Source organism: Klebsiella sp. S69, assembly GCF_016516145.1.
Lineage (GTDB): Bacteria > Pseudomonadota > Gammaproteobacteria > Enterobacterales > Enterobacteriaceae > Klebsiella > Klebsiella oxytoca.
In genome coordinates, this window is the sequence record NZ_JACVUU010000001.1 from 1 (window position 1) to 229,100 (window position 229,100).

Below are 229,100 nucleotides of genomic sequence, written 5' to 3' on the forward strand. Positions count from 1 at the left end.
CATCGTTAACTTAAGATACAAAAGCTGTCCGGAGATGGCGGGTCAAGATCAGGTCAATACCCTGTCCATTCCCGGTATGTCTGTGTTGGCAGCAGATGCCTGTACACCGCTTTCTATTTTGATACCTGAAGCTACCGTTCGCTTTGATGTTGGGCTGCAGCGTCTGTATATGACTATTCCGCAGGTATACATGGATAGCCGGGCTCGCGGCTATATATCACCTGAATTATGGGATCCGGGCATTAATGCCGGGATACTGAATTATAGCCTGACGGGAAATAATGCTCGCAGCAAAAACGGCGTCACCAGTAATTATACTTATCTGAATCTGCAGAGCGGTCTGAATCTGGGGGCCTGGCGCCTGCGAGATAACACCACATGGAGCTACAGTTCTGGCACGGTTCATGAGAATCGTTGGGAGCATGTTAATACTTATGCAGAGCGTGACATTGTGGCGTTACGTTCACGCCTTACGCTCGGCGACCGGTATACTGACGGTGATATCTTTGACAGCATAAACTTCCGCGGCGCAAGGATTGCCTCGGACGATAATATGTTGCCGGACAGCCAGAAAGGTTTTGCCCCTGTTATCCGGGGTATCGCACGCGGCACGGCGTCAGTGTCAATCAAACAGAACGGGTATGAAATTTACCGGAGTAACGTTCCACCCGGTCCCTTTGTGATTAATGACCTGTATGCGAATGGCAGTAGCGGTGACTTGCAGGTCACCGTGAAAGAAGCTGACGGCACCACACAAGTATTCACTGTGCCTTACTCTTCAGTGCCATTGCTCCAGCGTGAAGGCCATACCCGTTATGCGCTGACCGCAGGGGATTATCGCTCAGGTAACCGACTACAGGAGCATCCGGGTTTTTTCCAGGGAACCGTGATGCGGGGCCTGGCCGGTGGATGGACCGTGTATGGCGGAACGCAACTGGCTGCCCGTTACCGGGCATTTAATGCCGGTGTCGGGAAAAATATGGGGGTCCTGGGGGCCGTATCGCTCGACATCACTCAGGCAAATTCGCAACTTCCTGATGATACTGACCACCAGGGGCAATCTCTGCGTTTTTTGTATAACAAGTCGCTGAATGAATTGGGGACAAATATTCAACTGGTGGGATATCGGTATTCCACTGAAGGATTTTTTACCCTTGCAGATACGGCATACAAACGGATGTCCGGCTATAACGTTGTCACGCAGGACGGAATTATTCAGATCAAACCCAAATTTACTGACTACTACAACCTGTCCTATAACAAGCGAGGGAAAGTCCAGCTAAGCGTGACCCAGCAGTTGGGAAGACAGTCCACTCTTTATATTAACGGTAGTCATCAGACGTATTGGGATACGAATAAATCAGACCAGCAATTACAGATTGGTCTGAATACCGTGGTGCAGGATATCACATGGGGGCTCAGCTACAGCCTGAATAAAAATGCCTGGCAGGATAACAATGATCAGATGCTGGCGCTGAATGTCAACATTCCTTTCAGTCACTGGATGCGTTCCGATAGTCAATCAGTCTGGCGACACGCCAGCGCCAGTTATAACGCGTCACATGATCTGCGTGGGCGGGCAACCAATACAGCCGGACTCTACGGTACGTTATTGGAAGATAATAATCTGAGCTACAGCGTTCAGACTGGCTACGCTGGGGGCGGGCAGGGAGCATCTTCCGGCACGGGTTATGCCGCGCTGAACTATCGCGGTGCCTATGGCAATACAAATGTGGGCTATAGCCATACCGATGGTTATCGCCAGCTTTATTACGGCCTCAGCGGTGGTGTCCTGGCTCATGCTAACGGACTCACGCTCAGCCAGCCAATGAACGATACCGTTGTTCTGGTCAAAGCGCCGGGGGCCGGTAATGTGAACATTCAGAACCAGACCGGGGTAAAAACGGACTGGCGTGGTTACGCCGTACTGCCTTATGCCTCAGATTATCGTGAAAACCGTGTTGCGCTGGATACCAACACGCTTGCCGATAATGTTGATTTAGATGAAGCCGTGGTGAGCGTTGTTCCGACGCACGGGGCAGTTGTGCGCGCCAGTTTTGAGCCCAGAGTGGGGCTGAAGGTACTGATGACTTTGTTGTTTAAAGGTAAACCGGTCCCCTTTGGTGCGGTTGTGACATCCGAAAACAATAACAGCGGAAGTATCGTTGCTGATGGTGGTCAGGTTTATCTCACCGGTTTACCGCTTACCGGCCGACTCCTGGCAAGCTGGGGGGATACACCGGATGCACAGTGTCGCGTGGATTATACATTGCCTGAGGAAAGCCGGAACAAGGCGCTCAGTGAATATCGTGCGGAATGCCGCTGAGGAGATAACATGACTGGTAAATTTAACCGGTGGTCTGCCGTTGTGCTGATATTAATGACGATGATCCCGGGTACTCTTCTGGCGGCAGACAGCACTATAACTATCAAGGGTAATATAAAAGATAATACCTGTGCCGTTGCTCCTTCATCCCAGTATATAACTGTTGACTTAATGAATAATGCGGTAAAGCAACTTTATGCTGTCGGAAAAGTCACTACACCTGAAATTCCGTTCAGCATTGAACTGGCCCCATGTGGCGCATCCGTTATTGCCGTTAAGGTCGGTTTTGTCGGGATAGCTAATGCATATAATACCAATTTGCTGGCGATAGATGCCGGAGGTACGGCGGCTTCAGGAGTTGGAATTCAAATCCTGGACAGTGATAAAAATCAGATTGCAATAAATGCGGATAGCAGCGCCCTGAGCTGGACCCCGCTGACGGCAAATACATCGAACACGCTTAATTTTTATGCGCGATTAATGGCATCAAATATGCCTGTCGTTGCAGGATTAACGAACAGTACAGCAACATTTACTCTGGAATACCAGTAAGCTGAGGTAATTATGCAGAGTGTGAAAATAAAAAATAGTCTTTTAGTTGCATTTCTTTTTGCATTTGTTAGCCCTGTATTTTCTGCTGATGTAACTATTACGGTCAACGGTAGCGTTGTGGCTAAACCCTGCACGGTGTCAACATCGGATGTCACTGTCTATTTAGGGGACTTGTATACGTTTAATTTATTATCAGCAGGTTCGTCTTCAGCGTGGCATGAAGTTTCACTCAATCTGACAAATTGTCCCGTTGGAACATCCGCAGTAACCGCAACTTTTTCCGGTAATGCTGACGCTACGGGATATTATAAAAATTTGGGAACCGCGACCAATATCCAGCTGCAGCTGCAAGATTCTTCAGGTAATGATTTGAATAATGGTACGAAAACACAAGTGTCAGTTGATGATTCAACTTTATCTGCCAACTTTCCTCTACAGGTGAGGGCTCTATCCGTGAATGGTGGAGCTACGCAGGGAAGTATTGAATCTGTAATTAGTGTGACTTATACATATCAGTGAGGGGAAAATGCATTTAATATATTTCATGAGAGTTTTTATTATTGCATCAGTAGCCCAGCTGACATGGATTAATTGTGCCAGCGCATTTACCTGTTATGATGCTACAGGAAATACACTTAACAGTGGTGCAGTGACGGCTACAGCGAATGTGTATGTAAACCTTCAGCCGAGTGTAGCGGTAGGGCAAAACTTGGTTGTCGACCTTTCGTCTTCTATTTTTTGTCGTAATGATAATCCGAATACACGAAATGATAATGTCAGCATGCTGAAGGGATCGGCATATGGTGGAGTATTAACAAACTTTACCGGTACAATGAGATATTATGGTTCGAGCTATCCTTTTCCTCTAAATTCAGCTACCGGTACACATAATTTTACATCGGGAAGTTATACTCCGTGGAACACTCAGCTTTACTTGACACCTCTGACCTCAGCTGCCTCGGCTGCCGGAGGGATAGCGATCGAAAGCGGGACGATGTTTGCCTCTCTTGTCATGTATCAAGTAGGCTCTGATAAAACCAATGGTGGCAATGTCAGAACAGCAACTTTTACCTGGAATCTGTACGCCAATAATAGCGTTGTAGTTCCAACGGGTGGCTGCGATGTATCAGCACGCAACGTTGCAGTGACTCTCCCTGAGTATCCTGGAAGTGCGGTTGCTGTACCTCTGACAGTTCACTGTGGTTCTAACCAGAGTCTTTCTTTTTATCTATCTGGCAATACCGCAACCAGCAACGATATATTTCTCAATACCTATTCTGGAACCAGTACTGCTTCTGGGGTTGGTATACAATTGCTCCGCAATGGAAACGCCATACCAGCAAACCAGAATGTTTCTTTGGGGACTGTTGGCACCTCATCGGTAAGTTTGGGACTGACGGCAAATTATGCTCGTACATCTGGTCAGGTTATAGCCGGTGGTGTTCAATCAATTATTGGCGTAAATTTTGTTTATGATTAAGCAAACAAAAGTAGAATATTCTGTTGCTTATATTGTTTCCCCTTGCGCTATGGCGGCGGCAGGCCTGAAGGAATTGATAAGTAATCAAGGGGTTGCGACTAAAGTTATATTACTTAACGATGCGAGTGTTGATACTACCCATTCTGAGGATGATGACGTAATTGATACTTCTGGTTTGTATGTATTTTATATACCTAAGGAATCTTTTTATTTCCTTTTGATGTTGATCTACATAGCTGAGAGAATAAAAAAAGTTCATCCAGATACTGATTTCGTTTTCATTAGTGGTGTGTCGTGTTCCTGGCTTCATCAAAATATACTGCAAATGGCTGGTGGGGAAAAATTTGTTTTTAGTGCGAAGATTATCTCCTCAAAATTGAGTGTAAAACGGCTGGAACAATATTTTACTCGAGTGAGAGAGAACCTACCTTTCACCTCAAGAGATCGTTTCACTGTTAACAGAAGAGGAATGAGTAATGAAGGACTAACCCCACGCGAAACTGAAGTCCTTCTTGACCTGTTCAGCGGTACTGATACCGCGCTTGTTGAAAGAAACAGAAATGTAGCATCTAAAACTTTATACAATCAGAGAAAATCAGGGCTTAGGAAAATGGTTGAGAATTCTGCTGAACTTGCCGGGAAACTTCCGGGGGCATCAAAAAGATGGAAGGCAAGATTGGCTCAAACGGAAATGTCTTCTTATGAAAAAGACTTCGTGACCGGTATAGAGATGCAGGAAGTTTATCAGGTTTATCAGCCAATAATAAATATATCACGGGAAATTTGTGGCTTCGAAATACTCACTCGCTGGCGTCAAAAAGGGTATGTAATCCCCCCGAATGAATTCATTCCTGATCTTAAATCTGAAAGCGTCCTGTTGCTACTTACCGCTATGAGCCTCAAAAATGCCATCGATGGAATAAATAGGTATGAGGGGGATTATTTTTTTTCTATTAATATACATCCAGATTTGATTGGCTGCCCTGGTCTGGTTAACATGTGTATAGAAGCTTGTCGTCAGTTGAAAGATACTCGATGGAAAAGTCAGCTTGTACTTGAATTTTCTGAAAAATCAGATTTTTATACATCACGTGATGTAGAGAATAATCTTAATATGCTAAGTGGAATGGGCATGATTCTTTTTTTGGATGACTGTTTTTCTGAAGGAAGTGTTTTTTTTCCTGTCAGAAAATTTTCTTTTAATGGGTATAAACTGGATAAAAGCATCATTGATGATGTTTTAACAAGTAAAGATGATATAGCGTTAATTACGTCTCTATCAGGATATTGCTCGCTGACAGGAAGGCGATGTATTGCTGAAGGTGTGGAAGATGTTTTTACTTTCGAAAAGTTGAAGCGGCTTGGTATCGAACTTTTTCAGGGTTATTTCTTTCATCAACCAGCGAGCGAAGAGGAATTGGCTGCTCTGGTATTGAAATCTAAACCAATTTAAATAAAAGTGACAATGAACATAATTTATTTATAATAAATGTTGATATGATTTAAAAATGATAAAATTAACGGACTACTCAGGCAAAACCGTAATAGTCAGAATAACGGAAATAAGAATGGTTCAGAGCCATGGCGACAAATCACTTGTTTTTATAAAAGACATTCATGAGCCTATAAAAGTTAATCATAGACTTGAAGAGATTGAAGGATTGATTCAGACGCAGAATTCAATAATGAATCTGGATGATAAATTCTGAAAATTAGTGCCAGATAACTGGCACTAATTTTTTTGTATAGCGAATGAAAGTGTTATTTCAGAATCTATATTTATTTATTCAGTTCGCTTTGTGCTTCAATGAGCTCACTTTTAGCCTCCTGAAGTTTTTTCTCTTTTTTATTTATCTTATCAGCGTTACCAGTTTCTTTAGCTTGATTAAGTTCAGTCATTCTTTCGGTAACTTTTCTCTCTTTTTCAGAAATTTTATTTTTTCGTTCCTGGGTCAATTTTTCATCAGTACAGTTTTGACGTAATTCGCTCAGGGCTTTTTCCAGACCCGATATCCGGTGTTTATTACCGTGCTGAGTTGCATAGTCAATTTGCTGTTGGATTTGCTGTTCTTTAGCTACACAACCTTTTAATTCACTTGCAGCATACGTGCTGAAAGACGAAAAAGCGCCGATGAATGTCAGGCAGGTTAGTACTGTTCTTAGTTTTTTCATAGTATATCCTTAATTGAATTAATAAATAATGACGTCTTTGTCAAAGACTATATTTAATTATAAATCATCATCAATTTCAATATATTGATTGGTCGTTTTGTCCTAAATAGGATGAATCCTATCAAGATTTTTAATTATTGGAAATGATAGAAGTGCAATACTGCTTAAGTATCATGTGATAACTTAAGATATGAAAAGACATTATATAACCATCATGTTATAATTATGACTCTTGGTAAAGGACTACAATATGCAAGCATTGCTTTCATCGTGTGCGCTAGTCGCAATATCTTTCTCGGTACTTATCTTCTTTTATGCTTTCTGGTTATTTTTTACAGAAGGGGATATGCCTTTTGTAAATATACTCGTTGCTCTTGCCTTGATCATTATTGCTTTTTATTGTCTTGTCTGGTATACGCTCATTATACTCAAGAGTGATGGTATTGATTTATCAATTTTTTAGCCTTTTTAGGATTTTCAGCTATTTACTATAAAGTAGACATGCTTTTTGTTATTTTTTCCACCTCACCTTCATCATTAATAATTTTGAATAGAATGGTATTGGTGTTTTTTATTGGTTCAGCTGTAATCGGTGTAAGTGAAAAAAAACTCTCCGAAAATGGCTTTATCATCAGATCCAAATCGGCAGTTGCTTTATAATTTCTTCCCTGGGTGTTAACAATAATTCCATTATAAGATAAGACATAACCGCTATTATTAAGGCAAATCAAGGATAAATGAGTATCCTGCTTGAGTGAGCATGATACTGAATTTCCTGCATCATTAACGCTACCAGTAAGATTTTTTGGGCGATAAATAAGCTTTAGTTGTGTTTTCATTGACATTAGTAAGTATTTATCAATTCCAGGTATTTCTTTGATGGCTGGAACTTCATAAATATTTATCCAATAGAGGCTTTCTCTATCTGTTGGTAATTTTTGGCCATTAAATATAACTCTAACTGATTTTATTTCATTAGGGCGTAAATTAAATATTGGAGGAATCAGAACAAATGGTGATGAAGCGCTCTGCTTGAAATTGTTAACCTCGCCTGAATCCACCCATGTCTGGACAAATGTTGGATATGGATTAATATTCATGATATTAACGCTTTGAGTGCTATCGCCTTCATGGTAAATCACTCTGGTTTTTTCAATCAACATCCCCGCATGGCTAATTGGCGTAAGCAGGAACAGTATTATTAATATTGTTTTACCCATCACTGAACCCTCACCCAGATGTAAGCTTTAGCGCTGACTTTTCCCGCAGTCACCGTTTGGCCAGGTATTTTCTTCAATGTAGCAGTGAATACAGAATTATAACTGGTGTACCCTGACGCCGCACTACCAATAGATGATGCACCGTTTAAAACAGAATACCAACCCACATCATTACCGCTTGGGCAACCGAGTGAAGTACACACTCCCCATCCTAAGAAATTCATCGCTGTGCCGGTTGAGGTATTGCTTAGGGCAATACCCACGCCAGTTGCAATTGTAGAATTAGTCCCATAGCCATCTGAAAGTAAATAACTGACACCGCCTGATGCGTTTACCAGCCCAAGTTCCTTTGCCGTTAAATAACTTTCATAGGGCACTTGCAGTCCTAATGCTGTACTACCGGAGGAAATTCCGGAGACCGCGGCATTATCACACTCAATAGACACAGTGAAATTTGCCTGTGATGTTCCACCGTTATTGAGTGATTGAATGCTAATTGTAGGCAGCAGTACTAAAGGCGTTACATTGCGGGCCACGCAGGTAGATGTATGGGTCAGAGTAGATATAGGTGACGTTCCCATTCCCATTGCGATCCAACGTCCTGTCCCCCATGTGGTGTAGTTATCGGCAGAATCGGAACCGATAGGATCGCTAGCAATACCCGGTCCTTTGAAAGTGACATAGCCATTTGGTTGTATGCAGGTATAGCTAGACGTGCCTGTTGGTGACGCCATTCCTGAATAAGGGGAGCTGGCAACATAACCACCGCAGTAGTTACTTTTCCCCTGCCCTGGCAGTTTGCTTATTCTGATAAGATCTGCGCGAATAGCGCTAAAATCTTTAACACGAATTTGTATTTTGTTACCCACTGTTGCGTAGCTAGTAATAGGATATTGCTGCCAGTAGCGAGTAAATGGAAGTCCTGAATTAATATGTGTTAATTTTATACCTACGTAGGGGAAATAGGTGGCAAAATAGTTCTCATGGGAATCATCCTTACCCAGATCGAAGTATCCACCGACACGATCGTCACCGTTTGTTGCGAAAACTTCATAGATATTTCCTGCGTCAGTTGCGTCGCATTCATATAAAACAAGATCTCCAGCTCCACTACTGCTATACCTAACTGCAGTAGTAATACTGAATACCGTACTCGCTAATGGCGTGCCAACGGGTTGAAGGTAGCTGCTGGTAATGTTGACGTTGCCGAGGCCAATCCCCACACCACAACTATCGCAGCCAGCATCGATAGATGACTTTCGCGTACAGGTTGCATGAGCCTGAGTGAATGAAAGTAACCCGAGCAGCATCAATAATGTCAATATAAATGATTTTGAGCGAATCATTATTTACATTCTCCCTGTGTTTTTATTATTGGATCGTCTTTATCTGCATCTGAAATACGGTAATGTAAATTGCAGGAATAGTTATTCCCCCATTTCACGATTAAATTGTCTTCAAGTTTATCATTACGTACCCATGCTTGATTATTTTGTCCGACGGTTCCGACAGGATTGTCCTTATTATTATAAACGGTGGCGCCTAACGGCAGCGGTTTATTATAGTTGATATTTATTAACATCGGGTAACCATGCAAGATGCTGAACTTGACTCTTACCATTGCTCCGACCATCGGTGCGATACGCTGGCTTCCTGAAACAATCTCTGCGTTTTTATTGATTTCAGACGAATCAAGGGCAACGTTATTATACTGATAAGGCGCAATAGAAGGACTCAATGCAAAGCCAAATCTGTCGACGGTCGTATTTTGGCTACCGACAACCTTCGCGCCCTGAGCACCTTTTGCTTCAATTAAGGCAAATGTATCTCCCAGGTATGGGCCAAGAGTCACTCCATCTTTGTGAAGAACGATTGCTCCTTGCAGTCCTGCTGAGCCTTGAGAATAACTTTTCGCGTGGGAAAGCGTTCCCTGAACCGAACCGAAGGAAGTCGAGGTTTGTAATGTCCCGCCAACGGATTGATTATTAGCGTAATCATGTGCATAGGTCAGACCATAGTTAATTGGTTGGTTTGTGCTCATTAAACCTGACAAAGTGGATTGTAGCGTAGATCCTACTCCGTTTTGCTGGGTGTAAGTACTACTAAGAGTATTTTGTTGATTTCGTCCAAGGGGGATGGAAATAGAGACTGAACTTAACGTTTGCTGAGTGGATGAATAATAGTTATTGATATAGTTATCGTAGCCAATGCCACCATCAATGTAATTATTTCGGGCTTCACTGTAGCGGGTTCGTGCAATAGAAGCATTGAAAGAAATACCATTGGCGAATTGTTTGTTGTATCCAAACTGGTATTGTCTGTCATTGCTTCGGCCATCCCGATACGCTTGTGTCGAGCCTGATACCCATAGACTTCCCAATATATCCATATCCTGAGTTACGGAGATTTCAAATCGGGAGGATTGGTTTAAAGTTGTTGATGTCCAGTTGAGATTATTCTCGGTCCAGGCTTTACGCAGGCCTAAAACATCGGACAGATCTCGATAGCCTGCTGTTGAGTAGCGGTAACCGGCAATAGCAATTGTTGTATTGGTTGGCACAATCCGTTTGCTGTAACTTGCATGGAACATCCAGCCTGTTTGATCGCCATCTGGCAAGTTTGCTTGCGAAAAGGTGGTATCAAGCCCGAATGCACCTAATTCAGAGGAGTACACGCCTCCCATCACCCCGGAGAGATAACCTTCAGCGATACGACTACCAAAATTCGTCGTAATATTGTTGCTAAGACCGTACTGTACGGTTAATTCAGCAAATGGATCGCTATCGCCAACGTAGCGAGAATGACCGGCTATGGCGGAATATTTATACATTCCTTCTCGCACAGATTCTGGTCCTGCTGCATAGGGGACCGTAAATACATTCACTGAACCATCAGCTTCCTTTATCGTGACGGATAGATCGCCTGAGTATGACACGGGATAAAGATCATTAATCTCGAAGTTACCAGGTGGTACGGTGCTTTCATAGATTACAGCCTTCCCCTGACTAATAGTGACTTTGGCATTACTTTTGGCAACTCCCCTGATAATCGGTGCATAGCCTTGTTGTGACTGTGGCAGCATGCGGTCATCGGAGGATAGAGATATTCCCCTAAAGGCAAAGCCTGAGAAAAAACTACCGCTGGTGTAGTTATCACCGACAATCAAATTACTTTTTATGGGTAAAATTGCCCGCTGCAGATATGCGCGGTTTGTTGACCACTGCGTTGTACCGGGATCGCTGTGTGACCATGTTCCTTGTTGATGTAGCTGCCATCTACCAAAGTTTATAGCGTTATTTAAGCCTACCCAAGTAGATTTGTAACTACCGGAACCCGCTTCAGTGAAACGAGAATAATATTGATTGATGCTGTAGTTAGATAGCAGCATAGTTTCACCGTCATCTAAATCATCAGGTGAAACGTAGCCCCTGGGCTCTTTTGCCAGAACAATTTCTGGCAGACCGATCTCGACCAACATTTTTCGCATATCAGTGTTGATAGATACGTTGGGAACAATGTCAGGTAAAAAGTTACATTCACCGAGTTCTTGTTTTATCTTGTTTTTCAATGGAATGAGCTGTATCTGTTTTCTTGAAAAACAGGGTTGCGTTGAACCATTGTGTATCTTAAAAACAATATTATCATGAAATAAAAAAAGACCATTTAGCTGCACATCTACCGAATAATTACCGGGTTTGATTTTATCAGTAGATACGTAGTTGATAACGTCATCAACAGGCAGGCCACTTCCTTTCAGAAGGGTCGTATCGAATACATAGCCACTGCTATTATCATTAGAATTTGCCCTACTTGAATCAGCATAGGCAAAGATTGGCAATATTAAAAATACCAATATTGATGCTGTTTTACCCGGCATGTATTTCATAAATAAATTATTATTCTTTAAGTTTATGTTTTTGAACAACGCCGTAGTCATTGATATAACTAACGCTGATGCTTTTCTGTACCTGGGTATTATTACAGTTAGTCGGCAACGAAAATGTTGAGTTTGGTGCAATCATTTGCATCGGTATCTCTTTATTTGCCGAGCCAAAGGTTGTAGTTAGCGAGATACTATTTAAATAATATGGAGACTGGTTGCTAATAATCAGACTACATCCGTGAGAGTCGTTCGTGATTTTATAATTAACAAAATCGAACATCTGCTCATAGGAGATTGGCAAGTTGTCGGGACGCAAGAAAATCTTGACAACACTGTTAACAATAAGTACCAGTTTATTCTTGTTACGTTCATCTTCAAGTATAGAAGGTACTTGGGTAAAATGCAGGTAGAAAATTTGTTCTTTCGACAGTTTCTTCTGTGCGTTTGTGTAGATAAGACTAATGATTTGATCTTGATGAGGGTTTATTTTGAATACTGCCGGGGAAATAGCAAAAGGACTCTCTCCAGCTTCTGATGCCGTAGTATTTTCGGCCGCGGATACCCACGTCTGAACAATATATGGAAAGCTATCGTTGTTGGTAAAGGTTACCGGTTTTTGAGATTTTGATGCATCATAGATGACACGGTTTCCTTGCATGACAACACTTGCTTCAACTGAGAAGCAAAAGGTACATATGAATGGAAGCAGGTATTTTATCATCATAGTCTTCTTTAAAGGCACACATTATGTGTGCCTTTTTGTTTATTATTGGTATGAAATGGAGTACTGCGCAGATGCAACAACTTTACCAGCAGTAACACCCGTTGATTCGGCGTAGTATCTGGCCGTCAGTTCCTGAGAACCCGTCGTACTACTTTCCGCTTTGGTAAACGCAGTTGTCGTTACCGTAGAACCGTTGACAAATGAAAGCGGGGTGGAACCATCACTGTCGACAATTTGGATGGATACATTGTTTGCGGCAGGTGAAGTTGCTGTGTTACCTAAATTTCCAGCTGCTGTCACGTTATTGCCAGCAAAGACGGTTTTGATGGTGGCCGCACTTGAGGCACAATCCGTCACGTTCACCGTAAATTTTGTATCACCAGCTGTTTTTGCCGCAGTGTCAAGATCTGCGGTTGATACCGTTGGTAACAACACGATAGGTGCCGTTGAGTTGCCATTTATATTAACCGTACAGGTCTGCGCATTAACTTCGCCCTGAAACTGAACGGTGTTATTGGATGCAGCTAAAGCTGATGTGGTTAATATCGCTAGTGGGATAGCTAACAGTTTGACTTTCATAGAATTTCCTTTTGTTTTCCTGACAGGTGTACTTTGCAGTTATTTACAGTTCGAGCATTATTAAAAAGTGAGTGAATTAATATTGAGTGAGTGCGGTTAGTCTATGGAAAACCTGAATAACATATGATATTTGGTCCTTCTATAGCCTGCGGTACTGCTATTTAAATTATTAAAATCATTATGGTTATTAAAGTCTTTTAAATCAACTACTTACAATTATTTTTATGACGATGAATCTACACGAAAAATTAGCTTTTTCCTTATGAATTGAAACGCTTAAAACCAATCTTTATAAATAATGCGGTCCATTATATGTTGCAAAATTGGTTACTTTAATTTTTTTGATGTTTTTTTTATAAAATCAGATTCTTCCCAAAAGAATCAGCAAGCCGCTCTTCTTTGGGAAGAATCCTAAAAAACGTGAATGTCACTATAAAATTTGTTATTTTTATTTTGTTGCACATAATGGTCAGAGGTTGTGCGATTGAGTGCAAATAACTAACAATGTTGTGATTCTTGTATTCTCCTTGTTTTAATCTTGCTTTTGTCGGTCAGGAATGTAATGAAAATTACACTCATTCGTGACGCGATGAATATCTTTGTATTCCAGAGAGGTAATCCCCACCTAGGCAGGGATGGATCTTTTTTTGTATTTTGATGGCTGGCCTGGATTTCTATAATTAATGTAAAGGAGGGTTTATTATCTTTTTTGTAAGTAAATAAAATGAAATTAAATGTTAATTTTTTATTTTTAGTGACATAGAAATCATCATTAATTTAGAGTTTTTGATGAATCTATTCCAATGGGGATATTATCTGTAAATTAATTTTTCGTAATTTCTCACTTGTGTTTTCCTTGGGGGAAGTCAATGGAATATTATGTTTTTTATTTTTGTCATGATATTTTCATTTAAATGTATCGATTCAGTTACAAAATATTTATTTTGATATGACTAATTTTTATAGGAATGTTTCTTATAAAGCAAATTATGAGGCAAGGATGTGTGCTAAAGATATAAAATATGTCCGGAATAGACATTTTGATTATATTTTATCCCCTTGTGTAATGACTACCTGCGGGTTGCTTGGTATGCTTGATAATCCGAGGGATGTTACTATATTAGATGTAGAAAAACAGAATGATGCACAATTATTAGAAATTGGTAAGGATGAGCGCATAGTCGTATTTATTCCTGATGAACCCTATTTGATGCTATCAACTTTAAAATATTTAGTGTCTCTAATGAATAACTCCAGGTATATGTTTTGGGTTCTGATTCTTAGCCGGATTCCATCATTCTGGATTTGGAATGTGATCAAATCGCAAGTGGTGAAAAGTAAAATATCACATTCTTCTATCCATATTGCACCATCGGATCTCTCATGTGAAAAGCTCTCTGAGATTTTACTGCCCGAAAGGACTCTGTGTCCACTCATACAAGATGTTGCCGTTTTCGAAGACCTTTTTCTTGGAAAAGATGAGGGGATATTAAATCAAAGTAAGAAAGATGGATTATCTAAAAAAGAGTTACAAGTTATGTCTAGTGCTTTTAATGGAGATAGCGTTACCTCACAGGCTGATCTGCTTGGAGTAAGTAAAAAAACAGTCTATAACCAGAGATTATCTGGGATAAAGAAAATGGTGGGGATAGTCCCCTTTCTGTTTTGGAGTTTTCGTGAAAAATCTGAGATGCAGATCGAGGGTATCAAAATGTTGAACGCACTGACGCCATTTGAGCGAGAGTTTGCGCATGCATTATATTGCAATGAGTTATTTGTTGTATTACAGCCTATAACTAAGGGCACGGATGAATTAGAGGGATTTGAGGTTCTGATAAGATGGTATAGTAACGGTCAGGTTCTGATGCCAGTCGATTTTCTCCCAAAATTGCACTCTACTTATGTTTGGATAATACTCACGGCTTTTTTAATACAAAAAACGGTGAGCTATATTAACTTTTATAAAGGGAAATATTTTTTCTCCATTAATGTTGCATCCAGTACCATCGATAATGAGGGGCTCGTACGCATGCTGGAAAAGGCAAAAAAGAAGTTGCTCTCTCCAGACTGGACAGAAAAATTCGTATTGGAAATTAATGAAAAGAACGATCTATACCAAAATGAACAAGCTATTAAAAACCTGTCTTATTTACAAAAACTAGGATTTTTCATTATCCTTGATGATTGTTTTTCATCTAATAGCGTTATTTTCCCAGTTCGGAAATTTCAATTTAATGGTTACAAACTGGATATGAGTGTTGTTGACGCTATGAGTCAGGATGTGGAAGCTATTGCTTTAGTGAAAAGCCTCTCATATTACTGCAAGTTGACCAACCGGTATTGTGTTGCTGAAGGGGTCGACGAGGCGGGGAAGGTTACGATTTTGAGTGATGCCGGTATATCCTGCTATCAGGGAAACCTGATATCTGAACCTATTAATGAAAACGATTTACAGGATTTCATTAGCAGATTTAATCGATAAACATCACATACTTTTCGTCCTCGGCAAAGGATCAATGCAACTGCAAGGGTCCTTTGTTTGCCTAAACGATGTTGCCTGCATGCCGATTGTTTAAGTGATAATGCTGGTGTTATTAACATGAAATCTTTTCTTGAACCGGTTACAGGGAACTGAAACATGAGTGCTTGAAAGCGAGTTCTGTCATATGTCCTGATGGATAAAAATCATATTAGAAGGTGGTATTGGATATCGGCGGATTCATGGACAATTTCACAGAGATAAGCGATGACTCACCGACTCTTATAGGTGAATAAAAGGCGAAGCATTAATCTCAATGAATTGATTAATAATGATTTTTAAGTGATGGTGCCGATAATAGGAGTCGAACCTACGACCTTCGCATTACGAATGCGCTGCTCTACCAACTGAGCTATATCGGCCCTGCAAGACGTGCTGACGAGCGTAAGCACGGGATAGAAGGTTAAAACTAAGTGGGTGATGCGTCAATGCCCTTGTGAATCAAACGGCTACTTTTGCATCACCCAATGCGCATTAAGCACGAATGGTATCGTCGCCGAAACCAATCCACTTATAGGTCGTCAGGGCTTCCAGCCCCATCGGGCCGCGCGCGTGCAGCTTCTGGGTGCTGACCGCCACTTCCGCGCCGAGGCCGAACTGGCCGCCGTCGGTAAAGCGGGTAGAAGCGTTGACGTACACTGCCGAGGAGTCCACCTCGTTGATAAAGCGGTTCGCGTTGCCCAGGGTGCGCGTCAGGATGGCGTCGGAATGCTGAGTACCGTGCTCGCGAATATGCGCTACCGCTTCATCCTGATCGGCCACCACCTTCACGTTCAGATCCAGCGACAGGTACTCATTGTCATACTGCTCCGCTTTCACCGGCTCTACGCTGGCCGGGCCGTTTTGCAGCGCGGGCAGGGAGGCCGCATCGGCGTGCAGGCTGACGCCGCTTTCCGCCATCTGCTTGCTCAGCGCGGGCAAGAAGCGTTCGGCGATATCCTGATGTACCAGCAGCGTTTCGACCGAGTTACAGGCGCTCGGGCGCTGCACTTTGGCGTTAACGATCACTTTCAGCGCTTCGGCAACGTCAGCGGAGTGGTCGATATAAATATGGCAAACGCCGATCCCGCCGGTGATCACCGGAATCGTCGACTGTTCGCGGCACAGCTTATGCAAACCTGCGCCGCCGCGCGGGATCAGCATATCGATATACTTATCCATCTTCAGCATCTCGCCGACCAGCGCCCGATCCGGACTCTCAATCGCCTGGACGGTGGCTGCCGGTAAGCCGCACTCCTGCAGCGCCTGCTGAATCACTTTCACCGTGGCGGCATTGGTGCGCCAGGTCTCTTTGCCGCCGCGCAGAATCGCCGCGTTGCCGGTTTTCAGGCACAGAGAGGCGACGTCGACGGTCACGTTCGGGCGCGCTTCGTAAATCACGCCGACCACGCCCAGCGGCACGCGGCGGCGCTCAATGCGCAGGCCGCTGTCCAGCAGGCCGCCGTCGATCACCTGACCAACCGGGTCCGCCAGGTTGCAGACCTGACGAACATCGTGAGCAATCCCGCTCAGGCGCGCCGGGTTAAGCGCCAGGCGATCGAGCAGCGCCTCGCTCAAACCGTTAGCGCGCGCTTCCGCCAGATCCTCAGCGTTAGCCCGCAGGATCGCGTCGGTCTGCGCTTCAAGATAGTCGGCAATCTTTTCCAGCACCTGGTTTTTTTCGCGGCTTGAAAGCTGCGCGAGTTTGTACGAGGCCGCTTTGGCAGCAATGCCCATTTGTTCCAGCATTTTCAGCTCCTTAACGGATAATCATGTCGTCACGGTGGACGGCGACCGGGCCATATTCATAGCCCAGAATGGCATCGATCTGCTGCGAGTGCTGCCCGGCGATACGGCGCAGCGCATCGCTGTTATAGCGGCTGACGCCGTGGGCGATATCGCGGCCTTCAAGGCTGCGGATGCGGATCACTTCGCCGCGCGAGAAGTTGCCGGTGATGGTTTTAATCCCTTTCGGCAGCAGGGAACTGCCGCGTTCAAGAATTGCCTGGGTCGCACCGGCGTCAACGGTAATTTCGCCCGCCGGCGGCGCGCCGAAAATCCAGCGTTTGCGGTTTTCCAGCGGCGACTCCTGGGCGTGGAAGCGGGTGCCTACGGAAACCCCCTCCATCACGTCGCCAATCACGCCAGGGCGGCTACCGGCGGCAATGATCGTATCAATACCCGCGCGGCAGGCGACGTCGGCGGCCTGCAGCTTGGTGCCCATACCGCCGGTACCTAAACCCGACACGCTATCGCCCGCGATAGCGCGCAGGGCGTCATCAATGCCGTAAACGTCTTTAATCAGCTCGGCCTGCGGGTTGTTGCGCGGGTCGGCGGTGAACAGCCCCTGCTGATCGGTCAGCAGCAGCAGTTTATCGGCGCCCGCGAGAATTGCCGCCAGCGCCGAAAGATTATCGTTATCGCCGACTTTAATTTCAGCGGTCGCCACGGCGTCATTTTCATTAATGACCGGCACGATATTGTTATCCAGCAGCGCGCGCAGGGTATCGCGGGCGTTGAGGAAGCGTTCGCGGTCTTCCATATCGGCGCGGGTCAGCAGCATCTGGCCAACGTGAATGCCATAAATAGAAAAAAGCTGTTCCCACAGCTGGATAAGACGGCTCTGGCCGACAGCTGCCAGCAGCTGTTTCGACGCAATGGTCGCGGGCAGTTCCGGGTAGCCGAGGTGCTCACGTCCGGCGGCTATCGCCCCGGAGGTGACGATCACAATTCGATGACCCATCGCGTGCAGCTGCGCGCACTGACGCACTAATTCAACGATATGGGCGCGGTTCAGGCGGCGGGATCCGCCCGTTAAAACACTGGTGCCCAGTTTTACCACCAGCGTCTGGCTATCACTCATGATTCTCTGCCGTTCAAAAAGGAGTTTCGATATCGAGTTGATGTTGTAACAGGAGTGAGCCCGCTTGCCAACACCTGGCGTGGTGGACGAACCACTTCATTGCGCGGATCGGGCATTCTGGCGAGAAAATATGACACATTCATGACGGAAATAATTTAATACTCTTTTTAAGTAAAAGTTCCATGTTGTCATAAATTTTTAATATTAGAGCGTTAAAAAACCTGCAGTTTTTGACAGGGCTTCCGCCCGGAATTGATTAGCGCGTATAAATAAATTACCAGGACTGAATAATGAAAAAGAGCTCACTGGCATTAATGATGATGGGTCTTATTGCTTCTTCGGCTACCCAGGCGGCAGAAGTTTATAATAAAAACGGCAATAAACTGGACGTCTACGGCAAAGTCAAAGCGATGCACTATATGAGCGACTATGACAGCAAAGATGGCGATCAGACTTACGTTCGTTTCGGCATTAAAGGTGAAACGCAGATTAACGACGATCTGACCGGCTACGGCCGTTGGGAATCGGAGTTCTCCGGCAACAAAACCGAAAGCGACTCCACGCAGAAAACGCGTCTGGCGTTCGCCGGGGTGAAAGTGAAAAACTACGGCTCATTCGACTATGGTCGTAACCTCGGCGCGCTGTACGACGTCGAAGCCTGGACCGATATGTTCCCGGAATTCGGCGGCGACTCTTCCGCGCAGACCGATAACTTTATGACCAAACGCGCCAGCGGCCTGGCCACCTGGCGCAACACCGATTTCTTCGGCGTGGTAGATGGCCTGAATCTGACCCTGCAATATCAGGGCAAAAACGAAGGTCGCGACGCGAAGAAACAGAACGGCGACGGTTTCGGTACCGCCCTAAGCTACGACTTCGGCGGCAGCGACTTCGCCGTCAGCGCGGCCTATACCAGCTCCGATCGCACGAACGACCAGAACCTGCTGTCTCGCGGTACGGGTAAAAAAGCGGAAGCCTGGGCAACCGGCCTGAAATATGACGCCAACAATATTTACCTGGCGACCATGTACTCAGAAACCCGCAAAATGACGCCAATCAGCGGCGGTTTTGCCAATAAAGCGCAGAACTTCGAAGCCGTGGCGCAGTACCAGTTCGATTTCGGGCTGCGTCCGTCCCTGGGCTACGTGCTGTCAAAAGGCAAGGATATTGAAGGCGTAGGCAGCGAAGATCTGGTCAACTATATTGACGTTGGCGTGACGTATTACTTCAACAAAAATATGAATGCCTTTGTGGATTACAAAATCAACCAGCTGAAGAGCGATAATAAGCTCGGCATTAACGATGATGATATCGTTGCTGTCGGTATGACCTATCAGTTCTGATAAGTTAACAGCTAACAGACAACAAAGCCGCCGTGGTGACAGGGCGGCTTTGTTATGAGTGATTAACGATTTTTTGCCAGATGCAGATTATCGTTATTCATGGTTATCTGGGCGTTATATTCCTTCGGCAGGCGGCGAGCCTGGTAGAATACCGATTGCCAGTATGGATTATCCAGCGAAGAGCGCATCACGCCCTGGCTGGTGGAGGCATGAAGAAAATTACGGTCGGTATCATAGAAACCGACGTGCATGCCGCCTTTAATACGGAAGAAGACTAAATCTCCCGGCCGCAGCTGCCGCGGGCTCACGCGCTCGCCCATATGCAGAAGCTCGCGCGTCGTAATGCGCTCCATCGGCAGGTTGAAGCGATCTTTGAGCGTGCGCCAGACAAACCCGGAGCAGTCGACGCCGCTTTGCTCCGTCCCGCCCCATTCGTAGGGCGTTCCCTCCCAGGTATGCATTTGATCGTGCAGCGCGGCGATCACCGGGATCAGATCGTCTGAACCTCCGTCGATGGTCGAGTGACTACTCTGGGCGGCGGTTTTATGCGGTTTCGATGAGGATGAACATCCCGCCAAAAGCAAAAAAGGAACAAACAGTAGCGCGTGAGAGAGTCTGGGCTTCATATCATTGTTTTTCGTCACTGAAAACGGGCCGTGATATTTTATAGCCGATTCGCTACGGCCTCAGAATGACCAAACGCAAAATTTACGAAACCTTACGTAATTAATAGGGGCAGGATCGTGTAGTGAAAATAACGCGCATTATTTAACGCCAACCTGAACTTATCGTATTAATAATTTTTTTCTCCGTGAAACAATATTTCACAAATATTCGCGTGTGACGCAACCGGGCAGATTCACTTCAAGGTGAAAGATCCTCATCATCCCGCCATTGCGCCGCCAGGCTCCCCTCCAGTACTTTTGAGGGATAAAAGAGAGAGTGGGGCGGGCTAATGCATCTGGATTTTCGCCAACTGCGCAACTTTGTGGCGCTCGTTGAGTACGGCAGTTTTAATCGCGCGGCCGAGGCGGTGTGCCTGTCGCAGTCGGCATTCAGCCGCAGCATCCAGGCGCTGGAGCAGAGCGTCGGGCATCCTTTATTTGACCGGCAGAGCAAGCTACCGACGCTCACTCTGCACGGGCAAAAGCTGCTGCCCTACGCCCGCCGTTTTCAGGAACTTAACGTCGAGCTCAGCAGCCAGCTGCGCGAAGCGGACGATGCGCAAAACGGCGAGGTCGCCTTTGGCTGCGGCCCGGCCCCCGCCGCGAGGCTGATTCCGGCTGCCATCGGCGAGTTTCATCGTCTTTTGCCACAGGCGAGGGTGCGCTTTCAGATTGATAACTGGCTGGCTCTGCATCAGGCGCTCACCTCCCAGAGCTATCCTTTTGTCGTCGCCGACAGCTGGCAGGCCGAGCTCGACCCGCAGCTGCGCGTTCAGCCACTCAGCCCGCAGCGCTGCTTTTTCGTCTGCCATGCCGGGCATCCGCTGGCAAAACAGGGTCCGGTCTCTATTCAGGCGATGCTGCGTTACCCCTTTGCGGCACCCTATCTGCCGCCGGGCGTGCGCAAGGTGCTGGCGACCCTCAGCCAGCAGCAGGACTTCACGCCGGCGATTCAGTGCGACCATATCTACGCGCTGCTTTCGACCCTGGCGCGAACCAATGCGATTAGCTTCGCCAGCGAGGATGGCTTCGCGCTATGCCAGCACAGCCATCGGCTGGTTAAGCTGGAGCTCAGCGATCTGCCCGAAGAGTGGCGGCTGATGCAGACCCGGTTTGCCATTATCTCTCCGGTTCATGCGGCTCAGTCGCCGCTGGTTGCGAAGCTGATTGAGATGATCCTCCATACCGATCGTCAGCATCAACTGCAGCTGCTGGCCCAGGAGGAGGGGAGTTAACCGGCGTTTTTCGCCTGGCCTTCGGCATCGTACTGCGGCCAGCGGTTTTCCAGCTGCTGGGCTTTCAGCGCCCGCTCGACAAACTGGCCGTCCACCCACTGGCTGACGTCGAAAGCGCTGCGGATCAGGCGGCCCGAGTGAGCCTGCCCGACGCTGCTGCTAAAGCTGGCGGTCAGGAACGGGTCGATGCGCGGCGAGGTGGTAAAGTTCAGATCCTGCGGCTGCAGCTCTTCGAGAAACAGCGCCTGCGGGATCTGGCTCTGCTGCGCCATCTCGGCGGACCAGGCGTCGCGATTGGCCGGGTCACTGATTTCAGCGGCGTTCTTCACCAACACGTTAACGATCTGCTGGGTCGCCTGCGGCCAGGCGTCTATAAACGTCTGCGTGCCGAGGAACCCGGCCTGAGTGGTGTTCTGGCGGCCGGAGTCACCGCTTTTGACGACCACATCAATCTTATCGCCGCGTAGCGCCAGCAGCGAAACGCCGCCCCACACCGCATCGACGCGACCGGCCGCCAGCGCCGCTTTGCCGGCGTTCCAGTCGAGGTTGATCACCTGCAGGCTGCGCTCGTTGAGGCCGACGGTTTGCAGCGCCCGGTCAAAGGCCAGCTGGTCCGCCGTGCCGCGATAAACCGCCACCCGTTTGCCTTTCAGATCGGCGAGGGTTTTAATCCCGGAAGCTTTGGTCACCGCGAGGTAAGATTCCGAACCCCGGCTGCCCAGCAGCAGGCGCGTCGGCAGCCCGTTGGCCTTACCGATAATCGCCGCCAGATCGCCGAGGTAGACAAAATCCAGCTGGCGGTTGGCTAACGCTTCATTTACTGCCGGACCGGCGCCTTTGAAAAACTGCCACTGCACTTCCACGCCCTGCGGCTTAAACACCTCTTCCAGCTGATGGCGGATAAACGCCATGCCGACCGGCCCCTCAATAAAGGGTTTACTGCCCGCGCTCTGGTCCGGCACGCCGATGCGGATAGTGCGTAGCGTTTCGGCCTGGACGCTGGACGCCAGGCCGATGACCGCGACCAGCGCCAGCAAGGTGCGGTTGAATATTGCTTTCATCATAACGTGTTGCTCCCTTGAGTTTTTTCTCACCCTAAAGAGCCGACGGGTAACGTGTTAAATGCTTTTATTCGCCAAGCATTGCCGAAAAAAAGCTAAATCAGAAGCCGCGTGCCCGCCAGGCTGAAATGCATTTGATGCATCGGGATTATTCGCCTTACGCAATGGCGGTGAAGCGTGAGGCACGTTTTGATAGCGGCATGACTGACTGAAAAGTGGACCGAAATGTCGCAGATGATCTTAAGAACGGATGCTCCCGGCAGGCCGGGGTTCAGGCTTAACGGCTGGCCGTGGCTGCTGCCTGCGTTACTGCTGCTGCTGTGGTACATCGCCGCGCGCGAGGGATGGATGCCGGAGCAAATTTTGCCCGCGCCGTCGGTGGTTGCCGATACCGCCCTGTCGCTGCTGAGCGGCGATCTACTGGCACAGTGGGGATTCAGCCTTCAGCATCTGGCGCTTGGCCTGCTGCTGGGCGCCATCGCAGGCACGCTGCTCGGGGCGCTGTTCGGCCTGGTGCCGGCCGCCGCGCAGCGGGTGGAACCGCTGTTTTACGCGCTGGCGCAAATCCCGACGCTCGGCTGGATCCCGCTGTTTATGGTGCTGTTCGGGATCGATAACGGCCTCAAGCTGGCGGCGATCGTCAAAACCACCGTAGTACCGATGACCATTAATACGCAGCAGGCGGTGGCCGGCGTGCCGTTGACCCTGAGCGAAGCCGCAAGAGTAATGAATTTTTCCCGCTGGCAGCGGCTGCGCTGGCTGGTGATCCCGGCAAGCCTGCCGGGTTGGTTTACCGGCCTGCGTCTGGCGCTATCGCAGGCCTGGGTGTCGCTTATCGTCGTGGAACTGCTGGCTTCTTCGGAAGGTATTGGCTACCTGATGGTCTGGGGTCGTCAGCTGTTTCAGCTGGATATCGTCTTCGTCACCATTGCGGTGGTTGGCCTGAGCGGCATGCTGATGGAGTGGGCGGCGAACCGGGCCTGTTCCCGGCTGGTGTTCTGGCCGCAGCCTGCCGCCGGACGCCTGGCGTGGAAACCGCAGGCCAGCTGGCGGGCGCTGCAGCTGCCGTTAGTTCTGCTGGCGCTGTGGCAGCTGGCCAGCCAGTCAGGCTGGATTGATGAAGCCTTGTTCTCTTCGCCGCTGGCGGTAGCGGTGCGCTTTATTCAGGGCATCCTGAGCGGGGAGCTGACTACGGCGATGTTGGCCAGTCTTGGACGGGCCTTTGTCGGCGGCGCGCTGGGGGTTACGGGCGGCCTGCTCTGCGGACTGCTGCTGGCGCTGCGCCCGCACGCCGGGCAAATCTTCACGCCCACGTTAAACGTGCTGCGCCATATCGCCCTGTTTGCCTGGCTACCGCTGCTGACCGCATGGGTGGGCAACGATAACGGCGGCAAAATCGTCTTTATCGCGCTGGCGTCGTTCTTTCCGATGTTCTTCAGCACGCTGCAGGCCGTGCTGCAGCGTAACCCGCAGCTCGATGAAGTGGCCAGGGTACTGCGCCTGGGCGAATTAGCGCGCCTGCGCAGGGTTATTCTTCCCGGCGCGGCGCCGGGGATCTTCGCCGGTCTACGGCTGGCGCTGATTTACGCCTGGCTTGGCAATATCGGCGCGGAATATTTCATGTCCTCCGGCGTCGGCATCGGCAGCCTGATGATCAACGCCCAGCAGCTGCTGGATATGCCCACCATTCTCTGCGGCATGGTGCTGGTCGGTATCACCGGCGCGGCGCTGGATAAAGCCGGACGTTTACTGGAAATGCGCGCCACCCGCTGGCGTCAACAGGAGCAGCTATGACCTCTTCAACTCTGGTCTCTTTTCGCCACGTGCGTAAATCCTGGCAACAGGTAACGGCGCTACAGAATTTCAGCCTGGATATCGCCGCCGGTGAACTGGTGGCGCTGGTGGGCAGCAGCGGCTGCGGTAAATCGACGCTGCTGCGGATGCTGGTAGGCCTGGAGTCAGCGACCCAGGGCGAAATTCGCATTAACGGCGAGTCGGTCACCGGCGTGGGCAAAGAGCGCGGCATCGTATTTCAGGAGCCGCGCCTGTTTCCGTGGCTGAAGGTGATCGACAACGTCATGCTCGGTCTGGCGGATGAAAAGCTCAGCCGGGCGGAGAAGCGCCAGCGGGCGCTGGAAATGCTGGAACGCGTGCAGCTCAGCGAATTCGCCAACGCGCTGCCCGCGCAGCTCTCCGGCGGTATGGCCCAGCGGGTCGCCATTGCTCGCGGCCTGGTGGCCCGTCCGCAGATTCTGATGCTCGATGAGCCTTTCGGCGCGCTGGATGCCCTGACGCGCCATACCCTGCAGCAGGAACTTTTACAGATACATCAGCGCGCGGGAACCACCACGCTGCTGGTGACGCACGATGTGGAAGAAGCCGTCGCCCTGGCCGACCGGGTCGTTGTGCTCTCGCCGCGTCCGGGGCGGATACGGGAAGTGGTAAGCCTGGCGCTGCCCCATCCGCGCCAGCGCGACGATGCCGCGTTTACCGCTGCCTGCCGCCAGATACGCAATCTGATTACTTCTGCCTGATTCTTTAATGTAAGGAGCAACTTATGGGACACCCCTCCGTCTTCCCGACCGGCGCCACCCTCTACGATCCGCAGCGCGCCTGGAGCGGCTACACCCTTTTCCAGGCCACCGAACACGGCGCGGTGCTGGTAGATATGAACGGTCACGTGGTACGCGAATGGCCTGAACTGCATGGATTTCCCAATAAAATCCTGCCCGGCGGCGCCATCCTTGGCCACAGCGGCGAGCGCGATCCGCGCTACGGCATGCAGGATATGCTCGATCTGATCCAGGTGGACTGGGAAGGCAATGTGACCTGGAAATTCGATCGCTATGAGCAGGTGAGCGATCCCGGCAATGAAACGCGCTGGATGGCGCGAGCTCATCACGACTATCAGCGGGCAGGCAATCCGGTGGGCTATTACGCGCCGGGGCTGGAGCCGCAGGTGGATGGCGGCAATACCCTGATCCTCGCCCATACCAACCTGCTGAACGAAGCGATCTCCGACAAGCTGCTGCTGGACGACACCATTATTGAAGTCGACTGGCAAGGCAACGTGGTGTGGGAGTGGCGCTGCAGCGACCATTTCCACGAGCTGGGTTTCGACGACGCGGCGCGTACCGCGCTCTACAACAATCCGAATATGCGCGCCAGCGGCGGTGGAATGGGCGACTGGATGCATATCAATTCGATGTCGGCGCTGGGGCCGAATAAGTGGTATGACGCTGGCGATGCGCGTTTTCATCCCGACAACATTATCTGGGACGCCCGTGAATCCAACATTATCGCCATTATCGACAAACAGAGCGGCAAGATCGTCTGGCAGCTGGGCCCGGACTACAGCAAACCGGAGTTGAAACACATCGGCTGGATTATCGGCCAGCATCATGCGCATATGATCCCGCAGGGGCTACCGGGCGCGGGCAATATCCTGATTTTCGATAACGGCGGCTGGGCCGGATACGGCGCGCCGAATCCGGCATCGGCGGACGGAGTGAAAAACGCCTGGCGCGATTACTCCCGGATCCTGGAGATCAATCCGCTGACCCTTGATATCGAATGGCGCTATTCGCCTTATGAAGCGGATTTGCCGCAGCCGACCGATTCGTACCGCTTTTACAGCCCGTACATCAGCAATATGCAGCGCCTGGAAAACGGCAATACCCTGATTAACGAAGGATCGAACGGGCGCATTTTTGAAGTGACCCGCGATCACGAAATTGTCTGGGAATATATTTCGCCGTTCTGGGGCAAGACGCTGAACAACAATATGGTCTATCGCGCCTACCGCATTCCCTACGCCTGGATCCCGCAGCTGGCGCAGCCGCAGGAGACGCCGATTGCGGCGGTCGATGTACGAACCCTGCGCCAGCCCGGCGCGGCGGCAGCGGGACCGGCGCAAAGCGTGGTGCGGGTGGCGGGCGTACAGCCGTACAGTAAGAGCGCCGATGCGCTGTGCGTGGCAACCGATAACGATACCCTGCGCCGCAGTCCGAAGCTGTTCCGCGTCGCGGAAAGCGCGTTCACGCCGATAAGCGCGGCGAGCGAGCTGGAGAGTAAAAGGCCCGTGCTGCTGTTCGTAGGCGCGGAGCGCTGCGTGCACTGCCGCAAGCTCTGGCAACTGCTGGCGCATGAGAAACTCAGCTCGCGAATTGCTCAACTGGATACGCGCTATCTGGATGCCGACCAGCATCAGGATCTGGCGACCACGCTCGGCGTGCGCGGCCTGCCGACGTTGCTGCTGCTTAAAGCGGGGCAGCCAGCAACGCGCGCGCCCGCGCAGCTTTCGGTGGATAATCTGTTCGACTGGCTGAATCGCGCAGCAGAGTAAGTCGCGATTATTGCGGACTGGCGTTTGCCGGTCCGCCGTTGATCTGGCGGATAAAGGCCATCGGCGAATAGCCCATCGCTTTGCGGAACATCGCGGTAAAGGCGGCCGGATACTCATAGCCCAGACTCAGCGCGACTTCGGTAATCGAATCCCCTTCCCGCAGCGCCGTCATGGCGTACATCAGGCACGCCTGCTGGCGCCAGTCGCAAAACGCCATCCCGGTCTCCCGGCGAAACAGACGATTAAAGGTGCGTACGCTTTTGCTCAGCTTTTGCGCCCACTGCTGCGGCGTGCTGCGGATACTGGGCTGTTGCTGAAAATCGCCGCATAGCGCCGCGAGGTGGCTGTTCTGCGGGAGCGGGGTAAACATCGGCAGCGGCGCGGCGGCGCCCAGTTCATGGAGCAGGAGCGCAATCAGGGCGGCATCGCGCCCGCTCTCTTCATACAGCAGCGGTAGCTGGCAGGCGGCCAGCAGGAGCTGATGGGTCAGCGGAGAAACCTGTAACACTTCGCAGCGCTCGCTATCACGCGGGGCGATCTGCGCATCAATATACAGGCTGTGGGTGCTGACGCCGGGCATCCAGACGCGATGCGGTTTTGTCGCTGGAATCCATACTCCGCTGAACGGCGGGACCAGCCACTGGCCGTCATCCGTTTCGACCTTCATTAACCCGTTCATCGCGTACAGAAACTGCGCCCGGCGGTGGCTGTGGCGCTCCAGCAGCGTATTGGGCGGGTAGTCGCTGCCCAGCGCCAGCACCCGGCGAGGCAGATGATCGACGTCATTAATCGCAACGTTGCGCATAAAAATTTGCCCTGGCTGAAATTCGTAATAGATTGGCTTTAAAGCGTAAGCCGGCCATGAGGTTATTCTATATCGTTACCTCCTTTTGTGGAGGAGTTCGAATGAGCGACTGGCTTTTTCTGTGCGGCATACTATCCGGCGTGACCACCTGGCTCTTTGGTTTCGGCGGCGGTTTCGTTACCGTCCCGCTGCTCTATTTACTGGTCACCGGCGCGTGGGGAGCGCAAAGCGCAGTCGGACAGCAGGCGATGCAAATCGCGGTCGCCACTTCGGCGCTGGTTATGCTTTGTTCCGCGCTGCTGGCGACCTGGCGGCACGTGCGTACCGGCACCCTGAGCTGGCGTCGTCTGTGGGCCATGCTCACCGGCATTGCCGTTGGCGGCATCGCCGGCGCGCTGTTGGCGCTTGAGGTGAGCGGGGAGTGGATCCGCTGGCTGTTCGTTATCTACCTGCTGGCAACCGTTGCCGATTGCTACCTTCGCGCCGGATTTATGACTCCGCCCTCCCGCCGGGTGGCGCCGTCGGTGCCACACGAGCTCACGACTGGCGGCATCATTGGCCTGATCGCCTCTTTTCTCGGCGTGGGGGGAAGCGTGATGACCGTTCCTCTGATGCGCCGTCGCGGCGTGCTGATGTCCGAAGCAGCGGCGATGGCCAACGTGCTGACGCTGCCGCTGGCGGCAACGGCGACGCTGACCTGGCTATTGCTCGCCTGGCTGTCGCCGGTGGCGTTACCGAATGGGTTTATCGGCAACATCTGGCTATCGGCGGCGGCGCAGCTGGTGGCGGGAAGCTGGCTGGGATTAAAAATAGCCTCCCGCTGGCTGGCGCGTTTACCGGATCGCTGGCATGTGAGAATTTATCCGCTATTGCTGATAGCCGTACTGCTGGTGATGAGCGTGCGGGGATAATGAGGGACGCGGCGCTGCGCATCCATCCGAGAGTCGCCCGGGTAAGCGTAGGGTATGAACCGGAAACATGGGTAACACTTTAGACCGGATACATGGGTAACAGTTATAACTGGCATAGAAGAGGAGACTCGTTATGCTCGGTTCATTCTGCTGTCATTTTACTTGCGCATGCTCTCGCGAGGCGCTGTGGCCGATAAAGGAAAATAAACGATGGGTAAAACGCTGACCATTTTCGATCTGGATAATACGTTGATTAAGGGCGATAGCAGTACGCTGTGGAGCCGCTTTATGGTGCGCGAAGGGTGGGTAAACGATGCCGATTACCTGGCGCGGGAAGCGATGCTGATGGACGATTACGATCGCGGCGAGATGAATATCGCCGATTATGTGGCTCTGATTCAGGCGCCGCTGGTTGGTGTGGCAAAGCAGGACGTGGATGCGCTACTGGCGCGCTGCGTGCGTGAAGAAATTTTGCCGCGCGTTTATCCGCAGGCCTGGGATCTGATTCGGACTTTACAGGCAAAGGGCGAGCAGATACTGGTGATCTCAGCCTCGGTCAGCCTGCTGGTACAGGCAGTCGCGGCGCAGCTGGGCATCGAGCAGGCGCTGGGCATTGACGTTGAGATGGTGGACGGCGGCTATAGCGGAGTGATTGCCGGTACGCCGAGCTATCAGCAGGGGAAGGTGGTGCGTCTTGAGCAGTGGCTGGCGGCGCATCCCGCCTGTTCGGGCGAGGTGACCTTCTACACCGATTCGATTAACGATCTGCCGCTGTGCCTGCGCGCCGATCGCGTACGGCTGGTCAACCCGTGTCCGCAGCTGACGGCGGCGAATGCGCAGCATCAGTGGCCGGTACTGACGTGGCGGCTGTGATTTTCCCCGGGGGGCGGCGTAAACGCCTTACCCGGCTACTTTTTCGTGCAGTTTGGGTAAACCGGATAGCTGCGCAGCGCCGCCTCCGGGAATGTTGTGATATCAGACTTCCCCGGGGAGGCGTAGCGCGATCCGGAAAAAACTAATCCGCTTTAAACAGCGGCACCACGCTGCCGCCAATATAGCGGCGGCGCAGCCAGGCGGACAACGTATCCATCGCCATCACCACCGCCACCAGCAGCAGGGTAATAAACATCACCACGTCCCAGTTCCATAGACGCATATTTTCCGCATAAATCAGGCCGATCCCTCCCGCGCCGACAAAGCCGAGCACCGCGGCGGAACGGGTATTCGATTCGATCTGATACAGGCTCAGCGCCAGGAAAGTGGGGAAAGATTGCGTGAAAATGCTGAAACGGTGCTTCTGTAACCCGTTCGCGCCTACCGCCGTCAGCCCGCGTCCCGGCGAGCGCTCAACCGCTTCGTGCCCCTCAGCGTACAGACGCCCCAGCAGCCCGGTATCCTGCATGATTATCGCCAGTACCCCGGCCAGCGGCCCGAGCCCCACCGCGCGGACAAAAATCAACCCCCAGATCGCCATATCGATACCGCGCAGCACGTCGAACAACCGGCGCATCAGCAGGGCAATCGTCCCCGGAATCACGCCGCGCATAATGTTGCGCGCCGCCAGGAAAGAGAGCAGAAGGGCGATAACCGTCGCGGTAAGCGTCCCGGCGAAAACAATCGCCAGGGTAATAGCGATTTGCGTGAAGTAATAGCGGAACGGCCAGTTAAAAAAGTCGTGCCAGACGAACATTCGCAGCAGATAGCGACTGATTTGCTCCAGTCCGCTGGCGAGCTGCTCGCCGCTGATGCCGAACTGCATAAAGAACCAGACATAGTAGAGCAGGCAGGCCAGCGTCAGCAGGCCGATATAGCGCAGATAGCGCCCCTGGGCCTGATACAAATGCCGATGCTGGCGACGGCTGGCAGCGATATCTGGTTGATTTTGCCACTGTCTCATTTTTTCCCCTCCAGAACCCACTGCCGCAGGCGGCCGGACAGCATATCCAGCAGCGAGACCACGAGAATAATCAGCAGCAGCGTGATGCTGACCTGATCGTAACGGTCCAGTTTGATATTGGTCATCAGCTCCTGGCCGATGCCGCCCGCACCCACCAGCCCAAGGATGGTTGAGGAGCGGAAGTTAATTTCGAGGCGCATAAAGCCGTATGAGAGGAAGATGGGTTTGACCTGCGGCCACAGGGCAAAGCGGATACGTTGCAGATGCGACGCGCCGCAGGCGGCCAGGCCGCGCACCGGTTTATCCTGGGCGCTCTCTACCGCTTCATAGAACAGCTTGGTCAGGCTGCCGATAGTGTGCAGCATTAATGCCAGGAAGCCGGGGATGGCGCCGATACCAAAAGCCATCACGAAAATCACCGCCCACGCCAGCTCCGGCATGGTGCGCAGAAAAGCCACCAGCACGCGGACGGCAACACGCAGGGGAGCAGGGGACCAGGCATTATTAGCGGCAACGAACGCCAGCAGGGTGGCAATCACCACCGCAACCAGCGTCGACGCCAGCGCCAGCTGCAGCGTTTCCCAGATAAGCGGTAGCTGAATCGGCAGGCGATAGCCCCAGTAAGCCAGAGAGCCCTTAGTATGCGAATCGGCAAACAGATCGGCGATGTGCAGCGTGGGCAACGTCTCAAATAGGTAATCAAGAAAATTGGGCAGCGAGTGCCAGATGGTAAGGAGATTAAACTCGGCCAGGCTGCCGGCGGCAAAATAGAGTACCAGCAGCAGCAGGGACCCGCTAAAGGTATCGCGCTTTTGTCGCGAGCGTACCTGCTGATAGTAGCGTTCGAATTGGGTATGGGTGTTATTCATGCGTCGCTGTGTCTTCAACGAGTCGCTGCCCCCCGCGACACTCGCCGGGCGGCAGCGTCAGGGTGGGATTAACGCGCGCTAACCAGTTCGCGTTTCATATCAATAATCTGCTGAAAATCAGCCACGCTGCCCGGGCCGATATGCTGCGTGCCGCCCATCGCTTTAATAAAGCAGGCGTGATCCTCGGTATCCAGCTTTTTAATCGCGGTAATGACTTTGGCCTTAAAATCAGCAGGCAGGGAATTGCTGACCAGGATCGGGCCGTTCGGGATCAGCGGCGATTGCCAGATAATGCGGATTTGCTTCATCAAATCCGGGTGATCCATGCGAATCAGGCGGTTGAAGGCGCCGACGCTGTAGCCGCTATTATAGTCACCGACCATGGAGGTCCAGGTCACCGCACCGGCAAACTGACCGTTCAGCACGCCGAGAATATCCTGCTCGTGGCCGCCGGAGAAGGTCACGCTGGAGAAGAAGTTATTATATTTATTATCCGCGGTGCCGCCGAACTGCTGTTTAAAGGCGTGGTTCGGAATTAAAAAGCCGGAAGTGGAATCCGGGTCGGCGAAGCCAAACGCTTTGCCCTTCAGATCCTCTAACTTTTTATACGGGCTGTCCGCTTTGACAATCACCACCGAGTGGTAGCCGCGGGACCCGTCTTTATCATCTACGGCAATCCCAACAATATCGACCGCTTGCGGATTGTTAATATAAACGGAGGCGTAAGAAGACGGCGACATACTTAATACCACGTCAACTTTGCCACCCAGTAATCCCTGAATGACGCCGGAATAGTCGGAGGAGTTACGTAATTTTGTATCGACCTTCAGCTCTTTATCAAGGAATTGCTTAACGCACTGGTTGTCGCCAATTTGCTGCGTTGCGTTCTGACCGCCAAGGATACCCAGGTTTAATTCCTTCGGTTGTTCAGCAGCGCTTGCCTGCCATGCCATCATAATGCCTGCAAACGCTGCGGATAAACGAACTGCGCCAGTGATGTACTTTTTCATTATTTTGCCCGTGTGAGTGAAATTAATGCAATTGGCTAATTTCATCGCCATACAGCCGATGCAGAATATCCTGATTCAGCTGCGTGGGATGGTCGTCAAAAATAATCTTGCCTTTGGCTATGCCGATAACCCGCGTGCAGTATTCTCGCACCAGCTCCACCGAATGCAGGTTTACCATCACGCTGATGCCCTGTTCGCTAATTTCGCGCAGGACATTCATGATCCGCTGCGTATTTTTCGGGTCGAGAGAGGCGACCGGTTCATCGGCCAGCAAAATCCCCGGGTTTTGCATCAGGGCCCGGCAAATGGCCACGCGCTGCATCTGGCCGCCGGAGAGATTTTCCGCTCGCTGCAGCGCATGCGGCAGCATATTCATCCATTCCAGCAGGGAGATAGCGCGGGCGCGGTCGGCGTCGGGGAAGATTTTGAATAATGATTTCAGGGTTGAGGTTTGGCTCAGGCGTCCCAGCAGCACGTTGGTCAACACGTCGAGACGCGGAACCAGGCAAAAATCCTGGAAAATCATACCGCACTGGCTACGCCAGGCGTTCATCGCCCGCCCGGACAGCTTTGATACGTCCTGCGGCGTCCCTCCTTCCGGGAAGCTGAGGATTTCGCCGCCGCTGGCGCGATGGGTACCGTTAATGACGTGCAAAAGCGTCGATTTTCCGGCGCCGGAGCGACCGATCACGCCAACCAATTCGCCCGCATGCAGATCGAAACTGATGCTATCCAGTACGGTTTGCTGCGCGCGCCAGGCTTTGCTCAGGTTGCGTACGCTCAGGACCTTACGTTGCCGGTCGATAAACGGCGGCGTAAACGGTTGATAATCGGTTTCTGCAACCGCAGCCAGGGAACTGTTCATAAGTGCGTCCAGATTCGTCAGTAAACTGGGCACTATTAATGGTGTTTTATATGACTGCCAGATGACAATAAAGCGAACAAATAGTGAACGATCCGGTGATTCAGCGTAACGGATGACGAAAAATTCCGTCAGGGATCACATTTTTGCATCGGCAATCCGGCGTCTGAAAATACTCAGCCTACCTTTAATACGCTATGCATACGATATTAAGAATGATACGTATTTCATCTGATCGAGATGCCGCGTTTTATGCGACATTAGCCGCAACGGTTTTATTGCCGCTGGCGCAAAGCAATGCCTCAGGATGTTCGTGCAAATCTTCTTTCTGAGTCGATTTAACCGAATAGATAATCTTTTCGTGCTTGTTTACGATTCACCGCGCTAAATTTTTTGTCGGCGACTATACCTTTTGTGCGGAGCATAATTTCATTATTTACGCTAATTAATGAAATTAACCACTATTTTTGTGTTGATTGTTGGTTTTTTCTTCTTATTTTTTGAATTTCTTCGGTTTTTTTGCTTTTTCGAATGAAAGTGCGGTTAAGAATAGTCTTAACAGCTAATAGCTAAGATCCTGGAACATATAATATTCACTTAAGAATCGACGCATATCCCACCAATAACCATATGAAAACAAATGCTTTTTGTGTTTAACTCAATATCCTTATTTTTATTCTTCAGGCTTAAATTGACCTGGTCGGTAATTAGCCCCCAGCGCACTTATTGACACACATGGAGAAAAATCCTAAATTTGGTGACACAAGAAACAAGCAAGTCATTTAGTGTTCTTTGCCTCAAGCAATACTATTTTGTGTTTTTAGATTGGATATATTTATAAGAGGGAATTTGCTGAATTAGACTTTGCAGGCCTGGGCTATCAGCAGTGTTGTGATACGTTCAAGATTTCCAGGACTATGGGGTTTAACACTATATGGATTATAAATATTCTTTAGATCAGTGCATCTGGCCAGCGCATGATAGCTTTTTTTTAAAAGGTCTCGCTGAGCTTATTCTGGATATCGATGACTTAATCTATCTTTCACTAGAAAAGGTACGCCGGGAATTTGTATTTATTAACCTTAGCGCCAGTTCGCTGAATTATTTTATCCGCCGCGATAATGAGTGGTTGGCTGAAATGAAAGGAAAGCAGATTGTACTTATTGCTGCAAGGCGCTCGGAAGCGCTGGCCAATTACTGGTATTACAATGGCTCCATTCGAGGCGTGGTCTATGTAGACTTAGCTAAGGATATTCGTCAGGAGCTGGCTTACGTTATCAATGGCCGTTTTCTACGTAAAGATATAAAGAAAGATAAAATTACCAACCGGGAAATGCAGATAATTCGTATGACGGCGCAGGGAATGCATCCGAAATCTATCGCCAAAATTGAGAATTGTAGTGTGAAAACAGTCTATACCCATCGGCGAAATGCTGAGGCCAAACTGTATTCAAAAATATATAAGTTAGCGCTGTAATTAGTAATAAACGTTGTATTTAAAAATTGTGCACCAGGTCGTAACACCCAAAATAATTTGCGTCGCAGATAATAATGATGCGGCCTGAACTATGGCGGGAATGCACACAGACGTGGGACATCAGGTCCCTTAATAAACTCAGGATGAAAAAGCTATGAAAAAAAAGGTTCTTGCAATTGCTCTGGTAACCGCGTTTGCCGGTATGGGTGTCGCTCAGGCAGCTGACGTTACTGCTCAGGCAGTCGCTACCTGGTCCGCAACCGCCAAAAAAGACACAACCAGCAAGCTGGTTGTGACTCCGCTGGGCAGCCTGGCTTTCCAGTATGCTGAAGGGGTTAAAGGCTTTAACTCACAGAAAGGCCTGTTTGATGTGGCTATTGAAGGTGACACCACCGCGACCGCATTCAAGCTGACCTCGCGTCTGATCACCAATACCCTGACTCAGCTGGATACCTCTGGTTCCACTCTGAGCGTGGGCGTTGACTACAACGGCGCTGCGGTCGAAAAAACGGCTGACACCGTCATGATCGACACCGCTGCGGGCACCCTGGGCGGCAACCTCAGCGCGCTGTCTAACGGCTATAACACCGCTGGTCGCACCACCGCTCAGGACGGCTTCACGTTCTCCATCATCAGCGGCACCACCAACGGCACAACTGCCGTTACTGACTACAGCACGCTGCCGGAAGGTATCTGGAGCGGTGACGTCAGCGTACAGTTCGACGCCACCTGGACCAGCTGATCCTCTCGTAGCACCAGGCAGGGGGTTCTCCCCCTGCTTTCTTTCACGGAATGAAACGATATGAAAAAACACATTCTGGCCATCGGCCTGTTGCTCAGCACAATGACGCCTGCCCTGGCGCTGGATGTGGGCGATATCTCTTCGTTTATGAACAGCGACAGCAGCACGCTGAGCAAAGAGATCAAAAATACGACCGACAGCGGTCGCTTAATCAACATCCATATGGAACGCCTCTCTTCGCCGCTGGATGGCGGTAAGGTGATCCCGATGGATAAGCAGGACGAGATTTTACTGACCCCCGCCAGCCTGCTGCTGCCCGCGAAGGCCAGCGACGTGATTCGCTTTTTCTATAAAGGCCCGGCGGACGATAAAGAACGCTATTACCGCATCGTCTGGTTCGATCAGGCGCTCAGCGATGCCCAGCGCAACGGCTCGACCCGCAGCGCGGTAGCCACGGCTTCGGCACGCATCGGCACCATCCTGGTGGTGGCCCCGAGAAAAGTGAATTACCGCTATCAGTACGCCAACGGCACGTTGACCAATACCGGCAACGCCACCCTGCGCATTCTGGCCTATGGCCCGTGCCTGAAACCGGCGGATGGTAAGGATTGCAAAGAAAACTACTTCCTGATGCCCGGAAAAGAGCGCCGCTTTACGCGCGTCAATGTGGCTGACAAAAAAGGACGGGTCGCGCTCTGGCAGGGCGAGCAGTTTGTTCCCGTGAAATAGACAACTGTGCTGACGGACCAAAACTATGCTTATACCAGGGATTGCCCCAGGACTTAAAGTGCTCCTTGCCTCTGGCATGGCCATCTTGCTTGTTCCGCTCAGCGTTTCCGCCGCGGCTGACAAAGTACAGCAAATCGGCGGCGTCATTATCCCTCAGGCCTTCAGCCAGGCGCTGCAGGACGGAATGAGCATTCCTCTGTTTATTCACCTCGAAGGCAGCAACGGTACCCAGGACGATCAGCGCATCGGCAACGCTTTTATCTGGCTGGATAACGGCGTACTGCGCGTCCGGCAAATACAGCTGGAAGAGAACGATAACAATGCCACCGTCAGTGAACAGACCCGCAAGCAGCTGACCGCGCTGGCCAATGAAGCATTCACTAAAGAACTCAAAATTAGTCTGACAGATGATGCGCAGCTACAGCTCAGCCTGCGCCAGCTGCTGCTGCAGCTGGTGGTGAGAAAGGAGGCGCTGGGTACCGTGCTGCGTTCGCGCAGCGAAGATATCGGTCAGTCCAGCGTCAATACCATCAGCAGCACGATGAACTATAACCTCGGCGTATATAACAACCAGATGCGCAACGGCGGCAACAACACCTCCAGCTATCTGTCGCTGAACAACGTCACCGCGCTGCGCGAGCATCACGTGGTGCTCGACGGCTCGCTGTACGGTATAGGCTCCGGCAATCAGGACAGCGAAGTCTATAAAGCGATGTATGAACGCGATTTTGCCGGCCATCGTTTTGCGGGCGGGATGCTGGATACCTGGAATTTACAGTCCCTCGGCCCGATGACCGCCGTTTCGGCAGGGAAGATTTACGGCGCCTCATGGGGCAACCAGGCCAGTTCAACGGTGTTCGACAACTCCCAGTCGGCGACGCCGGTGGTCGCCTTTTTACCCGCCGCCGGGGAAGTGCATCTCACCCGCGACGGGCGCCTGATGAGCGTGCAGAACTTTGCCATGGGTAACCACGAAGTGGACACGCGCGGCCTGCCGTATGGCATTTACGATGTCGAGGTTGAAGTCATTGTGAACGGCCGGGTGGTCAGCAAGCGTACCCAGCGGGTCAATAAATTGTTCAGCCGCGGACGCGGCGCCGGCGCGCCGCTGGCCTGGCAGTTCTGGGGCGGCAGCTTCCATATGGACCGCTGGTCTGAGAGCGGTAAAAAGACGCTTCCGGCTAAAGACAGCTGGCTGGCGGGCGCCTCGGCCTCCGGTTCGCTCAGCACCTTAAGCTGGGCGGCGACCGGCTACGGTTACGATAACAACGCCGTCGCCGAGACGCGCCTGACCCTGCCGATCACTGAGTCCATTAACGTGAACCTGCAGAATATGCTGGCCAGCGACAGCTCGTGGAGCAGCATCGGCAGCATCAGCGCCACGCTGCCCGGCGGCTTCAGCTCGGTGTGGGTCAACCAGGAAAAAACGCAGATTGGCGACCGGATTCGGCGCAGTAATGCCGACAACCGGGCTATCGGCGGTACGCTGAATCTCAATTCACTCTGGTCAAAACTGGGGACGTTCAGCATCAGCTATAACGATGACCGCCGCTATAACAGCCACTACTACACGGCGGATTACTACCAGACGCTTTATACCGGATCCTGGGGATCGCTGGGCCTGCGCGCAGGGATACAGCGCTTTAATAACGGCGATAGCAGCGCCAGCACCGGGAAGTATATTGCGCTCGATTTCTCGCTGCCGCTCGGCAACTGGTTCAGCGCCGGGATGACCCATCAGAACGGCTACACCATGGCCAACCTGTCGGCGCGTAAACAGTTTGATGAAGGCAGCACCATCCGTACCATCGGCGCCAACGTTTCGCGGGCGATTTCCGGCGACACAGGCGATGATAAAACCCTCAGCGGCGGCGCATATGCTCAGTTTGATACCCGCTACTCCACCGGTACGTTGAACGTGAACAGCGGCGTGGATGGCTACGTGAACACCAACCTGACCGCCAACGGCAGCGTGGGCTGGCAGGGGAAAAATATCGCCGCCAGCGGCCGCACCGACGGCAATGCCGGGGTGATTTTCAACACCGGACTGGAAAATGACGGCAAGCTGAGCGCCAAAGTTAACGGTCGCATTGTTCAGCTCTCCGGCAACCGCAACTACCTGCCGCTGTCGCCCTACAGCCGCTATGAAGTGGAGTTGCAGAACAGTAAAAATTCGCTCGACAGCTATGACATCGTGACCGGGCGCAAGAGCCAGCTGACCCTTTATCCGGGGAACGTGGCGGTGATTGAGCCGGAAGTGAAGCAGATGGTCACGGTCTCCGGACGCATTCGCGCGGAAGATGGCACGCTACTGGCCAATGCGCGGATTAATAACCATATCGGTCGTACCCGCACCGATGAGAACGGTGAGTTTGTGATGGACGTGGATAAAAAGTATCCCACCATCGATTTCAGTTACGGTAAAAACCAGAGCTGCGAAGTGGCGCTGGAGCTAAGCCAGGCGCGCGGCGCGGTATGGGTGGGCGATGTGGTCTGTAGCGGCCTCTCCACCTATGCCCGCGTGCAGCCGACAGGAGAAGGTAATGAAAGCTAAGTGGCTGGCATGTTTAGTGATGTTAACGGCGGCGCTGTGCGTGACGCGGGTCAACGCCGCGGTCACCAAAACCACCTGGCCGGATGCGGCGGCCATGCAGTTTGTTTTCGTGGAAAACAACTCGGATGATAACTTCTTTGTCACCCCGGGCGGCGCGCTGGACCCGCGTATGACCGGGGCTAACCGCTGGACCGGACTGAAATATAACGGCTCGGGCACCATTTATCAGCAGAGCCTGGGCTATATCGACAACGGCTATAACACCGGCCTGTACGCCAACTGGTTCTTCGATATGTGGCTGGATAACTCACCGGCTTCGCACCCTTTACTCGGCCTGCGCTGTATCAACTGGTATGCGGGCTGCGATATGGCCACCAGCCTGATCTTGCCGCAAACTACCGATGCCAACGGCTTCTATGGCGCGACGGTAACCACCGGCGGACAAAAGTGGATGCACGGCATGATGTCCGATGCTTTCTACCAGTATCTGCAGCAGATGTCGGTGGGCAGCAGCTTCTCAATGACCATCAACTCCTGCATGACGTCGGTGAGCTACGATGCCAGCAGCGGCGCACGCTGCAAAGATCAGGCCTCAGGGTATTGGTACGTGCGTAACGTCACCCATACTAAAGCGGCAAACCTGAAGCTGATTAACACCCATGCGCTGGCGGAAGTGTTTATCAACAGCGACGGGGTTCCGACGCTGGGCGAAGGCAATGCCGACTGTCGCACCCAGACTATCGGTACCCGCTCCGGTCTGAGCTGCAAAATGGTGAACTACAATTTGCAAACCAACGGCCTCAGCAATACCTCAATTCATATTTTCCCGGCTATCAGCAACTCGGCGCTGGCCTCCGCGGTGGGCAGCTACGATATGCAGTTCAGCCTCGACGGCAACTCATGGAAGCCGGTGAGCGGCATCTCTCAGTACTATACGTTTAATGAGATGAAATCATCAGATTCAGTGTATGTCTTCTTCTCAAGCAACTTTTTTAAGCAGATGGTGACGCTGGGCATCAGCGACGTGAATACCAAAGATCTGTTTAATTTCCGTTTCTATAACACCACCTCGCCCGAGTCTGGCTGGTACGAGTTTTCAACCTCTAACACCCTGATAATTAAGCCGCGTGATTTCAGCATCAGCATTATTTCCGATGAGTACACCTCGGCGCCGACCCGCGAGGGCTACGTGGGCAGCGGCGAGCCGTCGCTGGATTTCGGCTATATTGTGACGACCAGCGGTAAGACCGCCGCCGATGAAGTGCTGATTAAAGTCACCGGCCCGGCACAGGTTATTGGCGGGCGTTCATACTGTATTTTTAGTTCATCCGACGGCACGGCGAAGGTGCCGTTCCCGGCGACGCTGGCGTTTACGACGCAGACCGGGTCAACCAAAACTTACGATGCCGGATGCGATGATACCTGGCGCGATATGACCGATGCTCTGTGGTTAACCACGCCGTGGACGGATATTTCCGGCGATGTCGGGCAGATGGACAAAACGACGGTGAAGTTTTCCATCCCGATGGATAATGCGATATCGCTGCGAACGGTGGATGATAACGGCTGGTTTGGTGAAGTGAGTGCTTCAGGAGAAATTCATGTCCAGGCGACGTGGCGTAACATTAACTAATTTGCTGCGGATGCTGATCTGCCTGCTGTCGCTGGGACTGGCGACAGCAGCGCAGGCTATCTCGGTGGGGAATTTAACCTTCTCGCTGGCGGCGGAAGACAATTTCGCTGCTAAGCGGGTTATCAACAACAATAAAAGCGCCCGGCTGTATCGGGTCTCTATCGTCGCTATCGACCGCCCCGGCGGCAAAGAGGTGCGTTCCCGTCCGGCGGACGGCGAGCTGCTGTTTGCCCCGCGTCAGCTCACTCTACAGGCGGGGGAGAGCGAATATTTTAAGTTTTACTACCACGGCCCGAAAGATAACCGCGAGCGCTATTATCGGGTATCGTTCCGGGAAATTCCGACCCGTAATTACGTAATGCGTAATCAAAGCGGTACGGAAGTGAGTATGGATCCGGTGGTGGTCATGGACACTATCCTCGTCGTTCGCCCGCGCGAGGTACAGTTCAAATGGGCTTACGATCGCGCGGCGGGGACTGTCAGCAACACCGGCAATACCTGGTTTAAGCTGCTGATCAAGCCCGGATGCGATACGACGGAAGAGGAAGGGGATGCATGGTATTTGCGGCCCGGGGACGTTGTCCGCAAGGCTTCGCTGCGCCAGCCGGGGAACCACTATATTATCTATAACGACAAATTTATTAAAATGACAAAAGACTGTCCGGTGAAGTAGCCGGGCAGCGCTCGCCATCCGGATAACATTCATCATTGAGAATGATCTATTTTTGATTTTTTATGTTTTTTTGATGTTATTTTGCGCCGAAAAAATATCAACATTATGTCCGCTTTGATACGTGATGAAATGATGTTTTCGTATCCCGAATATATATGATATTCCATCATTAAATAATTCATGCTAATTGTCTTTATCGTTCCGGTTATGAATTTTTTCTATTAATATGGCTTTTCCTAAGAAAGTTCCTAATGGCTGGTGGGGAAATTCCTGGATCAAATGAATTGAGAATTATTTTCAAGCGCCATGTTTTTACTATCTCATTGTAATTAATGGTTTTTTTGTGATTTCTTGTTTTTAAGTTAATTAAGGTACTCTAATTTTTTTTATCATTTTATTTTAGGGGTTCTAATTTCTTAGTTGTGAAGTGCCATTTCATCCATCCTTCATATTGACTCGTGTTAATTAAACACATAACTTCTGAAACATAAAGTGGCTGTTTCATATTGTGATTGCGCATTTAAATACAAATTATATGCCATGCGTATGTTTTATTTTGTGTTATATAGAATCTGAATTATTCATCTTATATATGTTTAGTGGCGTTTTTTGAGCAGAGGAGTCGCCTTCCTTTGTACTCTTCCCGTTAAGGAAAGCGGCAAATCATGGATGAGGAGCGCGTGATATATGGACTATCTCACTGATTTACGGTCATGTATCTGGCCGAGAGAAGATCGCTACTTTGTTGACGGATTATCCACGATTATTTTTGATATCCGCGATTTGATCTACCCATCTCTGGATGAACTACGCGACGGGTTTATGTTTATTAATATTAGCCCTAAATTTATGAGCCACTTTATCAGCCATGAACACCAATGGCTGAAAATCGCCGAGAAAAAACAGGTGATATTAATTGCCGCAACCAGGCTGGAGGCGCTGGCCAATTACTGGTATTTCAATAGTCAGGCCAGAGGCGTGGTTTATACGGAATCCTTATACGCTATTCGCCATGAGCTGACCCGCGCCATAAACGGTCGTTTTCGCCGCAGTGATATAAAAAAAGGAAAAATGACCCGAAAAGAGATGCAAATCATTGGTCATCTTGCGCAGGGGATACAGCCGAAATCTATTGCCAAAATTGAGAACTGCAGCGTCAAAACGGTTTATACCCATCAGCGTAACGCGGAGGTGAAGCTGGATTTTAAAATAAATAAATTAGCCATCTGAGATTTAAGCTCGGCGGCCGTTTATCCCTTCGCCGGGCGAGCGTAAATGTTATGGGTCGTAAATAATATATATTATATAAATCAATGTATTACCTGAAATAGTATCAAGCAGCCTTGCTCCGGCGCAGAAGAGACGCGTTGCTCAGGAAACGCAGCGTGGCGCGATAATCCTTCACCGCGCCACGGCCGATGGCTACCCGGTCGCTCTCCCATATCGGCGATTCGCCAGCAGACTCAGTCCGCAGCACAGCAGATAGTAAACCGCGCCGGTAAAAACAAAAATCGCCAGCGGGTAGATCTGCACCCGGTTATTGACCTGCCCGGCGACGGTAGTCAGCTCCGGTACATTGACGATAAAGGCCAGCGAGGTGTCTTTGAGCAGGCCGATAAATATCCCAACCAGCGACGGCTGAACGTTACGCAGGGCCTGCGGTAGCAGGATCAGGCGCAGCGTTTGCCCGGGAGCGAAACCCTGGGTCAGCGCTGCTTCGTATTGCCCACGGGGTAGCGATTGCAGGCCCGCCAGCACTGAATGCATCACCGAGGCGGCGGTAAACCACGCCAGCGCCACCGTGACGGTGACCGCGCCCGGGAGATCGCTGCCGGTGAGCATAGGAAGCAGATACCACAGCCAGAAAATCACGAAGATCAGCGGGATGCCGCGAATAATTTCCGCCCACAAAAATAGCAGCCGCCGCACGATCCCTTCGTAGCGCCAGGCGATAGCTGCCAGCAGAACGCCGCCCGGCAGCGCCAGCGCGGCGGCGCCGATAGCCATCAGCAGCGTCAGCACCACGCCGCCGGGGATACCGTCCGCCAGCCGCCCCCACAGCAGATAATCGAGGTTATCAACGATGACCGCCAGATTAGCGTTCATAACCGGCTCTCCTTTGCTGAGCTCTTCCCGGACCGAGACGCGTCAGCGCCACGCCCATCAGCACCCCAAGCGCCAGATACAGCGCGGTGCCGACGGCAAACGCCTCCAGCGCATGCGCGTTGTAGCTCTCGATTTGCCGCACCTGATAGGTCAGTTCGGCAAAGCCGATACCGCTCGCCAGCGAAGAGAGCTTCATCAGGTTGAGATACTGGCCGATAATCGGCTGCCAGGCGTTAGCCAGCCCCTGCGGCAGCAGAATGTGGCGCAGCTCCTGCCAGGGCGTAAACCCCTGCGACAGCGCCGCTTCCCGCTGACCGTGGCTAACGGCGCGCAGCCCGGAGGCGATCTCTTCAATCAGAAAGGCCGAGGTAAAGACCCCGAGTCCCCACATTGAGCAGAGAAACTCCGGCGTCAGCCACCAGACGTTGCCCGGAAGAATCGACCAGCTGCGATCGTCATTAATAAAATCCCGCGCCCCCAGCGGCAGCAGATTCCAGGCGGCAAAATACCAGAACAGCAGCTGGACCAGCAGCGGCGTATTGCGGAACAGTGAAACCCAGGCCGCCACCAGCCAGCGGCCGGGCCTGCCGCCCCCGAGACGCAGTGCCAGCAGCAGGATGGCCAGCACGGTCGCCAGAACCATCCCGGCGATGCTGACCCAGACGGTGGTGAGAAAACCGGAGATGATCCATTGCAGCGGCTGCCCGCTCAGCACGCCATGCCAGTCGAGATGCGGGATCACGCCTCACTCTCCTGGTGCAGCGGATCGAGCACCTTTTGCAGGAAACGGCGGGTGCGGGCGTGCTGCGGCCGGGCAAAAAACTCAGCCGGCGGCGCGACTTCGAGAATATCGCCGCCGTCGATAAACACCACCCGGTCAGCAATCTCGCGGGCGAACTGCATCTCATGCGTCACCACCACCATGGTGATCCCGCTATGGGCGAGATTTTTCATGACCTGCAGTACTTCGCCGATCATCTCCGGATCGAGCGCCGACGTGGGTTCATCGAACAGAATAATCTGCGGCGAGGAGGCGAGGGCGCGGGCAATCGCCACCCTCTGCTGCTGGCCCCCCGAGAGCTGGGCCGGCATCTGCCGGGCTTTATCCGCAAGGCCGACCTGGTTGAGCAGCGCCAGCGAGCGTTCGCGGGCGGCGCTTTTGCCCCAGCCGTGAACGCGTTCCAGCGCGAGGGTGATATTCTCCTGCGCCGTCAGGTGGGCATAGAGATTAAACTGCTGAAAAACAAAGCCGACCCGGCTGCGCAGCTGGCGCAGAGCGCTGCCGGTGAGCTGCGCTGTCGGTTTGCCGTCGATCAGTATTTCGCCGCCGCTGAGTGATTCAAGCTGGTTGATCAGGCGGATCAGGGTTGATTTGCCCGATCCCGAAGGGCCGAGGATCGCCACCACTTCGCCGGGTTCAACCTGTAAGTTAACGCCGTTCAGCACCCGATGGTCGCCGTAGCTTTTGGCAACATCGCGAAACTCAATGCTGGCGCGCTGCAGATGCGAAAAATCCGCGGACGATGCCGCGGAGCGTGAAAATAGAGCCGATAACATCATCTTTCTCTGCTTATTTCGCTTCGATAGTAAAGGCGCGCGGCTGCGGGGTTTTGGTGCTCGGGCCAAACCAGACGTCGTAAATTTTGGCCGCCTCACCGGATTTCTCCAGATTGACCAGCTCGTCATTGACCGCTTTCAGCAGGGCCGGTTCGCCTTTCTTCACGCCGACGCCAATCTCTTCTTTGCTCAGCAGGTCGGGGATGATTTTGAAGTTAGCTTTGTCCGGCGCTTCCGCCAGCAGTCCGGCCAGGATGGTGCTGTCCTGAGTGATGGCCTGCACGTTGCCGTTGCGCAGGGCGGTCAGCGCCAGCGGAATATCATCATAAGAGAGCACGCGCGATTGCGGGAAACGCTGATGCAGCGCCTGTTCGCCGGTGGTGCCTTTTACCGCGCCGATGCGCGCTTTGCTGTAATCATCGAGCTTATCCGGTGATTTTGCCGGAACGAGGAACTGCTGGCCGGTCACAAAGTAAGGTGTTGAGAAATCAATGACCTGTGCACGTTCCGGAGTGATGGTGATATCGGCGACGATCAGGTCGGCCTTGCCGGACTGCAGCAGCGGAATGCGGTTGGCCGGGTTAGTGGCGACCAGCTCCAGCTTAACGCCGAGAGATTTGGCCAGCGCTTCGGCGAAGTCCACGTCGTAACCGACGATTTTATGCGTTTTCGGATCTACCGAACCGAACGGCGGGTTGGCGTCGAAGGTGGCGACTTTGACCACGCCGGCGGCTTTGATATCGGCTAATTGATCGGCCTGAGCCTGCGCGGCGAGTACCAGCATGCCCAGCGCCAGCGCGATTTTTGTTTTTGCAATGCGCATTGTTATTCCCCTGAATCCCTGTTTTGTTTTGTGTTTATCACGCTCCCACAAATCGCCCATCGGCGGCAAAGAAGAAAAAGTTCTTATCTATAACAAAAAAGAACTTAACAAAACTGTGGGTATTGTTTAACCGGATGGGCTACTACGCTGGGGAAAAGTAGCCCGAACAGGTGCGTAGCACCGCCTCCGGGAGGGTGTAGAGGGGTTCCGTTCACCATCAAGTCGCAGAAAATGCCTCATCGAGGTACGTGAACGGGAAAAGGGGGAGAAAACCGTCTCCCCCTTTACAATCCCCGCGGTCCCGCAAAGAAATCGGTGCTGCGCACTGCGCTCACCTCCCGGACCTCAGCCTGCGGTCGGCTCAACTCGACCTCACTGTCTCGATTCGCCTCTGGCCGCCATCCCTGGCGGCCAGCCCTTGTCTTCGGTCCTCCGGTTCGCCGATTTCAGCGGGGGCCAGGGCATCGCTGCATAACACGTTGTTTCAGAAATATCCCCGCTGCTGTATGAAACTCTCCCGGAGGCGGCGCTTGACGCGCCTGTCCGGGCTACCAAACCGAGGAAAAGTAGCCCGGATAAGACGTTTACGTCGCAATCCGGGAAAGGCCCCAATATGCATCCCACAGCATTACTAATCCGGAATTGATATTTCCCGCTCGCCGTCAACTGTGGTTGAAATAGACCCAGGCAAAAATGCTTCCTGACGGAGGAGAAAATGAAAGTGGTGCTGTGGCAACGCATAACGGGCTGGCTGGCTTCTTTATCTGACGGTGAAGCCGGGCAGCAGGATACCCAACGCATCATGGAGGCAATATTACCGGTCGCCAGTCTCTACGGAATTGAGCTCGGCAACGTTGAAACAAGGTGGTTTCGCCATGATAAAACATACTGAGCGGCGCAGGACGCGTGAAGCCTACTGGAACGAGGTGTGCTTTGTGTAGCGCGAGGCTGTTTGCGGTTGCGGCGACGCAGGAAGCGAAGCCGCAGCCCTGAACAGCTTTATCCCCCCAGATACATCCGCTTGATTTCCGGATTCGCCAGCACCTCCTGCGCAGGACCCGAGAGCATAATCTTCCCATTCTCCAGCACATACGCGCGATCGGCGATGGTCAACGCCGCCGTGGCGTTTTGCTCCACCAGCAGCACGGTAATATTCTCCTCCCGCAGCTGCTTAATCGTGGCGAACAGCTCCCCGACAATTTTCGGCGCCAGCCCGAGACTTGGCTCATCGAGCATCAGCAGTACCGGTTCGCTCATCAGCGCTCTGGCGATCGCCAGCATCTGCTGCTCGCCGCCGCTCATGGTGCCCGCCATCTGAGCACGCCGCTCCTTGAGGCGGGGAAACAGGCTGTACATGCGATCGCGCAGGCGGGTAAAGCCGGCGAGATTATTGTAGGCCCCCATGCGCAGATTTTCTTCGATGGTCAGGTTGGTGAAGATGCGCCGTCCTTCGGGTACCAGCGCCAGCCCCTTACGCACAATCTGATGCGTCTGGCTGCGGGAGATATCCTCGTTGAGAAAATTGACCCGCCCCGTGGAGCGCACCAGGTTGACGATGCCGTTGAGGGTTGAGGTTTTCCCCGCGCCGTTGCTGCCGATAAGGGTAACGATCTCCCGGTCGTAAATATCAATATCAACGCCTTTTAGTCCCTGAATCACGCCGTAAAACACGTTTAATTCGCGCGCGCTAAGCATAACGAACGTCTCCCAGGTAAGCGGAAATCACGCCCGGATCCTCAATGGCTTCCGACATCAGGCCGCTAAACAGCGGCTTGCCGTACTCCAGCACCATCACCCGCTCGCACAGCTTGTTGACGAACGGCATATCGTGCTCGATCAGCAGTACGCTGAGCTGATAGTCGTTACGCATGCGGAAGATCAGGTCTGCCAGATCTTCCGTCTCCTTCGGGTTCATCCCGGCGGCGGGTTCGTCGAGCAGCAGTAATTTTGGCGAGGTCGCCAGCGCGCGGGCGATCTCCACCTTGCGCTGGTTGCCGTAGCTAAGGTTGGTGGCCTGCACGTCGGCGAAATGGGCGATACCGATATCGTCCAGAATCGCCATCGCTTTGGCCTTTGCCGCCCGCTCGGCGGGGTAGTAGCGGCCGATATGCAGCGCCGCTTCCAGCAGCGAATAGCGGCTGGCGCTGTCGAGGCCGACCATCACGTTTTCCAGTACCGTCATCGAGTTAAACAGGCGGATATTCTGAAAGGTGCGGGCGATCCCGGCGTTGACCACCCGGTTCGGCTTCAGCCCTTTTAGCGATTTTCCCGCGAGGGTCACACTGCCGCTGGTCGGTTTATAGTTGGCGGTGATGACGTTGAACATCGTGGTTTTTCCCGCGCCGTTGGGGCCAATCAGGCCAAAAATTTCCGCCTCGTCGACGTGGAAACTGACGCTGTCGATAGCCCGCAGGCCACCGAACTGCATGGTCACGTCCTGCACCTGTAAAATGACCTTATTTTGCGCCATCGCCGCGTCTCCTTTTGCCCACTTGCCAAATCTCTTTTTTGCCCAGCAGACCTTCGCGGGCGAACAGCATGATGATCAGCAGCAGCAGCGAGAACACCACCATCCGCAGGCCCGGATACGCGCCGAGATCGTGACCGAAGAACTGGAGCGGCTGGTCGAGAAAGCGCAGCCACTCGCCGCTGCCGACCACCAATACGGTGCCGAGCAGCGCGCCGGTGGTGCTGCCCAGGCCGCCGAGCACGATAATAATCAGTAGCTGAAAGGTAAGCATAAAGTCGAACAGGCCCGGCGAGATGGTGGTCAGCAGCGAGGCCAGCAGGCCGCCGCCGATCCCTTCGAAGAAGGCGCTGGTGGCGAAGGCGCAGGTTTTAATGCGAAACGTGTTCACGCCCATGGCGATAGCGGCGTCTTCGTCGTCGCGCACCGCTTTCATCATTCGCCCGTACTTCGACCACACCAGCTGCAAAATCATCCCGGTCGCCAGCAGGGCAAAAAGCCCGCACCAGAACAGCAGATGCGGCTGCTGCGGAATATCGTTGAGGCCAATCGCGCCGTTGGTGATCTGCGGATTGTTGATAGCGAGGATTTTAATGATAAAGCCGAAGCCGAGGGTCACAATCGCCAGGTAGTCGCCGCGCACGCGGAAGACCGGCAGGGCAAGGCAAACCGCCAGCGCCGCCGCGCACAGGCCGCTAATGAGCAATGCGGGCAGGAACCCGGCGTGCAGCACGAGGATCCACGGGCTGGGCGCGGCCATCTCAAACATATCCAGCTTGCTGTCGCTGGGGAGGATCAACAGGGCGGTGACGTAAGCGCCGACCGCCACAAAGCCGTTGGGCTCCAGCGACAGCTGGCCGGTCACGCCGTTGATCAGGTTATAGCTGACCGCGAGGATCATAAAGACGAAAATGGTGCTGATGACGCGAATAATGTAGTCGTTGAAGACGACGTTGATCCCGGCCAGCAGCGCGACGCAGAGAGCAATAATGACCAGGTTGCGCAGCTGCGCCCCGGCGGTAGTCGTAGCGTTGAGCATCAGAAACGGCTCCTTTCCAGACGTTCATCGCCCATAATGCCAACCGGGCGGAATAAGAGGACCAGAATCAAGAACATAAAGGCAAAAGCGTCTTTGTAGCCGCCCAGCTCGGGAAACAGAGCGACCGCCACCACCTCGGTAAAACCGAGAATAAAGCCGCCAAGCACCGCGCCGGTGACGCTGCCGATTCCGCCGAGCACCGCGGCGGCGAAGGCCTTCAGGCCGATCAGCACGCCCATCAGCGGGTCGATGGTCGGGTAGCTGATGGAGTAGAACACCCCGCCCAGCGCCGCGAGGCTGCTGCCGAGGGCGAACACCAGCGAGATAATGCGGTTGGCGTCGATGCCCATCAGGCGCACGGTATTAACGTCGAAGGCCACCGCGCGGATCGCCATCCCGTAGCGGGTGCGGTACAGCAGCCAGAGGATCGCCAGCAGCAGCAGGACGGTGATCAGCGGCACAATCCACGCCACGTTGGTGATAATCACGTCACCAACGGCGCGAGTGTTATTGAAAAATTCCGGTGCGGAAAAGAAGCGCGAGCTGCCGCCAAACAGCACGTTGAACAGGTTTTCAAGGAAGAAGCTGACGCCGATGGCGGTGATCAGCATCGAGATTTTTGATGCCTGACGCAGCGGGCGATAGGCTACCCGGTCGATCAGCATGCCGAACAGGCCGCACAGCGCGAGGGTCAGGAAAACGGCTACCCCGAAGGGTAGCCCAATGGAAGAAAACAAAAACAGGGTGGTAAACGCCCCGACCATCATCACGTCCGCATGGGCGAAGTTGATCAGGCGCAGCACCCCATAAACCATCGTATAACCGATGGCAATCAGGGCGTACATGCCCCCAAGGCTCATTCCATTGACCACTTGCTGGAGAAAAATGGCACCATCCATCTGATATCTCTCTTATTTTCCCTAAATAATTCGAGTTGCAGGACAAAACGGTTAACCGTTTTGAACAGCGCTTGCGCTGGCCCCGTAGGGGCGATGCTCATGGATGAGCCGAGTAACACAGCCAGCGCACATGCAACTTGAAGTATGACGGGGTTAAGGATTAACCACGGTACGAAACGCCAGCTTGCCATCCTTCACTTCGTTGATGACCGCGCTGCGGATAGCGTCGCCGTTTTGTAACGTCAGCGTACCGGTTACGCCCTGGAAGTCCTTGGTAGCGCGAATTTTTTCGTTAACGCAAACCCGGTCGCGCGGGTCGCTGCACTGGTTCATGGCGTTGATAATGACGTTATAGGCGTCCGCCGCCATCGCGCCCCAGGTATGGGTCGGCTGCTGGTATTTGGCTTCCCAGGCTTTGATAAACACCTCGCCCGCCGGCGTTTGCTCTTTGGCGTTCGGCGAGTAGTAGTCGGTGGTCATATAGCCGTTGACCGCGTCTTTGCCGACGTCAAAAAAGACCTGATCCGCCGCCAGCCCGTCGCCGCCGACCACCGGCTTGCTCAGCCCCAGCTGCTTCGCCTGTACGGCGATCAGCGCCCCTTCGGTGTAGTAGATCGGCATATAGATCATGTCGACGTTCTTCGCCTTCACGCTGGCCAGCTGGGCCTTAAAGTCTTTGCTGCCGCCGGGAGCCTGAACTTCGATAGGAATGGTGCCGCCGTTTTTCAGGAACTGCGTGCGGAAGGCTTTCGCCAGGCCAACGGAGTAGTCGTTGCTGCTGTCGAAGACGATGGCGGCGGTTTTAGCCTTCAGATCGCGCGAGGCGAGGTTAGCGCCGACCACTCCCTGGAAGCTGTCGGAGAAGCAGACCCGACTGACGTAAGGGTGGTTGCGGGTGACGCGGTCGTTGGTGGCGGTTGAGGAGACCAGCGGCGTTTTACTGTCGTCGGCGATTTTGGTCATCGCCAGGGTATTGGAGGAGGTGACTTCGCCGATCACCGCGTCGACTTTATCGCTGGAGACCAGGCGCTGCATGGCGTTAGCGGCTTCGACCTTGTCGCTTTTATCGTCAATCACGATAAGCTTCACGGTGTCGCCATTTTTTAACGTCGGCGTAATGTTCTGGATGATATCCAGCCCTTTTTGCGAAGGTTGTCCGTAGCCGCTCAGCGCGCCGCTCAGCGGCAAGACCACGCCAATTTTAATTTCAGCCGCCTGCGCGCTGCTGGCACCGACCCACGCGGCAACCAGCGTGGCCATTAAAGACGCTTTCCCGGAAAACTTGTTCATTTGTACCTCACCGTCGGTCGATTATTTATACCCTTCATACTTCAAGTTGCATGTGCGTTGGCTTTCCTCGCTCACCCCAGTCACTTACTAGAGTAAGCTCCTGGGGATTCCCTGCGTCGCCGCCTTCCTGCAACTCGAATTATTTTGGGTATATCTTTAACCATCAATGACTGCATAACATTGAGAAATAATTCACCTGGATATCCGGCGAATTATTGGCTGTTATATTGAATAGATAACGAGATATATTTGGTATGCAGATTTACCTTACAACGTCCGTTTCGTTTTTACTCATGCAATATTCTTATTACCTCCAGGAAAGGGCATAAGGCTGATGACAACCCTGTTTTGGGTACGGTGAACGCATTATGCCGGGGGCGGCTGACGCCTTACCCGGCCTGCAAAATCCGCAATGCCAGCGCGCACCCGAAAATAATATCCAGGTGCGCCCGGTAATATTAAAATCTATTCTGCTGTCCGCCTGGTTTATTATTTTAGCTGGCTCAACGGTTTTATTTTTCCATGCAGTGCAGGATTATCGCTTTCGTCTTTCAGGCGCACTCCGGTAAGCCGCCGCAAAAAGGCCTGCTCCAGTAGCCAGGCCAGCTTAAAAGCGGCGGCATCAAAGCTCAGCCCTTCCGGACGGATATTAGAAATACAGTTGCGCTCCGACTCCAGACGCTGACGATGCGGCTGCCAGGTTAAATACACTCCGAGGCTGTCCGGCGAAGAGAGCCCGGGCCGTTCGCCAATCAATATCGCCACCGCTCTGGCCTTCAGCGTTTCGCCTATATCATCGCCCAGCGCGACCCGCGACTGGTGCGCCAGCACCACCGGGGCCAGGCTCAGGCCGAGGGTTTTCAGATAGGGCAGCAGGGCGCGAATCAGCGGCACTGCCTGGCGCTGCACGGCGTACGACGACAGCCCGTCGCCAATCACCAGCAGCAGGTCGGCGGGGCGCGCGCCGCTGGCGGCGAGGTCGGCGCGGCTCTCTTCGTTCAGCTGTCGCCCCAGATCCGGGCGATTCAGATAGACATTGCGATCGCTGGCGGCGCTGCGGACGGTCAGCGTCGACAGCCCCAGCTCCGCCAGCGGCTGAACAAGCTGGTCGCTGGCGAAAGGTTGGTGGATAGCATCGCGCGCCCGGGCGTGGGCGAGGCCGAAATTCAGCACTTCGCGGGTCGGCAGGCTGGCGCCGCTGCGCCCCAGCGCAATCCGCGCATCGGTAAACTCACGCAGCGGGTTCCAGGCGTCGGGAGGATTCATACCGGTTCTCCTTGCGGCAGGACGGAAAGCAGCGGATGGCGGGCATCGGTCAGACGCAGCGCGCCGTGGCGGTCAATAATCTGCATCTTCGTCAGCCAGTCGGCGAACTCAGGCGCATGCTGTAAACCCAGCAGTCGGCGGGCGTAAAGGGCATCGTGGAACGAGGTGCTTTGGTAGTTGAGCATAATATCGTCTGCCCCCGGTACGCCGATCAAAAAGGTCAGCCCGGCCGCGCAAAGCAGCGTCAGCAGGGTATCCATATCGTCCTGATCCGCTTCGGCGTGATTGGTGTAGCAAACGTCGCAGCCGATGGGCAGCCCCATCAGCTTGCCGCAGAAGTGATCTTCCAGTCCGGCGCGGATAATCTGCTTACCATCGTACAGATACTCCGGGCCGATAAAGCCCACCACCGTATTGACCAGCAGCGGCTCAAAATGACGGGCGACGGCATAGGCCCGGGCTTCGCAGGTCTGCTGATCAACGCCGTGGTGGGCGTTGGCGGAAAGAGCGCTGCCCTGGCCGGTTTCGAAATACATCACGTTGTTGCCCAGCGTGCCGCGGTTCAGGCTAAGCGCCGCTTCCCGCGCTTCCTGCAGCAGCGCCAGATTAATGCCAAAACCGCTGTTGGCGGCTTCGGTACCGGCCACCGACTGGAACACCAGATCCACCGGCGCGCCGCGCTCAATCAGCTGCAGGGTGTTGGTGACGTGGGTCAAAATGCACGACTGGGTGGGGATGGCGAAGCGCTGAATAATATCGTCAAGCATATGGTTCAGCTGCGCCAGCACCGGCAGGCTGTCGCTGGCCGGATTGATGCCGATCACCGCGTCTCCTGCGCCGTACAGCAGGCCGTCGAGCATGCTGGCGGCGATGCCTTTGAGGTCATCGGTCGGGTGATTAGGCTGCAGGCGCACGCTCAGGCGCCCCGGCAGGCCGATAGTGTTGCGAAAACGGGTGACGACCCGGCATTTGCTGGCGGCGAGGATCAGATCCTGATTGCGCATCAGCTTGCTGACCGCGGCGGCCATCTCCGGGGTTATCGCGCGGGCGACCTGGCGCAGCGCCGCTTCATCGGTGGCGTCGTCGAGCAGCCAGTCGCGAAAATCGCCGACCGTAAGATGGCGAATCGCCGCGAAGCCCCGGGCGTCGTGGGTATCGAGGATCAGCCGGGTCACCTCATCCTGCTCGTAGGGAATCAGCGGATTATCGAGAATCTCGGTGAGCGGAACCTCCGCCAGCGCCATTTTTGCCGCCATCCGCTCTTCGGCGGAGCCGGCGATAACGCCCGCCAGCGCGTCGCCGGAACGCGCAGGGGAGGCCTTCGCCAGTAGGGTTTTCAGGCTCTCAAAGCGCCATACCTGGCCCGATAGCGTGGTTTTATACATGTGTCGCCTCCTCAGGAGACCGTACGCAGCTGCGGATCCACCGCCGCGCGCTGGCGAGCCGCTGCGGTCTTGCGAAACCACAGGTAGCCGCCGAGCATCATGGCGGCGAAAATCAGCGCCAGCAGCGTGTTGTACCAGACCATCGCCACCAGGCAGAGCACCGCCATGGCCAGCGCGAAGGCCGGCGCCCACGGATAGAGCGGCGCGCGGAACGGTCGAATCAGCTTCGGCTCGCTGCGGCGCAGCTTAAACAGCGCCGCCATCGAGGTGATATACATAACAATAGCGCCAAATACCGACATCGTGACGATACAGGCGGTCAGCGGCATCCCGCTAATGGTGATCAGCGAATCGGAGAAAATGGCGGCGATGCCGACCACGCCCCCGGCGAGGATCGCCAGATGCGGCGTGCGGGTGCGGCGGTTCAGCGTCGCCAGCCCGGCGGGGAGATAGCCCGCGCGCGCCAGAGAGTAAATCTGCCGCGAGTAGCCCATGATAATCCCGTGGAACGAGGCCACCAGGCCAAACAGCCCCAGCCACACCAGCATATGCAGCCAGCCGCTGCTGTTGCCGACCACCATTTTCATCGCCTGCGGTAGCGGGTCGTTGATATTGGCCAGGGTTCGCCAGTCGCCGACGCCGCCGGCAAAGACCATCACGCCTATTGCCAGTACGGTCAGGGTCAGGATGCCGCCGCCCAGCGCCCGGGGAATAGTGCGCTGCGGATCTTTAGCTTCTTCGGCGGCCATCGATGCGCCTTCAATCGCCAGAAAGAACCAGATCGCGAACGGGATGGCGGCAAACATGCCCGGCAGCGCCAGGCCGCTAAAGCTTTCTGCGCCCGCCCAGCCGTTAGCGGTAAAATGGCTCCAGGAGAAGCCCGGTGCGACCACGCCCATAAACACCAGCAGTTCGAAAATCGCTAATAACGTCACCACCAGCTCAAAGGTGGCGGCAATCCCCACGCCGAGAATATTCAGCGTCATAAAGATAATATAGGCGCCGCAGGCCACCCATTTGGGGTCGAGCGCCGGAAACTGCACGTTCAGATAGGCGCCGATGGCCATAGCGATGGCGGGCGGGGCGAAGACGAATTCAATCAGGGTCGCGAAGCCGGCGATAAACCCGCCGGTGGGGCCAAAGGCGCGGTAGGCGTAGGCAAAAGGTCCGCCCGCATGCGGAATGGCGGTGGTCAGCTCGGTGAAGCTAAAAATAAAGGCGCAGTACATCGCGGCGATGGCCAGCGCGACGATCAGAAAGCCCAGCGTCCCGGCCTGGGACCAGCCGTAGCTCCAGCCAAAATACTCCCCGGAAATAACCAGCCCAACGGCGATCCCCCATAAGCGGAAACTGCCGAGCGTTCTTTTAAGCGTTGTGGTTTGCTCTGTCATGTTCGTTGCCTCGCCAGATAAAGATATCGGGAGGGTTGCAAAGAGAATGCCAGGGCATACCACCGATAAACGCGGCGGTTTAAGAACCTATCCCATTAGGGCTATCTTATTTGCCAGTTTGGCCCTGGGCAGTGCTCAGACAATACTCACAGAGTGTTGAACGCCCTTCAGGGCGGCCCGCAGGGGGAGCGTAGCGAATCATCCTCACGTACTACGTGTACGCTCCGGTTCTTGCGCGCTGTCCGTGTGCAAACTGTCTGCAACGATTACGCCTGTTGGGCCAGGCTCTACGCCAACGAGGATCAAAAAAGGGGCAGACCGCGCCCGGCGGAAGAGTCGCCGTGGTGCAGCTGCCCGCAAATGTGGCGTTACTGGTGCACGATGGCGCCAGCGTCTTGTTGAATTACCGGACCTGCTTTCACCTGCAGGTTAAGTCCTTTACTCTCCAGCTCGGCATTGCGAATGCGCAGGCCGCGGTCGGCTTCAATATTGACGTTGCTAAAATGGAAACCGCTGAGCGGCGCTTCCGGGGTACCGATAATATAGGCCGCCGCTTTGCTGTCGCCGGTGGAGGTTAAATTCTCAACGGTGATGTTACTGAAGTGCGGAGTCTTGTATTTATCGAACGGCTGTTTCGGGTCGCTGTCCGGCGGATAGATCTGCTCGCCGAGGGTAAAGCCGCCTGCCTGCAACAGCTTATCGACCTCGGCCTGCACAATCGGCGCGGCTTTGTAATAGGCGGAGAACACCAGCGGCACCTCAACGTTATGCATTCTGGTATTGCGGTAGACGATATTTTTTACCTCGCCGCCTTTGCCACGCGGGCTTTTAATCCGAATGCCGTACATCGAACCTTCGAAGGTATTGTTTTCCACCAGCACGTTATTCACGCCGCCTGCGCTCTCGCTGCCGATGGAGATCCCGCGCCCCTGCTTCAGAGTGTTGTTGGCGATATAGATGTTATCCACCACGCCGTCCGGGAAGCGCGGGTCGGCTTTCTCCGCCTTGATGGCAATATGGTCGTCGTTACAGTCGATATAGTTGTTGGTAATACGGATATTCTGGCTATCGATAGGATCGATGGCGTCGGTGTTCGGCGCATGCCACGGCGAAAGAATACGCGTGCCGTTGATATCGACATCGTGCGCGTAGCGGGTGACCACGTGGAAGCTGGGTGAATGGGTGAGGGTCACGCCGTCGATAAGCACGTTACTGGCGCGGGTGATATAAATCAGCCGCGGCCGGTCGGTACCGCCTTTCTTGCCGGTGGCGCGGATATTTTCCCGCCAGCGTTCCCACCACACTGCGCCCTGGCCGTCGATAGTGCCTTCACCGACGATGGCCACGTTTTGCGCGTCGGCGATGCTAATAAACGGCAGCCAGCCGTTTTCCGCTTCGGCGTATTGCGTTTTATCATCGCCGCGATAGGCAGCCACTTCGGTTGAGGCCACCAGGGTGGCGTCTTTCTCCAGCTTAAGCTGAATATTATTCTTCAGAAACAGCGGGTTGGTGAGGAAATTACCTTTCGGCACCAGCACCGTTCCCCCTCCGGCGGCGGCGCAGTCATCAATCGCTTTTTGAATGGCATCGGTGTTGAGCGCGATTTGCAGCCGATGGCCTTCTGCGCCGTAGTGGGTGATATCACAGACTTTATCGGGAAACTTCACGGAACTCGCGGCCTGAGCGGCGTGCAGCGGTAGAAGGCCGACGGCGGCAGCGGCGGCCCACAGAGGCAAAGCGCGGGGTATCATGGCATTATCCTTTTTGGTTTGTTGTTTTGTAAAATTAGCACCAATGTTTTGATTTAATGAGGGCGGCGATCACGGTTTCTCTTTTGTCGTTATTCTGCCCATAAGTGGCGATGATGATTTGGGCGAATGCATAGATGACAGGCCCGGCGGCTTTGCAATTTGGCGACAGGCGGGGTATAAGGAACCTCTTATCTGGATGTTTAGATGTCTATACGCCCATGGGGTCAAATGCAAACAACACAACAACAACAAGGTGGGCAGCTTAAGCGCACCATGAAGACTCGCCACCTGATCATGCTGTCGCTGGGTGGCGTTATTGGCACAGGGCTATTTTTTAATACCGGCTATATCATCTCCACCACCGGAGCGGCGGGCACGCTGCTGGCCTATCTGATTGGCGCGCTGGTGGTCTGGCTGGTGATGCAGTGTCTGGGCGAACTTTCGGTGGCGATGCCGGAAACCGGGGCGTTTCACGTCTACGCCGCGCGCTATCTCGGCCCGGCGACCGGGTATACCGTCGCCTGGCTCTACTGGCTGACCTGGACCGTCGCGCTTGGCTCAAGCTTCACCGCCGCCGGATTCTGCATGCAGTACTGGTTCCCGCAGGTGCCGGTATGGGCCTGGTGCGTGGTGTTCTGCGCGGTGATTTTCGCGCTCAACGTTATCTCCACCCGCTTCTTTGCCGAAGGTGAATTCTGGTTCTCGCTGGTGAAGGTGGTCACCATTATCGCCTTTATTATTCTCGGCGGGGCGGCGATCTTTGGCATCATTCCGATGCAGGATGGCTCTCCGGCGCCGGGGCTGCGCAATATCACCGCCGAAGGCTGGTTCCCGCACGGCGGTCTGCCGATCCTGATGACCATGGTGGCGGTTAACTTCGCTTTCTCCGGCACCGAGCTTATCGGCATCGCGGCGGGGGAAACGGAGAATCCGCATAAAGTCATTCCGGTGGCCATTCGTACCACCATCGCCCGGCTGATTATCTTTTTCATCGGCACCGTCTTCGTGCTGGCGGCGCTGATCCCGATGCAGCAGGCGGGAGTCGAGAAAAGCCCGTTTGTGCTGGTGTTTGAAAAGGTCGGTATTCCCTACGCGGCGGATATCTTTAACTTTGTGATTCTGACGGCGATTCTGTCGGCGGCCAACTCTGGCCTTTACGCCTCCGGGCGGATGCTGTGGTCGCTCTCCAATGAAAAAACGCTGCCGTCCTGTTTTACCAAATTGACCAGAAACGGGGTGCCGCTGACGGCGATTTCGGTCAGCATGCTCGGCGGCGTGCTGGCGCTCTTCTCCAGCGTCGTGGCACCGGATACGGTGTTTGTCGCGCTGTCGGCGATTTCCGGTTTTGCGGTGGTGGCGGTATGGCTGAGCATCTGCGCCTCGCACTTTATGTTCCGCCGTCGCCATCTGCAGCAGGGGAAGGCGCTAAGCGAACTGCACTATCGCGCGCCGTGGTATCCGCTGGTGCCGGTGCTGGGATTTGTGCTTTGCCTGGTAGCCTGCGTGGGTCTGGCGTTTGACCCGAGTCAGAGGATTGCGCTGTGGTGCGGGATCCCGTTCGTGGCACTGTGTTATGGTGCGTATTATCTGACTCGTTCACGGAAACTCACCCAGGAGCCTCAACATGTCGCAGAATAATCCGTTAACCGCCCTCATTGACGCAAAGCCCTTTATCCTGCTGGACGGCGCGATGGCGACGGAGCTGGAAGCGCGCGGCTGCAATCTTGCCGACAGCCTGTGGTCGGCGAAAGTGCTGGTCGACAACCCGGAGCTTATCCGCGAAGTTCACCTCGACTATTTCCGCGCCGGCGCGCAGGTGGCGATCACCGCCAGCTATCAGGCCACTCCGGCAGGTTTTGCTGCCCTCGGCCTTGATGAAGCGCAGTCGAAAGCGCTGATCGGCAAAAGCGTTGAGCTGGCCCGCAAGGCGCGGGAAGCGTATCTGGCGGAAAACCCGCAGGCGGGCGCGTTGCTGGTTGCCGGTTCGGTCGGACCGTACGGCGCCTTCCTGGCGGACGGCTCGGAGTATCGCGGCGATTATGTCCGCAGCGATGAGGAATTTCAGGCATTTCATCGTCCGCGCGTGGAAGCGCTGCTCGACGCCGGGGCCGATCTGCTGGCCTGTGAAACGATGCCGAATTTCGCCGAGATGAAGGCGCTGGCGGAGCTGCTGACTGCCTATCCGCGCGCGCGGGCATGGTTCTCGTTTACCCTGCGCGATGCGCAGCATCTCAGCGACGGCACGCCGCTGCGGGAAGTGGTTGCCGTGCTGGCAAACTATCCGCAGGTGGTGGCGCTGGGCATTAACTGTATCGCGCTGGAAAACACCACCGCCGCGCTGGCGCATCTGCATAGCCTGACGGCGCTGCCGCTGGTGGTTTATCCTAACTCCGGGGAGCACTATGACGCGGTATCCAAGACCTGGCATCGCCACGGCGAAGCCTGTGCAACGCTGGCGGAATATTTACCCCAGTGGCTGGCGGCGGGCGCGAAGCTGATTGGCGGCTGCTGCCGCACGACGCCGAAGGATATTGCCGAACTGAACGCGCGGCGTTGAGTTTGCGCCGGGTGGCGGCTGATGCCTTACCCGGCTTACAACCTGCACGAATCGTAGGCCGGGTAAGCGTAAGCGCTACCCGGCATCAATCACCCGGCATCCGCTAACACAAACATCCCGTAAGGGTGGATTTCGAGATAATAGTGTTCGCCGACATCCGGCTGCAGCCGCGTCGCGTTCACCTGCAGCAAAATTTCCTGCCCGTGCCACTCTACCGTCACCTCGTACTGCGGTCCCATATAGGCCACGTGGCGAATCGTGCAGCGCTGGCTCTCCTCGCCGCGATCGCTCAGGGTGATCGCCTCCGGGCGCACGCCGACGCTGCCCTCGCCCTGGGCGGCAAAATGCGGCGGCCTCGGCAGCCGATAGCCATAAATATCGACAAAATCCTCGCTAAAGGCGGCCGGGAACAGGTTGGCATCGCCCATAAAGCTCGCCATAAAGCGCGATGCGGGCTGGCGGTAAAGATCCTGCGGCGAGCCGATCTGCATGATATGTCCCTTATTCATCACCAGCACGGTATCGGAAACCGCAAAGGCTTCGCTCTGATCGTGGGTCACGTACAGCGAGGTGATATCAAACTGCTTCTGTAACTCGCGGATCTTATCGCGCATGCTGCGCCGCAGGTTGGCGTCGAGGTTGCTTAAGGGCTCATCAAACAGCAGCACCTTTGGCTTGAGGATCAGGGCGCGCGCCAGCGCCACGCGCTGCTGCTGACCGCCGGAGATCTGATCGACATAGCGATCTTCGAATCCTTCCAGATCCACCATCGCCAGCGCCTCCTTCACCCGCGCTTTCACGTCGCTGCGCGACACGCCGAGCATCTTCAGACCGTAGCCGACGTTGTCCCCCAGCGACATATGCGGAAACAGGGCGTAAGACTGAAATACCATACAGATGTCGCGCTGCTGAATGGAGCGATGAGTAACGTCTTCACCATCGATGAAAATCTGTCCTTCGCTCGGTTTTTCCAGCCCGGCGACCAGGCGCAGAACGGTGGTCTTGCCGCAGCCGGAAGGGCCGAGCAGGGTCACCATTTGTCCCTGAGGGATGGTGAGATTGATATTGTCGATAACCGTGTTGCTGCCGAATCGCTTGGTGACGTTGCGCAGCTCAACAAAATTTTTCTGACTCATAGTGCGCTCCATTACGCCTGGTTTTTGGCTTTTGACCGGGAGATACGCGCTTCCCCGATCAGCCAGTCAAAGATAAAAATAATCGCCAGCATCACGACGATCAGAATCGATCCGTAGGCGATCGCCACGCCGTATTCGCCGTCTTCCACCCGGTTGAGGATATAGGCGGTAGCGACGCGGGTGTCCGGCGTCACGAGGAACACAATGGCGCTGACGGTGGTAATGGCGCGCACAAAGCTGTAGATCAGCGCCGAGAGGATCGCCGGGCGCAGCAGCGGCAGCAGGATATGCGTAATGGTGCGCAGGGAACCCGCGCGCAGACTGAGCGACGCTTCGTCCAGCGATTTGTCGATCTGGCCTAAACCGGCAATACCTGCCCGAATGCCCACCGGCACGTTACGCATGACCATCGAGATAATCACAATCGCCGCCGTTCCGGTGAGGTACACCGGCGCGCTGTTAAAGGCGAGAATATAGGAGACGCCCGCCACGGTGCCCGGCACCGCGAAGCACAGCATGGTGGTGAACTCGATGGTCTTTTTGCCTTTAAACTGCTGTCGCACTACGATCCAGGCGATCAGCAGGCCGAAAGCGGCGGTGATGGGCGCGGCGATCCCGGCGTAAAGCAGAGTATCGAGCAGCGAAGGCCAGGCGCCGTCGCTCATCCCCTGGCCGAACAGCTTGATAAAGTTATCCAGCGTCAGGGTGTAGTCCACGCCCCAGTTAACGGTAAAGCTGCCGTAGAAAATACTGCCGTAGAGCAGGGCGTTGAAGGCGATCCACACCGCCAGAATGGCGATCACGCTCCACACCAGGGTCACCGGCAGCGGCTGCACGTCACCACGGTAGGACTTGCCGGAAACCGTGACGTAAGAGCGCTTGCCGATCCACATATACTGAATGCAGAACACCAGCAGCGAGAACAGCAGCAGGAATGCGCCGAGAGTACTGGCGGCCTGATAATCGAGCTGCGAACCGGTGATATAGAAGTAGATTTGCGTCGCCAGTACGTCGAAGTTGCCGCCGAGCACCAGCGGGTTGCTGAAGTCGGCCAGCGACTGAACGATGACGATTAAAAACGCGTTCGCCAGCGCCGGTTTCAGCAGCGGGACGAAGACGCCGTTGAAGGTCTGCCAGCGGCTGGCGCGCAGGGTGTACGACGCCTCCTCCAGCGACGGATGAATGGTCTTAATCGCGCCGTCGAGGATCATAAACGCCATCGGGGTGAACGCCAGCACCTGCGCCAGCCAGATGCCGGTAAATCCGTACAGCCAGTTGGTGTTGGTTAAGCCAAACCAGTCGACCATCAGTTCGGTGACGTAGCCGGAACGGCCCATCATCAGGGTAACGCCGAGACCGACGACAAACGGCGGGGTGACGATCGGCAGAATCGAGAAAATGCGGCCAATAATCGCGCTGCGCTGGGCGATACGGGTGGTGTAAATCGCCAGCACCAGACCAAAGAAAGTGCAGCCGATGCCTACCGCAATCGACAGGGCGATGGAGTTGAGGATCACCTGGACAATATGCGCCTGCGACAGCACGGCCATAAACGCCAGCGGGGCAAACTCGCCGGCGTCGTTAGTGAACATCGGGATGAAAATAGCGATGCTCGGCCAGACGATAAAGACGCCGATTAACGCCACGATGGTGACCAGCGAACCAATGACAAAGCGGTCGCCCCCCAGCCATTCCAGGCGGGTGAGCGCCAGGGTCATGATGGCCCCCAGCGCGACAAACAGCACGATGGTGGCGTAGCCTAATCCGCGGCCTTCCACGGTGGCGCTGACGACGATAAACGCCATACAGCAGAACGCCCAGCCAGCATCGAGATAGTGGCGGCTGAGCTGCTCCCGCCTGGCTTCCTGAAAGGGACGAATCAGCAGCAGGCTCGGTAACAGATACCACAGCCAGCTGATATTGAACTGTGACCAGCCGTAGGCCGCGAGAATTTCATCGCTCGTGGACTCCAGCAGACCGTAATCCAGGCTCCAGCTCGGCAGCAGGGCAAACGCCAGCCAGCCGAATAAAACCCAAAGGAATATCGCATCCCGCTTTTTTACGGGATGGAGTGCAAGTGTGTGTGACATAAGTTTTCCGGTGTCGTAGGCCGGGTAGGGCAGTGATGCCGCCACCCGGCAAATGAACGCAATGCGGGCTTATTTACCCATCTTCACTTCGCTAACCCATTTATTGATTAGCGCTTTACGCACGTCCGTTGAGCCGTATTTATCCATGTCATAGTTGATGAGCTTCAGGTCGTCGAGCTTCAGCGAGTTCGGCGAGGTGTCGGCGGTAGTGTTGGTCAGGATCTGATAAGACTTGCCTTTCTTCCACGCCAGCTCCTGGGCATCTTTCGACAGCACCCAGTCGACAAACAGTTTGGCGTTGTCGAGGTTGCGCGCGCCCTTCAGGATACTGACGCCGCCAATTTCATAGCCGGTGCCTTCGCACGGCGAGATCAGCTCCAGCGGCGCGCCCTGTTCTTTTTCCAGCGAATAGTCGTGCAGGAAGCCGATGCCGATGGCCGTTTCACCGCGGGCGGCGTTGCGGGCCGGGGCGATACCGGACTTCGTGTACTGGGAGACGTTAGCGTTAAGCTGTTTGAGATAATCGAAAGCCTGATCGTCCCCCCACAGCTGGGCGAAGGTCGCCAGCGCGGTGTAGGCGGTGCCGGAACTCTGCGGGTCGGCAATCTGAATTTCGCCTTTATATTCCGGTTTGGTCAGATCTTTCCAGCATTTCGGCACCGGCAGATTTTTCTCTTTCAGGCGCTGGGTGTTCACGCCGAAGCCGAGTATGCCAACGTACACCGCCGAGGAGTAGTTGCCTTTCAGCTTCGCCGGATCGCGGAACTGCTCCATCACCTGCGCAAGATTGGGCGATTTATAGGGCTGCAGCAGGCCCATTTCACCGGCCTGGGACTGCGGGTCGAGGGTGCCGCCGTACCAGACATCCGCCTGCGGGTTTTTCTTCTCGGCATCGACCTTCGCCAGCGTGCTGCCGGAACCGTTGCGAATAAATGAGGTTTTTACGTCATATTTTTCGCCGAAGGCTTTGGTTTCCGCCTCACACATTTCGTTGGTGGCGCTGCAATAGACCACCAGACGACCTTTGGCGTGCGCCGCGCCGCTTAACGTCGCCAGCGCAATGCCGGAAGCAATCAGGGTAGTGACCAGCGTTTTTTTCATTATTTTATCCTTTGAGCAGCAGAGGTAGTAATGCTCGCCATCAGCAGCGGCATCAGCAATAAACCCATCAGAACTGCGGCGACCGAGAGTAAACTGAACATGCCCGACCAGCCGTAGCGTTCAATGACCAGCGATAGAGGCCAGCCCGCCAGCGCTGCCCCCAGATAGGCGAACAGGCCAAGAAATCCGGTAATTGAACCCGCCGCCGCTTTGTGTCCGCACTCCACCGCCGCGAGGCCAATCAGCATTTGTGGGCCAAAAACGAAGAAGCCCACCGTAAAGAAACACACCGCCAGCAGCGCGTAGTGATGGACCGGCGCCAGCCAAAGCGCGGCGACGGAGACCATCAACCCCAGCGTGAACAGTAAAATCATCGGCGCCCGCTGGCCGCTGAACAGCAGATCCGAGCCCCATCCGGCGAACAACGCCCCGAGCAGACCGCCCGCTTCAAACAGCATCACCGTGGCGTTGGCGCTGAGCAGATTGACGCCGTGGCTCTCCGTCAGCCAGATGTTGCCCCAGTCGTTGAGCGCGATGCGGATCAGATAGACCAGCACGTAAGAGACGCCCAGCAGCCAGATCATCGGATTCTTCAGCATCGTGGTGCGCAGCATCTGCCATAGCCCCATCGGCGGGCTTTGCTGCTCCTGGCGCAGCTCCAGCGGGTCGTTACGCCAGCGGCCTACTGACGGCAATCCCTCTTCGCGGGGCGTTCCTTTCAGGTGCAGCGTTAACCAGATGCCTGATGCCATGCTGATCGTCCCCGGTGCCAGCATCGCCGCCTGCCAGCCCCACCAGTGGGCGGCAAAGGCGCTAATCAGCGGGATAATCGCCCCGCCGATATTGATCGACATATTCCAGCAGCCCCACCAGAAGCCGCGTTCGTTGCGCGAGTACCAGTGGGTCAGCAGGCGGGCGCAGGGAGGCCAGCCCCAGCCCTGAAAAAATCCGTTCAGCGTCCAGACCGCCAGCAGCAGCGTCAGCGATTCGCCGAAGGCGAACACCACGTTCAGCAGACCGGTGGCGAACAGGCCCACGCCCATAAACCAGCGCTGCCCGTGGCTGTCGTGCCACAGTCCGGCGGTAAACTTCGACAGACCGTAGGTCAGGTAAAACAGCGATCCCAGCAGGCCGATATCGCCTTTATCCAGACCCAGATCCGTTTGCAGCGCCGGCAATACGTAGTTGACGCTTTTGCGCGTCAGGTAAAACGCCGCATATCCGATGACCATGTACATCAGCAGCTGCGGACGCAGCGTCCGGTAATGTTGATTAATGTCGGTTGCTGAGCGCATCGCCGTCTCCGTTTTGCTGACTATATGAAAGTGAAATCGAAAGGGGATGAGAGAAAGTCCGGAGTGACTAAGACTTTTTCCTGGTTAGCCGGCTGTTTGTTGCAAATTTGTGGGCAAGTTAACAATTACCCGCGTCCCATGCTGCGACTCCAGGGTCAGCTCTCCGCCCAGGGCGCTGACCCGTTCACGCATGCCCTGAATGCCGAAGCCGGCCATTTTGTCGGGGCTGATACCGATGCCGTTGTCCTTGACCTCCAGGCGCAGCAGCGTCCCCTGCTGATACAGAGCAATGGCAACCTCGCTGGCGTCGGCGTGTTTACAGACGTTGTTAAGCAGCTCCTGTAGCAGCCGATAGAGGGTAAAACGTACCGTTTCGCTCTCCGGCGTGGCGGTGAGCCGGTAGTCAAAGCGGCAGCGGATACCGCGCTCGGCAAAGGCAAACTCATTGAGCAAATGGTGCAGCGCCTCTTTAAACGACAGTTCATCAAGGGCCGGGGGGCGTAGCTGGCGCAGCAGCTGGCGGGTAGAGTGGTGAATACGCCGGGCGAGATCGTTAATCTGGCTGGCGGCGGCCTGGGTTTGCGCCGGATCGCGCGCTCGCTTCACCAGCTGCGACTGGATCTGAATGGCGGTAATATTCTGGCCGATTTCGTCGTGCAGCTCGCGCGCCAGGCTTTTGCGCGTATCCTCTTCGGTATGGATCAGCTTTTCGGTTAGCGCCCGCCGCGCCGCCAGCTCCGCCTCCAGCCGCTGACGATAGTGGTGCAGGTTTTGCGCCAGGTGCTGCTGGCGACTGATGGCAATCCCCAGCCCGATACCGAGCAGCGCCTGGGTCGCCAGAAAAATCTCCAGCTCCACCAGGTTGCTGAATCCGACGCCAACCTGGCGGGCGATGGTGATCATCATGCTGCCCAGCAGACCGGAGAGAACGCCGCCCTGCCAGCCGAACTTCCACGCCATCACCACGTTGGGCAGAAACACCACAATTAACAGCAGACGCTCGATTTCCGGCGACAGAACCATTTGGGTGCCGATGCCAATAATAAAGAACAGGCTGCACCAGATGATCAATGAGGTGCGCAGCGGCGGATTATTGGTATCCAGCCCCAGCAGGTGGTAGCGGTGCTGCTGGCGCAGGAATTCAAAAATCAGATAGACAAACGGCGTCAGCAGCACCCCGCCGGTAAACGAGGCCAGACCGAGCATCATCGCCGGACTTTTCACAAACGGCGAGAGCAGGGCGGTGTTGAGCAGCGCGCTGGCGGTGACCGTGGCCAGCAGCAGCGTCAGCCGCTGCCAGTAAAGGGGGAAGCGGTGCCAGAACTGTTGGGCGATGCCGGCGGGAAGCAGGCCGATCAACGGCGCGGCCAGCAGAATATAGCCGTTCAGCAGCTGTTCGCCGTGCAGCCAGAACAGCATCAACACGGGAGGCAGCACCAGCGCGGGCCAGTAGCGGCGCGAAAGCAGGATCAGCAGCGCCAGATAGACGCCGTGAGGCAGGAACAGCGCCGCCTGCTGGCCGTTATGGGTCAGGTAAAACCCGAGCGTCCACAGCATCAGCCAACCGCTTCCCCAGGCCAGCACGATGAACAGCGAGATGACGCTGTGACGAAGGCTGCGCGACATTAATGACCCGCCAGCAGCTGGTGGTCGAGGGCGAAATGGACCAGATCAATGGTGCTGTGGCACTGCAGTTTGCCCAGCACGTTGGCGCGATGAACGTGCACCGTCTTGTGGCTGAGATCGAGCTTGAAGGCGATTTCCTTGACGCTGTCGCCTTTAACGAGCAAATCAAACACTTCGCGTTCACGCGGGGTGAGTACCTCGAGCACCTGCGCCGGTTGCTCTCCGCCGCGTAGCGCCCGCAGGGCATCGGCGCACAGGTAGTGTCCACCCATACCGACGGAACGCACCGCCTGCACGAGTTCCTCCGGGCCGCAGCGTTTGGTCAGATAGCCGCTGGCGCCGGCATCAAGGGCGCTCTGCACGAAGGCCGGGGTGTCGTAAATGCTGAGAATAATGGCGCGAAACTGCGGCTTTTGCGCGCGCAGGCGCTTTAGCAGGCTCAGGCCGTTCTCATCCGGCATGGCGATATCCATGACCGCCACGTTGACGTCGTCGCGCAATAATGCCGGCCAGGCTTCCGCCGCGTTGCTGAACTGGCCAACCACCTCGAGATCCTCTTCGAGGCTGAGTAACTGCGCAAAGCCTGAACGCACCACCACATGGTCATCGACCAGCACCACTCGAATCATGTTTCTTCTCTCTTAGCGCATCATGGTTCTATGATGCCTGCCGCCGCTGCGCTGGCAATCAATCAGGCGCAGTTATGCAATGAATGTAACAAAATCGCAATACACTTCATCCTTCAAGCTGCCTCTTTGTTGGCTTCGTTTGCCCGCCCCGGTCACTGACTTATGTCAGCTCCCGGGGACGAACAACCTTGCCGCCTCGATGCAGCATGAATGATTTTGTGTATAAGCATTGCCGATTTTTTTCTAAAAACGCTTTGTTCTTAGCAAGAATTTTTAATTACTTCATCAAACGCATCGCGCCGGAAATACTGCACCCATAACAACTATGGGAAGCAGACACTATGGCACTATCATCGCGTATCACACTCATTGCCGCGCTGGCGCTGGCGGCATTCCAGGCCCAGGCGGTGAACGTCACCGTGGCGTATCAGACCTCCGCCGAACCGGCGAAAGTCGCCCAGGCGGACAACACCTTCGCCAAAGCGAGCGGGGCGACCGTCGACTGGCGCAAGTTTGACAGCGGCGCGAGCATCGTGCGGGCGCTGGCTTCCGGCGACGTGCAGATCGGCAACCTCGGCTCCAGCCCGCTGGCGGTCGCCGCCACCCAGCAGGTGCCGATTGAAGTCTTTCTGCTGGCCTCAAAGCTCGGTAACTCCGAAGCGCTGGTGGTCAAAAAGAGCATCACCAAACCGCAGGATCTGATTGGCAAACGCATCGCCGTGCCATTTATCTCTACGACTCACTACAGCCTGCTGTCGGCGCTGAAGCACTGGGGGATTAAACCGGGGCAGGTGCAGATCCTCAACCTGCAGCCGCCGGCGATTATTGCCGCCTGGCAGCGCGGCGACATTGACGGCGCCTACGTCTGGGCGCCGGCGGTCAACGCGCTGGAAAAAGACGGCACGGTTCTCACCGACTCGTCGCAGGTGGGGGAGTGGGGCGCGCCGACGCTGGACGTGTGGGTGGTGCGCAAAGACTTTGCCGAAAAGCATCCTGATATTGTCAAAGCCTTCGCCAAAAGCGCCATTGACGCGCAGCAGCCCTATATCGCCAACCCGGATGAGTGGCTGAAGCAGCCGGAAAACATCAGCAAGCTGGCGCGCCTGAGCGGCGTACCGGAAGCCGACGTGCCGGGGCTGGTGAAAGGCAATACCTATCTGACCGCCGCCCAGCAGGCGCAGGAGCTGAACGGGCCGGTGAATAAAGCCATCATCGACACCGCTAAATTCCTGAAAGAGCAGGGTAAAGTCCCCGCAGCGGGAAGCGACTACAGCCAGTACGTTACCGACCGTTTTGTGAAGTAAAGGAGGTCATGATGCTGCAAATCTCGCATCTTTCCGCCGACTACGGCGGTAAACCAGCGCTGGCGGATATCAACCTGACGCTGGACAGCGGTGAACTGCTGGTGGTCCTCGGGCCTTCCGGCTGCGGTAAAACCACGCTGCTGAACCTGATTGCCGGATTCGTGCCTTATCAGCACGGCAGCATCACTCTTGAAGGCAGGCGGGTTGAAGGGCCGGGAGCCGATCGCGGCGTGGTCTTTCAGAATGAAGGGCTGCTGCCGTGGCGCAATGTGCAGGATAACGTTGCGCTCGGGCTACAGCTGGCGGGCGTCGACAAAACGCAGCGCCGGGCAACCGCCGCGCGGATGCTGAAAAAAGTCGGCCTCGAAGGGGCGGAAAAGCGCTTTATCTGGCAGCTTTCCGGCGGCCAGCGTCAGCGGGTGGGCATTGCCCGCGCGCTGGCGGCCAATCCGCAGCTGCTGCTTCTCGACGAGCCGTTTGGTGCGCTGGATGCCTTTACCCGCGAGCAGATGCAAACCCTGCTGCTCAGCCTGTGGCATGAGACCGGCAAGAAGGTACTGCTGATCACTCACGATATCGAAGAGGCGGTGTTTATGGCCACCGAGCTGATACTGCTTTCGCCGGGGCCGGGCCGGGTGCTCGAACGGCTGCCGCTCGATTTTGGCCGCCGCTTTGTGGCCGGCGAATCCTGCCGCAGCATTAAATCGGACCCGCGGTTTATCGAACAGCGCGAGTACGTCCTCAGCCGGGTATTTGAACAACGGGAGGCTTTCTCATGAGCGTGGTCATCAATGATAAACCGCGTCAGCGTAGGCTGAAGTGGCGCTGGCCGTTCTCGCGTCAGCTCACTCTCAGCGCGGCGACCCTGGCGGTACTGCTGGCTATCTGGTGGGCCGTTGCCGCCCTGCAGCTGATTAGCCCGCTGTTTCTACCGCCGCCGGGGCAGGTATTGCAGAAACTTATCACTATTGCCGGTCCGCAGGGTTTTATGGACGCCACCCTCTGGCAGCACCTGGCGGCGAGCCTGACGCGTATCGTTATCGCGCTGCTGGCGGCGGTACTGCTCGGCGTGCCGGTCGGGATCGCCATGGGGCTGAGCCCCACGGTACGCGGGATCCTCGACCCGCTGATCGAGCTATATCGCCCGGTGCCGCCGCTGGCCTATTTACCGCTGATGGTGATCTGGTTCGGCATCGGCGAGACCTCGAAGATCCTGTTGATCTACCTGGCGATATTCGCGCCGGTGGCGATGTCGGCGCTGGCGGGCGTAAAGAGCGCCCAGCAGGTGCGCATTCGCGCCGCGCAATCTTTAGGGGCCAGCCGGGCGCAGGTGCTGTGGCTGGTGATCCTGCCCGGCGCGCTGCCGGAGATCCTCACCGGCCTGCGCATTGGGCTCGGCGTGGGTTGGTCGACGCTAGTGGCCGCGGAGCTGATTGCCGCCACCCGCGGGTTAGGTTTTATGGTGCAGTCCGCCGGTGAGTTCCTCGCCACCGACGTGGTGCTGGCCGGGATCGCGGTGATTGCCATCATCGCCTTTTTACTGGAACTGGGGCTGCGCGCGCTGCAGCGTCGACTGACGCCCTGGCATGGAGAAGTACAATGAGCGAACGTTTAAGCATTACCCCGCTGGGGCCGTATATTGGCGCGCAGGTATCCGGCGTCGATATTACCCGCCCGCTGAGCGACAACCAGTTTGAGCAGCTGTATCACGCGGTGCTGCGTCACCAGGTGGTGTTCCTGCGCGAGCAGAATATCACTCCCGAACAGCAGCGGGATCTCGCCCTGCGCTTTGGCGACCTGCATATTCATCCGGTCTATCCGCACGCGCCCGGCGTCGATGAGATTATCGTGCTTGATACCCACGACGATAACCCGCCGGATAACGATAACTGGCACACCGATGTCACCTTCATTGAGACGCCGCCCGCCGGGGCGATCCTCGCGGCAAAAGAGCTGCCGTCAACCGGCGGCGACACCCTGTGGACCAGCGGCATTGCGGCCTATGAGGCGCTCTCCGGGCCTTTACGCCAGCTGTTAAGCGGCCTGCACGCGGAGCATGATTTTCGCAAATCGTTTCAGGAGTATAAATATCGTAAAAGCGAAGAGGAGCATCAGCGCTGGCTGGAGGCGGTCGCGAAAAATCCGCCGCTGCTACATCCGGTAGTGCGCACCCATCCGGTGACCGGTAAACAGGCGCTGTTTGTCAATGAGGGCTTTACCACCCGCATCGTTGACGTCACGGAGAAAGAGAGCGAGGCGCTGCTCGGCTTCCTGTTTGCTCACGTCACTAAACCGGACTTTCAGGTGCGCTGGCGCTGGCAGCCGAACGACGTGGCGATTTGGGATAACCGCGTCACCCAGCACTACGCCAACGCCGATTATCTGCCGCAGCGGCGCATTATGCACCGGGCGACGATTCTCGGGGACAAGCCGTATTACCGGGCTGGTTAATTTCTATAGCCCGGCTTAGGCGCAATGTGCCATAAGCCGGGAAACAACCTACGATAAACGCACCGCAGCATAGTACGCGTGTAGCGCGTGTAGCCCGGACAGGCGCAACGCGCCGCCTCCGGGAAAAGGCTTTTATGCCGATTTTTGCGCGTCCAGATGTACCTCAATATAGCGCTGATAGCGGTTGGCCTTCAGATAGGTCAAATCTACCAGCACCAGCCCATCCACGCAGTTGTTGAAATCCGGGTCGCTGCCGAAATCGATAAACTGCACGCCGCCCGGCTCGCAGACTTCCGAGTACTGCTTATACAGCGGCGGGATCGCGCAGCCGAGGTTGCCGAGCAGGGACTTTAGCCGCGCCAGGTCGTCGTTGTAATCTTCTCCGCCAAACTGGGCCAGAACATCGGGCAGCGAGGCCGGATAAGGACGCCGCGACTCTGCCAGCGGATGCGTCGCCGGGAACCACAGCCGATAAAAAGCCACCAGCAGATCGCGCGCCGACGGCGGTAGCCCGCCGGAAATCGACACCGGGCCGAACAGATAGCGATAGTGCGGATAGCGCGCCAGATACGCGCCAATGCCGGACCACAGGTAGTCCAGCCCGCGGCGGCCCCAGTAACGCGGCTGGATAAAACTGCGACCCAGTTCAATGCCGTGTTGCAGAATATCGTCCATGCGCGCGTCGTAATGAAACAGGCTGTAGCTGTAGATGCCGTTCAGGCCGTGCTTTTCCAGCTGTATTGCGGTTGGCATAAAACGGTAAGCGCCGACGATCTCAAGATCTTCCTCATCCCACAGAATCAGCTGCAGATAGTCGTCGTCATAAACGTCAACGTCGCGACGTTTGCCGCTGCCTTCCCCCACCGCGCGGAAGGCGATTTCCCGCAGACGGCCCAGCTCGCGCAGTATCGGCGCATCTTCCTGGCCGCGGCGCTGCCAGAGATAGATGACTTTACCATCCGCTGTGCGTCCCAGCGTTTCAGCCTTCCCCAGCTCGCGCTTGAGCAGGGCGCGGTCTTCGGGACGGGCGATAGCGCTTTCGGTTTTGAATATACCCGGCAGCCCTTTGCCGAGTAGCTCCAGGTGGCGATAGCAGCGCTCGGTCAGTTCCCGAGAAGAGCTTTGCGGATTGAACCAGTTTGACCAGGTTATCTGTTGACCAATATTCACCGGCAGGCTGCTGTTGCGGCGACGGAACATTTGCTGCATCAGCAGCAGTAACGGCAGATTCTCGGACATCAGGGTACTGGCGTAAAACAGCGCGCTGTTGCGCGCGCGGATCCACACTGGCAGCAGCGGGGCGCGGTATTTCGCCGCCAGCTTAATAAATCCGGAGTGCCATTTTTTATCACGAATACCGCGCCGGGTGAGGCGTGAAACTTCGCCGGCCGGGAAGAAAATCAGCACGCCGCCGTTTTGCAACTGCTGGTCCATCTGCTGCAACGCCGCTTTGGCGGTACGGCCATTGATATTATCGACCGGAATAAACAGCGAACTCAGCGGTTCAAGGTGAGTCAGCATGCGGTTGGTGACCACTTTGACGTCGCGGCGCACGCGGGACACCGCATAGAGCAGGGCCAGGCCGTCAAGCGTACCGGTGGGGTGGTTGGCGATGATGACCAGCGGACCATGTTCGGGGATTTGTTCGAGATCGTGCGCCGGGATAGCGCAGCGGATATTAAGATGTTCGAGCACCTGTTCGACCGTATCCAGTCCTTTCAGGTGATGATGACGCGCGGCAAACTGCTGAAACTCTTCCTCATGCAGGAGCTTTTTCAGCACCTTTTTCTGCCAGAGCGCTGGCTTTGCCTGAGGCCACAGGTCATCGATGACATTGTCGAGACTAAACATAGCGGCACCTCCTCCGTCCTGCCCAGACAGTAGAAGGCGCAGATGTCGTTCAGATTACAGTTGAGTGAAGATTTGGGATTGGCGGGAGCGGGTAGCCCGGACAGGCGCGCAGCGCCGCCTCCGGGAAGGCCACAGGTGAAAAGTTGCGAGCGCTTTTCCAGATTGATCTCCGGTTTCTTGCCTTTCGGTCTCCCCCTCTTTTAACCTGGGGAACAGGCAAATATCTTCAGCAGGGAGCATCCGATGGTCGATTATCGTCGTTATTTCCTCAAGGGTGGGAGCTGGTTTTTCACCGTCAATTTACGCGACAGAGAGAGTCGATTTCTGGTTCAGCATATTGATGCGTTACGACAGGCGGTGGCAATAGTCCACAAACAGAAACCTTTTCATATTGATGCCTGGGTGGTGCTCCCCGAACACCTTCATTGCATCTGGACCTTACCTGACAACGACAGCGATTTTCCATCGCGCTGGAGAGCAATTAAAAAGCATTTTTCAGGTTTAACAGGCGCGCATAACGTGTGGCAACCGAGATATTGGGAACACGCCATTCGCAACCAGAAGGATTACCGAAGCCATGTTGATTATATTTATATCAATCCGATTAAGCACGGGTGGGTAAGGCAGGTACGGGATTGGCCCTATTCAACCTTTCATCGCGATGTAAGCCGTAGTTTGTATCCTGTTGATTGGGGTGGGGAAGTGAAGGAATTATTGTGCGGCGAGCGTTATTAAAATGACTTCCCGGAGGCGGCGCGCTGCGCCTGTCCGGGCTACCAACCCACAGATAGCTGTGAGCCTGTAGCCCGGTCGTACAGCCGCCACTGGGGAGGCAGTAATAGCCGAATTAACGCAGGATTTTCTTTTCGGCCAGATCGAGGGCGAAATAGCTGAAGATCAGATCTGCGCCGGCGCGCTTGATTGCGCCGAGACTTTCCAGCACCACTTTCTCTTCATCGATAGCGCCAGCCTGGGCGGCGAACTTAATCATCGCGTATTCACCGCTCACCTGGTACGCGCCGATCGGCAGGTTGGTGCGCTCGCGCAGATCGCGCAGGATATCAAGATAGGGACCCGCCGGTTTGACCATCAGGCAGTCGGCGCCCTGGGCTTCGTCCAGCAGCGATTCACGAATCGCTTCGCGGCGGTTCATCGGGCTCATCTGATAGGTTTTACGATCGCCTTTCAGCGCGGTACCCGCGGCTTCGCGGAACGGGCCATAGAACGATGAAGCGAATTTGGTGGAGTAGGACATAATCGCCGTATCGGTAAATCCGGCGGCGTCCAGCGCCTGGCGAATAGCCTGCACCTGGCCATCCATCGCGGCGGAAGGCGCGATAAAATCTGCGCCTGCGGCAGCGGCGACCACCGCCTGCTTGCCGAGATTCTCAAGGGTTTTGTCGTTATCCACGCCGTGATCGCACAGCACACCGCAGTGGCCGTGGGAGGTGTATTCGCAGAAGCAGGTGTCGGACATGACGATCATCTCCGGCACCGCCTCTTTACAGATGCGGGACATGCGCGCCACCAGGCCGTTTTCGTTCCAGGTATCGCTGCCAACGGCATCGGTATGATGGGAAATGCCGAAGGTCATCACCGAACGGATGCCGGCGTTGGCAATGCGCTCGATTTCGCGCGCCAGGTGTTTTTCCGGAATACGCATCACGCCGGGCATGGCTTCAATGGCCGTGTAATCGTCGATTTCTTCTTCAACAAAGATCGGCAACACCAGGTCGTTCAAACTCAGTGTTGTCTCTTCAAACATGGCACGTAGCGAAGCGGACTTGCGCAGGCGGCGTGGGCGAGTGATTAAATCTGTCATGGTTTGCCTGATTTTGTGAAATGAAAAAAGTGAGTTTACCTCAATTGGCGGCGGGATGTTTCGCCAAAACGATCCTTATCAATCGTCGGCAAAACATCCCCACAGGTTACTGGCTGGCGGTCTCAATTCCGGTGCGGACGCCGCTTAATTCACTGACCAGCTCGTTGATCCCGTCGCTCATGTTGTTGAAACGCGTCAATGAAGAGCGGGTGACCACCACGAAGGCGCCGACGTTGGCCTGCGGGTTCATCGCCATGTAAGTAATAAAGCCGCCGCCGCCGCCGGTCTTCTGAATAATGCCCGGCTGGCCGTTTTTCGGCTTCATGTAGACCCAGCCGAGGCCCAGCGCATCGGCTTTACCCGGCACGTCCATACCGATCACCTTCGTCAGCTGGCTGCGTTGATAAATCAGCGTTTGCATCCGGTCCGCCTGCTGCCCACGGGCGAAGAAATCGGAAGAGAGGAACTGCTGCATCCAGCGCATCATATCGCCCGGCGTGGAATAGACGCCGCCGCTGCCGATAGCCGCCAGCGTATTGTTGCACGGGCTGGCTCCTTTCTCCGGAATCATCAGGCGCCGGCACTGATCGGGCGAAGGCGTAAAGGTGGTGTCTTTCATCCCCAGCGGACGGGTGATCTGCTCTTCAAACAGTTGTGGATAAGGCTTGCCCGCAGCGGTAGAGAGCGCATCGGCGAGTAAATCGAATGCCAGATTGGAGTAGGCGGCCTGGGTGCCGGGAGCGGTTTTCAGCGTTGCGGTGGATAACCAGTTCCAGCGCTGCTGGCGAGTTGGCCAGACAAATACCGGCCGGTGCGCCGCGCCGCCGGGCTGCTCGCGCGGCAGGGCGCTGGTATGGGTCGCCAGATTCACCAGCGTGATAGGCGCCCCCTGGTAAGTCGGCACCCGCGCACCCGGCGGAGCATATTTGCTTAGCGGATCGTTGAGCTTAACCACGCCCTGATCGAGAAGTTTGACCAGCATTTCGCTGGTCATCAATTTGCTGATAGAGGCAATGCGGATCACCGAATCGAGCTGCGGGTGCTCATTATTGCCCGGGCGCGTCTCGCCGAAGCTGCGGAATACGCGCTGGTTTCCGTCGATAACCACCAGCGCCATACCGACTGCGCCGCTGCCGTAGTAGATATGGTTAGCGTAACGATCGACCACATCAGCGGCGAATTCCGGGTCGACGCTCGGCTGTGCGGCCTGGACCGATGTCAACGACGCCGCGCACAGCGCAGCAAAAATGAGCAGACTACGTTTCAACGGGAGCATCCATCATGATGAAGAAAAAAGATAGAGCGTATTTATACTACGAAGCGCCGCCGTGCAAAGCGCTAATAGCACGATTCTGTGCGGAAAAACGTAACCTGGCGTAAAAAATCCTTTTTTTGCTTTCGGATAGCGGCATTCACCTGCGGGCGCGTATGATGATCGTTTTGGCTAAAGAGGGGTGGCAAGAGAAGATGGCGGCGAAACGGGTAGTGATGGTAGTGGATATGCAAAACGGCGTTTTCGCGACGCCGCGAGTTGAGCGCGAGCGCTGCGCGGCGCAAATTAACCGCCTGATTAACGCTGCGGACACCGTAATTTTCATTCAGCACTGCGAAGCGGGCGGCCTCGAAGAGGGGAGCGAAGGTTTTGCTTTGCTCCCCGAGCTGATCCAACCCGCAGGCTCCCTGTACGTGACTAAGACCGCCTGCGACGCCTTTTACCGTACCCGTCTGGAAGAGGTACTGCGCGAACATCACATCACGCAGTTTGTGATTTGCGGCTGCGCCACCGACTACTGCGTGGATACCACCATCAAAAACGGCGCCAGCCGGGGCTACGCGATTACCGTCGCGGAAGATGCCCACACTACCGCCAACCGTCCAGCGGCGCCGGCCGTCACGCTGATCGCCCACTACAACGATGTGTGGCGTTCACTGACCGTTCCCGGCAATCCTTTACAGGTGAAACCGACAGAAACAATTCTTAGCGGATGGCAGGCGAACTAAGCTGCTGATATCCGGTCTCATCATCCGCCCACTTTGCTTCGCTGCGACGGCTTTGCGGCGGGCGCTTTTGTGGTACACAGCACAGCAAAACGAAAAAGAAGTTAGCAGGAGAGCAAGATGTTTAAATCCTTTTTCCCCAAACCGGGGCCGTTTTTTATTTCTGCCTTTATCTGGTCGCTGCTGGCGGTGATCTTTTGGCAGGCGGGCGGCGGCGACTGGCTGCTGCGGGTCACCGGCGCATCGCAGGATGTGGCGATTAGCGCGGCGCGCTTCTGGTCCCTCAACTACCTGGTGTTCTACGCCTTCTACATATTCTGCGTGGGCGTTTTCGCCCTTTTCTGGTTTATTTACAGCCCGCACCGCTGGCAGTACTGGTCGATCCTCGGTACCTCGCTGATTATTTTCGTTACCTGGTTTCTGGTCGAGGTTGGGGTGGCCATTAACGCCTGGTATGCTCCGTTCTACGATCTTATCCAGGCCGCGCTGGCAACGCCGCACAAGGTCAGCATTAACCAGTTCTATCATGAAATTGGCATCTTCCTCGGCATTGCGCTAATCGCAGTGATGATCGGCGTGATGAACAACTTCTTCGTCAGCCACTACGTCTTCCGCTGGCGTACCGCGATGAACGAACACTATATGGCGCACTGGCAGCATTTGCGCCATATCGAAGGCGCCGCGCAGCGCGTGCAGGAAGATACCATGCGCTTTGCTTCCACGCTGGAGAGCATGGGCGTCAGCTTCCTTAACGCGGTGATGACCCTTATCGCCTTCCTGCCGGTGCTGGTAACGCTCTCCGCGCACGTCCCGGATTTACCGATTGTCGGTCATCTGCCTTACGGCCTGGTGATTGCCGCCATCGTCTGGTCGTTAATGGGTACCGGCCTGCTGGCGGTCGTTGGGATCAAGCTGCCCGGCCTGGAGTTCAAAAACCAGCGCGTTGAGGCCGCCTATCGTAAAGAGCTGGTTTACGGCGAAGATGACGCTAACCGCGCGACGCCGCCGACGGTGCGTGAACTCTTTGGCGCCGTGCGCCGCAACTATTTCCGCCTCTATTTCCACTATATGTATTTCAATATCGCCCGTATTCTTTATCTGCAGGTGGATAACGTTTTCGGTTTGTTCCTGCTGTTTCCGTCGATTGTTGCCGGTACGATTACGCTGGGCCTGATGACTCAGATAACCAACGTCTTTGGCCAGGTTCGCGGTTCGTTCCAGTACCTGATCAGCTCATGGACTACACTGGTTGAGCTGATGTCTATCTACAAACGTCTGCGCAGCTTCGAGCGCGAGCTGGATGGCAAAGAGCTGCAGACCGTGACGCAAACATTAAGTTAATCAACGCAAGGATGAACCATGCCGGTAGCGCAATTCAGAATCACTTCTCTCACCCTGACGCTACTGGCAGGGATTGTCCTCAGCGCCTGCTCCAGCAAACCGGAGCCGGAGCTGAAAAAGGGCGAAAAGGCGATTGATGTCGCCACGGTAGTGCGGCAGAAAATGCCCGCCAGCGTGAAGGATCGCGAAGCCTGGGCGCAGGCCATCGCCAAAACCTTTGCCAGTCAGAAGCTGGCGCCGACGGAAGAGAACGTCTGTTCGGTGCTGGCGGTGGCGCAGCAGGAATCCAACTATCAATCTGACCCGGCGGTGCCGGGGCTGAATAAAATCGCCTGGCAGGAGATAGACCGCCGGGCGGAAAAAATGCACATCCCGGTTTTTCTGGTACATACCGCGCTGAAAATCAAATCACCCAACGGCAAAAGCTATAGCGAACGTCTGGATAGCGTGAAAACCGAAAAGCAGCTGAGCGCGATTTTCGATGATTTTATCGGCATGGTGCCGATGGGACAGAAGCTGTTCGGCTCGTTGAACCCGGTACATACCGGCGGCCCGATGCAGGTCAGCATTGCTTTCGCCGAGCAGCACACCGACGGCTATCCGTGGAAAATCGACGTTACCGTGCGCCAGGAGGTGTTCAGCCTGCGCGGCGGTCTGTGGTTTGGCACCTATCATCTGCTGAACTATCCGGCGAACTACAGCGTACCGCTGTACCGTTTTGCTGATTTTAACGCCGGATGGTACGCCAGCCGCAATGCCGCCTTCCAGAATGCCGTCTCTAAAGCAACGGGCGTGAAGCTGGCGCTGGATGGCGACTTAATTCGCTACGACAGCGACGAGGCGGGAACCACCGAACTGGCGGTGCGCCGCTTATCCTCCCAGCTGGCGATGAGCGACGACGAGATCCATCGTCAGTTAAAGAAAGGCGACACGCTGGCGTTTGAAGAGAGCGAGCTTTATAAACAGGTATTTCGCATAGCCGATAAGAAAGCCGGTAAAACGCTTCCGCGGGAAGTCCTACCGGGTATACAGCTTGAGAGCCCCAAAATCACCCGTAATCTGACCACCGCCTGGTTTGCCAAACGCGTTGACGACCGACGGGCCAGCTGTATGGCGCGCCGCTAACGGCGGCTGCGCCAGCGGAAAATCAGCCCTGATATGCCAATTAACAGGCTGGCCGCCACGAAGGGAATCAGGCCAAACAGGGTGCCGACCAGCAGGCCAATTTCGACCCGGGGGCGGCTACTGTCCTGCATCTGAATCAAGTGCTCAAGAACGCCCGGCGCGTGGATTAACATGCTCAGCATTTGCGCGCCGGCCCAGAAGCAAAACAGCACAAACAGAGCATAGGCGATGTTGCTGCTGGTAATAGCGCTCCTCTTTTTGCCGCCGTTGACGGTCTTTGCAAAGGTGAACTCAGCCATATTGACCTCCGGACTTTGCTTTCTTGCCGATTTTTTACTTCGGCTACATACGAGTCATTCTGGCAACCCCGGGGGGATTCCAGTATCAGATTGCTGGTAATTTCCGCCCAGGAATATTCCTGATTTCATCGGCTTGTGAGTTTGCTACAAATTTGTGAAATTTAGACCGCTATCGCAATGTGCGACAATTCTCCACGCGGCTGCAGACCGGCGGTGATGGCTATGCGAAGATGCTTTTTTTGTTGTCGGAGTTGTTATGAAACTCACTGAAAAAATCCGCCGCGACTGGCACTACTATGCGGTTGCCCTGGGGTTAATTTTTATTATGAATGGCGTAGTCGGGCTGTTGGGGTATGAAACCGAAGGCTGGCGTTCTTACGCGGTTGGGCTGGTGACGTGGGTGATTAGCTTCTGGATCGCCGGTTTTATTATTCGCCGCCGTCCGCCAGAGGAAGCGTAAAGCGGAGGTGGTGAACCCGTAGCCCGGGCAGGCGCTTGCGCCGCCCCCGGGGAGATAACCTGAAGCCGTGTTGGATGTGGTTTCCCGGAGGCGATGCTGCGCATCTGTCCGGGCTACCGGCCCGGTAAGGCACCAGCCGCCACCGGGCGATACCTTGATTAATTCATCGATGTTTTCAGCGCCCGATCGGCGGCGTGACGCTCCAGCGCCAGTTCAATCAGGCGGCTAATCAGGCTGGTGTAATCCAGGCCGCTGGCCTGCCATAGCTTCGGATACATGCTGATGTTGGTGAAACCCGGCAGCGTATTGATTTCGTTAATCACCACGTCGTTATCGGCGGTCAGGAACACATCGACGCGCGCCATGCCGCTGCAGCCGAGGGTCTGATAGGCACGAACGGCGATCTCGCGAATTTTGTCGTTTACATCGCTATCGATGGCCGCCGGAACCACCACCTTCGCCCCTTGATCGTCAATATACTTGGTGTCGTAGGCGTAGAATTCGCTATTAAGAACGATTTCGCCGCAGGTACTGGCCTGCGGATTATCGTTGCCGAGCACCGCGCACTCGATCTCACGCCCTTTAATCCCCTGTTCGACCACCACTTTATGGTCAAATTCGAAGGCCAGGGCGACGGCCTGCTGATACTGCTCTTCGCTGTTGACCTTGCTGACGCCCACCGAGGAGCCCTGGTTCGCCGGTTTAACAAACAGCGGCAGGCCCAGCTTCGCCTGCACCTCGGCAAAGCTTACCTGATTCCTGTTAGCGCGGGTCAGGGTAATAAAAGGGGCAATCGACAGCCCGGCATCGCGCAGCAGACGTTTGGTGACGTCTTTGTCCATGCAGGCGGCGGAGCCGAGGACGTCGGAGCCGACGAAGGGCAGGTTGGCCATCCGCAGCATGCCCTGCAGAGAACCATCTTCGCCAAGAGTGCCGTGAACGATCGGGAAGATGACGTCGATGGCCGCCAGCGGCTGGCCGCTATCGGCGTTAATCAGCTGCTGCGCCTCGCGTCCGGGAATCTGCGCCAGCGTAATATCGGACGGGCGCAGGGCAATATGGGCAGGATCCTGCGGATTGAGCAGATAGTTACTGGCGTCGTTAATATGCCATTGCCCCTGCTTATCAATCCCCAGCAAAACTACGTCGAAGCGCGTTTTATCGATCGCTTCCACGATATTTTTCGCTGACTGAAGCGACACTTCATGTTCTGCCGACTTACCGCCGAAAACGATCCCAACCCTCATCTTAGCCATTTCAACTTCCATCATGATTACATCAAAGGGCATAACATAGCATGTGAAAGAGCCCCCTGGCTGCCATAATATTCACCGGGTAAAGCATTGGGAGGCGGCGCGTGAAAGGAAAAGGTCTTATCGTTCTGTTGGCGCTGCTGGCGGCCGGATATTACGGCTATCGTTATCTTCCCGCACAGTACAATCCATTCGCGCCGCTGCGCCTGGAAGACCCCCCGGGACTCCTCAGCCACTATAAACTGCGGCGATTAACGCCCGCCGAGTGCGCTGGCCTGCTTGAGGAGGCCAACCGGCGGAAGCTCATTTCCAGCCAGCCGGTGGCCGATAGCGGAGGAGCGTGTCCTCTGCAGAATGTGGTTCGGGTGCGTGATTTTGGCACGGTGAAGCTCAGCAGCAGCTTTCTTGCCAGTTGTCCGCTGGCGTTGAGCAGCGCGCTATATCTGCAACAGCAGGCGAAACCGTTGACTCGCCGGATGCTGGGGCAAGAGCTCCGCCAGATTGACCATTTTGGCAGCTATGCCTGCCGTAATATTTACCATCGCCAGAACGCGCGGCGCAGTGAGCACGCTACCGCGGAGGCGCTGGATGTCAGCGGCTTTCGTCTGTCCGATGGCCGACGCGTCAGCGTGCTGAAAGGGTGGCCCGATGCGCAGTATCACCCCTGGCTGCAGGCGTTACTGGCCGGCGGTTGCCGCTATTACGGCAACGCTTTAGGGCCGGACTATAACGCGGCCCATGCCAACCATTTTCACTTCGGGATGCGCGGCCAGGGTTTCTGTTTCTAAGCATAACTCACTGTACACCACGACTTTCACCACGAAATCATTCGCAACAGGGCTATATGGTGTCATAAAACACTAAACTCACCTCTGGCGCATCTCTGGTAGTACGGCGGATCGGGGAAATTGCTAAGCTAGGTAATAATTGCCAAAAAATTAATGAATACGCGTAGTTATGGAATCCTGGAAGGTTAATCTTATCTCCGTCTGGTTTGGCTGTTTTTTTACCGGACTGGCTATCAGCCAAATTCTCCCCTTTTTGCCGCTGTACGTTTCTCAACTCGGCGTAACCTCGCACGAAGCGTTATCCATGTGGTCTGGGCTGACCTTCAGCGTCACCTTTCTGGTGTCAGCGATCGTCTCGCCGATGTGGGGCAGCCTGGCCGACCGCAAAGGGCGCAAGCTAATGCTGCTGCGCGCCTCGCTGGGGATGGCCATCGCCATTTTACTCCAGGCCTTTGCCACCAACGTCTGGCAACTGTTTATCCTGCGTGCGGTGATGGGGCTGACCTCCGGCTATATTCCTAACGCTATGGCGCTGGTGGCGTCTCAGGTTCCGCGCGAGCGTAGCGGCTGGGCGCTGAGTACACTTTCAACGGCGCAAATCAGCGGCGTGATCGGTGGGCCGCTGCTCGGCGGTTTCCTGGCTGACCATGTCGGTTTGCGCGCGGTCTTTATCATCACTGCTGTTTTACTGACCGTGAGTTTCCTGGTGACGCTGTTTCTGATCAAAGAGGGCGTCCGCCCGCAGATGAGTAAGGCGGAGCGGCTGAGCGGTAAGGCGGTGTTTGCCTCGCTGCCTTATCCGGGTCTGGTAATCAGCCTGTTTTTCACCACCCTGGTGATCCAACTGTGCAATGGTTCAATTGGCCCGATTCTGGCGCTCTTTATTAAGTCGATGGCGCCGGATAGCAATAACATCGCCTTTCTTGCCGGCATGATCGCCGCCGTACCGGGCGTGTCGGCGCTGATTTCGGCTCCCCGTCTGGGGAAACTGGGTGACAGGATCGGCACCTCGCGGATCCTGCTGGCGACGCTATGCTGCGCGGTGGTGATGTTCTTTGCCATGTCGTTCGTCACAACCCCATTCCAGCTTGGTGTGCTGCGTTTTCTGCTCGGTTTTGCCGATGGGGCAATGCTGCCGGCGGTGCAAACGCTTCTGCTGAAATACTGCAGCGACAGCGTGACCGGGCGGATTTTTGGTTATAACCAGTCGTTTATGTATCTTGGCAACGTGGCCGGTCCGTTAATCGGCGCATCGGTCTCGGCCATGGCCGGCTTCCGCTGGGTGTTTATCGCGACGGCGGTTATTGTCCTGATCAATATCTGGCAGCTGGCCATCATGCTGCGTCGCAGCCGTCGTACAACGGCTTAATCCCTTCTGTTCTCCTTCGCCGGTATTGACATCACAGCGTCAATGCCGGTTGCCGACCGCCTTCAGCTTCAAATGTATCACCGATCACAAAACGATCATTTTCCCCTCTCATCCTCTTCTATTATTAACTGTTACGCGTATACAGTTACGCGTAACAGTTATCTGAAAAAGAGGTTTTATGCGAAATTTATTCGATTTGACAGGGAAGCGCGCGCTGATCACCGGGTCTGCTCAGGGGATAGGCAATTTGCTGGCCGGCGGCCTTGCGGAGTATGGGGCAGAAATCATCATCAACGATCGGACTCAGGCTCGTGCGGACCAGGCGGCGCAGGCGCTGGTGGCGCAGGGCTTCCGCGCGGTAGGGTACGCATTTGATGTCACTCAGGCGACGCAGGTCGAGCAGGCGATAGCCCGCATCGAAGCGGAGGTCGGCGCCATTGATATTTTAATTAATAACGCCGGGATTCAACGACGTTTCCCTTTTACCGAGTTTCCGGAGGAGGAGTGGGATAACGTTATTGAGGTCAACCAGAAGGGCGTTTTCCTGGTTTCGCAGCAGGTGGCGAAATATATGATCGGCCGCCGCGCCGGGAAGATAATTAATATTTGCTCAATGCAGAGCGAGCTGGGGCGTAAAACCATTACGCCTTATGCGGCCTCGAAAGGGGCAGTTAAAATGCTGACCCGCGGCATGTGCGTTGAGCTGGCGGAATACAATATTCAGGTTAACGGTATCGCACCGGGATATTTTGCCACCGAGATGACCACCGCCCTGGTCAACGATGAGGCGTTTTCCGCCTGGCTGTATCAGCGCACCCCGGCGGCACGCTGGGGCAAACCGGAAGAACTGATTGGCGCCGCGGTGTATCTGGCTTCTTCAGCGGCAAACTTTGTTAACGGTCATTTGTTATTCGTGGATGGCGGGATGCTTGCCGCCGTCTGAATCACTTCACGTCCTTCGAACCGCATGCGCGCACGCGCTGCCTGAAGGACGGATTATTAAACCCGTGTGATGGTATTCAACACCTGAGGATGGCTTATGCAAATGCTCGCGAAATTACCCGTGCGTCGCTGGTGGTATTTAATGCCGATTATATTTATTACCTATAGTCTGGCCTACCTTGACCGCGCAAATTATGGTTTTGCCGCTGCGGCGGGAATTGAAAGTGATTTAGGGATTACGAAAGGAACGGCATCGCTTATTGGCGCACTATTTTTTCTCGGCTATTTCTTTTTCCAGGTGCCCGGTGCGATATATGCGGTAAAACGCAGCGTGCGAAAAATGATTTTCTTCAGTCTTATTTTATGGGGATTTTGCGCGGCGGCGACCGGGTTCGTCAGCAATATTCCGATGCTGATGGCGATTCGCTTTACGCTGGGCGTGGTCGAGGCGGCGGTGATGCCGGCAATGCTGATTTATATCAGTAACTGGTTTACCAAAACCGAACGTTCACGCGCCAACACTTTCCTGATCCTCGGAAATCCGGTGACGGTGCTGTGGATGTCGATCGTTTCGGGCTACCTCATTCAGGCGTGGGGCTGGCGCGAGATGTTTATTATCGAAGGCATTCCGGCGGTGCTGTGGGCGGTATGCTGGTGGATTCTGGTGCGCGATAAACCGTCCGAGGTTTCCTGGCTGAATGAGCAGGAAAAAGAGACCCTGCAGAAGGTGATGGACAGCGAGCAGAGTCATATCAAGCCAGTGCGCAACTACGGTGAAGCGCTGCGCTCGCGCAATGTCATTATGCTCTGCGCGGTCCATGCGCTGTGGAGCATCGGTGTGTACGGCTTCATGATGTGGATGCCGTCAATTCTGAAAAACGCCGCGCAGATGGATATCGTGGCGGTGGGCTGGCTGGCGGCGGTGCCGTACCTGGCGGCAATCATCCTGATGCTGACGGTCTCCTGGCTGTCGGATAAGTTTCAGAATCGAAAGCTGTTTATTTGGCCATTATTACTGATTGCCGCTATCGCTTTCTTTGGTTCGTGGATGGTGGGCAACCAGGCGTTCTGGCTCTCTTACCTGCTGCTGGTGATTGCCGCAGCGTGCATGTACGCGCCCTATGGCCCGTTCTTCGCGCTCATTCCTGAACTGTTGCCGCGTAACGTCTCCGGGGTATCGATGGGCCTGATCAACAGCTTCGGCGCGCTCGGCGCTTTCCTCGGCGCGTGGCTGGTGGGGTATCTGAACGGTATTACCGGTGGGCCGGGGGTATCCTATACCTTTATGGCTATCGCGCTGTTGTCCTCCGTCGTGCTGATGTACAACGTGCGCGCTAACCCACAACCCGCCACCTCCTCGGTGACGGCAAAAAAGGTCGCCGGTTAACATAAACCGCCGCTGCTGTGGTAAGGTTCTCTGCAAGGACATAAGTCGTTTGTCGTAGAGAACCTGATGAAAAACAACCGGATGACATTGCAGGATATCGCCAACCTGGCGGGGTTGAATAAAATGACGGTCAGTCGTTATTTACGCGACCCCGGTCAGGTTTCCCAGCGCAGCCGTGAGCTGATTTCGAAGGTCATGGAAGAGAACAACTATATTCCTAATCGGGCGCCGGAAATCCTGCTTAATGCCCGCAGCAAAACGATTGGCGTGCTCATTCCCTCTTTTCGCAATCAGATTTTTGCCGATGTGCTGGCCGGAATCGAATCCGTCACTTCCGCTCACCAGTACCAGACCCTGATTGCCAACTACGAATACGATCCGCAGCGTGAAGAGCGCGAGGTGCTTAACCTGCTCTCTTATAACATTGACGGGCTGATTTTGACCGGAAAACAGCATAGCGATCGCATGGTGCAATACGTCCGCGCCAGCGGTATTCCTGTTGCTGAACTGATGGATTTTGGCGGTCAGCAACTGGATATCCAGGTAGGTTTCGATAACGAAAAGGCGGCGTGGGACATGACGAACGCCTTTCTTGAGAGCGGTAAACGGGCGATCGCCTTTTTTGGTTCAATGGACGATCCCCGCGATTTAAGCCGCTTTCACGGAACCGAACTGGCGCTGGCGGCCCACGGTTTGAAGCCCTATCATATGGCGCCGCGCACCATCTCCTCGGTTGCGCTTGGCCGGCAGATGTTTCTGCAAATGCAGCAGGTGCGGCCGGATATCGATGCAATCTTTTGTACCAACGACGATCTGGCGGTAGGCGTGCTGCTGGAGTGCCAGGCTCAGGGAAAAACCGTCCCGCAGGAGATGGCGATTGCCGGTTTTCACGGGCTGGAAATTGGCCGCGCCCGGCTGCAAAAAATCGCCAGCGTCATTACCCCACGTTATGAAATCGGTAAAACTGCGAGCGAAATACTTATTGCACGTCTGGCCGGAAAAGACGCGCCGGACAGCGTTAATCTGGCCTACCAGATATATTATGGCGATACGTTATAGTTATCGATAGAATAGCGATATTCCATTTTATTCTTATTTGTTAAATTTGGTTATGTCGCTTATTAATCCGTCATTGAGCCATTTCCTGGATGGCGGGGTGTAAAGAGCAAAACGTTTCGCTTGTTATTCATGGATGAGCCGATTCATTTTAAAAAAATAATTGTGGCAACCGACGGCTAATGTATGACATAAATAGCAGACTACGGACCTCGCATAAGGATAAAGCGCTGTGAAGAATCTCATTGCTGAGCTACTGGTAAAACTCGCCCAAAAGGAAGAAGAATCGAAGGAACTGACGGCCCAGGTCGAGGCGCTGGAAGTGGTGGTCACTGCTCTGCTGCGCCATATGGCGCAGGACGCCCAGCAGGCGCTCATCAGCGATATCGAGCAGGCGATCGACGAGGCCAGCCCCGGCCCGCTGGTCGATGACCGCGATACCCAGCTACTGCAGCAATATATAAAAAAGCTGTTACGGCATCCTCGTAGTTAGTTTCGTGACAAGGTATGGATGCTGTCATTTTACTGTCACATCGCTTTTATACAGTCTCCCTCGTTTTGTTTTTTAAAGTATTTTTTACATGGAGACGATAAAAGTGAAATTAAGCGCCCTGTTTATTGCCCTGCTACCTCTGCTGGGCTCCCCGATTATTCACGCAGAAACAACAACCGCACCGGTTCTGGAAAATCGCGCCGCCCAGGGCGATATCACCACGCCGGGCGGCGCGCGTCGTTTAAGCGGCGATCGGACCGAGGCGCTGCGCGCTTCGTTAATCAATAAACCGGCTAAAAATATTATTTTGCTGATTGGCGACGGGATGGGGGATTCTGAAATTACCGCCGCGCGAAATTATGCAGAAGGGGCGGGCGGATTTTTTAAAGGGATTGACGCGCTGCCGCTGACTGGCCAGTACACCCACTATTCGCTGGATAAGAAAACCGGCAAGCCGAATTATGTGACCGACTCCGCCGCTTCCGCTACCGCATGGACCACCGGCGTAAAAAGCTATAACGGCGCGCTGGGCGTCGATATCCATGAAAAAGATCATCAGACTATCCTTGAGCTGGCGAAAGCGGCGGGTTTAGCCACCGGTAACGTCTCAACGGCGGAACTGCAGGACGCGACGCCGGCTGCGCTGGTGGCGCACGTCACTTCGCGTAAATGCTACGGCCCGAGCGTGACCAGCGAAAAATGTGCCAGCAATGCGCTGGAAAAGGGCGGGAAAGGTTCCATTACCGAACAACTGCTGAACGCGCGTCCCGACGTGACGCTGGGCGGCGGAGCGAAAACCTTCGCTGAAAGCGCGACGGCCGGCGAATGGCAGGGCAAAACGCTGCACGAGCAGGCGGTGGCGCGCGGCTACCAGATCGTTACCGACGCCAGCTCACTGGCCGCCATTAGCCAGGCAAATCAGGATAAACCGCTGCTCGGTCTCTTCGCGGAAGGCAATATGCCGGTGCGTTGGGAAGGCCCAAAGGCGTCTTATCACGGCAATATCGATAAGGCGGCAGTAACCTGTACTCCGAACCCGAAACGCGATGCATCGGTGCCGACGCTGGCGCAGATGACTGAAAAAGCCATCGATCTGCTGAGCAGCAATGAGAAAGGCTTCTTCCTGCAGGTGGAAGGCGCTTCCATCGATAAACAGGATCATGCGGCGAATCCGTGCGGCCAGATTGGCGAGACCGTCGATCTGGATGAAGCGGTACAGAAGGCGCTGGAATTTGCCAAAAAAGAGGGCAACACCCTGGTTATCGTCACCGCCGACCACGCTCACGCCAGCCAGATTATCCCCGCCGATACCAAAGCGCCGGGCCTGACGCAGGCGCTGAACACCAAAGATGGCTCGGTGATGGTGATGAGCTACGGCAACTCTGAAGAAGAGTCGATGGAGCATACCGGTACTCAGCTGCGTATCGCCGCCTATGGCCCGCATGCGGCTAACGTGGTGGGCTTAACCGATCAGACCGACCTGTTTTACACCATGAAAGCCGCACTTAATCTGAAATAACCGGACGCCGGTGATGAATTTTCGTTACCGGCTGGTTTTTTCTCCATCAGCGACCAGACTTACAGTGTTCCACTCATAGAGGATGGTGCGATGAAAATAACATTACTTGTGACCCTACTTTTTGGCCTGGTATTTATGACAGCGGTGAGTGCCGCGGAAAAAGAGTTGACCCCCCAGCAGCAAAAGATGAGCGTCTGCAATAAAGAAGCATCAGCGAAGTCGCTAAAAGGGGATGAGCGTAAAACGTTTATGAGCAGCTGCCTGAAGAAAGAGGGCGCGGCCCAGGACGGTAAGGGGTTAACGCCTCAGCAGCTAAAAATGCGCGAGTGCAACGGTCAGGCGACCCAGCAGTCGCTGAAAGGTGACGATCGCAGCAAATTTATGAGCGCGTGCCTGAAAAAACAGGTGTAGAAAATGAGCGGGTGAGGGATACCCCACCCGCTGTCCGATGTGGATATCAGGAACGGCTCAGCTGCTCTGATTTTTCCATGCATTTCGCCATGGCTTCGATAACGGCGGAACGGAAACCCTTCTCTTCCAGCACGCGCACGGCCTCGATCGTCGTGCCGCCCGGCGAGCACACCATATCCTTCAGCGCGCCCGGATGTTCCCCGCTTTCGAGCACCATTTTGGCCGAGCCCATCACCGCCTGGGCTGCGAATTTATATGCCTGAGCGCGCGGCATTCCGCCGAGTACGGCGGCATCAGCCATTGCTTCGATAAACATAAAGACGTAAGCCGGCGCGGAGCCGCTGACGCCTACCACCGGGTGGATCATCGGCTCAGCAATAATTTCCGCCTGGCCAAAGCAACGGAAGATGGTCAGGATATCCGCGGTCTCTTCGGCGCTAACCAGCGCGTTTGGCGTAACCGACGTCATGCCCGCATTAACCAGCGAAGGCGTATTGGGCATCGCGCGGACTATTTTACGATCGTGGCCCAGAGCGCGCGCCAGTTGGTCGAGGGTGACGCCAGCGGCAATGGAAACCACCAGAGAGTCTTTATTCAGGCTGGAGGCAACGTCGCTGAGGACTTTCACCATTACGCCCGGCTTAACGGCGCCAAAGATAATATCCGCTACCTGAGCCACTTCCTGCGCGCTTTGCGCCGCATTTATGCCGTACTGGTCGTGCAGGGCCGCCACTTTATCCGGCGACGGGGTGTAGACCCAGATTTGTCCCGGCTGAACCTGTCCGCTGGCGATCAGGCCGCCGAGAATGGCCTTGCCCATGTTGCCGCAGCCGATAAAGCCGATTTTCTTTTCCATCACCAATCCCCTTGTTTGTTTTATCGTTAGCGACATAGCTTATCATCTTGTTGCTTTCGCGGAAGGCCAAAGCAGGCGACAATACGCTATCTCTTTTTCATCGACAGGAGCCGCAATGGCTATTTGGGTTGATGCGGACGCGTGTCCGAACGTCATTAAAGATATTTTGTTCCGCGCCGCCGAGCGTACGCAAATCTCGCTGACGCTGGTCGCTAACCAGCCGCTGCGCGTCCCGCCGTCGCGCTTTATCCGCACGCTGCGCGTGGCGCAGGGTTTTGACGTGGCGGATAACGAAATCGTACGTTTATGTGAACCGGGGGATCTGGTTATTACCGCCGATATCCCGCTGGCGGCGGAAGTGCTGGCGAAGGGTGGGGCGGCGCTGAACCCGCGCGGCGAACGCTACAGTGAGGCGACGATACGCGAACGCCTCACGATGCGCGATTTTATGGAAACGATGCGGGCCAGCGGCGTGCAGACCGGCGGCCCGGATAGCTTATCCCAGCGCGATCGACAGCAGTTTGCCGCCGCGCTGGAGAAATGGCTGCTGGACGTCAAGCGCCAGCAGGGTTAAACCCAGCTGTCGTCGTCGCTGCCGAAATCATCGTTGCCAAAACCGGCGTCGAAGTCGGCATCATAGTCGTTGTTGTCGGCAAGGAACTGACTGTCATCCTGGCGGAAGGTATCGTCAGCGACGCTATTGTCCTGCGCCTGGCTGAGATCCGGCTGCGGTTTCTCTTCGATGATATTAACGATCTCCTGCGGATGCGAGCCGCTAAACATATTGGTGAGCATGTTTCCCAGCACCACCCCGCCCGCAACGCCCGCCGCGGTTTGCAGCGCACCGGCCATAAAACCGCCGCCGCTGCGGGCGCCCTGAGGCGCATAGCTCTGCTGTTGCGTCTGCGGAGCATACTGAGGCTGGACGCTGGCCTGAGGGCGACCATACTGCTCGGCCCCAGGAATGGGATCGGAACCGCGAGACTGACCGCCGCCAAACAGACCAGAGAGAAAGCCACCGCTGCTCGGCTTCGCGGCCTGCAGCTGGCTGACCTGACTTTCCAGCGCCTGAATCCGCTCGTTGAGCTGCTTGATTGCCGCTTCCTGAATCAGAATCGTTTGCGCCATATAGTAAGGGGCGAACGGTTGTTCTTTAATGTGCCCGGCAATCCGCTCCTCGGCGCTGGAATCGCGCGATGCGCTGCGGCTCTCGGCCTCTTTTAACCGGGAAAACAGTCCATCGATAAGGCGTTGCTCTTCAGATTGCATACTACATACCTCTGTCATACTGATTGATTAGCCTCAGATTCGCTCCGAAGCACGGATGTTGTAAATATGTGGCTGCGTAAAGCTGTGCAGAAATGTGTTACTGTTTACGCCAGACTGCGAACAAAAAATAACTTTTGTACAAAAGTAAAGCTGGCATAACACCACATGCAATGATAAGTTTACATTTAAAGTCCTTTCTAATACTAAGGTGAAAGGGTTTGCAGATGGTGTGTAACGTTTATTTTACGGTTATCGTCGGGTAAGTTTGCGGTACCATTGTTTCTCTTTTCGCTTTCATTTATCCGCAAAACGCGGAACCAAGGGGTCTTCGGTAATGACACAGCTAATTTTTCTTGTCGGGCCTCGCGGCTGCGGTAAAACGACGATCGGTCATGCGCTGGCGGAAGCTCGCGGTTTCCAGTTCGCCGATACGGATCATGAGCTTCAGGAGCATGAACAACGCAGCGTGGCGACTATCGTTCAGCAGGAAGGCTGGGAACGCTTTCGCGCTCTGGAAACGCAGGCGCTGGAACGCGTCGCTCAACCCGCAACGATCATCGCTACCGGCGGCGGCATTATTCTCAGCGAATACAATCGTCAGTTTATGCGGGAAAATGGCGTCGTGATCTATCTTGAGGCCACGGTTTCTGCCCTGATTGGTCGTCTTGAAGCCTATCCGAAGGCGGAACAGCGCCCTACGCTGACCGGAAAGCCGATCCGCGATGAAGTGGGGGAGGTGCTGGCACAGAGGGAAGCGCTGTATCGGGCCGCCGCGCATCATATTATCAACGCGACCGTCCCGCCGGATGAAGTCGTTGAACAGATTATGACGACCGTCTGCGGTGAGACCTATACCAGTTAAGACTTTACCTGGGGTAAACGGATCGGCAGCGCCTATACTTTAAATCTCTTAAGGTAAAAAAAGGAAATGCTATGCCGACCAGACCTCCATATCCAAGGGAAGCGCGCGTTGTCGCCGTTGAGAAAGGCCCCGAGGGGCAAACGGTGACCTGGTATGAACTGCGCGCTGACCATCCGACGCCTAACTCGCTTATCAGTGAGCACCCTACAGAACAGGAAGCGCTGGACGCTAAACGGCGTTACGAAGATCCTGACAAGTCATAATTCCCCAATAAATGTCCGGGATTCGCTCTGAAAAAGTCGTAACCGGGCATATATCACATTTTTAATTAATTAACAGTACTAATGATTAACTAAGATACGGATTTTCAGGAGCGTTTTAAGCGCTTCTGGAATCTTTACATTCCATATTAGCCGTAACCTGCTACGCTTCACGACGGTTGATTTTGGTCACCAGGGGGCAGAAGTCGTAAATAGAAGCCTGTTTTGAAACAGCGGTTGTGACAAAGGTAAATGATATGAGTAGTGCATCGATGGCAATTTTGACCATTGGGGTGGTACCGGTGGCGGAGATGTTGCCGCTTTTAACTGAACATATCAGGGAAGATCAGATTAATCATATTAGCCTGTTAGGCAAAATGGCGCGCGAAGAGGTTATGCGCGATTACTGCGTGGAACCCGGCGATGAAGCGCTGTTAACCTTGCTCAATGATAATCAAATCGCGCAAGTCTCGCGGCAGAAAGTTGAACGTGATTTACATAGCGTCATTGCGATGCTCGATAAACAAAATTACGACCTTATTTTACTGATGAGTACCCATCCTTTTAGCGGATTTAAAGCAAATAATGCAATCCTGCTCGAGCCGCAAAGGATCATTCCGCCGCTGGTCGCGTCGATTGTTGACGGCCATCAGGTGGGAGTAATTGTTCCGGTGGAAGAGATGCTGCCGCTGCAGCGGGATAAATGGCAGGTGTTAACGCATACTCCTTTTTATGCTATCTGCAGTCCGGTTAACGGTAGTAAAGAACAGCTGCTGGCCGCGGGCAGGGAGTTGATTGAACAAGGCGCTGACGTATTAATGCTGGATTGTCTTTGTTACCACCAGCAGCATCGCGATATATTACAAAAAGCGCTGGATATTCCGGTTTTATTGTCAAATATACTGATTTCACGGCTGGCGGCAGAACTATTAGTTTAACCTGTTGTAACACGTTAATTTTACGTGACAGGGGCAAGGAGCGCCCCCTATATTGTGCCTTCAACACAAGATCATAAGGGCGAGTTTATGCTTCAAAGCAATGAATACTTTGACGGAAAAGTAAAATCCATTGGCTTCACCAGCAGCAGCACCGGTCGTGCGAGCGTGGGCGTTATGGCGGAAGGGGAATACACCTTCGGGACCGCGCAGCCGGAAGAGATGACCGTAGTCAGCGGCGCGCTGAACGTTCTTCTGCCGGGAGAAACCGAGTGGAAAGTCTATGCCGCCGGGGAAGTATTCAACGTTCCGGGGAATAGCGAGTTTAATCTGCAGGTGGCTGAGCCGACCTCTTATCTGTGCCGCTATCTGTAACGTTCGTTTCCTTCCTGCGCAGGCAGGAAGGAATTTACCCGATTAGCGCTGCGCTTCGCCGCCTAACCCTTCTACCAGATTCTGAATCAGCGCGGCCAGTTCGCCGGTCATCAGAATAAAGTCCGCGTCAAAGCGCTGAGCGAAATCTTCCCGGTCGATATCTTCATTCTGGTCCCGCAGCTCGTCGCAGAACTTCAGACGTTTAATCGAACCATCATCGCACATTAAGAACTGAATGCGCTGTTGCCAGTCGAGCGCCAGCTTGGTCACCACCTTACCAGCCTCAATGTGCACAGCGATCTCATCGCTGACCAGATCCTGTTTTTTCGCGCGGATCACGCCGCCATCTTCCAGCATCGCTTTCAGCTCGGCTTCATCCAGCAGCTGGAAGCCCTGAGCCACGGTACCGGAACGCACCCACTCGGTCAGCGTCAGTTCGATCGGGGTTTCCAGCGCCAGCGGAACAACCGGCAGCGAGCCCAGGGTTTTACGCAGCAGCGCCAGCGTATCTTCCGCTTTTTTGGCGCTGGCGCAGTCCACCATGATCAACCCGTTGACGGTATCGATCCACATCATGGTCTGGCTGAAGCGGCTAAAGGCGCGCGGCAGCAGGGAATGAAGCACTTCATCCTTCAGCGAATCTTTTTCCGTTTTTTTCAGCTTACGGCCCTGTTCGGCTTCCAGCTTGAAGATCTTTGCTTCCAGCGCCTGTTTGATCACCGGAGACGGCAGGATCTTCTCTTCTTTACGCGCGCAGATAACTATCTGGCCATTTGCCGTATGGGTCAGCGCATCACTGTGCGAGCCCATCGGCGGAACCCAACCGGTTTTGGCCATATCCTGGCTGCCGCATGGGGTAAATGTCAGCTCGGCCAGCTGTTTTTCCATCTCCTCGGCGCGCAGGGAAATGTCGCGGCTGAGACGATAAACCATTAAATTTTTGAACCACAGCATGATAATTTCCACGGCTTTGTCGTTAAATCCAGCGGGCATGATAGCGAATTGTCGCTATGCTTGCATTGTTAATCGGGAGAGGAATTCACAGTGCGCATTGGGATTGATTTAGGCGGGACCAAAACGGAAGTCATCGCGCTGAGCGACCAGGGAGAGCAGCTATTTCGCCACCGCCTGCCTACGCCAGGGGGGGATTATCGCCAGACGATAGAGACGATAGCCTCGCTGGTCGAGATGGCCGAGCAGGCTACCGGGCAGAGCGGCACGGTCGGCGTCGGCATCCCCGGTTCGATTTCGCCTTATACCGGCGTAGTTAAAAATGCCAACTCAACGTGGCTCAACGGCCAGCCGTTTGATAAAGACCTTTGCCAGCGCCTGCAACGTGAAGTGCGTCTGGCCAACGATGCCAACTGCCTCGCGGTGTCGGAAGCGGTCGACGGCGCGGCGGCCGGGGCACAAACGGTATTCGCGGTGATCATTGGCACCGGCTGCGGTTCAGGCGTGGCGCTTAACGGACGCGCCCATATTGGCGGCAACGGCACGGCGGGCGAGTGGGGACACAATCCGCTGCCGTGGATGGATGAGGATGAACTGCGCTATCGCGCTGAAGTACCGTGCTACTGCGGTAAACAGGGCTGTATCGAAACCTTTATTTCCGGCACCGGCTTTGCTATCGATTACAAGCGGTTAAGCGGCCACCAGCTAAAGGGCAGCGAGATTATGCAGCGCGTCGGCGAGCGGGATCCGGTGGCGGAACTGGCGCTGAGCCGCTACGAGATGCGGCTGGCGAAGTCGTTGGCTCACGTGGTCAACATTCTCGATCCGGACATCATTGTGCTTGGCGGGGGAATGAGCAACGTTGATCGTCTCTATCAAACGGTGCCGAATCTGCTAAAACCATGGGTATTCGGCGGTGAATGCGAGACGCCGATTCGCCGGGCGGTGCACGGGGACTCCAGCGGCGTGCGCGGCGCGGCCTGGCTGTGGCCGCTGTAATCTTCAACCCGCTGCGCGGCCTGAACGGTGCAGCGGGTACCCTGCGGATTATCGGTCCGGGATCTCCTCCAGGCTGTAATAAATCGACAGCCCCATTTTTTTGCCTTCCTCAATATCCAGATCCGCGCCGCGAGATTCGCCCGGCAGGCGTAAGATAGCGTCACAGCGGCTAATTAAGCGGTGAGCGACGGGGTAGAGATATTCCTCGCTAATCGCATCGCCAATTTCCGTGGAGCCCGCGGCTTTGGCAATGGGGAGAGCCAGCCATTCGCCGACCACGGGGATATGTCCTTTCTGATAAACGCGTAGCGCAACCTGGGCCATATTGTTCAGGTTAGCGTCGATTAGTTCCGCGCGATTGTGAGTGCCGCTGCGTACCGGGCCGGCAATCAAAATTAGTAAATTTTTCATGGTTAAGACCTTCTTAATGGGCCAGAGGGGATGGGACGATGCTGCCGGAGGCCGCAGTTCGCCCGTCAGAAAAGTTATTGATGCACGTTTTTGCACGAAATGATGCGATGACGATAATAAACGCGTTTTCATGCATGAATTAGCCTGATTTTCATCATTAAAGCAATTTAATTGAACTTATCATGCGTGTTCGTGCGATATCAAGATGTATCGTGAATTTCTGACCCGGACAACGGAGCGACCTCTCCCGTGGGAGAGGTCTTGAAGGCAGGTGCGGAGGGAGAACATTACTCGACGGCGAAGGTTTTATCCAGGCGGCTATAGCCCAGCCCGTTGATCTTTTTAACTTTAATTTGCACCGGAATGCGCTCTTTCATCGCCTCGACGTGGCTGATGACGCCGATAACCTTGCCGCTGGCGTTGAGCGCGTCCAGCGCATCCAGCGCGGTATCGAGGGTTTCGCTATCCAGCGTGCCGAAGCCCTCATCAAGAAACAACGAGTCTATCCGCGTCTTATGGCTCACCAGGTCGGAGAGCGCCAGCGCCAGCGCGAGGCTTACGAGGAAACTCTCGCCGCCGGAGAGGGTCCGGGTGTCGCGCACCGCGTCCGCTTGCCAGGTGTCGACCACTTCAAGCTCCAGGGCATCGCTGGCTTTACGTTGCAGCAGATAGCGACCGTGCAGGCGATTAAGCTGGTGGTTGGCCAGCCACACCAGATTATCCAGCGTCAGGCCCTGGGCAAATTTACGGAATTTATCGCCCTCCCTGGAGCCGATAAGCGAGTTCAGCCATCCCCAGTCTTCCACTTCCTGCGCGGTGCGCTCCATCTGCTGGCGTAAAGCGTGCTGACGCTGCTGGTTTTCTGCATTCTGTTTCAGCTGCTGGCGAATCTCTCCCTGACGGGCGCTGTTTTCCCGCAGCAGCGTCGTTAGCTGCTGAAGCTGTTCCTGCACCTGCTCAAGAGACTGGCTGAAGTCCATTTCCGCCGGCGGCTGCCGGCTGTGGTTATCGAGCGCTTCGCGAGCCCGCAGCGCCAGCGCCTGATTCTGCTGTAGCCTGCTCTCCAGCGTCTGTTTCAGGTTTTCGAGACGCTGGCGCGTTTCCTCATCAAGCAGCGCGGCGAGAAATGCCTGCCGGTCCGCGAAGGGGCTGGCGGCCAGCGCTGCGCTGAACTGCGCTTCGCTCTCTTTTAGCTGAGCCTGCTGCTGGCTCTCCTGCTGCCCCAGAGTTTGCCACTGGCTCTGGAGCGCGAGGCAGTCATCGTGCACCTGACGCCAGCCGTCGAGCGGCGCGGGTTCTGCCGCTAAGTCCGTTTCCGGTAAGGCCTCCAGAAGCGGGGTCAGCTGCTGGAGCTGTTCCTGCAGGGCGAGCAGTTCATTCTGTTTGGCCTGCCAGTTGCGGGTCTCTTCTTCCCGCTGCGCCAGCCAGCTCGCGGTCTGCTCTGCAGCCGGTAGGCTCAGGCTAAAGGCGCTCAGTTCGGCCGCCAGCGCGGCGCTGCGCTGCTCTTGTTCCTGCTGTAGCTGCTGAAGCTGCTGCTGGCACTCCAGCTGCTGAGCCTGCCAGGCCAGACGCTGCTGATGCTGATAGAGCCGCTGTTCATGCTCCTGCTGCGCATTTATCCAGCCCGGAATATCATCCTTTGGCGTCAGGTCGATATTTAATCCGCCGATCGTCTCCTGCCAGCGTGATGTAAGCGCTTGCTCCTGCTGCAGAAGCGATGCTTTCTCAGCCGCCTCTTTTTGCTGGTGCTTAATCAGGGCGTCCAGCTCGCCGCGCACCAGGGCGCCAGCCTCCGCCAGCTGTTTAACTTCGCGCTCCAGCGCATCGCGCCGCGCCTGATTAACGCCGGGAACCAGCGCCTGATATTCGGCGACGGCCGGATGCTGCGCGGAACCGCAGAGCGGACAAGGGGTACCGGGCTGCAGGCGAGCACGCTCGGCCTCAAGACCGGCAATGCGCGCTTCCATTTCGCACAGGGCTTTCACATCGCTCAGCTGCTGATTCTTCTCTTTATAAGCCTGACGGCGCTGAGCCAGCATCGCTTCCAGTTTTTCCTGCTCCTGCCTGGTGGCCTGCCCGGCGGCGTTGAGCTGCATCAGGCGCTGGCCCAGAGGCTGAAGTTGACTATGTAGCGCTGAGAGCTGCTGGCGCAGGGCGCGAGCCGCGGCGTGCTGCGCCAGCCCGGCGCTGACCTGTTCGGCATCCAGCGTCAGCCCGGCGGGCGGCAGGTCTGCCAGTCTGCGACGGGTTTCCGCCAGACGTTGCTGCAGGGCGGCTTGCTGCTGGGTATCGCGAGTCTGCTGCTGGAAAGCCGCCCGCCAGCCCGCCAGCGCATTGCCCCACCGCTGAAAACGGTCATGCTCTTTTAGCCATGCGGAGAGCGTTTGCTGGTGGCTCTGCAGGCGTTCAGACTGCTGGCGGGCGGCGAGGCGAATCCCCGCTCGCCGTCGCAGCCTTTCATGTAAGCGAGTATTTACTTCTTCTCTCAGGCGACGGGTTTGCGCCAGCGCGGTGGTTTGTTCCTGCTGACGCGTCCACTGTGGACGTAAGTGCTCTGCAGGCTGGGCATTCAGCAGCACGGTCAGCTGCGGCTGCGCCTGCTCCAGCGCAGATTGGGCTTCGCGTAGCGCGCTCTGCGCCTGCAGATCTTCTGCTGTCAGCTCTGCGCGGCGTACCAGCCACTGACGGGCATTTTGCAGACGGCTTTGTTCGCTAACCTTCTGTTTTTCTTCATCAGTAAGCGCTTGCAAACTTTGCTGTAGCGCCTGCTGCTGGTCGTCGCTTAGCAGCAGGACGCCGGAAGCCTGAGCCTGGATTTTCTCCAGCTCGACGCGGGCCTGCTTATGCTTTTCAAAGACCTGCGCGGAAATCTGGCCGTAAATTTCGGTACCGGTCAGCTCTTCCAGCAGCTCGGCGCGCTCTTTCGGTTTAGCATTCAGGAAGGCGGCGAACTGCCCCTGCGATAGCAGCATCGAGCGGGTGAAGCGGCCATAGTCCAGGCCGGTGAGCGAGGCGGTCATTTCCAGCTTGTCTTTGATCTTATCGGCGAGGATTTTGCCATCCTCGCAGCGCGCCAGCTCGACGCGCGGCACCTGCAGGTTGCCGTCCGGCTGGTTTCGCGCCCGGTTCTGACTCCAGAAGGCGCGATAGGCGATGCCTTTGACTTCGAACTCCACTTCCGCCAGACATTCGGCGGTGTCGCGAGTCATCAGATCGTTTTGTGATTGCGACACGCTGCTCAGGCGCGGGGTTTCGTGATAGAGCGCGAGGCAGATAGCATCCAGCAGCGTGGTTTTTCCGGCGCCGGTCGGCCCGGTAATCGCGAACAGACCGTTGCTGGCGAACGGCTCAGCGGTGAAATCAATTTTCCATTCACCTTTCAGTGAATTGAGATTTTTCAGGCGTAAGCTGAGTATTTTCACAGGCGATCCTCACCGTTCAGGCTATGCAGCGTTTCATTAAAAAGCTGTTCCAGGCGCTGCTGCTGCGCGGCTTCCAGCGTTTCCAGCGCCAGACGGCGGGCGAAGACATCCTCCACCTGCAGTTCGCTGAGGGTCTCTCGCTGAGCGCCGGCCAGAATGCGGTTGCGCTGGGCGCGACTGCGGCGCACCAGCAGGACTTCCACCGGCAGCGTTTCGGTCTGCGCCTGAATTTTACGCTGGATATCATGCATATATTCGTCGCTGGTGATTTCGATATCCAGCCACACTGCGGGCTGCAGGGCGCTATCCTGCCATTGGTTTAGCTGCCCGCTAATGCTGGCGAAATCGCCCTTTAGCACCGCCAGCGGCTGGGTGACGGGAACGATAAGCGGCGTGACATCCGCCAGACGCCCGTGGGTAAAAGTGACCAGATTGACGCTTTTATTTTTCCCTGTTTCATCAAAGCTCAGCGGGATGGGGGAGCCGCTGTAGCGGATATGCTCGCAGCCGCCCACCACCTGCGCACGGTGAATATGGCCGAGCGCAATATAGTCGGCAGGCGGAAAACGGCTCGCCGGAAAGGCGTCCAGCGTACCGATATAGATTTCGCGCACCGCGTCGCTTTTGCTGGCGCCGACGGTGGTTAAATGGCCGCTGGCGATAATCGGTAGCGCCCGGTCGCCGCGCAGTTCGCAGGCCTGCTGGTACTGCTGCTGGTAATAGTCGCTGATGGCGCTCAGGAGCTGCTGCTGCTTTTCGCCGCTGGAGTGCCCGGCCTGGCTGGTTACCAGTTCACGCGGGCGCAGGAACGGCACCGGGCAAAAAATCGCCCCCGGCGAACCGTCGCGCAGCGGCAGAATAAAGGGGGCGTGGCCGGCATTGGCCACGACCGTGGTTTTCAGGAACGCAAGAATGTCTCGCGACTCGTTGAGGGTGGCGACCGAATCATGGTTGCCCGCCAGCACCACCAGCCGACAGCCGGTTTGCTGCAGCTGAACGACAAACCGGTTATACAGCTCGCGCGCGTAGCTCGGCGGGGAGCCGGTATCAAAAATATCGCCCGCGACAATAATGGCATCGACGTCATGTTCCTGCGCGCTGGCCAGCAGCCAGTCGAGAAACGCCTGATGTTCGGCGGCGCGACTTTTACTGTAAAAATTTTGCCCAAGATGCCAGTCAGAGGTATGAAGGATGCGCATAGTTGTTCCATAGCGTAAAAGCGAAAGCGGCATTATATACCCGTCATACTTCAAGTTGCTTATGCGTTGGCTACCCGCGCCCACCCAGTCGCATCGTTATCTCTTTTTTGGGACTTACGCCCTTGCTGCCTTTAAGCAAGCCGAATTATTACGGGGATAAGACTGCTCTCAGGCGCGATAAGTCCGTGTCACAATTCGAAATCCGCGTTCATCCGGCGGTCATTTTTTTCATAAATCTGTCATAAATCTGACGCATAATGGCCGCGCACTTCTATACTGATGGCTAAAAAATACAGGGTAAATAATGGCGAGAAGAATTCTGGTCGTTGAAGATGAAGCTCCAATCCGCGAGATGGTTTGCTTTGTTCTGGAGCAAAACGGCTTTCAGCCCGTCGAGGCGGAAGATTTTGACAGCGCGGTTAATCAGCTCAATGAACCCTGGCCGGATTTGATCCTCCTCGACTGGATGCTGCCGGGTGGGTCGGGTCTGCAGTTTATTAAACAGCTCAAGCGTGAAGCGATGACCCGCGATATTCCCGTGGTGATGCTCACCGCCCGCGGCGAAGAGGAAGATCGCGTCCGCGGTCTGGAGACCGGCGCCGATGACTACATCACTAAGCCGTTTTCCCCGAAAGAGCTGGTGGCGCGAATTAAAGCCGTGATGCGGCGCATTTCGCCGATGGCGGTGGAAGAGGTGATTGAAATGCAGGGGCTGAGCCTGGACCCCTCTTCGCATCGGGTCATGACCGGTGAAAATCCGCTGGATATGGGGCCGACGGAGTTTAAATTATTACACTTCTTTATGACCCACCCGGAACGGGTTTATAGCCGCGAACAGCTGCTGAATCACGTCTGGGGAACCAACGTTTATGTCGAAGACAGAACGGTAGACGTGCATATTCGCCGTCTGCGCAAAGCGCTGGAACATAGCGGCCATGACCGGATGGTACAAACGGTTCGCGGTACGGGATATCGTTTCTCCGCCCGATTCTGAATGTTGACAGGAGTGTGAACCGTGCTGGAACGGCTGTCATGGAAAAGGCTGGCGCTTGAGCTTTTCTTGTGTTGTATCCCGGCCCTGATCCTCGGGGCGTTTTTAGGTCATCTGCCGTGGTTTTTATTGGCGGCAGTGACCGGTCTTCTTATCTGGCATTTCTGGAATCTGATGCGCCTGTCATGGTGGCTGTGGGTTGACCGCAGCATGACGCCTCCGCCGGGTAGCGGCAGCTGGGAGCCGCTGCTGTACGGACTGCATCAAATGCAGATGCGTAATAAAAAGCGTCGCCGTGAGCTGGGCAACCTGATTAAGCGCTTTCGCAGCGGGGCGGAGTCTCTGCCGGATGCGGTAGTGCTGACCACCGAAGAAGGCGCGATGTTCTGGTGTAACGGCCTGGCGCAGCAGATCCTGAATCTGCGCTGGCCTGACGATAACGGGCAGAACATCCTTAACCTCTTGCGCTATCCTGAATTTGCCAATTACCTGAAATACAGGGATTTTTCTAAACCGCTCAACCTGGTACTGAATAACGGTCGCCATCTGGAGATTCGCGTGATGCCCTACAGCGATAAACAGCTGCTGATGGTTGCGCGCGATGTTACGCAGATGCACCAGCTGGAAGGGGCGCGGAGAAACTTTTTCGCTAACGTCAGCCATGAGCTGCGTACGCCGCTGACGGTGCTGCAGGGGTATCTGGAGATGATGCAGGAGCAGGTGCTGGAAGGGGGGACGCGCGAAAAAGCGTTGCACACCATGCGCGAGCAAACCCAGCGAATGGAAGGCCTGGTGAAACAATTGCTGACGCTGTCGCGAATCGAAGCCGCGCCGGTTCTGGCGATGAACGATAAAATCGATGTGCCGATGATGCTGCGGGTCGTTGAGCGCGAAGCGCAAACGCTAAGCCAGCAGAAGCATGCGCTGCATTTTTCGGTTGATGAATCGCTGAAAGTGCTGGGTAATGAAGAACAGCTGCGCAGCGCGATTTCCAACCTGGTGTATAACGCGATCAATCATACGCCGCCGGGAACGGATATTACCGTAAGCTGGCAGCGAGCGCCGCACGGGGCAATGTTCAGCGTCGAAGATAACGGGCCGGGCATCGCGCCGGAACATATTCCGCGCCTGACCGAGCGTTTCTATCGGGTGGATAAAGCGCGCTCGAGACAGACCGGCGGCAGCGGTCTGGGGCTGGCGATTGTCAAACATGCGGTCAGCCATCACGATAGCCGCCTCGAAATTGAGAGTACGCTGGGTAAAGGCACCCGCTTTAGCTTCCTGTTACCGGAACGTTTAATTGCCAAAAATTGAACGCCTGCATGTGGGTGTCAGCATAACTTGCCAATGACCAGCTTCGGCTGGTCATTTTCGTTTGCAGTAAAATCGAAGTTGAGTAATTAACGAACGTTAGCTGCTTTTTTGTTCGCATGATAAGCCAGATGTTTTCCATCCATCAGGTAAATAATTCTACGCATTAAAATAGAGTCAGCATAATCATCTGCTTTTGCGATCCCTCCTTGCTTTAAAACGTTATAAGCGTTTAAATTGCCCCCCTACGGTCGCAGACAGACTGTTTTTGCGTGGTAATTCAAAAAACAATTCTTTTCCACGCCGCTTTGGGAGCATATCCCGCTGAGTTTACTGACAATGGCCGCTGTATCATCCCCAGGGGAAAGGCGCGGTATTTATCCGTTTTTACAACACCACATCCACAGGCTGTAATGAATTTATGACCCATCAGTTAAAATCTCGCGACATCATTGCGTTGGGCTTTATGACCTTCGCGCTGTTCGTCGGCGCAGGCAATATTATCTTTCCTCCGATGGTTGGCTTACAGGCCGGCGAACACGTCTGGACCGCGGCTATTGGCTTTCTGATTACCGCCGTGGGTCTGCCGGTGCTAACGGTTGTGGCGCTGGCGAAAGTCGGTGGCGGCGTAGAGAGCCTGAGCACGCCGATTGGTAAAATTGCCGGTATCCTGCTGGCGGTGGTTTGCTATCTTGCCGTTGGGCCGCTGTTTGCGACTCCGCGTACCGCCACCGTCTCTTTTGAAGTGGGGATTGCTCCGCTGACCGGCGACGGCCCGCTGCCGCTGCTGATTTACAGCGTTATCTATTTTGCCCTGGTGATCCTCGTTTCGCTCTATCCGGGCAAGCTGCTGGACACCGTCGGGAATTTCCTCGCGCCGTTGAAAATCATCGCTCTGATTATTCTCGCCGTTGCGGCGATCGTCTGGCCAGCCGGTCCGCTGAGCCACGCGATGGAAGCCTACCGTACCGCGCCATTCTCCAACGGCTTCGTCAACGGCTATCTGACCATGGACACCCTTGGGGCGATGGTCTTTGGGATCGTGATTGTCAACGCGGCGCGTTCTCGCGGCGTGACCGAAGCCCGCCTGCTGACCCGTTACACCGTCTGGGCTGGCCTGATGGCCGGCGTGGGCCTGACGCTGCTGTATCTGGCGTTGTTCCGTTTAGGTTCCGATAGCGGCACGCTGGTGGAGCAGTCCGCTAACGGCGCGGCGATTCTGCACGCTTATGTCCAGCACACCTTCGGCGGCGCGGGGAGCTTCCTGCTGGCAGCGCTGATCTTCATCGCTTGCCTGGTGACGGCGGTAGGCCTGACCTGCGCCTGTGCGGAGTTTTTTGCCCAGTATCTGCCGTTCTCCTATCGTACGCTGGTCTTTATCCTTGGCCTGTTTTCGATGGCGGTTTCCAACCTTGGCCTGAGCCACCTGATTCAGATTTCAATTCCGGTGCTGACGGCTATCTATCCGCCGTGTATCGCACTCGTGGTATTAAGCTTTACCCGTAGTTGGTGGCATAATTCGTCCCGCGTTATTGCCCCGGCAATGTTTATCAGCCTGATGTTTGGTATCATTGACGGCATTAAAGCGTCGGCGTTTGCAGAGATTTTGCCATCCTGGACCGCGCGTCTGCCGCTGGCGGAGCAAGGGCTGGCGTGGCTGATGCCAACCGCCGTGATGGTGATTCTGGCCGTTATCTGGGATCGCGCAGCAGGGCGTCAGGTGGCCTCCAGCGCGCACTAACCGACGCTTTACACAGGTGTTTAACCACGGGACTTCAGGTCCCGTGGTTTTTTGTTTTTTTGGTCATCCTCCCCGGTGCTTTGCCCCCGCGAAGGCCAGAGGAGAAAAACGGCATGGAACACGATGGAAAGTAGTAACAAGCTTAAGCGCGGGCTAAGTACCCGGCATATTCGTTTTATGGCGCTGGGGTCGGCAATCGGTACCGGCCTTTTCTATGGTTCGGCTGACGCGATTAAAATGGCGGGGCCGAGCGTTCTGTTGGCTTATATTATCGGCGGCGTCGCGGCCTACATTATTATGCGCGCGCTGGGCGAAATGTCGGTACACAACCCGGCCGCCAGTTCGTTCTCGCGCTATGCCCAGGATTACCTTGGCCCGCTGGCGGGCTATATCACCGGCTGGACCTACTGTTTTGAAATCCTGATTGTCGCCATAGCCGACGTCACGGCCTTCGGCATCTATATGGGGGTCTGGTTCCCGGCGGTGCCGCACTGGATCTGGGTACTCAGCGTGGTGCTGATTATCTGCGCCGTCAACCTGATGAGCGTCAAGGTCTTCGGCGAGCTGGAGTTTTGGTTCTCCTTCTTCAAAGTCGCCACTATTATCATCATGATCCTCGCCGGTTTCGGCATCATTATCTGGGGGATCGGCAACGGCGGGCAGCCGACGGGTATCCACAACCTGTGGAGCAACGGCGGCTTCTTCAGCAACGGCTGGCTGGGGATGGTGATGTCGCTGCAGATGGTGATGTTCGCCTACGGTGGGATTGAAATTATCGGCATCACCGCCGGTGAAGCGAAAGATCCGGAGAAATCCATTCCGCGCGCCATTAACTCGGTGCCGATGCGTATCCTCGTGTTTTACGTCGGTACGCTGTTCGTGATTATGTCTATCTATCCGTGGAACCAGGTCGGAACCAACGGCAGTCCTTTCGTTCTGACCTTCCAGCATCTGGGTATTACCTTTGCCGCCAGCATCCTGAACTTTGTGGTGCTGACCGCTTCGCTGTCGGCGATTAACTCCGATGTCTTTGGCGTGGGGCGTATGCTGCACGGTATGGCGGAGCAGGGCAGCGCACCGAAGATGTTTACCAAAACGTCCCGTCGCGGGGTGCCGTGGGTTACCGTGATGGTAATGACTATCGCGCTGCTGTTCGCCGTTTACCTTAACTACATTATGCCGGAGAACGTCTTTCTGGTGATCGCCTCCCTGGCGACATTCGCCACCGTCTGGGTGTGGATTATGATCCTGCTGTCGCAGATCGCCTTCCGTCGCCGTCTGCCGCCGGAAGAGGCGAAGGTGCTGAAGTTTAAGGTGCCAGGTGGAGTAACGACCACGGTGATTGGCCTGCTATTCCTGGTCTTTATTATCGGTCTGATTGGCTACCATCCTGACACGCGCATCTCGCTGTACGTGGGCTTTGCGTGGATTATTCTGTTACTGATTGGCTGGCAGTTTAAAACTCGCCGCGAGCGTAAGCTGGCGAAAGCCTAGTCCTTTTCGTTCTCTTCTTGCCGGATACGCACGGGCTATCCGGCAAGCCGTTCCTCCACCCCCGCCATCCTCCCCCAATAATTCTGCCGACGATGAGTCATACGCCAGTACGCTATGGCAAGGTGTGCCCATTCTGCAAAGAGAGGAATAATGATGTTGAAGGCATGGCACCTCCCGGTTGCTCCGTTTATTAAGGAGCAGCCGGAACGACTGATTATCACGCTATGGTTAAGCGGCGAGGATCTGCCGCCGCGGGTCACGCTACGCGCGGAAGAAGATAACGAGGAGCTGTCGCTGCCGATGCGCCGCCTGCGGCAGGAACCGCATCCGGGCGTGGTGGCATGGCGCGGGGAAATCAGCCTCGTCAACGGGCTACCGCGTCGCCGCTACAGTTTCAAGCTGCTGTGGGCCGACCGCCAGCTGTGGTTCACACCGCAGGGGTTCAATCGCTTTCCGCCGGCGCGGCTGGAGCAGTTTGCGGTTGATATGCCGGACAGCGGGCCGCAGTGGGTGGCCGATCAGGTGTTTTACCAAATCTTCCCTGACCGCTTCGCCCGCAGCCAGTCACGCGACGCCGGGCAGGATAACGTTTATTACCACCATGCCGCCGGTCACGATATTGTGCGCAAGGCGTGGGATGAGCCGCTAACCGGCGAGGCGGGCGGCTCTACCTTCTACGGCGGCGATCTCGATGGGATCAGCGAAAAACTGCCGTACCTGAAGCAGCTTGGCGTCACGGCGCTTTATCTGAACCCGGTATTTGTCGCTCCCAGCGTGCATAAATACGATACCGAGGATTACCGTCGCGTTGACCCGCAGTTTGGCGGCGATGCGGCGCTGCTGCGCCTGCGTCACAACACGCAAAAAGAGGGGATACGCCTGATCCTGGACGGCGTGTTCAACCACAGCGGCGATTCGCATGCCTGGTTCGACCGCCATCAGCGCGGTAGCGGCGGCGCCTGCCACAACGCCGATTCGCCGTGGCGCGACTGGTATAATTTTTCTCCCGAGGGCATTGCCCACGATTGGCTGGGATATGCCAGTCTGCCTAAGCTCGACTACCGGTCGGCGACGCTGATCGATGAGATCTATGGTGGAGAAGATAGCGTGGTGCGCCACTGGCTGAAAGCGCCGTGGAGCATGGACGGCTGGCGGCTGGATGTCGTGCATATGCTCGGTGAAGACGGCGGGGCGCGTAATAACCTGCGCCATATCGCCGGCATTACCCAGGCAGCGAAGCAGGAGCGGCCGGAAGCCTTCGTGTTCGGGGAGCATTTCGGCGACGCGCGCCAGTGGCTACAGGCCGACGTGGAAGACTCGGCGATGAACTACCGCGGCTTTACCTTCCCGCTATGGGGCTTTCTCGCCAATACCGATATCTCCTACGACCCGCAGAAAATCGATGCGCAAACCTGCATGGCGTGGATGGACAACTATCGTGCCGGACTGTCGCATCAGCAGCAGCTGCGGATGTTCAACCAGCTTGATAGCCACGACACTGCGCGCTTTAAGTCTCTGTTGGGTAAAGATGTTGCGCGTCTGCCGTTGGCGGTGGTGTGGCTGTTCAGCTGGCCTGGGGTACCGTGCATCTACTACGGCGATGAAGTGGGCGTGGACGGCAATAACGATCCGTTCTGCCGTAAACCCTTCCCGTGGGATCCGGCTTTGCAGGATGGCGAACTGCTCGATCTGTACAAGCGCATGAGCAAACTGCGTAAGGCTAATCAGGCGCTACGCTACGGCGGCTGTCAGGTTATCTATGCCGAAGAGAACGTGGTGGTGTTCGTGCGAGTCTATAAGCAACAGCGTGTGCTGGTGGCGATTAACCGCGGCGCGGCCTGCGAGGTGGTGGTAGAAGATTCGCCGCTGCTGGACGTTCACGGCTGGCAGTTGAAAGAGGGCGCCGGTGAGCTGTACGAGAGCCTGCTAACGCTGCCGGCGATCTCCGCCAGCGTGTGGTTTAGCCGTTAGTCATAGAGCTGGCTCAGGCTCTCGCTCTGCAAAATGGCCTCGCGCCACCAGCGCTGGGCCAGTCCGTCATTACCGCTGCGCCAGGCCATATAGGTAATATCTTTCTCGCGGCACGAGATGACGGCCTTTTCGACCAGCTCGCCGCTTTCCAGCCACCGCCGGGCAATATGGCGCGGTAAAAAGCCGCAGCCCAGCCCGGCGCGTAAGAGTTCAACTTTACTGGCGAAATCATCCACGCGGATTTGCGGCTGTTCGTCGAGCAGGTTGCTGTTGAGCGGATGACAGTAGCGGGCGCTGTCGCTGATCACGACCGCGCGGTGCAGGCTGAGCTGCTTGTTGGTCAGCGGTTGGGTCGTTTGCGCCAGCGGGTGCCCCGGCGCGATGACGAAAATATTGTCCATGGCGCCGAGCATTTTCCACGACCACTCGGCGGAGGTTGGCGGTTCATTGATCGCCCCAAGAATAATATCCGCGCCGTTGTGGGTGAGCTCTTCCCACGAGCCCGCGAGGGTATGGTGGGTAAAGTTAAGCCGGGTTTGCGGGTGCTGGGCGTAGAAAGCATCGATCAGCGGCAGCAGCGCGCTAAACGGGAAAGAGTCATCCAGCGCGATAGCCAGATCCCGCTCCCAACCGGCGCTGAGCTGCACCGCCTGCTTTTCCAGATCCTTAGCGGCATTCAGCAGCAATCGCCCCTTCTCCAGCATCATTCTGCCCGTATCGGTAAATTTAGCCCGGTGGCCGGAGCGATCCAGCAGCGTGATATTCAGATCGTTTTCCAGCTTTTGGATCATGTAGCTCAGCGCCGCTGGGGTCTTAAATAGCGATTCGGCGGCGGTGGCAAAAGAGCCATGTTTGTCCAGCGCGTCGAGAATTAACAGGACATCAAGGTTCAGGCGCATGCGTCAGATTCCGGTAAAAATGAGTGCCCCCGTTTTACCGGAGTGCTCTGTTCAATTCCAGTGAATAATTTAGAACGGTTAACCGTAAAAATTTGATAAACATAATTTTGCTCGTTTTGTAATGGTTAATCTAATCGCCATAACTTTTCGCTTTGGAAATAAATTAGAAAAAAATCTTTAATAACTCGTTAGAAATTACTGACTATACTCACCATGTTTTATCAGTCAGGATCCAGACAGCTCAACGGCAACGGTAGTATCTTTTTAACTCATTGATTAACAGGATATGTTATGTCTATTCGTGAACTGATCGATCCCTCTAACTCGGCGCTTATTTTTATTGACCACCAGCCACAAATGGCTTTTGGCGTGGCAAATATTGACCGCCAGACCCTGAAAAATAATACGGTTGCTTTAGCCAAAGCAGGCAAAATTTTTAATGTCCCGGTAATTTATACTTCCGTCGAAACCAAAAGCTTCAGCGGCTATATCTGGCCGGAATTGCTGGCCGTCCATCCTGATGTGAAACCCATTGAACGTACCTCGATGAACTCCTGGGAAGACGCGGCTTTTGTTGAAGCGGTAAAGGCGACCGGACGCAAGAAACTGATTATTTCTGCTCTGTGGACTGAAGTCTGCCTGACGTTCCCGGCGCTGATGGCGCTGGATGCGGGCTATGAAGTTTACGTGGTGACCGATACCTCCGGCGGCACCTCGGTTGATGCCCACGAACGCTCCATTGACCGTATGGTGCAGGCCGGTGCGGTGCCGGTGACCTGGCAGCAGGTGCTGCTTGAGTACCAGCGCGACTGGTCGCGTAAAGAGACCTATGACGCGGTGATGGATCTAGTGCGCGAGCATAGCGGCGCTTACGGCATGGGCGTGGATTACGCTTATACGATGGTGCACGGCGCGCCAGAGCGTAAAGCTTAAATACACTTCATCCTTCAAGCTGCCTCTTTGTTGGCTTCGTTTGCCCGCCTCGAGGCAGCATGAACGATTTTGTGCATTGTTGTTTATGGCTAATGGCGGGGATATCCCGCCATTCCCCTGAAGCAAGGAACTCTTAATGGCGCAGCAGAAATCGGTGACCCTGGTTATCAGTCATGTGCTCGACCCGGAGCATGGCCAACGGTATGAAGCGTGGCTGGGCAAAATTATGCCGATTGCGGCTGAATTTCCCGGTCATCTTGGCGCAAACGTGATTCGCCCGGCTCCCGGGCAGAATTTATGGAGCATTATCATTCGCTTCGACACCATTGAGCATCTTTACGCCTGGACCCAGTCGGAAACCCGGCGCGAACTGGTGGCGGAAATCGCACCGCTGCTGAGCGAAGGCGATCGTACCGAAGTCCGGACTGAACCGGCCTTCTGGTTTACGCCGCCTGCGGCGAATGTGCGCCAGCCGCGACGCTGGAAGCAATTTTTAATCACCCTGCTGGTGATTTTCCCCAGTACTAACCTGGTGCCGTCGATAACCGGAATGCTGTTGCCCTCGCTGAAGGGAAGCCTGCTGCTGCACCTCATCAATGATGCCTGTGTGGTCGCGCTGGTGGTCTGGTTCTGGATGCCCATCGTGACCCGTCTGTTTGCTGGCTGGTTAAAGAAAAACTGAGCCAGCCTCCTGTAGGAGAACGTTATGTCGCAAACTGCCACACTGATCCTGACCCACGGTCGGGTTCATACTCTCGATCGTCAAAACCCCCTGGCCGATGCGGTGGCGATCGCTGACGGTAAAATCCTCGCCGCCGGTAGCCACGATCGGATCATGAGCTTTGCCGCGGAAGGGACGCAAATTATCGATCTTAAAGGTCATACGGTGATCCCCGGTCTTAACGACTCCCACCTGCACCTGATCCGCGGCGGTCTGAACTACAACCTGGAGCTACGCTGGGAGGGGGTTCCCTCGCTGGCGGATGCGCTGCGGATGCTGAAAGATCAGGCCGATCGCACACCGTCGCCGCAGTGGGTGCGGGTGGTCGGCGGCTGGAGCGAATTTCAGTTCGCCGAACGGCGGATGCCGACGCTCGAGGAGCTTAACGATGCGGCGCCGGATACCCCGGTATTTGTCCTGCACCTGTACGATCGCGCGCTGCTGAACCGCGCGGCGCTGAAGGCGGTGGGCTACACCAAAGAGACGCCGGATCCGACGGGCGGCGAGATCGTTCGCGACGGCAACGGTAATCCTACCGGCATGTTGATTGCCAAACCCAACGCGATGATCCTCTACTCAACGCTGGCCAAAGGGCCGAAGCTACCGCTGGAACTGCAGGTCAACTCAACGCGCCAGTTTATGCGCGAGCTGAATCGTCTGGGGCTAACCAGCGCTATCGATGCTGGAGGCGGTTTCCAGAACTACCCGGAAGATTATGAAATTATTGAACAGCTGCACGCCAAAGAGCAGATGACCGTGCGGATCGCCTATAACCTGTTTACCCAGCGACCTAAGCAGGAGCTGGAAGATTTTGAGCGCTGGACCGATATGCTCAAGCCGGGACAGGGCACCGACTTTTACCGCGCCAACGGCGCCGGGGAGATGCTGGTTTTCTCGGCGGCGGATTTTGAAGATTTCCTGCAGCCGCGTCCGGACCTCCCGGAGGGAATGGAAGATGAGCTGGAGCGGGTGGTGCGCCACCTGGTAGAGCACCGCTGGCCGTTTCGCCTGCACGCCACCTACGATCAATCCATCAGCCGGATGCTCGACGTCTTCGAGAAGGTAAATCGCGAAATTCCGTTCAATGGTCTGCACTGGTTCTTCGATCATGCGGAAACCATCACCGAACGCAATATCGAACGCGTCAAAGCGCTGGGCGGCGGCATAGCGGTTCAGCACCGTATGGCTTTCCAGGGCGAATATTTTGTCGACCGCTACGGTAAAGATGCGGTCAAACATACGCCGCCGGTGGCGAAAATGCTCGAGCTGGACGTTCCGGTGGGACTGGGGACGGATGCTACCCGCGTGGCGAGCTACAATCCGTGGACCGCGCTCTACTGGCTGGTTTCCGGACGTACCGTCGGCGGAATGGCGATGTACGACGACAGCAACCGCCTGCCGCGCGACGTGGCGCTGGAGCTGTGGACGGCGGGAAGCGCGTGGTTCTCAAGCGAGCAGGGTAAGAAAGGGCGCATTGAACAAGGCCAGCTTGCCGATCTGGTGGTGCTGTCGAAAGACTATTTCAGCGTCGCGGAAGAGGAAATTAAGGGGATCGAGTCGGTACTGACGGTCGTTGACGGCAAGGTGGTGTACGCCGCCGGACACTTTTCGCCGCTGGCGCCGCCGCCCATTCCGGTGCTGCCAGAGTGGTCACCGGTGGTGAAGGTGCCGGGTCATTACCGTTCCGCGCCGCCGACCGCCGCGAAAATCGGCGCGATAGTTCAGATGCATCAGTGCTGCGGCAGCTGCGGCGTACACGGGCATCAGCATGATATTGCGCGCCAGTCGGCGATTCCGGTTGCCGATGAGCAGGCGTTCTGGGGCGTACTCGGCTGCTCCTGCTTTGCGTTTTAGCACCATCTCAACCCGCCCCGGTATTGTCCGGCGGCGGGTTCCCTTCCTGACGAAAGCGCTTGTCTTTCCGTTTTTTAATAGCGGTTCTGTGAACCAAAAAGCGCGATGCGCCGCGCAATCATTTCGCGTACCGGTTTCAGTCCCTGATTAATCACTTTGCGCGGGTCGTTCACGTCATGACCGGTATCGGCGGCAAACAGGGCTTTCACCTCCTGACACCAGGCGTACATATTTTCGGTATTGACGTTGATTTTGGCCGTACCGCAGGCGATGGCTTTACGCATGTCGTCATCGGCAATACCGGTACCGCCGTGCAGGACCAGCGGAACATTGACTCGCTCAGAAATGGCTTTCATCTCCGTAAAACCCAGTTTGGCTTTGCCTTTATACAGTCCATGGGTCGAACCCAGCGCCGCCGCCAGGCAGTCAACCTGAGTTTCTTTCACCAGGGTGTAGCACTCCTCAGGATCGGCGTAGATGACCGCCGAATTGACGATGCCATCTTCGCTTCCGGCAATCGTCCCTAGCTCCGCCTCGACGGAGATGCCTTTGCTGTGCGCCAGCGCAACCAGATGGCGAGTGATGGCGAGGTTTTCGCTGAACGGCAGATGCGAGCCGTCAAACATAATGGAGCTGAATCCGGCCTCGATAGCCGCCTCGCAGGCCTCGCGGGTGGTACCGTGGTCCAGATGCAAAGCCACCGGAATATCAATATGTAAATAATCCATGGCATTGACCACGATGTCATGAATACATTTTAATCCCAGCATATGTTTCACCGTACCGCCGGAAACGCCTAAAATAATGGGCGAGCGCAGCTGTTGTCCGGTACTTAATACAGCGCCGACCCACTCAAGATTATTAATATTGAATTGCCCTACGGCATAACCGTCCCGTAGGGCATGCTGAAGCATGTCCTTCATAGAAACTAACATAGTCACCTCGTGTTATTAATTAATAGCAATCATTCATCAAAATATTGCTTTAAGTTTCTTTCATAGCTATTTAAAGAATTGTGGACGACGGCAAGATCCGGCATCGATTCACGTACACCTTTTTTCTCAATAGAAATAGCGGCGGTGAGGCTGGCGAATAAAATAATATTGTCAATGTGCCAGGAGTAGTGAACGCCGTAGGTAAAAGCGCCATGGAATACGTCTCCCGCGCCGGTGGTATCAACAGCATTGCACAGCCAGGAGGGAACTATTTGCAGCATCCCGCTCTTTAAAAATGCGCAGCCTTTTTCACCAAGGGTAATAAAGGCTTCGCCGCGGCAAATTTTATTAAGCTCAATGAGCGCCGCCTTAATTTCTGCTTCTGTACTCAGGGCGCGATATCCCATATAGTCCCGGGCAAAATGTTCACTGACCACAAAATAATCGGTCCAGGCCGCCAGCTTAATATTACTGGCGCGTAGTGAGCCGCCATCCATGACTACCCGAGCGTTTGGCAGTTTCTTAATTAAATACTCGCTGATCTCGGCTTCATGGCCATCCACTAATAGCGTTACCGGTTCTTCAGCGGCGATGAGCCGTTCGGCTAAATCATCGAGCTTGAGCTTCTGATCGTAGGTCAGCGACGGCGGCGTCTGCATTTTACGGGTGATGATCGTCCGCGAACCCGTCAGGCGATTGACCAGCACCGAAGCCAGGGGGGTGATCATTTCATCAGAAAAGACCACCTGACTGGTATCAACGCCCGCTTCGGCAAATTCAGCAATAATTCGCTGGCCGTAAAGATCCTGATTCAGATGGCCGATGTAATAGACATCCTCCCCCCATAGCCCCAACAGCCATGCCGCATTCGCTGCCGGCCCGCCGCCGCTTTCAATAAAATCGTGACAGAAATTTTTGGTATTCTCCTGCGGCCATTCATTTAAAAAGAAAAACTGATCAAAACATGAAAACCCGATGGACAAGATAGCCATAACCACTCCTGATTATTTTGTCAGCTGCGGGAAGAGAGGTTCCTTCCCGCAGGGAAAAATGAAACCGCTTATTCATTTTTCTTATCCGCAGTGAGCTCCTCATAGCTGAGCGTGTCACCGACCACGCGAACTGAACGAAAGCAGAATGGCACCAGCAGTGCGACGATCAGTGCCAGACAAATCAAATAGATAGTAATCTGGCCAAACTGGGTGAAAGCGTTGCCGATGATGATGCCCCAAACCGCGAAGTCGAAGTCGGCGAAGGTGCTATTTTCAAAGCCCAGATTACCCAGCGCCGGCAGCAGCATCGCCGGAAGGAATGCAAGGAAGATACCGCCGATAAATGAGGCGATGATGCAGCCGCGTTTACCGCCCAGCTTATCGGCGAAAACACCGGAGGTGCCGCCGCAGAAGAAGTGCGGCACCATGCCCGGAATAATCAGCGCCATACCCAATCCGCCAAGAAAAAGCATGCCGACCAGTCCGCCAATGAACGAGCTGATAAAGCCGACGACGACCGCGGTCGGGCTAAAGGTGAAGAATACCGCGCAGTCAACGGCGGGGATGGAGTTGGGGATCAGCTTCTGGCTAATTCCCTGGAACGCCGGTACCAGATCGCCGAGGATCAGCCGCACGCCGTTGTAGACGATAGCGACGCCAACCGCAAACTGCAGGCCGGTCAGGACAGAGAAGATCAGCATATTTTGATCCGTAATGGTGCTGAGATACTCGCTACCGGCGACGGCGCTGCATACAAAGTAGATGACGAACATGACGATCCCGGTGGTGACCGTGGTATCGCGCAGAAAGCCCCATTTCTCTGAGATTTCGGTATCGGCGAACGAGTTCGCCGGGTTGCCGGTTTTGGTGGCGATCCACGCTGAAATGTAGTAGCCCAGAGAACCAAAATGTCCCATCGCAATACCGCCATCTTCGGTGACCTGCTTGGTATAGCGCTGGCCAATGGCCGGCGAAATCGCCGACCATGAGCCGAGCAGGAATCCACCGATGAGCACCAGCATCCAGCCGCGGAATTCCGCCGCCTGTAGCACCGCTGAGAACAGACAGGCGAGGAAGAAAGAGTGATGGCCGGTAAGGAAGATATATTTATACTTAGTGCAGCGGGCAATAAGCAGGTTAAAAATAAAACCTAACAGCAGAATACTCATGGTTTCTACGCCCAGCACCTTCTGGGCGACGGAGACAATGGCCTCGTTGTTAGGAATAACGCCACGGATATTAAACCCGGCTTCGATAATCCCGCCCAGCGGATTGAGGTTAGCAACGATAACCCCTGCGCCGGCGCTTAGCATTAAATAGCCCAGGATGGGCTTTAAGGTGCCGGTGAGTAATTTATTTCCGGGGGAGCGCAGCGCCACTAAACCGACAAATGCGATAATCCCCATCAGAAATGCGGGTTGACTAAATATTTCCGATAAGAAACTAAGAATAGCCTGCATGATCGTTCCCTCAACAATGATTAAGAGTGAGTCGCAGCAATTTTGGTGAGTGCTTCGGTAATATCCTCGGCGATTTTCGCTTTATGCACGTAGCTGCGAATAATGGCGACATTACAATGCGCAGGAAATTGGTTTGCCAGCTCTTTAATTGTGACGTAAAGGTCAGCTTTTTCTCCAACAGCGTTGGCAAAATCAACGGAGGCGACGTCGGCTTTAATACCCAATTCATCACAGATCTTTTTGACATTATTCGCAGCCATTAATGAACTGCCAATACCGTTACCACAAACTGTTCTGATAACTAACATAATGACTACTCCATTTGTTGTTGGATGAAATGTAATACTGAATCGATATCATTGGCCTGCTGAAGGAAGGTCACAATGTCAGACTCAATCAGCGAGGCTATTAGCTGAATCATTTTTATGTGGCTATCGGCATCCGCGCCGGCGATGGCGATGATGACGTTAACCGGATCAAACTCCTCATGGCCAAAGACGATTGGCTGCCTGCTGGTGACTAAAGAGAAGCCCGTGCGCAAGGCGCCTTTTTCTGGCCGGGCATGAGGCATCGCCAGGCCGTAGTCGATAACAATGGCGGGACCAAAATCCTGATAGACCTCGACCATTTCATTCACATATTCCGGATGACATATATTTTGTTGAGTCAGCAGCTTTCCGGCGAATTCGATACCCTGTACGGCGTTGGAAATATCCTGCTTAAGCGCAACCAGTTCAGCGTTAAAAATAATATCCATCATCCGATCCTTACTGGGTTCATATTCTTGAACTCGATCATGACCAAATATATCAATAAAAATTATGGGTTAGATCACAGATGGATTTTTAAATATTGAAGTCGATCACACTGACGGCAAAAGTGAATTACTTTATCGGTTCTGAGGTTTTTTATTATCTTGTTTAATATCAATTGGTTGTGTTTTTTCTTTTTGCAGGTAAGAAAATGGGAGCAGGAGCCAATGGTTAAATCGCTGAATTTAAAATGAAGAAATGTAATACTCATCACAAATATTGGGCGGTTTTTTTTACAAAGTTTGAGCGAGATAGCAAAAAAAGCCCTGACGGAGGATCTTACTTATTCGTGACATCAATATTTGTATGCTGATGAGTTAAAAAGCTGTGGCGAGCGGGTAACTCCAGGCGGTAAAAACAAAAAAGGCCCGCATCTGCGAGCCTTTTACTGAACGTTTGCCGATTACAGGCTGGAAACGTTCTCGGTCAGGTATTTAGCCACGCCTTCCGGAGAAGCGGCCATCCCTTCTTTTCCTTTTTCCCACTGCGCCGGGCAAACTTCGCCGTGCTCTTCGTGGAACTGCAGTGCGTCAACCATGCGCAGCATTTCGTCGATGTTACGGCCCAGCGGCAGGTCGTTAACGACCTGGTGGCGAACAACGCCGTTGGCATCGATCAGGAAGGAACCGCGCAGGGCAACGCCTTCGTCCGGGTGCTCGATACCGTACGCTTTCTGGATTTCGCGTTTGATGTCCGCAACCATCGCGTATTTCACCGGGCCGATGCCGCCCTGGTCCACTGGAGTATTACGCCATGCGTTATGGACGAACTCGGAGTCAAAAGAAACGCCAACCACTTCGACGCCGCGTTTCTGGAATTCTTCGTAGCGTTTGTCAAAAGCGATCAGTTCGGACGGGCAAACGAAAGTGAAGTCCATCGGCCAGAAGAACAGAACGGTCGCTTTACCGCTGGTGTGCTGTTTGAAGTTGAATTTCTCAACGATTTCGCCGTTACCTAAAACTGCTGCCGCGGTGAAGTCCGGAGCCTGACGAGTAACCAGAACCATATGATTCTCCTGTTAATACTAAGGTTAATTGGAACGCAACGCGGGCAAGTATAGGGAGAGGGGCGGGTGAACTCAACGCGACGCTGACAATCGCTGAGATAGTTTTTGCCTATCAATCGTTATTTAAAAGCGCTTTTCAGAATAGCCTTTTCCGCCAAAAGCGCAATCATTTATAGTTCGCGTTTTTCCGCCTGCGTCATCATCTGCGGGTAAAAGCGCCAGAACTGCCGCTCAAGGCGATCGTAGTGGGTATCCAGATCCTGCCAGGAGTCGCGCAGGGCATCGAGTCGCGGGCGGCGGCTGGCCATCCCGTTCAGCACGCGCTGAATAAAATCCATATCCCGGTAACGTTCAAGCCAGCGCTCCGACCACAGATATTCATTGAGATTGATAAAGCGCGGCGGGGAGGCTGGGAGGATCGGCGTGACCTGGGCGTGAGCGTAGCGGATAAACTCCGGCAGCGGCAGTTCCGGCGACAGCTGCGCCCAGTGGCGTGACAAAAAATGGTCCCACATCACATCCAGCGTAATGGGGGCAACCCGGCGCGTTTCGGCGCGGAACCACGCCTTGGCTTCGGTGACTTCCGGCAGGTTATCGGTCAGCACATCGATCCGGCGGTGCATAAAGATGCCCTCCACGACGTCAGCCGGCCACTCATCAGCGGGGTTGCCGCGAACGAAATCGGCCAGCAAATTGCCGGAAAGGGAGCTATCGGCGAGATGAGCAAGATGCAGGTGCGCGAGAAAATTCATATAAACTTCATCCTTCAAACTGCCTCTTTGTTGGCTGCTGAGTTACTCGTCTCATCCATGAGACTGGCCCTTACGGGCCGCCGCTGCGCGGCGTTCAAATCTGTTCCTGACAGACTTGTCACTCACTCAGTTGCTGTTTCGATGCATCTTGAATGATTTTGTGTATAGATTATGTTATTCATCCCGAGGGGTAAAGGTTGCAGGGATAACCTCACGGCACTAGACTACCCGCCTCTTTATTAAGTCTGAGTTACCGTCATGCGCGTTGCCGATTTTTCCTTTGAATTACCTGAATCCCTGATTGCCCACTATCCGATGCCTGAGCGCAGCAGCTGCCGCTTGCTGTCTTTAGACGGGCCGACAGGCGCGCTGACGCACGGTACTTTCACTGATTTACTCGATAAGCTCAACCCTGGCGATCTGCTGGTATTTAATAATACCCGCGTGATCCCGGCCCGTCTGTTTGGCCGTAAAGCCAGCGGCGGCAAGATTGAAGTGCTGGTTGAGCGCATGCTCGATGATAAGCGTATTCTGGCACATATTCGCGCTTCGAAAGCGCCGAAACCGGGCGCAGAACTGCTGCTCGGCGACGATGAAAGTATTAAAGCGACCATGGTTGCACGTCACGACGCGCTGTTTGAAGTTGAGTTCGATGACGCGCGCAGCGTGCTGGATATTCTCAACGCTATCGGCCATATGCCGCTGCCGCCGTATATCGATCGTCCTGACGAAGACGCCGACCGCGAGCTGTATCAGACCGTCTATAGCGAAAAACCGGGGGCCGTTGCCGCGCCAACCGCCGGCCTGCACTTTGATGAGCCCCTGCTGGCGAAGCTTCGTGAAAAAGGCGTGGAGATGGCCTTCGTCACGCTGCACGTTGGTGCCGGAACCTTCCAGCCGGTGCGCGTAGACAGCATTGAAGATCACATCATGCACTCTGAATATGCCGAAGTGCCGCAGGAGGTGGTCGATGCGGTGCTGGCGGCAAAAGCGCGCGGCAACCGGGTGATTGCCGTCGGGACGACGTCGGTGCGTTCGCTGGAAAGCGCGGCGCAGGCGGCAAAAAACGACCTGATTGAGCCTTTCTTCAACGATACGCAGATTTTCATCTACCCGGGCTATCAGTACAAAGTCATCGATGCGCTGGTGACCAACTTCCATCTGCCTGAATCGACGCTGATTATGCTGGTCTCTGCTTTTGCTGGCTATCAGCATACGATGAACGCCTATAAGGCTGCGGTAGAACAAAAATATCGCTTTTTTAGCTACGGGGACGCGATGTTTATCACGTACAATCCGCAGGCTATTTTTGAGCGTCCCTAAGAAGGCGATCTCACTCGCCATTTTGACGCCAGGCAGTAATCGCCATTCTCACGGACATGGCGTACGCTCCGGTGGCTGTGCGCTGAGCGATTGCAAACTGGCTGCGCCGATGACGCCTTCAGGAATTTATTAGCTATGGAATCATTCCGTAGCGAATCGTTAAACGTCAGACTGTTTTTCTGACGCAGGAGTGATAATGAAATTTGAGTTAGATACTACCGATGGTCGCGCGCGTCGCGGCCGTCTTGTGTTTGAGCGCGGCGTCGTTGAAACGCCAGCCTTTATGCCGGTTGGCACCTACGGCACCGTAAAAGGGATGACGCCGGAGGAAGTCGAAGCGACCGGCGCGCAAATCATCCTCGGTAATACTTTCCATCTGTGGCTGCGTCCTGGTCAGGAGATCATGAAGCTGCACGGCGATCTGCACGACTTTATGCAGTGGAAAGGGCCGATCCTCACCGACTCCGGCGGCTTCCAGGTCTTCAGCCTTGGCGATATTCGCAAAATCACCGAGCAGGGCGTGCACTTCCGTAACCCGATCAACGGCGATCCGATTTTCCTCGATCCGGAAAAATCAATGGAGATTCAGTACGATCTCGGCTCCGACATCGTGATGATCTTCGACGAATGTACGCCATATCCGGCGGACTGGGACTACGCGAAGCGCTCAATGGAAATGTCCCTGCGCTGGGCGAAGCGCAGCCGCGACCGTTTTGACGGCCTCGGCAACAAAAACGCGCTGTTTGGTATCATTCAGGGCAGCGTTTACGAAGATTTACGTGATATCTCTGTTAAAGGTCTGGTAGAGATTGGCTTTGATGGCTACGCTGTCGGCGGTTTGGCTGTCGGTGAGCCGAAGGCAGATATGCATCGTATTCTGGAGCACGTCTGCCCGCAAATCCCGGCCGACAAACCGCGATACCTGATGGGCGTCGGTAAGCCGGAAGATTTGGTCGAAGGGGTGCGCCGCGGGATCGATATGTTCGACTGCGTCATGCCGACGCGCAACGCGCGCAACGGCCACCTGTTCGTCACCGACGGCGTGGTGAAAATCCGCAACGCGAAGCATAAGAGCGATACTTCGCCGCTGGATGCGGAGTGCGATTGCTACACGTGTCGCAACTATTCACGCGCTTACTTGCATCATCTCGACCGTTGCAACGAAATATTGGGCGCGCGTCTCAATACCATTCATAACCTGCGATACTATCAGCGCTTAATGGCTGGTTTACGCAAGGCTATCGAAGAGGGTAAATTAGAGAGCTTCGTGACCGATTTTTACCAACGTCAGGGTCGAACCGTTCCACCTTTGAACGTTGACTAATTTTAATAATGAGGGAATTTCAATGAGCTTTTTTATTTCTGATGCGGTAGCAGCAACCGGTGGCGCGGCGCAGGGCAGCCCGATGTCTCTGATCCTGATGCTGGTGGTGTTTGGTCTGATTTTTTACTTCATGATCCTGCGTCCACAGCAGAAACGCACCAAAGAACATAAAAACCTGATGAACTCCATCGCTAAAGGCGATGAAGTGCTGACGAACGGTGGCCTGGTTGGGCGCGTCACTAAAGTTGCCGAAAGCGGATACATCGCTATCGCACTGAACGACACCACTGAAGTGGTTATCAAACGTGACTTCGTAGCTGCCGTTCTGCCGAAAGGCACCATGAAGGCGCTGTAATTACCCATTTTCCCTAAGGGAACTGCCGTGTTAAACCGTTATCCTTTGTGGAAGTACGTCATGCTGGTCGTCGTTATTGTCGTCGGCTTAGTGTATGCGCTTCCCAACCTGTATGGTGAGGATCCGGCCGTTCAAATCACTGGCGCGCGCGGCGTCGCCGCCAGTGAGCAAACGCTGATCCAGGTCCAGAAAACACTACAAGAAGAAAAAATTACCGCGAAGTCTGTGGCACTGGAAGAGGGCGCAATTCTTGCGCGCTTCGACACCACTGATATCCAGCTGCGCGCGCGCGAAGCGCTGATGGGCGTGCTGGGTGACAAATACGTCGTGGCGCTTAACCTTGCTCCGGCAACCCCGCGCTGGCTGGCGGCCCTGTATGCCGAGCCGATGAAGCTGGGTCTTGACCTGCGCGGCGGCGTGCACTTCCTGATGGAAGTCGACATGGATACCGCGCTGAGCAAGCTGCAGGAACAAAACATCGACAGCCTGCGCAGCGAACTGCGTGATAAAGGCATTCCTTACGCGACCGTGCGTAAAGAAGACAACTACGGCCTGAGCATCGCCTTCCGCGATAGCGCCGCGCGCGACCAGGCTATCTCCTACCTTAGCCCTCGTCATCGCGATCTGGTTATTTCCGCTCAGGGCAGCACTGGCCTGAAAGCCGTGATGACCGACGACCGTCTGAAAGAAGCCCGCGAATACGCCGTACAGCAGAACATCAATATCCTGCGTAACCGTGTAAACCAGCTGGGCGTTGCCGAACCTCTGGTTCAGCGTCAGGGCGCCGACCGTATTGTGGTTGAACTGCCGGGTATCCAGGACACGGCGCGAGCCAAAGAGATTCTTGGCGCGACCGCGACGCTGGAGTTCCGTCTGGTTAACACTAACGTTGATAGCGCCGCAGCGGCTTCCGGTCGCGTTCCGGGCGACTCTGAAGTGAAATATACCCGCGAAGGCCAGCCGGTTGTGCTGTACAAGCGCGTGATCCTCACCGGTGACCACATCACCGACTCGACATCGAGTATGGATGAGTACAACCAGGCGCAGGTTAACATCTCCCTCGATAGCGCTGGCGGCAACATCATGTCTAACTTCACCAAGGACAACATCGGTAAACCGATGGCGACCCTGTTCGTGGAGTACAAAGACAGCGGTAAGAAAGATGCCAACGGTCGTGCGATTCTGGCGAAAGAGGAAGAGGTGATTAACATCGCCAATATCCAGTCTCGTCTGGGTAACAGCTTCCGTATTACCGGCATCAGCAATGCGACCGAAGCGCGTCAGCTCTCTCTGCTGCTGCGCGCAGGTGCGCTGATTGCGCCGATTCAGATTGTTGAAGAACGGACTATCGGCCCAACCCTGGGGATGCAGAACATCAAACAGGGCCTGGAAGCTTGCCTGGCCGGTCTGGTGGTCTCTATTCTGTTTATGATCTTCTTCTACAAGAAGTTCGGCCTGATTGCGACCTCGGCGCTGATTGCCAACCTGGTGCTGATTGTCGGCATTATGTCCCTGATTCCGGGGGCGACGCTGACTATGCCGGGGATTGCGGGGATCGTGTTAACCCTTGCGGTAGCGGTCGATGCGAACGTTCTGATTAACGAACGTATTAAAGAAGAGCTGAGCAACGGGCGTTCCGTGCAGCAGGCGATTGACGAAGGTTATCGCGGCGCGTTTAGCTCCATCTTTGATGCCAACATTACGACGCTTATCAAAGTCATTATCCTGTACGCGGTCGGTACCGGTGCCATTAAAGGGTTTGCGATTACCACCGGTATCGGTATTGCGACCTCAATGTTTACCGCTATCGTCGGCACCCGTGCCATCGTGAACCTGCTGTACGGCGGCAAGCGCGTTAAAAAGCTGTCTATCTGAGGAGTGCGTTGTGGCACAGGAATATACTGTTGAACAATTGAACCACGGCCGTAAAGTCTGGGACTTTATGCGCTGGGACTACTGGGCCTTCGGCATTTCAGGTTTTTTGCTGATTCTGTCCATTATTATCATTGGCGTGCGCGGGTTTAACTGGGGTCTGGATTTCACCGGCGGTACGGTGATTGAGATCACCCTCGAAAAGCCTGTTGATATGGATCAGGTGCGCCAGTCGCTGCAGAAGGCGGGCTTCGAAGAGCCGCAGCTGCAAAACTTTGGCAGCAGCCGCGACATCATGGTGCGTATGCCGCCGGTACATGACGCCAACGGCAGCCAGGAGCTGGGCAGCAAGGTCGTTAACGTGATTAACGAATCGACCAGCCAGAATGCGACGGTCAAGCGTATTGAGTTTGTGGGGCCGAGCGTCGGCGCAGACCTGGCGCAGACCGGCGCGCTGGCGCTGATAGCCGCGCTGGTGTGTATCCTGATCTACGTAGGGTTCCGCTTTGAGTGGCGCCTGGCGGCAGGGGTTGTTATCGCGCTGGCGCACGACGTGGTGATCACCATGGGCGTGCTGTCGCTACTGCATATCGAGATCGACCTGACCATTGTGGCCTCGTTGATGTCGGTTATCGGCTACTCGCTGAACGACAGTATCGTGGTATCTGACCGTATTCGTGAAAACTTCCGCAAGATTCGCCGCGGTACGCCGTACGAAATCTTTAACGTGTCGTTGACGCAGACCCTGCACCGTACTTTGATCACCTCCGGGACGACCTTGATGGTTATCCTGATGCTGTATCTCTTCGGTGGCCCGATTCTGGAAGGCTTCTCGCTGACCATGCTGATCGGTGTCTCCATCGGTACGGCTTCTTCTATCTACGTTGCGTCCGCGCTGGCGCTCAAGCTGGGCATGAAGCGCGAGCACATGCTGCAGCAGAAAGTCGAGAAAGAAGGGGCGGATCAGCCGTCAATTCTGCCGTAAGGCAATCGTGCATTGATAAACGAATCCCGGTCGCAAGGCCGGGATTTTTTTTATTACAACCGGCCGGATTTTGGTTACTCTCCCGTATCAGCGCTAAATGACATGGAGAAATGCCGATGGCTGTCGTAACTCTTTCCACCGTTCCTCAACCCCCGCTCTGGTACGATGTGCCTTCCGTCACGCTTAACGACGACACGCTGCGCCAGCGCAAAGCGAAGGTGCTGGCGAATATGCGGCAGCAAGGGCTGGATACGCTTATCATCTATGCCGATAAAGAGCACGGCGGCAACTTTGAGTATCTCACCGGTTTTATTCCCCGTTTCGAAGAGGCGCTACTGGTAGTGCATCGGGACGGTGAGGCGGTGCTGGTACTGGGTAACGAGAACCTGAAGCTGGCAAGCTACGCGCGGCTGGAAAATCGTGTGATTCACGCCCCGTGGTTTTCGCTGCCCAATCAACCGATGGAACCCCGCAAAACGCTGGCTCAGCTGTTTCAGGAGGCGGGCGTTGCGGGGGGAAAAAGAGTTGGCCTCGCGGGCTGGAAGCTCTTTACCGGCGCGGTTGATGACCGCGCGCGGATGTTCGATCTGCCCGCCTTTATCGTTGACGCTATTCGCGAGGCAGCCGGGCCGCAGGCAAGTATAACCAACGCCACCGGCATTTTTATCGACCCGGCAAGCGGAGCGCGAATCACCAATAATGCCAACGAGCTGGCGCACTATGAGTACGGTGCTAATCTCGCCTCAACCGCGATTCTGACCGCGCTTAACGCCATTGCGCCGGGAAAAACGGAAAAGCAAATCGGCGCGCTGCTGGCGGCGGAAGGGCAAGCGAATAGCGTGGTGATGATTGCCGCCACCGGCGATCGCTTTGCCGGAGCGAATCTCTACCCCAGCGATAAAGCTATCCAGCGCGGAGATAAATTCTCGCTCACCACCAGTTTTAAAGGCGGCCTGAGCAGCCGCGCAGCCTACGTGGTGGCCGATGAGAGTGAACTGGCGCCTGAGGTGGCTGATTATCTGGACGTAGTGGCGAAGCCCTATTTCAACGCGGTGGTGAACTGGCTGGAAAATCTGCGCATCGGCATGCGCGGCGGCGATATGTATGCCCTGATCGAGCGAGTATTGCCGAAGGCGGAATATCACTGGCACCTGAATCCGGGACATCTGGTCGCGGATGAAGAGTGGCTCTGCTCGCCCATTGGCCCCCATTCAGCCGCCTGTCTGCAAAGCGGAATGATATTGCAGATCGACATTATTCCTTCCCGAGCGGGCTACGGCGGCGCAAGCATTGAAGATACCGTGGCGCTTGCCGACAGCGCGCTGCGTCGGGAGCTGGCGCAAAGTTACCCCGAGCTCTGGCAGCGCATTGTCGCCAGACGATCGTATATCGGCAATCGGCTTGGCATTGCGCTTCCTGAAGAGGTGCTGCCTTTCTCCAGTACCGTCGGCTACCTGCGTCCGTGGCTGCTTAGCCCGGAGCGCGCGCTGGTCTGCGCACCATGCTGACACAATGCTGTCAGTAGGCCTGTCATACACTCCTCCTGAACCCAAACAATGGACAGGAGGAAGTATGAACAACGTCATTAACTGGTTTGAGATCCCGGTTGCCGATATGGATCGTGCCGTGGCGTTTTACGAGCCGGTGATGCAGGTCACGCTGAAACGGGAAAATATGGAGTGTGCCGAAATGGCCGTATTTCCTTATCAGGACCCGGCTCCCGGCGGCGCGCTGGCAAAGTTTGATAGCGTAAAGCCCTCCGATCAGGGATGCATTATCTATCTGCATACCGATAATCTGACGGCCACGCTAGAACGCGTCAACTCTGCGGGCGGAAGCTGCGTTTTTGGCCCCTTTGAGCTGGCGGACGATATCGGCACGATTGCCCTGTTTATCGATAGTGAGGGGAATCGGATTGGTTTGCATCAACCCGCATAAATGAGATAACAAAAATGAGCCGACGCGCCGACCGTCTTTTTCAAATCGTGCAGATCCTGCGGGGGAGGAGATTAACCACCGCCGGATTGTTGGCTGAGCGGCTTGGCGTGTCAGAGCGCACTATTTACCGCGACATTCGCGATCTCTCGCTTTCCGGGGTTCCGGTTGAGGGAGAGGCCGGAAGCGGCTATCGGCTGCTGGCGGGCTATGATCTACCGCCGTTAATGCTGACAACCCAGGAATCGGAAGCGCTGATAGCCGCTATTCGGCTACTGCAAACCTGGGGCGGCGCGTCGCTGTCCCGGGCGCTGGAATCGGCGCAGGAAAAGGTGCTGGCGATATTGCCCTCGGAGAGCCGACGTAAGGCCGAGCAGTCGCGGCTGTTCGCACCGGACTTTGGTTCCCAGGGCTATAGCAAAGATCAGTTTGATTTGGTGCATCGGGCGGTCTCCGCTCAGCAGGCGCTCGCGCTGCGCTATCGTGATGAAGCGGGAAATCAGTCGCAGCGAGAAGTGCTGCCGCTGGGGCTTTTTTTCTGGGGCGAGCGCTGGCTGCTGGTGACCTGGTGCGAGCTGCGTGAGGATTATCGCTGTTTCCGTCTCGATCGCTGTCTGGAGATTTCCGCCACCGGGCGTCATTTCAGCGAACGAGCCGATCGTTCATTGAGTGATTTCTTGCGTAAGGTAAGGTGCGAAGAGCGTTAGCTTTAATTATCCCCGGCGCATTTGCCGGGGATAATCGGGCCGATTAGAAGTTGTAACCGACCACGAAATAACCACCCCAGCCGGTAGAGCGGACGTTAAAGTCGCCGTCGCCGAAGTTCAGTTTCGCGTCATCCGCCCACTGGCCGCCGTTGTGGAAGTAACGCGCCACGACGGAGTAGTGCCAGTGATCGTAGTTCAGCGCCAGGATATGGCTGGAAGCGATGGAGTTGCTGGTGCGTGAATGCTTACCGTTCAAATCATAAGAGTTGTCATCGCCCAGATCGGAGCCCCAGTCAAAGTTGGTGAAGCCGATATAGCTCAGTGAACCGCCCCACAGATCGGTCAGCGGCACAAAGTATTTCACTTTGAAACGGTAACCGTCCCATTCGTTCTCGTTAGATGCGCCATAGTTTTGCCACTGATATTTCGCATAGACGTTCAGGGAGAGGCTCATCGGCAGGCCGGTATCGATATCGGTACCCAGACCCATATACCAGGTGCTCTGACGACCGGATTTGTTGCGGCCCATGTCGTAGATATAGTTGTTGGCGAAATACCACTCTTTGAACGGGCCGAAGCTGAGGTCGGTACCGGTCAGTTTATCGATAGAGAAGCGCGGCTCAATTTCCATAAACAGCGGAGAACCGTGGTTCCAGATACCTTTCGCGTCGGTGTTGCCGCCGAAGAATACCGGCGCATCCATATAGCCATAGAAATCAAACCAGTCTTTCTTAGCGAACGCTTCATATTCCAGATAAGTATCGTTACGAATCTGCGGCCCAAAACGAGTGTGGTAGCTGCCCACCACGTTCACACTCTGGTGCCACCAATCAGACAGATATTGCGGTTTGTCGTTTTCTGCCGCGCTGGCAGAGAAAGATGCGGAGAGCGCCAGAGCTGCGCCAGCTGCCAGTAATGTTTTTTTCATAATGATGCCACTGTTTAAATTAAGCCTGAAGGCGTTAAAAGAATCGCCGTAGCGTTTCTAAATATTTCGTATTTCTGTGGCGTCTATTATAGGAATCATTGCTCACAAAAATATGTGTTGTTTCACATAACGAAGACATAGGTAATCGATTGCGTTCACGATTTTATGCATTTCTTGACGAAATGCCACCGAAATTCATAATTCCTGTCAATTTTTAGTGAACCGATCGGGAAATCTGTAAGTGGATTTGCACAGCGGAAAAAAAGCCGGATGTTGAACGCATCCGGCAGACGGCATTACTGCATACTGGCGGGCTGAATATCGTGGATGCGAACGAAGCCAACCTGCTCTGGCGTCACGCCATTCAGGCGCAGCGGAATGTCGACATCGCTCGGCGCCAGGACGCTTGCCGGAGCGCTAATGAGCTGATTTTGTACATTAACCTCCTGGTAGCTATCGGTTGTGCCGCTGATCTGCCCGGAGGCGACCGTCGCGCTAAAGGCCGGCAGCGGATCGTTTGATTCCCCCTGAATGCGCAGGGTGAGGCGGGTACCGTCGCCATCCGGGGCGATATTGAGCAGCGACATGCGCAGGGTACCAATCTGGCTTTTCAGGCGAGCTGGCGTGTTCGCCTCCGGCAGCAGGTATACGCCGCTGTTTGATTTCGCGTTCAGAACGTTTTGCTGAGTAATTTTTACCGTTTGCTGATTGAGCTGGGTCATCTCTTTGCTCAGAGTGCTCACGCTCTGGTTCATCTGGCGAATTTCGCTTTGCTGCGCGCAGGCGCTAAGGGTGAAAATGCTACCCACAATGGCCAGCTTTAAATAACGTCTTGTCATAGTCGAGATTCCGTTAACAGAGGATGCTTAATGGTAGATCGTTCGGCTAAACGCACTATAGATCCTTTGTCTCAAAAGCTCTTTCTTTGTTGTCGGGTCACTTCGCGGTAAACTACCTGTTAGTTTAACTACTTGTCAGGACGCGCTATGCATTGCCCTTTCTGTTTCGCCGTAGATACCAAGGTTATCGACTCACGTCTGGTGGGCGAAGGCTCTTCCGTGCGTCGTCGCCGCCAGTGTCTGGTCTGCAACGAACGCTTTACGACGTTTGAAGTGGCGGAGCTGGTGATGCCGCGAGTCGTAAAAAGCAACGACGTGCGCGAGCCTTTTAATGAGGACAAACTGCGCAGCGGCATGCTAAAAGCACTGGAAAAGCGTCCGGTCAGCTCAGATGACGTCGAAATGGCGCTTAACCACATTAAAACCCACCTGCGCGGAACCGGCGAACGTGAAGTGCCGAGCAAAATGATCGGCAATCTGGTGATGGAACAGCTGAAAAAGCTCGATAAAGTGGCCTATATCCGCTTCGCTTCCGTCTATCGCAGTTTCGAAGATATCAAAGAGTTTGGCGAAGAGATCGCCCGCTTACAGGACTGATCCATGCAGGACGAAATATACATGGCGCGAGCGCTGAAGCTGGCTGCGCGCGGACGCTTCACGACTCACCCAAATCCGAATGTCGGCTGCGTGATTGTCAAAGATGGCGAGATCGTCGGCGAAGGTTTTCACTATCGCGCCGGTGAACCGCACGCGGAGGTGCATGCGCTGCGCATGGCGGGCGAAAAAGCCCAGGGCGCGACGGCGTACGTGACGCTGGAACCCTGTAGCCATCACGGGCGTACGCCGCCGTGCTGCGAAGCGCTAATTGCCGCAGGGGTAACCCGCGTCGTTGCCGCAATGCAGGACCCCAATCCCCAGGTCGCGGGGCGCGGTCTGTACCGCTTGCAGCAGGATGGCGTTGACGTCAGCCACGGGCTGATGATGAATGAAGCCGAAGCGCTGAATAAAGGTTTTCTCAAGCGCATGCGCACCGGCTTTCCGTGGATCCAGCTAAAAATGGGCGCATCGCTGGACGGCCGCACGGCGATGGCCAGCGGAGAGAGCCAGTGGATCACCTCACCGCAGGCGCGGCGTGATGTCCAGCGCCTGCGCGCGCAAAGCCACGCTATTCTGACCAGCAGCGCGACGGTGCTGGCGGACGATCCGGCGCTGACCGTACGCTGGGACGAGCTCAACGCTGAAACCCAGGCGCTGTACCCGCAGGAAAATCTGCGCCAGCCTTTACGCATCGTTATTGATAGCCACAATCGCGTCACGCCGCAGCACCGTATCGTGCAGCAGGCGGGCGAAACGCTGTTTGCCCGCACCCGTGAAGATGAACGGCAGTGGCCGGAGAGCGTACGTACTCTGCTGGTGCCGGAGCATAATGGTCGGCTGGATCTGGTTTTATTGATGATGCAGCTGGGCAAACAGCAAATTAACTCGATCTGGGTGGAGGCCGGGCCAACGCTTGCCGGCGCGCTGTTGCAAGCCGGGCTGGTGGATGAGCTTATCGTCTATATTGCGCCTAAACTGTTAGGCAGCGATGCGCGCGGATTATGCGCGCTGCCGGGGCTTGAGAAACAAGCGCAAGCACCCCATTTCAAATTCAACGAGATACGTCATGTAGGCCCGGATATTTGCCTGCATTTAGTGAACGCTTGATTTCCCTGGTCAAAAGGGAAAGCAGTGCGCCGATTATTATGATAGAATCCGCCCCCCTTGCGGGGCCAAATGAACTGAACCCGAAGGAAGAGTATGAACATTATTGAAGCTAACGTTGCTACCCCGGACGCTCGCGTCGCCATCACCATTGCGCGTTTCAACAACTTTATCAACGACAGCCTGCTGGAAGGTGCGATTGACGCCCTGAAGCGTATTGGCCAGGTTAAAGATGAAAACATTACCGTTGTTTGGGTTCCAGGCGCGTACGAACTGCCGCTGGCGGCTGACGCACTGGCGAAAACCGGTAAGTATGACGCGGTGATTGCGCTGGGTACCGTTATTCGTGGCGGCACTGCGCATTTTGAATATGTGGCTGGCGGTGCAAGCAATGGCCTGGCGCACGTCGCTCAGGACAGCGGAATCCCGGTAGCCTTCGGTGTTCTGACCACAGAAAGTATTGAACAAGCCATCGAACGCGCTGGCACCAAAGCCGGTAACAAAGGCGCTGAAGCAGCGCTGACCGCGCTGGAAATGATTAACGTATTGAAAGCCATCAAGGCCTGATTTTTGTAAGGGGAATTCCGTGAAACCTGCTGCTCGTCGCCGCGCCCGTGAGTGTGCTGTCCAGGCGCTCTACTCCTGGCAGTTGTCCAAAAACGACATTGCTGATGTCGAATACCAGTTCCTGGCGGAACAGGATGTAAAAGATGTCGACGTTCTGTATTTCCGCGAGCTGCTGTCCGGAGTGGCGACTAACAGCGCGTATCTCGACGGCCTGATGAAGCCGTACCTTTCTCGTCTGCTGGATGAGCTGGGTCAGGTGGAAAAGGCGGTCCTGCGTATCGCGCTGTTTGAGCTGTCAAAGCGTAGCGATGTACCGTACAAAGTTGCGATTAACGAAGCCATTGAACTGGCGAAAACCTTTGGCGCTGAAGATAGCCACAAGTTTGTCAACGGCGTGCTGGACAAAGCTGCCCCGGTAATTCGTCCCAACAAAAAGTAAACTCCAGGGCCGGATTTGCAGAGTCTCACTTCTGCAAACCGGCCTTATTCTTTTCTTTTTCTGAGGCATAACGTATGGCATGCGGCGAATTTTCCCTGATTGCCCGTTATTTTGATCGCGTAAAAAGCGCACGTCTTGATGTTGAAACCGGCATTGGCGACGACTGCGCGCTCCTGAATATCCCCGAGAAAAAAACGCTGGCAATCAGCACCGACACCCTGGTGGCGGGAAACCATTTTTTACCCGACATCGACCCTGCCGACCTCGCCTATAAAGCGCTGGCGGTAAATTTAAGCGATCTGGCGGCGATGGGCGCCGAACCGGCATGGTTAACGCTGGCTCTGACCCTGCCGGAAGCGGACGAAGCCTGGCTTGAAGCCTTTAGCGACAGCCTGTTCGTACAGCTTAACTATTACGATATGCAGCTCATTGGCGGCGATACTACTCGCGGACCGCTGGCGATGACGCTGGGTATTCACGGCTATGTGCCAACGGGACGCGCGCTGAAGCGTTCCGGGGCAAAGCATGGCGACTGGATTTACGTCACCGGCACGCCGGGAGACAGCGCTGCTGGCCTGGCGATTTTGCAGGATCGGCTGCAGGTGGAAGATGCCACCGACGCGGATTACCTCCTGGCGTGTCATCTGCGCCCACTGCCGCGGGTTCTGCAGGGTCAGGCGCTGCGCGATCTGGCGAATTCGGCCATCGATCTTTCCGACGGCCTGATTTCCGACCTGGGGCATATTCTCAACGCCAGCGGCTGCGGCGCGCGCATCGACCTTGATGCAATGCCGTTCTCGGATGCGATGCTGCGCCAGGTGGATAAGGAGCAGGCGCTGCGCTGGGCGCTCGCCGGCGGTGAAGATTATGAACTGTGCTTTACCGTACCTGAACTCAACCGCGGGGCGCTGGACGTGGCGCTTGCCAATCTCGGCGCGCGTTTTACCTGTATTGGACAGATCGTTCCTGAATCGGAAGGCCTGCAATTCACCCGTGAGGGCAAGCCGGTAACGCTGGACGTTAAGGGGTATGACCATTTTGGCGCGTAGTAGAGATGTGGCGAAAAGCCGGCTGAAGATGAGCAACCCCTGGCATCTGCTGGCAACGGGATTTGGCAGCGGTCTTAGCCCCGTGGTCCCCGGCACGATGGGGTCGCTGGCGTCGATTCCCTTCTGGTACTTGCTGACCTTTATTCCCTGGCAGCTCTATTCGCTGGTGGTGATGATGAGTATCTGCATCGGCGTCTATATTTGTCACCGTACGGCGAAAGATATGGGTACCCACGATCACGGCAGTATCGTCTGGGACGAGTTTGTCGGGATGTGGATTACGCTGATGGCTTTGCCGACGATGGACTGGCAGTGGGTTGCCGCCGGGTTCGTGATTTTTCGCATCTTTGATATGTGGAAGCCGTGGCCTATCCGCTGGTTCGACCGCAATATCCACGGCGGGATGGGGATCATGGTGGACGATATTGTCGCCGGGGTGATTTCCGCCGGGGTGCTGTACGTCATAGGCCACCACTGGCCAATTGGGCTTTTCTAAAAGCCGTGCGGCCCGCCTGGCGTGTACCGCCCGTAGATCGTGCAAGCCGGCGTTTCCCGGAGGCGGTGCTGCGCACCTGTCCGGGCTACTGTCCCACAGACGGTGAAGCACTCGTAGCCCGGGCAAGGCGCTTTGCGCCGTCCCCGGGAGCAAAGCGCAGAGTGGCATAATTTTCCGGAGACGGTGGTGAACCCGTTGTCCGCAGATGTTGGTGAATCTGTAGCCCGGCTAAGCGCAGCGCGAGCCGGGAATCTGGTAGGGACGGCGGGTTACTTGAACCCCACGATCGGGTGCGGTTTATACGGTGCTTCCAGCTTCTCAATCTGCTCTGGCGTCAGCGTTAAATCGACCGCATGCAGCAGTTCATCCAGCTGTTCCTGCCTTGACGCGCCGATAATCGGCGCGGCCACGCCGGGCTTGCTCAATAGCCAGGCCAGCGCGATCTGAGCGCGCTCGGCATCAAGCTCTTCTGCGACCTCCGCAAGGTTTGCGGCAATCTGCTCGTCATTCTCATCCATGACATTATAGAGCGACTTACCGAATTCATCCGATACCAGGCGGGCGGTGGTTTCTCCCCAGGGACGCGTCAGACGACCGCGCGCAAGCGGGCTCCAGGGCATTACCGCGACCCCTGCGCGGCTGCACAGCGGTAACATCTCATTCTCTTCTTCACGGTAAATCAAATTGTAATGATCCTGCATGGTGACGAAGCGAGCCCAGTTATTTTGCTCCTGCAATGCCAGCGCCTGCGCGAACTGGCGCGCATGCATCGACGATGCGCCGATATAGCGGGCTTTACCCGCCTTGACGACGTCGTTGAGCGCCTCGAGGGTTTCTTCAATGGGCGTGGTGTAATCCCAGCGATGGATCTGCAGCAGGTCGACATACTCCATGCCGAGACGGCGCAGGCTGTCGTCAATAGATCGCAGGATCTGCGCCCGCGACAGTCCCTGCGGCAGATCGCCCACCTGATGATAAACCTTGGTCGCGACGATTACGGAATCGCGTCGGGCATATTCGCGTAGCGCGCGGCCGAGGATCTCTTCGCTGCTGCCGTCAGAGTAGTTATTAGAGGTGTCGAAAAAGTTAATCCCGCCTTCGAGGGCGTATTTAATGAGCGGGCGGCTGCTCTCTTCCGGTAAGGTCCATGCATGGTTGCCGCGGTCCGGTTCGCCGAAGGTCATACAGCCAAGGCAGAGCCGGGAAACGCGGAGATCGGTATCGCCAAGAGGGATATAGTGCATAGTGCGCTCCTGCTACGGATAAAAGTATCCCTTAAGCATAGCAGGAGCGGTGACGGCAATTATGCTAGCCAGGCGTGGATTTTGGCTTCAATTCCTGCGGCGTCGAGGCCGAGATCGGCATACGCTTCTTCCTGGGTTCCCTGCGGGATGAAGAAATCAGGCAGGCCGAGATTCAGCACCGGCACCGCGCGACGGCGGGACATCAGCAGCTCATTCACGCCGCTGCCCGCGCCGCCCATAATGGCATTCTCTTCCAGCGTAACCAGCACCTCGTGTTCTGCGGCCAGCTGTAGCACCAGCGCTTCATCCAGCGGTTTGGCAAAGCGCATATCCACCAGAGTGGCGTTAAGCTTCTCCGCGACTTTGGCGGCCTGTGGCAGCAGCGTGCCGAAGTTAAGGATGGCGATCTTCTCGCCTTCGCGTTTCACCACGCCTTTACCGATAGGCAGCGATGCCAGCGGTTCAAAGGCAGCACCGGTACCGGAGCCACGCGGATAGCGCACTGCGCTCGGGCCGTCGTTGTAGTGATAGCCGGTATAGAGCATCTGGCGACATTCGTTCTCGTCGCTTGGCGTCATGATAACCATATCCGGGATGCAGCGCAGGAAGGAGATATCAAATGCGCCCTGATGGGTCTGACCGTCAGCGCCAACGATTCCTGCGCGGTCGATAGCGAACAGCACCGGCAGCTTCTGGATAGCGACATCGTGGATCACCTGGTCGTAGGCGCGCTGCAGGAAGGTTGAATAAATCGCCACCACCGGCTTATAGCCGCCAATCGCCAGGCCAGCGGCAAAGGTGACCGCATGCTGTTCGGCGATAGCCACGTCGAAATACTGGCCGGGATACTTTTTCGAAAACTCGACCATTCCTGAACCCTCGCGCATCGCGGGGGTAACGGCCATCAGCTTGTCATCCTTTGCGGCGGTTTCGCACAGCCAGTCGCCGAAGATTTTCGAGTAAGTTGGCAGGCCGCCGCTGCTTTTAGGTAGCACGCCGCTGGTGTGATCGAACTTCGGCACCGCGTGGAAGGTAATCGGGTCTTTTTCGGCGGGCTCATAGCCGCGGCCTTTTTTGGTCATGATATGCAGGAACTGCGGACCTTTCAGGTCGCGCATGTTCTTCAACGTGTTAACCAGACCGATAACATCGTGGCCGTCCACCGGCCCAATGTAGTTAAAGCCCAGCTCTTCAAACAGCGTCCCCGGAACCACCATCCCTTTGATATGTTCCTCGGTGCGTTTGAGCAGCTCTTTAATCGGCGGTACGCCAGAGAAGACCTTTTTGCCGCCTTCGCGCAGCGTGGAGTAGAGTTTTCCGGAAAGCAGCTGCGCCAGATGATTGTTTAGCGCGCCGACGTTCTCAGAGATCGACATTTCGTTATCGTTGAGCACTACCAGCAGGTCGGGTTTGATATCACCAGCGTGGTTCATCGCTTCAAACGCCATCCCGGCGGTGATCGCCCCGTCGCCGATCACGCAGACCGCGCGACGCTGCTTATCTTCTTTGGCTGCGGCGATGGCTATGCCGATGCCGGCGGAGATAGAAGTGGACGAGTGGCCGACGCTAAGAACGTCATACTCGCTCTCCCCGCGCCAGGGAAAGGGGTGCAGTCCGCCTTTCTGACGGATAGTCCCGATTTGATCGCGGCGTCCGGTCAGAATTTTATGCGGGTAAGCCTGGTGGCCGACGTCCCAGATAAGGCGATCGAAAGGCGTGTTATAGACGTAGTGCAGCGCCACGGTTAGCTCTACCGTGCCGAGGCCGGAGGCAAAGTGCCCGCTGGAGCGGCTGACGCTGTCCAGCAGGTAGCGCCGCAGTTCGTCGCACAGTTTCGGCAGGCTATCTTTCGGCAACAAACGCAACTCCTGGGTGGAGTCCACCAGCGCCAGGGTCGGGTATTTGGCAATATCAAAACTCATCAGAGACTCATTTATTGTTTATTTATCACGCTGAATTATGTAATTCGCGAGCGCTTCCAGTGCCGTGGTATCCAGAGATTGCGCGGCCAGCTCGTTTAACGACCGGCGGGCGTCGGTAATCAGGTCATGGGCCTTTTTCCGGGCTTGCTCAAGTCCCAGAAGGGCGGGGTAGGTACTTTTGCCCAACTGCTGGTCGGCTCCCTGACGTTTGCCAAGGGTGGCAGTATCCCCTACCACGTCGAGAATGTCATCCTGGACCTGGAAGGCGAGACCGATATTTTCTGCGTATCGATCGAGAGCGGGCAACGCTCTGCGTCCGGCCTCACCTGCGCTCAGTGCGCCCATTCGTACCGCTGCGCGAATCAATGCACCGGTCTTATGGCGATGAATACGCTCCAGCGACGGCAGGTCAACCTGATGACCTTCCGCTTCCAGATCCAGCGCCTGACCGCCGCACATCCCGGCGATGCCGCTGGCCTGCGCCAGTTCAGAAATCATCGCCAGACGATCGCGATCCGGTACTTCCGGCATCGGCGCATCACTCAGTATAGAAAACGCCAGCGTTTGTAGAGCGTCTCCAGCAAGAATTGCGTTCGCCTCGCCGAATTTTATATGGCAGGTTGGCTGACCACGGCGCAAATCATCATCGTCCATTGCCGGAAGATCGTCGTGCATTAGCGAATAGGCATGGATGCATTCGACGGCGGCGGCGGGAGCGTCCAGCGTAGCGCGGCTAACGCCAAACATGTCGCCGGTCGCGTAAACCAGAAACGGGCGCAGGCGCTTGCCGCCCAATAGTGCGCCGTACTGCATGGCTTCGACCAGCGGAGTGTTCTGAAAGGGCTGCGGAGCGATAAAACGACGCAGCGCTTCGTTAGCCTGCTCAACGCACGACTGTAGCTGTTGCGGAAAATCCATTTATTCAGCGTCCGGCATAAAAGGCGTCAGCGGCGCATCTTCGCTATCCGCCAGCAAAATTTGCACGCGCTGCTCGGCCTGCTGCAGCTTTGCCTGCCCCTGGCGCGCAAGCTGTATGCCGCGCTCGAATTCGCCGAGCGCTTCTTCTAGCGGCAGCGAGCCGCTTTCCAGACGATTAACAATCTGCTCCAGCTCGCCCAGGGCGGTCTCAAAGCTGGCCGGGGCCTCATTTTTCTTTGGCATAGTGAATATAGACTCTTGTTATGTCTCGATGGCTATCAATATGGTAACGAAGTCGCGCGGTTAATCAAATAACGCGCAATGCCAGGTGAAAAGCGTCCAATAGTGGTATACTCCGCGCCCTGGATGCAGACGCCGATCGCGCCTGTACAACTTTTTATGCTTAAAGCCCCGTCGGGCTTGCCAACGAATATTGTCGCCATGAAGTTTATCATTAAATTGTTCCCGGAAATCACCATCAAAAGCCAATCTGTGCGATTGCGCTTCATTAAAATTTTAACCGGGAACATTCGTAACGTTCTCAAAAACTATGATGAGACGCTTGCCGTCGTTCGTCATTGGGATCATATCGAGGTTCGGGCAAAGGATGAAAACCAGCGCCTGGCTATTCGCGATGCCCTGACCCGTATCCCCGGTATTCACCATATTCTTGAAGTCGAGGACGTTCCTTATACTTCCCTGCACGATATTTTCGAGCAGACGCTGCCGCTGTGGCGTGAAGCGCTGGAAGGTAAAACCTTTTGCGTGCGCGTTAAGCGCCGCGGTAAGCATGAGTTTACCTCAATCGAAGTCGAGCGCTACGTTGGCGGCGGTTTGAACCAACATATTGAAACGGCGCGCGTGAAGTTAACCGACCCCGATGTGACGGTGAACCTCGAGATTGAAAACGATCGCCTGCTGCTGGTTAAAGGGCGCTATGAAGGTATTGGCGGTTTCCCGATCGGCACCCAGGAAGACGTGTTGTCGCTTATTTCCGGTGGTTTCGACTCCGGCGTCTCCAGCTATATGCTGATGCGTCGCGGCTGTCGCGTGCACTACTGCTTCTTTAATCTCGGCGGCGCTGCGCATGAAATCGGCGTACGTCAGGTGGCGCACTACCTGTGGAACCGTTTCGGCAGTTCCCACCGGGTACGTTTCGTGGCGATTAACTTCGAACCCGTGGTTGGCGAGATTCTGGAAAAAGTCGATGATGGCCAGATGGGCGTGGTGCTCAAGCGTATGATGGTTCGCGCGGCGTCAAAAGTCGCCGAGCGCTACGGCGTGCAGGCGCTGGTTACCGGCGAAGCGCTGGGACAGGTCTCCAGCCAGACGCTGACCAACCTGCGTCTGATCGACAACGTCTCGGATACCCTGATTCTGCGTCCGCTGATTTCACACGATAAAGAGCACATTATTAATCTGGCGCGTGAAATCGGTACCGAAGATTTTGCCCGTACCATGCCGGAATACTGCGGCGTTATCTCGAAGAGCCCGACCATTAAAGCGGTAAAGGCGAAGATCGAGGCGGAAGAAGAGCACTTCGATTTCGACATCCTGGAAAGAGTGGTAGCGGAAGCGACGAATATCGATATCCGCGATATTGCTCAGCAGACAGAACAGGACGTGGTGGAAGTGGAAACCGTCAGCGGCTTTGGCCCGAACGACGTAATCCTCGACATTCGTTCTGTCGACGAACAGGATGACAGGCCGTTAAAGGTGGAAGGCGTGGATGTGGTCTCTCTGCCGTTCTATAAGCTCAGCACCAAATTTGGCGATCTCGACCAGAATAAAACCTGGCTGCTGTGGTGTGAACGCGGCGTGATGAGCCGCCTGCAGGCGCTGTATCTGCGCGAGCAGGGCTTCCAGAACGTGAAGGTGTATCGCCCATAACAAATTGATAACAAGGATGTTATATGATTCCTGAACAACCCGCACGCCAGGATGGCGTGCCGTTGACGTTTTATATTCCGGGACAGTGTTTGTCGTTTTCCCAATACCTGTGGGGAGCGAGGCTGGCCCGGCTCGCATTGTCAGAACGTCTCCGCCGTTTAGCTCCTGTACCCGCATTTCTTATTAGCACACTTATTATGTGGCTGATTTTTGCCTTTTTTGCGTCATTGAGCGATGGTCATTATCAGTTCAGATTAAGCGCCTGGTCCATTAGCGATGGGGCGGGCGAGTATCTTTTCAGGTTACGCAATTCAAAGGTGATAGCCGTTTTTCTGGGATGCTACATTGTCGGCGTGTTGACCATCCGGCTTCTTTATCGCCGATTTCAGAGATGTTGGTCCCGTCGCTTTTATGACGCCAATGAAGCTATTCGCAGCGGATATTGCCTTCAGCTGTGGGAGGAGGGCGTAAGCTGGATGGATCACTCTAATCAAAATTACCGGGCTTTTCTGGCGTGGAGACACGTTAAGGGGATCGTAACTCACGGAAAAATGGATTATTTAGATTTAGGGACCTTAGGATTTTTGTGGATCCCCGTTGATTTAGATGCGTATCCGCGAGCGCAGGTATTCAGGTTTATTGAACGTCATATGTGAAGGTAACGACGGAAATTTCCGCCGTTGGCTCACGCTTCGTAGTAGTTATAAATTCCCGCCGCCATGACCAGCAGTGATGCGACTTCATGGGCTTTTTCACGCCCAACCAGCAGATCAATTATCTTTAAAGCGAAATCAATGGACGTCCCGGGCGCCTGGCTGGTAAGTAGCTTAACGCGAGCATCCCAGACGACGCGCCTGTCCTGCCACTGCCCGGCAGGAATGCGATCTTTCAACCCGGGAAATCCGGTCATATTGCCGATGGGGAACAGATTATGCGGCACCAGTACGGTGGCCGCCGCGGCGCAGATCGCTGCGACGATACGCCCGGAAAGGTGAAACTGACGCACGGTCTCAACCAGCAGAGGGCTGTCGCGGAAGCACTCGGCGCCCTTAATGCCGCCAGGAAGAATGATGATATCGAAGTCGCCATCGGCCACTTCCACCAGTGGCGCATCGGCCAGCAGCTTGACGCCGCGGGAGCAGACAATCGTCAGATCGCCATCGCTGGCGACGCTGGCGGTTGTGACCTTTATGCCGCCGCGAACGAGTAAATCTATGGTGGTGACCGCTTCGGTCTCTTCGCTACCAGGGGCGAGGCAAATCAGTGCCGACGCGCTCATATTCATTCTCCTTACGCTTAACCAGTTCAAACAGACGGGTATTTTCAGGTACGGCTATACCGTGGGCTCGAGCACGCTTTAGCAGAAAACCGGTAATATAGTCGATTTCCGTATGGCGCTGGGCGAGGATATCCTGCAGCATTGAAGAAGTATTTTCTGCCGTACTTTCAATAACCTGATGAACATAGAATAACAGATTTTCCGGCGAGGTATGCATCCCCTCGCGCTCCATAACCGCCGCAACTTCATAGCAGATGTCAGCGACCTCCTGAGGATATTCGCGTAAGGCGCCGTTCTGGCAGTTCTTCAACGCCGTCAGCGGGTTGATCACGCAGTTAACCGCCAGCTTACTCCAGATTGCGGGGTAGATATTATTATGCCAGGCAACGTCAGGTAGCACGCCCTGGAGCACATCGGCAAGATAACTGTAGTCCTGCGGATAATTTTTCGCTGGACCAATGTGGCTGGTGCCATTGGCAACATGGACAATGACGTTGCCGTCGCGGCGAGCAGCCTGGGTTGTCGAAGCCATCAGCAGCGGCTGTCTGATGCTTTTAAGCTCATCCACGGTTCCCATACCATTATGCATGAGCAAAACAGGCGATGATGAGGGCAAAATTGCGCTCAGATTTTTCACCGCGTTGGAGACCTGCCAGGCTTTCAGCGTGACCAGTAACAGGTCGCTACTGGCGAGAAAATCAGGATCGTTAGCGATAAATGATTCATTAAACACGTTACCGTCGGTATCAATGACATTGACGCTACAGAATGGCTGGGGGACGCGTAACCAGCCCTGGACTTCATGCCCGTGTTTGTACAGCGCAGTTAGCCATAACTGTCCCAGTGCACCGCATCCGAGTACGGTTACTTTCATTATTCCTCCTCACCTGTGAGTGCTGCATCAGGTGCTCATGGCTAAAGTATAGCGTTATCAGTTATCCTTTCGGGATAACAAGTTGAGTTATGTCGCGTTGCAGGTATTATGCAACGCAAAAGAAACTGAAGGAGAGGAAAAGATGCCATCTTTCGATATTGTCTCTGAAGTTGATCTTCAGGAAGTTCGAAACGCCGTAGAGAACGCGACCCGTGAAGTTGAATCGCGTTTTGATTTTCGTAACGTCGAAGCGAGCTTTGAACTGAACGAAAAGAACGAGTCCATCAAGGTCCTCAGTGAGTCTGATTTCCAGATTAATCAACTGCTGGATATTCTGCGCGCCAAGCTGCTTAAACGCGGAATTGAAGGCAGTTCTATTGAAGTTCCGGATGAGTTCGTGCATAGCGGTAAGACCTGGTTTGTCGATGCAAAGCTGAAGCAGGGAATTGAGAGCGCGACGCAGAAGAAAATCGTTAAGCTTATCAAGGACAGTAAGCTGAAGGTGCAGGCGCAGATCCAGGGTGAAGAAATTCGCGTTACTGGAAAATCTCGTGACGATCTGCAGGCGGTTATGGCGCTGGTACGCGGCGGTGATTTAGGTCAGCCGTTCCAGTTCAAAAATTTCCGCGATTAGTCAGCATGTTCAGATAGTACGCGCTTATCCGGCCCATTAGATCGGTCGGATAAGCCGTCGCTCATTTTGACTCACGTTCTGAATCATGACTTTTAAATGTGAAATAAATGAGTTCAACTACACAATAATATTCCCTTTAGTTAATCAATCTCCTCTCAGCCTCGCAACAGCGGCTTGTTCTCAGACATCAAGCCCGCATATCGATTATGACTGGTAAGCGGTACAGCACGCCAGTTGCATAATAGTGGCGATAGCCGGCAAGGTTATGTCCTTGAGCTTGCATTCAAATATATTTCATGTTTTGCCATGCTAACTCCTTAATAGACTATTCATTGACTTATTAGCATTTTTATCCATCAAAGAGTTGGTTGAATTATTCGACCTTCACTATGTTGCCGCCATATAAAATTTGTACGGTCGGGGAATATGGAGATGTTTTTATTCATCGTACTTATTATTTACCTGCCTGGTATTTTTATAATTTAATGTTCAATGACACATTGCATAAGGTAGCAGAAAGAGATGAAAATAAAATTAAAGCGATTTCAGATAGGTAATACTAACATCCGGATGTTTACCAGAACCCTCACTTTATTAATATTGTGAAATGAGTTTTCGAACGAATAGCGCCTGGCCGAATGGTGTGTTTATCTGAGGTTGCTTCTAAAATCCAATAAAATCAGAGTGTTGAAGCCCGGTTTTGAGGGGGTATTCTTTTTGATTACGCATGAAAAAACAGTAGCCACAACGTTCAGGATGTCAGATACCCTCCAGATTATTTTTAAGAGAATATTCATTTTTGATCTTAATCATGAAAGTCTGGAAGTTAATATAATGGGTAATAATTCACTTTTGTTTATTAAACTATTCGAGGAAAGTATAGCGAAGTCAGTAAAGTGTTGTATGAAATCGCTGTGGTGGGCAAGGATAATACCAGCGGCCTTAACCATAAGGTGCAGAATAGGGATAAGCTTAAACGGATAACAACCCCTGCAGAGGATGTGTTTTGTAAATTAAAAATATAATCGACTAAACATTTTGCTTAAAAATATTAAAGTTTATGCTTCATATATTTCATAAATCATATTAGTTACTGTTTACAAGATGTTGATGAATTGAATGTGATTTACACACAAGGATCGGTGCACTAATTAGTGTGCTAAAAATGGTCTGATGTGAATGATGATGCTTGCTCATTGTGTAATTCCATTAGGCTGTGCTCTATCAATACTATCTGAAAAGGTTTATATGAAACATTACGCGAATAAAAAAAGAATGCTAAAATTAAATCCTGTTGCTGCTTCAATATTACTGCTTTTACCGGTAATAGCCCAGGCTGATATCTCAATCATTAATGGGAACGTCACGTCAGCAAACGGTGTTCCTGTTGTGAATATTAAAGAAGCAAATAGCAAAGGACTTTCACATAACGTTTACGAAACACTGAACGTGGGCAAAGAAGGGGTGATTTTCAATAACTCCGCCAGCGCCGTGCAAACGACTCTGGCCGGGCAGATTGAAGGTAATGCTAATCTCGCGGGGGGAACCGCGAAAGTTATTTTGAACGAAGTAACTTCAAAAAATGCAAGTACCATCAACGGGATGATGGAAGTGGCCGGCGACTCTGCTCATCTCATCATTGCTAACCCAAATGGAATTACCACCCAAGGGGGCGGTTTCATCAATGCGGAAAAAGGGACGCTGACGACCGGTACGCCAAATGTAAAAGATGGTGCATTAACCGGTTATACCGTGAAGGGCGGCAGTATTACTGTTGGTAACTTCCAAAGCGAATCACCTACAGAAATTTTAGCCCGCAGCGTCAAAGTGAACGGAAGTCTGAGAGTTGATGAGCTATCAGTCATCGCAGGCAACAACGTTATCGATGTCGATGGTTCTATCACCGGCACAGTGGAGGCCATCGATAAAGCTGCTTCCTATGGCGTGGATGTCTCTAAACTCGGCGGTATGTATGCCAACCGCATTAATTTGATTAGCACTGAAGGCGGCGTTGGGGTACGTAACGAAGGAACTATTGCCGGCGGTGCCAGTGGCCTTAATATCACTAGCAACGGTAAGCTAATAAATAACAGCGCTATGATCCAATCTAGTGGCGACATAGCTGTAAATACCAATGGTGCTCTGGATAATATAAACGGTAAAATTAACAGTGGGAGAAGTATTACAATTGATACTGCCAAAAGCAGCATCAATAATACCACTGGGGGAAATATTTCTGCTGCATCAGATATTAACATTCTAAGCGGTGCACTGGATAATGCCAATGGTAAGATTGCATCTGGAGGAATGTTAACGGTTAATACCAACAATAATAAGCTGAACAACTCCGGAAGAAGCAAAAACGCTGGTATCGAAGCGGCAATAGTACTTATCGAGAGCGGTGAACTCAGCAATAGTAATGGTCAAATACATGGCAATTATATTAATCTAAAGAATAGCTCTATGGCTAATAACTCTGGCGTTATTGATGCCGATGGAAACGTAGAGATTAATAGTACTGGTAATATAGAAAATATAACTGGCTTGATTCGCTCCAGTGCAGCTAATGTGAAAATAACAACTACTAAAGCTGTTAAAAATAACAATAATAAATCACTCGATCCGGCCGGTGCGGAAGCCAAAGGTATAATTTCTGGGAGCGGCACAGACATCTCTGCAGATTATGTCTTTAATAATGCTGGAACAATCGCCTCAGCCGGTGATATTAAATTAAAGACCACTAGAGATATCGATAACTACCAGGGGAAAATTGAAAGTAGCCAGAATATTTCAATCGAAGGTCGTGAGCTGCGGACCAGCCAGGCCGGAATCAATGGTATAAAAGGTGTTAATATCGAGCTTAGCGACAAATTTGATAGCCGTCTTGCTATGGTAACGTCTACCGAGGGTGACGTATCGATTAAAGCTAACAAAATCATTAATGACAGCTCATTGATTCTCGCCAAAAATATCAATGTTGAATCAGGCTCATACCTGGATAGCAAGTATTCAATGATGGTCTCCGATGAAAATCTGACGTTAAAGGCGGAAGGCGATATTAATGTTAGTTCTAGTAACATGTTTGGTTATTATGCAGGGCAATATTTCGGCTATATCAATCAGGAAGGTGGCATAATCGCCGGTAAAGATCTGAATATAACTGCAAAAAATGTCAACAATACATCTGGGCGTATTGTTTCTCAGTCGGGAGATACTAATATTAATCTTTCCGGCAACCTGACAAACAACAAAGGGCAGGTTGTTGCTAATTCCGGCAACATGAATATTGATGCCAAACATGTTGCCGCGGATTATTCAACTATTTACAGTGCAGGTAACATGAATATTAATGTTGACTCGCTGTCTTTAGAAGGTAATGGTTCTATCGCTAAAAATACTGCAACTGGTATTATTTCCTCAGATAGAGATATCTTCATAAATGTTAATGGGGATTATTTCAATAATGGCTGGATTAGTGGCAAGGGAGATGTGACAGTAAAAAGCACCGGCTATTTAAGAAATTCTCATACCATTAATGCTGACGGGAATCTTAACGTTAGTGGATACACTATAGCTAACAATAAAGATATCGTTTCTGGCAAGGCATTGACAATTACTACCAATACTGACTTGACCAACAATGGTAATGGTAATATCACTGGGTATACGACCCGGATAGATGCTAATAATGTCTCTAATATGGGTAACCTGGTTGCTTCATCCCAACTCAATTTGAATGTGGCGAATAATATCTATAATTATTTGAATATCTATACCGAAGGTAAAGCGGTAATCAATGCCAAAAAAGTTATCAATACAGGCTTTTGGGCTGTCTTTGGTGGGGCTCAAGGACTTCAGACAGCTGCAAATATAACAAATATATTTGGTACTGTTGTTGGTAAATAGATAGAACGCTAAATAAAAGGTAAAGGCAGCAAGGGATTGCTGCTTTTACCTGTCAGGAAACGAAATGGATATTCGATATATTTTCAGCGCGGCCTTGATATTAATGAGTTTCAGCTCGAAGACGTTTGCAGACATGCCGCTCGGGCGTATGATAAAAGAACAGCAGAGTAATGATAATACATCAACCAAAGAACGGAAGATTGAAAAAAAAGATGTTTTTTCGCAAGCCGTACAGAAAATAGCAGTAGATAGCGATTTTCCGCAAGAGACGCCTTGCTATGATATCGATGAGCTTATTCTCGAAAATGACTTCCTGAACGATCGCTGGATCCGAAAAATTAAAAAAAGAATCGCCGGTAAGTGTTTGGGGGTCAAAGGATTGCAAAAAGCAGCTGTCGTTTTGCAGGATCACTTTATTAATTCCGGGTACATAACAACCCGCGTCGAGATACCTTCTCAGGATCTTTTGACTAAAAAACTAAAGTTGCGAATTATTCCTGGGCGAATATCACAAGTTATTATATCTGATAATGATATAAGTAGATGGGGATTGCCCTTTAAGGAAGGAGATATTCTGAATGTCAGAGATATTGAACAGGGACTGGAAAATATACAGAGGACGCCTTGGGTTGATGTTAAGATAAATATCATACCTGGCGTTAACAACGGTACCAGTGAAGTTGATATTAAACCTCAGCGTACTAAAAGATGGAATTTAAGAACAACATATAACAATTTTGGTGATAAAAGTACTGGCAACCAACTCTTGGGGACAACCGGTTATCTTTATAATTTAACGAAATCTAGCGATCTTTTTTATTTGGCCGGTACCAGTAGTCAGACAGGAGGTTATAAAAATGTTAGCACCTACTATAGTATCCCTTTTGGATACTCTGAATTAAGCCTTTTTTATAGTAGTAGTAAATCAAAACAGAGTATTGATGTTGGTCCCTATGATTTTGACTATGTGGGTAAGACGCAGTACTTCAGCCTTAAAGGATCACGAATGCTGCATCGTGATGCGAGTTCAAAGCTTTCCGCCAATGCAGAACTTATCAGACGCAAGTATGATTATACATTAGGGGGGGAAGAATTAGTTTTACAAAAACGCGATATGAGTAATTTGAAGCTCGGGGTAAATTACAAGAAAAATTTCACCGGGGCCGTATTAGATTCCAGTTTAAGCTGGCAGCGTTTTATCAAGGCCTTAGGAAGTACAGAAACGCCGGATATGCGTAACGGAGATGTAAGTCGCCAGAGTCAGATCATGAATCTGAATGTGAATTATATGAAATGGCTAACTTCATTACCTGTTGATGCTTATTATGAACTTAATCTCGGTGTACAGTATACGCCGGATAATCTTACTCTACAGGATCAGCTTACTATAGGCGACCGTTGGAGTGTTCGTGGCTTTGATGATAGTGGAGGAATTTATGGTAATAAGGGATTTTATATACAGAACACGCTCAATCTTATTACAGGTTATAAAAACATAACTCCCTATTTTGGTCTGGATTATGGCCAAATCATTGGTAAGGTCCCGGTACAGGAGATTGAGAGTAAAAAAATAATGGGCGGCATAACTGGTTTAAAAGGAGTTGTATATGGTTTGGAGTACGATTGATCCTTATCGAGCCCTTTTGTCTACCCCGATAATTTAAATGTAGATAAGTATAAAGTTAAGTTTAACTTTAATTACCAATTATAACTATCGTAGCGATAAATCATGCGTGTTGGTACGGATATTGTTGAAGTGGAAAGAATTATTCAGGCCTTGACGAACAGCAATTCTTGCTTTTTACAGAGAGTGTTTACTCATGCTGAGATTAATAAAATTAACCCGCACGACCCAAATTATGAGCGCGCTTCTGGGTTCTGGGCGGCAAAAGAATCAATTGTAAAAGCAGTAGGTTATGGGTTTAACAATAAAATCCGCTTTCATGATATTGAGGTCACGCATGATGAATATGGAAAGCCAGCGTTTTTGATAACCGGAAGACTGAAGGAAATCCTCGATGAGCAAGGAGTTGCTAATATCTCCTTAAGTATCTCTCATTGCCGTACTCATGCAATCGCAGTGACTATTCTTTGTTAATTAAGGTGATCAATAGATATGTATAATTATAATGACCTCGTTGATAAAACCGTATTAGTCACTGGCGCCAGCGGTGATATCGGTCACGCTATTTGCGGCAAATTTCTTGAGCAAGGATGCGTCGTTTATGCACTTTACTGCACGAATAAAGCGCAGTTGATGGAGCTTCAATCAAATCATCCTGCTGGAAAAAAACTTCATCTCCTGCAGGGGGATCTATCGAATCAGGAAGATGTTGCGGCCATATGTGCACAATTATCCAGTGATAAAGGAAAACTGGATGTTTTAGTGAACAATGCAGGAATAGTGAAAGATAACCTCTTTGCTGTTATGACTTTTGATGATTTTAGTTCTGTTATTAATACTAATCTTCTGGGGCTTTTTCGCTTGACTAAAGAGGTCTTACTTTTGTTACGGTCGGCCCAGAACCCTACAATCATTAATGTTGCATCTATTGCTGCTATTGTTCCGAGTATTGGTCAGGTTAATTATAGCGCTTCCAAAGGTGCCATTTTAAGTTTCACACGAACGCTGGCCGCTGAGCTTGCGCCGCGGGGCGTACGAGTAAATGCCGTTGCGCCGGGAATGATCGAATCAAAAATGGTTAAAAAAGTGTCTCGTACGGTAGTGCGTGAAGTCACTAATTCAATTCCGCTTAAGCGCCTTGGGAAATGTGAAGAAGTTGCAAATACTATTGTTTATTTGAGCTCTTCTGCTTCAAGTTATATTGTCGGGCAAACCATCGTCATTGATGGTGGTATGGTTATGCGGTGATATATGTCAAAATTTAAGATCCCAACAAAAGTTTTTCTGGCTATGGGTGGGTGGCGCCAGCCATTGTTAATGGTAGATAGAATCGATGATTTTAAGTATGGCGAGAATGGGTATGTTAAAGTGATAAAGCATGTCACTTATAATGAACCGTATCTTCTTGGCCATTTTCCTGAAGATCCTATCATGCCAGGGGCTATTATTTCGGAGATATTTGGCCAGGCTAGTGAATATTTCTCTTTTTTGTGTGACATTTGCGATATTTATCAACTACGCACAGGGCGAGAATTTCTAACTCTGCGTGATATCCACACATATATAGATCAACCTGATATGCTTGAAGTTATACATAAGCGTCGGGCACAGGTACGTGGAGTACTGGCTGCGCAAAATTTGAAGTTTAAAGCCTCAGCTTATCCGGGGGATACTATTGAAGTGGTAAGTAAACTCGCGTTTTCTGATAATAATGGCTTTAAACATTACTCGGTTATTGCCAATGTAGGTAAGAAAATTATAAGCCAGGGCACCATTATCAATTTTCGGGAAGTTTTATAATTTATCGTAAGGGAATGTTATGACTGATATTAATGAGAAGATCGATCAAAGAAAATCAATACTTGTGACTATAAAAGCGGAGCTTATTCATCGGCTTAATATTCAACGTGAAGAGCACCAAATTGATGACGATACTCCTTTGTTTGGCAATGGACTGAAGCTGGACTCTGTTGATGCGACGGAGATTATCGTCATGCTTGATAAGGCTTTTAACATTCAAGTGCAAGAAGGGGATGATCCATCATATATGAGAAGTATTAATAGCCTTGCTTCATTTATTATTCAGAAAAAACATTCCTGATGTCAATCATGTTAATTTATAAAGGTGTTTTATGAGCTCGCTTTTCGATTTACATTTAAAAGATAATGCTGTGATGGGCAATTATAACAACCGGAGCATACCTTCATCCTATCATGATATTTTAGATGAATATAAAGCGGTGAGAGAGAATGCTTTGCTGGTCGACTACTCTCATATGGCCATTGTTAGCGTAACAGGTGAAGATGCATGGATTCTTGTAAATCACATTGCCTCTGCTGACATTTCAATTGTACGAGATGAACAAGGAATTTATTCACTCGTCTTGAATGACGACGGGACTATCCTTGGTGATATGTATGTGCTGTGTGCCATGGATGGTTATTATATATTGTCTGAAAATATTTCTGTTGCCAGGATTATAGATGTCCTTAAGTTCGCAGCGGAAAAATATGATGATTTAGGTATTCAGGAGAACCCGGAAATAAAATCCATGGAAGACGATAACTGGGGGGCTATCATGCTTGAAGGGCCATATTCCTGGGAGTTGATGTCCGAGATCTATGGATATGATATCATCGGTCTTCCTTATTGCGAATACACGAATACTGAAGATGGCTTAATTGTCTTCCGCTGCGGTAAGCATGGGGAGTTTGCCTATCAAGTAATTGGCCCTCAAAGTTTACTCGTTGAACTATGGGTTAAATTACAAAAGATAGGAGTTAAGTACTTACTTAAAACTGGCGGTTTGGATTACCAGCGCATAGTTCGCGTAGAAAATCCTGGCTGGGATCAAAGCATTTACGCAGAATATTCAACAAACCCTGTCGAATTACAATTGCAGTGGGCTATCCAGTATGACAAGGAAGATTTCATCGGCAAAGCTGCTGTTGAGCTGATGTCTGCCCAGAGTGCTGCTCGCAAAGTTGTTGGCATTGTTCCGTGCGTTAATTGCGCGTCGCTTAGCAAGGATGATAAAATCCTTGTTAATGGGCAGACTGTGGGGTTTATTATTAATGCTGTATATTCTCCGGCTGAGCAAAGTTGGATAGCGTTGGCGTTTATTAATACCCCTTATGCACTATCAGATATAGACGGTTATATAATAAAAACTGCGCACGGTGATATTGCGGCAAAAACAAAAACCTTACCATTCATATATAATTTCAGTTTGCTGGTTAACCCGACAACGCATAGCTATATTGATCCATCGAAAGCGAAAAGTGTTTTATAAAGCATAGAGAGTATTAAACTTAACTTGCTAAACGCGGTCGTTATTTTTTTATTTGCTGTTTAAATCAAGGGTTTTCCGGATATTATGAAAACAAACAGGAAAAGGGTAGTTATCACAGGGATGGGCATCCTGTCATCTCTTGCGGATAATATTGAGGGTTTCAGGCTAGCCCTGCTACAGAAGGAAAATGGTATTACTGATAGCGCGCGTTTCTCGGAATGGTTTGAAAACGCACGGGCGGCCGAGGTACTACATGAAATCGATTGTCCTGAATTATCTGAGGAGATTATTGCCTCGCTCGATAACGCTGCGCTGTGGGCATATAAGGTTGCCAGGGACGCGTTGATACAGGCCGACCTGGTTAACTGCCCTCGTTGCCTTGATGAGATGGGCTTAGTAGTTGGCGTTTCCTCTGCGGGTACAGAAGCCTTCCTGCCGCTTTTCGAGCAGCGAATTCAGGACTTTTCCTTGCGTAAGGCGCTGTATTCCGGTGGTTTCTCTTCCTGTTGTTCCAGCGTTTCGACATTGTTAGGGCTGAAAGGTGGGGTCGAACTGGTTGCCACGGCCTGTACAGCGAGCCCTAATGCCGTAGGTATGGCATTCGATTATATTCAGAATGGCAAGAGTAGCGCTATGCTGGCAGTTGGGACGGAACCGATCTATTTACCGACCTTTGCTGGCTTTTATGCTCTCAATGTCATGCATCCCGTATCCTGTTCACCTTTCTCCGGCCAATCCGGTATGTCAATTGGCGAGGGGGCGGGGGCTATTGTACTAGAAGAGTATGAACACGCCATTGCACGCGGCGCTACCATCTATGGCGAGATTCTTTCTTATGCCACATCCTGCGACGCTTACCACGAAACAGGGCCCGATCCGCGAGCCAGCGGAGCAGTACAAGTTATGTTAAAGGCCATGGCTAATGCGGGGATTACACCCGATCAGGTTGATTATATTAATGCGCACGGAACAGGTACTGAAGCTAACGATCAAATCGAAACGTTGGCGATGAAAAAAGTGTTTCGCGACATTGAAAATATTCCGATCAGTTCTACGAAATCCTACTTTGGCCATAATATTGGCGCTGCCGGAATCGTTGAACTTATAGCTTGCCTGGTCACTTTGCCTGACCAACAGGTACTACCTACCCTTAATTTCACTGAGGCACGGCCTAACTGCGATCTGGATTACGTCCCGAATGAGTTCGTAAAAAAAGATATTAATATCTTTATGAAGAATAACTATGCATTCGGGGGTAACAACTGCTGCATGATTGTAAGCACCAGGCCGGGCTCGGTTCCGGTGACTTCATATGAGGCCAAAAGGGTAGCGATAACTGGCATAGGAGCTGTATCCGCTATTGGGCATCGTATCAATGAAATACTTACGAATATTAGTCAAATTGAAAGCAGCGCCGTCGAGCTTGAGGAGATCGTTTTCCCTCAAGATGTATTAAATGAAGCTGAAGAGCTGCTGCATGTTTTAATAAAGAGCAGGCAGTTTGAGGAGCTTTTTGGGGCAAATTATGGCATTGCCAGCTGTGAAGCATCGCATGAACCATCCACCTTTAAAACTTTCCAGGTCAAAGGGCTTGAGCCGCGTAAACACCTGCGTCGCTTCGATTCGCGTAAGGCTACTCGCGGCGGTACCTTCGCGCTAATTGCGCTTACGGAAGCGCTAAATATGGCTAAGCGACGTATTAAGCGCGATGGAGAAGAACTCGGTCTGGTTATGGGCATGGCGCGCGGGCCACAAGAGACAACTTATAAATATTTGCAGAGTCTGAAGCCAGACCCTGGAAAGGTACGTACGTCGGAGTTTCCTGGTTCACTGATGAATGCTATTGCAACTTTTTGCGGTATTTCTGAAGGGGTAAAAGGGTACACCACTACTCTTGCAACCGGTGAAAATGCGGCTCTTGGCGCATTAACTTATGGTTATGAGATCATTCGCCAGCAGCTTCAGCCGCAAGTTATTGTCGGGGGCGCTGATGAGTATTTCCCATCCATGTCTCTGTACATGGATGGGGTGACGCAGAAGATTCACGCGGCATCTGATGTCGGGGACTATCAGGTCTATGCTAAAGAAGCGAAGGGCTACGTACCTGGCGAAGGCGCCTGTATGTTAATGCTCGAAGATCCGCTTGCGGCCGCTGCGCGCGGCGCTGAGGTTTTAGCGGAAGTTGTCGGGTATGGTAAATCATGCAACAACAGCTATTTTGATGTTACTCAAATTGATGAAAAATCCAGCGCAATGGCCTTAGCCATCGAACGCGCGCTTAATGATGCAGGAATTTGTGCCAGAGATATCGATTTGGTGTGTGGCACCAGCAACGGAAGCATTGACAATTCAACAATCGAGTTGAATGCCATATATGAATCATTTCGTCAGGTTAATCCAACAGTCCCGGTAGTCAACTACAACGCCTTTTTTGGCTTCGTGGCCTCGTGTGCAGGCTTGTTGAATCTGATCATACTTCTTGATTGTATTAAAAAGCAGGCAGTTCCCGCTATACCGTATACCAGCGACTTTGTTGATCAGCGTATAAATTTTGTGCGTCAGGCTCTGAATATCAAAATTAAATATGTATTGCTGGTAGGGGCGACGGAAGGCGGCAACTATTACGCAATTATTATCAAAGGATAATACGATGGACAGGAAGTCTATTATTTCTGGTTATAGCGTTCATTTACCATTTGCCGATGATAGTTCGCAGCTCATTGCAAATCTGAAACAGGGAAAGCGTGTCAAAACCGCGCCTTGGTTCAAGTCGAATGATGAAGCTATTAAATGTGGGCTTCGTGGTAATGTCAATGCTGCAAAGATGAAATATAGTAATGATAGCATTCCTGAATTACTCTATCGCCTAATTGATGAGGCCTTAAAGCAGTCAATGCTGGATGAGAATTGTCTTCGAGAAGATAATATCAGAGTCTATATTACTGGTATAGGGCCTCGAGTTGATGCTATAGATTATCGTTCTTTCGCTACTTATAATGATATTGAAGATCTCGCGCTGACTCCTTCAATAACCAATTTATGCGCCAGAAATATGTCTCAGGATATAATCGCAGAGCTTTTGGCTAAAAAATATCGTTTGCGGTATCTACCACCGAATATTAATTGTACCAGTAACTCCGGGCTTACAGCCGTTCATCTGGCAAGCCATGCAATTGAGCGCGGTGGTATAGAGCTTGCGCTCATTATTAATATATCCCAGATAAAATCTCAGGATATTTGGTTTCTCTCAACTCAATCAATGCTGGATACGGATCTTGTTCAACCGTTTGGTGTAAATAGCAAAGGGGTGATCTTTGCTGAAGGTTATAGCGTTCTGGTACTTGAAAGTGACCATCATCGCCTGGCCCGACAACTTGTTGATGGAGTGAGTATCAAGACGGCTTATAAACAGATTAATGCCAGTAGAAGTAACGATGTTTACTGGCAGAGTACCTGTATATTAAAACTAGTCAACCAACTCTTGAATGATACGAGAGTTAAAATTGAGGACGTGTGCGCTTTTATCCCTCATGGTAATGGTACAGCGTTCAGTGACAGCATTGAAGCGAAAGCTATTGCTATTCTGGCAGGGGAGAATATGCTACCAGTCCTCGCTTACAAAGGGCAAATAGGTTATACCGCTACTGGTTCTGGATTGGTAGATTTAATAATTGGTCATCATTCAGTAAGTTGTCATGAGTTAATAAAATCGGTAATTAATGAACCCATTATTAATGGTATAGCTCACCACTTTCTTACCGGGCCGGGAGTAATAAAACATCACAAGAGCCATTTGCTTAAAACCGGCTTAGGGGTAGATGGTTCTATTATCGCAGCTTTGCTGTCCAATACCGCCAGGGAAGCTAGCTAAATGGATGATGCTATGCATTTATTATCGTTGTCTCTTATGGAGCCCGAGGCACCTTTATTTTTATACAGCCCCAGTTGGCTAAATGTTTGGGAAGCACATTCCTATGATATGGCTTTGAAAAATACCGATACAAATAGCTGGGATTTTAAACGATTTGGTACTCGCGCAGATGTCTATGACAAAGAAATAGTGAACAGAACTAATTACATGGCGTATATCTCCGCGTTAGAAAAAGTATCCGATGCCGCAATGCAGGCGTTGCCTCAGAAGGAACGTATGCTATTGATGAAATCACGAACTGCCTTTATCTATGTTGACTCATGGGGAGAAGCGGCTGGCTTTGAATATGATATAAGTACGCTGCATTTATCTACCATTGATACACTACCAAAAAATTTAGTAAAAAAGTTTTCTGTAGATAATGTGACATGCAAAATCCGCGGGGAAAAAAATGCGCTGATTCAGGCAATGCGCCTGGCGCAAGACTATTTAAGCTGGGATATCTTTGATTTTGTCATTGTTTGTGGTGGTTATCGTGTCATACCATTGTTAGTGTTTACCGCAACAAATATTAATCCTCGTAGTAAAATGAAAGAATCTCGAAAAATTCCCGGGATGAATTTATCAATCGAACGAGTAGGATGTTTTATTTTCAGTCAGACAACTGGTGATCTAAAAGTAAACTGCGGGCCCTATTTCAGCGCAGACTCATCACAGTATCAAAAAAATTATGCATCAGATATTGATCTGGTTGCATTCTCCGGCAGAGCCAGTTCGATAACGCCATTTTTTAACCATCCTGTAAAATTACTCGATCTTGAAAAGAAATATGGTTCTAGTGGCTGTATAACGCCTGCTTTGAGCTGGCATTATATTTTTCAGCACGCTTTTAAGGGCGGTCGCATGAGAACAATTTTGCCCGGTTATAATGGCGGATTAACTTATTTTGATACCTGGTATTAACCATGAGGCCACAGTGAGAGCTAATATTAAAGAATTGCCAGCTATTTCTTTGCATGGTATTTATAAAAATTATGGAATGGGCGAGAACGAGGTTGTTGCGCTTAAAAATATCAATGTTGATATCGCTGCTGGCGAGTTTATGGCTTTATGTGGGCCTTCTGGTAGTGGTAAAAGCACATTATTAAATATATTATCCGGAATTGATAAACCCTCCGCAGGGCATGTTTTCTTTCTCAATAAAAATATGAATGCATTGTCAGAGAGAAATCTGGCAGCAGTACGTAGTAAGCATCTGGGATTTATTTTCCAGTTCTTTAATTTAATCCCGGTACTTAACGTGTTTGATAATGTTTTTTATCCATTGATACTTAATGGCCATTTCGATGCCAGAACTGCAAAGGAGCGAACCCTCCATTTTCTGAATAGCGTGGGTTTATCCGGCCTGGAAGACCGGAAACAGGGGCAGCTATCTGGCGGGCAACAACAGCGTGTCGCCATAGCAAGAGCACTCGCACATGAACCTCAGATTGTCGTTGCAGATGAACCTACAGGAAATCTCGACCTGGCGACGGGAGACGCAATTCTGGATCTTTTACTAGATATCAATCATCAAACGGGCACCACTTTTATTATATCGACCCACTCCACCCAGCTAACGGAACGTGCGCGCCGAGTGGTGGAAATCCGTGATGGAGAATTAGCTTATGATTCATATGAATAATTTCTTCAGGTTACTGTGCCTGAGCCTGTCTCTGGTTATTGTAGCCGCCACGGCGGCTCCCACTTATACGCCTGTAGTTGAAAGCATACTCCATAATGGGTTTCCAACTCAGCCTGACGTGTTAGCAAAAACTACTCAATCTCTATCCGATGAGTTCAAAAAGACCGGAAATATTGCTTCGCTGGTTTTTTATGCCTACGGGATGTTGAGGCAAGCAAACTATTTTTTGGCCACTAATGATATTATTAAGGCTTCAGAGTATGCTAAAACAGGCTTCTTTTATCTCGATGAAGCTGTGGATTTAAATCAAAACATACCACTCATCAGATATCTGCGTGCCAAGGTCGATGCGTACCTACCCGCCGAGTTGGGACGCTGCGTTATTACCCTCGAGGACACAGACATACTGCTAAAACAAGAATTAAGTAGCAGAATTCGAGATAACGTCAATGATATGCGCTACAGAGCATTTTATAACTGTAAACTTTATCAACAGGCTGGCCAATTATTATCAATATTACAGGTGGATAATCCAAATAAAAAAATTGATATGGCTTATAACGGTTCATCTACCTGGGAACTTGATGAAGTTACGCAAATTATTATACCCCTTATGAGGGCCAAATAAATGTCAATGAATATGATCTTTGTAAATGGTTTTGTGCTTATAATTGTTTTATTTATCATCTATTGTGTCGTTTTCCGCTTCCGTGATGCTAAGTTTTCTTTTTTGAATTTATTAAGGCATCGCAGAAGAACTTTGTCAACAATTTGTGCGATAATTCTTGGTGGTGTTGCCATATTTTTATATGGCGGCTTTATTAATTATTCTTTCTGGATTCTCCAGCAGCAAACAATCCGCACAAACATTGGTCATGTACAAGTTTATAACAAGGAGTACTTTGATACTGCAAACAAGAGTAAACATCTCATCAATAATTATGCTGCTCTAAAAAATGATATTATGCATAATTCTTCGCTAGCTAATGATATATCCACCCTTTCAGGGCAGCTTGAGTTTACAGGAGTTATTTCTCAATATGAAAATGAAACCTCAAGCTATTTTTCTGCTCAGGGGGTCGAGCCTTTACCTGCCTTGAAACTGGGTGCCTTTGATAAAATCATTTTAGGCAGTGATTTATCGCGCGTAAAACGTAATGAAATCACAATAGGCAGCGGGCTGGCAAAAACTCTTGCCGCGGGTTATGGCGACTGGCTTGATGTGATGGTAGTTAATACATCAGGTGGCCAGGGAGCTTTATCGTTAAAATTGCGTGGGATATTTGCATCCGGTATTAAAGATTATGATGATGTAGCATTGAAGGTTCCGCTAGATACAGCACAAAGGATTATGGGCACAGATGGCGTGAGTAAAGTACTTATATTGCTGAATAATAATAATGTTGATGAATTTATAGTTAAGTTGAATAAATATATTGTTGACAATAAGTTGCCGCTGGTTGTGAAGGACTGGAAAGAAACATCTATTTTTTATCAACAGGTCGAGGGAATGCTCTCAGGCATATATTTCTTTATCAAACTTATTGTCGCGCTTATTGTCGTGTTTATGATTGGTAATTCAATAACGATGAATATTGCTGAGAGAACGCGTGAAATAGCCACCCTGAGAGCCATTGGTCTTGAGGCCTCCCATGTGACATTATTATTTTGGCTGGAAGGTGTTTTTATTGGCGTGTTTGGTGCCATGGGGAGTGTTTTGGTGGGATATTGTTTAGCTGCGATGATCAATGTTTATGGGATTGCTATGCCGCCATCCCCGGGTCAATCGATAGGATATACTGCGTTTATTAAGATCGATAATGTCGAGCTTTTCTGCACTACGCTGGTTTTACCGATTTTTACATCAGCTCTTGCGTCTGTTCTTCCTTCGTATCGCGCATCACGGCTCAATATTTCTGCGGCGTTTAAATATTCCTGAGGAATGAGTATGAAACACCTGAAACTGCGCTTACTTATTCTTATTACTTTTTTTTCTTCGTCCTGGGTAATAGCCGAGACTCCGGCACCTCAGGCTATAGATATTATACGTTTGGCTGATGATATACGTTCGCCTAATGTACCTTTCCGCTATACGGTAACTGTTCTTGAATATAAAGAGGGTGGCGAGAAGCCGGAGAGTAAACAAATTCTCGATGTGTCAATGCGTTTTATGAAACCTGAAAATGGCTCGCGGGCAGATGCGCGTTCTTTAGTCCGGTTTATTTATCCTCCACGGGATAAAGGGAAGATTATGCTTTCTGATTGGTACGATCTCTGGTTTTATACACCTGAACTACGAAAACCGATACCTATTTCACCGGCACAAAGGTTGAGTGGCCAAATCTCAAATGCAGACGTTATCGTCACTAATTTTGAGTACGCCTACGATTCTACAATCGAAGGTACTGAACCTTGCGGACAGAAAGTCTGTTATAGACTATCACTGATACGCAAATCGGATAAGGTAACTTATCCAAAGGTGATATACCTTGTAGAACAAGGAGATGATTTCAGGCCTTACCAGGCATCTTATTACTCCCTTGATAACCAATTGCTCAAAAAAGTCTCCTATAAAAATTACCAGAAAATTTTAGGTAAATATCGGCCATCTGAAATTGTCGTACAGAGTGCTCGATATGCAAAAGGCTATTCAGTGATGAAATATAGTAACGTAAGACTGGAAAAATTACCTGAGTATTTTTTTACAAAAGAGGCGATGTTAAGGGGGGGCAATGAAAATATCTCTCTACGTCCTTATTCCCTTTTTTACTTTAGTCTCTACCCTGGTTCAGGGACACTGTCTGTCCGCAAGTGTGTTGCAAGATAATATGGATGTTACTTTGGCAGCGCAGATTTCATATGTAAATAAAGAACCGTCAATCTGGAAAATTGATGGTCGCAATCCGTACGTGGCCGACAATGTTTATAATGATATTGCGTTAGGCATAAAAGGTCAGTGCGATCTAGTGGATAATAATCTCAATATGGATTTTTCATTTTATTCTTTAGGTTATTATCCGATTCGCAGTCCCGGAGTCTTTGAAAAAGATAAAAATCGTGCAAGGATAATGATAGATCGACTGCGTTTTACCTATGCTTTATCTGATACAACACGCCTGGAAGGAGGGAAGCTGAGACCTTCAAAAGGGGCCTTTTTCTTAAGATCCCCCGCTACATTGCTGACAAATTATTATTCCGGTTTTAAAACAAACCGAATATATGGGCCAGCAATGGAATCAGCTTATAGCGAATCATTTTGGGGGGGCACATTATCTAAAGAGTATCAGGATTATAATTTTTTACTTACGCTAGCTCCCAGATTGAGCAGTATCGATAAGTACTATGAATCATCAGGCAACTGGTCTGCAGCACAACGCTCAAATAGCGAAGAGCGTTACCTATTAACTTATAATGATTACCGACTAGCTAGTCATCGCCTGTCCGCTAATTTACTATTAGGCGATAATCCGGCGTTTTCATTATCAGAACTATATAATTATACATCACAGTTTTTAATTAATGCTGAGTTTTCCTGGCATAAAGGCCAGCAGTGGCGTCACTTCTCAAATGATAAAAAAGAGGCCGTACTGGCTGGCGCATTTCCATCCTCACTCTATTCTGTGGAGGATAAACAAGGCGTTGAGTTTGCGCTTGGCGGGCAGTATACAACTGATAGCTTTAGCGTATTCGGCTTAGAATACTATTTTCAGAGTGAGGGATATTCGAAAAAGGCCTGGCAGGAGCAGATTGATTTCATTCGCTTGATGGGATACAGGACTGGCTACGATTTTTTAGACCGAGCGTTTGATAGCTATAAGTATCTTATGGCCTCAGAGATTGGTAACACTTCAAATAAAGGCATGCTGTTATCCAAACATTACTTTAATACCTATTTTAGTCTGCGTAATCATGACCAGTCCACCCTGCAACCCTATGCAATGATAAATATAGCGGATGGCAGCGTATTATTTGGGGCCCATTTTATTAAACCCTTGCAAGGTAAGTGGGCGCCGTTTGAGTTATATGCCGGCGCATACAGCTCCCTGGGAGGTTCTGAATCAGAGTTTGCGCTATTTGGTGAAACACTAAGCATTTATGTCGGTTTTAAATACTATTTATAAGGATATTTTATGGTATCACAGCTATCAACACCTTCTGTCGCTCTTATCTTTGCAGGACAAGGTAACCCTGTTATTGGAATGGGGTCTGATTTGTGGGATCTGAATGCAGTCACAAAAAATATTTGGGACTGCGCGAGCGATATTACCCAAATTGATATTCGCCGTTTATGCGAGCGCGGGCCGATGAGTCGCCTGGTCCAGACAACGGCTCAGCAAGTTGCCGTTACGGCTATTAACGTGACGCTCTATTGCCTCTGTCTAGAAAAAATGCCTGATTTGCCAATCGTGGGTTCTTGCGGGCATAGCGTTGGCGAGTACAGCGCGCTTTTCGCTGCGGGTGCATTTAACCTGGAGGCGCTTTTTAGGATGATACATACCCGTTCAAAGATTATGAATGATTTAAGTAAAATTCATAAAGGAGCTATGCTCGCGGTTAAGGGCGCTGATTTTGAAACCTTAACTAACATGATTTCCGCATCTGGTATACCTGTCGAGGTGAGTTGTGATAACAGCTGTCGTCAGCAGGTTATCGGTGGCACGACTGCTGATCTGGGCCGTATCTCACAGATCCTTTATGGTGCCGGTTTAGAGGCGGTTAAACTGGGGGTTAGCGGCGCATGGCATACGCGTCTGATGGCCGATGGTGTTCAGATGATGCGCGATTTTTTGCAAAAAATCGATATTTGTTCGCCTAAATACAGCGTGCTGATGAATGTTACCGGGCAAGCAGAATTCCTTCCTGAGCAGATCAAAGAAAATCTGGCTCTACATCTGACGCATACGGTGCAATGGACAAAATCTCTTGCGGCTCATTTACAGAATTCTCAGCCGGTAACTTTTCTGGAGTTCAGCAATAAAGCTTATTTAGGACAACTCCTTTATGACTTCCGGCGTTTCGCGCCAGAAAATGTCGTGCATTGTAGAAAGCTGATTGGCTTGTAATGGAGGTGCTATGATCCCTGACTATTTAACATTTACTCGTTATCAGGATAAACGAGTGATTATTTATCTTTATCTTTTAACTATGTTTTTACTTTTCCTTTTCTGGAAAAACAATGGTTATAACTTATTGCCGAGTAATGTATTGAGCCTGAGCGTTATCCTGGCATTAATTGTCTTTTCTTTTATTTACGAGCTGAAAAACTATTGGGGTTATAAATGTGTCATGAAGAATATAGATTTTTCCTGTTTTCAGGGGAAAGCTATATCCTCGTATGAGGCGTTTTTGTGGCATCCGGCAGTGGTTACCTTCTCATACTTTGCGATGTTTTATCTTCTCATTACGAGCTGCCTGTCATTTATGTCATCGGGTCATGCACTACTTTGTATTGCTATTATTTCGCCATTGGCTATTTACCTGGCGTTTAAATATGCACGTTATAGCTATGTGAAGCGAATGAAGGATTTTACTGCCCAAAAGGCAGTCTGGCGCAATCTACATCATTACGTCGGTTTTAATCTTTTTATCACCTTTTTAATGAATAGCTTGATAGTCAGCCCGTTAGCAAATGAGGATGATTTTTCTTTGGCGGATGGTTTTTTTTCAGCCAGATTAATGATAGCGATGTTTATTCTTTGCGTTATTGTTTTGTTTTTAGATATGATCTTCATCCGTCCATCGAAACGCTACATTTTTCTCGGGCGATTGTTCCTGAGGGAATTTGACTTCCATCTATCAAAGTCAATCCCCTGGCCATGGCTCTATAATAAAGCGATGTGGCTTAGATTATTCATGGTTTTAATCACTCAGTTTATTTGGATTGTATTGCTCAATGTCATTTTGGCATTTTCGGGATTGAGTATTTATTTTGAATTTTATTTTTTATCCTGCTCTCTGCCTTCATTTTTTTATTTCTATCTACATGCTTACTGGCATTGGCATAATGATTATATCGTCGCATGTGATATGTATTTTCGTTGCGATCGAATTGAACGTTAAAATGAAATAAAACTTACTAAGGAGATATGCACGACAGCATTGCAGTTTACAATCCTGAATGAGCGGATGTAGATTATATGTGAATGTTAATCTGAAAAGATGTATTGTTGAATGGATAAAGCCAGTCAGTTCCCTGACTGGCTTGGTTTTTTATTTCTGTAAAGAAGAAACTACGTCGCCCCAGTTCGTCGCTGCATCATAGACGAAGTTTGACCAGATACCTGATTTTTCATACATCATTGAATTCAGGTGATCTGCCAGAATGCTACCAATACTGGATGGGGAGCCACTCAGCAAGTTGCTAAGCATATCCAGAGAGGTTTCCAGCGCCGTTTTGGCAATGGTAAGGGAGCCATCAAAGCCGACTTTCATCAGTCCAAGTGCGGATTGAATAGTGAAATCAACCAGGGCACAAGGCAGGTCAAAGAGGCCAGCACCCGAGATATTTTCCATTTCAAATTGTGTTAATTCTTTCATTTTTTATTCCTGTGCTATTACTATTTATAATTACTTAGTTGCGGGCAAGCTGAGTACACCCTCGTAAATATTAACCAGGGCTTTGTTTTGATAATAGTGAATATTTAAATGAACCGGTAATTCATTATGAATAGTTAACGTGATGATAAATTCGTGCTTCTAATAAAAATTCCGAATAATTGCGTTTTTTATAATTGATTGATTTTATATTTTATGGCTATGGGTTTACTACCAATCTTTTATCTCTCTTACTGAAAGTAATGGCTATGTGGCATTTTTAGAACGTAATTTTTAAATTTTATGCTGCGGGTATTATGAATTCACATAGTGATGTTAGATTGTTTTATGTGAATGGCCCTATACTGCTATCCATAAAAATAAGCTATCTATAATTCACCGTCGCTTTCTTCGTTCTAATATAGATAATCCCTCAGGCAGTTCATGTTTGTCCTTTACCAATTTCAAAAAATGACCTTGGCCCAAAATCAGTGCAGTGCTAAATCAGAGATCTTCGTCTTTCCGGAGACTTCGGATGAATTCAGCCGGAGTCATGTCATTTAATGATGAATGCGTTCTCTCATGATTATATTCCCTGCGCCAGTTGTCGAGTTTGTCCTGCGCATCTTCCAGTGAGAGAAACCAGTGAATGTTCAGGCATTCATCCCGCAGACTGCCGTTAAATGATTCAATAAACGGGTTATCCGTTGGTTTTCCGGGGCGGGAGAAGTCCATTGTGACCCCGTGCTCATACGCCCATTTATCCAGACTTTTCGAAATAAACTCGCTGCCGTTATCTGTCTGAATACGTACCGGCAGGCGCTTGCCCAGCACCCGTAACCCTTCCATCACACCGACCACATCCTCACCTTTCAGCGACTTTCCGGCATGGATCGCCAGACACTCCCGACTAAAATTATCCACTACAGTCAGCGCCCGGAAACGTCGTCCGTTAAACAGGTTATCCGACACGAAATCCATACTCCAGCACTGATCGACACCGGTCAGGACCGGACGTTGCTGACGATGTGCTGCACTGACATGCCTGCGGGGGCGCTTTTTGCGCAGGTTGAGGCCTTCCAGACAGTAAATCCGGTGTGTTTTCTTGTGGTTAACAGGCCAGCCTTCCCGCCGCAGCTGAATATGAATACGCGGACAACCGTAGCGGATCCGGGTTTCCGCTATTTCCCGGATACGCAGGGTTATCGCCCGATCATCCCGCCGGCTCTGCCAGTGGTAAACGGTTCTGCTCTGCATCAGCAGTCCGCATCCCCGCCGGACACTGATACGGTAAGCCTCCCGCAGAAAATGCACCGCCTGACGCTTCTGAGCCGGCCTCAGAACTTTTTTTTGATAACTTCCTGCAGCATCTCCTTGTCCAGACTTAAATCGGCCACCAGACGTTTCAGACGCTGATTCTCTTCCTCAAGCTGGCGCAGGCGGCGCAGCTCTGTCACGCCCATGCCGCCAAACTTTTTCTTCCAGTTGTAAAATGTGGCTTCAGAAATGCCCATCTTTCGGCAGACTTCCTCCACCCGAGTGCCGGTTTCGGCCTGTTTCAGCGCAAATGCTATCTGTTCTTCGGTATAGCGGGTCTTTTTCATGGCGATGTGCCTCTCTGTGAGATGGAAGAAAGACCGGAGACTTCAGTTTAGCCTGGCACTGTTTTCAGGGAGGAGATCAAAAAGTTGTTTTTGATGTTTATCACCAGGTCAGAACAGCTGCACGGTGATAATCCCAGAGACTGAGCGACGCTGCTATCCTCCCGGTGCGTTTATTGCGAAGCATCTCATGCCGCTTTCTGCTTGTCTGCCTGGGCTCAGCCCTCTTATGGGGAGGTGAAGTGGGGATTTGAAACGTAGCGTTAGCTTAAAGAAGATGAGAGGGATAACGCGAAACCAACGCTTAAAGCGGCGAAGATAATTGGGAGGGGAGACCGTCACGCAAGCTTTCGCCAGTACGCAGCAGGGACATCATACCTGCCACGTACCATGTCCCTGGCTGCTTAACCACTTTACGCGGGAACGGTCTGAACTGCCCCCTGCTTAATCACCTGCTCAATCTCAAAGCGGTTAGTCACCTTACTGTCGATTTTGATATACACCGAACGTTCGTTGTTAACTACCAGTACCTCTTTAACTCCTGCTTGAGCCTGTAGCCGTTGCTGTAGCATTTCATCCGCCACCACGTCGGCAGGGATCTCGACCCGCAGGCTACTAACGTAAGGCGGTTCGCTCATGGTGCTGGCCACCAGTAACCACAGCATTGCCAGCAGGGCGCCAAGCAGGAAAACGGTTTGTGAATCAAAAAAGCCGTCTACCCAGCCGCCTAGCGAACCGCCAATCGCGACTCCAAGAAACTGGCTGGTAGAGTAAATCCCCATCGCTGTTCCTTTGTAGCCGGCAGGTGATTCTTTACTGATTAACGAAGGCAGTAACGCTTCGAGCAGGTTAAACGCGAGGAAAAATAGCTGAACGCCGGCAACCAGTTCCCAGAAATAGCCTCCCGCTCCCCAAAGTACGATCTCGGCGATCAGTAAAATGGCAACGCAGAGCAGAAAAACGCGCTTCATTTTGCGCTTTACTTCGGCGTAAATAATAAACGGCACCACGGCAACAAAAGAGACCAGCATGGTGACCAGATAGATTTTCCAGTGCTCAGCTGCGGGAAAACCGGCAGCTTCCAACTGACCCGGCAGGGCAACAAAGGTGGACATCAGCATAATATGCAGGCACATAATGCCGAAATTGAGCTTCAGTAGTTTTGGCTCGGCAAGCACTTTGCTAAAGCAGCCTTTCACCATACCGGATTCACGGTTAAGCACGTGATTATGGCTATTTGGCACAACCCACAGCGTAAGCAGAATCCCGAGCATCGCCAGAGCGGCAATCATCCAGAATAAGGCGTGCAGGCCTAACTGGTGGGTGATAATAGGTCCGAGGACCATGGCGATGGCGAAGGTAATACCAAAGCTGACGCCGATAAACGCCATGGCTTTAGTGCGATTCTGTTCGCGGGTTAAGTCGGAAAGCAGCGCCATTACCGCTGCGGCAATCGCTCCGGAGCCTTGCAGCGCGCGGCCAAGAATAATGCCCCAGATCGATTCGGAAAGCGCGGCGATAATGCTGCCGAGAACGAAGATTAACAAGCCGCCGACGATAAGCGGTTTACGGCCAATGCGATCGGAGAGGAGGCCAAAAGGAACCTGGAATATTGCCTGCGCCAGTCCATAGATGCCTATAGCCAGGCCAATAAGGGCTTCACTTGCGCCCTGGAGCGCCATGCCATAAGTGGTCAGAACCGGCAGGACCATAAACATGCCGAGCATGCGCAGAGAGAAAACGGTCCCCAGACCCCAGGTTGCGCGCAGTTCGCCTGGCGTCATTTTGTTATCGTTCATTACCACCTCAATCTAAAAACTGCGCCTAGTGTAGTGGGGGGAGCCAGAAGCGTAAATAGATGTTTGTTTAACAGATATTACTGCTGTGTTGCACGATGAGGTGAGGGCGGTAGACAAAAAGAAACCAGCGGAGCGGGCTCCGCCGGCTAGCGGAGATTATTGGCAGTTAAAATCAACCCATTGGCCGCCTGCATCGGCGGATTTGACGCATTGCTCAACCCAGTAGACCCCGTGGAGCCCGGCTTCGACGTCCGGATACCAGAAGTTATCCAGAAACGCCTGGTCACGGCGATCCATTGCATCGATAGCGATGGCGTAACGGCGGTAAAGGTTAGCCCATGCCTCAAACAGCCCTTCCGGGTGGCCGCCGCCGATGCGGTCGTCTGCCAGCGCCTGCGGACTTAAATAGGGCATTCCACGTTCAAGAACGCGCGCGGGTTCGCCCTGCACCTCATAGCTGAGCTGATTTGGACGCTCATCCCACCACTCAAGGCTGGCTTTCTCGCCAATGACGCGGACTTTTTGTGAGTGCATAGCGCCGCTGTTGACTGCGCTGGTCCACAGTGAACCGACGGCACCATTATTATATTCCATCAGCACGAAGGCGTTATCTTCCAGCGGCGCGCGCGATTTGACGAAGCTCTGACGTGCGCACATCAGCCGGGTGATATTCAGATTTGGCACCATGGTTTCCGCAATAAATAGCGGGTGAGTCGCCAGATCCCCCAGCACGTAGCTAGGGCCGGCATATTTGGGCGTTACCCGCCAGCGGGTAGATTCAGCCTGCAGTTCAACGGCTTCATTATGAAAACCGTGGGCAAACTGCATATTGATAATGCGGATCTCCCCAAGCATACCCTCCGCGATCATCTGCCGCGCCTGCTGAATCATCTGGTGCCCGGCGTAGCCGTAGGTAACGCCGATTATTTTGTTCTGCTTTTTGCTCAGCGCCAGCAGCTCGCGGGCCTCGGCGGCGGTAAAGCACAGCGGTTTTTCACAGATAACGTGCAGCCCCGCTTCCAGCGCTGCTTTGGTGATCGCGAAATGGGTATTGTTCGGCGTAGTGACCGAAACGGCTTCAATGCCGTCAGGGCGTTTGGCTTCCTCTGCAAATAGCGTTTGATAGTCGGCGTAGCAGCGCTCGGGGGCGATTCCGAGCTGCTCGCCAAATTGACGGCCGCGTTCGGCATCAATATCGAGCGCGCCGGCCAGCAGGGTAAAGACATTGTCGCGCAGTGCTGCACAGCGGTGGCTGTAGCCAATCTGGCTGGTGCCGCCGCCGCCGACCATTCCCCAGCGCAGGGAGCGAGATAAGGGTTTCATGCCGTTTAACATGATGATGCACTCCTCTAAATAGAGACTTCGGATTTCAGATGTTCTTCTGGATAGCCCGCACCCGGAGAGCGCGGGGCAGGTTTCGGGCTTTACATTTCTCCACGCGCTTCGCGCTCTTTCAGCTCTTGCATAATCTGTGGGTACTGTTTATCCAGCCGATAAAACAGCAGGGTGATGATGACCACAATCCACAGGAAGAATGAGCCGTAGAGATAAACGTTATTAATCATGTCGATAGCGCTTTGCGGTTGAACGCCGGATCCGCTGCTGGAACTGACGTAGCCCGAGATGCTTAACAGGCCGGAGATAACCGCGGCGGCAATGCCTGCGCCGAGCTTCGTACCGACAGACCCCGCAGAGAAGATCATTCCCTCCTGGCGGACGCGCGTTTTCCACTGGCCATATTCGACGGCGTCGCCGCAGAAGCCGAATAGCACGGCATTCAGCGGCGCGAAGCCGATACCGCGAATAATGGCGTTTGCCAGCGCCCAGTGGTAGTCGTCAGAATTAAACATAAACAGCACCTGGCCTATGGTCGCCAGCACAATGCCGCAAAGGGCCACATTGCGTTTACCGTATTTTCGAATGGGGACGGAACTCAAGAAGGTGAAAATAATGATGCAGGCGGTTTCGGCCACGAAAATGGAGCTGTAGAAGGTATCGTCGCCTAGCACGTAGCGGCAGTAGTAAGGTAGCGCGATACCAACCACGGTGTAATAAACGCTCTGGGCTGTCCAGAGGATCGCGCTGGCCCAGAAGTACTGGTTACGGAAGAGGGCAGAAAGCTGCGTTTTTACCGCTACGTTTCCCTGCTTTTCCCGCGCTTTGATAACCACTTTTTCTTCACATTTGTAGAAGCAAAACAGCAGTAACAGCAGCGCCAGAAAAGCCCAGATGGCCATGGTTTTAATCCATGCTGCCTGATCGTCGCCGAAATATTTCACCAGCGGCAATGTACAAGCCACGGCGAGAATGCGGCCAAATGGCGACATCGACATGCGGGTGATGCTAAGCATATCCCTTTCCCAGGAGGTCCGGGTCATCATCGCGGAGAGGCTGCCATAGGGGAGATTGATCGCGGTGTAGCACACGGTGGTACAGAAGTTATAGGCTACCAGCAGGTAGAGAAACTGCAGCGTTCCGGTGGTTTGGGGCACGGTAAACAGCAGAATCGCCGATACGGCGTAGGGGACGCTCATCCACAGCAGCCAGGGGCGTGATTTTCCCCAGCGAGAGTTTGTGCGCTCAACCATCAGACCCATAATGACATCGGAAACACCGTCAAACAGACGTGAGATCAGCATTACCAGACCAACCGTGGCGATACTGATGCCGACATAATCCGTATAGAAAAGCGTTAAAACTGTGCCGATCATGCCGAAAACGACGTTACAGGCGGTATCGCCTCCACCATAGGCTATCCGGGTCGTCCAGGTTAACTTATCGCCGCGTGATGCTACGGGAGAAATAAGGATCTGCTGTTCACTCATGGTCTATTCCTTTGTCGGGGGGACAAGTAAGGACCTCAGCGCCAGTTCCACCGGCACTACCTTATCCTGATGTCAGCCAGAACATAAGGAAATGTTTGTTTCGTTTCAATGGTTATATGAAATTTAACTTCTGTATATGAGAGGCGGATCGAAAAATAGAAAAGATTGTGCGTCCGATGCGGCTCGGGGAATCATCAAGTCATTCTGATTAATAAGGTTATTTGCTGCCTTTTTTGACGCTCATTGATTCATCTTGTATATGCTATTTGTGATTTTGAGTGCTGATTTTGTGAAGTGAATCGATAAGGCATTAGATTTTTATTTTTCATTATTAATGTAAATTGAAATTAATTTTTCTTTTTTGTGGTCGGGCATGCTGCAGCATGCCCGACTGATTAACGCATTTAACCGGTATTGCCGAACGCGGCGGTGGAGGAGGTGGATTTTGGCGCCGAATCAGCCGCGAAAATTCCTTTGGCCGCGAGCCCGGCGACGGTGATCGCGGCGGGGATGCCAAGGATCAGAAAAACGCTTTCGAAGCTAATATTCAGCGCCAGCATCTCAGCTCCGGCAAAAGCGCTGAGGATGGCGCCCATGCGGCCCACGCCGTGCATCCAGCTGGAACCTGTAGCCCGCGCTTCGGTAGGATAGTAGCGGGCGGAAAGCGCATTCATACCGGTATTGGCGCCGTTTAAACAGGCTCCGCTGATAAACGCCAGCAGGCAGATGAGCGCAAAGCTTGCCGCTGCATATCCCATTGCCATCGTAAACAGGCCGCCAACGGCGTAAATCATTCCGAGCGCCCGATGCGGATTAATCCGGTCCATCAACCAGCCCGCAAACAGCGAGCCAATGGTTCCTCCCGCCTGGTACATTGCGGTCATCACCGCCGCCTGGCCAACCGTTAATCCCACCTCTTTCACCAGCGTCGGTAACCAGCTACCGAGAAGATAGACCAGAAAGAGCCCCATAAAATAGACCAGCCAGAGCATCATCGAACCGAAGCGATACTGGCGGGAGAGAACGATGCGCATCGCATTTGCCTGCACGGGCTGGGCTGGGAGAGTGAACTCGGCATCATCGGCGATTTGGCCCGGATAGAGGCGCTGCAAAATCAGCCGAATACGTCGGGCTGGCGCGCGCTTAACCACCAGAAAACGCACCGATTCCGGTAACAGCCAGATCAGGAGCGGCGCGAACAGCAGCGGGAGGATGCCGCCGAGCAGCATCAGCGAGTGCCAGCCAAACTTCGGGATTAGCCATGAGGCGGAGAATCCTCCCGCCGCGGCGCCAAAGGTGAAGCCGCAAAAAATAATCGTAATCAGAAACGAGCGCTGACGCTCAGGCGCATACTCCGACACCAGAGTGCCGATATTCGGCATGGCGGCGCCTAATCCGAGCCCGGTCAGAAAACGAAAAAGCACCATCTGTTCGATGTTTTGCGAAAGGGCGGTGGCAATGGTCCAGAAGCCGAAGAAGAAGACGCTATTGATGATGATTTTTTTCCGCCCCAGCCAGTCGGCGAGCGGCCCGGAGAATATAGCGCCCAGCGCAAGGCCTATCAGCGCGGCGCTGATGACAAAACCGAGTTCATGGTTGCTTACTCCCCATTCCTGCTTCAGCGTCGGGGCGATAAATCCCATGATGGCGATATCAAAGCCGTCCAGCGCAATCACGCAGAAGCCTAAAAACACCACCAGTTTTTGAAAGCGGCTGAGCGGATTGGCGTTGATTAACTCCCTGACGTCCAGGCGTTGAGTCTGTGTCATGGGATGCTCCTTATGCGCAAGGGCGCAGGTAGGACTGCGCGGCGTTAAACAGCAACTGAGCGCGAGTGAGTGCCGGCAGCGCGCCGCGTTCGCCGCTTAGCGGAACCTCGATAGAAACCGGCAGCGTCGCCGGAAGCGCCGCCATCAGTCCATGCAGATCGAGCCCGCCTTCGCCGGGCACCTTACGCGCGGCGCGGGCCTGGTAAATCAGCTCCTGTTCATCTGCGGGGATTTGCGGCGAGGCATCGCAAAGCTGCATATAGTTGAGGCAGTTTTTCGGCAGCGCGGCGAGCGTAGACAGCGACTCGCCTGAGCGCCAGAAATGAATCGCGTCGATCAAAATACCGATATCCTGGCGGCCGCTGGCGGCGATAAGTGCCTGGGCTTCGGCGATGGTGCGCAGCTGTGTCCAGGGCATGGGCTCCAGGTTCATGGTTAAACCATACTCCTGGCCAGCTTCGGCAAGCCGGGCCAGATTTTCCGCGCTGCGAGAGCGGTTGTCATCATTTCCGGCGACTAAAACCTGTCTGGCGCCCAGACGCGCGGCGGTATGGAGAAAGAGCTGCAAACGAGCGTCCAGCGAAAAATCTGGCGTCAGGCGGACTATCTCAACGTCCGAGACGCGAATACCGGTTTCCATCAGCGCTGCCAGGGTATCGCGGACAGCGGCAGTATCGCCCAGCATGCCATAGTCAGGGTCGGTCGCCGTGGCGGGAAGCAGGCGCAGGCCGACGTGAGTAAATCCGGTTTGGGCCGCGATCCGCACCTGTTGCGGTGGCGGGACGTCGAGTAGGGTAAGCGCGGCGAGTGACAGGGTTCGCATGTTCATAAAGGACTCCAGTACAGTTGCAGGTGATTGTTGTTATGCGTATTGCCGTCCCTGGTAAAATGCTTTACTGCGTTGCTTTATTAATGTTTTCTGCCAGTTTTTTACCGACCATGTAGCCAAAGGTCATGGCCGGACCAAGCGTGATACCGCCGCTGGGATAGAATCCCCGCATCACGCTCGACATATCGTTGCCGATGGCGTAAAGGCCCTGAATCGGTTGCTGCTGCGCGTTGAGAACCCGCGCATTCTCATCGGTAATTAAACCGCTGAAGGAGCCCAGCGAACCGGGCAGAATGCGTACCGCATAAAAAGGCGCGCGGCTGAGTTTCCCAAGCGTAGGGTGAGGGGAACGGCTGGCGTCCCCCTGCGCGCGGTTGTATGCCGACGCGCCGCGCTGATAATCCTTATCCTCCCCCTTGTCTACAAAACCGTTAAAACGGGCGATCGTTTTCGCCAACTGCTGCGAATCGATAGCGCATGCTTTCGCCAGCGCTTCCAGCGTCTCGCCGACGTACAGATAGCCGGTGCGTCGCCAGGACTCCGGGGCAAAAGGAAAAGGGCGGGCATGGCCTAACCCATAGCGCCGAAGCGCACGGCTATCGCCAATCAGCCACGCCTGTGGCGCTTCGCCTGGCGGCGTGGCCTCCAGCAGCGCGGCGATAAAATCGTGGTAGGAATCAGCCTCATTGGTAAAGCGTTTACCGTTGGGCAGTACGGCAATAAAGCCGGGCTTGGCGCGTTCAACCAGATGTGGGAAGACCAGCTGCAGACCGCTGGCCTGCGTCACGCGCGAAACGGGCGCCCAGGCCATCGCATGCCTGAGCGTGGTATCAAACTGGCCGCCGACCGTTTCGCCAAGGCGGATGCCCTCCCCCTGATTACCCGGAGGCGCGGCGGAGAAGTGGCCATAGCCGCTGGCGGCGTGCGGCACGTTTTCGGCCAGGCGCTGTCTGTCGTGAGGAAAGCCGCCGCAGGCGAGGATCACCGCACCGGCCCGAACCTCTATCCGGCCGTCGTCGCTGCGTAATATCGCGCCCTTTACTCCGTTCCCGGATGCGAGCAGCCGTTCAACCGGCGCATTAAGCTGAAAAGTCACTCCTGCATCCAGCGCCGAGCGCAGCAGCCGGGCAACCAAAGCGTTGCCGTTAACCAGATGCTGTCCGCGTCCGGCGCGCAGCCGCTGCCAGCCGTGGCGCAGCAGGCGACGGCTGGCATACAGCGCCGATCGCGGCGAGCGAGTGGCGTTGAAAAAGTGTGCCATATCCGTGCCGCCGGCAATGCCCATCCCCGCGAGGCTGATAGTCTCCAGAGGCGGGCGCAGGCGATGCAGCCAGTCGCCGAGCAGCCGCCCATCGAAAGGCTGCGCCGTGACCGAGCGCCCTCCGGCGGCCGATCCCGGCGAATGATGAAAATCGGGCATTTTGCTGCCGGAAAGAAACTGCACGGCAGTATGGCGGCGGAAAAAGTCAATCATCTCCGGTCCGTGCCGTAAGTAGGCAAGCAGGCGCGCATCGGCGGGTTCACCGTTCATTTCATGCTGCAAATAAACCAGCGGTGCGTTGGGCTCTTCCTTAATCCCCTCTTCACGCGCCAGCGGATTATGCGGGATCCACAGCCAGCCGCCGGACCAGGCGCTGGTGCCGCCAATTACCGACTCTTTCTCCGCAACCAGCACGCTGGCACCGCCAATGGCGGCAGTGACGGCGGCGGAGAGCCCCGCCGCGCCGGAGCCGACCACCAGAACATCCACGTTCATCTGCCCGCTCATAACCGACTCCTTATTGCAGCGGTGAAAAATCAGTAGGGCGCAGAAGAACCGACTCCAGGCGCTCAACGGCGGCCAGTTCGCGGTTCTTGCGTGAAAACGTCAGCCAGCGTTCGTCCTGCGCCATGCGCGCCCTACGCACCAGGCGATCGTCCAGGCTTTCATAGGCCCAGATATGCACCACCTGATTAACCACCCCAATTTCAGTAAAGAAAAAGCCGATGAGTTTGCCGAGATGTTCGGTTTGTACGGCGTAAGCATTGCTTTTATATAACGCCAGCCAGTCGGCCATTTTCAGCGGATTAATGGTGTAGGTACGTTTTTCATAGATCATAATTTTCTCCTGTTGAGAGTGCGTGTTGTTGCGCCATATGGCTGGCTGAGAGATAGCCGAAGGTGAGCGCCGGGCCGAGAGTAATGCCTGGACCGGGATAGGTGCCTGCCATAATCGAATCCATATCGTTACCGACGGCATAGAGCCCTTTAATGGGGCGCCCCTGCTGGTTAATGACCTGAGCATTGGCGGTAGTGACCAGGCCGCGCGAGGTGCCGAGATCGCCGGTATAGAGGGTAATGGCGTAAAACGGCGGGCTGGTCAGCGGAGCGTTACAGGCGTTTGGCCGATGGCCGGGATCGCCCATCGCGCGGTTATAGCTGTTGCCGCCTTTGGCGAACTCCGGGTCGTGGCCCTGGGCGGCATCGCGGTTATAGCGTGCCACCGTTTCTGCCAACGTCTGCGGGTCCAGCCCGAGCTGTTGCGCCAGTTCCGCCAGCGTTTCGGCCTGGTGCAGATAGTCCGCCTTCACCAGCGCGTCGTTATTCACCGGAGCAGGGCGCGCAAGGCCAAGGCCATAGCGCTTCATGGCCAGAGCGTCACAAATCAGGAAGCAGGGGGCGTTTTCTGCCCGGCTTTGCATGGCGCTGGCGAAATGGTGATAAGAATTTGATTCATTCACGAAGCGAACCGCTCGCTGGTTAACGGCAATGACGCCGGGTTTCGCGCGGTCGGTGACCAGGTGAGGGAAGCGCTCTTGCGTGCCGTCGGGACGCCGTAAAACCGAGACCGGCGCCCAGAAAAAGTTAGACGGCAGATCGGCGCCTTCGCGGGCATTGACCGCGGCGGCAAGGCGCAGCGCGGCGCCGTCGTTGGCGGCGGGCGACATGGTGTAGTGCTCGCGAGTAGCAGGGCGATAGCGTTCAGCCAGTTTGCCTGCGGCAAAACCTCCCGCCGCCAGCACCACGCCGCAGCGGGCTTCGAGGCGCTGTGGCTGCCCATCGTTCTCGATTTCCACGCCGGTTATTTCGCCATTGCGTTCGCTTAGCGAAAGCACATTCACGTTGAGCCTGAGCTGCATTCCTTTGCGAAAGGCGAGCGTCGCCATGCGCGCTATCAGCGCGTTACCCATCGCCAGCCGTGTTCCTCGAGGGTATTTGAGCCGATCGCGGCCGTAGCGCAGCAGCAGCTTGCCGCAGTGGGTGATAGAGCGCAGGGAGCGGCGCAGATCGAGAAAGTGCTGGATATCGACCCGATTAACCATCATTCCGCCAAATAGCAGCATCCCCGGCGGAGGAGAACGGAGATCGCGGAAATATTCGCCCAGCTTGCGCCCGTCAAACTCCACCACCTCCAGCGCCCGGCCGACGTCGACGGCACCGGGTTCATCCGGGTAATAATCCGGAGAAAGCGGACGCAGGCTATATTTCACCGCCCCCTCTTTTTCAAGGAACGCCAGCGCCTCGCGTCCCGAAGAGATAAAAGCTTCGATCAGATCCTGACGATAGTTGGGCTCGCCGATGATGGTCCGCAGATAGGTTTTGATTGCCTGCTGACTATCGTCTGTAGTCATTGTTCGCGCCTGATCGCTATCGTGGATCCATACCGCGCCGCCGGAAATGGCGGACGTGCCGCCAAACTGCGGGGCTTTTTCCAGCATCAGCACCGACAGCCCTTTACAGCTGGCGGTCACCGCCGCGGCAAAGCCTGCTGCGCCGCTGCCGATAACGATGACATCCCAGCTTTTCATGCTGCCGCTCCTTGTTCCTGCGGAATAGCGCCAATGAACTGCCCCATGAGTTTCATCTGCGCCAGCGCCATCTCCGGCCCGGTCTGGATAGTGCAGCCGCGATCGCGGGCGAAGGCCAGAAGCGGGGTGACGATCGGCGCGGTTACCACGTCAGCGACATGCGTTGCTGCGGGAAGGGTTTCCAGCAGCGCCTGCGGCAGCGGTAAAGAAGCGAAACCGGTCATTCCCGCTGGAGAGCCATTCACCACTAAATCCAGACCAGTAAGGGTAGTGGGCAGGTCGCTGAGCTGAACGTGGGGAAAATGGGCTGCCAGTCGGTTATGCAGTTGCTGAAGGGTAGCGGGATTCTGGTCATGCAGGGCCAGCTGAAGGATGCCCGCTTCGCATAATCCCCAGGCAATTGCGCTGCCGACGCCGCCGCAGCCGGAGAGAAGCGCTTTTTTACCCGCGGCATTAAATCCATGCGCCTCTGCGGCAAGCTGGAAGCCGACGCCATCCAGCATATCGCCTTGCAAACGGCCATCGGCCAGCTTACGGATGACATTGACGGCATTCAGGTGTCGGGCTCGCGGCGTTAACTCATCAACCAGGGCAGCGGCACGCTGTTTATGCGGAACGGTAACCAGCACGCCGCTCATGTTGTGCCAGCCGCGTAGCGTATTGAGATAATCAGCAACGGCTTGCGGAGCGATATCCACCGGGATCATGATGCTATCCATCTGCCGTTCGGCGAAGTAGCGGTTGAAGTTCTCCGGCGATTTAACCTGGGTAATCGGGTGGCCGATAACGGCGACGACCTGAGTGAATCCACTGACCATTTCCAACCTCATTTTGTTAAATGAATGTTGTGAAAGTATTTCAGCGGAAGCTGAGAGCGACAACGCAGAATTCGGCCATACTGGTTGTTAATCGCACCACCACTGCGATAATCGCGCTAAACTGATCATATTGTTGCGAAAGTGTGAACAGCTATGCAAAACCAGATTCATTCCCGCGATCTAATCGTCGGCCTGCAAAAGGGGTTGGCGCTGATCCAGCTATTTTCGAAAGAGTTTCCGCGTCTCACGGTGCCGCAGGCGGCGAAAATGAGCGGTCTGACGCCTAGCGCCGCACGCCGTTTTTTCCTCACGCTGCTGCATGAGCGCTATCTGCAGACCGACGGACGTCACTACTGGCTGACGCCCAAAGCGTTAAGGCTGGGGCAGGCGTATGTGGATTCGGCGCAGTTTCCGCGGATGGTGCGACCGATCGTGGAGTACATCGCCAGCCGAACGGAAGAGCATGCTTCGGTAGGTGTGATTGATGACGATGAGCTGGTTTATATCGCCCGCAGCAAGCATACGCCGTTTAACTCGACTTCAGTGCGTCTGGGAGAAAGGGTGCCGATTTACTGTACCGCCGGAGGGCGGCTCTGGCTGGCTTCGCTGGCGGAAGATGAATGTGAAACCGTTTTGCAGCGGATCCGCCGCGAACAGCGCACGCCCTATACGGTAACGGACGTAGCGGCTTTAATGGAAAAGATCGCTCAGGTGCGTCGGCAGGGCTATGCCGCGATTGAGCAGGAGTTTGAAATTGGCATGCTGGTGCTGGCGGTGCCGCTGTCCGACAGGGAAGGGCTCTACTGGGGGGCGCTGAGCTTAACCAGCCATCAGTCGAGAACCTCGCTGGAGGCGCTGTGTCGCGATCATCTGGATTTACTCTATAGCGCCCAGGCGATGCTGGTGGGGTGAGATAATATCCATGGACTGATGCAACGGAAGGGGAGGCGTCATAATACCGCGCAGATAAAAAGGCAGGGCTAACCCTGCCTTAAGATCGTTTGAGACTGACTTAAGCGGTCAGGTTCTTAGAGAAGGCACCCCAGTCTGCTGCCATCTCACCGGCGAAAGAGGACCAGCTGTTGGAAAGGGCGCTGAGGGCATCATTCAAGCCTGCATGGCTTGCGGAGAGATATTCGCTCCAGTCAGATGCGCCGGTCAGGAATTTGCCGAGCTCAACGGTACCGTTAATGATGGCGTTGGCGATGGTGGTACCAGCGGTGGTGATAAAATCGCTAAAGCCGCTACCGGCGTTGACAACCAGGCTGGTAATGCTGGTCGCAAAATCGACCAGATTAAAACCGCCAGAAATAGATTCCATTTCGCCAATAGTTAATTCTTTCATTGGTATATCCTTGTTTAATTGAATAAATTTTTATTAGTGGGTCTTGTACCCACGGCGCAAGACTACCATTGACGAATTACGGCAGGCTAGCTGTCCAGGCGTGTGAATTGTTGAATTTTTATATCAATTTAAATCAGTGGGAATAGAGACGAAGATAAACCAGCTCATTTCAAATTATGAATATTGTAGCGGCTATTCTGAAGCGAGTATGAAGCCAGACAAGAGGGGCGCAGGACTTATATTGAGTCTGCACGTAATTTATCTACCTTCGTGGATTAAACTGATCGGCTGTGTTTCGCCAGCGGATCGCGGGGTTTATTGAACGACTCTATTTACGCCGGGCCTTGTGCTGCATGACGCGGTGCAAACATTCACCTGAACTAGTCAGAACGTAAGAAATAGAGGAGTGATTAAGAAAGAGTAAGGTGAAAATAATGGCGTATCGAACGATACGCCATTAAGCGATATTAACTGACGTAAGCCAGCAGGCTATGTGAATCCGGCACCATAAAGTCAACGGACATCATCACCGACAGCGCGGTAATGGCGACAATCGAAAAGACGAACAGCTTACGCGCCCAGACTTTATCATCCGCCACTTTATAGCCGCGCAGCGCCATACCGAGCCACCAGACGCTCACGGCCGCAGCGACAACCAGATATTTATATCCGGCGTAGCCGCCCAGAGAGAGCATCAGCGTAGCCACGGTGAAGGCGATGATGTAAACGGTAATATGATTTTTGGCGACTGAAATGCCTTTCACCACCGGTAGAACCGGAATATTCGCTGCCTGATAATCCTTAAAGCGGAAGATCGCGATAGCGTAGGAGTGGGGCATCTGCCACAGGCTGAAAATCGCCAGCAGAATCGCGGCACCGCTGTCAAAATCACCGGTAACCGCGCAGTAGCCAATCACCGGCGGCGCAGCGCCGGAGAGAGAACCAATCAACGTGCCGTAGACGGAGTGGCGCTTCATGTACAGGCTGTAAACGCCGACATAAACCACGAACCCCATCACCCCCAGCCAGCAGGCCAGGGGATTAGCGCCAAACCACAGGAGCATGAAGCCAGCAATACCCAGCACGGTGGCGTATACCAGCGAAGCTTCTGGCGAGATCAGCCCTTTGACCAGCACCCGGTTTTTCGTCCGTTCCATCTTACGATCGATATCACGGTCGATATAGTTGTTGAAAACACAACCCGAGGCGACCACCAGGGATACTCCGAGGAGCGTCCAGAGAAATAGCGGATAGTCGATGTGGCCTTTGGAGGCCAGCAGGAAACCGCCAATCACGGAGATCAGGTTGCCAAAAATGATGCCTGGTTTCGTTACTTGCAGGTATTGCTTAAACATACTCGCCGCTCTTAGTGCATCATCATGTTGTAGTTCAGGTTCCACATAATCCAGATGGAGCCAACGACTACGATAGCAATGATGATTACGGTGAAGATAAATGCGGTCAGGTTCCAACCTTCGTCCGATTTACTGTTCATATGCAGGAAGTACACGAGGTGTACCACAATCTGCACAACTGCAGTAACCAGGATGGTTCCCAGAATTGCCGCATGCGATGCGGAGCCACTCATCACCATTGCAAACGGGATAACCGTCAGAATGATCGACAGAATAAATCCTGTCATGTAGCTCTTCACGCTGCCGTGAGAAGCGCCGCTATGATCGGTAGAATGACTCATTACATCGCCCCCATCAGATAAACAACAGAGAACACGCAGATCCACACGACGTCCAGGAAGTGCCAGAACAGGCTCAGGCACATAATACGGGTGCGGTTAGTGCTGGTCAGCCCACGACGGGAAACCTGAACCATCAGCACCGCCATCCAGATCAGACCTGAAGTCACGTGCAGACCATGGGTGCCGACCAGCGCGAAGAACGCTGACAGGAAGCCGCTGCGATCCGGACCCATACCTTCAACAATCAGATGATGGAATTCATAGAGCTCCATCGCGATGAATCCTGCCCCGAAGAGGAAGGTCAGCGCGAGCCAGGAAACGACCTGGCTCTTGTTGTTTTTGTACATGGCGATAGCCGCCATGCCGTAGGTGATGGAGCTGAACAGCAGCAGCGCGGTTTCAACCAGAACGAACGGCAGTTCAAAAATATCTTTACCGGTCGGACCGCCCGCCGTGCCGTTCACCAGAACGGCATAGGTAGCGAACAGAGTGGCGAAGATAATGCAGTCGCTCATCAGGTAGATCCAGAAACCGAATACCTTCATCGGTCCTGTATCATGGTGCCCGTGTTCGTGCGCGTGGGCGTTATGCGCAAGAGTATCAGTTGCCATTTTTCAGCCCTGCTTTGTTAATCTCATCGAAATGCTGATTTTCCAGTTTTTCGACTACTGCAACCGGCACGTAGTAATCCACGTCCTCGTCAAAGCTCTTAATGATCCAGGTCGCCAGGATGCCGACGAAGCTTGCAATCGCCAGCCACCAGATATGCCAGATCATTGCGAAACCAAACAACGTTGCGAAAGCTGCAATGACAATGCCCGCGCCGCTGTTTTTCGGCATATGAATCTCTTCATAGCCAGCCGGTTTCTTATACGCTTCGCCTTTTTCTTTCATTTCCCAGAACGCGTCACGCTCGTGAACGACAGGAACAATAGCGAAGTTGTAGAACGGCGGAGGAGAAGAGGTTGCCCACTCCAGCGTACGGCCGCCCCATGGGTCACCGGTGAGGTCGCGGTTCTGCTCGCGATCGCGGATAGACACGTAGAACTGAATCAGCTGGCAGAGGATACCGCAGGCGATCAGCGCCGCACCGCAGGCTGCAACAACCAGCATCGGATGGAACTGCGGGTCAATCTGCTGGCTCAGGCGACGGGTCATACCCATGAAGCCCAGCACGTACAGCGGCATAAACGCCACGAAGAAACCGATGATCCAGAACCAGAAAGCGCGTTTGCCCCAGGTTTCGTTCAGCGTGAAGCCAAAGGCTTTCGGCCACCAGTAGGTCAGACCTGCGAAACAACCGAACACCACGCCACCGATGATGACGTTATGGAAGTGCGCGATCAGGAACAGGCTGTTGTGCAGCACGAAGTCTGCGCCCGGTACCGCCAGCAGAACGCCGGTCATACCGCCTACGGAGAAGGTCACGATAAAGCCAATCGTCCACAGCATTGCTGAGTTGAAGACGATGCGGCCCTGGTACATGGTGAACAGCCAGTTGAAGATCTTAACCCCGGTCGGGATAGCGATGATCATGGTCGTAATACCGAAGAAGGCGTTTACGTTCGCGCCCGCACCCATAGTAAAGAAGTGGTGCAGCCAAACGATGAACGACAGAACGGTAATACATACTGTTGCCCATACCAGCGAGGTGTAGCCAAACAGACGCTTACGCGAGAAGGTTGCGGCGATTTCGGAGAAGACGCCGAATACCGGCAGAACCAGAATGTACACTTCCGGGTGACCCCAGGCCCAAATCAGGTTGATGTACATCATCATGTTGCCACCCATATCGTTGGTAAAGAAATGGGTGCCCAGGTAGCGGTCCAGGGTCAGCAGCGCGACGGTGACGGTCAGAATTGGGAAAGAGGCGATAATCAGGATGTTGGCGCACAGAGATGCCCAGCTAAATACCGGCATCTTGAACATGGTCATGCCAGGGGCACGCATCTTGATAATCGTAACAAAGAAGTTAATACCGGTTAACGTTGTACCAATACCGGATAGCTGGAGAGCCCAGATCCAGTAATCGACCCCGACGCCCGGACTGTACTCAATTCCCGATAGCGGCGGATAGGCCAGCCAACCGGTCTGCGCGAATTCACCGACGCCCAGAGAAAGGTTAACCAGAATCACGCCCACAACGGTGAACCAGAAGCTCAGGTTGTTAAGGAATGGGAAGGCAACGTCGCGTGCACCGAGCTGAAGCGGAACCACCAGGTTCATCAGACCGATAACAAACGGCATCGCTACGAAGAAGATCATGATAACGCCGTGGGCGGTAAAGATCTGATCGTAGTGATGAGGCGGCAGGAAGCCTGCTTCCCCGGCCGAGGCCAGCACCTGCTGGCTACGCATCATAACGGCGTCAGCAAAGCCACGCAGCAACATGACGATTGCTACGATAACGTACATGATACCGAGACGTTTGTGGTCAACCGAAGTCAGCCACTCGTTCCAAAGGTAGGACCACTTACCGAAGTAAGTGATGGCAGCCAGAAGCGCCAGCCCCCCAATGATAATTGCAGCCACCGTAACCACAATAATGGGTTCATGGTAGGGCACTGCATCCAGTGTAAGTTTTCCGAACATCGTTTTCTTCCTCGGCCCCTTAGTGAGCGGTTTCCGCGTGGCTCATGTCCATGCCTTCCATTCCTTCGTGCGCTGCATGCTCGCCCTCGGGTTGGGTCATATCCATGCTCTTACCGTGAGACATAAATTTGTTCACCACATCTTTAAACAAATCAGGTTTCACGTTAGAGAAGTATTCCACTTTGTTGTATTCGCTAGGCGCAGCCAGTTTGTCGAACGTTTCCATGGAGTCCATAGCGTTCGCAGACTGTTTGGCTTTCGCTACCCACTGATCGAAGGTTGCACGATCCGGCGTGGCGATAGCTTTGAACTTCATTCCTGAGAAGCCCGGGCCGCTATAGCTGGCGGAGATACCGTCGTAAGTACCAGGTTCGTTCGCGATGAGGTGCAGCTGAGTCTGCATCCCGGCCATTGCGTAAATCTGGCTACCTAAACGTGGGATAAAGAACGAGTTCATCACGGAGTTGGAGGTCACTTTGAAGTGTACCGGTACGTTCGCCGGGAAGGCGATTTCGTTGACGGTAGCAATGCCTTGTTCCGGATAGATGAAGAACCATTTCCAGTCCATCGAAACGACTTCGATGGTGATAGGTTTTTCATCGTGAGCAAGCGGTTTGCTCGGCTCTAATGCGTGAGTTGTTTTCCAGGTCAGAACGGCCAGGAACAGGATGATCAGAATAGGAACCGTCCAGACCACAGCTTCAACTTTGTTGGAGTGTGACCAGTTCGGACTATACTTCGCATCTTTATTGCTCGCACGATACTTCCAGGCAAATCCTACTGCCATCAAGACGGCTGGAATAACGACGATCATCATCAGGCCAAAGGCCGTCAGAATCAGAGAGCGTTGCTCCAGTCCAATCTGTCCTTTTGGGTCGAGGAGTGCAGAATCACAACCACTGAGTAATACAGTGCCTGCGATTAATGACATCCATCCCAAACTTTTATTGTATTTCCTAAGTCTCATTGAACGACCTCAATTCCACGGAATCTGGTGGCGCTTAAAGTGTACGGGCATTTTACGGGAAGGTTGCATTACTGTAAACATAGTTGGAGCTGTGTCTGTTCTATGTTAGCGGCTTCTGCTTGCCTTGTCACATATGTTACGGAGTGTGACATTATAGCTTGCAAACCTTGATTTACGCGGGATTGATAACGAAAGGGATAAGAACGAAAGGGTTTATAAGAGAATGAGCATAACCACCTGCAAAACAAAACAAATAATTAACAATTAATTATCAAATTAAAGACATCATAAAAGCAAAAAATAAAACCAGCTGAGCTGAATCGGTTAAATTATTTATAGATTTGCATAAAAATTGTCAATAATTTCCAGAAATCTAAAACGCACAAAACAACAAATCAGGTACGTTGAATATAAAATCGTTAATAAGACGTTATAATTACGTTTAGTAATTACAACGTCCATTTACGTTCTTGCGCTGATTTAAATCAACTCAGTTTTGCGCAATGCCAGGTAGTCAAGAAACGCGCCGAGCAAAATACCTGCAACGGCGGTAAGAACGGCAACCTCAAGCAGGCCTGCCAGGAAGGAGAAGTTGGTGTAATCCAGCGCGTTGAGCACCAGCAGCAGTAGCCATATCGCCAGCATCAGGCAGCCAATCGCCAGAATAACTAATGCCAGCCCGTAGGCCTGAGGAAAAAGCGTGCGCGGCATAAAGCTCTCCGAACGTTGAGTATGTTCAAGCGTACGGCGACAAATTAACAGCAGCAAAATCCCCGGAACCGCAGCAACAACGGAAAAGAGATAGAAAGCAGGCCATCCGTGGGCTTCGACAAACCAGCCGGCGATAGGCCCCACATATACGCGCCCAACGGCGGAGAGCGCTGAGAGCAAAGCGAACTGGGTGGCTGAAAATGACTTATTGCACAGCGTCATCAGCAGCGCAACGAATGCCGCCGTGCCCATTCCGCCGCACAGGTTTTCGAAAAACACCGCCGTCGCCATGGAGAAAAGGTGTTTATCGGTAATTGAGAGCAGCCAATACCCGGCGTTGGATACCCCCTGCAGCAGGCCGAAAATCAGCAGCGCGCGGAAAAGCGTCAGGCGCTGCATAAGCACGCCGCCATAAAGCGCACCGACAATCGTGGCGAACAGGCCGAGCGTTTTATTGACCATGCCCACTTCGCCCGCATCAAAACCGACGCCGCGAATCAGGAAGGTGGTGGTCAGACTCATGGCAAACGCGTCGCCAAGCTTATAAAGGACGATAAGCAAGAGAATAAGCCAGGCATTATTGCGGCCGAAGAAGTCGCGCAGCGGTGCGGCGACGGCCTGCTCCAGCGTCTTCGGCACCGGAATGACGTCGCTGGGTTCCGGGGCCAGCAGAGTAGCAATAATGCAGGGGATTAGCAGTGCGGCCATCAGCCAGTACATTCCCTGCCATCCCAGCCAGCGATCGGCCAGCCATAGCGCCAGCCCGCCGGAAACCAGCATCCCCAGACGATAGCCCAGCACGCTGATTGCCGCCCCGGTACCTCGCTCTTCTGCGGCCAGCACGTCGGTCTTCCACGCGTCAAACACGATATCCTGCGAGGCGGAACAAAAAGCGATAACGACCGCCAGCGCCGCCATCCAGCGTAGTTGCGTGGAAGGTTCAAGGAATCCCATCGCCGCAATGGCAATAAGTAGCAGGATCTGGGTCGCCAGCAGCCAGCCGCGTCGACGACCAAGAAACGGCGGCGTATAGCGGTCCATTACCGGCGACCAGAGGAACTTAAAGACGTAGGCCTGCCCGACGAGCGAGAAAAAACCGATGGTTTTGAGATCGATGTTTTCAACGGTCATCCACGCCTGTAGCGTGCCGGAGGTCAGGGCTAGCGGTAATCCAGAGGCGAAACCGAGAATCAGCAGGATAGCTGATTTTGGCTGCGTGAAAATGCGTAAATAATGATTGGACATAGCATATCGTGCAGACCCGACGCGAGGCCGGGTCTGCAACTCAAATTAACGCGCGTTTTGCTTGATGAAATCGTGAATGCTGGTGTCCTGCGCCATGTCGGCGATGGTATCGGTCATGACGCTATTAACCGCATCGGCGATATTTTTGTTCGAGGCCTGGAAGGCGCCTTCAACAGAGTAGCTGGCACGGTAGTTTTTCGTCATCTTATTACCGTTGGCGGCGGTCGCGATAATGGCAATATCCGCTTTGGTCGCAATGTTGTAGCGTACGTTGCCTTGAGAAACGTCGGCGTACAGTTTGTTGACGATGATTTGCAGGTCAACCGCGCCGTTTGGACCAATCATGTAGCCACGCGAGGTCATCTGCTTCTCGAGCACTTCCTGCAGCAAGAAACGCAGGTCGCGGGAGGCGGTTAGCGTAACCTGCTGATTATCACGGGTGACTTTCGCCAGCGCCTGATCCGGACGCTGATCGGCGCCGTTAATGCTGACGGTCACGCCCATCAGGCTCGGATCCTGCTGCGGCAGCGTGATTTTCGGCGATACCTCAATAGTGGTCGGCGGAGTGGCGCATCCGGCCAGCATAAACAGCGCGACTAAAGGAAAGAGAATTTTCTTAAACATGTTCAGGGTCTCAACGCATGGTGGAGTGGTAATGAGGAAAATTCCCGCCATCATAACATCGCCAACGGCAAGGGGAAGTGGCAACGCATGTAAATTCATCGTCTTGTGCGTTTTCTGGCCTTGCCATATCGGTTATCTCCTTCCGGGCGGGGCTTCAGCGAGACAGAATCAGTAAACCTGATACTTTTGCCGCAAAATATCAGAGGAATGCTAATTTTTTGTTGTTTTCGCCCAATGGAAGCGGTAAAAGCGGCTAACATTTAAAGGGAATGGCGGCAATACAGCGTTGTCGGAGGAGAAAATTCATGATGATACGTGAACAGATCGAAGCAAAACTTAGGGCAGCGTTCGACCCGGTGTATCTTGAAGTCGTGGATGAAAGCTATCGCCACAACGTTCCTGCGGGCTCTGAAAGTCATTTTAAAGTGGTGTTGGTAAGCGATCGCTTCCTTGGCGAGCGTTTTCTTAATCGTCACCGTATGATTTACGGAACGTTGACTGAGGAACTATCAAGCACCGTGCACGCTCTGGCGTTGCATACCTACACAATCAAAGAGTGGGAAGGGCTACAGGATACCGTCTTTGCTTCTCCTCCTTGTCGCGGAGCTGGAAGTATCGCGTAGAAATCACATTTGCAACCGCTGGAGCTTTTCCAGTATGTTGCGTGGAGATTTATGAGAAAACGGCCTGCGGGCCGTTTTGTTTTGCCTGAAAATTGTGCGATGCGCGCGTTTTGGCAGGCAAATTTGCTCGGGAAATGTGAAAAAAGCCGCAGCAGTGGGCGACAACCGTTCTCGACTCACAAAAGTGATGCCGCTATAATGCCGCGTCTTTTATTATGAATGTCTTCGGGATGATTCTGACGACAGGGAATGTGTTTCTGATTTGAAGAGGGCATCCCGGTTCTGCGAAGCAACCAGTTCGCGCTTCCAGAGTTGACCGAGCACTGTGATTTTTTTGAGGTAACAAGATGCAAGTTTCAGTTGAAACCACTCAGGGCCTTGGGCGCCGTGTAACGATTACTATCGCCGCTGACAGCATCGAGAATGCTGTCAAAAGCGAGCTGGTCAACGTAGCGAAAAAAGTTCGCATTGACGGCTTCCGTAAAGGCAAAGTGCCGATGAATGTTGTTGCTCAGCGTTATGGCGCATCTGTTCGCCAGGACGTGCTGGGTGATCTGATGAGCCGCAACTTCGTTGACGCGATCATCAAAGAAAAAATTAATCCGGCCGGCGCGCCGAACTATGTTCCGGGCGAATACAAGCTGGGTGAAGATTTCACCTACGCGGTAGAGTTCGAAGTTTATCCGGAAGTTGAGCTGCAGGGTCTGGAAGCGATCGAAGTTGAAAAACCGGTTGTTGAAGTGACCGACGCCGATGTTGATACCATGCTGGATACTCTGCGCAAGCAGCAGGCTAACTGGAAAGAAAAAGACGGCGCAGTTGATGCTGAAGACCGCGTTACCGTTGACTTCACTGGTTCCGTTGACGGCGAAGAGTTCGAAGGCGGCAAAGCCTCTGACTTCGTCCTGGCGATGGGCCAGGGCCGCATGATCCCGGGTTTTGAAGAGGGTATCAAAGGCCACAAAGCTGGCGAAGAGTTCACCATCGACGTGACCTTCCCGGAAGAGTACCACGCTGAAAACCTGAAAGGTAAAGCGGCGAAGTTCGTTATCAACCTGAAAAAAGTTGAAGAACGTGAACTGCCAGAACTGACTGAAGAGTTCATCAAACGTTTCGGCGTTGAAGATGGTTCTGTAGCCGGTCTGCGCGCTGAAGTGCGTAAAAACATGGAGCGCGAGCTGAAAGGCGCCGTGCGTAACCGCGTTAAGTCTCAGGCTATCGAAGGCCTGGTAAAAGCTAACGATATCGACGTACCGGCTGCACTGATCGACAGCGAAATCGACGTTCTGCGTCGTCAGGCTGCTCAGCGTTTTGGCGGTAACGAGAAACAGGCTCTGGAACTGCCGCGTGAGCTGTTCGAAGAGCAGGCTAAACGCCGCGTTGTTGTTGGTCTGCTGCTGGGCGAAGTGATTCGTACCAACGAGCTGAAAGCTGACGAAGATCGCGTAAAAGGTCTGATCGAAGAGATGGCTTCCGCTTACGAAGATCCGAAAGAAGTGGTCGAGTTCTACAGCAAGAACAAAGAGCTGATGGACAACATGCGCAACGTTGCGCTGGAAGAGCAGGCCGTTGAAGCCGTGCTGGCGAAAGCTAAAGTGTCTGAAAAAGCCACTTCCTTCAGCGAACTGATGAACCAGCAGGCGTAATTTCGCCTCAAGGTTTAAGGTTTGAGTAAAAACCCGTTGCCGAAAGGCTGCGGGTTTTTTTATTGCAATGATAGCCTTAGGATGAGTGCGAAAAGGCGATTTCAGTGATAGCGTTACGGCAAAAGATTGTTATGCTTGAATTATGGCGACGTCATCCCCATAACCGGGAGACGTAACTGCATTGGCATAATCATGCGCCGTAATGAAGCGTGCATCTATGCACTTCTGCCCGACAGCAGAAATTCTGGCTGATAATCCGTCCGTAAGGTTACAATCAGTGCAGCGGTTTTTTTCAAATTAATCCAGGAGACGGAAATGTCATACAGTGGCGAACGAGACAACTTTGCACCCCATATGGCCCTGGTGCCGATGGTCATTGAACAGACCTCACGCGGCGAACGTTCATTTGATATTTACTCCCGTCTGCTCAAGGAGCGCGTCATTTTTCTGACCGGCCAGGTAGAAGATCACATGGCTAACCTGATTGTGGCGCAGATGCTGTTTCTAGAAGCGGAAAACCCGGAAAAAGATATCTATCTGTACATTAACTCTCCGGGCGGCGTGATTACCGCCGGGATGTCTATCTATGACACCATGCAGTTCATTAAGCCAGACGTGAGCACCATTTGTATGGGCCAGGCGGCCTCTATGGGCGCATTCCTGCTCACCGCCGGGGCGAAAGGCAAGCGTTTCTGCCTGCCGAACTCACGCGTGATGATTCACCAGCCGCTGGGCGGCTACCAGGGCCAGGCGACGGATATCGAAATCCACGCCCGCGAAATCCTGAAGGTGAAAGGTCGCATGAATGAACTGATGGCACATCATACGGGTCAATCTCTTGAGCAGATCGAGCGTGACACCGAGCGCGATCGTTTCCTGTCTGCCTCAGAAGCAGTGGAATACGGCCTCGTCGACTCCATTTTGACTCATCGTAATTGATGCCCCTGGCGCAAGGGTGCCGCTATACTTGGTTGTAAGAGGGCGGCACAACGCTTCATAGCGGTTTGCGCCTGAGAATGGCATTTGCGTCGTTGTGTGCGGCACAAAGAACTTAATAAGAGGTTTGGACTCATGACAGATAAACGCAAAGATGGTTCGGGCAAACTGTTGTACTGCTCTTTTTGCGGCAAAAGCCAGCATGAAGTGCGTAAGCTAATCGCCGGGCCATCCGTGTATATCTGCGACGAATGCGTTGATTTATGTAACGACATCATTCGCGAAGAAATTAAAGAAGTCGCGCCGCATCGCGAGCGCAGCGCGCTGCCGACTCCGCACGAAATTCGCCACCATCTGGACGATTACGTTATCGGCCAGGAGCCGGCGAAAAAAGTGCTGGCGGTGGCGGTATACAATCACTACAAACGTCTGCGCAATGGCGACACCAGCAACGGCGTAGAGTTGGGTAAAAGCAACATTCTGCTGATCGGACCGACCGGTTCCGGTAAAACGCTGCTGGCGGAAACGCTGGCGCGCCTGCTGGATGTGCCTTTCACCATGGCGGATGCCACCACTCTGACCGAAGCCGGTTACGTGGGTGAAGACGTTGAAAACATCATCCAGAAGCTGCTGCAGAAGTGCGACTACGACGTACAGAAAGCCCAGCGCGGTATCGTCTACATTGATGAAATCGACAAAATTTCCCGTAAATCGGATAACCCGTCGATCACCCGCGATGTCTCCGGCGAAGGCGTGCAGCAAGCGCTGTTGAAGCTTATTGAAGGCACCGTTGCCGCGGTTCCGCCGCAGGGCGGGCGTAAGCATCCGCAGCAGGAGTTCCTGCAGGTTGATACCTCTAAGATCCTGTTCATCTGCGGTGGCGCCTTTGCAGGACTGGATAAGGTCATTTCCCACCGTGTAGAAACCGGTTCTGGTATTGGTTTCGGCGCGACGGTTAAGGCTAAATCCGACAAGGCCAGCGAAGGCGAGCTGTTGTCTCAGGTTGAACCGGAAGATCTGATCAAGTTTGGTCTGATTCCTGAGTTCATCGGGCGTTTACCGGTGGTGGCGACCCTGAGCGAGTTGAGCGAAGAAGCGCTGATTCAGATCCTCAAAGAGCCGAAAAACGCCCTGACCAAGCAGTATCAGGCGCTGTTCAGCCTTGAAGGCGCTGAGCTGGAGTTCCGCGACGAAGCGCTGGATGCTATCGCTAAGAAAGCGATGGCGCGTAAAACCGGCGCTCGCGGCCTGCGTTCTATCGTTGAAGCCGCGCTGCTCGATACCATGTACGATCTTCCGTCAATGGAAGATGTGGAAAAAGTGGTCATCGATGCCTCGGTTATCGATGGTCAGAGCAAGCCGCTGCTGATTTACGGCAAACCGGAAGCGCAGCAGGCATCTGGTGAATAATTAACCAATTTGCTCAAGCAGTTAACAAAAAGGGGGGATTTTATCTCCCCTTTTATTTTTCCTGCATTCCCGCCGTTGAATGTATGGAATACATCCCCATATACTGGTTTACATATTAACGGCGACGCGTCGTTGAGTTGCGTCGTCGGCTACCTGGCGGACTTTAAACTAAGAGAGAGCTCTATGAATCCTGAGCGTTCTGAACGCATTGAAATCCCCGTATTGCCGTTGCGCGATGTGGTGGTTTATCCGCACATGGTCATACCCCTGTTTGTAGGGCGGGAAAAATCTATCCGTTGTCTCGAAGCAGCCATGGATCATGATAAAAAAATCATGCTGGTTGCGCAGAAAGAAGCCTCGACGGATGAGCCGGGTGTAAACGATCTTTTCACCGTCGGGACCGTGGCGTCTATTTTGCAAATGCTGAAGCTACCGGACGGTACTGTCAAAGTGCTGGTCGAAGGTTTGCAGCGCGCGCGCATCTCTGCGCTATCTGATAACGGCGAGCATTTTTCGGCGAAAGCTGAATATCTCGAATCGCCGGCGATTGACGAACGCGAGCAGGAAGTGCTGGTTCGTACCGCTATCAGCCAGTTTGAAGGCTACATCAAGCTGAACAAAAAAATCCCACCGGAAGTGCTGACGTCGCTGAATAGCATCGACGATCCGGCGCGCCTGGCGGATACCATCGCAGCCCATATGCCGCTGAAGCTGGCGGACAAACAGTCCGTGCTGGAGATGTCCGACGTTAACGAACGTCTGGAATATCTGATGGCGATGATGGAATCAGAAATCGATCTGCTGCAGGTTGAGAAGCGTATTCGCAACCGCGTGAAAAAGCAGATGGAGAAATCTCAGCGCGAGTACTACCTGAATGAGCAAATGAAAGCCATTCAAAAAGAGCTCGGCGAGATGGACGACGCCCCTGACGAGAACGAAGCGCTGAAGCGTAAGATCGACGCGGCGAAAATGCCGAAAGAGGCAAAAGAGAAAACCGAAGCGGAACTGCAAAAACTGAAAATGATGTCCCCGATGTCGGCGGAAGCAACCGTCGTTCGCGGCTACATTGACTGGATGGTGCAGGTACCGTGGAACGCCCGCAGCAAGGTTAAAAAAGACCTGCGTCAGGCTCAGGAGATCCTCGACACCGATCACTACGGTCTGGAGCGCGTGAAGGATCGCATCCTTGAGTACCTCGCGGTGCAGAGCCGTGTTAACAAGCTCAAAGGGCCAATCCTGTGCCTGGTTGGGCCTCCGGGGGTCGGTAAAACCTCGCTGGGTCAATCTATCGCCAAAGCAACCGGACGTAAGTATGTGCGTATGGCGCTGGGCGGCGTGCGTGACGAAGCGGAAATCCGCGGTCACCGCCGTACCTACATTGGCTCAATGCCGGGCAAACTGATCCAGAAAATGGCCAAAGTGGGCGTTAAAAACCCGCTGTTCTTACTGGATGAGATCGACAAAATGTCTTCGGATATGCGGGGCGATCCGGCATCGGCGCTGCTGGAGGTATTGGATCCGGAACAGAACGTGGCTTTCAACGACCACTATCTGGAAGTGGATTACGATCTCAGCGACGTGATGTTCGTCGCGACCTCTAACTCCATGAATATTCCGGCGCCGCTGCTGGATCGTATGGAAGTGATTCGCCTCTCCGGCTACACCGAAGATGAGAAGCTGAACATCGCTAAACGCCATCTGCTGTCAAAACAGATAGAGCGTAATGCGCTCAAAAAAGGCGAGCTGACGGTTGATGACAGCGCGATTATCGGCATTATCCGTTACTACACTCGTGAAGCGGGCGTGCGTGGTCTGGAGCGCGAAATCTCGAAACTGTGCCGTAAAGCGGTCAAACAGCTGTTGCTGGATAAGTCGCAGAAGCATATTGAGATTAACGGCGACAACCTGCATGACTTCCTGGGCGTGCAGCGCTACGACTATGGCCGTGCGGATAGTGAAAATCGCGTGGGTCAGGTGACTGGCCTGGCGTGGACGGAAGTGGGCGGCGATCTGCTGACCATTGAAACCGCCTGTGTTCCGGGTAAAGGCAAGCTGACCTATACCGGTTCACTGGGTGAGGTTATGCAGGAATCTATCCAGGCTGCGCTGACCGTGGTGCGTTCGCGTGCGGATAAGCTGGGTATTAACTCAGACTTTTATGAAAAACGCGATATCCACGTGCACGTACCGGAAGGCGCAACGCCGAAAGATGGCCCAAGCGCCGGGATTGCGATGTGTACCGCACTGGTTTCCTGCCTGACGGGTAATCCGGTGCGCGCCGATGTGGCGATGACCGGGGAAATCACCCTCCGCGGTCAGGTGTTGCCAATCGGTGGTCTGAAGGAAAAACTGTTGGCTGCACACCGTGGCGGCATTAAGACTGTTCTGATTCCTGATGAAAATAAACGTGACCTTGAAGAAATTCCAGATAACGTTATCGCCGATTTAGATATCCATCCGGTGAAACGAATCGAGGAAGTTCTGGCACTTGCACTGCAGAACGAGCCGTTTGGTATGGAAGTCGTCACGGCAAAATAGTGATTTCGCGCAAATAGCGCTAAGAAAAATAGGGCTGGTAAGTAAATTCGTACTTGCCAGCCTTTTTTTGTGTAGCTAACTTAGATCGCTGGCAGGGGGGTCAATTACAACTCTGTTGTAAGGGCATGACAGTCCTGATATAACTGCTGCGCGGTCGCGCCACGAAGGATTCTGGTGCGATATAAATTATAAAGAGAGGAAGAGAACAGTGAATAAATCTCAACTGATTGACAAAATTGCTGCCGGTGCGGACATTTCTAAAGCCGCAGCTGGACGTGCGTTAGATGCTTTAATCGCTTCTGTTACTGAATCTCTGCAGGCTGGGGATGACGTTGCGCTGGTAGGGTTTGGTACTTTTGCTGTTAAAGAGCGCGCTGCCCGTACCGGTCGCAATCCGCAAACAGGCAAAGAAATCACCATCGCTGCTGCTAAAGTACCGGGTTTCCGTGCAGGTAAAGCGCTGAAAGACGCGGTAAACTGATCGACTTCCCCACTGGGGTCTGTGACGAAGTACAAGGGCGCATCGCAAGATGTGCCTTTTTTATTTGCCAGAATGAGACTTAATGTGACTTTATACGCACTTGTGGGCTGACAATCACCCCGTTTTCTTGTCAAAATACGTCCTCACGCGCGGCGGCCATCACATGCTATGCTGCGCGAGCAAAAGTCATCTACAGCGGAGCGTTGTTACACCATGATGGACAACCTACGCACGGCCGCCAACAGCGTCGTGCTCAAGATTATTTTCGGTATCATTATCGTCTCGTTCATTTTGACCGGGGTGAGTGGTTACCTGATTGGCGGTGGAAACAACTATGCCGCAAAAGTTAATGACCAGGAGATTGGTCGCGCACAGTTTGAAAATGCCGTTGCCAGCGAGCGTAACCGCATGCAGCAGCAGCTTGGCGATCAGTTTTCTGAACTGGCGGCCAATGAAAATTACATGAAGACCATGCGTCAGCAGGTGTTGAACCGTCTGATTGACGAGGCGCTGCTCGATCAGTACGCCCGTGAACTGGGCCTTAATATCAGCGACGACCAGGTCAAGCAGGCTATCTTCAAGACCCAGGCTTTCCAGGCGGATGGCAAATTTGATAACGAGCGCTTCAGCCGTATCGTTAATCAAATGGGGATGACGACGGACCAGTACGCTCAGGCATTACGTAATCAGCTGACGACTCAGCAACTGATTAACGCCGTTGCCGGTACCGATTTTATGCTGCCGGGCGAATCCGACCAGCTGGCGGCGCTGGTGTCGCAACAGCGCGTCGTCCGTGAAGCGACGATTGACGTAAACGCGCTGGCGGCGAAGCAAACCGCCACCGACGATGAAATCAACGCGTTTTACCAGCAGAACCAGGCGCGTTTTATGGCGCCTGAGCAGTTCCGCGTCAGCTACATCAAGATGGATGCTGCGAGCATGCAGGAAAACGTCTCTGACCAGGAAATTCAGTCATGGTACGACCAGCATCAGGATCAGTTCACTCAGCCGCAGCGTAATCGTTACAGCATCATCCAGACCAAAACCGAAGCGGATGCTCAGGCGGTGCTTGATGAGCTGAAAAAAGGCGCTGATTTCGCCGCGCTGGCCAAAGAAAAATCAACCGATATTATCTCTGCCCGCAACGGTGGTGATATGGGCTGGCTGGAAGATGCGGCTACCGTGCCGGAGCTGAAAGAGGCCGGTCTGAAAGAAAAAGGCCAGCTTTCAGGCGTAATTAAATCTTCCGTCGGTTTCCTGGTGGCGCGTCTGGATGACGTTCAGCCTGCTCAGGTAAAACCGCTGGCTGACGTTCGCGATGATATCGCGGCTAAAGTGAAGCAGGAGAAAGCTCTGGATGCTTACTATGCGCTGCAGCAAAAAGTCAGCGACGCGGCGAGCAACGATAACGAATCCCTGGCTGGCGCGGCTCAGGTTGCCGGTCTGAAAGTGGTTGAAACCGGCTGGTTTGGTCGCGATAACCTGCCGCAGGAGCTGAATTTCAAACCGGTTTCTGACGCTATTTTCAACGGCGGTCTGGTTGGCGAAAACGGTACGCCAGGCAGCAACTCCGATATCATCACCGTCGACGGCGATCGCGCGTTTGTTCTGCGCATCAGCGAGCATAAACCGGAGGCGGTCAAACCGCTGGCGGAGGTGAAAGCGCAGGTGAGCGATATTGTTAAGCACAACAAAGCGGAGCAGCAGGCGAAGCTGGATGCCGATAAGCTGCTGACGGCCCTGAAAGAGGGTAAAGGCGACGAAGCGATGAAAGCCGCCGGACTAAGCTTTGGTGCGCCGCAGACGCTGTCGCGTACCGGTCAGGAAGCGTTGATCCAGTCTGTCTTTGCGCTACCGCTGCCGCAGGCGGGTAAGCCCAGCTACGGCGTGGGCACGGACATGCAGGGCAATGTAGTACTGCTGGCGCTGGATGAAGTGAAAGCGGGTACGATGCCGGAAGAGCAGAAAAAGGCGATGATTCAGGGCATCACCCAGAATAACGCACAGATCGCCTTCGAAGCGCTGATGAGTAACCTGCGTAAAGCGGCGAAAATTAAGCTCGGCGACATTATCGATCAGCAACAATAATTACGTGCTGCTTCGCAAAAGCAAGTAACGTGATGCAATTATCAAAGGCCGCTTTCGCGGCCTTTTCCATTTCTGCATTTTGCCTTTTGTACTCTTTTTCCCTCATCGCTATCGTGACCTTGCTGTCTACAAACAAGGAGATAACAGCATGAAACGAGGATTGAAAACGCTTCTTACCGTGGCCGTACTGGTTTGCGCAGCGGGAAGTCAGGGCGCTTTTGCCGCGCCTTCCAGCGGGAAGACGTCGCCGGCAACAAAGGAGAGCGTGCAGACGCCGCAGGCAAAGGCACCTGATGCGTTGAACGCGCCCGATAGCGAAGGTACCAGGGTGAGTATCAATAACGCCAGCGCCGAAGAACTGGCGAAGGGGCTGAACGGCGTTGGCCTGAAGAAGGCGCAGGCTATTGTCAGCTATCGTGAAGAATATGGGCCATTTAAAACCGTTGACGATCTTAAGCAGGTGCCGGGGATGGGCAATTCGCTGGTAGAGAGAAATCTGTCACATTTGAAGCTGTAAATTTTCTTCACAAGTTTGCACAGTCGTTATTATTTGCCAGACTGAAGAGGTCACACCAGTGGTGTGACCTCTGACCTCAAAACAACAATTAAAGATAAGGCATTTGCGCTATGCAGACACAAATCAAAGTTCGCGGCTATCATCTCGACGTCTATCAGCATGTCAATAACGCGCGGTATCTGGAGTTTCTCGAAGAGGCGCGCTGGGATGGCCTGGAAAGCAGCCCGGCCTTTCACTGGATGACCGCTCGCAACATCGCCTTTGTGGTGGTGAATATAAACATCAACTATCGTCGGCCCGCGGTGTTAGGCGACGTTCTCACCGTTACCAGTAAGCTGGAAAAGCTGAACGGAAAAAGCGGGACCTTAAGCCAGGTGGTTACCCTTAACCCTAACGGCGAGGTGGTCGCCGATGCGCTTATCACTTTTGTCTGTATCGATCTAAAAACGCAGAAAGCGCTGGCGCTTGAGGGCGAATTGCGGGAGAAGCTGGAGCAGCTTGAGCCTCGCTAACAGGCCAGCTGGAGAGGGATGTCCCGGAGGCGGTACTGCGCACCTGTCCGGGCTACGTTTTCTCACCTGTCTGCGATCCGGTAGCCCGGGCAGGCGCATCGCGCCGCCTCCGGGAGCAAGCGCACAGAAAGTGGCAGAAATTCCCCAGAGCTAAGAGTGCGCGCTTGTTCGGCTTATACGTCTTCTGCCGCCTACGCTTCCATCGCGCTATCGGGAAATAACCGGCTACTGCAGTCCTGTTTTCTGCTTCATGACCGTCATCACCCCAACCTTATCGCCCAGATACTGGCGCAGCCCGTTGGCGCGGAGGTTACAGGCGGCGCACTGCCCGCAGCCGTCGCCTTTAATGCCGTTATAGCAAGTCAGGGTTTCATGGCGTACCAGGTCCAGCTGGCCCCAATAATCGGCCAGTGCCCACGTCTCGGCTTTATTCAGCCACATCAGCGGCGTCTCAAAGCGAATATCTTTCGCCATTCCCAGGCTGACGGCCTGGTGCAGCGCTTTGACGAACTCATCGCGGCAGTCCGGGTAACCCGAAAAGTCGGTCTCGCAAACGCCGGTGATGATAGCTTCCGCTTTAACCTGATACGCGTAAATGGCCGTCAGGGTTAAGAACAGAATGTTGCGACCGGGCACGAAAGTGTTGGGGATGCCGCTGGCGTCCGGTTCATAATCCGGAACCGGAATGCTATCGCGGGTCAGGCTGCTGACCGCCAGTTCGTTAAGCAGCGTGACATCAAGGACTTTGTGGGCAACGGCGCCCAGCTTTAGCGCCAGTTCGCGAGCAACGTCAATCTCCGCGCGATGACGTTGGCCATAATCAAAAGTGACGCAATGCACTTCATCATACTGTTGCAGAGCCTGCACCAGGCAGGTCGTCGAATCTTGTCCTCCACTGAAGACAACTACGGCGCGTTTCATGGTAATTCCTGACAATCGAAGTGAAGCGCATATGGTAGCGCCTGATGAAGATGACCACCAGCCCCGTCACGGCGTCGAAGCCGGTAGCCAGGCGCTGGCGAAATCAAACCAGCCTCGCGCGTTCAGGCGCAGCCCGTTGACGCCAGGCGGTGCGCTGATGCGATAATTATAATTAAACAGCGGCGTCATGATGGCATCGTCCATCAGTGTGTTAAAGACGTTGCGCAAAGCTTCGCTGCGGCTGCGTTCGTCCGGTAATACCTGAACGGCATCCAGCGTTGCCTGAAGATGCGCATATTGCGCCCCGGTCAACAAATTAGGCCACAGGGCATCGCAGCGTAGCCACTGCTCCAGCGCATAAACCGGCGCTTCGCCAATCAGGCGATCGCCCATCATCAGGTCCGCCTTCGCAAACTGCTGGCAACCATCCCAGTTTTTCGCGTCATGAAAAATTATCGTCAGCTCGCAGCCGAGTTCTGCCAGCCGTTGCCGAAGGCGCTCCGCCATGGCGTGTAGCTCTACGGGAAGGTGATAGAGCAGAGTTAGCCGTTCGGGCAGCGGTGTATCACCATTTTCTGGCCACTGCGGAATAGTCCATCCCGGCAATACTTCGTTGCTCGGCGCGATCAGGTCTTCATCCAGCGGCAGCGTTTCTAACAGACCGGAGCGATGAATCAGCGAAACCAGTCTTTGGGCCTGCGCTTTATTCAGGTGGGGGCTCTGACGCAGCGTCAGATAGCAAAATCCAAGGCTAATGCTATTGCTGACCTGGCGCAGTCTGGTCAGCTCATCAGGGTCGCCAATGGTTATCTGTACCGGATGACGACAGCTGGTGCCCAGATCCTGTTCGAACAGCTGCGGCGTGATCCAGAATTCAACGGCCTGCAGCAGCGGATGGGTGAGATGATAACGCTGATGGTTTTCCAGCCGCACCAGTTCCTGAGTAAATAGTTTCAGGCGAAATGGCCCGCTGCCGATCGCCGGATCGTCCGGATGCGCCAGCACGCTGCAGTAGCTGGCAAGGCGGAACGGTAGCCAGTAATCGGCGCGGTGCAGGGTGATAGTCAGGCACTGAGAGTGGGTGACGCTAATCTCGCTGATACTGGCGAACAGCGTACGCATCGCGGGGAGCTGCAACAGCATCAGAAGCCGCTGCTGCAGCTGTGAGGTTTTTATCGGATCGCCGTTATGCCAGAACAGGGTGGAACGAATATAAAAGTGCCAGCGCAGACCGTCAGGCGACACCTCCCAATGATGGGCTAAATCGCCTATCGGGCAGGTACTTTGCGCATCGAAACGGGTCAGGCCGGAAAATATCTCCCCTGCCAGGTGCTGCTCCGCGCGTCCCGGCATAAAACCCGGGCGCAGCGGCTCCAGCGGACGGTAATAAGGAATACGCAGGGTAGGCGTATCGTTCTGCCATTGGCCGCCGAGAAAGGGGGAAAGCAGCGCTTTAAGCTCTACAGGCGCCAGCTGGGCCAGTTCGAGGGCGTTCTGCTGCTGTCCTTTACTTAGCGCCTGCTCCATCATTTCATTGCGCAGCGTCTCCGGCGCTTTGTAAAACTGGAGTAGCCCGCGCTTTCCGCGACCGGAGCTGGCCTGCCAGCTTAGCCAGCCGGATTCTTGCGCCTGGCGCAGCAGGGTTCGGATATGTCGTTCGCTGCAAAAGCAGCGCTCGGCCAGCTCGCCGACGGTCACCTGCTGCGGCTCGCCGGAAGAGGGTAGCCAGAGTCGCTGATACTGATGCAGACGGTTTAATAGCCTCATCGCTGTTTAGTCCTGCGGTAGATGATAAACCCGGAACAATAAAATTTATCTATTCACTATTACTTCCGTATATCTCAGGCAATACTGCAACACAAGCAAAATCCACCACGATAGGGGGAACAGGACATGGCCAGACTGGCTGCATTCGATATGGACGGTACGCTACTGATGCCTGACCATCGTCTGGGAGAAAAAACGCTTTCGACGCTAAAACGCCTGCGCGATCGCGACATCACCCTGACATTTGCTACCGGCCGTCATGCTCTGGAGATGCGCCACGTTATCGGCGAGTTCTCTCTGGATGCGTTTTTAATTACCGGCAACGGGACGCGCATTCACTCTCTGGAAGGTGAAGAGCTGTATCGTCGCGATCTGGCCCCTGATGTGGCGGAGGAGGTGCTGCATAGCGCCTGGGATACCGCGGCGAGTATGCATTTTTTCAACGACGGCGGCTGGTATACCGGGCAGGCGATCCCGGAATTACTGAAGGCGCACGTCTTTAGCGGTTTTCGCTATCAGCTATACGATCCAAAGCGAATGCCGGCGCATCAGGTCACCAAAATCTGCTTCTGCGGCGATCATGACGATCTGCGGCGGCTAAGGCTGCAACTAAGTGAAGCGCTCGGCGGCCGAGCGGATCTCTGTTTTTCAGCGATGGATTGTCTGGAAGTTTTGCCCGGGGGCTGTAACAAAGGCGCGGCGCTGGCGGTATTAAGCCAGCATCTGGGCCTGACGTTGCAGGATTGCATGGCGTTCGGCGACGCCATGAACGATCGGGAAATGCTAGGCAGCGTCGGGCACGGCGTGATCATGGGCAACGCGATGGATCAGCTGAAATTTGAACTTCCGCATCTACCGGTTATTGGCGACTGCCGTCATCAGGCCGTTTCCCATTTTTTGACTCATTGGCTGGATTATCCTGATCTTCCTTATTCCCCCGAATAAAGAGACCCTGCCAGCAAGCCGGATATCCTGTGATATCTGGCTTTTTTTATTTTGCCTGCAGCATTTGTGCAATTTGCGCCTGCCAGGGAGAGACGTCGCCGATATTGGCCGCCACCCACTGCGGGTTGTAGTAGCTTTCCAGATAACGTTCGCCGCTGTCGCACAGCAGCGTGACGATAGAGCCGGTGCGTCCCTCTTCGCGCATCCGTACGGCCAGCTGCAGTACGCCCCACATATTGGTGCCGGTTGAGGCGCCGACCTTGCGCCCAAGCAGCGTTTCCAGCCATAGCGCGGTGGCGACGCTGGCGGCATCCGGTACCCGCAGCATCTCATCGACCACGTCGGGAATAAACGATGGTTCGACGCGCGGCCGGCCAATGCCCTCAATTTTACTGCCGACCGGGCTGCGCAGGCTGGCGTCGCGGCTTTGCCAGTAGTCCAAAAACACGGAGTTTTGCGGATCAACCACCAGCAGCTGCGTATCGTAACCCTGACTGCGAATGTAGCGTCCGATAGTCGCAGAGGTACCGCCGGTGCCCGCGCTCATCACAATATACGACGGCTGCGGATGCGGCTCATGGCTCATCTGACGGAAGATACTGTCGGCGATATTATTATTCCCTCGCCAGTCGGTAGCCCGTTCGGCAAAGGTAAACTGATCCATATAATGACCGTTCAGCTCGCGCGCCAGCGTTTCGGAGGCGGCATAGATTTCACAGGCGCTGTCGACGAAATGGCAGCGACCGCCGTAAAACTCAATTTGTTCAATTTTACGCTTTGCCGTACAGGAAGGCATCACGGCGATAAACGGCAGGCCTAAGAGACGGGCGAAGTAAGCTTCAGAGACGGCAGTCGAACCGGAAGAGGATTCGATAATCGTCGTTCCTTCTTTAATCCAGCCGTTGCACAAGCCATACAGAAACAGCGAGCGGGCCAGGCGATGCTTCAGGCTACCGGTTGGATGGGTGCTTTCATCCTTCAGATAGAGTTGGATCCCAGGGAACGCTGGCAGCGCCAGACGTATAAGGTGCGTGTCGGCGGAACGCTGATAATCGGCATTAATTTCACTAATCGCGTGTTTTACCCAAGCGCTGTTCATCTCAAATTCCTGTTTGTCATTTTGTGCCCAGCTTAGCGGAAATCGAAGGAAAAATTGTTGCCATTTAGCCTTTCAATTACAATAAATGGAGTAAATTTTTCTCCTGAGGCGCCCAATGTTAGATAAAATTGATCGTAAGCTGCTTTCTTTACTGCAAACCGACTGCACCCTCTCTTTGCAGGCATTGGCCGATGCCGTTAATCTGACCACCACGCCCTGCTGGAAGCGGCTGAAGCGGCTGGAAGACGAAGGTATTCTTCGCGGGCGCGTCGCGCTGCTGGATGCGGAAAAGGTCGGGCTTGGGCTGACGGCGTTTGTACTGATTAAGACTCAGCACCACAGTAGCGACTGGTATTGCCGCTTTGTCAGCGAGGTCTCGCAGATGGCGGAAGTCCTCGGCTTCTGGCGTATGGCCGGCGAGTATGACTATCTGCTGCGGGTCCAGGTGGCGGATATGAAGAACTATGATGATTTTTATAAACGTCTGGTTAACAGCGTGCCGGGACTCTCGGATGTCACTTCGAGTTTTGCCATGGAACAGATAAAATACACCACAGCCTTGCCTATTGATTAACGGCATCAGCCGCTACGAATTACACACTCAGGATTTAACTGCTTGCGATTATTTGCCCAACTTAGCTGGTATTTCCGCCGGGAGTGGCGCCGTTACCTCGGCGCTATTGCTCTGCTGATTATTATTGCCATCCTGCAACTGGTGCCACCGAAAGTGGTGGGCATCGTGGTTGACGGCGTAACAAAACAACATTACACCGCGGAAAAGGTGTGGATGTGGATTGGCCTGCTGGTCGTTATTGCGGTGATGGTCTATCTGCTGCGCTACGTCTGGCGCGTGCTGTTGTTCGGCGCATCGTATCAGCTGGCCGTCGAGCTACGTGAGGATTTCTATCGCCAGCTCAGCCGCCAGCATCCGGCCTTTTACCTGCGCCACCGTACCGGCGATCTCATCGCTCGCGCAACCAACGACGTGGATCGGGTGGTGTTCGCCGCCGGTGAGGGGGTGCTGACGCTGGTGGATTCACTGGTGATGGGCTGCGCGGTGCTGATTGTGATGTCGACGCAAATCAGCTGGCAGCTCACTCTGCTGGCGCTGCTGCCAATGCCGCTGATGGCGCTGGCGATTAAGCGTAACGGCGATGCATTACACGAGCGTTTTCGCGTCGCTCAGGCGGCCTTCTCCAGCCTCAATGACCGCACCCAGGAGAGCCTGACCAGCATTCGCATGATCAAAGCTTTTGGTCTTGAAGACCGACAGTCGGCGCAGTTTGCTGCCGACGCTGCGGATACCGGGGCGAAAAATATGCGTGTGGCGCGCATTGATGCTCGCTTCGATCCGACGATTTATATCGCTATCGGGACCGCTAACCTGCTGGCTATCGGCGGCGGCAGCTGGATGGTGATCCAGGGCAGCCTGACCCTGGGTCAGCTCACCAGCTTTGTGATGTACCTCGGCCTGATGATCTGGCCAATGCTGGCTCTGGCATGGATGTTTAACATCGTGGAGCGCGGCAGCGCGGCCTACGCGCGCATTCGCACCATGCTGGAGGAGGCGCCGGTAGTGAACGACGGCAGCGAGCCGACGCCGGAAGGGCGCGGTACGCTTAGCGTCGCCGTGCGCGAGTTTATCTATCCGCAGGCGAACAAGGCCTCGCTGGAAAAAGTTAACTTTACGCTCCAGCCCGGGCAAATGCTGGGAATTTGCGGCCCAACCGGCTCCGGTAAGAGCACGATTCTGGCACTGATTCAGCGTCATTTTGACGTTACCGATGGCGATATCCGCTTTCATGACGTTCCCCTGACCCGACTGCAGCTGGATAGCTGGCGCGCCAGGCTGGCGGTAGTCAATCAGACGCCGTTCCTGTTCTCCGATACCGTCGCCAGCAATATTGCTCTCGGTAAACCGGACGCCACGCAGGAGCAAATCGAACGCGTTGCCCGGCTCGCCAGCGTGCATGAGGATATCCTGCGCCTGCCGCAGGGGTATAACACCGAAGTCGGCGAGCGCGGCGTTATGCTTTCCGGGGGGCAAAAACAGCGTATTTCCATCGCCCGCGCGCTGCTGCTGGAGGCGGAGATCCTGATCCTTGATGATGCGCTGTCGGCGGTGGATGGTCGAACGGAGCATCAGATATTGCACAACCTGCGCCAGTGGGGGGAGGGGCGGACGGTGATTATCAGCGCTCATCGCCTGTCGGCGTTGACCGAGGCCAGCGAAATTCTGGTGATGCAGCATGGGCATGTTGCCCAGCGCGGTCGTCATGAGGCGCTGGCGACGCAGCCGGGCTGGTATCGCGATATGTACCGTTATCAGCAGCTGGAAGCGGCGCTGGATGATGTTCCGCTGGAAGATGAGGAGGTCGCCGGTGCGTAGTTTTACTGAACTCTGGCCGACATTAAAGCGCCTGCTGGCCTACGGCTCTCCGTGGCGTAAACCGTTAACGATAGCGGTTGCTATCATGTGGGTCGCGGCGGTGGCGGAGGTGAGTGGCCCGCTGCTGATCAGCTACTTTATCGACAATATGGTGGCGAAGAACTCGCTGCCGTTGAAGCTGGTCTGCGGCCTGGCCGCAGCCTACATCGGCCTGCAACTCCTCGCCGCGGGTCTGCATTACTGCCAGGCGCTGCTGTTTAACCGCGCGGCGGTGGGCGTGGTGCAACAGCTACGCAGCGACGTCATGGACGCCGCCCTGCGTCAGCCGCTCAGCGAGTTTGATACCCAGCCGGTCGGGCAGCTCATCTCGCGGGTGACCAACGATACCGAAGTGATTCGCGATCTCTATGTGACCGTCGTGGCTACCGTCCTGCGTAGCGCAGCTTTGATTGGCGCGATGCTGGTGGCGATGTTCAGCCTTGACTGGCGAATGGCGCTGGTGGCTATCGCTATTTTCCCGGCAGTACTGATCGTGATGATGATTTATCAACGCTACAGTACGCCCATCGTCAGGCGGGTTCGCGCGTGGCTGGCGGATATCAACGACGGTTTTAATGAAGTGATTAACGGAATGGGCGTTATTCAGCAGTTCCGTCAGCAGGCGCGGTTCGGCGAACGGATGCGCGAGGCCAGCTACGCGCACTATCTGGCGCGTATGCAAACTCTGCGCCTTGATGGTTTCCTGCTGCGCCCGCTGCTGAGCCTGTTCTCTTCGTTAATTCTCTGCGGTCTGTTGATGCTGTTTGGTTTCAGCAGCAGCGGAACGATTGAGGTTGGGGTTCTGTACGCTTTTATTAGCTATCTTGGACGACTAAACGAGCCGCTGATCGAACTGACGACCCAGCAATCAATGCTGCAGCAGGCGGTCGTCGCGGGCGAGCGCGTTTTCGAGCTGATGGACAAACCGCGTCAGGCGTGGGGCGACGATAGCGAACCGCTGCGCAGCGGCTCGATTACTATCGAGCATCTCTCTTTTGCCTACCGCGACGATAGCCTGGTGTTGCAGGATATCAATCTCGACATACCGTCGCGCAGCTTTGTGGCGCTGGTCGGCCATACCGGGAGCGGTAAAAGCACCCTGGCCAGCCTGATGATGGGCTACTACCCGTTAACTCAGGGAGAGATTCGCATCGATGGTCGTCCGCTGTCGTCCTTAAGCCACAGCGCGCTGCGTCAGGGGATTGCGATGGTGCAGCAGGATCCGGTGGTGCTGGCTGACACCTTCTATGCCAACGTTACCCTCGGTCGCGACATCAGCGAAGAGCAGGTCTGGGAGGCGCTGGAGGCGGTACAGCTGGCGGAGCTGGCCCGTGAAATGGAAAACGGTATTTATACTAAGTTGGGCGAGCAGGGGAACAATCTCTCCGTTGGGCAGAAACAGCTGCTTGCGCTGGCGAGGGTGCTTGTCGATACGCCGCAGGTGCTGATACTTGATGAGGCGACGGCTAATATTGATTCTGGCACCGAGCAGGCGATTCAGCAGGCGCTTGTACGGGTGCGCGAGCATACGACGCTGGTGGTCATTGCGCACCGCTTATCGACTATCGTTGAGGCTGACACGATCCTGGTGCTGCATCGGGGTCAGGCCGTCGAGCGCGGCAATCATCAGCAGCTACTGGCGGCCAAAGGCCGCTACTGGCAGATGTATCAGCTGCAGCTGGCGGGCGAAGAACTGGCCGCCAGCTCGCAGGAAGAGTCGCTTATCGCCTGATGCACCATAAACAGGCAGCTTCTGCTTTGCGGTTTCCGGTGGTGCAAAAACGTCACAGTACGCGCACTGAAATGGTGCAATTTAAGGCTAAAGCGGCGTTTTGCCGCTTCGTTTCCGCCTGATTCTTCTTTTTCCTCCTCAAAAAGGGCCGCCTGGCGGCCCTTTTTCATTTCTGGCATAGCCCTTGCTTTATTAGATTCGTGTTAGCTGCGGCCATTACCGAATTCTGACTGGAGGGGACTTATGAAGCTGGTTACCGTGGTAATCAAACCATTCAAACTGGAAGACGTGCGTGAAGCATTATCTTCAATGGGGATTCAGGGCCTGACGGTCACTGAGGTTAAAGGGTTCGGCCGTCAGAAAGGCCACGCGGAGCTCTATCGCGGCGCCGAATATAGCGTCAATTTTCTGCCGAAAGTGAAGATTGACGTCGCGATTGCCGACGATCAGCTGGATGAAGTCGTCGATGTCATCAGTAAAGCGGCTTACACCGGAAAGATTGGCGACGGTAAAATTTTTGTCGCCGAGCTGCAGCGCGTCATTCGCATCCGTACCGGCGAATCTGACGAAGCGGCACTGTAACTTTCAGACCACACAGTGATGGGGAACGAAACAATGAAGATAGCAACAATGAAGACAGGTCTGGGAGCGCTGGCTCTTCTTCCGGGGCTGGCGATGGCCGCACCGGCGGTAGCGGATAAAGCCGACAACGCCTTTATGATGATTTGCACCGCGCTGGTGCTGTTTATGACCATTCCGGGCATCGCGCTGTTCTACGGCGGGCTAATCCGCGGTAAAAACGTTCTTTCCATGCTGACGCAGGTTATCGTCACCTTTGCACTGGTCTGCGTGCTGTGGGTGGTTTATGGCTACACGCTGGCTTTCGGTACCGGCGGCAGCTTCTTCGGCAACTTCGACTGGGTGCTGCTGAAGAATATTGAGCTGAAAGCGTTGATGGGCAGCTTCTATCAATACATCCACGTTGCCTTCCAGGGCTCGTTTGCCTGTATCACCGTCGGCCTGATCGTCGGCGCGCTGGCGGAACGTATTCGTTTCTCTGCGGTACTGATTTTTGTTGTGGTGTGGATGACGCTTTCTTATATCCCGATCGCCCATATGGTATGGGGCGGTGGTCTGCTGGCTACCCACGGCGCGCTTGATTTCGCCGGCGGAACGGTTGTACACATTAACGCCGCGGTTGCCGGGCTGGTGGGCGCTTATATGATGGGCAAACGCGTGGGCTTTGGTAAAGAAGCGTTCAAACCGCATAATCTGCCGATGGTATTCACCGGCACCGCTATCCTCTACGTTGGCTGGTTTGGCTTTAACGCGGGTTCAGCCAGCGCGGCGAACGAAATTGCCGGTCTGGCTTTCGTTAACACCGTGGTTGCCACAGCGGCGGCTATCCTGGCGTGGACCTTCGGCGAGTGGGCAACCCGCGGCAAGCCGTCTCTGCTGGGCGCCTGTTCAGGGGCGATTGCCGGTCTGGTCGGCATCACTCCGGCCTGTGGTTACATCGGCGTCGGCGGGTCTCTGATCGTTGGGATTGCCGCGGGTCTGGCGGGTCTGTGGGGTGTCACCGTACTGAAGCGCTGGCTGCGCGTTGATGACCCGTGCGATGTGTTTGGCGTCCACGGTGTCTGCGGTATCGTCGGATGCATCCTGACCGGTATCTTCGCCGCGACTTCTCTGGGCGGCGTCGGTTATGCGGAAGGCGTGACCATGGGCCACCAGGTTCTGGTACAGCTGGAAAGTATCGGTATCACCATCGTCTGGTCCGGCGTGGTCGCCTTTATTGGTTACAAAGTCGCCGATATGACCGTTGGCCTGCGCGTACCGGAAGATCAAGAGCGTGAAGGTCTGGACGTCAACAGCCACGGCGAAAACGCCTACAACGCATGATAAATTGGGTCATCTCCTGAAGCGACAAAGCCTCCCTCTCGGGAGGCTTTGTTTTTTTAGGCGTTGCGGTTACGCATGACGCCTTCCTGTACTGTCGACGCCACCAGCGTACCGTCCTGCGTATAGAACTCGCCGCGGACAAAACCGCGCGCGCTGGAGGCGGAGGTGCTTTCTACGCTGTAAAGCAACCAGTCGTTGATGTTGAACGGGCGATGGAACCACATTGAGTGATCGATGGTGGCCACCTGCATTCCCGGTTCCAGAAAACCGACGCCGTGCGGCTGCAGCGCAACGGGAAGGAAATTGAAGTCAGAAGCGTAGCCCAGTAGAGACTGATGGATGCGCAGATCTTCCGGTACAGCGCCGTTGGCGCGGATCCAGACCTGACGCGTCGGTTCTGCAACGTGACCTTTCAGCGGGTTGTGGAATTCAACCGGGCGAATCTCCAGCGGCTTATCGCAAAGAAATTTCTCTTTGACCTGCGGCGGCAGCAGATGGGCCAGCTTGCGGGCGATGTCCGTTTCAGAGGGCAGCGCATCCGGCGCGGGGGCTGCTGGCATGGTTTTCTGATGTTCGTAGCCGGGTTCTGGCGCCTGAAATGAGGCGGTCATGTAGAAAATCGGCTTCCCGTTCTGAATCGCCGCCACCCGGCGGGCGCTGAAGCTATTGCCGTCACGCAGGACTTCAACATCATAGATGATGGGTTTCTGGCTGTCGCCGGGACGCAGGAAGTAGCTGTGAAACGAATGGATCAGGCGTTCTGCGGGGACGGTCTCCTTTGCCGCATATAGTGCCTGACCGACCACCTGGCCGCCAAAGACCTGACGTAATCCCAGATCCTCGCTCTGCCCGCGGAACAATCCCTCTTCGATTTTTTCCAGATTTAACAATGCCAGCAGATTGGTTAATGCCTGACTCATAATTACCCTCAATCAATGATGACTGCCTTGCGCAGCGCGTTATTGAGGCAAAGTATAACCTGGAATCGTAAGTGGTCCGATGGGTGCAATAAACTGAATAGGGACGTTTTTTCCGACGTAAATCTCCCAGGCTGCGGGATTGTTAGTTATGGATGGTTGCAACTATTCATCGCCTGTTGGTTTCAGAACCCCGCGCGAGCTTTCGTGGCGGCCAACCCGTAAACGGGGAAGAGGCGCCATCTTCACTCTTGTGAGCCGAGGCTACGCGCCAGACGAGATGATTCATTTGCTTTTAGCTGCTTCCGGCAGGTGGTAATAACCCCTGTCTCCGGCCGACAGAGGATCCCCAGAAAGCGGCATTATGCTCACCGTATCACTTTTGCTGCCGGGACGTTGCAGGCAGTAATAATCTGAATATGGCGCTTTTCCGGGCGAAAATTGAGAACTGTGCCACACTTATTCATGGTGAAAATGTTTCGCCGCATTGCATTGCGGTCGAACATGCTCAAAGGGATGAAAGGAGAAAAGAATGAAATTTGCCTATATGTTAAGTGCTATAGCCGTAGCGGCTACGTTGTCTGCCTGTGCGAATAATCACAACAGCAATGCAGCGAACCAGGCGGCGCCCGATCCTTATGGCATTGCTTCACTAAGCTCCTCGCAGCAGCAGCCTAACGTATCCGGGACTATCAATATTCGCCAGCGCGTGGCGTTACCGCCGGACGCAGTATTGACCGTAACTCTGTCGGATGCGTCGCTGGCCGATGCGCCTGCGCACGTGCTGGCGCAAAAAGCGGTCAGGACCGAAGGGAAGCAGGCGCCGTTTAATTTTGTTCTGCCCTATAACCAGGCGCAAATCCAGCCTAATGCCCGCATTCTTCTCAGCGCGGCGATTACCGTTAACGGTCAGCTGATGTTCATTACCGATACCGTACAGACGGTGATTAACCAGGGCGGCAACCGTGCCGATCTGGTGCTGGTGCCGGTCCAACAAACGGCGGTACCGGTGGCGAACAACAACGTTCCGCCCGTGCAGTAACTCCACATCATGCCCCTTCTCAGGGGCATTTTTTTGTCTTCAATAAATCCAGCGGTAGTGCTGTAGATCAATATGCCCACTGCCTGACACCTGGACTCCCTCCGCTAATAGCGCCTGGCGTTGACGCTGCAGGTCCGGCCCGGTGAGAGAGATATCGCCGTGACGGTTGACCACCCTATGCCAGGGGAGAGTGGAACCTTCCGGCAGACGTTTTAATACCCCACCAACCTGACGCGCCGCGCGCGGTGAACCCGCCAACTGAGCAACGTCGCCGTAGGTCGCCACGCATCCTTCTGGTATTGAGGCGACAATTTGCCAGACGCGCTGCGGAAAAGTATCGTGAGAATCCATGGAAGGTCCTGTTGCTGGTAAAAGTTCAGAATAAGCGTTACATCATGGGCTGTACAGCGGGTGGATTAAGCCGGGTTGACTACGGTGAATTCCAGCGTCAGACCCAGCACCTGCATACCATGAACATTTTCATGCGGCGTATGGTTAGCAGGGCTTCAAGAAACTTCGGGCGTTCAGACTGGGCGTTAATCATCAGTTTGGCGCGCATGGCCGGGAGCTTAAGGGTTTATATCGGATACACCACGAGACCGCTGGCTTCGATGGGAAGTTTACGTAATTCAGCGTGCTGAAGGACGTCAACGGTTGAGTAAAGCAGCGCAACCGGGGGGACGGCCAGCAGCTGATTAGCGCTAATCGTGACAAAATCAATGAGCAGTCCCGGACGCAAAAAATGTAAACCGTGGAAGGGCACAGACACTTCAGGAATGGGCGGCATTGTCAGGGTGGTGATGAACGCGGTGATTCACTCATTCATATTCCGTTGAGATCGTGCCTTGATGATAAAAGGGGCGGTGAATAATCCACATTATGGCTGCCGGAAGGGGTTTTTGCTGAGAGTATGCTCGCAATCTCTTGAGGGGCGCGGGATCATTTATCGTGAAAAGCCTGTGGAGACGCGACTTTGCGCAATAAACCAGCACCCGATCGGCGGTGGCTTGCAATTCAAGGATTCAGCAGGGATAATGCGCCAGCGCGTTAGGTAACTAGCGCTCTCAATGGGGGCTCTGTTGGTTCTCCCGCAACGCTACTCTGTTTACCAGGTCAGGTCCGGAAGGAAGCAGCCAGAGCAGACGACGTGTGTGCCGGGATGTAGCTGGCAGGGCCCCCACCCATTTCAGCGTGTCCCTGGCGCGATTCGCACAAATCAGCTGCTTCATATCCCCTTCATGGTTAATATCCTTAATTAAAGTGTGAATTTATTTCGTTTCTAAAACTCCATTTTTTTATGCTAAAAATTCACTACGTCATAAATTTGAAATTTAAGTGAAATATTATTGTCATCTTAATGTCATATATCAGGTGCAGATTACTGATGGGAAACTGTTGTTAGATATAAGCCAAAAATATATCTCTGGATCAGCATGTTAAGTTCGTGTATTAGTTATATGATGATTGTATTTCACGGGAAGCGTGACTATGACTACTGTGGTTCTGAACGTCAAAATTGATAGTGAGTTAAAAGAAAAGCTGCGTCAGTATGCGGAAGAAAATAACGAAAATTTAGGAACAGCTACGGAGAAACTGCTGCTACTGGCCTTCCAGGTAGCGGAATCAGCAGACGAGGCGGGGGTTTCGGAAGAAGATATTGATAGCCAGCACACCGAAGAGGAAGCATCTCCATTAACCCCTAAAGAAATCAAAGCATTACGTAAACTCCTGAAGAAGAAAAAATGAAACAACAACTCTCTACAGCCAGCAACTATAGCGAAGCGTGCGCCATGCTGCGTTCCGGCTATGTGAAGCATGTACGCCTGAACTGGAATATCGGTAGTGATGAGTTCTTTCGCATTGCCTCCGACTGGTGTGATACGGGCGCAAAAATTAAAAAAGACGAAGACGGTTTTATTATTTCCCTTAAAGGTTTTCCGATTCCGCGACAGCATTAATGAAAATATTTCATTTTTGTCATCGGACTGACACGACACGAAGACAAACTTGAAGCGCAATTTTATAAAAACATCTCATATGCATCACGGATGATGGCTTTTGACGGGCTGGCTCCAGCCCGTCGATATTTTATTAAATAATTTTCCGTGGGCGGAAGCTCTCTTTCTGCTCCGTAAGACTATGCCATAACGGCTGCAATATATTAAAAGCGTGACGTAGTTCATCATCCGCAAGCGTAAACGGTAAGCGTAAATAGCGGTCAAAGGCGCCCGCCAGGCCAAATCGCGTTCCTGTTCCGATGTGAATTCCCCGGCTTTCCGCGCGAACGGAAAACAGCGTTGCCAGCATCCCGGGTAACTCAACCCAAAAAGAGAGTCCTCCTTCCGGCGGCGTGAAGCGCCAGTGGGGAAAATACTCCGCCATCAGCGCGCCGCACATATCCCGACGGGTTGCCAGCATGGCGCGCCGCGACGGCAACAGCATTTTCTCATTCTCCAGCAGCCAACAGCAGGCCAGCTGCTCCAGCAGCGGGGAGCCGAGATCGAGGGAGTCCCGCGCCTGAACCAGAGATGCAATGGTGCGCGAGGATGCGCGGATCCAACCTATGCGCAAACCGCCCCAGAAGCTTTTTCCCGCAGAGCCGATGGTTATCACCGGAGCATCAGGATTATAAGATGCTAAAGGCGGCGGCGGCGGGGCGTCGTACCATAGGTCGACCATCGTTTCATCTACTACCAATGTGGTGCGGGTTTGCGCGGCGATGTCTGCTACCCGCTGGCGCGTGGGGCTATCCATACAGCGACCGGTAGGGTTATGAAAGTCCGGCATCAGCCATGCCAGCCGCGGCGCCGTTTGGGCAATTGTCGCCGCTAAACCGTCGCAGTCCCATCCCTGCTGCGGTAACGCCACGCTGACCGGGCGGCATGATGCTCCCTGAATCGCGCTAATCGCCATAGGATAAGTCGGCGCATCCACCACCACCCGATCGCCGGGCCCGGTAAATAAGCGCAAAACCAATGCCAGGCCGCTAAGTGCCCCGTTAACAATCATTACTTCATCGCTTCGGGTTGGCAGGCCGCGTTCGCTATAGCGGTGGGCGATCGCTTCACGCAGAAGCGGCAGACCCTGCTGATCGTAACCGGTATTGGCTAAGTGCTGCGGCATGATTTTCAGGGCCTGGCTGAAAGCCTGATGAATTTCAGGCCCGGCGCTGAGCGCGGCGACGGCCAGATTGACCGACGGCGAGTCCGGTTTATTGGTCTTGATCTCAACCGTCCGCTCCGGCAAAGCGATCCGCGAACCGCTTCCCTGACGGCTGTAGAGATAGCCTTCTTCCCGTAGCTGTCCAAGCGCGCTGGCAACCGTAGTACGGCTGATATTCAGCGCCGCCGCCAGCTCCCGTTCACCGGGCAAACGGGTTTCCAGCGCAAGGCGGCCATCGAGAATCAGCAGGCGCAGCGCTTCCGCCAGCTGACGCCAGAGCGGTATGCGGGAACCGGATTCCTGCCAGTGACCGAGCAGGCGCACCAGCGATTGTGAACCAAAGCGACGAGATGACATAGCAATCCACTTTTTTAAAACTGGCCATTAATTATCAATCCATTTTTACTGATGATGAGGGGAATCGCAATTGTCCTGAGGTAGAAAATGGTACGTCGCTTGCTGCAACTTTATATTGGTCTGGTCCTGTACGGCGTGTCGACCGCGCTGTTTGTTCATGCCAATCTGGGGGCCGATCCGTGGGATGTTTTTCATCTGGGGATCGGCAACCAGTTCAATCTTGATTTCGGAACGGTGATGATTCTGACGGGCGCGGCGGTGCTGCTGCTGTGGATCCCGCTACGACAAATGCCGGGGCTGGGCACGGTAAGCAATGTGATTGTGCTGGGCCTGGCGGCAAACGCCACTCTGGCTATCCTGCCGCTGTTAGAATCGCTGGTGGCGCGTAGCCTGCTGTTGGCCGGGGCTATCGTACTGAATGCGCTGGCGACGGGAATGTATATTGGCGCAGGTTTCGGCCCCGGTCCGCGCGATGGGCTGATGACCGGACTGCATGCACGTACCGGATGGTCGCTGCGCGGCATTCGCACGGCGATTGAACTTTCCGTTCTGCTGATTGGCTGGATGATGGGCGGCAAATTTGGCGTGGGAACCGTACTCTATGCGATAACCATTGGGCCGTTGATTCAGCTCTGCCTGCCGTGGTTTCATCAGTCGGCTGCACGTAAGGCGCTGGCGAAACCGGGCGAGGCCATCTCCTGATATTAAGCTGCTATCCGCGCTGGAGACTAAACTTATCACTGCAGATACGGCCGGATTGTCCGGCGGTACTGTTCACTTCGGAGAGCATACTCATGAAGTACGTTGATGGTTTTGTTGTTGCCGTACCGGCAGAAAATAAGGAGGCATACCGCGCGATGGCGGCAAAGGCGCTGCCGCTATTTAAAGAGTTTGGCGCCCTACGCGTGGTCGAGTGCTGGGCGGATGATGTCCCGGATGGCAAGCTGACCGATTTTCGTCTGGCGGTAAAAGCTGAAGATAATGAAGAGGTGGTATTCAGCTGGATTGAATACCCCTCTAAAGAGGCGCGCGATGCCGCCAACGCTAAAATGATGGCTGACCCGCGGATGAAAGAGTTTGGCGAAAATATGCCATTTGATGGAAAACGAATGATATACGGCGGGTTTTCCCCGCTCCTCGATGAGTAATTCATCTTTGCCATCCCCATAGTCGGTGGGGATGGCGATAGAAGCCCTACAGATTACGCCAGCCGTGCAGCAGCATATAGCAACCCACCACAATAATCAGCGCACCGGAAATCCACGGTGCTTTCCGTGAGAGATCGTTTAGTCCCGGCCAGCGGTTGGCGACGTGCTTGAGGCTCAGGGCGGCAATTGCGCCTGAAGCCACTAAGGTGAGCGCCAGCCCAACGCTAAAACTCAGCACCAGCGTGGCTCCCAGCGAAACCTTTTTTAACTGGAGGCAAATAAGCAATACGGTAATTGACGCCGGGCAGGGGATTAGCCCGCCCGTCAGCCCAAACAAAACGATCTGTCCGGTGGTGACCCGCTGTCCGTTAAAGCGGCGGTTGATCTCCTCCGCATGCGCGCGCTGATGGGCGTCCTGCCACTCTGCGGTGGCCACCAGCGGATACGCGTGAGGATGGTGTTGATGCGGATGATGGTGTGCATGATGGTGGTCGTGGTCGTGGTCGTGGTCGTGGTCGTGGTCGTGGTCGTGGTTATGGTTATGGTCACGATCGCGTTGGTGTGTACGAGATTCGAGCCAGGTACGCCGCAGCATCCAGCAGGCAATCAGCACAATAAGGATCCCTGAGATCAGCTGAAACCAGGGTTCTGACGTTTGCGCATCCCAACCGCGGCCAAACCACAGGCCTGCCATCGCCACCAGCCAGACCACGGCCGTATGCGATACCGTCGCCGCTAGCCCCAGTAGTACAGCCTGCTTCAACGTTCCGCGCACTGCCACAATAAATGCCGCCATCATGGTTTTCGAGTGTCCGGGCTCCAGACCGTGCAGCGCGCCGAGCAGGATCGCGCTGGGAATGAATAGCCAGGCATTCCCCTGTTGCAGCAGTGAAGTGAAATCGTTCATAACGTGGTCCCTTGCCAAAAGTGATCTCATGCTACTCCCCCCTAGTATATAAATACTACCCCCTGGTAGAAAAATACTCCCGGGGAGTAGAGCATGGTATGCTGGCCTTGTTACATACGGGGGTCGTTAATGGAAACGATCGAGTCATCAAAGAGTGGAGCGCGTAATGTCACATACTGTTCGTCACAAGAAGATGTTATTGACACGACTGAAGAAAATTCAGGGGCAGAGCGCTGCGCTGGAAAAAATGCTCAACCGCGAACATGAATGCGCAGAGGTTCTCCAGCAGCTGGCCGCCATTCGCGGTGCGGTAAACGGCATGATGATGCAGGTTATCCAGGGGCATTTAACGGATCATGTCGTCAAAGAGCCGGAAGAAGGCCAGCGTGAAGCTGACCTTGAAGTGGTCATGCAGGTGATTAAATCTTATCTGAAATAGGCTCAGAAGGTATTTTCCGCAGGCGGCGTTGAATACGCTTTCAGGTTGTTTTCAGCCCAGAGGATAAATTTCTCCTTTGGCAGCGCTTTGCTATAAAGCCAACCCTGGGCGTACTGCACGCCGTGAACGCGCAGCCAGTCGCGCTGGCTTTCGGTTTCGACGCCTTCGGCAACGGTCGCCAGATTAAGCGCTTTCGCCATTTCAATAATATGCGGCGTCAGCGGTTTGTACTCCAGCGTATCGACAAACGATTTATCGATTTTCAGAGTGTCGACGTCCAGTTTTTGTAAATAGCTCAGGCTGGAGTAGCCGGTGCCGAAGTCATCAATAGATATACGGTGTCCGGCCTGACGATAGCCGGCGATGACGGGCAGAGTGGTTTGCGGGTCAACGAAGCCGCGCTCGGTAATTTCAAGGATGATCTGCTGAGCGCTGATACCCCAGTGCTGGAGCTGCTCCTGCAGGAGTATCGGCAGCGTTGGCGAACGCAAATCATCGACAGATAAATTGATCGAAATATGCACTTCCGGGCGCTGGCGCAGCCAGGTTCCGAGATCGGCGAAAATTTTCCGCACGATATCTTCGGTTAACCGGGTTATCAGCCGGGTCTGTTCGGCAAGCGGGATAAAAATATCCGGCGATAAATAACTACCGTCAGGCTGCCTCCAGCGGGCAAGTGCTTCCGCGCCGGCGATTTTGCCAGTCTGTAGCGAAATAATAGGCTGATAATAGACCTGTATAGCATTGGAGTTCAGCGCGTCCAGCATCCCGTAACGCGGAGAGCGCAGCCTTCGCAGCAGGCGAAGAAGCAGGAATGAGGCCAGAAGGCTGGTGCATAAACCAATCGGCAACCACAGCATTAGCTGTTGATGTAATTTTTGCTGGAGCGGTAATGTTGATGACCAGGCCGCGATCGCCAGCCCTAGTTCAGGGATGCGGCGGAGGCGATAAACGGTGCTATCAAGCGTCAATGTTTCGACATCCAGACGCTTGATGTGCTCCCAGGCGGCGGCGTCGAGCGGTTTACTGCTGATGATAATTTGATCGCGCTTCGTGCCAAACAAGAGTGTGTGAATCTCTTCCTGGCCTGACGGAATCACATCAATAAATGAAACCGGATCGATCATCACCACATGATGTTCGCTGCCCATTGCCGTCATTTTATGCTGTAGCCCGAGATCGCTAACCGAGGTGAGCCAGGTACGATAGCCGTCGGCAGTAATATGGTCGGGAGCAGGAAACGTTACTGATACCCGATGATCTTCAAGAGAAGAGCATTGCGGAATACCTCCATGTAACCACAACACTTCCTGCACGTAGCGGTGGGTGTAGGCAATCCGCCGCATATTAAGCAGATGCTGCGGACTGCAGGTCGCGGCGGTATCGGCATCCGCTTCGTTCAGCGCCTCTCTTGCCTGATCGGCTACCTGCTGAACGCGAGCCAGTACCCGAACGGAAAAGTTGTCCAGTCCGGTATAAAACTGCGCTTTGGCCTGCTGCATTGCCAACCAAATACTCAGCGCCACCGGCAAAATAATGGCCAGTATCAGTACCCCTGTAACCAGGCTCACCTGATGCCGGGTCGTCATGAGCATTTCCTAAATTTATTAAGGGGTGCGATGAGTATACGCGAAAGATAAAAAGGACGATTAGGTTAACGGGATAAAAAGGCCCGAACCGCGAGAGAGCAGCGAATACGGGCTAACAGTGGATGATCCGCGACGCCCGAAGCTGTAAACGGCGCGGAGAAAAACGAGGGCTGGTATGCTGGCAGCCAATAAGCATCGCCAGCACAGGTTCATATTCTAAAGCGCAATCATGACAGCCAGATGTTGCGTTTAGTGGGCATCCGGCGCGGCGATGTCGGCGCTAATCCGCAGGTCGTTTTCGTCGAACACCATGCAGTAGCGATCGTCGAAGGCAACGCTGATTTTCTGCCAGGGGCGAAAGTGAACGTCGCCTGGCAGCAGAATTTTGACGTTATCGTGGCCGTAGCACTGGCCAAATAGATAGGTGTTATTACCCAGTCTCTCGACCACTTCACATTGAAACTCAACCACGGTACCGATATTCACATCGGTAGAGAGATGTTCAGGACGAATACCGAGGGTGACGGCAGCGCCGGGCTGCAGCGGTGAGGTGGTGATATTGAGCGTCAGATTATGATCTTGCGCCATCTTCACGCTAAGCTGGCCCGGCTGCCATGAGGTAACCGTCGCGGGAAGGAAGTTCATTTTCGGCGAACCGATAAATCCCGCGACGAATTTATTCACCGGGTTGTAATACAGCGACATCGGCGATCCCATCTGCTCAACTTTGCCGTAGTTCATCACCACTATTTTATCGGCGAGAGTCATCGCTTCAACCTGGTCATGAGTAACATAAACCATGGTCGTTTTGAGCTCGTGATGGAGTTTGGCGATATGCAGGCGCATCTCAACGCGCAGTTCGGCATCGAGGTTAGAAAGGGGTTCATCAAACATAAACACCCGTGGATTACGTACAATAGCGCGGCCGATGGCAACGCGCTGACGTTGACCGCCAGAAAGTTGCTTAGGCTTACGATCCAGCAGATGAGAGAGCTGCAGCGTTTTCGCCACCATTTCAACCTGACGGCGAATTTCATCTTTTGGTACTTTGTTCACTTTCAGGCCATAGCCCATATTTTCCGCCACCGTCATATGCGGATAGAGCGCATAGGACTGGAATACCATAGCGACGCCGCGATGGGCAGGAACGACATCATTCATCACCTCATCGCCAATTAGCACTTCACCTTCGCTGACCTCTTCAAGACCGGCAATCATCCTCAGTAGCGTCGATTTACCGCAGCCGGACGGGCCGACGAACACCGCAAATTCACCATCTTCAATATCAAGATTTACCTGATGCAGCGTCACCGTACTGCCGAACCGTTTGGTGACATTCCTCAGTCGTATATTGGACATCAACACTCCCCGGATTGTTAGCCATTTTTGCCGTTGGGATTTGGGCTGCGATGCGGAATTTGTATAACGTGTAACAATTCAGCCGAACGATGCTCAACGACACTAAAATCATGCAGCGACTATAACTTCCACGGTTTTAGCGCCATACAACGATGTTTCATTTCTGCAATGATGATCACACAACGAGTAGCTTCCAGTAGTTTTATCAGCCTTCAAAGCGTAGCGTATAACAAATCAAACATGACGGATGTTTTGTTTATGAACTGCCGTTAATCAACTTGCTAAGAGATTTGCTGAAGTCACATTACTTAATAAAAACCATTAAATTGTTATACCTTCACATGAGGTTGATAATGAAAAAGAACACTCTTGCTGCACTGATCCTTACCACTCTGGCTGCCGGGCAGCTAACGAGCCTGCAGGCGCACGCGGCCGGGCAGCTCAACGTTTGGGAAGACATCAAAAAATCCGCCGGCATCAAAGCCGCAGTCGGTGATTTTGAAAAGCAGTTCAACGTTAAGGTGAACGTGCAGGAGATGCCGTACGCCCAACAGCTGGAAAAGCTGCGTCTTGATGGTCCGGCGGGCATCGGCCCGGATGTCCTGGTGATCCCTAATGATCAGCTAGGCGGAGCGGTTGTCCAGGGATTGCTATCTCCATTGACTTTGGATCAGGAGAAGCAGGAGGCGTTTACGCCTGCGTCAATCAGCGCTTTCCATATGGATAACGTGCTTTACGGCGTACCTAAAGCGGTGGAAACCCTGGTACTGATTTACAACAAAGATCTGATCGACCAGCCGCTGGATAGCCTGCAGGCGTGGTTCGACTATTCGAAGAAGCAGCGCGAAGAGGGGAAATACGGTCTGCTGGCGAAGTTCGACCAGATTTATTACAGCTGGGGCGCTATCGGTCCAATGGGCGGCTATATCTTTGGCAAAAACGATAAAGGGGGCTTCAACCCGCAGGATGTCGGTCTCAACAAACCCGGCGCAGTGGAAGCAGTCACTTTCCTGAAAAAATTCTATACCGATAAGGTTTTCCCTGCAGGGATCCTCGGTGACAACGGGTTGAACGCCATCGATTCCCTGTTCACCGAGAAGAAAGCGGCGGCGGTGATTAACGGCCCGTGGGCTTTCCAGCCATACGAAGCGGCAGGCATTAATTATGGCGTTGCGCCTCTGCCGACGCTGCCGGACGGCAAACCGATGAGCTCCTTCCTCGGCGTGAAAGGCTACGTGGTTTCGACGTGGAGTAAAGATAAAGCGCTGGCGCAGCAGTTTATTGAGTTTATTAACCAGCCTCAGTATGTGAAAGCACGCTATGTGGCGACCGGCGAAATCCCGCCGCTGAAGGCAATGATTGACGATCCGCTGATTAAGAATGACGAGAAGGCCAGCGCGGTGGCGGTGCAGTCAGCACGGGCGACGGCAATGCCAGGAATACCGGAAATGGGGGAGGTATGGGGCCCGGCGAACGCAGCCCTGGAGCTGAGCCTGACCGGTAAACAGGAGCCGAAGGCGGCGCTGGATAACGCCGAGAAGCAGATCAAGATGCAGATCGAAGCCATGCAGGCCAGCAATCAGTAATCAGGTGAAGTAACAGAACGGGAGGAGGCCCTCCCGTTTTCAGAAGGAGTCGTGTGTGATTATCAATCCCAGCGAAAATATTGCCGAAGCGCGTGGTGCAGGACGCCACGCGTGGTGCGGCCTGCTGCTGGCTATCGTGCCGGGTTTTGGTCAGTTTTATCACCGCCAGTGGTTGAAGGGGATTGTCTTCCTGGTGCTGCTGAGCAGTTTTATGAGCATTTTCTATGACTTTCTCAGCGAAGGCCTGTGGGGGTTATACACCTTAGGCGAAGAAGTCCCGCGGGATAACTCTATCTTCCTGCTGGCGGAAGGAATAATCAGCGTGCTGATTATCGCTTTTGGTTTGTTAGTCTATTTCCTCTCGCTGCGCGATGCCTGGATTAACGGTAAAAAGCGCGATGAGGGTATGGCGCTGAACAGCGTACGCAAGCAATATCAGATGCTGCTCAGCGACGGTTTTCCCTATTTGATGATTACGCCGGGCTTTATTCTGCTGGTGTTTGTGGTCATCTTCCCGATTCTGTTTGGCTTTGCCATCGCCTTTACTAACTACAACCTTTACCACACGCCGCCCGCGAAGCTGGTCGATTGGGTGGGGTTCAAAAACTTCATCAACATCTTCACATTATCCATCTGGCGCTCGACCTTTTTTGATGTCCTGCAGTGGACGGTGGTGTGGACGCTGCTGGCGACAACCCTGCAATGCACCGTTGGTGTGTTGCTGGCGATTCTGGTTAACCAGAAGGATTTGCGTTTCAAGCCAATGATCCGCACGATTTTTATTCTGCCGTGGGCGGTGCCGGGGTTTGTGACGATTCTGGTTTTTGCCGGGATGTTCAATGATTCATTCGGGGTCATTAACAACGCCATTTTGTCTTTCTTCGGCATCAGTCCGAAGGCCTGGCTGACCGACCCGTTCTGGACTAAGACGGCGCTGATCATGATGCAAACCTGGCTGGGCTTCCCGTTTGTTTTCGCCATGACCACCGGCGTACTGCAGGCGATTCCGGACGATCTCTATGAAGCGGCCACGATGGATGGCGCCAGCGCGTTTACCCGGCTGCGGACCATTACTCTGCCGCTGGTGCTGTACTCGATTGCGCCAATTATTATTACTCAGTACACCTTCAATTTTAATAACTTCAATATCATCTATCTGTTCAACAACGGCGGGCCTGCGGTGGCGGGGTCGAATGCCGGCGGTACGGATATTCTGGTGTCGTGGATCTACAAACTCACCATGTCGTCTTCGCAATACGCTATCGCGGCCACTATTACGATCCTGCTGTCGATTTTCGTCGTCGGTCTGGCGTTGTGGCAGTTCCGCGCCACAAAATCCTTTAAAAATGACGATATGGCGTAAGGGAAGCAACATGGCTAAATCACCGAGTATTAAACGCGAAAAGTGGATTCGCCTGTCACTCACCTGGCTGGTGGTCATCTTTGTCTCGACGATCATTATTTACCCGCTGGTCTGGACGGTAGGGGCGTCGCTGAACGCCGGGAACAGTCTGCTGAGTACGTCGATTATTCCTGAAAACCTGTCGTTCCAGCATTACGCGGATTTGTTCAACGGCAATGTGAATTATCTCACCTGGTACTGGAACTCGATGAAAATCAGCTTCATGACCATGCTTCTGACCCTAATCAGCGTGAGCTTCACCGCCTATGCGTTCTCCCGCTTTCGTTTCAAAGGGCGGCAGAACGGACTGATGCTGTTCCTGCTGTTGCAGATGATTCCGCAGTTCTCGGCGCTGATTGCGATCTTTGTCCTTTCTCAGCTGCTGGGGCTAATCAACAGTCATCTGGCGCTGGTACTGATCTACGTGGGCGGCATGATCCCGATGAATACCTGGCTCATGAAGGGGTATCTGGACGCGATCCCCAAAGATCTGGATGAATCCGCGCGGATGGATGGTGCCAGCAGCTTCCGTATCTTTTTCGAGATCATTATGCCGTTGTCGAAGCCTATTCTGGCGGTGGTGGCGCTGTTTTCATTTACCGGTCCGCTGGGGGATTTCATTCTCTCCAGCACCATATTGCGTACCCCGGATAAGTACACGCTGCCGATTGGCCTGTATAACCTGGTCGCACAGAAGATGGGCGCCAGCTACACCACCTACGCGGCGGGAGCGGTATTGATTGCCGTCCCGGTGGCGATTCTCTATCTGGCGCTACAAAAGTACTTTGTTTCCGGCCTCACCTCAGGCAGTACAAAAGGATAACCCCATGAAAAGATTAACACCCGCGTGGCTTGCTGTTTCTCTGGCATGCTGTTTTTCCGCCGGTACGCTGGCGGCAGATGCGCTGCAAACGCAGGCGTTTAGCAATATGCCCGCTGATTTTATTAAAGGCGCGGATATCTCTACGCTGCTGGATGCGGAAAAACACGGCGCGAAGTTCTTTAATCACAACAATCAGCAGCAGGATCCGATCGCGATCCTCAAGGCCGATGGCGTGAACTACGTTCGTCTGCGCCTGTGGGTGGATCCCAAAGATGCTAAAGGCCAGCGCTACGGCGGCGGCGATAACGATCTGGCGACGACGCTGGCGCTGGCGAAGCGGGCAAAAGCGCAGGGGATGAAGCTGCTGCTTGATTTCCACTACAGCGATTTCTGGACCGATCCGGGTAAGCAGTTCAAGCCGAAAGCCTGGGAGAAGCTGGACTATCCGCAGCTGAAAACCACGATCCACGATTATACCCGCGACACGATTGCCCGCTTTAAGCAGGAGGGCGTGCTGCCGGATATGGTGCAGATCGGCAACGAAATCAACGGCGGTATGCTGTGGCCGGAAGGTAAAAGCTGGGGGCAGGGCGGCGGCGAGTTCGATCGCCTTGCTGGGCTGCTGAATGCCGCCATCGATGGACTGAAGGAAAATCTCACCGGCGGTGAGCAGGTTAAAATTATGCTTCATCTGGCCGAAGGCACGAAAAACGACACCTTCCGCTGGTGGTTTGATGAAATCAGCAAGCGTAACGTCCCTTACGACATCATTGGTTTGTCGATGTACACCTACTGGAATGGCCCGATTAGCGCGCTGAAAGCCAATATGGACGATATCAGCCAACGCTATAACAAAGACGTGATAGTGGTGGAGGCCGCTTACGCTTATACCCTGGATAACTGCGACAATGCGGAAAATAGCTTCCAGGCGAAAGAAGAAAAAGATGGTGGTTACCCCGCCACCGTCCAGGGACAATATAATTATATTCACGACTTAATGCAGGCCGTTGCCGATGTTCCGCAGCATCGCGGTAAAGGTATTTTTTATTGGGAGCCGACGTGGATTGCCGTGCCGGGAAATACCTGGGCGACGCCTGCCGGAATGAAATATATCCACGATGAGTGGAAAGAGGGAAATGCCCGGGAAAATCAGGCGTTGTTTGATTGCCAGGGAAAAGCATTGCCGTCGATGAAGGTATTTAATTAATTATTCAGTTTTACACTTCAGGATGTTTATTATGAAAAAATTTGCGCCTTTGAGTCCGAAGGTTAATACGCTATTGCATGGCGCCGACTATAACCCGGAGCAATGGGAGAATTATCCGGATATTATCGACAAAGATATTGCCATGATGCAGCAGGCAAAATGCAATGTGATGTCGGTAGGGATATTCAGCTGGGCGAAGCTTGAACCTCAGGAGGGCGTATTTGAGTTTGGCTGGTTGGACAGTATTCTGGAAAAACTGTATACCGCCGGAATTCATGTCTTTCTTGCTACGCCAAGCGGCGCGCGCCCGGCGTGGATGTCGCAGAAATATCCTCAGGTGCTGCGCGTTGGTCGCGATCGGGTGCCTGCCCTGCACGGCGGACGGCATAACCACTGTATGTCGTCGCCGGTCTATCGTGAGAAAACCCTGAAGATTAATACCCTGCTGGCGGAACGTTACGCGCAGCATCCGGCGGTGCTGGGCTGGCATATCTCCAACGAATACGGCGGGGAGTGTCACTGTAGCCTGTGTCAGGAGCGTTTCCGCGACTGGCTGAAAGCGCGCTATGAAACGCTGGATAATCTCAATCACGCCTGGTGGAGTACCTTCTGGAGCCACACCTATAGCGACTGGTCGCAGATCGAATCTCCGGCGCCGCAGGGAGAAGTCTCAATTCATGGTCTCAACCTTGATTGGCATCGCTTTAATACCGCCCAGGTGACCGACTTCTGCCGCCATGAGATTGCTCCGCTGAAAGCGGCGAATGCCGAACTGCCGGTGACCACCAACTTCATGGAGTATTTCTACGATTACGACTACTGGCAGTTGGCGCAGACGCTGGACTTTATCTCGTGGGACAGCTACCCCATGTGGCATCGGGATAAAGATGAAACCACGCTGGCCTGCTACACCGCGATGTATCACGACATGATGCGCAGCCTGAAGGGCGGTAAGCCGTTTGTATTAATGGAATCCACTCCCAGTGCGACTAACTGGCAGCCAACCAGTAAGCTTAAGAAGCCGGGAATGCATATTCTCTCCTCTTTGCAGGCGGTGGCGCACGGTGCGGATTCGGTGCAGTATTTTCAGTGGCGTAAAAGCCGCGGTTCGGTGGAGAAGTTCCATGGCGCGATTATCGATCATGTCGGTCATCTGGATACGCGCGTGGGCCGTGAAGTGACGAAGCTCGGCGAGATGTTAAGCCAGCTGCCAGGCGTCGTGGGCTGCCGGACGGATGCGAAAGTGGCGATTATCTTCGATCAGCAAAATCGCTGGGCGCTGGATGATGCCCAGGGGCCGCGTAATCTCGGCATGGAGTATGAAAATACCGTCAACGAACATTACCGTCCGTTCTGGGAGCAGGGGATTGCAGTTGATGTTATCGATGCTGACGTTGACCTGAGTCCTTATCAACTGGTCATTGCGCCAATGCTGTATATGGTTCGTGAGGGATTTGCCGAACGCGCCGAAGCGTTTGTGGCTAACGGCGGTCATTTAGTTACTACATACTGGACAGGGATAGTGAACGAGTCCGACCTCTGCCATCTCGGCGGTTTCCCGGGCCCGCTGCGTAAACTGCTGGGCATTTGGGCGGAAGAAATTGACTGCCTGAACGACGGCGAACGCAACCTGGTACAGGGGCTGGCGGGTAATGAAGCTGGCTTGCAGGGGCCGTACCAGGTACGCCATTTGTGTGAACTGATTCATGCTGAAAGCGCGCAGCCGCTGGCTACCTATCGCGATGATTTTTATGCAGGAAGACCGGCGGTCACCGTCAATCACTTTGGTAATGGCAAGGCATGGCACGTTGCGTCGCGCAACGATCTGGCCTTCCAGCGGGACTTCTTCTGCAGCCTGATGAAAGAACTCTCTCTGCCGCGCGCGGTTGAGGCTGATTTCCCGCCGGGCGTAGTAGCGACCGCACGCACGGATGGTGAAACCGCCTACGTTTTCCTGCAAAACTACAGCGCGCAGCAGCATCGCGTGGTTTTGCCGCAAGGCTATCTGGACTGCCTCACCGGTACGGCGCTGAATACGCCGCTGGTCTTAAATGCATGGGATTGCCGTATCCTCAGTCGTCGCGCGTAATTTTTCTCTCCCCGCGCCTGCTCCTGCGAGCAGGCGTTTTTTTATCTGCTAATCAGGAGTCTGGTATGGTGAGTTTAAAATCCTTTCTGAATTACTTCTCGCAGCCTCGTGCGGCGGTACCTTTAAGTCATGCGGAGCAACAACAGATTGATTATTTAATTCAGGCATTTGGTGGTGAAGGCAATATTATTAACGTTGACGCCTGCATTACCCGCTTACGCGTCACGGTGAATAATCTATCGATAGTTGATTCTCAGGCCTTACAGCAGCAGGGAGCGCTTGGGGTTATTATCCTGGGGCAGCAGGTGCATGCTATTTTCGGTAAGCAGTCGGATGCTTTACGGCAATTACTTGATGAGCGCTTTGCCAGCCGGAAATAAAATAAAACGGGATAACGCAATAATGAGTTATCCCGAAAATATAACAGGCATTCAATAGCAATAATCATTACCGGAGGGTAATTAACAACTTTACAGTTGGCGATAAAACAGTTAAACGGCTATTACCACCAGGCTTCGACCTGTACACCAAAGTTCCATGTATTATTGGCGGTCCGATCTTCGAACGGCTTACCATTTTCGGAATCATTCAGGTATGAAGCGAAAATTCGTAGTTCCGGGCGCGACATAAAGTCAGGTCCATCGGCCAGGCCCAGCGCAATGGTGTATTTCTCACCGGCTTGTTTGTAATCGGTATTATTTTTGTAGCTATCTTTTTGGTAGAAGCCGCCCACTTCGCCAATCAGGCGCACATATTCGGTGAACTGATACTGCCCGCGCGCCACCAGCGACAGCATGCGTGTTTTATCCGTGTAATCGGTGATGTTATCCGCGGAGCCCCAGGTCAGGACGTGGTTAATTGAGAACTTTTCAGTAATCGGAATTAAACCGGTATTGATAACGCGGTAGCCGGTGGCGTCATTGACGTAGTTCCACATGTCATACCAGCCGCCCCCCTGGGACACCATGTTCTGCGCCAGTCCTTTGTTTGCGTATTGCAGAACCGTTTTGTTGTAACCGCCCAGCATATCCTGGCTGATTTCACCGGTTAGCATGACGCCGTTTTCAGCATCATAGAGTCCGCCGTAGGTATCCTGCTTTTTAGTGGTATTCGGCATCGCGTAGTCGATACCAAATTCGGTCCAGGAGCCGGCCCACGGCTTCCAGCCCGCATAGCGCAAATCAAGATAGTTAATATTGACGTTGCTATCGCCATCGACGCGGTAGTCGACGTCATTGGCATCCCCGCGGATCCAGGCAAATGAAACGGCGCCCGGACCGAGCGTATAGTTTTCGATCCCGGCGCCGGATCCGGAAATATTCCAGTATTTCGTATCGATAATGTGCAGATCGTGGCGCTGATAGTAGCGTTTGCCGCCCCAGATGACTGCATTTGGATCGCCGGGGATCAGACCTTTAATTTGCAGGTTTAGCTGCCGCAGGCCGAACTGCGCATCGTCATCAAGCGTGGTTTCATTATCGTTTGAGCCGTCAGATACCATGCTGACCATACTATCGAGGTAGAAGCTAACGTCATTCTTCTTGTAGACCTCCGATCCCAGCTCCAGCTCGCCGTAGGTATCAGATTCGTTACCCAGACGGCCAATTTTATTTTTTTGCCATTCGGCCTGGCTACCGTCGCCGGAGACCCCAACCCCGGCGCGCATATAGCCATGAAAGTCGATACCCGGGAGGGTGGCGGAAGCAGCAAACACGGATGGTGAAATCAGCGCAGCGGCCAACGCAACGGAAAGTGTGCGCAGCGTAGTGTTCATGTCTATCCTCTTATTTTTTTGTATTACGTTCACATAACCGGTGTCATAAAATGCCTAAACCTGAAATCAGGCAATTGAATGATCGCCATAGTGTGATTAACTGCAAATAAAAAGGCGGGTTTTGTTACGCAAAGTGAGTCCATTCACAATTTGTAGTATTATGAGCGTAATACTTTTTATGGCTATGGTTGGAGGAGGAATACGGCAATGAGCGTTTTTTCACATTGCCCCTGTTACAATTCAGGGATAACAACACAAGGAACCGGACCATGAAGTCTAAAAGCGCGACCTTAGAAGACGTTGCACGCCATGCGGGCGTCTCCTATCAGACCGTGTCCAGGGTACTGAACAAATCTGCTAATGTATCCAAAGCCACGCGCAGCAAGGTGGAGAAATCCATTGAGGAGCTGCGCTATGTCCCGAACCGCCTGGCGCAACAGCTGGTAGGTAAGCAAAGTCGTACCGTGGGCCTGGTCACAATTTCCCTTGCATTGCATGCCCCATCCCAGGTGGCTGCGGCGGTAAAACGCTATGCGAACGTGGAAGGTTATCAGGTGCTCATCTCCATGATTGATGAGAGCGTCAACCAAAGTATCCAGGACTCTATTAATGAACTGAAGTCTCAACTGGTGGATAAGGTCATCATCAACGTGCCGCTGGAGACTGAACAGGCCCAAAAAATAGCCGCTGATAACGATGACATCGTCTGTCTTTTTTTAGATGTCGACCCCTACAGCTCGGTGTTTAACGTTTCGTTTAATCCGGCGGACGGTACACGGGCCAGCGTCAAGTATCTCTATGAGATGGGCCATCGGGAAATCGCGTTGCTGGCCGGCCCTGAAAGTTCGGTATCGGCCAAACTGCGTTTGAAAAGCTGGATAGAAACCCTGGAGGGTTACGGGCTGGAGCCGGTAACGGTGATTCGCGGCAACTGGGACGCGCAAAGCGGCTACGCTGGCGCGCTGCAAATGCTGCGGGAGACGCCAAACTTTACCGCCGTTTTGGTAGGTAACGATCAGATGGCATTGGGCGTACTGAGCGCATTTCACCAGCACCAGGTACCGATTCCGGGAGAAAAGTCGGTTATTGGTTATGATGACACTTATGAGAGTTCGTTCTTCTACCCGGCGCTAACCACGGTTTCGCTGGATCTTGATCTGCAAGGGAAGGAGGCCGTTCGGCGCATTCTCGACAGCGGCGATAACGAAACATCACATACGTCTTCTATCCTTCCGGCTCGTCTGGTTGTACGCCATTCTACCGGGCCAAAAACGGAGCCTGGCAAAAATCTGCAGTCTATTGCTGAGCAACTCCGGGCTCTGGCGCATCAGCTAAGTCCTTAATCTGCAAAGGGCGCTCTCGCCGCCCTTTCATCCTTCTCATTCTCAGGGTTGATCTTTGTCTTTACACGGTGTACGGTATTGTTATGTTATAACATAATGATTGAGGTCGCTATGAAACCCAATATTCATCCGCATTATCGTACGGTGGTTTTTCACGATACCAGCGCCAACGAATACTTTAAGGTCGGTTCGACTATCAGAACCGAGCGTGAGATCGAACTGGAGGGCGAGACGTACCCCTACGTGACGCTTGATGTATCGTCCAAATCGCATCCGTATTACACCGGTAAGCAGAAGGCCTTCAACAACGAAGGTAGTACCGCGCGTTTCCGTCAGCGCTTTGGCGGCTTTATTGATGCGAAGAGGGAAAAATAATGCAGGTGCTAAACTCATTGCGTAGCGCGAAACAACGCCACCCGGATTGCCAGATCGTGAAGCGCAAGGGGCGGCTATACGTGATTTGCAAAAGCAATCCCCGCTTTAAAGCCGTACAGGGACGCAAGAAAAGACGTTAACGAAAGCTCCCCAGCGTACGTAACTGCTGGCCGTCGGCGCTGAAGTTGTCGGCGGCCAGCCATTGCTGCATTGCCCTGTCTATCTGTGGCCACTCGGAATCAATAATGGAAAACCAGTCGGTATCGCGGTTGTGGCCCTTTATCACCAGCGCCTGACGAAATTGCCCCTCATACTGAAATCCCAACCGCAGCGCCGCCCGGCGTGACGGTTCGTTGAGACTGTTACATTTCCACTCGTAGCGCCGATAGCCGAGCGTATCAAAGACGTAATCCATCA

At 53.4% G+C, this 229,100-nt stretch carries 210 protein-coding genes, 1 tRNA gene, 1 other RNA gene and 3 pseudogenes (1 of these 215 running past the window's edge); 122 read left to right on the plus strand and 93 right to left on the minus strand.

The annotated features are described in order from the left end of the window. The 5 genes from IAE27_RS00005 to IAE27_RS00025 form a co-directional block, all read left to right on the plus strand. Nucleotides 1–2,326: fimbria/pilus outer membrane usher protein (locus IAE27_RS00005; RefSeq protein ID WP_200091498.1), on the plus strand; the 2,326-nt coding region annotated here is incomplete at its 5' end. A gap of 9 nt (nt 2,327–2,335) precedes the next feature. Next, a complete protein-coding gene (locus IAE27_RS00010; RefSeq protein WP_004099259.1) occupies nt 2,336–2,878 on the plus strand; it encodes a fimbrial protein in 543 nt (180 codons plus the stop codon). Between the two features lie 12 nt (nt 2,879–2,890). After that, entirely contained in the window at nt 2,891–3,397 is a 507-nt protein-coding gene (locus IAE27_RS00015) for a fimbrial protein (RefSeq protein ID WP_115239969.1), read from the plus strand. 25 nt (nt 3,398–3,422) lie between these two features. Next, the gene (locus tag IAE27_RS00020) at nt 3,423–4,358 is read left to right on the plus strand and encodes a fimbrial protein (RefSeq protein ID WP_227685210.1); all 936 of its coding nucleotides are present in this window, start codon (nt 3,423–3,425) and stop codon (nt 4,356–4,358) included. Next, the gene (locus tag IAE27_RS00025; RefSeq protein WP_023329290.1) at nt 4,351–5,811 is read left to right on the plus strand and encodes an EAL domain-containing protein; all 1,461 of its coding nucleotides are present in this window, start codon (nt 4,351–4,353) and stop codon (nt 5,809–5,811) included. Before IAE27_RS00020 ends, IAE27_RS00025 begins: the two co-directional genes overlap by 8 nt. Before the next feature lie 326 nt (nt 5,812–6,137). Here IAE27_RS00025 and IAE27_RS00030 read toward each other — a convergent pair whose 3' ends face one another. Then, nucleotides 6,138–6,530, minus strand: coding sequence for a DUF1090 domain-containing protein (locus IAE27_RS00030; RefSeq protein WP_004099273.1), 393 nt, complete (start codon nt 6,528–6,530; stop codon nt 6,138–6,140). 250 nt (nt 6,531–6,780) lie between these two features. On the opposite strand from IAE27_RS00030, the gene IAE27_RS00035 reads away from it, so the two are divergent. After that, complete coding sequence (locus tag IAE27_RS00035; RefSeq protein ID WP_004099275.1) at nt 6,781–6,993, plus strand: hypothetical protein; 213 nt, start codon at nt 6,781–6,783, stop codon at nt 6,991–6,993. 25 nt (nt 6,994–7,018) lie between these two features. Here IAE27_RS00035 and IAE27_RS00040 read toward each other — a convergent pair whose 3' ends face one another. From IAE27_RS00040 to IAE27_RS00060, 5 genes are read right to left on the minus strand one after another with little or no spacing between them, the layout of a single operon-like run. Further along, a complete protein-coding gene (locus IAE27_RS00040; protein WP_004099280.1) occupies nt 7,019–7,750 on the minus strand; it encodes a molecular chaperone in 732 nt (243 codons plus the stop codon). Then, nucleotides 7,750–9,096, minus strand: coding sequence for a fimbrial protein (locus tag IAE27_RS00045; protein WP_023329293.1), 1,347 nt, complete (start codon nt 9,094–9,096; stop codon nt 7,750–7,752). Before IAE27_RS00045 ends, IAE27_RS00040 begins: the two co-directional genes overlap by 1 nt. Continuing rightward, nucleotides 9,096–11,687 carry a fimbria/pilus outer membrane usher protein gene (locus IAE27_RS00050; RefSeq protein ID WP_077253658.1) on the minus strand — a complete coding sequence of 864 codons (2,592 nt, stop codon included), beginning with the start codon at nt 11,685–11,687 and terminating at the stop codon, nt 9,096–9,098. The genes IAE27_RS00045 and IAE27_RS00050 overlap by 1 nt, the downstream gene beginning before the upstream one ends. After that, nucleotides 11,647–12,357: a molecular chaperone gene (locus tag IAE27_RS00055; RefSeq protein ID WP_077253659.1), complete on the minus strand. Its 711-nt coding sequence runs from the start codon at nt 12,355–12,357 to the stop codon at nt 11,647–11,649. The genes IAE27_RS00050 and IAE27_RS00055 overlap by 41 nt, the downstream gene beginning before the upstream one ends. Before the next feature lie 42 nt (nt 12,358–12,399). Beyond that, nucleotides 12,400–12,936, minus strand: a complete 537-nt coding sequence (locus IAE27_RS00060) for a fimbrial protein (protein ID WP_023329294.1) — start codon at nt 12,934–12,936, stop codon at nt 12,400–12,402. A gap of 1,090 nt (nt 12,937–14,026) precedes the next feature. On the opposite strand from IAE27_RS00060, the gene IAE27_RS00065 reads away from it, so the two are divergent. Beyond that, the gene (locus IAE27_RS00065) at nt 14,027–15,418 is read left to right on the plus strand and encodes an EAL domain-containing protein (RefSeq protein ID WP_200091502.1); all 1,392 of its coding nucleotides are present in this window, start codon (nt 14,027–14,029) and stop codon (nt 15,416–15,418) included. Nucleotides 15,419–15,761: 343 nt separating this feature from the next. Here the strand turns inward: IAE27_RS00065 and IAE27_RS00070 are convergent. From IAE27_RS00070 to proB, 3 genes are all read right to left on the minus strand, one after another. Next, nucleotides 15,762–15,837, minus strand: a tRNA-Thr gene (locus IAE27_RS00070). Between the two features lie 112 nt (nt 15,838–15,949). After that, nucleotides 15,950–17,203, minus strand: coding sequence for a glutamate-5-semialdehyde dehydrogenase (gene proA, locus IAE27_RS00075; RefSeq protein ID WP_004099295.1), 1,254 nt, complete (start codon nt 17,201–17,203; stop codon nt 15,950–15,952). 10 nt (nt 17,204–17,213) lie between these two features. Next, a complete protein-coding gene (proB, locus tag IAE27_RS00080) occupies nt 17,214–18,317 on the minus strand; it encodes a glutamate 5-kinase (protein WP_004099297.1) in 1,104 nt (367 codons plus the stop codon). A 290-nt stretch (nt 18,318–18,607) separates the two neighbouring features. Here proB and phoE point away from each other — a divergent pair, with 290 nt between their 5' ends. Further along, nucleotides 18,608–19,660 carry a phosphoporin PhoE gene (gene phoE, locus IAE27_RS00085; RefSeq protein WP_004099298.1) on the plus strand — a complete coding sequence of 351 codons (1,053 nt, stop codon included), beginning with the start codon at nt 18,608–18,610 and terminating at the stop codon, nt 19,658–19,660. Nucleotides 19,661–19,722: 62 nt separating this feature from the next. Here the strand turns inward: phoE and IAE27_RS00090 are convergent, their stop codons facing one another. After that, nucleotides 19,723–20,286 (minus strand): C40 family peptidase, encoded by a 564-nt coding sequence (locus tag IAE27_RS00090; protein WP_004099299.1) that lies wholly within the window; start codon nt 20,284–20,286, stop codon nt 19,723–19,725. A gap of 329 nt (nt 20,287–20,615) precedes the next feature. Here IAE27_RS00090 and IAE27_RS00095 point away from each other — a divergent pair, with 329 nt between their 5' ends. Further along, on the plus strand, nt 20,616–21,560 hold the full coding sequence (locus tag IAE27_RS00095) for a LysR family transcriptional regulator (protein WP_154022339.1): 945 nt from the start codon (nt 20,616–20,618) through the stop codon (nt 21,558–21,560). On the opposite strand, the gene IAE27_RS00100 is transcribed toward IAE27_RS00095, so the two are convergent. Then, a complete protein-coding gene (locus tag IAE27_RS00100) occupies nt 21,557–22,624 on the minus strand; it encodes an ABC transporter substrate-binding protein (RefSeq protein ID WP_004099301.1) in 1,068 nt (355 codons plus the stop codon). The two genes, IAE27_RS00095 and IAE27_RS00100, sit on opposite strands and share 4 nt — an antisense overlap. A 222-nt stretch (nt 22,625–22,846) precedes the next feature. On the opposite strand from IAE27_RS00100, the gene IAE27_RS00105 reads away from it, so the two are divergent. Genes IAE27_RS00105 through IAE27_RS00115 form a run of 3 tightly spaced genes read left to right on the plus strand, consistent with a single transcriptional unit; the run spans nt 22,847 to nt 26,966 of the window. Then, a complete protein-coding gene (locus tag IAE27_RS00105; protein ID WP_154022340.1) occupies nt 22,847–24,415 on the plus strand; it encodes an ABC transporter permease in 1,569 nt (522 codons plus the stop codon). Further along, complete coding sequence (locus IAE27_RS00110) at nt 24,412–25,155, plus strand: ABC transporter ATP-binding protein (protein WP_154022341.1); 744 nt, start codon at nt 24,412–24,414, stop codon at nt 25,153–25,155. Before IAE27_RS00105 ends, IAE27_RS00110 begins: the two co-directional genes overlap by 4 nt. 23 nt (nt 25,156–25,178) lie before the next feature. Continuing rightward, on the plus strand, nt 25,179–26,966 hold the full coding sequence (locus tag IAE27_RS00115; protein WP_024273809.1) for an aryl-sulfate sulfotransferase: 1,788 nt from the start codon (nt 25,179–25,181) through the stop codon (nt 26,964–26,966). Between the two features lie 7 nt (nt 26,967–26,973). Here the strand turns inward: IAE27_RS00115 and IAE27_RS00120 are convergent, their stop codons facing one another. Beyond that, entirely contained in the window at nt 26,974–27,771 is a 798-nt protein-coding gene (locus tag IAE27_RS00120) for an AraC family transcriptional regulator (RefSeq protein WP_032727856.1), read from the minus strand. Nucleotides 27,772–27,872: 101 nt separating this feature from the next. On the opposite strand from IAE27_RS00120, the gene IAE27_RS00125 reads away from it, so the two are divergent. Next, nucleotides 27,873–28,682, plus strand: coding sequence for a sulfite exporter TauE/SafE family protein (locus IAE27_RS00125; RefSeq protein ID WP_115239968.1), 810 nt, complete (start codon nt 27,873–27,875; stop codon nt 28,680–28,682). A gap of 210 nt (nt 28,683–28,892) precedes the next feature. After that, the gene (locus tag IAE27_RS00130; RefSeq protein ID WP_004110910.1) at nt 28,893–29,555 is read left to right on the plus strand and encodes an HAD family hydrolase; all 663 of its coding nucleotides are present in this window, start codon (nt 28,893–28,895) and stop codon (nt 29,553–29,555) included. A 142-nt stretch (nt 29,556–29,697) separates the two neighbouring features. Here the strand turns inward: IAE27_RS00130 and phnE (IAE27_RS00135) are convergent, their stop codons facing one another. From phnE (IAE27_RS00135) to phnC, 4 genes are all read right to left on the minus strand, one after another. Next, entirely contained in the window at nt 29,698–30,579 is an 882-nt protein-coding gene (gene phnE, locus IAE27_RS00135) for a phosphonate ABC transporter, permease protein PhnE (RefSeq protein WP_004099313.1), read from the minus strand. Next, nucleotides 30,576–31,448: a phosphonate ABC transporter, permease protein PhnE gene (gene phnE, locus IAE27_RS00140; protein WP_004099314.1), complete on the minus strand. Its 873-nt coding sequence runs from the start codon at nt 31,446–31,448 to the stop codon at nt 30,576–30,578. The genes phnE (IAE27_RS00135) and phnE (IAE27_RS00140) overlap by 4 nt, the downstream gene beginning before the upstream one ends. Nucleotides 31,449–31,516: 68 nt before the next feature. Then, nucleotides 31,517–32,458 carry a phosphonate ABC transporter substrate-binding protein gene (phnD, locus tag IAE27_RS00145; protein WP_070557140.1) on the minus strand — a complete coding sequence of 314 codons (942 nt, stop codon included), beginning with the start codon at nt 32,456–32,458 and terminating at the stop codon, nt 31,517–31,519. 22 nt (nt 32,459–32,480) lie between these two features. Then, nucleotides 32,481–33,323 (minus strand): phosphonate ABC transporter ATP-binding protein, encoded by an 843-nt coding sequence (gene phnC / locus IAE27_RS00150; protein WP_004099316.1) that lies wholly within the window; start codon nt 33,321–33,323, stop codon nt 32,481–32,483. A gap of 931 nt (nt 33,324–34,254) precedes the next feature. Here phnC and ecpR (IAE27_RS00155) point away from each other — a divergent pair. The 7 genes from ecpR (IAE27_RS00155) to ecpR (IAE27_RS00185) all read left to right on the plus strand — a co-directional run bounded on the left by ecpR (IAE27_RS00155) (nt 34,255) and on the right by ecpR (IAE27_RS00185) (nt 42,358). Beyond that, a complete protein-coding gene (gene ecpR, locus IAE27_RS00155) occupies nt 34,255–34,797 on the plus strand; it encodes an ECP biosynthesis operon DNA-binding transcriptional regulator EcpR (RefSeq protein WP_004099317.1) in 543 nt (180 codons plus the stop codon). Between the two features lie 154 nt (nt 34,798–34,951). Further along, nucleotides 34,952–35,539, plus strand: coding sequence for a common pilus major fimbrillin subunit EcpA (gene ecpA / locus IAE27_RS00160; protein WP_004099318.1), 588 nt, complete (start codon nt 34,952–34,954; stop codon nt 35,537–35,539). A 60-nt stretch (nt 35,540–35,599) separates the two neighbouring features. Continuing rightward, complete coding sequence (locus IAE27_RS00165) at nt 35,600–36,268, plus strand: hypothetical protein (RefSeq protein ID WP_004099319.1); 669 nt, start codon at nt 35,600–35,602, stop codon at nt 36,266–36,268. Between the two features lie 25 nt (nt 36,269–36,293). Beyond that, complete coding sequence (locus IAE27_RS00170; RefSeq protein WP_156529805.1) at nt 36,294–38,822, plus strand: fimbrial biogenesis outer membrane usher protein; 2,529 nt, start codon at nt 36,294–36,296, stop codon at nt 38,820–38,822. Between the two features lie 19 nt (nt 38,823–38,841). Continuing rightward, complete coding sequence (gene ecpD / locus IAE27_RS00175) at nt 38,842–40,455, plus strand: fimbrial adhesin EcpD (RefSeq protein WP_224226431.1); 1,614 nt, start codon at nt 38,842–38,844, stop codon at nt 40,453–40,455. Further along, nucleotides 40,424–41,128 (plus strand): fimbria/pilus periplasmic chaperone, encoded by a 705-nt coding sequence (locus IAE27_RS00180; protein ID WP_004099322.1) that lies wholly within the window; start codon nt 40,424–40,426, stop codon nt 41,126–41,128. The genes ecpD and IAE27_RS00180 overlap by 32 nt, the downstream gene beginning before the upstream one ends. Nucleotides 41,129–41,815: 687 nt before the next feature. Then, on the plus strand, nt 41,816–42,358 hold the full coding sequence (gene ecpR, locus IAE27_RS00185) for an ECP biosynthesis operon DNA-binding transcriptional regulator EcpR (RefSeq protein WP_004099323.1): 543 nt from the start codon (nt 41,816–41,818) through the stop codon (nt 42,356–42,358). Between the two features lie 192 nt (nt 42,359–42,550). Here ecpR (IAE27_RS00185) and IAE27_RS00190 read toward each other — a convergent pair whose 3' ends face one another. Genes IAE27_RS00190 through IAE27_RS00205 form a run of 4 tightly spaced genes read right to left on the minus strand, consistent with a single transcriptional unit; the run spans nt 42,551 to nt 45,614 of the window. Further along, nucleotides 42,551–43,234, minus strand: a complete 684-nt coding sequence (locus tag IAE27_RS00190) for an amino acid ABC transporter permease (protein ID WP_004099324.1) — start codon at nt 43,232–43,234, stop codon at nt 42,551–42,553. Further along, complete coding sequence (locus IAE27_RS00195; protein ID WP_004099326.1) at nt 43,224–43,976, minus strand: amino acid ABC transporter permease; 753 nt, start codon at nt 43,974–43,976, stop codon at nt 43,224–43,226. Before IAE27_RS00195 ends, IAE27_RS00190 begins: the two co-directional genes overlap by 11 nt. Then, entirely contained in the window at nt 43,973–44,791 is an 819-nt protein-coding gene (locus IAE27_RS00200; protein WP_004099327.1) for an amino acid ABC transporter ATP-binding protein, read from the minus strand. Before IAE27_RS00200 ends, IAE27_RS00195 begins: the two co-directional genes overlap by 4 nt. A gap of 13 nt (nt 44,792–44,804) precedes the next feature. Further along, nucleotides 44,805–45,614 (minus strand): ABC transporter substrate-binding protein, encoded by an 810-nt coding sequence (locus IAE27_RS00205; protein WP_108704169.1) that lies wholly within the window; start codon nt 45,612–45,614, stop codon nt 44,805–44,807. 715 nt (nt 45,615–46,329) lie between these two features. On the opposite strand from IAE27_RS00205, the gene IAE27_RS00210 reads away from it, so the two are divergent. Continuing rightward, on the plus strand, nt 46,330–46,506 hold the full coding sequence (locus IAE27_RS00210) for a hypothetical protein (RefSeq protein ID WP_115239964.1): 177 nt from the start codon (nt 46,330–46,332) through the stop codon (nt 46,504–46,506). Nucleotides 46,507–46,613: 107 nt separating this feature from the next. On the opposite strand, the gene IAE27_RS00215 is transcribed toward IAE27_RS00210, so the two are convergent. From IAE27_RS00215 to IAE27_RS00235, 5 genes are all read right to left on the minus strand, one after another. Further along, nucleotides 46,614–47,309: an ABC transporter ATP-binding protein gene (locus IAE27_RS00215; RefSeq protein WP_049095071.1), complete on the minus strand. Its 696-nt coding sequence runs from the start codon at nt 47,307–47,309 to the stop codon at nt 46,614–46,616. Next, nucleotides 47,302–48,084, minus strand: a complete 783-nt coding sequence (locus IAE27_RS00220; RefSeq protein ID WP_004099331.1) for an ABC transporter ATP-binding protein — start codon at nt 48,082–48,084, stop codon at nt 47,302–47,304. Before IAE27_RS00220 ends, IAE27_RS00215 begins: the two co-directional genes overlap by 8 nt. Continuing rightward, a complete protein-coding gene (locus IAE27_RS00225) occupies nt 48,071–49,120 on the minus strand; it encodes a branched-chain amino acid ABC transporter permease (protein WP_004099332.1) in 1,050 nt (349 codons plus the stop codon). Before IAE27_RS00225 ends, IAE27_RS00220 begins: the two co-directional genes overlap by 14 nt. Continuing rightward, entirely contained in the window at nt 49,120–50,019 is a 900-nt protein-coding gene (locus IAE27_RS00230; RefSeq protein WP_049095073.1) for a branched-chain amino acid ABC transporter permease, read from the minus strand. The genes IAE27_RS00225 and IAE27_RS00230 overlap by 1 nt, the downstream gene beginning before the upstream one ends. A gap of 153 nt (nt 50,020–50,172) precedes the next feature. Further along, nucleotides 50,173–51,279, minus strand: coding sequence for an ABC transporter substrate-binding protein (locus IAE27_RS00235; protein ID WP_181879939.1), 1,107 nt, complete (start codon nt 51,277–51,279; stop codon nt 50,173–50,175). Between the two features lie 180 nt (nt 51,280–51,459). On the opposite strand from IAE27_RS00235, the pseudogene IAE27_RS29500 reads away from it, so the two are divergent. After that, nucleotides 51,460–51,540, plus strand: a pseudogene (locus IAE27_RS29500) (hypothetical protein); the annotation flags it as partial. A gap of 258 nt (nt 51,541–51,798) precedes the next feature. Here IAE27_RS29500 and eutC read toward each other — a convergent pair. The 4 genes from eutC to IAE27_RS00255 all read right to left on the minus strand — a co-directional run bounded on the left by eutC (nt 51,799) and on the right by IAE27_RS00255 (nt 57,102). Further along, nucleotides 51,799–52,575 (minus strand): ethanolamine ammonia-lyase subunit EutC, encoded by a 777-nt coding sequence (eutC, locus tag IAE27_RS00240; protein WP_135800012.1) that lies wholly within the window; start codon nt 52,573–52,575, stop codon nt 51,799–51,801. Beyond that, on the minus strand, nt 52,572–53,960 hold the full coding sequence (locus IAE27_RS00245) for an ethanolamine ammonia-lyase subunit EutB (protein WP_004099337.1): 1,389 nt from the start codon (nt 53,958–53,960) through the stop codon (nt 52,572–52,574). The genes eutC and IAE27_RS00245 overlap by 4 nt, the downstream gene beginning before the upstream one ends. 11 nt (nt 53,961–53,971) lie before the next feature. Next, nucleotides 53,972–55,351 (minus strand): ethanolamine permease, encoded by a 1,380-nt coding sequence (gene eat, locus IAE27_RS00250; RefSeq protein WP_004099338.1) that lies wholly within the window; start codon nt 55,349–55,351, stop codon nt 53,972–53,974. A gap of 368 nt (nt 55,352–55,719) precedes the next feature. Beyond that, entirely contained in the window at nt 55,720–57,102 is a 1,383-nt protein-coding gene (locus IAE27_RS00255; protein ID WP_064372938.1) for a glycoside hydrolase family 28 protein, read from the minus strand. A gap of 228 nt (nt 57,103–57,330) precedes the next feature. Here IAE27_RS00255 and mmuP point away from each other — a divergent pair, with 228 nt between their 5' ends. After that, nucleotides 57,331–58,740, plus strand: a complete 1,410-nt coding sequence (gene mmuP, locus IAE27_RS00260; protein ID WP_154022345.1) for an S-methylmethionine permease — start codon at nt 57,331–57,333, stop codon at nt 58,738–58,740. Continuing rightward, nucleotides 58,727–59,659 (plus strand): homocysteine S-methyltransferase, encoded by a 933-nt coding sequence (gene mmuM, locus IAE27_RS00265; protein WP_004110935.1) that lies wholly within the window; start codon nt 58,727–58,729, stop codon nt 59,657–59,659. The genes mmuP and mmuM overlap by 14 nt, the downstream gene beginning before the upstream one ends. Before the next feature lie 89 nt (nt 59,660–59,748). Here mmuM and fbpC read toward each other — a convergent pair whose 3' ends face one another. From fbpC to IAE27_RS00295, 6 genes are all read right to left on the minus strand, one after another. Further along, nucleotides 59,749–60,795: a ferric ABC transporter ATP-binding protein gene (fbpC, locus tag IAE27_RS00270; RefSeq protein ID WP_070557154.1), complete on the minus strand. Its 1,047-nt coding sequence runs from the start codon at nt 60,793–60,795 to the stop codon at nt 59,749–59,751. 11 nt (nt 60,796–60,806) lie between these two features. After that, nucleotides 60,807–62,885 (minus strand): ABC transporter permease, encoded by a 2,079-nt coding sequence (locus IAE27_RS00275; RefSeq protein WP_200091504.1) that lies wholly within the window; start codon nt 62,883–62,885, stop codon nt 60,807–60,809. Nucleotides 62,886–62,954: 69 nt separating this feature from the next. After that, on the minus strand, nt 62,955–63,986 hold the full coding sequence (locus tag IAE27_RS00280; RefSeq protein ID WP_004099345.1) for an ABC transporter substrate-binding protein: 1,032 nt from the start codon (nt 63,984–63,986) through the stop codon (nt 62,955–62,957). Continuing rightward, nucleotides 63,986–65,305 (minus strand): MFS transporter family glucose-6-phosphate receptor UhpC, encoded by a 1,320-nt coding sequence (uhpC, locus tag IAE27_RS00285; protein WP_224226429.1) that lies wholly within the window; start codon nt 65,303–65,305, stop codon nt 63,986–63,988. Before uhpC ends, IAE27_RS00280 begins: the two co-directional genes overlap by 1 nt. Nucleotides 65,306–65,365: 60 nt before the next feature. Then, nucleotides 65,366–66,907 carry an MASE1 domain-containing protein gene (locus tag IAE27_RS00290; RefSeq protein WP_004099347.1) on the minus strand — a complete coding sequence of 514 codons (1,542 nt, stop codon included), beginning with the start codon at nt 66,905–66,907 and terminating at the stop codon, nt 65,366–65,368. Further along, a complete protein-coding gene (locus tag IAE27_RS00295) occupies nt 66,907–67,536 on the minus strand; it encodes a response regulator transcription factor (protein ID WP_108704167.1) in 630 nt (209 codons plus the stop codon). The genes IAE27_RS00290 and IAE27_RS00295 overlap by 1 nt, the downstream gene beginning before the upstream one ends. A gap of 341 nt (nt 67,537–67,877) precedes the next feature. Here IAE27_RS00295 and tauA point away from each other — a divergent pair, with 341 nt between their 5' ends. The 4 genes from tauA to tauD are packed head-to-tail and all read left to right on the plus strand — an operon-like array spanning nt 67,878 to nt 71,291. After that, entirely contained in the window at nt 67,878–68,840 is a 963-nt protein-coding gene (gene tauA / locus IAE27_RS00300; RefSeq protein ID WP_004099349.1) for a taurine ABC transporter substrate-binding protein, read from the plus strand. An 11-nt stretch (nt 68,841–68,851) separates the two neighbouring features. Continuing rightward, a complete protein-coding gene (gene tauB / locus IAE27_RS00305) occupies nt 68,852–69,619 on the plus strand; it encodes a taurine ABC transporter ATP-binding subunit (protein ID WP_016808629.1) in 768 nt (255 codons plus the stop codon). After that, nucleotides 69,616–70,443, plus strand: coding sequence for a taurine ABC transporter permease TauC (tauC, locus tag IAE27_RS00310; protein ID WP_004099351.1), 828 nt, complete (start codon nt 69,616–69,618; stop codon nt 70,441–70,443). Before tauB ends, tauC begins: the two co-directional genes overlap by 4 nt. After that, the gene (gene tauD, locus IAE27_RS00315) at nt 70,440–71,291 is read left to right on the plus strand and encodes a taurine dioxygenase (protein WP_004099353.1); all 852 of its coding nucleotides are present in this window, start codon (nt 70,440–70,442) and stop codon (nt 71,289–71,291) included. Before tauC ends, tauD begins: the two co-directional genes overlap by 4 nt. 132 nt (nt 71,292–71,423) lie before the next feature. On the opposite strand, the gene IAE27_RS00320 is transcribed toward tauD, so the two are convergent. Beyond that, entirely contained in the window at nt 71,424–73,142 is a 1,719-nt protein-coding gene (locus IAE27_RS00320) for a lysophospholipid acyltransferase family protein (RefSeq protein WP_108704165.1), read from the minus strand. A gap of 243 nt (nt 73,143–73,385) precedes the next feature. On the opposite strand from IAE27_RS00320, the gene IAE27_RS00325 reads away from it, so the two are divergent. Next, nucleotides 73,386–73,877 (plus strand): REP-associated tyrosine transposase, encoded by a 492-nt coding sequence (locus IAE27_RS00325; protein WP_142475300.1) that lies wholly within the window; start codon nt 73,386–73,388, stop codon nt 73,875–73,877. A gap of 112 nt (nt 73,878–73,989) precedes the next feature. Here the strand turns inward: IAE27_RS00325 and hemB are convergent, their stop codons facing one another. Both hemB and ampH read right to left on the minus strand, forming a co-directional pair. Further along, nucleotides 73,990–74,964 (minus strand): porphobilinogen synthase, encoded by a 975-nt coding sequence (gene hemB, locus IAE27_RS00330; RefSeq protein WP_004099358.1) that lies wholly within the window; start codon nt 74,962–74,964, stop codon nt 73,990–73,992. 106 nt (nt 74,965–75,070) lie between these two features. Then, the gene (gene ampH, locus IAE27_RS00335; RefSeq protein WP_016808633.1) at nt 75,071–76,231 is read right to left on the minus strand and encodes a D-alanyl-D-alanine-carboxypeptidase/endopeptidase AmpH; all 1,161 of its coding nucleotides are present in this window, start codon (nt 76,229–76,231) and stop codon (nt 75,071–75,073) included. 221 nt (nt 76,232–76,452) lie between these two features. Between ampH and IAE27_RS00340 the strand changes: the two genes are divergently transcribed. The 3 genes from IAE27_RS00340 (at nt 76,453) to IAE27_RS00350 (ending at nt 79,428) form a co-directional block, all read left to right on the plus strand. After that, nucleotides 76,453–76,965, plus strand: a complete 513-nt coding sequence (locus IAE27_RS00340) for an isochorismatase family protein (protein WP_162098351.1) — start codon at nt 76,453–76,455, stop codon at nt 76,963–76,965. 117 nt (nt 76,966–77,082) lie between these two features. After that, on the plus strand, nt 77,083–78,303 hold the full coding sequence (gene sbmA, locus IAE27_RS00345) for a peptide antibiotic transporter SbmA (RefSeq protein WP_154022348.1): 1,221 nt from the start codon (nt 77,083–77,085) through the stop codon (nt 78,301–78,303). Nucleotides 78,304–78,321: 18 nt separating this feature from the next. Beyond that, the gene (locus tag IAE27_RS00350) at nt 78,322–79,428 is read left to right on the plus strand and encodes a DUF1615 domain-containing protein (RefSeq protein WP_154022349.1); all 1,107 of its coding nucleotides are present in this window, start codon (nt 78,322–78,324) and stop codon (nt 79,426–79,428) included. Here the strand turns inward: IAE27_RS00350 and IAE27_RS00355 are convergent. Continuing rightward, nucleotides 79,425–79,727 carry a DUF2755 family protein gene (locus tag IAE27_RS00355; RefSeq protein ID WP_004099375.1) on the minus strand — a complete coding sequence of 101 codons (303 nt, stop codon included), beginning with the start codon at nt 79,725–79,727 and terminating at the stop codon, nt 79,425–79,427. The two genes, IAE27_RS00350 and IAE27_RS00355, sit on opposite strands and share 4 nt — an antisense overlap. Before the next feature lie 256 nt (nt 79,728–79,983). On the opposite strand from IAE27_RS00355, the gene IAE27_RS00360 reads away from it, so the two are divergent. Then, the gene (locus IAE27_RS00360; RefSeq protein ID WP_004099377.1) at nt 79,984–80,187 is read left to right on the plus strand and encodes a DUF2754 family protein; all 204 of its coding nucleotides are present in this window, start codon (nt 79,984–79,986) and stop codon (nt 80,185–80,187) included. Between the two features lie 158 nt (nt 80,188–80,345). Here the strand turns inward: IAE27_RS00360 and ddlA are convergent, their stop codons facing one another. Next, nucleotides 80,346–81,443 carry a D-alanine--D-alanine ligase gene (gene ddlA / locus IAE27_RS00365; RefSeq protein WP_004099379.1) on the minus strand — a complete coding sequence of 366 codons (1,098 nt, stop codon included), beginning with the start codon at nt 81,441–81,443 and terminating at the stop codon, nt 80,346–80,348. A 101-nt stretch (nt 81,444–81,544) separates the two neighbouring features. Here ddlA and IAE27_RS00370 point away from each other — a divergent pair, with 101 nt between their 5' ends. The 8 genes from IAE27_RS00370 to psiF all read left to right on the plus strand — a co-directional run bounded on the left by IAE27_RS00370 (nt 81,545) and on the right by psiF (nt 89,405). Then, on the plus strand, nt 81,545–82,228 hold the full coding sequence (locus tag IAE27_RS00370; RefSeq protein WP_004099380.1) for an extensin family protein: 684 nt from the start codon (nt 81,545–81,547) through the stop codon (nt 82,226–82,228). Nucleotides 82,229–82,397: 169 nt separating this feature from the next. Next, nucleotides 82,398–83,597 (plus strand): multidrug efflux MFS transporter, encoded by a 1,200-nt coding sequence (locus IAE27_RS00375; RefSeq protein WP_004099381.1) that lies wholly within the window; start codon nt 82,398–82,400, stop codon nt 83,595–83,597. 178 nt (nt 83,598–83,775) lie between these two features. Next, nucleotides 83,776–84,540 carry a gluconate 5-dehydrogenase gene (idnO, locus tag IAE27_RS00380; protein ID WP_004099382.1) on the plus strand — a complete coding sequence of 255 codons (765 nt, stop codon included), beginning with the start codon at nt 83,776–83,778 and terminating at the stop codon, nt 84,538–84,540. 96 nt (nt 84,541–84,636) lie between these two features. Continuing rightward, nucleotides 84,637–85,926 (plus strand): MFS transporter, encoded by a 1,290-nt coding sequence (locus IAE27_RS00385; protein ID WP_004110963.1) that lies wholly within the window; start codon nt 84,637–84,639, stop codon nt 85,924–85,926. 66 nt (nt 85,927–85,992) lie between these two features. Next, the gene (gene idnR, locus IAE27_RS00390) at nt 85,993–86,985 is read left to right on the plus strand and encodes a DNA-binding transcriptional regulator IdnR (protein WP_004099384.1); all 993 of its coding nucleotides are present in this window, start codon (nt 85,993–85,995) and stop codon (nt 86,983–86,985) included. A gap of 229 nt (nt 86,986–87,214) precedes the next feature. Further along, nucleotides 87,215–87,475, plus strand: coding sequence for an anti-adapter protein IraP (iraP, locus tag IAE27_RS00395; RefSeq protein WP_004099385.1), 261 nt, complete (start codon nt 87,215–87,217; stop codon nt 87,473–87,475). 88 nt (nt 87,476–87,563) lie between these two features. Continuing rightward, nucleotides 87,564–88,994 carry an alkaline phosphatase gene (phoA, locus tag IAE27_RS00400; RefSeq protein WP_024273826.1) on the plus strand — a complete coding sequence of 477 codons (1,431 nt, stop codon included), beginning with the start codon at nt 87,564–87,566 and terminating at the stop codon, nt 88,992–88,994. A 90-nt stretch (nt 88,995–89,084) separates the two neighbouring features. Then, nucleotides 89,085–89,405 carry a phosphate starvation-inducible protein PsiF gene (gene psiF, locus IAE27_RS00405; protein WP_004099387.1) on the plus strand — a complete coding sequence of 107 codons (321 nt, stop codon included), beginning with the start codon at nt 89,085–89,087 and terminating at the stop codon, nt 89,403–89,405. Nucleotides 89,406–89,451: 46 nt separating this feature from the next. Here the strand turns inward: psiF and proC are convergent, their stop codons facing one another. Beyond that, the gene (proC, locus tag IAE27_RS00410) at nt 89,452–90,261 is read right to left on the minus strand and encodes a pyrroline-5-carboxylate reductase (RefSeq protein WP_004099389.1); all 810 of its coding nucleotides are present in this window, start codon (nt 90,259–90,261) and stop codon (nt 89,452–89,454) included. 115 nt (nt 90,262–90,376) lie between these two features. Between proC and IAE27_RS00415 the strand changes: the two genes are divergently transcribed. Continuing rightward, a complete protein-coding gene (locus tag IAE27_RS00415) occupies nt 90,377–90,835 on the plus strand; it encodes a YaiI/YqxD family protein (RefSeq protein ID WP_004099390.1) in 459 nt (152 codons plus the stop codon). On the opposite strand, the gene IAE27_RS00420 is transcribed toward IAE27_RS00415, so the two are convergent. Further along, nucleotides 90,832–91,530 carry a DUF2076 domain-containing protein gene (locus IAE27_RS00420; RefSeq protein WP_004099391.1) on the minus strand — a complete coding sequence of 233 codons (699 nt, stop codon included), beginning with the start codon at nt 91,528–91,530 and terminating at the stop codon, nt 90,832–90,834. The two genes, IAE27_RS00415 and IAE27_RS00420, sit on opposite strands and share 4 nt — an antisense overlap. 334 nt (nt 91,531–91,864) lie before the next feature. On the opposite strand from IAE27_RS00420, the gene aroL reads away from it, so the two are divergent. The 4 genes from aroL (at nt 91,865) to ppnP (ending at nt 93,962) form a co-directional block, all read left to right on the plus strand. Next, nucleotides 91,865–92,392, plus strand: coding sequence for a shikimate kinase AroL (gene aroL / locus IAE27_RS00425; protein ID WP_004099392.1), 528 nt, complete (start codon nt 91,865–91,867; stop codon nt 92,390–92,392). 71 nt (nt 92,393–92,463) lie between these two features. Then, nucleotides 92,464–92,655, plus strand: coding sequence for a YaiA family protein (locus IAE27_RS00430; RefSeq protein WP_070557159.1), 192 nt, complete (start codon nt 92,464–92,466; stop codon nt 92,653–92,655). A 254-nt stretch (nt 92,656–92,909) separates the two neighbouring features. Continuing rightward, nucleotides 92,910–93,590, plus strand: a complete 681-nt coding sequence (locus IAE27_RS00435) for an AroM family protein (RefSeq protein WP_029496867.1) — start codon at nt 92,910–92,912, stop codon at nt 93,588–93,590. 87 nt (nt 93,591–93,677) lie between these two features. Continuing rightward, complete coding sequence (ppnP, locus tag IAE27_RS00440) at nt 93,678–93,962, plus strand: pyrimidine/purine nucleoside phosphorylase (protein WP_004099395.1); 285 nt, start codon at nt 93,678–93,680, stop codon at nt 93,960–93,962. 42 nt (nt 93,963–94,004) lie between these two features. On the opposite strand, the gene rdgC is transcribed toward ppnP, so the two are convergent. After that, the gene (gene rdgC / locus IAE27_RS00445) at nt 94,005–94,916 is read right to left on the minus strand and encodes a recombination-associated protein RdgC (RefSeq protein WP_004099396.1); all 912 of its coding nucleotides are present in this window, start codon (nt 94,914–94,916) and stop codon (nt 94,005–94,007) included. 90 nt (nt 94,917–95,006) lie between these two features. Here rdgC and mak point away from each other — a divergent pair, with 90 nt between their 5' ends. Then, the gene (gene mak, locus IAE27_RS00450; protein ID WP_200091506.1) at nt 95,007–95,912 is read left to right on the plus strand and encodes a fructokinase; all 906 of its coding nucleotides are present in this window, start codon (nt 95,007–95,009) and stop codon (nt 95,910–95,912) included. 48 nt (nt 95,913–95,960) lie between these two features. On the opposite strand, the gene IAE27_RS00455 is transcribed toward mak, so the two are convergent. From IAE27_RS00455 to sbcD, 3 genes are all read right to left on the minus strand, one after another. Further along, entirely contained in the window at nt 95,961–96,323 is a 363-nt protein-coding gene (locus tag IAE27_RS00455) for a hypothetical protein (RefSeq protein WP_004110968.1), read from the minus strand. Between the two features lie 287 nt (nt 96,324–96,610). After that, a complete protein-coding gene (sbcC, locus tag IAE27_RS00460) occupies nt 96,611–99,745 on the minus strand; it encodes an exonuclease subunit SbcC (protein ID WP_200091508.1) in 3,135 nt (1,044 codons plus the stop codon). Beyond that, nucleotides 99,742–100,944: an exonuclease subunit SbcD gene (sbcD, locus tag IAE27_RS00465; protein ID WP_200091510.1), complete on the minus strand. Its 1,203-nt coding sequence runs from the start codon at nt 100,942–100,944 to the stop codon at nt 99,742–99,744. Before sbcD ends, sbcC begins: the two co-directional genes overlap by 4 nt. A gap of 304 nt (nt 100,945–101,248) precedes the next feature. Between sbcD and phoB the strand changes: the two genes are divergently transcribed. From phoB to malZ, 5 genes are all read left to right on the plus strand, one after another. Beyond that, nucleotides 101,249–101,938, plus strand: coding sequence for a phosphate response regulator transcription factor PhoB (gene phoB / locus IAE27_RS00470; protein ID WP_004099401.1), 690 nt, complete (start codon nt 101,249–101,251; stop codon nt 101,936–101,938). A 21-nt stretch (nt 101,939–101,959) separates the two neighbouring features. After that, complete coding sequence (gene phoR, locus IAE27_RS00475) at nt 101,960–103,249, plus strand: phosphate regulon sensor histidine kinase PhoR (RefSeq protein ID WP_023329353.1); 1,290 nt, start codon at nt 101,960–101,962, stop codon at nt 103,247–103,249. A 418-nt stretch (nt 103,250–103,667) separates the two neighbouring features. Next, nucleotides 103,668–104,987, plus strand: a complete 1,320-nt coding sequence (gene brnQ / locus IAE27_RS00480) for a branched-chain amino acid transporter carrier protein BrnQ (RefSeq protein WP_064344840.1) — start codon at nt 103,668–103,670, stop codon at nt 104,985–104,987. A 123-nt stretch (nt 104,988–105,110) separates the two neighbouring features. Next, nucleotides 105,111–106,481, plus strand: coding sequence for a proline-specific permease ProY (gene proY, locus IAE27_RS00485; RefSeq protein ID WP_070557163.1), 1,371 nt, complete (start codon nt 105,111–105,113; stop codon nt 106,479–106,481). Between the two features lie 153 nt (nt 106,482–106,634). After that, on the plus strand, nt 106,635–108,452 hold the full coding sequence (malZ, locus tag IAE27_RS00490) for a maltodextrin glucosidase (protein WP_070557165.1): 1,818 nt from the start codon (nt 106,635–106,637) through the stop codon (nt 108,450–108,452). On the opposite strand, the gene IAE27_RS00495 is transcribed toward malZ, so the two are convergent. After that, on the minus strand, nt 108,449–109,351 hold the full coding sequence (locus IAE27_RS00495) for a LysR family transcriptional regulator (RefSeq protein WP_004099406.1): 903 nt from the start codon (nt 109,349–109,351) through the stop codon (nt 108,449–108,451). The two genes, malZ and IAE27_RS00495, sit on opposite strands and share 4 nt — an antisense overlap. Before the next feature lie 291 nt (nt 109,352–109,642). Between IAE27_RS00495 and IAE27_RS00500 the strand changes: the two genes are divergently transcribed. The 3 genes from IAE27_RS00500 to IAE27_RS00510 all read left to right on the plus strand — a co-directional run bounded on the left by IAE27_RS00500 (nt 109,643) and on the right by IAE27_RS00510 (nt 112,859). Next, nucleotides 109,643–110,284, plus strand: coding sequence for a hydrolase (locus tag IAE27_RS00500; RefSeq protein ID WP_004099407.1), 642 nt, complete (start codon nt 109,643–109,645; stop codon nt 110,282–110,284). Nucleotides 110,285–110,420: 136 nt separating this feature from the next. Beyond that, a complete protein-coding gene (locus IAE27_RS00505) occupies nt 110,421–110,966 on the plus strand; it encodes an antibiotic biosynthesis monooxygenase (protein WP_004099408.1) in 546 nt (181 codons plus the stop codon). A 24-nt stretch (nt 110,967–110,990) separates the two neighbouring features. Beyond that, on the plus strand, nt 110,991–112,859 hold the full coding sequence (locus tag IAE27_RS00510) for an amidohydrolase (RefSeq protein WP_154022353.1): 1,869 nt from the start codon (nt 110,991–110,993) through the stop codon (nt 112,857–112,859). A 74-nt stretch (nt 112,860–112,933) separates the two neighbouring features. Here IAE27_RS00510 and fba read toward each other — a convergent pair whose 3' ends face one another. The 7 genes from fba to acpH all read right to left on the minus strand — a co-directional run bounded on the left by fba (nt 112,934) and on the right by acpH (nt 118,816). Continuing rightward, nucleotides 112,934–113,794, minus strand: a complete 861-nt coding sequence (gene fba, locus IAE27_RS00515) for a class II fructose-1,6-bisphosphate aldolase (protein ID WP_004110975.1) — start codon at nt 113,792–113,794, stop codon at nt 112,934–112,936. Between the two features lie 29 nt (nt 113,795–113,823). Beyond that, entirely contained in the window at nt 113,824–114,786 is a 963-nt protein-coding gene (locus IAE27_RS00520; RefSeq protein WP_004099413.1) for a carbohydrate kinase family protein, read from the minus strand. A 68-nt stretch (nt 114,787–114,854) separates the two neighbouring features. Then, nucleotides 114,855–116,246: a PTS ascorbate transporter subunit IIC gene (locus IAE27_RS00525; protein ID WP_004099414.1), complete on the minus strand. Its 1,392-nt coding sequence runs from the start codon at nt 116,244–116,246 to the stop codon at nt 114,855–114,857. A 20-nt stretch (nt 116,247–116,266) separates the two neighbouring features. Then, the gene (locus tag IAE27_RS00530) at nt 116,267–116,554 is read right to left on the minus strand and encodes a PTS sugar transporter subunit IIB (RefSeq protein WP_004099415.1); all 288 of its coding nucleotides are present in this window, start codon (nt 116,552–116,554) and stop codon (nt 116,267–116,269) included. A gap of 5 nt (nt 116,555–116,559) precedes the next feature. Further along, entirely contained in the window at nt 116,560–117,003 is a 444-nt protein-coding gene (locus IAE27_RS00535) for a PTS sugar transporter subunit IIA (RefSeq protein WP_004099417.1), read from the minus strand. Nucleotides 117,004–117,461: 458 nt separating this feature from the next. After that, entirely contained in the window at nt 117,462–118,064 is a 603-nt protein-coding gene (locus IAE27_RS00540) for a peroxiredoxin (protein WP_004099418.1), read from the minus strand. A gap of 170 nt (nt 118,065–118,234) precedes the next feature. Next, complete coding sequence (gene acpH / locus IAE27_RS00545) at nt 118,235–118,816, minus strand: ACP phosphodiesterase (protein WP_070557168.1); 582 nt, start codon at nt 118,814–118,816, stop codon at nt 118,235–118,237. Between the two features lie 258 nt (nt 118,817–119,074). Here acpH and queA point away from each other — a divergent pair, with 258 nt between their 5' ends. From queA to IAE27_RS00585, 8 genes are all read left to right on the plus strand, one after another. After that, nucleotides 119,075–120,139: a tRNA preQ1(34) S-adenosylmethionine ribosyltransferase-isomerase QueA gene (gene queA / locus IAE27_RS00550; RefSeq protein ID WP_023320427.1), complete on the plus strand. Its 1,065-nt coding sequence runs from the start codon at nt 119,075–119,077 to the stop codon at nt 120,137–120,139. Between the two features lie 196 nt (nt 120,140–120,335). Then, the gene (tgt, locus tag IAE27_RS00555; protein WP_004099421.1) at nt 120,336–121,463 is read left to right on the plus strand and encodes a tRNA guanosine(34) transglycosylase Tgt; all 1,128 of its coding nucleotides are present in this window, start codon (nt 120,336–120,338) and stop codon (nt 121,461–121,463) included. A gap of 22 nt (nt 121,464–121,485) precedes the next feature. Next, the gene (gene yajC, locus IAE27_RS00560; RefSeq protein WP_004099423.1) at nt 121,486–121,818 is read left to right on the plus strand and encodes a preprotein translocase subunit YajC; all 333 of its coding nucleotides are present in this window, start codon (nt 121,486–121,488) and stop codon (nt 121,816–121,818) included. Nucleotides 121,819–121,845: 27 nt separating this feature from the next. Beyond that, entirely contained in the window at nt 121,846–123,693 is a 1,848-nt protein-coding gene (gene secD, locus IAE27_RS00565; protein ID WP_071530320.1) for a protein translocase subunit SecD, read from the plus strand. Between the two features lie 10 nt (nt 123,694–123,703). Beyond that, a complete protein-coding gene (secF, locus tag IAE27_RS00570; protein ID WP_004099428.1) occupies nt 123,704–124,675 on the plus strand; it encodes a protein translocase subunit SecF in 972 nt (323 codons plus the stop codon). Between the two features lie 116 nt (nt 124,676–124,791). Beyond that, nucleotides 124,792–126,183 (plus strand): M24 family metallopeptidase, encoded by a 1,392-nt coding sequence (locus IAE27_RS00575; RefSeq protein WP_023320428.1) that lies wholly within the window; start codon nt 124,792–124,794, stop codon nt 126,181–126,183. 64 nt (nt 126,184–126,247) lie between these two features. Next, nucleotides 126,248–126,613, plus strand: a complete 366-nt coding sequence (locus tag IAE27_RS00580) for a VOC family protein (protein WP_004099432.1) — start codon at nt 126,248–126,250, stop codon at nt 126,611–126,613. Nucleotides 126,614–126,627: 14 nt separating this feature from the next. Then, complete coding sequence (locus tag IAE27_RS00585; RefSeq protein WP_115239954.1) at nt 126,628–127,317, plus strand: helix-turn-helix transcriptional regulator; 690 nt, start codon at nt 126,628–126,630, stop codon at nt 127,315–127,317. 43 nt (nt 127,318–127,360) lie between these two features. Here IAE27_RS00585 and IAE27_RS00590 read toward each other — a convergent pair whose 3' ends face one another. Together IAE27_RS00590 and IAE27_RS00595 are read right to left on the minus strand one after the other, a co-directional pair. Beyond that, nucleotides 127,361–128,245, minus strand: coding sequence for a nucleoside-specific channel-forming protein Tsx (locus tag IAE27_RS00590; RefSeq protein WP_004099436.1), 885 nt, complete (start codon nt 128,243–128,245; stop codon nt 127,361–127,363). A 296-nt stretch (nt 128,246–128,541) separates the two neighbouring features. Continuing rightward, nucleotides 128,542–129,084, minus strand: coding sequence for a DUF3251 domain-containing protein (locus IAE27_RS00595; protein WP_200091512.1), 543 nt, complete (start codon nt 129,082–129,084; stop codon nt 128,542–128,544). 147 nt (nt 129,085–129,231) lie between these two features. Between IAE27_RS00595 and nrdR the strand changes: the two genes are divergently transcribed. From nrdR to pgpA, 6 genes are all read left to right on the plus strand, one after another. Further along, nucleotides 129,232–129,681, plus strand: a complete 450-nt coding sequence (nrdR, locus tag IAE27_RS00600; protein WP_004099449.1) for a transcriptional regulator NrdR — start codon at nt 129,232–129,234, stop codon at nt 129,679–129,681. A gap of 3 nt (nt 129,682–129,684) precedes the next feature. After that, nucleotides 129,685–130,788 (plus strand): bifunctional diaminohydroxyphosphoribosylaminopyrimidine deaminase/5-amino-6-(5-phosphoribosylamino)uracil reductase RibD, encoded by a 1,104-nt coding sequence (gene ribD / locus IAE27_RS00605; protein WP_200091515.1) that lies wholly within the window; start codon nt 129,685–129,687, stop codon nt 130,786–130,788. 93 nt (nt 130,789–130,881) lie between these two features. Then, nucleotides 130,882–131,352, plus strand: coding sequence for a 6,7-dimethyl-8-ribityllumazine synthase (gene ribE, locus IAE27_RS00610; protein ID WP_003021575.1), 471 nt, complete (start codon nt 130,882–130,884; stop codon nt 131,350–131,352). 19 nt (nt 131,353–131,371) lie between these two features. Next, nucleotides 131,372–131,791: a transcription antitermination factor NusB gene (nusB, locus tag IAE27_RS00615; protein WP_004099457.1), complete on the plus strand. Its 420-nt coding sequence runs from the start codon at nt 131,372–131,374 to the stop codon at nt 131,789–131,791. 74 nt (nt 131,792–131,865) lie between these two features. Beyond that, nucleotides 131,866–132,840, plus strand: coding sequence for a thiamine-phosphate kinase (gene thiL, locus IAE27_RS00620; RefSeq protein ID WP_154022354.1), 975 nt, complete (start codon nt 131,866–131,868; stop codon nt 132,838–132,840). Beyond that, nucleotides 132,821–133,336 (plus strand): phosphatidylglycerophosphatase A, encoded by a 516-nt coding sequence (gene pgpA / locus IAE27_RS00625; RefSeq protein WP_004099462.1) that lies wholly within the window; start codon nt 132,821–132,823, stop codon nt 133,334–133,336. The genes thiL and pgpA overlap by 20 nt, the downstream gene beginning before the upstream one ends. A 269-nt stretch (nt 133,337–133,605) precedes the next feature. On the opposite strand, the gene IAE27_RS00630 is transcribed toward pgpA, so the two are convergent. Genes IAE27_RS00630 through xseB form a run of 4 tightly spaced genes read right to left on the minus strand, consistent with a single transcriptional unit; the run spans nt 133,606 to nt 137,663 of the window. Next, nucleotides 133,606–134,580, minus strand: a complete 975-nt coding sequence (locus IAE27_RS00630; RefSeq protein WP_108704158.1) for an aldo/keto reductase — start codon at nt 134,578–134,580, stop codon at nt 133,606–133,608. Between the two features lie 59 nt (nt 134,581–134,639). Next, nucleotides 134,640–136,502, minus strand: coding sequence for a 1-deoxy-D-xylulose-5-phosphate synthase (gene dxs, locus IAE27_RS00635; RefSeq protein WP_004099465.1), 1,863 nt, complete (start codon nt 136,500–136,502; stop codon nt 134,640–134,642). A gap of 18 nt (nt 136,503–136,520) precedes the next feature. Next, entirely contained in the window at nt 136,521–137,420 is a 900-nt protein-coding gene (gene ispA, locus IAE27_RS00640) for a (2E,6E)-farnesyl diphosphate synthase (protein ID WP_004099466.1), read from the minus strand. Further along, nucleotides 137,421–137,663, minus strand: a complete 243-nt coding sequence (gene xseB / locus IAE27_RS00645) for an exodeoxyribonuclease VII small subunit (protein ID WP_064355456.1) — start codon at nt 137,661–137,663, stop codon at nt 137,421–137,423. A gap of 198 nt (nt 137,664–137,861) precedes the next feature. On the opposite strand from xseB, the gene thiI reads away from it, so the two are divergent. Both thiI and IAE27_RS00655 read left to right on the plus strand, forming a co-directional pair. Beyond that, entirely contained in the window at nt 137,862–139,310 is a 1,449-nt protein-coding gene (gene thiI, locus IAE27_RS00650; protein ID WP_024273832.1) for a tRNA uracil 4-sulfurtransferase ThiI, read from the plus strand. A 23-nt stretch (nt 139,311–139,333) separates the two neighbouring features. Beyond that, nucleotides 139,334–139,966, plus strand: a complete 633-nt coding sequence (locus IAE27_RS00655; RefSeq protein ID WP_154022355.1) for a hypothetical protein — start codon at nt 139,334–139,336, stop codon at nt 139,964–139,966. A 29-nt stretch (nt 139,967–139,995) separates the two neighbouring features. On the opposite strand, the gene yajL is transcribed toward IAE27_RS00655, so the two are convergent. Both yajL and panE read right to left on the minus strand, forming a co-directional pair. After that, entirely contained in the window at nt 139,996–140,589 is a 594-nt protein-coding gene (yajL, locus tag IAE27_RS00660; protein ID WP_154022356.1) for a protein deglycase YajL, read from the minus strand. Next, complete coding sequence (gene panE / locus IAE27_RS00665; RefSeq protein ID WP_154022357.1) at nt 140,552–141,463, minus strand: 2-dehydropantoate 2-reductase; 912 nt, start codon at nt 141,461–141,463, stop codon at nt 140,552–140,554. The genes yajL and panE overlap by 38 nt, the downstream gene beginning before the upstream one ends. A gap of 142 nt (nt 141,464–141,605) precedes the next feature. Between panE and IAE27_RS00670 the strand changes: the two genes are divergently transcribed. The 18 genes and pseudogenes from IAE27_RS00670 to IAE27_RS00755 all read left to right on the plus strand — a co-directional run bounded on the left by IAE27_RS00670 (nt 141,606) and on the right by IAE27_RS00755 (nt 162,535). Then, entirely contained in the window at nt 141,606–142,097 is a 492-nt protein-coding gene (locus IAE27_RS00670) for a YajQ family cyclic di-GMP-binding protein (protein ID WP_004099480.1), read from the plus strand. Between the two features lie 1,248 nt (nt 142,098–143,345). Next, complete coding sequence (locus tag IAE27_RS00675; RefSeq protein WP_200091654.1) at nt 143,346–146,003, plus strand: filamentous hemagglutinin N-terminal domain-containing protein; 2,658 nt, start codon at nt 143,346–143,348, stop codon at nt 146,001–146,003. Nucleotides 146,004–146,067: 64 nt separating this feature from the next. Continuing rightward, nucleotides 146,068–147,714: pseudogene (locus IAE27_RS00680) on the plus strand (ShlB/FhaC/HecB family hemolysin secretion/activation protein). A gap of 18 nt (nt 147,715–147,732) precedes the next feature. Next, the gene (gene acpS, locus IAE27_RS00685; RefSeq protein WP_004099485.1) at nt 147,733–148,101 is read left to right on the plus strand and encodes a holo-ACP synthase; all 369 of its coding nucleotides are present in this window, start codon (nt 147,733–147,735) and stop codon (nt 148,099–148,101) included. An 18-nt stretch (nt 148,102–148,119) separates the two neighbouring features. Then, nucleotides 148,120–148,875 carry a 3-oxoacyl-ACP reductase family protein gene (locus IAE27_RS00690; RefSeq protein WP_154022358.1) on the plus strand — a complete coding sequence of 252 codons (756 nt, stop codon included), beginning with the start codon at nt 148,120–148,122 and terminating at the stop codon, nt 148,873–148,875. A 3-nt stretch (nt 148,876–148,878) separates the two neighbouring features. Continuing rightward, complete coding sequence (locus IAE27_RS00695) at nt 148,879–149,427, plus strand: 3-hydroxyacyl-ACP dehydratase FabZ family protein (RefSeq protein ID WP_024273836.1); 549 nt, start codon at nt 148,879–148,881, stop codon at nt 149,425–149,427. A gap of 19 nt (nt 149,428–149,446) precedes the next feature. Next, complete coding sequence (locus IAE27_RS00700; RefSeq protein WP_004099489.1) at nt 149,447–149,728, plus strand: acyl carrier protein; 282 nt, start codon at nt 149,447–149,449, stop codon at nt 149,726–149,728. Between the two features lie 31 nt (nt 149,729–149,759). Beyond that, nucleotides 149,760–150,920, plus strand: coding sequence for an aminomethyltransferase family protein (locus tag IAE27_RS00705; RefSeq protein ID WP_070557181.1), 1,161 nt, complete (start codon nt 149,760–149,762; stop codon nt 150,918–150,920). An 84-nt stretch (nt 150,921–151,004) separates the two neighbouring features. Next, the gene (locus IAE27_RS00710) at nt 151,005–153,566 is read left to right on the plus strand and encodes a beta-ketoacyl-[acyl-carrier-protein] synthase family protein (RefSeq protein WP_154022359.1); all 2,562 of its coding nucleotides are present in this window, start codon (nt 151,005–151,007) and stop codon (nt 153,564–153,566) included. 4 nt (nt 153,567–153,570) lie between these two features. Next, nucleotides 153,571–154,791, plus strand: a complete 1,221-nt coding sequence (locus tag IAE27_RS00715) for a beta-ketoacyl synthase N-terminal-like domain-containing protein (protein WP_108704153.1) — start codon at nt 153,571–153,573, stop codon at nt 154,789–154,791. Then, nucleotides 154,792–155,754, plus strand: a complete 963-nt coding sequence (locus IAE27_RS00720) for an ATP-binding protein (RefSeq protein ID WP_200091518.1) — start codon at nt 154,792–154,794, stop codon at nt 155,752–155,754. Nucleotides 155,755–155,830: 76 nt separating this feature from the next. Further along, entirely contained in the window at nt 155,831–156,475 is a 645-nt protein-coding gene (locus tag IAE27_RS00725) for an ABC transporter ATP-binding protein (RefSeq protein ID WP_413785468.1), read from the plus strand. Continuing rightward, nucleotides 156,459–157,103, plus strand: a complete 645-nt coding sequence (locus IAE27_RS00730) for a hypothetical protein (RefSeq protein ID WP_004099495.1) — start codon at nt 156,459–156,461, stop codon at nt 157,101–157,103. Before IAE27_RS00725 ends, IAE27_RS00730 begins: the two co-directional genes overlap by 17 nt. Continuing rightward, the gene (locus IAE27_RS00735; protein ID WP_154022361.1) at nt 157,104–158,414 is read left to right on the plus strand and encodes an ABC transporter permease; all 1,311 of its coding nucleotides are present in this window, start codon (nt 157,104–157,106) and stop codon (nt 158,412–158,414) included. A gap of 9 nt (nt 158,415–158,423) precedes the next feature. Next, nucleotides 158,424–159,302 (plus strand): outer membrane lipoprotein-sorting protein, encoded by an 879-nt coding sequence (locus IAE27_RS00740; protein ID WP_227685204.1) that lies wholly within the window; start codon nt 158,424–158,426, stop codon nt 159,300–159,302. Next, nucleotides 159,208–160,596, plus strand: coding sequence for a hypothetical protein (locus IAE27_RS00745; protein ID WP_064355442.1), 1,389 nt, complete (start codon nt 159,208–159,210; stop codon nt 160,594–160,596). Before IAE27_RS00740 ends, IAE27_RS00745 begins: the two co-directional genes overlap by 95 nt. A gap of 9 nt (nt 160,597–160,605) precedes the next feature. Further along, nucleotides 160,606–161,538 (plus strand): ACP S-malonyltransferase, encoded by a 933-nt coding sequence (locus tag IAE27_RS00750; protein WP_064355440.1) that lies wholly within the window; start codon nt 160,606–160,608, stop codon nt 161,536–161,538. A 10-nt stretch (nt 161,539–161,548) separates the two neighbouring features. After that, a complete protein-coding gene (locus IAE27_RS00755) occupies nt 161,549–162,535 on the plus strand; it encodes a hypothetical protein (RefSeq protein WP_154022362.1) in 987 nt (328 codons plus the stop codon). Nucleotides 162,536–162,685: 150 nt separating this feature from the next. Here the strand turns inward: IAE27_RS00755 and IAE27_RS00760 are convergent, their stop codons facing one another. The 11 genes from IAE27_RS00760 to IAE27_RS00810 all read right to left on the minus strand — a co-directional run bounded on the left by IAE27_RS00760 (nt 162,686) and on the right by IAE27_RS00810 (nt 176,439). After that, nucleotides 162,686–163,012 carry a hypothetical protein gene (locus IAE27_RS00760; protein WP_070557188.1) on the minus strand — a complete coding sequence of 109 codons (327 nt, stop codon included), beginning with the start codon at nt 163,010–163,012 and terminating at the stop codon, nt 162,686–162,688. A gap of 501 nt (nt 163,013–163,513) precedes the next feature. Then, a protein-coding gene (locus IAE27_RS00765; RefSeq protein WP_110232061.1) for an IS3 family transposase occupies nt 163,514–164,613 on the minus strand; the annotation gives its coding sequence in 2 pieces (ribosomal slippage) (nt 163,514–164,361 and nt 164,361–164,613; 1,101 coding nt in all). Nucleotides 164,614–165,023: 410 nt separating this feature from the next. Beyond that, nucleotides 165,024–166,409 (minus strand): MFS transporter, encoded by a 1,386-nt coding sequence (locus IAE27_RS00770; RefSeq protein WP_004099503.1) that lies wholly within the window; start codon nt 166,407–166,409, stop codon nt 165,024–165,026. A 156-nt stretch (nt 166,410–166,565) separates the two neighbouring features. Next, complete coding sequence (locus IAE27_RS00775) at nt 166,566–167,744, minus strand: Gfo/Idh/MocA family protein (protein ID WP_004111004.1); 1,179 nt, start codon at nt 167,742–167,744, stop codon at nt 166,566–166,568. Between the two features lie 89 nt (nt 167,745–167,833). Further along, nucleotides 167,834–169,234, minus strand: a complete 1,401-nt coding sequence (locus IAE27_RS00780; RefSeq protein ID WP_064344871.1) for an MFS transporter — start codon at nt 169,232–169,234, stop codon at nt 167,834–167,836. Nucleotides 169,235–169,638: 404 nt separating this feature from the next. After that, nucleotides 169,639–171,003: an MFS transporter gene (locus tag IAE27_RS00785; RefSeq protein ID WP_004099507.1), complete on the minus strand. Its 1,365-nt coding sequence runs from the start codon at nt 171,001–171,003 to the stop codon at nt 169,639–169,641. Nucleotides 171,004–171,013: 10 nt separating this feature from the next. Further along, nucleotides 171,014–171,832 (minus strand): sugar phosphate isomerase/epimerase family protein, encoded by an 819-nt coding sequence (locus IAE27_RS00790; protein ID WP_016808677.1) that lies wholly within the window; start codon nt 171,830–171,832, stop codon nt 171,014–171,016. A 64-nt stretch (nt 171,833–171,896) separates the two neighbouring features. Beyond that, nucleotides 171,897–173,600 carry an FAD-dependent oxidoreductase gene (locus IAE27_RS00795; RefSeq protein WP_070557189.1) on the minus strand — a complete coding sequence of 568 codons (1,704 nt, stop codon included), beginning with the start codon at nt 173,598–173,600 and terminating at the stop codon, nt 171,897–171,899. Nucleotides 173,601–173,610: 10 nt separating this feature from the next. Beyond that, the gene (locus IAE27_RS00800; RefSeq protein WP_070557190.1) at nt 173,611–173,931 is read right to left on the minus strand and encodes an NIPSNAP family protein; all 321 of its coding nucleotides are present in this window, start codon (nt 173,929–173,931) and stop codon (nt 173,611–173,613) included. Further along, entirely contained in the window at nt 173,921–175,621 is a 1,701-nt protein-coding gene (locus tag IAE27_RS00805) for an FAD-dependent oxidoreductase (RefSeq protein ID WP_142475292.1), read from the minus strand. The genes IAE27_RS00800 and IAE27_RS00805 overlap by 11 nt, the downstream gene beginning before the upstream one ends. Next, nucleotides 175,618–176,439 (minus strand): shikimate dehydrogenase family protein, encoded by an 822-nt coding sequence (locus IAE27_RS00810; RefSeq protein ID WP_016808680.1) that lies wholly within the window; start codon nt 176,437–176,439, stop codon nt 175,618–175,620. Before IAE27_RS00810 ends, IAE27_RS00805 begins: the two co-directional genes overlap by 4 nt. Before the next feature lie 153 nt (nt 176,440–176,592). On the opposite strand from IAE27_RS00810, the gene IAE27_RS00815 reads away from it, so the two are divergent. Then, the gene (locus IAE27_RS00815; protein WP_004099518.1) at nt 176,593–177,351 is read left to right on the plus strand and encodes an IclR family transcriptional regulator C-terminal domain-containing protein; all 759 of its coding nucleotides are present in this window, start codon (nt 176,593–176,595) and stop codon (nt 177,349–177,351) included. A 100-nt stretch (nt 177,352–177,451) separates the two neighbouring features. Here IAE27_RS00815 and IAE27_RS00820 read toward each other — a convergent pair whose 3' ends face one another. The 8 genes from IAE27_RS00820 to IAE27_RS00855 all read right to left on the minus strand — a co-directional run bounded on the left by IAE27_RS00820 (nt 177,452) and on the right by IAE27_RS00855 (nt 185,619). Beyond that, a complete protein-coding gene (locus tag IAE27_RS00820) occupies nt 177,452–177,784 on the minus strand; it encodes a hypothetical protein (RefSeq protein ID WP_070557192.1) in 333 nt (110 codons plus the stop codon). A 467-nt stretch (nt 177,785–178,251) separates the two neighbouring features. Continuing rightward, nucleotides 178,252–179,139 carry a heme o synthase gene (cyoE, locus tag IAE27_RS00825; RefSeq protein WP_004111018.1) on the minus strand — a complete coding sequence of 296 codons (888 nt, stop codon included), beginning with the start codon at nt 179,137–179,139 and terminating at the stop codon, nt 178,252–178,254. Nucleotides 179,140–179,150: 11 nt separating this feature from the next. Then, nucleotides 179,151–179,480 carry a cytochrome o ubiquinol oxidase subunit IV gene (locus IAE27_RS00830; RefSeq protein ID WP_004099523.1) on the minus strand — a complete coding sequence of 110 codons (330 nt, stop codon included), beginning with the start codon at nt 179,478–179,480 and terminating at the stop codon, nt 179,151–179,153. Continuing rightward, on the minus strand, nt 179,480–180,091 hold the full coding sequence (locus IAE27_RS00835) for a cytochrome o ubiquinol oxidase subunit III (protein WP_004099525.1): 612 nt from the start codon (nt 180,089–180,091) through the stop codon (nt 179,480–179,482). Before IAE27_RS00835 ends, IAE27_RS00830 begins: the two co-directional genes overlap by 1 nt. Continuing rightward, nucleotides 180,081–182,072 (minus strand): cytochrome o ubiquinol oxidase subunit I, encoded by a 1,992-nt coding sequence (cyoB, locus tag IAE27_RS00840; protein ID WP_004099527.1) that lies wholly within the window; start codon nt 182,070–182,072, stop codon nt 180,081–180,083. The genes IAE27_RS00835 and cyoB overlap by 11 nt, the downstream gene beginning before the upstream one ends. A gap of 19 nt (nt 182,073–182,091) precedes the next feature. Then, entirely contained in the window at nt 182,092–183,039 is a 948-nt protein-coding gene (gene cyoA, locus IAE27_RS00845) for a cytochrome o ubiquinol oxidase subunit II (protein ID WP_004099529.1), read from the minus strand. Nucleotides 183,040–183,519: 480 nt separating this feature from the next. After that, nucleotides 183,520–184,995: a muropeptide MFS transporter AmpG gene (gene ampG / locus IAE27_RS00850; RefSeq protein WP_032727877.1), complete on the minus strand. Its 1,476-nt coding sequence runs from the start codon at nt 184,993–184,995 to the stop codon at nt 183,520–183,522. 45 nt (nt 184,996–185,040) lie between these two features. Beyond that, complete coding sequence (locus IAE27_RS00855) at nt 185,041–185,619, minus strand: lipoprotein (protein ID WP_004111021.1); 579 nt, start codon at nt 185,617–185,619, stop codon at nt 185,041–185,043. Between the two features lie 305 nt (nt 185,620–185,924). Between IAE27_RS00855 and bolA the strand changes: the two genes are divergently transcribed. From bolA to IAE27_RS00900, 9 genes are all read left to right on the plus strand, one after another. After that, nucleotides 185,925–186,242, plus strand: coding sequence for a transcriptional regulator BolA (bolA, locus tag IAE27_RS00860; RefSeq protein WP_004133447.1), 318 nt, complete (start codon nt 185,925–185,927; stop codon nt 186,240–186,242). Nucleotides 186,243–186,589: 347 nt separating this feature from the next. Continuing rightward, the gene (gene tig / locus IAE27_RS00865; RefSeq protein ID WP_004099537.1) at nt 186,590–187,888 is read left to right on the plus strand and encodes a trigger factor; all 1,299 of its coding nucleotides are present in this window, start codon (nt 186,590–186,592) and stop codon (nt 187,886–187,888) included. A 315-nt stretch (nt 187,889–188,203) separates the two neighbouring features. Beyond that, nucleotides 188,204–188,827: an ATP-dependent Clp endopeptidase proteolytic subunit ClpP gene (clpP, locus tag IAE27_RS00870; protein ID WP_003021624.1), complete on the plus strand. Its 624-nt coding sequence runs from the start codon at nt 188,204–188,206 to the stop codon at nt 188,825–188,827. Nucleotides 188,828–188,959: 132 nt separating this feature from the next. Then, the gene (gene clpX, locus IAE27_RS00875; protein ID WP_004099538.1) at nt 188,960–190,234 is read left to right on the plus strand and encodes an ATP-dependent protease ATP-binding subunit ClpX; all 1,275 of its coding nucleotides are present in this window, start codon (nt 188,960–188,962) and stop codon (nt 190,232–190,234) included. Between the two features lie 183 nt (nt 190,235–190,417). Next, nucleotides 190,418–192,772 carry an endopeptidase La gene (gene lon / locus IAE27_RS00880; RefSeq protein ID WP_154022364.1) on the plus strand — a complete coding sequence of 785 codons (2,355 nt, stop codon included), beginning with the start codon at nt 190,418–190,420 and terminating at the stop codon, nt 192,770–192,772. 208 nt (nt 192,773–192,980) lie between these two features. Continuing rightward, nucleotides 192,981–193,253: a nucleoid-associated protein HU-beta gene (gene hupB / locus IAE27_RS00885; RefSeq protein ID WP_002444653.1), complete on the plus strand. Its 273-nt coding sequence runs from the start codon at nt 192,981–192,983 to the stop codon at nt 193,251–193,253. Between the two features lie 213 nt (nt 193,254–193,466). Next, nucleotides 193,467–195,341, plus strand: coding sequence for a peptidylprolyl isomerase (gene ppiD, locus IAE27_RS00890; RefSeq protein WP_016808683.1), 1,875 nt, complete (start codon nt 193,467–193,469; stop codon nt 195,339–195,341). Nucleotides 195,342–195,489: 148 nt separating this feature from the next. Next, a complete protein-coding gene (locus IAE27_RS00895; protein ID WP_004099556.1) occupies nt 195,490–195,858 on the plus strand; it encodes a helix-hairpin-helix domain-containing protein in 369 nt (122 codons plus the stop codon). A 110-nt stretch (nt 195,859–195,968) separates the two neighbouring features. Continuing rightward, nucleotides 195,969–196,370, plus strand: coding sequence for a YbgC/FadM family acyl-CoA thioesterase (locus IAE27_RS00900; protein ID WP_154022365.1), 402 nt, complete (start codon nt 195,969–195,971; stop codon nt 196,368–196,370). A 225-nt stretch (nt 196,371–196,595) separates the two neighbouring features. On the opposite strand, the gene queC is transcribed toward IAE27_RS00900, so the two are convergent. Then, nucleotides 196,596–197,291, minus strand: a complete 696-nt coding sequence (gene queC, locus IAE27_RS00905; RefSeq protein ID WP_115239937.1) for a 7-cyano-7-deazaguanine synthase QueC — start codon at nt 197,289–197,291, stop codon at nt 196,596–196,598. A 66-nt stretch (nt 197,292–197,357) separates the two neighbouring features. Continuing rightward, on the minus strand, nt 197,358–199,058 hold the full coding sequence (locus IAE27_RS00910; protein WP_142447575.1) for an SgrR family transcriptional regulator: 1,701 nt from the start codon (nt 199,056–199,058) through the stop codon (nt 197,358–197,360). A gap of 126 nt (nt 199,059–199,184) precedes the next feature. Here IAE27_RS00910 and cof point away from each other — a divergent pair, with 126 nt between their 5' ends. Next, entirely contained in the window at nt 199,185–200,003 is an 819-nt protein-coding gene (cof, locus tag IAE27_RS00915; protein WP_070557198.1) for an HMP-PP phosphatase, read from the plus strand. A 46-nt stretch (nt 200,004–200,049) separates the two neighbouring features. On the opposite strand, the gene IAE27_RS00920 is transcribed toward cof, so the two are convergent. Next, nucleotides 200,050–201,102: a PLP-dependent cysteine synthase family protein gene (locus IAE27_RS00920; protein ID WP_004099565.1), complete on the minus strand. Its 1,053-nt coding sequence runs from the start codon at nt 201,100–201,102 to the stop codon at nt 200,050–200,052. A gap of 115 nt (nt 201,103–201,217) precedes the next feature. Between IAE27_RS00920 and IAE27_RS00925 the strand changes: the two genes are divergently transcribed. From IAE27_RS00925 to amtB, 5 genes are all read left to right on the plus strand, one after another. Then, nucleotides 201,218–201,676 (plus strand): Lrp/AsnC family transcriptional regulator, encoded by a 459-nt coding sequence (locus tag IAE27_RS00925; RefSeq protein WP_004099567.1) that lies wholly within the window; start codon nt 201,218–201,220, stop codon nt 201,674–201,676. 42 nt (nt 201,677–201,718) lie between these two features. Further along, nucleotides 201,719–203,491 (plus strand): SmdA family multidrug ABC transporter permease/ATP-binding protein, encoded by a 1,773-nt coding sequence (locus IAE27_RS00930; RefSeq protein ID WP_017146492.1) that lies wholly within the window; start codon nt 201,719–201,721, stop codon nt 203,489–203,491. Then, a complete protein-coding gene (locus IAE27_RS00935) occupies nt 203,484–205,262 on the plus strand; it encodes a SmdB family multidrug efflux ABC transporter permease/ATP-binding protein (protein ID WP_154022366.1) in 1,779 nt (592 codons plus the stop codon). Before IAE27_RS00930 ends, IAE27_RS00935 begins: the two co-directional genes overlap by 8 nt. Before the next feature lie 243 nt (nt 205,263–205,505). Next, nucleotides 205,506–205,844, plus strand: coding sequence for a P-II family nitrogen regulator (glnK, locus tag IAE27_RS00940; RefSeq protein ID WP_004099573.1), 339 nt, complete (start codon nt 205,506–205,508; stop codon nt 205,842–205,844). Between the two features lie 33 nt (nt 205,845–205,877). After that, complete coding sequence (amtB, locus tag IAE27_RS00945) at nt 205,878–207,164, plus strand: ammonium transporter AmtB (RefSeq protein WP_004099575.1); 1,287 nt, start codon at nt 205,878–205,880, stop codon at nt 207,162–207,164. A 56-nt stretch (nt 207,165–207,220) separates the two neighbouring features. On the opposite strand, the gene tesB is transcribed toward amtB, so the two are convergent. Further along, on the minus strand, nt 207,221–208,084 hold the full coding sequence (tesB, locus tag IAE27_RS00950) for an acyl-CoA thioesterase II (RefSeq protein WP_004111029.1): 864 nt from the start codon (nt 208,082–208,084) through the stop codon (nt 207,221–207,223). A 529-nt stretch (nt 208,085–208,613) separates the two neighbouring features. On the opposite strand from tesB, the gene IAE27_RS00955 reads away from it, so the two are divergent. Beyond that, nucleotides 208,614–209,123 (plus strand): YbaY family lipoprotein, encoded by a 510-nt coding sequence (locus tag IAE27_RS00955; RefSeq protein ID WP_004099583.1) that lies wholly within the window; start codon nt 208,614–208,616, stop codon nt 209,121–209,123. Nucleotides 209,124–209,162: 39 nt separating this feature from the next. Here the strand turns inward: IAE27_RS00955 and IAE27_RS00960 are convergent, their stop codons facing one another. Both IAE27_RS00960 and IAE27_RS00965 read right to left on the minus strand, forming a co-directional pair. Continuing rightward, entirely contained in the window at nt 209,163–209,474 is a 312-nt protein-coding gene (locus IAE27_RS00960) for an MGMT family protein (RefSeq protein WP_004099584.1), read from the minus strand. Between the two features lie 65 nt (nt 209,475–209,539). Then, nucleotides 209,540–209,945 (minus strand): annotated as a pseudogene (locus tag IAE27_RS00965) (dTDP-glucose pyrophosphorylase). Between the two features lie 255 nt (nt 209,946–210,200). Here IAE27_RS00965 and ffs point away from each other — a divergent pair. The 3 genes from ffs (at nt 210,201) to IAE27_RS00980 (ending at nt 211,081) form a co-directional block, all read left to right on the plus strand. Beyond that, an RNA gene (gene ffs / locus IAE27_RS00970) (signal recognition particle sRNA small type) lies at nt 210,201–210,297 on the plus strand. Nucleotides 210,298–210,611: 314 nt separating this feature from the next. Beyond that, nucleotides 210,612–210,869 carry a hypothetical protein gene (locus tag IAE27_RS00975; protein ID WP_004099591.1) on the plus strand — a complete coding sequence of 86 codons (258 nt, stop codon included), beginning with the start codon at nt 210,612–210,614 and terminating at the stop codon, nt 210,867–210,869. Continuing rightward, entirely contained in the window at nt 210,866–211,081 is a 216-nt protein-coding gene (locus tag IAE27_RS00980; protein ID WP_004099598.1) for a hypothetical protein, read from the plus strand. The genes IAE27_RS00975 and IAE27_RS00980 overlap by 4 nt, the downstream gene beginning before the upstream one ends. A gap of 133 nt (nt 211,082–211,214) precedes the next feature. Here IAE27_RS00980 and IAE27_RS00985 read toward each other — a convergent pair whose 3' ends face one another. Next, nucleotides 211,215–212,642: a PLP-dependent aminotransferase family protein gene (locus IAE27_RS00985; RefSeq protein ID WP_070557199.1), complete on the minus strand. Its 1,428-nt coding sequence runs from the start codon at nt 212,640–212,642 to the stop codon at nt 211,215–211,217. 87 nt (nt 212,643–212,729) lie between these two features. Here IAE27_RS00985 and IAE27_RS00990 point away from each other — a divergent pair, with 87 nt between their 5' ends. Both IAE27_RS00990 and IAE27_RS00995 read left to right on the plus strand, forming a co-directional pair. Continuing rightward, complete coding sequence (locus tag IAE27_RS00990) at nt 212,730–213,344, plus strand: YczE/YyaS/YitT family protein (protein WP_142475291.1); 615 nt, start codon at nt 212,730–212,732, stop codon at nt 213,342–213,344. Between the two features lie 92 nt (nt 213,345–213,436). Next, nucleotides 213,437–213,790, plus strand: coding sequence for a DUF1428 domain-containing protein (locus IAE27_RS00995; RefSeq protein ID WP_049129115.1), 354 nt, complete (start codon nt 213,437–213,439; stop codon nt 213,788–213,790). Between the two features lie 46 nt (nt 213,791–213,836). Here IAE27_RS00995 and IAE27_RS01000 read toward each other — a convergent pair whose 3' ends face one another. Then, a complete protein-coding gene (locus tag IAE27_RS01000; RefSeq protein ID WP_200091524.1) occupies nt 213,837–214,697 on the minus strand; it encodes a nickel/cobalt efflux protein RcnA in 861 nt (286 codons plus the stop codon). Between the two features lie 166 nt (nt 214,698–214,863). On the opposite strand from IAE27_RS01000, the gene IAE27_RS01005 reads away from it, so the two are divergent. Further along, the gene (locus IAE27_RS01005) at nt 214,864–215,136 is read left to right on the plus strand and encodes a metal/formaldehyde-sensitive transcriptional repressor (protein WP_004099606.1); all 273 of its coding nucleotides are present in this window, start codon (nt 214,864–214,866) and stop codon (nt 215,134–215,136) included. A 2-nt stretch (nt 215,137–215,138) separates the two neighbouring features. Here the strand turns inward: IAE27_RS01005 and IAE27_RS01010 are convergent, their stop codons facing one another. After that, nucleotides 215,139–216,725 (minus strand): EAL domain-containing protein, encoded by a 1,587-nt coding sequence (locus IAE27_RS01010; RefSeq protein WP_135800032.1) that lies wholly within the window; start codon nt 216,723–216,725, stop codon nt 215,139–215,141. Between the two features lie 249 nt (nt 216,726–216,974). Next, nucleotides 216,975–218,084, minus strand: a complete 1,110-nt coding sequence (locus tag IAE27_RS01015) for an ABC transporter ATP-binding protein (protein WP_070557204.1) — start codon at nt 218,082–218,084, stop codon at nt 216,975–216,977. A 353-nt stretch (nt 218,085–218,437) separates the two neighbouring features. Here IAE27_RS01015 and IAE27_RS01020 point away from each other — a divergent pair, with 353 nt between their 5' ends. The 6 genes from IAE27_RS01020 to IAE27_RS01045 all read left to right on the plus strand — a co-directional run bounded on the left by IAE27_RS01020 (nt 218,438) and on the right by IAE27_RS01045 (nt 225,571). Further along, nucleotides 218,438–219,670: a maltodextrin ABC transporter substrate-binding protein gene (locus IAE27_RS01020; RefSeq protein WP_004111035.1), complete on the plus strand. Its 1,233-nt coding sequence runs from the start codon at nt 218,438–218,440 to the stop codon at nt 219,668–219,670. Nucleotides 219,671–219,725: 55 nt separating this feature from the next. Next, on the plus strand, nt 219,726–221,033 hold the full coding sequence (locus IAE27_RS01025; protein WP_004099614.1) for a carbohydrate ABC transporter permease: 1,308 nt from the start codon (nt 219,726–219,728) through the stop codon (nt 221,031–221,033). A gap of 10 nt (nt 221,034–221,043) precedes the next feature. Next, nucleotides 221,044–221,895: a sugar ABC transporter permease gene (locus IAE27_RS01030; protein ID WP_004099616.1), complete on the plus strand. Its 852-nt coding sequence runs from the start codon at nt 221,044–221,046 to the stop codon at nt 221,893–221,895. Nucleotides 221,896–221,899: 4 nt separating this feature from the next. Next, the gene (locus tag IAE27_RS01035) at nt 221,900–223,102 is read left to right on the plus strand and encodes an arabinogalactan endo-beta-1,4-galactanase (protein ID WP_004099623.1); all 1,203 of its coding nucleotides are present in this window, start codon (nt 221,900–221,902) and stop codon (nt 223,100–223,102) included. 31 nt (nt 223,103–223,133) lie between these two features. Then, on the plus strand, nt 223,134–225,191 hold the full coding sequence (locus tag IAE27_RS01040) for a beta-galactosidase (RefSeq protein ID WP_105889818.1): 2,058 nt from the start codon (nt 223,134–223,136) through the stop codon (nt 225,189–225,191). A 65-nt stretch (nt 225,192–225,256) separates the two neighbouring features. Continuing rightward, nucleotides 225,257–225,571 (plus strand): glucose PTS transporter subunit EIIB, encoded by a 315-nt coding sequence (locus IAE27_RS01045; RefSeq protein WP_070557207.1) that lies wholly within the window; start codon nt 225,257–225,259, stop codon nt 225,569–225,571. A gap of 122 nt (nt 225,572–225,693) precedes the next feature. On the opposite strand, the gene IAE27_RS01050 is transcribed toward IAE27_RS01045, so the two are convergent. Then, nucleotides 225,694–226,965 carry a maltoporin gene (locus IAE27_RS01050; RefSeq protein WP_004099631.1) on the minus strand — a complete coding sequence of 424 codons (1,272 nt, stop codon included), beginning with the start codon at nt 226,963–226,965 and terminating at the stop codon, nt 225,694–225,696. Between the two features lie 269 nt (nt 226,966–227,234). On the opposite strand from IAE27_RS01050, the gene IAE27_RS01055 reads away from it, so the two are divergent. From IAE27_RS01055 to ykgO, 3 genes are all read left to right on the plus strand, one after another. Further along, nucleotides 227,235–228,308, plus strand: a complete 1,074-nt coding sequence (locus IAE27_RS01055) for a LacI family DNA-binding transcriptional regulator (RefSeq protein WP_004099636.1) — start codon at nt 227,235–227,237, stop codon at nt 228,306–228,308. A gap of 111 nt (nt 228,309–228,419) precedes the next feature. Continuing rightward, entirely contained in the window at nt 228,420–228,683 is a 264-nt protein-coding gene (locus IAE27_RS01060; RefSeq protein ID WP_070557276.1) for a type B 50S ribosomal protein L31, read from the plus strand. Beyond that, entirely contained in the window at nt 228,683–228,823 is a 141-nt protein-coding gene (gene ykgO / locus IAE27_RS01065; RefSeq protein ID WP_003859006.1) for a type B 50S ribosomal protein L36, read from the plus strand. Before IAE27_RS01060 ends, ykgO begins: the two co-directional genes overlap by 1 nt. On the opposite strand, the gene IAE27_RS01070 is transcribed toward ykgO, so the two are convergent. After that, a protein-coding gene (locus IAE27_RS01070) for a GNAT family N-acetyltransferase (protein ID WP_004099639.1) crosses the window boundary here: on the minus strand, nt 228,820–229,100 show its end. It continues 418 nt past the right edge of the window; the window shows 281 of its 699 coding nt (coding positions 419–699); the start codon falls outside the window, past its right edge; its stop codon occupies nt 228,820–228,822. The genes ykgO and IAE27_RS01070 overlap by 4 nt on opposite strands.

Excerpts from the sequence above, each read along its gene's own strand:
- eat (WP_004099338.1), bottom strand. The coding sequence starts at position 55,351 with ATGACAGAGCAAACCACAACGCTTAAAAGAACGCTCGGCAGTTTCCGC.
- glnK (WP_004099573.1), top strand. The coding sequence starts at position 205,506 with ATGAAGCTGGTTACCGTGGTAATCAAACCATTCAAACTGGAAGACGTG.
- ecpD (WP_224226431.1), top strand. The coding sequence starts at position 38,842 with ATGTTAACGGCGGCGCTGTGCGTGACGCGGGTCAACGCCGCGGTCACC.
- IAE27_RS00225 (WP_004099332.1), bottom strand. The coding sequence starts at position 49,120 with ATGCTCAACGCTACGACTACCGCCGGGGCGCAGCTGCGCAACCTGGTC.
- IAE27_RS00130 (WP_004110910.1), top strand. The coding sequence starts at position 28,893 with ATGGGTAAAACGCTGACCATTTTCGATCTGGATAATACGTTGATTAAG.
- ykgO (WP_003859006.1), top strand. The coding sequence starts at position 228,683 with ATGCAGGTGCTAAACTCATTGCGTAGCGCGAAACAACGCCACCCGGAT.
- IAE27_RS00675 (WP_200091654.1), top strand. The coding sequence starts at position 143,346 with ATGAAACATTACGCGAATAAAAAAAGAATGCTAAAATTAAATCCTGTT.
- malZ (WP_070557165.1), top strand. The coding sequence starts at position 106,635 with ATGTTGAAGGCATGGCACCTCCCGGTTGCTCCGTTTATTAAGGAGCAG.
- ecpR (WP_004099317.1), top strand. The coding sequence starts at position 34,255 with ATGGATTATAAATATTCTTTAGATCAGTGCATCTGGCCAGCGCATGAT.
- IAE27_RS00015 (WP_115239969.1), top strand. The coding sequence starts at position 2,891 with ATGCAGAGTGTGAAAATAAAAAATAGTCTTTTAGTTGCATTTCTTTTT.
- aroL (WP_004099392.1), top strand. The coding sequence starts at position 91,865 with ATGACACAGCTAATTTTTCTTGTCGGGCCTCGCGGCTGCGGTAAAACG.
- IAE27_RS00420 (WP_004099391.1), bottom strand. The coding sequence starts at position 91,530 with ATGCAATCTGAAGAGCAACGCCTTATCGATGGACTGTTTTCCCGGTTA.
- IAE27_RS01000 (WP_200091524.1), bottom strand. The coding sequence starts at position 214,697 with ATGAACGATTTCACTTCACTGCTGCAACAGGGGAATGCCTGGCTATTC.
- IAE27_RS01040 (WP_105889818.1), top strand. The coding sequence starts at position 223,134 with ATGAAAAAATTTGCGCCTTTGAGTCCGAAGGTTAATACGCTATTGCAT.
- IAE27_RS00215 (WP_049095071.1), bottom strand. The coding sequence starts at position 47,309 with ATGCTTAGCGCGCGCGAATTAAACGTGTTTTACGGCGTGATTCAGGGA.
- thiI (WP_024273832.1), top strand. The coding sequence starts at position 137,862 with ATGAAGTTTATCATTAAATTGTTCCCGGAAATCACCATCAAAAGCCAA.
- IAE27_RS00540 (WP_004099418.1), bottom strand. The coding sequence starts at position 118,064 with ATGGTTCTGGTTACTCGTCAGGCTCCGGACTTCACCGCGGCAGCAGTT.
- IAE27_RS00960 (WP_004099584.1), bottom strand. The coding sequence starts at position 209,474 with ATGGATTCTCACGATACTTTTCCGCAGCGCGTCTGGCAAATTGTCGCC.
- tauA (WP_004099349.1), top strand. The coding sequence starts at position 67,878 with ATGGCACTATCATCGCGTATCACACTCATTGCCGCGCTGGCGCTGGCG.
- IAE27_RS00575 (WP_023320428.1), top strand. The coding sequence starts at position 124,792 with ATGGCTGTCGTAACTCTTTCCACCGTTCCTCAACCCCCGCTCTGGTAC.
- ddlA (WP_004099379.1), bottom strand. The coding sequence starts at position 81,443 with ATGGCTAAGATGAGGGTTGGGATCGTTTTCGGCGGTAAGTCGGCAGAA.
- IAE27_RS00200 (WP_004099327.1), bottom strand. The coding sequence starts at position 44,791 with ATGTTATCGGCTCTATTTTCACGCTCCGCGGCATCGTCCGCGGATTTT.
- IAE27_RS00700 (WP_004099489.1), top strand. The coding sequence starts at position 149,447 with ATGACTGATATTAATGAGAAGATCGATCAAAGAAAATCAATACTTGTG.
- IAE27_RS00290 (WP_004099347.1), bottom strand. The coding sequence starts at position 66,907 with ATGTCGCGCAGCCTTCGTCACAGCGTCATCTCGCTGTTCATCGTGCTG.
- IAE27_RS00530 (WP_004099415.1), bottom strand. The coding sequence starts at position 116,554 with ATGTTAGTTATCAGAACAGTTTGTGGTAACGGTATTGGCAGTTCATTA.
- phnC (WP_004099316.1), bottom strand. The coding sequence starts at position 33,323 with ATGAACAGTTCCCTGGCTGCGGTTGCAGAAACCGATTATCAACCGTTT.
- IAE27_RS00090 (WP_004099299.1), bottom strand. The coding sequence starts at position 20,286 with ATGAAGCCCAGACTCTCTCACGCGCTACTGTTTGTTCCTTTTTTGCTT.
- IAE27_RS00045 (WP_023329293.1), bottom strand. The coding sequence starts at position 9,096 with ATGATTCGCTCAAAATCATTTATATTGACATTATTGATGCTGCTCGGG.
- IAE27_RS00055 (WP_077253659.1), bottom strand. The coding sequence starts at position 12,357 with ATGATGATAAAATACCTGCTTCCATTCATATGTACCTTTTGCTTCTCA.
- IAE27_RS00925 (WP_004099567.1), top strand. The coding sequence starts at position 201,218 with ATGTTAGATAAAATTGATCGTAAGCTGCTTTCTTTACTGCAAACCGAC.
- IAE27_RS01050 (WP_004099631.1), bottom strand. The coding sequence starts at position 226,965 with ATGAACACTACGCTGCGCACACTTTCCGTTGCGTTGGCCGCTGCGCTG.
- IAE27_RS00435 (WP_029496867.1), top strand. The coding sequence starts at position 92,910 with ATGAGTAGTGCATCGATGGCAATTTTGACCATTGGGGTGGTACCGGTG.
- IAE27_RS01015 (WP_070557204.1), bottom strand. The coding sequence starts at position 218,084 with ATGTCCAATATACGACTGAGGAATGTCACCAAACGGTTCGGCAGTACG.
- mmuM (WP_004110935.1), top strand. The coding sequence starts at position 58,727 with ATGTCGCAGAATAATCCGTTAACCGCCCTCATTGACGCAAAGCCCTTT.
- IAE27_RS00220 (WP_004099331.1), bottom strand. The coding sequence starts at position 48,084 with ATGGCGCAAAATAAGGTCATTTTACAGGTGCAGGACGTGACCATGCAG.
- fbpC (WP_070557154.1), bottom strand. The coding sequence starts at position 60,795 with ATGAGTCAGAAAAATTTTGTTGAGCTGCGCAACGTCACCAAGCGATTC.
- yajL (WP_154022356.1), bottom strand. The coding sequence starts at position 140,589 with ATGAGCGCGTCGGCACTGATTTGCCTCGCCCCTGGTAGCGAAGAGACC.
- mmuP (WP_154022345.1), top strand. The coding sequence starts at position 57,331 with ATGCAAACAACACAACAACAACAAGGTGGGCAGCTTAAGCGCACCATG.
- IAE27_RS00710 (WP_154022359.1), top strand. The coding sequence starts at position 151,005 with ATGAAAACAAACAGGAAAAGGGTAGTTATCACAGGGATGGGCATCCTG.
- IAE27_RS00170 (WP_156529805.1), top strand. The coding sequence starts at position 36,294 with ATGCTTATACCAGGGATTGCCCCAGGACTTAAAGTGCTCCTTGCCTCT.
- IAE27_RS00835 (WP_004099525.1), bottom strand. The coding sequence starts at position 180,091 with ATGGCAACTGATACTCTTGCGCATAACGCCCACGCGCACGAACACGGG.
- IAE27_RS00695 (WP_024273836.1), top strand. The coding sequence starts at position 148,879 with ATGTCAAAATTTAAGATCCCAACAAAAGTTTTTCTGGCTATGGGTGGG.
- IAE27_RS00535 (WP_004099417.1), bottom strand. The coding sequence starts at position 117,003 with ATGGATATTATTTTTAACGCTGAACTGGTTGCGCTTAAGCAGGATATT.
- IAE27_RS00740 (WP_227685204.1), top strand. The coding sequence starts at position 158,424 with ATGAAACACCTGAAACTGCGCTTACTTATTCTTATTACTTTTTTTTCT.
- IAE27_RS00655 (WP_154022355.1), top strand. The coding sequence starts at position 139,334 with ATGATTCCTGAACAACCCGCACGCCAGGATGGCGTGCCGTTGACGTTT.
- phoA (WP_024273826.1), top strand. The coding sequence starts at position 87,564 with ATGGAGACGATAAAAGTGAAATTAAGCGCCCTGTTTATTGCCCTGCTA.
- IAE27_RS00730 (WP_004099495.1), top strand. The coding sequence starts at position 156,459 with ATGATTCATATGAATAATTTCTTCAGGTTACTGTGCCTGAGCCTGTCT.
- xseB (WP_064355456.1), bottom strand. The coding sequence starts at position 137,663 with ATGCCAAAGAAAAATGAGGCCCCGGCCAGCTTTGAGACCGCCCTGGGC.
- IAE27_RS00295 (WP_108704167.1), bottom strand. The coding sequence starts at position 67,536 with ATGATTCGAGTGGTGCTGGTCGATGACCATGTGGTGGTGCGTTCAGGC.
- IAE27_RS00580 (WP_004099432.1), top strand. The coding sequence starts at position 126,248 with ATGAACAACGTCATTAACTGGTTTGAGATCCCGGTTGCCGATATGGAT.
- ecpA (WP_004099318.1), top strand. The coding sequence starts at position 34,952 with ATGAAAAAAAAGGTTCTTGCAATTGCTCTGGTAACCGCGTTTGCCGGT.
- IAE27_RS00165 (WP_004099319.1), top strand. The coding sequence starts at position 35,600 with ATGAAAAAACACATTCTGGCCATCGGCCTGTTGCTCAGCACAATGACG.
- IAE27_RS00725 (WP_413785468.1), top strand. The coding sequence starts at position 155,831 with ATGGGCGAGAACGAGGTTGTTGCGCTTAAAAATATCAATGTTGATATC.
- tauC (WP_004099351.1), top strand. The coding sequence starts at position 69,616 with ATGAGCGTGGTCATCAATGATAAACCGCGTCAGCGTAGGCTGAAGTGG.
- tig (WP_004099537.1), top strand. The coding sequence starts at position 186,590 with ATGCAAGTTTCAGTTGAAACCACTCAGGGCCTTGGGCGCCGTGTAACG.
- IAE27_RS00375 (WP_004099381.1), top strand. The coding sequence starts at position 82,398 with ATGGAATCCTGGAAGGTTAATCTTATCTCCGTCTGGTTTGGCTGTTTT.
- IAE27_RS00495 (WP_004099406.1), bottom strand. The coding sequence starts at position 109,351 with ATGCGCCTGAACCTTGATGTCCTGTTAATTCTCGACGCGCTGGACAAA.
- tesB (WP_004111029.1), bottom strand. The coding sequence starts at position 208,084 with ATGAGTCAGGCATTAACCAATCTGCTGGCATTGTTAAATCTGGAAAAA.
- clpP (WP_003021624.1), top strand. The coding sequence starts at position 188,204 with ATGTCATACAGTGGCGAACGAGACAACTTTGCACCCCATATGGCCCTG.
- proC (WP_004099389.1), bottom strand. The coding sequence starts at position 90,261 with ATGGAAAAGAAAATCGGCTTTATCGGCTGCGGCAACATGGGCAAGGCC.
- ribE (WP_003021575.1), top strand. The coding sequence starts at position 130,882 with ATGAACATTATTGAAGCTAACGTTGCTACCCCGGACGCTCGCGTCGCC.
- ispA (WP_004099466.1), bottom strand. The coding sequence starts at position 137,420 with ATGGATTTTCCGCAACAGCTACAGTCGTGCGTTGAGCAGGCTAACGAA.
- IAE27_RS00340 (WP_162098351.1), top strand. The coding sequence starts at position 76,453 with ATGGTAGTGGATATGCAAAACGGCGTTTTCGCGACGCCGCGAGTTGAG.
- IAE27_RS00750 (WP_064355440.1), top strand. The coding sequence starts at position 160,606 with ATGGTATCACAGCTATCAACACCTTCTGTCGCTCTTATCTTTGCAGGA.
- IAE27_RS00245 (WP_004099337.1), bottom strand. The coding sequence starts at position 53,960 with ATGTATAAAACCACGCTATCGGGCCAGGTATGGCGCTTTGAGAGCCTG.
- IAE27_RS01045 (WP_070557207.1), top strand. The coding sequence starts at position 225,257 with ATGGTGAGTTTAAAATCCTTTCTGAATTACTTCTCGCAGCCTCGTGCG.
- IAE27_RS00190 (WP_004099324.1), bottom strand. The coding sequence starts at position 43,234 with ATGAACGCTAATCTGGCGGTCATCGTTGATAACCTCGATTATCTGCTG.
- IAE27_RS00040 (WP_004099280.1), bottom strand. The coding sequence starts at position 7,750 with ATGGGTAAAACAATATTAATAATACTGTTCCTGCTTACGCCAATTAGC.
- bolA (WP_004133447.1), top strand. The coding sequence starts at position 185,925 with ATGATGATACGTGAACAGATCGAAGCAAAACTTAGGGCAGCGTTCGAC.
- clpX (WP_004099538.1), top strand. The coding sequence starts at position 188,960 with ATGACAGATAAACGCAAAGATGGTTCGGGCAAACTGTTGTACTGCTCT.
- IAE27_RS00510 (WP_154022353.1), top strand. The coding sequence starts at position 110,991 with ATGTCGCAAACTGCCACACTGATCCTGACCCACGGTCGGGTTCATACT.
- IAE27_RS00820 (WP_070557192.1), bottom strand. The coding sequence starts at position 177,784 with ATGAAAGAATTAACTATTGGCGAAATGGAATCTATTTCTGGCGGTTTT.
- IAE27_RS00910 (WP_142447575.1), bottom strand. The coding sequence starts at position 199,058 with ATGAGGCTATTAAACCGTCTGCATCAGTATCAGCGACTCTGGCTACCC.
- ppnP (WP_004099395.1), top strand. The coding sequence starts at position 93,678 with ATGCTTCAAAGCAATGAATACTTTGACGGAAAAGTAAAATCCATTGGC.
- IAE27_RS00775 (WP_004111004.1), bottom strand. The coding sequence starts at position 167,744 with ATGTTAAACGGCATGAAACCCTTATCTCGCTCCCTGCGCTGGGGAATG.
- IAE27_RS00985 (WP_070557199.1), bottom strand. The coding sequence starts at position 212,642 with ATGTCATCTCGTCGCTTTGGTTCACAATCGCTGGTGCGCCTGCTCGGT.
- IAE27_RS00705 (WP_070557181.1), top strand. The coding sequence starts at position 149,760 with ATGAGCTCGCTTTTCGATTTACATTTAAAAGATAATGCTGTGATGGGC.
- eutC (WP_135800012.1), bottom strand. The coding sequence starts at position 52,575 with ATGAATCCTCCCGACGCCTGGAACCCGCTGCGTGAGTTTACCGATGCG.
- IAE27_RS00590 (WP_004099436.1), bottom strand. The coding sequence starts at position 128,245 with ATGAAAAAAACATTACTGGCAGCTGGCGCAGCTCTGGCGCTCTCCGCA.
- IAE27_RS00520 (WP_004099413.1), bottom strand. The coding sequence starts at position 114,786 with ATGGCTATCTTGTCCATCGGGTTTTCATGTTTTGATCAGTTTTTCTTT.
- IAE27_RS00780 (WP_064344871.1), bottom strand. The coding sequence starts at position 169,234 with ATGAGTGAACAGCAGATCCTTATTTCTCCCGTAGCATCACGCGGCGAT.
- proA (WP_004099295.1), bottom strand. The coding sequence starts at position 17,203 with ATGCTGGAACAAATGGGCATTGCTGCCAAAGCGGCCTCGTACAAACTC.
- IAE27_RS00715 (WP_108704153.1), top strand. The coding sequence starts at position 153,571 with ATGGACAGGAAGTCTATTATTTCTGGTTATAGCGTTCATTTACCATTT.
- ribD (WP_200091515.1), top strand. The coding sequence starts at position 129,685 with ATGCAGGACGAAATATACATGGCGCGAGCGCTGAAGCTGGCTGCGCGC.
- IAE27_RS00630 (WP_108704158.1), bottom strand. The coding sequence starts at position 134,580 with ATGCACTATATCCCTCTTGGCGATACCGATCTCCGCGTTTCCCGGCTC.
- proB (WP_004099297.1), bottom strand. The coding sequence starts at position 18,317 with ATGAGTGATAGCCAGACGCTGGTGGTAAAACTGGGCACCAGTGTTTTA.
- IAE27_RS00095 (WP_154022339.1), top strand. The coding sequence starts at position 20,616 with ATGCATCTGGATTTTCGCCAACTGCGCAACTTTGTGGCGCTCGTTGAG.
- IAE27_RS00125 (WP_115239968.1), top strand. The coding sequence starts at position 27,873 with ATGAGCGACTGGCTTTTTCTGTGCGGCATACTATCCGGCGTGACCACC.
- IAE27_RS00975 (WP_004099591.1), top strand. The coding sequence starts at position 210,612 with ATGACTACTGTGGTTCTGAACGTCAAAATTGATAGTGAGTTAAAAGAA.
- IAE27_RS00065 (WP_200091502.1), top strand. The coding sequence starts at position 14,027 with ATGCTTGATAATCCGAGGGATGTTACTATATTAGATGTAGAAAAACAG.
- IAE27_RS00105 (WP_154022340.1), top strand. The coding sequence starts at position 22,847 with ATGTCGCAGATGATCTTAAGAACGGATGCTCCCGGCAGGCCGGGGTTC.
- IAE27_RS00030 (WP_004099273.1), bottom strand. The coding sequence starts at position 6,530 with ATGAAAAAACTAAGAACAGTACTAACCTGCCTGACATTCATCGGCGCT.
- IAE27_RS01035 (WP_004099623.1), top strand. The coding sequence starts at position 221,900 with ATGAAAAGATTAACACCCGCGTGGCTTGCTGTTTCTCTGGCATGCTGT.
- IAE27_RS00230 (WP_049095073.1), bottom strand. The coding sequence starts at position 50,019 with ATGGATGGTGCCATTTTTCTCCAGCAAGTGGTCAATGGAATGAGCCTT.
- IAE27_RS00120 (WP_032727856.1), bottom strand. The coding sequence starts at position 27,771 with ATGCGCAACGTTGCGATTAATGACGTCGATCATCTGCCTCGCCGGGTG.
- psiF (WP_004099387.1), top strand. The coding sequence starts at position 89,085 with ATGAAAATAACATTACTTGTGACCCTACTTTTTGGCCTGGTATTTATG.
- IAE27_RS01055 (WP_004099636.1), top strand. The coding sequence starts at position 227,235 with ATGAAGTCTAAAAGCGCGACCTTAGAAGACGTTGCACGCCATGCGGGC.
- IAE27_RS00180 (WP_004099322.1), top strand. The coding sequence starts at position 40,424 with ATGTCCAGGCGACGTGGCGTAACATTAACTAATTTGCTGCGGATGCTG.
- proY (WP_070557163.1), top strand. The coding sequence starts at position 105,111 with ATGGAAAGTAGTAACAAGCTTAAGCGCGGGCTAAGTACCCGGCATATT.
- IAE27_RS00785 (WP_004099507.1), bottom strand. The coding sequence starts at position 171,003 with ATGACACAGACTCAACGCCTGGACGTCAGGGAGTTAATCAACGCCAAT.
- idnR (WP_004099384.1), top strand. The coding sequence starts at position 85,993 with ATGAAAAACAACCGGATGACATTGCAGGATATCGCCAACCTGGCGGGG.
- IAE27_RS00415 (WP_004099390.1), top strand. The coding sequence starts at position 90,377 with ATGGCTATTTGGGTTGATGCGGACGCGTGTCCGAACGTCATTAAAGAT.
- acpH (WP_070557168.1), bottom strand. The coding sequence starts at position 118,816 with ATGAATTTTCTCGCGCACCTGCATCTTGCTCATCTCGCCGATAGCTCC.
- IAE27_RS00815 (WP_004099518.1), top strand. The coding sequence starts at position 176,593 with ATGCAAAACCAGATTCATTCCCGCGATCTAATCGTCGGCCTGCAAAAG.
- ecpR (WP_004099323.1), top strand. The coding sequence starts at position 41,816 with ATGGACTATCTCACTGATTTACGGTCATGTATCTGGCCGAGAGAAGAT.
- IAE27_RS00350 (WP_154022349.1), top strand. The coding sequence starts at position 78,322 with ATGCCGGTAGCGCAATTCAGAATCACTTCTCTCACCCTGACGCTACTG.
- IAE27_RS00990 (WP_142475291.1), top strand. The coding sequence starts at position 212,730 with ATGGTACGTCGCTTGCTGCAACTTTATATTGGTCTGGTCCTGTACGGC.
- IAE27_RS00355 (WP_004099375.1), bottom strand. The coding sequence starts at position 79,727 with ATGGCTGAGTTCACCTTTGCAAAGACCGTCAACGGCGGCAAAAAGAGG.
- idnO (WP_004099382.1), top strand. The coding sequence starts at position 83,776 with ATGCGAAATTTATTCGATTTGACAGGGAAGCGCGCGCTGATCACCGGG.
- tauD (WP_004099353.1), top strand. The coding sequence starts at position 70,440 with ATGAGCGAACGTTTAAGCATTACCCCGCTGGGGCCGTATATTGGCGCG.
- IAE27_RS00735 (WP_154022361.1), top strand. The coding sequence starts at position 157,104 with ATGTCAATGAATATGATCTTTGTAAATGGTTTTGTGCTTATAATTGTT.
- IAE27_RS00900 (WP_154022365.1), top strand. The coding sequence starts at position 195,969 with ATGCAGACACAAATCAAAGTTCGCGGCTATCATCTCGACGTCTATCAG.
- phnE (WP_004099313.1), bottom strand. The coding sequence starts at position 30,579 with ATGAGACAGTGGCAAAATCAACCAGATATCGCTGCCAGCCGTCGCCAG.
- ppiD (WP_016808683.1), top strand. The coding sequence starts at position 193,467 with ATGATGGACAACCTACGCACGGCCGCCAACAGCGTCGTGCTCAAGATT.
- IAE27_RS00010 (WP_004099259.1), top strand. The coding sequence starts at position 2,336 with ATGACTGGTAAATTTAACCGGTGGTCTGCCGTTGTGCTGATATTAATG.
- pgpA (WP_004099462.1), top strand. The coding sequence starts at position 132,821 with ATGACCATTTTGGCGCGTAGTAGAGATGTGGCGAAAAGCCGGCTGAAG.
- sbmA (WP_154022348.1), top strand. The coding sequence starts at position 77,083 with ATGTTTAAATCCTTTTTCCCCAAACCGGGGCCGTTTTTTATTTCTGCC.
- IAE27_RS00585 (WP_115239954.1), top strand. The coding sequence starts at position 126,628 with ATGAGCCGACGCGCCGACCGTCTTTTTCAAATCGTGCAGATCCTGCGG.
- IAE27_RS00720 (WP_200091518.1), top strand. The coding sequence starts at position 154,792 with ATGGATGATGCTATGCATTTATTATCGTTGTCTCTTATGGAGCCCGAG.
- brnQ (WP_064344840.1), top strand. The coding sequence starts at position 103,668 with ATGACCCATCAGTTAAAATCTCGCGACATCATTGCGTTGGGCTTTATG.
- rdgC (WP_004099396.1), bottom strand. The coding sequence starts at position 94,916 with ATGCTGTGGTTCAAAAATTTAATGGTTTATCGTCTCAGCCGCGACATT.
- phoE (WP_004099298.1), top strand. The coding sequence starts at position 18,608 with ATGAAAAAGAGCTCACTGGCATTAATGATGATGGGTCTTATTGCTTCT.
- IAE27_RS00325 (WP_142475300.1), top strand. The coding sequence starts at position 73,386 with ATGGTCGATTATCGTCGTTATTTCCTCAAGGGTGGGAGCTGGTTTTTC.
- dxs (WP_004099465.1), bottom strand. The coding sequence starts at position 136,502 with ATGAGTTTTGATATTGCCAAATACCCGACCCTGGCGCTGGTGGACTCC.
- IAE27_RS00830 (WP_004099523.1), bottom strand. The coding sequence starts at position 179,480 with ATGAGTCATTCTACCGATCATAGCGGCGCTTCTCACGGCAGCGTGAAG.
- IAE27_RS00210 (WP_115239964.1), top strand. The coding sequence starts at position 46,330 with ATGAAAGTGGTGCTGTGGCAACGCATAACGGGCTGGCTGGCTTCTTTA.
- sbcD (WP_200091510.1), bottom strand. The coding sequence starts at position 100,944 with ATGCGCATCCTTCATACCTCTGACTGGCATCTTGGGCAAAATTTTTAC.
- IAE27_RS00895 (WP_004099556.1), top strand. The coding sequence starts at position 195,490 with ATGAAACGAGGATTGAAAACGCTTCTTACCGTGGCCGTACTGGTTTGC.
- IAE27_RS00320 (WP_108704165.1), bottom strand. The coding sequence starts at position 73,142 with ATGTTTAGTCTCGACAATGTCATCGATGACCTGTGGCCTCAGGCAAAG.
- lon (WP_154022364.1), top strand. The coding sequence starts at position 190,418 with ATGAATCCTGAGCGTTCTGAACGCATTGAAATCCCCGTATTGCCGTTG.
- IAE27_RS00035 (WP_004099275.1), top strand. The coding sequence starts at position 6,781 with ATGCAAGCATTGCTTTCATCGTGTGCGCTAGTCGCAATATCTTTCTCG.
- IAE27_RS01010 (WP_135800032.1), bottom strand. The coding sequence starts at position 216,725 with ATGACGACCCGGCATCAGGTGAGCCTGGTTACAGGGGTACTGATACTG.
- IAE27_RS00280 (WP_004099345.1), bottom strand. The coding sequence starts at position 63,986 with ATGAAAAAAACGCTGGTCACTACCCTGATTGCTTCCGGCATTGCGCTG.
- tgt (WP_004099421.1), top strand. The coding sequence starts at position 120,336 with ATGAAATTTGAGTTAGATACTACCGATGGTCGCGCGCGTCGCGGCCGT.
- IAE27_RS00115 (WP_024273809.1), top strand. The coding sequence starts at position 25,179 with ATGGGACACCCCTCCGTCTTCCCGACCGGCGCCACCCTCTACGATCCG.
- IAE27_RS01020 (WP_004111035.1), top strand. The coding sequence starts at position 218,438 with ATGAAAAAGAACACTCTTGCTGCACTGATCCTTACCACTCTGGCTGCC.
- cof (WP_070557198.1), top strand. The coding sequence starts at position 199,185 with ATGGCCAGACTGGCTGCATTCGATATGGACGGTACGCTACTGATGCCT.
- queC (WP_115239937.1), bottom strand. The coding sequence starts at position 197,291 with ATGAAACGCGCCGTAGTTGTCTTCAGTGGAGGACAAGATTCGACGACC.
- yajC (WP_004099423.1), top strand. The coding sequence starts at position 121,486 with ATGAGCTTTTTTATTTCTGATGCGGTAGCAGCAACCGGTGGCGCGGCG.
- IAE27_RS00100 (WP_004099301.1), bottom strand. The coding sequence starts at position 22,624 with ATGATGAAAGCAATATTCAACCGCACCTTGCTGGCGCTGGTCGCGGTC.
- IAE27_RS00500 (WP_004099407.1), top strand. The coding sequence starts at position 109,643 with ATGTCTATTCGTGAACTGATCGATCCCTCTAACTCGGCGCTTATTTTT.
- IAE27_RS00050 (WP_077253658.1), bottom strand. The coding sequence starts at position 11,687 with ATGACTACGGCGTTGTTCAAAAACATAAACTTAAAGAATAATAATTTA.
- IAE27_RS00025 (WP_023329290.1), top strand. The coding sequence starts at position 4,351 with ATGATTAAGCAAACAAAAGTAGAATATTCTGTTGCTTATATTGTTTCC.
- cyoB (WP_004099527.1), bottom strand. The coding sequence starts at position 182,072 with ATGTTCGGAAAACTTACACTGGATGCAGTGCCCTACCATGAACCCATT.
- IAE27_RS00855 (WP_004111021.1), bottom strand. The coding sequence starts at position 185,619 with ATGTTTAAGAAAATTCTCTTTCCTTTAGTCGCGCTGTTTATGCTGGCC.
- thiL (WP_154022354.1), top strand. The coding sequence starts at position 131,866 with ATGGCATGCGGCGAATTTTCCCTGATTGCCCGTTATTTTGATCGCGTA.
- IAE27_RS00060 (WP_023329294.1), bottom strand. The coding sequence starts at position 12,936 with ATGAAAGTCAAACTGTTAGCTATCCCACTAGCGATATTAACCACATCA.
- IAE27_RS00020 (WP_227685210.1), top strand. The coding sequence starts at position 3,423 with ATGAGAGTTTTTATTATTGCATCAGTAGCCCAGCTGACATGGATTAAT.
- phnD (WP_070557140.1), bottom strand. The coding sequence starts at position 32,458 with ATGAAAAAGTACATCACTGGCGCAGTTCGTTTATCCGCAGCGTTTGCA.
- IAE27_RS00595 (WP_200091512.1), bottom strand. The coding sequence starts at position 129,084 with ATGACAAGACGTTATTTAAAGCTGGCCATTGTGGGTAGCATTTTCACC.
- IAE27_RS00760 (WP_070557188.1), bottom strand. The coding sequence starts at position 163,012 with ATGAAAGAATTAACACAATTTGAAATGGAAAATATCTCGGGTGCTGGC.
- IAE27_RS01030 (WP_004099616.1), top strand. The coding sequence starts at position 221,044 with ATGGCTAAATCACCGAGTATTAAACGCGAAAAGTGGATTCGCCTGTCA.
- cyoA (WP_004099529.1), bottom strand. The coding sequence starts at position 183,039 with ATGAGACTTAGGAAATACAATAAAAGTTTGGGATGGATGTCATTAATC.
- cyoE (WP_004111018.1), bottom strand. The coding sequence starts at position 179,139 with ATGTTTAAGCAATACCTGCAAGTAACGAAACCAGGCATCATTTTTGGC.
- tauB (WP_016808629.1), top strand. The coding sequence starts at position 68,852 with ATGCTGCAAATCTCGCATCTTTCCGCCGACTACGGCGGTAAACCAGCG.
- IAE27_RS01060 (WP_070557276.1), top strand. The coding sequence starts at position 228,420 with ATGAAACCCAATATTCATCCGCATTATCGTACGGTGGTTTTTCACGAT.
- IAE27_RS00920 (WP_004099565.1), bottom strand. The coding sequence starts at position 201,102 with ATGAACAGCGCTTGGGTAAAACACGCGATTAGTGAAATTAATGCCGAT.
- IAE27_RS00505 (WP_004099408.1), top strand. The coding sequence starts at position 110,421 with ATGGCGCAGCAGAAATCGGTGACCCTGGTTATCAGTCATGTGCTCGAC.
- IAE27_RS00455 (WP_004110968.1), bottom strand. The coding sequence starts at position 96,323 with ATGAAAAATTTACTAATTTTGATTGCCGGCCCGGTACGCAGCGGCACT.
- IAE27_RS00235 (WP_181879939.1), bottom strand. The coding sequence starts at position 51,279 with ATGGCCACGCTGGTTGCCGCGTGGGTCGGTGCCAGCAGCGCGCAGGCG.
- acpS (WP_004099485.1), top strand. The coding sequence starts at position 147,733 with ATGCGTGTTGGTACGGATATTGTTGAAGTGGAAAGAATTATTCAGGCC.
- IAE27_RS00255 (WP_064372938.1), bottom strand. The coding sequence starts at position 57,102 with ATGATACCCCGCGCTTTGCCTCTGTGGGCCGCCGCTGCCGCCGTCGGC.
- nrdR (WP_004099449.1), top strand. The coding sequence starts at position 129,232 with ATGCATTGCCCTTTCTGTTTCGCCGTAGATACCAAGGTTATCGACTCA.
- IAE27_RS00790 (WP_016808677.1), bottom strand. The coding sequence starts at position 171,832 with ATGAACATGCGAACCCTGTCACTCGCCGCGCTTACCCTACTCGACGTC.
- IAE27_RS00670 (WP_004099480.1), top strand. The coding sequence starts at position 141,606 with ATGCCATCTTTCGATATTGTCTCTGAAGTTGATCTTCAGGAAGTTCGA.
- IAE27_RS00805 (WP_142475292.1), bottom strand. The coding sequence starts at position 175,621 with ATGAAAAGCTGGGATGTCATCGTTATCGGCAGCGGCGCAGCAGGCTTT.
- IAE27_RS00205 (WP_108704169.1), bottom strand. The coding sequence starts at position 45,614 with ATGCGCATTGCAAAAACAAAAATCGCGCTGGCGCTGGGCATGCTGGTA.
- fba (WP_004110975.1), bottom strand. The coding sequence starts at position 113,794 with ATGTTAGTTTCTATGAAGGACATGCTTCAGCATGCCCTACGGGACGGT.
- panE (WP_154022357.1), bottom strand. The coding sequence starts at position 141,463 with ATGAAAGTAACCGTACTCGGATGCGGTGCACTGGGACAGTTATGGCTA.
- IAE27_RS00360 (WP_004099377.1), top strand. The coding sequence starts at position 79,984 with ATGAAACTCACTGAAAAAATCCGCCGCGACTGGCACTACTATGCGGTT.
- amtB (WP_004099575.1), top strand. The coding sequence starts at position 205,878 with ATGAAGATAGCAACAATGAAGACAGGTCTGGGAGCGCTGGCTCTTCTT.
- IAE27_RS01005 (WP_004099606.1), top strand. The coding sequence starts at position 214,864 with ATGTCACATACTGTTCGTCACAAGAAGATGTTATTGACACGACTGAAG.
- IAE27_RS00795 (WP_070557189.1), bottom strand. The coding sequence starts at position 173,600 with ATGAGCGGGCAGATGAACGTGGATGTTCTGGTGGTCGGCTCCGGCGCG.
- IAE27_RS00385 (WP_004110963.1), top strand. The coding sequence starts at position 84,637 with ATGCAAATGCTCGCGAAATTACCCGTGCGTCGCTGGTGGTATTTAATG.
- queA (WP_023320427.1), top strand. The coding sequence starts at position 119,075 with ATGCGCGTTGCCGATTTTTCCTTTGAATTACCTGAATCCCTGATTGCC.
- hemB (WP_004099358.1), bottom strand. The coding sequence starts at position 74,964 with ATGACAGATTTAATCACTCGCCCACGCCGCCTGCGCAAGTCCGCTTCG.
- IAE27_RS00755 (WP_154022362.1), top strand. The coding sequence starts at position 161,549 with ATGATCCCTGACTATTTAACATTTACTCGTTATCAGGATAAACGAGTG.
- phnE (WP_004099314.1), bottom strand. The coding sequence starts at position 31,448 with ATGAATAACACCCATACCCAATTCGAACGCTACTATCAGCAGGTACGC.
- phoB (WP_004099401.1), top strand. The coding sequence starts at position 101,249 with ATGGCGAGAAGAATTCTGGTCGTTGAAGATGAAGCTCCAATCCGCGAG.
- IAE27_RS00110 (WP_154022341.1), top strand. The coding sequence starts at position 24,412 with ATGACCTCTTCAACTCTGGTCTCTTTTCGCCACGTGCGTAAATCCTGG.
- IAE27_RS00745 (WP_064355442.1), top strand. The coding sequence starts at position 159,208 with ATGAAAATATCTCTCTACGTCCTTATTCCCTTTTTTACTTTAGTCTCT.
- IAE27_RS00995 (WP_049129115.1), top strand. The coding sequence starts at position 213,437 with ATGAAGTACGTTGATGGTTTTGTTGTTGCCGTACCGGCAGAAAATAAG.
- IAE27_RS00275 (WP_200091504.1), bottom strand. The coding sequence starts at position 62,885 with ATGTCACACACACTTGCACTCCATCCCGTAAAAAAGCGGGATGCGATA.
- IAE27_RS00980 (WP_004099598.1), top strand. The coding sequence starts at position 210,866 with ATGAAACAACAACTCTCTACAGCCAGCAACTATAGCGAAGCGTGCGCC.
- IAE27_RS00770 (WP_004099503.1), bottom strand. The coding sequence starts at position 166,409 with ATGAACGATAACAAAATGACGCCAGGCGAACTGCGCGCAACCTGGGGT.
- IAE27_RS00800 (WP_070557190.1), bottom strand. The coding sequence starts at position 173,931 with ATGATCTATGAAAAACGTACCTACACCATTAATCCGCTGAAAATGGCC.
- IAE27_RS00525 (WP_004099414.1), bottom strand. The coding sequence starts at position 116,246 with ATGCAGGCTATTCTTAGTTTCTTATCGGAAATATTTAGTCAACCCGCA.
- IAE27_RS00690 (WP_154022358.1), top strand. The coding sequence starts at position 148,120 with ATGTATAATTATAATGACCTCGTTGATAAAACCGTATTAGTCACTGGC.
- IAE27_RS00955 (WP_004099583.1), top strand. The coding sequence starts at position 208,614 with ATGAAATTTGCCTATATGTTAAGTGCTATAGCCGTAGCGGCTACGTTG.
- ampG (WP_032727877.1), bottom strand. The coding sequence starts at position 184,995 with ATGTCCAATCATTATTTACGCATTTTCACGCAGCCAAAATCAGCTATC.
- IAE27_RS00430 (WP_070557159.1), top strand. The coding sequence starts at position 92,464 with ATGCCGACCAGACCTCCATATCCAAGGGAAGCGCGCGTTGTCGCCGTT.
- IAE27_RS00810 (WP_016808680.1), bottom strand. The coding sequence starts at position 176,439 with ATGGTCAGTGGATTCACTCAGGTCGTCGCCGTTATCGGCCACCCGATT.